Source organism: Nocardia sp. NPDC046473 (assembly GCF_040645995.1).
Classification (GTDB): Bacteria; Actinomycetota; Actinomycetes; order Mycobacteriales; family Mycobacteriaceae; genus Nocardia.
In genome coordinates this window covers 115344-346029 of the sequence record NZ_JBEYZJ010000011.1, presented here as the reverse complement: position 1 = coordinate 346029, position 230686 = coordinate 115344, and the positions used below count along the sequence as shown (strand labels likewise).

The following is a 230686-nucleotide window of genomic DNA, read 5'->3' as shown; positions in this document are numbered from 1 at the left end:
AGCACACGGATGGTTCCGGACGGCATATTTTCCCACCGCGCCACCCGGTCCCAGCGGCAACGCATCTCCACAGGCGTGTCGGCCGATCACGGTCGCCCGGCTGACGAACGTCCGCCATAGCCGCATATCGCGCGTTGGCCATTCATCCAAATTGGTTGGCTGGCAGCGCTTCTCAAAGCGCTAGCCGATTACACGACGTCCCAACCCTGCCTTCGAGATCGCCAAGGCCGAGCGCACGCCATCGACCGCTGGGCGTTTGTCTGGTGGTAATGGTGGTATGCCGAAGCGACTCCGCCGCGACCCGCGCGTTCCGAGCGGATCGTGACCGGCCTCGGACCGGTCAGCCACACGGTTACGTCGAGGACCACGACGATGCCAAGGATCCGGAGGACTCACGCGCGTGGCACACCGAGGCTCCAAGTCTTCACGGTGGTCGGGACTGGGCCGGTGAGCGCGAATCCCGGTGTCAACCGCGCCTCTAGCGAAGTCAGGAATATCAGCGTCTGACCGTCACTCCACCATTCCACGCACAATCCGCTTTCCCGGTCCATCCGGTGCAGGGTGGGATGACGTTCGCGCAACATCGCCAGGTGGCCTGTGAGATCTGTTGTGCTCTCTGCGGACACAAGAACCTGGCGGCCGGCGAACGCCAGCAAGGCGTCGCATTCCAGGAAGTTATCGAGCGACGGGAACGTGGGGACGTCCACATCGAATAGGCCGAAGAGGACCGTGCCGTCGGGTAGGAGACCGCCGCTGGAGCACCCGTCGGGAGTGGCGTCCATGATCGCGTACCAGAACTCGATGCGGTCCATATCCGGGTCGGCCGCGAGCACCGGCTCGAGAACGATCTGCCCACCGCGAAGCGGACTCCGGTAGGTGAGTCCCGAGTATCGCTGCTGGATGCGCCGCAGAGCGGCCAGTGCCTGCTCGTCGCTGTGGCCGAACGCAACGCGCATGTCGGCTCGGCACTGGTCGTCGTCGGGCCCGGTGTCGACAGCGACCCTGTCAGCATGCTCAACGAGGAATGCCCGGGCGCGACTGCTGAGCGGGGCAGGCGACTCGAGAACATGCAACACATATCTATTCTCCCGCACACCACCGCAACGGGCGTCAGAAGCCCTCCAACGCTTCGTTCAACGAGTACATCGTCGGCTGGTTATCCGCTACCTGATTGGTGGCGTCTCGTGCTGCGAGATACCCGAAGAACAGCACGGCCCGATCGTTGCACCAGGACCGACCTGCGTAGGCGTGGCTCATCACGGCGCACCCGCGTTGCCCTGGTAGCCGTTCAGAAACGTCCTAGCCGCATGGCGCGCGTTGGTCGGCCGTCCAGAATGTGTTGGCTCACATAGTTTCCCAACGCGCGCAAAGTAGCCGATGGCAGGATGGTCTGCCGCGGTGAAAGTCCGTGGAATCCCGCCGACGGGGCTATCCGGCCAGGGGCTCGCTGTGTGTACCTGTGCCAAGGTGGTTGTAACTCAGGATCTTCAGGAGGATACGTGCCGCTGATCGCTGCCGCCGTCTGCCCGCACCCGCCGATGTTGATACCCGAGGTCGCCGGTTCGGCGGCCGCCCTGTGGGGTGGGCTGCGCACCTCCTGCGTCGAATCGATCCGCCGACTGCGATTCCCGAAATTCGGCGACGAAACCGACGGTTGGGCGATCGGCAGGACGGAGGAATTTCATACCGATCCGACCTTGCCGGACTTGTTGGTGATCGTCGGCGGCGACGACACGACCATGGCGTATGACAGCGCCAATACGTATGGCAGCCTTGGGCGTTACGGCATCGACTGGTCCTGGGATATCGCCTGGTGCATGGGCAACAAGGAATCACTACCACTGCCGATGTCGCTGTCGGTCGGGCTGTGGCTGGCCACTGCCAGCGGTCCGGATGGGTTGTATTTCAAAGGATTCGAGTATCAGTCGGTTTCGTTCGACGCATCGCCGCGCGAATGTGCGGCACTGGGTGAGGAATTGGCCGAACGAAAACAAAAGGTTGTCATGCTCGTCCTGGCAGAAGGAGCGGCCACCGAGCAGCTTCAGGACAGCGCGGCAGGCCAAGCGAGGACCTACAACGCGATGCTCGCGCAGTCCCTCGCACGGGCGGACGCCACAGCTCTCGGCCAACTCGATCCACGGTGGGCACAGACCTTGAACGCCTCCGGAAGGGCACCTTTGCAGGTACTGGCCGGCGCAACCGGAGGACAACACCTCACGGGGCAGCTGATATCCGATCCGGTGTCCCACGATGCAGGGCTGTTCGTGGCCAGCTGGACCCAGTCGGAAACTAATCCGGGAACCGACCTGGATTCCGTTTCCTGACAAGGCTTTCTGCCTGTGTCGATCATGCAGGCTCGATGATGCGCGCCCCGCAAGGCAGGTCCGCCGAACCTCGCAGTAGCAGTTAGGAATTCGGCCAGGGGTTTTCTGCGAGGAGCACGCCCGACACACGTTGCAGACTCTGACGGCGGCGCAGTTCCACCATTTCGCCGCAGGGTCGTAGCGGCGACACCGAGGCCTGGCACGCGCACCACTGCGAGAGCACCAGCAGCGATCGCGGGTCACCCTCGTCCAGCGACACCAGCAGGGTCGCATTCCGCTGCGGAAACGCGGGCCAGTCGACGTGCAGCAACACGAGCGACTCCTGATCAGGTTGCGCCACCACCGCCTGCACGTGCAGCTCCGGCCAGTCCAGCGCCGAACTCGGCTGCGGCACAGCCATTTTCTGGGCCAAGGCCTGCGCGTCCATGTTGCCCGCACAGACGAGATAGGCCGACCAGACCAACCCTGGTACAAGGAACAGGGTGATACCGACCAGCCCGACCGCTAGGCCCACCAGCCGACCCTAAGCCGAAACAGGCCACGACACACCAGGATTCCACGGTCCTTAACACCCGGGCGCCATTCCTCAGCTGTCGCCGTCACCCGAGGGGATGGGCGGAACGGCCGGAGCTGTTTCATCGGTCTCGTCACATGGTTCCGGAGCAGGCTCAGGCTCAGGCTCAGGCTCAGGTTCCGGCTCGGGCTCGGGCTCGGGCTCGGGCTCGGGCTCGGGCTCAGGTTCCGGCTCCGGCTCAGGCTCCGGTTCCGGCTCCGGCTCAGGTTCCGGCTCAGGTTCGGGCTCCGGCTCGGGCTCCGGTTCCGGCTCGGGCTCCGGCTCAGGTTCCGGCTCCGGCTCCGGCTCAGGTTCCGGCTCAGGTTCGGGCTCCGGCTCGGGCTCAGGTTCCGGCTCCGGCTCCGGCTCGGGTTCTGGCTCCGGCTCCGGCTCCGGCTCCGGTATCGGCCCAGGTTCGGGCTCCCACACAGCGTCGTCCGGAGGTGCTGGCGCCTCGTATTCGGGGATCGGGGGTACGCCGAAGTATCTTGGTGTGTAAGGGATCTTCGATGTCGTGTCGGGGATTTCGTCGGGTGTCCGCTCGCCTTCAGGTGTGGTCGGGGGCTCCGGTGTCGGTTCGGTGGCGGGTGGCTGTTCGCCTGCTGGTTCCTGCCGACCATCCGGGTCGGGAGTCGAGTGGGGTTCTGGCTGCTCGGGGAGCGATTCCGGCTCGGGGGACGGTTGCGGCTCTGGCTCGGGACGCTGCGGCGAATGGGGCTCTGCAGGGGTATTTCCTTCGGCGCCAGCAGGTTTCCCGTATTGCTCGAACTCCGATCGGAATTCTCGGCGCTGCGCGAGGAACTCGTCGATCTGCCGTTGCAGCTCCATGCGCTGTGCGAGTAGCTCGTTCGGCCGCAGCCCGGCCCCTTCGAGCGCGGCGGTCCGGTCCGCGAATTCGGCTACGCGACGGGCGAAAGCCTCCTCGCCGGCCTGCCGCAGCTGCTCTGGCGTCATGCCTTCCGGATCGATGCCGAGCGCCCGCGCTTTCTCGCGAGTCGATTCGGCAACCTCGGCAGGCTGATCGGCCTCCGTCGCTGCGCGCTCCCCGACCGGCTTCGTCGTATTCTCGGCTCCCGATGGGGTTTCCGGCGTCGGGGCGGCAACCGGTTTCCCGGTGGCCGTGTTTTGCTGCTGCCCGAATCCGGCTCGGAGATCTTTTCGCAGGGCGAGAACCTCATCGATCTGCCGTTGCAGGGCCTTGTGCTCGGCGTAGTGTTCGTCCGGCGGCAAACCGGCGGCGTCCAGGTCGGCCATTGAACCGGTGAGCTCCGACAAGCGACGCATCACAGCATCCATACCGGCGCGCTGCACCTGTTCGGGAGTCATGGCCGCCGGATCGACACCCAGCCCGCGCAGCTTCGCGCGGGTCGCGTCCGGCATCTCCGCGGGCCGTTTCGCCTCCGCCGCGGTCTGCGGCTGTTCCTCGCCGTTCGCACGAGACTCGGAATGCGGCTGTTCCGTTCCAGGAGTGTGGGTTTCGGCCGCATTCTCGCCGGTGGAGTTCGCCTCGATCGGCGCTTCGGCTCCGATCGAGGCGCCACCGCGTTCGGGGCTACCCGCACGCGGTTCGGAACCGGCCGGACGCGATTCCGTACTGCCCGCTCGTGGCGTCAACGGTTCGGCTGCCTTCACCGTCGGCTTCGACTGGGTGCCGTCCGTGCTGACTGTCGATTTCGGATGGCCGCCGTCGCCGCTGGCGGACGCCGATGCCGCAGAGTGCGATTGGCTGCCTTCCGATGCCCGAGCCGGGCCGGACGAATGCGGCGTAGCCGACGACTGAACCGTGCCGGTCGGCTGCTCGACACCACGCTGTCCGCCCGCACCGACGGGATGCTCGCCGCCGGTACTCGTCGAGCCGCCGACCTCGGATCCGACCGACTTGTTCTCGCCGCCGATAGGCGAGGCTTGTTCCAGCGGAGTGGCTTTCGTATCGCCGGACGCCGGCTCGCCGGACGGCACCTCTTGGTGTTGCTGCACCGGCTCTGGTCGCGCGCCACCTTCCTGTGCCGTAACAGAATTCGTGCCCTCGCTCGTATGCCCGGTCGGGTCCGCGTTATGTTGCGGCGCTGCGCCCGGCTGCGTCCCGCTGTCCTGCCCCACCTGGGTCGGCGCGGCAGTGTCGACACCGCCCTGCCCGTTCAGGTCGGCCGCATGTTGCGACTCGGTAATCGGCGACGTGCCGCTGTCCTGCCCTGCGTGGGTGGGCGAAGGAGTGGCCGCACTGCCGTGCCCGTTCGAGGGCGCAACCTGAGATTCCTTGGGCCCGGCGATGATTCCGGACTCATTGTTCCCGGCATGCGCGGGTGTTACCGCGTGCGCACCCCTGCCCGGGGTGGTCTCGGGTATACCGGCACGGCTTTCACCGTTGCGCGCTCCGGAATCCGTATTGGACTGGGTTTCAGGGTCATTCCGAGTGTTGCTCGACGACTCCCCCGCATGATTGCCGGTAGCGGTCGAGCCGGTCTCGTTCCTGACGCCATTGTTCGACGGATCCGCAGTGTGGGGCGCGACACCACTGTCAGTACTGTTCCGCGGGCCGCTTTCTGCACTGCTGGCCGGTCGGACACGCGGCGAACTTCCGTCGCCGCCGAAACGTGCGATATCCGGCGCGTTGAATCCCCTTGAGCCAGGCCCATGCCCGGATGGGGAGTGGCGAAAACCCTTGCTGCCACCCGTCAATACCCCGTATGACGCACCACCGGTCAGCAGTCGCGGGTCCCAGGTCCAACCGTTGGCAATACCGCCGACGCCCCACGCGCCCAGCGCGCCGATCATGCCCGAGCCGGCGCCGACGGCCGCACCTTTGAGCGCGCCACCCCAACGCCCACCTGGCAGTGGAACTTTCGCTGCCGCCTTGCCAAGCAATCCCCCGGCCGGACCGCCGATCGCACCCGCTGCCGCAGCGGTGTAGGCGGTCGTGCCGACGCGGTTCCAGTCGATGCTGTCGCGATGCCCGGCCCCGACCTGATATCCCTGGATCGCGAGGTCTTGACCCGCGCCGAGCACGGTGCTGAAAACAACGTGCTTCGCCGTGAATTTGGCGAGTGCGGCGAGACCGGTCTTCGCGGCGAATCGAGCGATGGCGGTGACCGCCCGCTGACCGAGCAGCCGCACCGCCAACCTGGTCGCGCCGACGGCCGCCGCTTCGACCAGTGGCGCGGTTGGTGGAAAGAACCAGGCCGCGGCGATTTCGATGGCCAGCATGGCCAGCGAGCTGATGACGAGGATCTTGGTGTACTCGATCTCGGTGGCCAGGGCGTCCGCGGATTCCGCGACCGAGTCCAGGATGTCGGCCAGTTCCTCGAGCGACTCCGGGCCACGGTCCAGTTTGTCCAGCGCGGCGGTCATCGCCTCGATACCCTCGCCCCAGGGATACGCATCGATGGCCGCCTTCTTGGCGGCAGCCAGATCCGGTAGCAGGTCACGAATATCGGCGGCGGCCTTGCGCCAGTCGGCGGCGATGGCCCACATCTTGTCTTCGTCGCCGTCGGGCCAGTCCGATCCGGCGACCCAGCCGAGCCATTGCAGCTCGCTGGGCATGGTGATAGACACGCGTTATCAGCAGGAGTCGAGCTACCGCCGGTCCATTCCGGCCAGCAGCTCCGCGGCTTTGTACTGCCCGTCGGAATACGAGTCGAGGGTCTTGGCCGTATTGCCGATACCCTCGGAGAGGTTCTTGTGCGCCGCCACGTAGCCCTGCGGGCCGTCGGCGAAGGTGCTGCCGTAGCCGTCGCCGCCCCAGGCCGATCCCTTGGTCGCCAGCGAGCTCTCCAGCGTGCTCAGGATGCCGTTCATCCGATCCCGCAGCGCGCCCATTTTCCCTGCTGCACTACGCAATTCATCCGGGGTCACCCCGACCTTCGACGCCACACCTGTTCCCTTCACCAACACAACGAATTTCGACGATGTCAGCGGCAGACCCCCGACGGAAAGGTTCCCGGCGCCGAATTGACGAATCTCTGACATACGCTGCGGTACAACGCTTCTCATCGAATTTCCAGCTCAGGCGGCACACCTGCCGGTCGCGCCGCTGACGGCACCACGATCGACCGGCCGCCGATCCGCGACGCTTTGACGCGTCTTTTACGGTCTACGAACGCGCATGCTCGGCCCGCAGACGCTCCGCCAGCGTGCGGAAGATCGTGAAGTTCGGAATCAAGCTCACCGGAAGCGATTCCAGCGGCGCCGACTCCCCCACCACACCGACGCTGACCCACCCTTTGCTCAGCACGACATCGGCCACCCTCGACCACAGCTCCGACCGGTCCCCCGCACCGATCTCGGCACTGGTCATCCAGAAGTACTCGAAGTCGAGACATCCACCCGACTCCAGTACACCGATGGCCTTAGGCAATTGCGCCTCGGTGATCGCCTGATCGATCACCGAACCCCACTCCTCTGGATCCTCGATCCCGTGCCGCAACACAATCGGCTCACCGAGTGTGTCGACCAAGGTGTAGGCGTACGAGACCTGATTCGGCGCAGGAGAATTCGCATGCTCGACGATATTCCGCCGCAACGTCGTGGTGTCGTACCGAACGCACCGAGGCTTACCTCCGACGATCACCACGAGACCGCGCTCGTACAGATCCAGCCGGGTACGGCGGTTCCGGCCTTGTACATACGCCAGCCACAACAGATCCCACAGCAGCCGACCACCGACCATCAGCATGCCCGTCACGCCGACAATGGCCACCACCGCAACACCACTCACGAACCCGAGCACCGTCACCAAAGCGGCGACGAGCGTGGCAACCGCTTCGATGACATACCGCCGAACATCGGGTTGCGCTGCCGCGTAGGTTCTTCGGTGCGGCCCCAGATCCTCCCGCGCCGCTACCCGGCCGATCTCAGCACGAAGATCGACATTACTGGCAGGATCCGTCACGACGGCTGACTATGCCCCGAACCGTCAACCCCGACCACCGGCCTTGACGGAACCCATACACGAACTCAACGGCGCAGCGCCGTCTCGCGCTCCATGTGCGACAACTTCTCCGGATTACGCACTGAGTAGAGCCCCGTGATGAGCCCGTCGTCGATGCGCAGCGCGATGACCGTGTCGATCTCCCCGTCCTGTCGGAGCAGCAGCGCCGGAGAACCATTGACCTGCACGGGCTCGACCGACATCGTGGCGCGGATCCGGTCGAAGCCGACGGCCAGCAAGCGAGCCACGATGCCGGAGCCGACGACGGGACGCGGCACCGCCTGCTTGATTCCGCCACCGTCGCCGAGGAAGACCACGTCCGGCGCGAGGATATCGAGCAGGTTCTGCATCTCGCCCGTCTCGATCGCCCGCTGGAAGGCGGCGAGCGCGTCTCGGGTCTGCGACGGGGAAACGACGCCGCGCGGTCGGCGCGCGGTGACGTGCGCCCGAGCTCGATGGACGATCTGGCGGACCGCGGCCGGAGTCTTGTCGACGGCCTCGGCGATCTCGTCATAGGACAGATCGAAGACCTCGCGCAGCACGAACACCGCCCGCTCGGTCGGTGCGAGCGTCTCCAGCACCAGCAGCATCGCCATCGACACGCTGTCCGCCAACTCGACATCCTCGGCCACGTCAGGCGCGGTGAGCAGCGGCTCGGGCAGCCACGAGCCGACATAGGACTCCTTGCGACGGCCGAGCGTGCGCAGCCGGCCGAGCGCCTGGCGGGTGGTGATGCGAACCAGGTAGGCCCGCTGATCCCGGACCATGTCGAGATCGACACCCGCCCACCGCAACCAGGTTTCCTGCAGCACGTCTTCGGCGTCGGCGGCCGAGCCGAGCATCTCGTAGGCGACCGTGAACAGCAGGTTGCGGTGCGCGACGAACGTGGCGGTGGCGGGATCGGCCTGGCTGTCGCCGGGCGCGGTGTTCGACGTACCTGCCATGGGTGGCTCCTGTCTAGCTCGCTGCTGTGTCACCCCACCAGATGCCGCGCCGCGCGGTTTTGTGACACCGCCCGTGTGTGGCGCTCGTCACGTAACCGCACCTGTCACAAGGGCCGGGTCGTCGGCATCTCATGTTCGTTCAATGCAACACCAACGAGTGAGGACGACGTCATGGAACCCCGTTTCGACCTGTTCACCAACGAGCTCGGCACCAAGTTCGGCAAGCGGTTCGCCAACGCCAGCATGCCGATCGTGCAGTCGTCGCTGCCGAAGGCCACGCAGGAATTGGTTTCGTTGCGCGCCAGCCAGATCAACGGCTGCGGCTGGTGCATCGACCTGCACACCAAGGACGCCGCGGCCGCCGGTGAAAGCGCGGTCCGGCTCAACCTGGTCGCCGCCTGGCGCGAAGCCACCGTGTTCACCGAAGCAGAGCAGGCCGCGCTGGCACTGGCCGAGGAGGGCACCCGGCTCGCCGACGCCTACCAGGGCGTGTCCGACGAGACCTGGACCCAGGTACGCAAGCACTACGACGACGACCAGACCGCGGCCCTGGTCGCCCTGGTCGCGATGATCAACGCCGCCAACCGGCTGGCCGTGATCGTGCACCAGAAGGGAGGCTCCTACCAGCCCGGCATGTTCGACAGCCTGGTGAACTGACCCGAGCGAATCGCGGCCCGGCTCAGGATCACTCGTTACAGCGCTTGGGCTTTGACACCTGGTTCGGTTGTTCGAGCCGACTCTCCGTAGGGTCGAGCCGTGGTTGATGTGGGGGTGAACCGGTGGGCTCGGCTGATCGTCGACCCGTCGACGGTGCGGCCGGAGCCCGGTCCGGGTGACACAGCGCGCGGCTGGTGGGTGACGATCGCGCTGACGTTGCTCGCGGCGGTCACGCGGTTCGAGCGGCTCCGCTCGACGACCGATGGCGGGACGCCGGTCTTCGACGAGAAGTACTACGCGTTGCAGGCGTGGGAGATGCTGACCAACGGGATGGGGATCGAGGACAATCCCGGGTACGTGGTCGTGGTGCATCCGCCGGCGGGGAAGCTGCTCATCGCGATCGGCGAGGCGCTGTTCGGTTACAGCCCGCTGGGGTGGCGGTTTTCGGCGGCGGTGGCCGGAACCCTGTTGGTGCTGCTGGTGATTCGGATCGTTCGACGGCTGGCTCGGTCGACGATGATCGGGGCCATCGCGGGGATCCTGATGATCACCGATGGCGTCACCTTGGTTTCGTCGCGGATCGGGATGCTCGATATCTTTCTGGCGGTGCTGGTCACCGGGGCGTTCGGGTGTTTGATCGTCGATCGTGACCAGGTCAGGGCACGGCTGGCCGATGCTGCGGGACGGGTCGCGGTGACTTCGTTCGGGCCCCGTCTCGGCGTGCGGTGGTGGCGGTTCGCCGCCGGGGTTCTGCTCGGATTGTCCTGTGCCACCAAGTGGTCGGGCGCCTATTTCATGGTCTGCTTCGTGGTGCTGTGCCTGGGGTTCGATGCGGCCGCACGCCGGCGCTACGGGGTGCTTCGCCCGTATGTCGGCACGATCGTGCGCGATGCCGCGCCTGCCGTGTTCGCGTTGATCGTCGTCGCGATCGGCGTGTATCTGGGGACGTATGCGGGATGGTTCGCGAGCGAAAGCGCGATCAACCGGCACGCCGTCGGGATACAGGTCGATGATGGCGGGTTCTTGTCGTTCGTGCCGGATGCGTTGCGGTCCTTGTGGTTCCAGCACGGCGAGGTGCTCGAAGTACACACCCATCTGACCAATTCGGCGGGTTTTCACCATCCATGGGAGTCCAAGCCGTGGACATGGCCGATGGGGTTGCGGCCGATGCTCTACCACTTTTCCGATCCCGAACAGGCCACCGGATGCGGACAATCGGCATGCGTGCGAGCGATCATGCTGGTGGGTACGCCCGCGATCTGGTGGCTGGCGCTGCCCGCCGTGGGGTGGGCTTTGTGGCAGTCGGTTACTCGGCGCGACTGGCGGTACCTGGCGGTGCTCGCCGGCTATGGAGCCGGATGGTTGCCGTGGTTCGCGGTGCTGGACCGGCAGATGTATTACTTCTACGCCACCGCGATGGCACCGTTCCTGGTCATGCTGGTTGCGCTGGCGCTCGGGCAGATCCTCGGACGCACCACCGAATCCGACGAGCGTCGTGGCACCGGATTGCTGGTGGTCTGCCTGTACCTGGGATTGGTCGTTGCGAACTTTGTCTGGAACTACCCGATCCTGACCGCGCTGCCGATCACGGAGTCGACCTGGCAACAGCACCTATGGTTGCCCAGCTGGCGCTGATGGCGGCGGTAACCGCGACCCGAACCGTGGAGTTGAAGTCTGGTCAGAGGAGGTCGAGAACGGTGGGTTCGGCGCGGACGACGGTGAATGACTGCCTGGTTCCGGGTCGAAGTCCATAAACTGGCCGTTCGACACGTCTGGTTGAAATGGCAGAATTCCAAGCGTGACAGGCCAAATCGCGATCGATGACGTGCGCGCGGCGGCGCATCGGCTCGCTGGTGTCGCTCACCGGACGCCGGTGCTCACGTCCCGTACGCTGAATGAGCGGGTCGGGGCCGAGGTGTTTCTCAAGTGCGAGAATTTTCAGAGGGTTGGCGCGTTCAAGTTTCGGGGCGCCTACAACGCGATCTCGCAACTGGCGGCTGACCAGCTCGCGCGCGGTGTGGTGGCCTGGTCTTCCGGCAATCACGCCCAGGCGGTTGCGCTGTCCGCGCGGCTGCTGGGCACCTCGGCAGTTATCGTGATGCCAGCGGACACTCCCGCTTCAAAGATGGCCGCCACCAAGGGGTATGGAGCCGAGGTCGTCACCTACGACCGCTACACGCAGGATCGGACCGCGATCGGCGAGGCCCTGGCTGCCGAGCGTGGCCTGAGCGCCATTCCGCCATTCGATGATCTTCGGGTGATGGCCGGACAGGGCACCGTAGCGCTCGAACTCATCGAGAAGACCGGGCCGCTGACCGCCTTCCTCGCCCCGATCGGTGGCGGCGGGCTGATGGCCGGCTGCGCTACCGCGGCTACCACGCTTTCCCCTGGCATCCGCATCATCGGCGTCGAACCGGTCGACGGCGACGACACCAAGCGTTCACTCGAAGCCGGTCACCGGGTTCGGATCCCGGTGCCGCACACCATCGCCGACGCACAGGCCGCCGAAATCCCCGGCGAGCTTACTTTCGCCGTCAACCGCAGGCTCGTGGACGAGATCTCCGTGGTCACCGACGACCAACTGGTCGCGGCCATGTCCTTTCTGTTCGACACGATGAAGATCGTCGCCGAGCCGACCGGTGTCGCCGGTGTCGCCGCAATGCTGGCAGGCCGGGTCCAGCTCCCTGGCGCCCGCGTCGGCATTGTGATCTCCGGCGGCAATATCAGCGCGTCGCGATTCGCTGGGTTGGTGAGCCGCGATGGTTCGCAAGAGTTGTCCAGTTAGCACAGGCGATTTCAACCACAGGTGATCAACCTCATGTAGGTGAGGCTTGCCTTACTGGCGACAACTCGTTCTAATGGCCGCCATGGACACAATCCATATCACTCGCCGCCGCCTGTTCTCGGCCGCCGCTGCGGTCGGGCTCGGGGCCGCCGCTACCGCGTGCTCCCGGTCTTCCGATGACGGAACGTTCACGGGGCCGGGCGGCTGGTCGTTCACCGACGACCGGGGCAGCACCGTCCACACCAAGGAGGTGCCGTCCCGGATCGTTGCCTTCGTCGGGGCCGCCGCGATGCTGGCCGACTTCGGGCTGCAGCATCGCATCGTCGGGGTGTTCGGCGAAACACGCACGGCGGCACACGAACTGGCACCACTCAAGGGCGAGCTCGACGTCGACAAGGTGACCGTGCTCGGTAACAACTGGGGCGAGTTCGATGTCGAGAAGTACGCGGCGCTCGAACCGGACCTGCTCGTCACCGATATGTATGTGCCAGATCGGCTTTGGTACGTCCCAGACGAGAGCAAGGCGAAGATTCTGGCGATCAATCCTAATGTGGCGGCGGTGCAGGTCGCGCACCGGACGCTGCCGGACACCATCGCACGCTATACCGAGCTCGCACGCGCACTGGGCGCGGATCTGAACGCGCCCAAGGCAATCCAGGCCAAGGCGCGCTTCGACGCCGCGGCGCAGTCGATTCGCGATGCGGTGGCGCAGCGGCCAGGACTGCGTGTGCTTGCCGCGTCGGCGGCGCCCGGCATCTTCTACGTGTCCGATCCGAAAGCATCCGCCGATCTCAGCTATTTCGCGCAATTGGGCGTGGACGTGGTCGGACCGGACCACGTCACCGGTGACGGCTTCTTCGAGGAACTGAGCTGGGAGCACACCGACAAGTACCCGGCCGACCTGATCCTGCTAGACGGCAGATCCACGGGATTGTCCCCGGAGGCGCTGGCCGCCAACCCGGTCTGGCGCGGCCTGCCCTCGGTACGCGCCAACCAGATCGGCGGCTGGCAGCCGATCTACCGGTTCTCGCACGCGGGCACGGCACCGCTGCTCGAGGACCTGGCCGCGGCCATCCGCCGCTCCGGCAAAGTCACCTGAGTAGGAATCACCATGCGCGCCCAACCTTTTCGCTTCTTCGAGAATGTGCCGGTCCTGCGGACCGAGTTGCTCAGCCCGTCCCAGCTCCGAATCGTTTTCGGCGGTACGTCATTGGCAGGCTTCGCCAGTGGCGGGCGCGATCAGAGCCTGTCGCTGTTCCTGCCCCAGCCCGGTCAGTCGAAACCGTGGATCCCGATCGACGCCGGTGAGAACTGGTTCGCCGAATGGCGGGCCGCCGATCCCGCCATCCGCTCGGTGATGCGGGCATACACCGCGCGCGAGCATCGTCCCGAAACAGGCGAGCTGGATATCGATTTCGTCCCGCACGCCGACGGCGGGCCGGCCTCGCGGTGGGCGGCCCAGGCGCAACCGGGCGATCGGGTCACCATCCTCGGTCCATCCGACGGTGATAATCGCAGCGTGGCGTTCCGCCCGCACGACGACGCGGGATGCGTGCTCATCGCCGCGGACGAGACGGCATTGCCCGCGGCATCGAGCATCCTCGAATCGCTGCCCGCCGGCACTATCGCCAAGGTCTGGATCGAGGTGCCGCACAAGGCCGATCGCCGGGAACTGCGCACCAAGGCGGACGCCGAGATCACCTGGCTGGTGCACGACGATCGCGAGCGCGGCCAGATCCTGCGCGCGGTCCAGTCCGCCGCGTTACCGCACCATCGGCCCTACGCGTGGATCGCGGGCGAATCGGGTGTCGTGCGCGCATTGCGCCGCCACCTCGTCACCGAACGGCGTATCCCGAAGGCGGACTTGACCTTTCGCGGATACTGGCGGCTAGGCGCTTCGGAGGACGACCTCCGCAACGAATAGGCCGCGCGGTCCTCCCTTCGACCGACGACTACCGGCAGGACCCGCCCTACCGTAAATCCACCGCAATCACCTTGCCCGCCAGAGAGTTCCCGCAGGTCAGCTCCTCGTGCACCGCAATCCGGCAAAAGTGCTTTATATCTAAAGCTTTAGAGGTAAAGTACTTCGTACCGCGACTCGAGGAGAGCGTATGAAGGTCGTGTGCATCGGCGGCGGGCCCGCCGGCTTGTACTTCGGGTTGCTGATGAAGCAGCTCAATGCCGATCACGAGGTCACCGTGGTCGAACGCAACCGTCCCTACGACACTTTCGGGTGGGGCGTGGTGTTTTCCGACGCCACGATGGAGACGATGCGGGTGTGGGATCGCACCACCGCGGACCGGATCGAGTCGGCGTTCAACCACTGGGACGACATCGAGCTGCGCTTCAAAGGGCGCGTCTTACGTTCCGGCGGACACGGTTTCGTCGGCATCGGCCGCAAGAAGCTGCTGAACATCCTGCAGGCGCGATGCGAAGAGGTCGGGGTAAAGCTCGAGTTCGACCGAGAGGTCCACTCCGACACGGAATTCCCCGACGCGGACCTGATCGTCGCCGCCGACGGCATCTCCTCCAGGATCCGCGGCAGGCATCAAGACGTATTCTTACCCGACCTCGTGACCCGCCCGAACCGCTACATCTGGCTCGGCACCGAGAAACTGTACGACGCTTTCACTTTCGACTTCGTCGAGACCGAACACGGTTGGCTGCAAGCACACATCTACAAGTTCGACGAGAACACCAGCACCTTCATCGTCGAGGCGCCCGAACACCTCTGGCGGGCACACGGGCTCGACCAGGCCACACCGGACGAGTCGGTGGCGTTCTGCGAGCGGATTTTCGCCGACAACCTGCAGGGCGAGAAGCTGATGACGAACTCCCGCCACCTGCCGGGATCGGGCTGGCAGAACTTTCAGCGGGTCAAATGCGAGCAGTGGTGGCTGCACAACGGCAACAGCCACGTCGTGCTGATGGGCGACGCCGTGCACACCGCGCACTTCGCCATCGGTTCCGGCACCAAGCTGGCGCTCGAGGACGCCATCGAGCTGGTCCGCCAACTCGGCGAGCACGGCGACACACCCGCCGACCTGCCCGCCGTGCTCACGCACTACCAAGAGGTCCGCTCGATCGACGCGCTCCGACTCCAGAACGCGGCATGGAACGCGATGGAGTGGTTCGAGGTCTGCGGCGAACGCTATTGCGACCAACTGGAACCCGAGCAGTTCATGTACTCGATGCTCACCCGCAGCCAGCGCATCAGCCACGAAAATCTGCGCTTGCGCGACAAGGGCTGGCTCGAGGACTACGAGCGCTGGTTCGACGCGCGGGCCGGGGTCGCCCGGACTGCCGAAGAGCCTTCCGTCCCACCGATGTTCACGCCGTACACCGTCCGCTCGGTGACGCTGAAGAATCGGGTGATCGTCTCACCGATGGCCCAATATTCCGCCGTCAACGGGGTTCCCAGCGACTTCCACCTGGTACACCTCGGCGCCCGTGCGCAAGGCGGCGCCGGACTGGTCTTCGCCGAGATGACCTGTGTCAGTGCGACAGGCCGGATCACACCCGGCTGCCCAGGCCTGTACACCGACGAGCAGCGGCAGGCCTGGCAGCGTATCGCCGAGTGGGTGCACGACAATACCGACGCGAAAATTGGCATGCAGCTGGGACATTCAGGAGCCAAAGGTTCCACTCGCCGCATGTGGGACGGCACCGATCAACCACTCACCGCTGATGACGACGAACCGAACTGGCCGTTGATCTCGGCGTCGCCGCAGCAGTACCTCGATGGGGTGAGCCAGTGGTCGCGGGCGATGACCCGCGCCGACATGGACGAGGTGACCGAACAGTTCGTCATCGCGGCCCGCCGCTCGGCCGAAGCGGGCTTCGACTGGCTCGAATTGCACTGCGCGCACGGCTATTTGCTGTCAAGCTTCATCTCGCCGCTGACCAACCAGCGCACCGATGCCTACGGTGGATCGTTGCCGAACCGACTGCGCTACCCGTTGGAAGTCTTCGCCGCGGTGCGCGAGGTATGGCCCGCCGAACTCCCCATGTCGGTGCGTATTTCGGCACACGACTGGGCCGAGGGCGGCATCACCCCGGTCGACGCCGTCGAGATCGCGAAGCGGTTCAAGCAGGCGGGCGCCGACCTGATCGACTGTTCCTCGGGCCAGGTCACCAAACAGGAGCAACCGACCTTCGGCCGCATGTGGCAGACCCCGTTCGCCGACCGGGTGCGCCAAGAGGCGGGCATCGCCACCATCGCGGTCGGGGCGATCTCCGAGGCCGACCACGTGAACAGCATCGTGGCCGCCGGACGAGCCGACCTCTGTGCCATCGCCCGCCCGCACCTGGCGAACCCCTCCTGGACCCTCACCGAGGCGGCAAAGATCGGCTACACCGAACTCGGCTGGCCCAAGCAATATCGCGCCGCCAAGCGGCAATTCGAAGCGAACATCCAACGCCAGCAGGCCGCCGCGGCGGGGAAAGGCTGACCATGCCCGAGGTCGACACCGGCGGTCTCGCCGACCGGCACGCGCTCGTCACCGGCGGGTCACGCGGCATCGGCGCCGCGATCGCGACCAGGCTCGCGCACGACGGCGCGCGCCTCACGCTGCTGTCTCGCGACTTCGCGCGGGCCACCGAAATCGTTGCCCGGCTGCCGAAGTCGGCCAAGGCCCACGCCATCGCGTGCGACATCACCGACCCGGAGGCCATCGCCGCCGCGTTCACCGACGCCCGCCTGATGCACGGCGCGATCGACATCCTGGTGAACAACGCCGGGCAGGCGGCGAGCGCACCGCTGCGGCGCACCACCGACGAGCAATGGCAGCGCATGCTCGCGGTGAACCTCACCGGCACGTTCCTGTGCACGCGCAGCGCGATCACCGACATGCTCGCCGCCGGACGCGGCCGGGTGATCAACATCGCCAGCACGGCGGGCCTGCGCGGCTATCCCTACGTCACCGCCTACGCCGCCGCCAAGCACGGCGTGATCGGCCTGACCCGTTCGCTGGCACTGGAACTCGCGAACACGGCGATCACCGTGAACGCGATCTGCCCCGGCTTCACCGACACCGACCTGTTGCAGGAGAGCGTGACCCACGTGACCGAGACGACCGGCCGCAGCGCCGACGAAGCCCGCGCGGCCTTCACCCGGCACAACCCGCAGGGACGGCTGATCGAGCCGGCCGAGGTCGCCGCCACCGTGGCCTGGCTCTGCTCGGACGCGGCGGCTTCGCTGACCGGACAGTCGATTTCGGTCAGCGGCGGGGAGGTGATGTGAGGTGACCACCCGGCACGAGCTCGGCGACGAACGCATCGGCATGGAGGCCCGCACGGTCTCCGGCGATCACCTCGATGTCCGGCTGTGGCTGCGATTGTTGGCCACTACCAACGAGATCGAGCAGGAGATCCGCACTCGGCTGCGGGTCCGGTTCGCCACGACACTCCCCCGCTTCGACTATCTGGCCCAGCTCGACCGGCATCACGACGGTCTGCGGATGAGCGCGCTGTCCCGCTATCTGATGGTGACCGGCGGCAATGTCACCGGCCTGACCGATCAGCTGGTGGCCGAGGGCTGGGTCGACCGGATTCCGGATCCGGTCGACAAGCGCGCGACGCTGGTGCGGCTGACCGCGCTCGGGCGTGAGTGCTTCGAGGAGATGGCCGCCGAACACGAACGCTGGCTGACCGAGATGTTCGCCGGCTTCGGCCGCGGCGACGAGCAGGCGCTGTTCGACCTGCTCGGCAGGCTCCGCGTCCACCTCGCCGGAACGGCCGACCATGCCCCCGTATCGAACCAGGAACGCTGATGACCCAGAACCTCGACCCCGCACTGCGCGCGGCCAATCGCACGACGCTCGCCGACTACGCGAGCACGCATTTCCAGTGGCAGGTCCGCGACGGTGTCGGCACGATCATGCTCGACCGGCCGGAACGCAAGAACCCGCTGACCTTCGACTCCTATGCCGAGCTGCGAGACCTGTTCCGCCGCTTGGCCTATGCCGACGATGTCGCGGTGATCGTGCTGCACGGCGCGGGCGAGAACTTCTGCTCCGGCGGCGACGTGCACGACATCATCGGCCCGCTGATCGCGCTGCCCGCGCCCGAACTGTTGATGTTCACCCGGATGACCGGTGATCTGGTGAAGGCGATGCGGGCCTGTCCACAGCCGATCGTGGCGGCCGTCGACGGCGTCTGTGCGGGCGCAGGTGCGATTCTGGCGATGGCGTCGGACCTGCGAATCGGAACCGCCCGCAGCACAACGGCATTCCTGTTCACCCGGGTCGGGCTCGCCGGGTGCGATATGGGCGCCTGCGCGATCCTGCCGCGCATCATCGGGCAGGGCCGCGCGTCCGAATTGCTGTACACCGGACGGGCAATGAGCGGTGACGAGGCGTTCGCGTGGGGCTTCTTCAATCAGCTTGCCGAACCGGAGCAGTTGCTCGCCGCCGCTGGGCAGCTCGCGCACCGGCTGGCCGATGGACCGACCTTCGCGCAGGGCATCACGAAAACCATGCTGCACCAGGAGTGGTCGATGACGGTGGACCAGGCGATCGAAGCCGAAGCGCAGGCTCAGGCGCTGTGCATGCTCACCGAGGACTTCAAGCGGGCCTATCACGCATTCCGCGACAAGCAGCGGCCGAAGTTCGAAGGGAACTAGTCATGTCCGAAGATCACTGGGACTGGCCGTTTTTCGAGGACGAGCACCGGAAGCTGGCCGCCGCACTGCACGACTGGGCAGCCGATCACCTCAACCACGGCACCAGCACCGACGTCGACGCCCGATGTCGTCGGCTGGTCCGCGCGCTGGGCGACGCAGGCTGGCTGCGACACACCGTCGCCGGTACAGAATTCGGCGGCAACCGCGACCAGATCGACACGCGTGCACTCTGTCTCGCCCGCGAGATACTCGCCGAACGCAACGCACTCGCCGACTTCGCCTTCGCCATGCAGGGACTCGGCTCCGGCGCGATCAGCCTGGCAGGCACCGACGAGCAGAAGCGACGCTATCTGCCTCGAGTGGCTGCCGGTACCGCGATCGCGGCGTTCGCGCTCTCGGAAACCGACGCGGGTTCCGACGCCGCCGCGCTGTCGTGCGCCGCACGCGCCGACGGCGATGGATACATCATCGACGGCGAGAAGACCTGGATCTCCAACGGCGGCATCGCGGACTTCTACGTGGTCTTCGCCCGCACCGGGGAAGCCGAAGGCGCGCGGGGCATTTCGGCCTTCATCGTCGACGCGGACACTCCCGGCCTGCACATCGCCGAACGCATCGACGTGATCGCCCCGCACCCGCTCGCACGGCTGCGCTTCGACGGTTGTCGAGTGCCTGCGACACAACGCATCGGTGACGCAGGTGCGGGCTTCTCGGTCGCCATGCGCACTCTCGACGTCTTCCGGACCTCGGTGGCGGCCGCCGCCCTCGGCTTCGCCCGCTCCGCCATGGCCGAGGCGCTCACCAGGGCGACCTCGCGGCGCATGTTCGGCGGCGTGCTGTCCGACTTCCAGCTGACCCGAGCCGAACTCGCCCATATGGCGACCACGATCGACTCGACCGCACTGCTCACCTATCGCGCCGCCTGGCAGCGCGATCAAGGACGGTCGGTCACCCGCGAGGCCGCCATGGCCAAGATGGCCGCGACCGAAGGCGCCCAACGGGTGATCGACGCCGCAGTGCAGATGTGGGGCGCGCTCGGCGTGGTCAGCGACCAGCCGGTCGAACGGCTCTACCGCGACATCCGCGCCCTGCGCATCTACGAGGGCGCCACCGAGGTGCAGCAACTGATCATCGCCCGTGAAGTCCTGCGCGGCGCCACCTCCTGATCCACGACTCTCCTTCTCCCCCAAGGTTCGACAATGACTAGCGCACACATCGACACCTTCGCCCGCGACAACCTGCCCCCGCTCGACCAGTGGCCCGACCTCGTGTTCGATGCTCCCGAGTTGCAGTTTCCGGCCCAACTCAATTGCGCCGGTGAACTACTCGACCGGCAGCTGGCCGACGGCAACGGCGCCCGCCTGTGCGTGCAGGCACCCGACGGAACGCGCTGGACCTACGCCGACCTACACGAGCAGGCCAATCGCATTGCGGCCGTGCTGGTGCGCGACATGGGCCTCGTGCCGGGCAATCGAGTGCTGCTGGACGCCCCGAACAACCCCATGCTCGCGGCGTGCTGGTTCGCCGTGATGAAGGCGGGCGGCATCGCCGTCACGGCCATGCCGCTGCTGCGGGTCAAGGAACTCACCCAGATCGTCGACAAGGCGCGAATCACGCACGCGCTCTGCGATTCCGCATTGGCCGCTCGACTGGAGGCGGTGGTGGCGGCCTGTCCCACGCTGAACCAGGTGCGCTACTTCCACAGCGACGCCGACGACGGTCTCGAGGCATTGATGGCGCGCCACGACGGCCGGTTCGACACGGTGGACACCGCCGCTGACGACGTCTGCCTGATCGCCTTCACCTCCGGCACCACCGGCGTGCCGAAGGCGACCGCGCACTTCCACCGCGATGTCATGGCGATCTGCCACTGCTTCCCGCGGCACATCCTGCGGCCGGAGCCCGACGACGTGTTCATCGGCAGCCCGCCGCTGGCCTTCACCTTCGGTCTCGGTGGGCTGCTGCTGTTTCCGATGACGGTCGGCGCCTCCACCGTACTGCTCGAGCAGGCCGGACCCCCGCAGCTGCTCGAAGCCATCGAGAAGTTCAGTGCGACGGTACTTTTCACCGCACCCACCTCGTATCGCATTCTCGCCCGCCATGATCTGAGCGGCACCTCGCTGCGCAAATGCGTCTCGGCGGGCGAATCGTTGCCGCCGAGCACCCGCACTCGATGGCGCGAGGCCACCGGCATCGAGCTGATCGACGGCATCGGCGCCACCGAGATGCTGCACATCTTCATCTCCGCCGACGAGGCGCACGCCAGGCCCGGCGCGACCGGACTGGCGGTACCCGGCTATGAAGCACGCGTGGTGGACGCGGACGGAAACACGTTGGGCCCCGGCGAGATCGGGCTCCTCGCGGTGCGCGGCCCGACCGGTTGCCGCTACCTCGACGACGACCGGCAGACCGCGTACGTGCGCGACGGCTGGAACTACACCGGCGACGCCTATTCGATCGACGTCGACGGCTACTTCCACTATCAGGCCCGCTCCGACGACATGATCGTGTCGTCCGGCTACAACATCGCCGCACCCGAGGTCGAGGACGCCCTGGCCGGGCACTTCGCGGTCGCCGACTGCGCCGTGGTCGGCGTGCCCGACGAGGATCGCGGCCAGATCGTCAAGGCGTATGTGGTGCTGCGCGCCGAGATCGAGACACGCGAGGGGATGGTCGAGGAATTGCAGGATTTCGTGAAACAGACAGTGGCACCGTACAAGTACCCGAGAGCGATCACCTTCGTCGACGCGCTGCCGCGCACGCCGACCGGCAAACTGCAACGCTTCCGGCTGCGGGACTTCGGTGCGGTACAGGGCGATTCGGCGGCGACGGCATGAGGGTGCTGCAGCCGCCGGGGTGGCCGCGGCCGCGCGGATACGCGAACGGCATTGCCGCACGCGGAGAATTGGTAGTCGTCGCGGGCATGATCGGCTGGGACACCGAGGGTGTGATCCGCTCGCCCGACATCGCTGATCAGGTGCGCCAGACGTTGCGCAATATCGTGGCAGTGCTCGCCGAGGCGGGCGCGGAGCCTACGCACATCGTCCGAATGACCTGGTACGTCACCGATGTCGACGCGTACGTGCGGGCGTATCGGGAGATCGGGGTGGCCTTCCGCGAGATCATCGGCGACTTCCGCGCGGCGATGACCGCGGTCGAGGTGAGCCGCTTGGTCGAGCCGGACGCCAAGGTCGAGATCGAAGTCACCGCCGTGATCCCCGACCCACCGCAGGCCGGCGCAGCAGAGCAGGAGTGAACTCATGGGAGTTGTCGTCACGACCGCGGCCGGTGCCATCGAAGGTCGCAGGGACGGTGACCTTTTCGTCTTCAAAGGCATCCCCTACGCCGCCGCGCCGTCCGGGGCGCTCCGCATGCGGGCGCCTGTCCCGGTCGCCGGCTGGGATGGTGTTCGACCGGCCCTCGAATACAGTGTCGCGCCACCGCAATTGCCGTTGACACCTGGAACTCCGCAGTTGTGGCGACCCGCCGACGGACTCGACTGCCTGAGCGTGAACGTCTGGACACCGGGCGGCACCGGCGACCGGTTGCCCGTGATGGTGTGGATCCATGGTGGTGGCTGGAAGGCGGGCTCGTCCAGCGATCCGGCACACGACGGTGCGATTCTCGCTCGCGGCGGGGTCGTCCTGGTGACGTTCAATTATCGAGTCGGCTTCGAGGGCTTCGGTTTTGTCCCCGGCGCGCCCGCCAATCGCGGCTTCCTCGACCAGACCGCGGCACTGCGCTGGGTGCACGACAATATCGCCGTGTTCGGTGGCGACCCGGACAACGTGACGCTGTTCGGCGAATCGGGCGGCGGGCTGTCCATCGCCGCCCTGCTCACCGCGCCGGGCGCCCGCGGCCTGTTCCGGCGCGCCATCGTGCAGAGCCCCGCCGCACGCTTGCTCCCTGAGGACGAGGCCAGGCGGATCGCCGAAATCATCGCCGCCGCGCTAGGTGTCGAGCTCGCCGAGCTCGCGACACAAACACCCCTCGCGTTGCTGTCCGTGCAGGACGAACCGCTCGCCGCGATGGAGACCGACCCCGGCGCATGGACGACGCCCGAGGCGATCACCGCCTTCACCCCCGTCATCGACGGCATCACCGTCGTCGACAAGCCTTGGCTCGCACTAGGTTCGGGTGTCGCCCGCGACATCGACCTGATCTCAGGCTCGACCCATGACGAGTTCACCCTGTTCGCGTTGAGCCGCGGCCTACTCCAACCCAGCGCGTCGGCGATGATCAAAGGACTGCCGACCTTCGCGCGCATGACCGCCCGCGGTCTACGCCGTCACGGCCTGCCGCCGACGCCCCGTCGGAGTCGCCTGCGCACGGTCGATTTGTCCAGCACCGCAGCCCATCTCGGCCTGCCACCCGCCGCGCCCGCCGCCTACCGCGCGGCCTACCCGACGTCCACCGACGCCCAGCTCTACACCGTCATGTATTCCGACGCGATGTTCCGCATGCCCGCTATCTGGCTCGCCGAGGCGCACACCGCCGCGGGCGGCCGCAGCCACGTCTACGACTTCACTTGGGCCAGCCCAGCTCTCGGCGGCATCCTCGGCGCCTGCCACGTCGCCGACATCCCCGCCACCCTCGGCAACACCGACAGCCCATTGGCCTCCTTCGTCCTCGGCGGCCCCCGGCCCCCGGAAAGCCTGCTCCGCCTCTCCGAACAACTCCGCGCCTCCTGGATCTCCTTCGCCACCACCGGCGACCCCGGCTGGCCCGAATTCACCCCCGCCCAATCCCTCACCCGAATCTGGGACACCGAACCCACGGTCGCCGCAGACCCACTCGCCGCCTCCCGCCAGATCTGGCAGCAGGCTTCCGGCCGCTGACCACGTTCGCGTCAGCCCGCTGGCGGCACACGCCCACGCTGCCGCGCACGTTCCATGCCACCGCGCACGAAATCGTCAACTGATTCCTGCGCGGCGGGCAAACCCGCGCGCGGGTAGGCCGAACGCGTGTCGACGCGGCGTGAGGTGGGGATCAGGGGGCGGCTTCGACCTCTGTTTTGACCTGGTCGGCGGCCTCGCCCAGCAGCGGGATGGCTGCTTCTGGATCGGGGTTCTGCGGATCGGGTTGGGCGGGGACCGGCATCGGTGGGTCGGCGGTGGCGCATTCGACTGTGCCCGCGGGGAGTTTCGCGTCGAGTAGGTAGGAGTTGACGGCGTCGTTGACGCAGGCGTTCGCGGGGGTGGTGGCGTAGAGGCCGTGTGCGCCTTCGTTGTGTACCACGATCAGGACGCTGTCCAGGGTCTTGGCCATGGCTTGGCCGTCGACGAGGGAGGTCTGGGTGTCGCCGTCGGACTGAACCACCAGTCCCCGTGGGTATTTCGGCGCACCGACCTTGACCAACGGTTCGGCTTTGTCGGTGCGGAAGGAGCAGGCGTTCGGACTGAGCTGTCCGACGGTGTTGCCGTAGGGGAAGGTGTCGCGGGCCGAGCGCATGTCGCGGAAGTAGACCTCCATGTCGGTCGGCCAGTCCCAATCACACAGCACGGCAGCGTTTACCGCCTCCGACATGTCCTTGTCGTCGTCGCGTTCGGTGACCGCGTCGTCATCGAGGGCGTCGGCCGTTTGCACGGCGTGCTGGTTGCTCTTGTCCACGTCGGATCGGGGCGGCGCGCCATGCACCTCGTCGAGCACGTAGTGCATGCTCTTCGCGAAGGACGCCCAAGATTTGCGGTAGCGGGTGAATTCACCGACGGCTCCGTCGAAATCGTCTCGATTGTCGAATCCGCCGACGGGGTGTTTGATGATCGCCTCAGCGATGGTGTCGATGGACGCGCGCACCGCGTCCGGCTTCGCGCCTAGATGGAATACCGCGTCACGCTCGGCCGTCCAGGCGGCCCAGTCCTCGAAATTCTTCTTGGTTGCCGCCGCGTTGTTCACATCGCCGTCGCGCCAGCTGACCTTCGGATCCATCGACGAGTCCAGCACATTGCGGTTCAGGTGCTCGGGAAACATCTCTCCATAAACCGCGCCGAGCCAGGTGCCGTAGGAAACACCGAGATAGTTGATGACGGATTCGCCGAGTTGGCCGCGGATGTTGTCCATATCGCGGGCGGTATTCATCGTTGTCACGTAACGACGAAACCGGCCGCCGGTTTGCGCGCACGCCGCTTCTTTGGCTTTGGCCTGCTCGACGAGTTGGACGAGGTCGTTGTCGGTCGGGCGCGACTGCGAGGAAATCGGAAACCGGGTTTCGTCGACCGGTGCGCAGGCCGCCAAATTCGTCGACTTCCCCACGCCGCGCACGTCGATGCCGATGATGTCGTAGACCTGCCCGATCGGCTGTTCAGCGTATCCGATCGGCATCGCCAAACCCGCGCCGCCGGGGCCGCCGGGATTCGTGAACAGCACACCCAAACGTCGTTCCGGATCTTTGGCGGCGGCCCTGCTGATCGCGATATCGATCTGCCCGAGACTCGCATCGCGGTAATCCATCGGCACCCGCACCGTCGCGCACTCCAGGCCCGCGAGTTCGGCACCGTCACAGGCCGCCCATTGCACATTCGACACCGGACGCTCCTGCACGGTCGCCCTGTCATCCGGCCGAGATTGCGGGTCCGCCTTGCTACAGGCGGGCGCGAAGATCGCGACCGTGGTGAGTGCCGCGACCAATACCGCCAATGGCCAGGAATCAGCCGGCTGCGGACAATCCGCCGGTTGTCGCACAACCGGTTCGGCGCGTGCGATCGCACGTCGAGTGATAGCAGCGAAATTCCTGATTGCCATGATCGACTCTCCTGGTCTCAATGAATTAAGGCCACCCGAGCTATCAATTAGCAAACTACACAGGATTGTCGCTTTTCCATTGCCTAACACGAGAAACGAGCCGCAGACATTTGTGCACTCTGTCGGCCCAGCGCGCCGGCTACTCAGGCAGAGGCGGGCAGCGCGTCGGCATCATGCAGTGGTGGATAGCTCTCGCCGCCCGTTCGCTCGGCCGCATCGATGTACTCGGCGAGAACGTCACGGGATTGCGTGAGCTTGTCCAGCTGATCGTCCAGTCGCCGCAGCCGGGCCCGCAACGCGGCCACCAACTCCGGGCACCCCGGCAGCTCCGGGGCCTCGCCCACGGCGCACGGCAACAGGTACGCGATGTCCTCGGAGGACAGACCCGCGCCGAGCAGGTGCCGGATCTGCTTGACCCGCAGCACGGCGGACTCGTCGTACTCGCGGTAACCGTTCGCGCCGCGGTCCGCTGCCAGCAGGCCCTGAGCTTCGTAGTAGCGCAGCTGATGGGCGTTGACGCCCGTCCGACTACTCAGTTCCCCGATCAACATCGCAAACCTCACTTGACCTTCACACCGATATCAACGTTGATGATGCTGCCATGACCAACGAAACCGAAACATCCGTGACCGTCCTCGGACTCGGGCTGATGGGGCAGGCATTGGCCGGTGCGCTCCTGAAGGCCGGGCATCGCACCACCGTGTGGAACCGCACAGCCGCCAAGGCTGACCAGTTAGTGGCCGAGGGTGCCCGACTCGCGCCGACGATCGACGACGCGCTCGCGGCGAGCGCGCTGACGATCATCTGCCTCACCGACTACTCGGCCATGCACGATCTGCTCGACACGAGCGAGCTCGACGGCACGACCTTGCTCAACCTGACCTCAGGCGACTCGGCCCAAGCCAGGGAAGCTGCACGCTGGGCCGAGCAGCGCGGCGCTCGTTACCTGGACGGCGCGATCATGGCCATCCCGCCCGCGCTCGGGACCGCCGAGGCGGTAATTCTGCACAGCGGGCCGCAGTCGGACTTCGAGGCGCACGAGTCGACACTCGCCGCGCTCGGCACCGTCACCTACCTCGGCGCGGATCATGGGCTGGCGTCGCTGTACGACGTGGCCGGCCTGACCATGATGTGGAGCGTGCTGAACGCGTGGCTCCAGGGCGCCGCCATGCTCAAGACTGCCGGTATCGACGCCGCGACGTACGCGCCGTTCGCCAAGCAGATGGCGGCCGGGGTGGCCGAATGGCTACCCCGACAGGCCGAGCAGATCGACAGCGGCTCCTTCACCACCGAGGTGGCAGCGCTGGAAACCCACGTGCGGACGATGGAGCACCTGATCGAGGAGAGCGAGCGACTGGGCGTCAACGCCGAACTGCCGAGGCTGTTCAAGGCGATGGCCGACCGCTCGATCGCCGCCGGGCACGGTGGCGAACAGTATCCCGTACTGATCAAAGAGTTCAGCAAGCCCTAGTTACGCAGTTGGGCGGCAAGGTGATCGGCGAGCCGACCGAAGCAAACGTCGGCGGCTCAGGCCCGCTCGCGGGCACCTTGCCGTCCATCGGTCGTCGGATCAGGCGAAGATGTCGCTCGTTTCCGGCACGACGTCGACTTGAATCAACGAAGGCCCCGGAGCGGTGAACGAGTTCTTCAGTGCGGTGAGGAGCGCGTCGGGGTCCGCGACGGCGACCGCGGGGACGCCGTATCCCTGTGCCAGGGAGACGAAGTCGATTCCCGGCAGCGTGAGACCTGGCAGTTCTGGGGCACGCAGCCACGAGCCGAAATCGGCGAGGACCTGGTAAATGCCGTTGCGGACAATGACATAGGTGATGTCGAGGTGCTGTTGGGCCGCCGACCACAGGCCGGTGATGCTGTAGTTTGCCGACCCGTCGCCGATGAGCGCGACCACTCGCCTGCCCGGCTGCGCGAGCGCGACGCCGACCGCGGCGGGTAGTCCGTATCCCAATCCGCTTGCCGCGGCATAGAAGTAGCTGTTGGGCTGATTGATCGGCACGATGTCCCACCAGCAGCCCAAGGACGGCGCCTCGTATATCCAGGCTGCGTCGTCGGGTCGCAGCTGGGCGAGGACCAGCTTGAGTCGCGTATTGGTGAGTGCACTGCCAGGCTGTCCGACAGACGGCGAAAGTGGTTGGGGCATAGGGCGTTTACCAGAATCGACGAGGGTGACCAACCGAGCGAGCGCGTCGGCCGGGTCACCGACGATCGCATCGCCCACCGGGCTACGTGCCGCTTGATCCGGATCGGCTGTCACCGACACCAATTCGGTGCCTGGTTTCAAATATGGTCCCGGCGTCCAAGCGTGATACGGCAGCACCGCGCCGCCGATCCAGGCGATGAAATCGTAGGGTGCGAGTTGATCGTGGATCTGTTCGACGGAAAGGCCCAAAGTGCCTTGGTAGCAACGATGATCGGTAGGGAATCCGATCCGGGCGTATTCGAAACTGCCCAGCAGCACCGGCAGTGCGGCCTGTTCGGCCAGCGCGACTCCGGCATCCCACCCGCCGTACACATCGACGTCAGGACCGAGGACCAGTACTGGATTTCGAGCGGCGTTCAACCGATCAGCGAGCCGTTCGAGCACGGCAGCGGAGGCGACCGGCCGTCCTTGGACCGAGTGGGCGACCAGATACTGCTGGTTGTCGGAGTCGGCCGTTTCGTTCCAATCCGACAGTGGCACAGACACATAGACCGGCCCTGTCGGCGCTGAGGTAGCGCATGCGATGGCGCGGGCGAGCACCGCGGGCACCGACTGGGGCGACGGCGCTTCGAAACTCCATTTGACGTGTGGCTTAGGCAATGTCGTCGGATCGGGGTTGGCAAGCATGCCTTGCGAGGTGAGCAGCTCGCGGGACTGCTGGCCGCTCATCAGGACCAGGGGCGTGCCTGCCATATAGGAGTTGACCAGGTTGCCCATCGCCTGCCCGACACCAGCCGCCGAGTGCAGACTCACCAGCACCGGGCCGCCGGTGGCCTGTGCGTATCCGTCGGCCATGGCCAGTCCGGCGCCCTCGTGCAGCGCGAGAATGTAGCGGAAGTCCGGCGGGAAATCCTGCAGGAAGGGCAATTCGTTGGAGCCTGGATTACCGAAGAATGTGGTCATTCCGCGGGCACGCAGTACCTCGTAAGACGCTTCCCGCACTGTCGGCATGGCCGCTCCTCTGCGATAGCCCCCGGTCAATTGTCGTTTCGGTCGAGTGATTCGCGAATTGCCACCTGGGCCGGATGCGGGAGGGTGTGCATGATCTCGCGGACCCGTTCCTTGCGGCGCAGCACAGCCTGACGCACCGGCATGCCCGGTGTCGCCTGCATCTGCGGGGCGATGCCTTCGATCTCTTCGGCACCGCCGTGGTGGTGACCTGCGTCGAACATTGCTTGCTCGCGGGCCATTTGGGCTTCGTCCTTCTCCTCGGACATGCCGATCGGGCCCTGCATCCGGCCGTTGAGGAACTGCTTGACCACGGGCTCATCGGAAGTGAGCAGGACTTCGCGCGGGCCGAACATCACCAGCTGGCGACGGAACAGCATGCCGATATTGTCCGGCACGGTGCGCGCGAGGTTGATGTTGTGCGTGACGATCAGGATGGTGGCGTCGATCTGTGCGTTGATGTCGATCAGCAATTGGCTCAGGTAGGAGGTGCGGACCGGGTCGAGGCCGGAGTCGGGCTCGTCGACCAGGATGATCTGCGGGTCGAGTACCAATGCGCGCGCCAGGCCCGCCCGCTTGCGCATACCGCCGGAGATTTCGCCGGGGAGCTTGCCCTCGTCGCCCAGCAGGCCGGTCAGCTCCAGCTTTTCCATGACGATCTGCTTGATCTGCGACTCCGACTTCTTCGTGTGCTCCCGAAGCGGGAAGGCGACGTTGTCGTACAGGGTCATGGAACCGAACAGCGCGCCGTCCTGGAACAGCACGCCGAAGAGTTTACGGATCTCGTAGAGCTGCTTGTTGGAGCAGGTCGTGATATCGGTGTCGCCGACAAAGATCGAGCCGCGCTCGGGCCGCAGCAGCCCGATCAGCGACTTCAGAAAAACGGACTTACCGGTGCCCGACGGGCCCAGCAGCGCGCTCACCTCACCGTACGGCAGCGCAAGCGAGACATCCTGCCAAATCCGCTGCGAGCCAAATGATTTGGTGCATCCTTCGGCCCTGACCGCGACGCCCATGATCGACCTCCATAGATTCCCGACGAGAACCCACCGGCGCGGCCTGACCGCCTCCGCCATCTCGCGCTGGACCGTCGATCAACTGTAAACCGCGACGTACCGCGAAGGTCCCGATTCCGTGGACCGAGCCAAAGTTGGAATCCCGCACAATCGGAGTGTCCGACCAGTTGCGACGCCCGATTGGTCACATATAGCAGTCAAGTTCTCACCGCATTTACCGACTCGACGCATCATAGAAACTGGACGGTCGACCAAGTTTCGTTCACTGCATGCTGATCGATCGTCGATCACCTACAGCCGGGCCGACGGATGGGAACGGCCTGCGGCTCGCGGGTTGCGGAGGAGGGGCGTATGTCCTGGTTCGGATTTCGGCGCAGTGCCGCGGCTGTGCTCGCCGCCGGGTCGCTGCTCGCCGGTATGGCGTGCGCCGCGCCCGCCTCGGCCGACTCTTTCGATCCCGGCCCGGTCCCGCTGAGCCGATACGCGCCCGCCGGCGAGCACGAGGCGGTGAGTACGGCGGCGGTGTACCCATGCCAGGCGCTGTACGCCCTGTACGACGCCGTCGGCCACGCGCTCGGCAACCACTCGGCGATGACCTGCACGCGCGAATTCCCCGGCGGCCTGGACTCGCCCGTCGGCGTTGACTTCTACTACCCGAAGGACATCGCCACGATGACCCGGGTGCCGACGGTCATCTGGATTCCCGGATTCAGCTCCGAGCCAGGCAATTACGACGCCAGCGCCCGGCTGTGGGCCAGTAACGGTTTCGTCGTCGCGATGCCGCACGACCTGATCAATTCACTGGACGAACTCCCCCTCGCCGCCGCGGCGGCCCTGTCCACGGCCAACCGTGATCCGCGAAATGTGTTGCACGGCAAGCTCGATCTCGGCCGCACCGTGATCGGCGGCCACTCCGGCGGTGGCGGCGCCGCCATCAACGGCGCAGGCATCCCGCCGAACATCTACCAGCTGATCGATCCGGAATTCCGCGTCATCGGCGCCGTCCCCACCCAGCCGGGACCGGTCGCCGCCGCCTTCCTCGTCAACGTCCCCACCCTCTACCTCACCGGTTCCGCCGATTTCATCGTTCCGCACTTCCTACCGCGACTCGTCGAATACGAACTCGCCTTCAACGCTCCCGCAATCCTGGTGTGCCTCAAAGGCGTAACCCACTGGACCCCGTTCGACGACGCCGCCCACAACCCCACCGCGACCATCACCCTCGCCTGGCTCCGCTACCTCGTAGACGGCGACAAGACCGCCGCAAGCTACTTCACCGGCCCCGACTGGAAACTCCGCACCGACCCCGCGGTCGACTACGCGCTGCGCAACGTCCGCGCGGACAATCTCCCCGCTTAGCGGCAGCGTCAGGCCGAGACGGTAGCCTCGCGCAGATATGGCGTGATGTTCCGCATCGCGCGGGCCACGTACTCTTCCTTCTCCCCCACCGGCGCAACGTAATACAGCGCTTCTTCAGCCGCTTCGACGCTCTCCAGACGCGCGATCATCCAGGCGGCGAGGTAGGGAGAAGCGAGGCAGCCGCCCGCGGTGGCGATGTTGTCTTTGGCGAAGAGGGGTTGATTGAGGACGTCGACGCCCGCGGCTTGAACCCAGGGCTTGGTGGTGAGATCGGTACACGCGGGGACACCGTCGAGCAGCCCGAGCTTGGCCAAAACCAATGTGCCGGAACACTGTCCGGCGAGCAGCTGACGGGACGGATCGAGTTGCAGCCGCGCCATGAGCGCTCGGTCGGCGACGACTTCGCGAGTCCGGCTGCCGCTGCCGACGAGTACCGCATCGGCGGCATTGGCTTCCTCGAGGGTGGCCATCGACTCGATGACGACACCGTTCATCGAGCGGACGCGCTGGGTCGGACCGGCGATCGACACCCGCCAGTCCGGCTTCTTGATCCGATTGAGGACACCGAGGGCGATGAGGGAGTCGAGTTCGTTGTACCCCTCGAAGGTCAGGATGGCGATGTGCACGGCGCAGCCCTTTCGCAGTGGGTTTCCAGGCACTGTATTGACCGCCGACCAACACGATCAACAGAATTTCACGCCCGAACCGCGCACCTACCGCTCAGCCGCGTCAGCTGAAACCCGTTGCCCCCACGAAGTCGGCCTCGATCCCGCGCTCGGCCGCCTTCACCCGAGCGATCGCCAATGCCGTCTCCGCACTGGTCGGTTGCCGACCACCGAATGGATCGTCCGACACCGTCATCTCTTTCGAGCAGACTTCACAGTGGCACTGTCGACCGGGCTACTTGACGTATCCGATGCGCTGGTTCATCCAGTCGCCCAGCCACTGGACGGCGTTGCGGCCGGAGCCGTCGACGACCAGCGCTCCGTAGTTCGTGTGCGCGCCGGAGGCGACAAAGTTTGCGGCGCTGAGGCCGTCGACGACGAGGTTGACCAGGTTGACGTCGTGGAAGGGGGCCATGCGACCGAGCGGGGCGGTCAGGTCGCCGAGGTCGAGGTCCTGCTGGGCGACGGCGCGCGCCGGGGCCCGCTTGCCGAGTACCTGCGGCGCGGCCTGCTGCGGCTTGCCTGCGAACATGTCGGCCGCCGCCGCGGCCAGGTCGGCGCCGATCGGCAGCAGGCCGGACAGCGCGACGCCCGCGCCGACCAGATCGGGGGCCTGCCCGGCCGGCGGAACCACCTTCTGCAGTACCGACCACGCGACGTCTTGAATCCGACTGACGATATTGACCAAGCGAGGGATGTCGACGTTGGACAGGATCGAGGTCACCCGGGCCGCAACCTCGGTGTAGCCCTGCGAGTCCGGAATGATCGACAGGACCTGCGAAATCCATTTCAGGTCGACGCTGCCGCTGAGGTCGGCCAGCGGTTGCAGCTGGTTGTTCAGTTCACCGGCGATTTCGTTGGCGCCCCCGGCGTCCATCGCGACGACCTTCTGCGGCAGCAGCGTGAGATTGTCGAGTAGGCCTTGGAAGTCGAACGAGGTGACGTCGGCGGCGACGTCGAGCGCCTGGTCGACCATCACACTCGGCTTGAGCAGCGACAGGATTCTCGTTGCCGAGCCAAGGGTTTCGGGCGGGGTGGCGGCCAGTGGTGCGACCCGATTGCGAACGGCGTGGGCTTCGGCGCGCAGTGAGCGCGCTTTGGGCGAGCCCGCCGCCAGTGTGCCGACGCCGCGGTTCAGCAGTTTGGTCGCGGTATCGGCGATCGTGCTCACCGCCGATGCGGCACCCGACAGGTCCGATTCCCCTGCCGCGCTCAGCACCTCACCCGCGTTGTGCTCCGCGGTACCGTCCGGCGCGGCGATCAGGCGGGCCGTGGCAGCCGGGTTGGCCGCGCCGGAGTCGGCCAGATCGACGAGTGGGTTGAGGGTGTCCGACAGCTTGTTCGCGCTGTTGCGGACCCGGACCAGGTCGATGCCTGCGGGCGCCGCCAGGCCTGCGGTCAGACCGGCCACGTCGGCGGCCACACCTGGAAGATCGGTCTTCGAGAAATCCGAGGTCAGGGCCGCGGCCACCGGAAGGTTCGGGTCAGCCGGCGGCGCGCCGATGCTCATCGTCTTGCTCAGGATCGAACCCAATGCCCCCAGCAACGGGTTGACGCCCTTCTGAATCGAGCAGTACAGGTCCTTGGGGTCGCAGATCGAGGTGACCCGACCCGAGAGTTTGCCCATGCCCTGCGGCCGCGGATCGGCGATCCCGGTGCCCCTGGTACCGGGACCGACGACGACCTCGCCCTTGGTGCCCGCGCCCGGATCGGCGAGCAGGCCGACGGCCAGCACCCGGTCGGCGGGGACGGGGCCGCGATCGTTGCCGATGTCGGCGGCGAGATCGCCTGCGGCGTCGGCACCCTGACTGTAGCCGTTGATCGTGAATCTGGCGGTGGGGCAGCGTGTTCCGTAATCCCGCAACGCGGCGGTCGCGTTGGCCAGCGCGGTGTTCTTGCTGTCGGCGTAGGTGTAGCCGTTGTCGAACGCGCGGGCCATATAGGGCGTGAAATAGATTTCGGAGCGCGGCCCCTGCTGGCGTGCGATGGCATCCGCGATCGGCGCGAGCATGCCGACGGGTCGCGCGGGGTCGGCGTCCTCGTCGGTCTCCCAGGTGCCGGGAATGAACAGATTGAAAGTCGCTGCGCAACCGTTCGGCTCCGCCTGTGCGATGGCGGGCGCGGTGACAGCAGACGAACCGACGGCGACACCGACGGTCACCAGCGTGGTGACCACATACCGCTTGGACGAACGTATGACTGACACCTGTACCCTCACTGCCGAACTCGGTTGGCCGATCGCCGCGCGGACCGCGCATCACCGAGCCGTCCTCCGCCTCGAGGCGGCGGACTGCGCTCGCTTCGATTGGTCGATCCGGGACTACGGTAAATCAATTTCCCGAATCATGAACTCTCAGCAGTGCCGTACTTACATTCGTTAAGAAGCACTTTCAAATCGAATGCGGGCGACTCACGTTATCCGAGGACGAGAGGGAGTTTCGTTGTCAGCTCGCCTAATTCGGCTTGTTCGGCATCGGTCGGGATCCGGCGGCCGGTGCCGATCAGTAGGACATCCTTATCGGGCCACGACACCGGGAATGGGGACCCGGCGATCTTTTCGAGCATCTCGCGCGCACGAGACAGGGTTTCGGCGGGCGGTTCGGGGGCGTCGGGGAGGTAGGCGATCAGGTCGAGGTGGTGCAGGGTCCACTCCATGACGTATGCGCCGAGGTAGTCGGCCACGGTGAGTACATAGTCCTGGGTACTGACGCGGAGGTCGGGGTCCGCGAGTTCGGCGGCGCGACCTGCGGCGGAGCCGACGTCGTCGAGGTGGAACTTCAGCAGTTCCGGCTGCTCATAGGCGGCGGCCAGCCGGACGATGAGGGCGTCGAGCGGGTCGTCGCCGGTGGGTGTCTCGACGATTTTCCAATAGGTCACCGCGTCGCGGGTCGGCTCCTTGTCGGTGGGTGTCACCAGCGTGATGAGGACGTCCTGCGCGTCGATGATCAAGTGACACACCAGGTCCCGAACCAGCCAGCCGGTGCAGCCGGACGGCTGCGCGAAGTCCCGGTCCGGAAGTTCGTCGACGGCTGTGCGCAACGCTGTCCACGAGCTCGAGAAGAGTTCCACGGCAGCAAGTTAGCAGCGACCGGCCGCCGAGGCGACCGGATTCGCCGGTCCAGCGGTCGCGGCCGGCCGTCAGGTTGAAACACGACCGGCCGCAACCACTTCAGCGAGAATGCTGCACGCGGGCGATGGTCCGGTCCATGATCCACGCCATCACCCCGGGCGCGACGGCCGCGAGCCATTGCATCAGGCGACCGGACAGGGTGGGCACGACCGAGGCGCGGCCGCGAGCCGCACCGACCAGCAGCGCGTGCGCGACGGCAGCCGCGGTGATCGGCGCCGCGGAGCTCAATGCCCGCAGCTCCGGCGGTTTGGTCGCGGACTCGGCGGCCAGCTGCGGGGTGTCGACATCGGGCGGCATGACCACGGTGACCGTGACACCGTGCGGTTTGAGCTCTTGGCGCAGCACCGCACACAGCGTCCGCACGGCGGACTTACTGGGACTGTATGCGCTGTAACCGAAGCAGGGCAGCACGGCGGCCAGGGACGAGATGACCGTGACGCTGCCGCGCTCACCGGCACACAGATCCTGCACCGTCGATTGGATAACATGCAGCGCCCCAAAGTAATTCACCGACATGTGGCGAACGAAGTCGGTGTCGTTCAAATGCGCGAAGTAGCCGGGCTTGGCTATACCGGCACATGCGATCACCGCGCCGATTTCGCCGTGGCGGGCACGGGCTTCCGCCACGGCCGCATCGACCTGCGCCTTGTCGGTCACGTCGACGGCGAACACCGCGAGCCCTGGCACTGACTCCGCGAAGGACGAAAGGCGTTCCAGTGCACTGTCTTCGAGCGCGAGAACACTGACCCGCGCACCCACCGACAACGCCGACTCGGTCACCGCAAGCCCGATACCGCTGCTCCCGCCGGTGATCACGACATGGCGACCGCTCCAGTAGCGCGCCACATCGGCGGGCAGGGAGATTCCGGCGTCCGGAGCCGAAACACGCTCGCGGCCGGTCAGATAGAGGTTCTGCGACACGGGGCACTTCCTTCCGTCACGATCACCCGGCGGCCACCGGGTGTCTCGTTCAGGTTGCGCGGCCCCGGTCAGAGCAATGCCAAGCCGATCGCAAAACCGCGTAAGAATCCGCACCTGCGGCACTCATCGCAGATTCTTACCTCCCTTTGCCACAACCCCACCACTTCTTTTACCTCGAGCGCTGACGATATCGACTACCACGCCGTGGAAAACTCCGAAACCCATTGGGAGAACCGACATGCCTCCGTTTCTGCAATTCATTCTGTTGCTCAACCTCCTCAACCAGCTGACAAATGGCTTCGTCAGCGGCGCCCCGATACCAGGCGGCCAAGCCATCTGACGCCTCAGATGTCACCCGCTGCGAATCGCGGCGTCGAACTGTGCCGATCGCCCGGAGGGTATCGCCGGGCGGTTCGACTGTGGCGGGGATTCCGGGACGTGTAGAAACGGAGTGGGTGTACTCGGCAGGATGAGAGTGGATATGTGGAAGATCTGTCAGACGTGCGCGGTGGAGCACGAGGCGGGGGCGGAGGTTTGCCGCATCTGCGCCGATGAGCGGCAGTGGGTGCCTGCTGCGGGGCAGCAGTGGACGACGCTCGAGAAGCTCGCCGCGGCGGGGCACCAGGTGGTGGTGCGGGAGTTGGAGCCGGACATGTTCGGTGTGACGGTCGAGCCGGAGGTGGGGATCGGGCAGGAGTCGCATTTGGTGCGGACACCTGCGGGGAATGTGCTGTGGGACTTGACCGGTTACGTCGATGAGGATGCGGCGCGTCGGGTGCTGGAACTCGGTGAGGTCGTCGCTATCGTGCCGAGTCATCCGCATCATTACGGCGTGCAGGTGGAGTGGAGCCGGGCACTCGGCGGTGTGCCGGTGTACGTGGCCGAATCCGATCTGCAGTGGATCGCCCGGCCGGATCCGGTGATTCGGCCGTGGTCGGGGCGGCTCGAGCCGGTCCCGGGTATTACCGTGCGCCAGTTGGGCGGGCACTTCCAGGGCAGCGGGGTACTGCATTGGGCGGCAGGTGCCGAGGGCCGCGGTGTGCTGTTCAGTGCGGACACCATTCACGCCAATCCGGATCGTAAAACGGTCGCCTTCATGCGTAGCTATCCCAACCGGATCCCACTGTCACCCGCGGTAGTGGAACGCGTCACGAAGACCGCCGAGGAGTTCGAATTCGACCGCCTCTACGACAATTTCGGCAAGATCATCGACGGTGACGCGCGCGCCGCCATCCGACGCTCGGCCGAGCGGCACATCGGCTGGGTGCGTGGCGATTTCGATCACCTGACCTGAGATCCGAACTCCGCCACCCGTGTTCGCGTCAGCGGGTGGCGGAGTCGGGGGTGAAACCCCAGCGTGCGGTGTCGGTGATCTGCACGAGGTGCGAAATCTGTTCGCCGCGAGTGGTGATGACGTGCGCGAAGGCGGCGTCGACCTCGGTGTCGCCGCTGCGCGCCGGACCCCAGTAGCGGCCGAGTACGACGACGCGATCGGGGCCGACGGCGAGGTATTCGCTGGGGTCGACGTGGATGTCGTAGACCTTGCCGAGCACACCCCACATTCGATGAATCATGTCGTCCGGACCGTGGTGCAGTCCGGCGACGCCATGCGGCATGCCCATACTGATCTCGCCGACGAAGTCGTCGGTCAGCAAGGCTTTGAGGCCGTCGATATCGACCTTGGCAAGTGTGGTGTAGAGCTGTTCGGCGGTTTCTGTCGCTGTGTTCACGATTCCTCCCGGCTAGTATTAGAGAGACGTCTCCAATACTAGCTGTAAGATTGCTGATATGCCACGGCCTGCGATATACGACACCGATCTGCTGCTGGATACCGCGACTCGGATCGTCGCGACGACAGGCGTGAGCGGCTTGTCCGTCAAAGCAGTTGTCCGTGCGTCGGGCGCACCGAGCGGATCGGTGTATCACCGCTTCCCCACCGGCGCGGCACTCAGCGGGGCGCTCTGGATCCGCACACTCGAACGGTTCCACGCCGGTTTGCTACCGCTGCTGGCCGCCGACGATCCGGTCGAGGCCTGCGTCGACGCGGCGCGATACGTACTCACCTGGTCGCGCGACCACCCCGACGAGGCGCACGTCCTACTCGCAGGCCCCGCCGCCTATACCCCGGACCGCTGGACCTCCGACCAAACCACCCGCAACGCCGAACTCGACGCGGCGTTGCGTGACGCCGTCACCACCGTCGCTCGACGACTCGAACCGGCCGAACACACCACCGACAAGGCGATCATCGCCGTGATCGATCTCCCCTATGCCATAGTCCGGCGCTACCTCGGCACGAACAGCGAGATCCCTTGCCACATGGAAGAACTCGTCGCCAACTCCGCCCGCGCGATAGTCACTCCCCCGTGACGACACCCTCCGCGACTTCCTTCGGCGGAATACTGACCTTCTCGGCGTCCAACAGTCCATTGATGTGATCAGCGAGCCAGATGACCGCAGCTTCGGACGCCTCTGCCACGCGATCGGTGAACGACACCGGGGTGTTGGCAACTCCGTGCGCACGATCAGGGTTGATCCACTGCTCACGACTGAAGAGAGTCTCCCCGCCACGTTCCTCGAAGGTGTATCGCAAGGTGGCGTCGTGCCCGCGGTCATACAGCATCACCCGCCGGGGGCGCTCGTATTCGCGCACCTCCCAATAGAGGTGAAAGTCGACCCCGTCGGTGACGCCGTGCTCGTATACGGCATCGCCCAACCGGAAGGGCCGTTCGGTCACGCCGCCCACCGAACGCGTGTACGGGTGCCACTGCGGCCAGAACCTCGCCTGGGTGATCAGGTCGAAAACAGCCTCGATGGGGCCGTGCAGGAGAACCTCGAACCTTTCACGCACGACGACCTCCTGAATCGGGGCAATGCCCAAAACTCGGCCTCGCTCAGCGGTCCGTTCAGGACACGCTGGATACGGTTCGGATATTCAACCACGCGTAACCGTCGGCGCAGGGTGACGCCGGACACTCGCACCGGTGTCGCGCGGGGCGGCTATTTCCCGTCCTTACGCTGCCCGATTTCTTTCGTCAGCGCGATAACGTCGGTCAGCAATTTGGGCGACTCGTTGCATTCGTCGGTGGTGACGCGCTTGCTGGTGCCGTCGCGATAGGTGACGGTCACTGTGTAGAAGTACGAATCCCGGCAGTCGTTGGGTCCGGTGTAGGCGTCGGTCAGCGTCCGGAACTCCGGGCTGCCGACCATGTCGAACAAGCTGCCGCGACGCTGGTTCTCGACCTTGTCGTCGACGGTATAGAGCTGGTCGACGCCGGCGAAGCCGCCGGTCTGGTTCACCTCGACGCTCGTTGCCTGCGGATCGCTTGGCCTGGCCTGGGTTTCGCCTGAGCCGCCGCACGCGGCCGATGCGAGCAGCAGCGCGACCACGGCGGAAAGCAACAGCGGCTGCGCGAGGCCACGGCGGAACCGAGATTCGCTCATAGCCGCACAGTATCGCGGTGGGGACGTCGAGACAATGCCGGTGCTCCCCAGTTGAATCCGGCGAAATCGAATCGACCATTCCCGACATCCGAAACAGACAAAGGCCAATTCAACACTGCCAGTGGGCGACAGCATGATGGGCACAGTTTCTAGGGGCTTGCATGGTCGTGGCCGACCCAGGAAGTCTTGACGGGGGGCTGGGCGATAGTGCGAGCCAGGAAACGAATTGCCCGTGCTGTGAACGCAATCCAATCGTGGGATATCCACCGCAGTAGTCGACAGCAGAAGGTTGGTGCCGTGTGTCCAGGCTTCGTCATTTCCTCACCGCCGTCACCGGCGCAGTAGTCCTGTTGGGCGGGGCGACCGCCTGTGCCCGCGCAGACGCCCCGCCCGCCCCGGACCGTGGCACGGTGGTGAGTGCCATTCCGGTCGCGCAGCTGTCGGCCGAGGACTTGGCGAACTACTTCGCCTCCGGCAAGCTCGACACCCCGGTACACAACGGAGTAGACGCATATCGCGTCGACTACCGCACCATCACACCGACGGGTGAACCGACCACCGCAAGCGGGCTGGTCGTCTTGCCGCGCACCGAATCACCACGGCTACGCCTGGTCACCTTCGAGCACGGCACCCTCGTACTCAAGACCGATGCACCGTCGCGCAACAGCATGACCCGCCCCGACCAGGCCCGCACACTCATGTTCGCGGCGGTCGGATATGCGGCGATCGCGCCCGACTATCTCGGCCTCGGCGACGGCCCCGGAACCCACCCCTACACGCACGGCCCATCCGAGGTGAGCGCCTCGGCCGACCTGCTGGCCGCAGCCAAAGACGTAGCAGCCCAACAGCATCGAGAGCTCGAGCGGGACGTGCTCGTCACCGGCTTCTCCCAGGGCGGCCACGCGGCGACAGCATTCGGCAAAGCGCTCCAGGCGGGTGCGGTGCCCGGATTCGGCCTCGCCGCACTGGCGCCGATCAGCGGCCCCTACGACGTGCAGCACGTCGAGACGCCCGCCGGACTCGACGGCCGGGTCGCCCCGGCGTCGGCGGTGTTCTACTTCGCGTACTGGGTCACCAGCATGAACCGGATCTACCACCTCTACGACAACCCGGCCGAAGCCTTCCAGGAGCCCTACGCCGACAAGGTCGACGGCCTCTTTGACGGCGAGCACAACGAAACCGCGATCGGCGCCGCCCTGCCCGCCACCCCGGATCAACTGCTGACGCCGCAGTTCATCGCCCTGGCGCAAAATCCGACCGGCGCAGTCCTGAAGGCAATGACGGACAGCGACGGCACCTGCGACTGGACCCCGCGCGTCCCGGTCCACCTCTACGCCGCCACCGGCGACCGCAACGTGGCCTTCGCCAACGCCGAACACTGCCTGCAGGCCCTGCACAGCGACAACGCCACCCTGCAGGACCTCGGCAATATCGACCACAACGGCACCGCCAAAACCGCGCTGCCGCAGATCCTCACCTGGTTCCAGCAACAAGTGCCCGCCAGCTGAGGACCTGCGGACCGCGAGATCATCGCGCGCCGGACCTATGTCCGGTTCCACCATCGAAGGAAGCGGATCCGCAACCGAGGGCAGATACTGTTTGTACCCAATGTGATTCATCGACGCGACCCGCCCGATTCCGGACGCCGACCCGTCGGGCGAACCACATCCCGGACCCGCCGACCCCGGCTTCTTGCACGCTACGGGCCGGTAACACCCGTTCGCTGTGCACATATTTGGATTAGAGGTGCACACTACGCGGGACCGTGAGTTGTAACCTTTCGCCCGTTGCTCGGGCCAGCTCTGGAGAGGAAGGAGTCGGCGAGTGTTCAGCCGCATCGCCATCGTGAACCGGGGAGAGGCCGCAATGCGCCTCATCCACGCCGTCCGAGATTTGGCCGCGGCAACCGCGCGTCCGATCGAAACCGTCGCTCTGTACACCGACGTCGACCGGAACGCGACGTTCGTCCGCGAGGCCGATATCGCCTATGACCTCGGACCCGCATCCGCGCGGCCGTACCTCGACCTGAAGGCGCTGGAGCAGGCGCTGATCGCGACCGGCGCCGACGCGGCGTGGGTCGGCTGGGGTTTCGTCGCGGAAGACCCGGCGTTCGCGGAACTGTGTGAACAGATCGGTGTCACCTTCATCGGCCCGAGCCCGGATGCCATGCGCAAGCTCGGCGACAAGATCGGCGCCAAGCTGATCGCCGAAGAGGTCGGCGTGCCGGTCGCGCCGTGGAGCCGCGGCGCGGTGGAGACGGTGGAAGCCGCCATGACCGCCGCAGCCGAGATCGGCTACCCGCTGATGCTCAAGGCGACCGCCGGTGGTGGCGGGCGCGGTATCCGCGTGGTCACCAACGACGAAGACCTCGTCGACGCCTACGAGCGCACCCGGCAAGAGGCCGCGCGCGCGTTCGGCAGTGGCGTGGTGTTCCTGGAACGACTGGTCACCGGCGCCCGGCACGTCGAGGTACAGGTGATCGCGGACGGCCAGGGCACCGCGTGGGCGCTCGGCGTGCGCGACTGCTCGGTGCAGCGGCGCAACCAGAAGGTCATCGAGGAGTCGGCGTCGCCGGTGCTGAGCACCGAGCAGGCGGCCGAGCTCAAGGCCTCGGCCGAGCGGCTGGCCATCGCGGTCGAATACCGTGGCGCGGCGACCGTCGAGTTCCTCTACCACCCCGGCGACCAGCTGTTCGCGTTCCTCGAGGTGAACACCCGCCTGCAGGTCGAGCACCCGATCACCGAGTACACCACCGGTTTCGACCTCGTCCGGGCACAGCTGCACGTGGCTTCCGGCGGCCGGCTCGAGGGCGATATGCCCATCGAGCGCGGGCACGCCATCGAGGCCCGCCTCAACGCCGAAGATCCGGACCGCGACTTCGCACCCGCCCCCGGCCGCATCGCGCGGCTGAATCTGCCTGCGGGCCCTGGCATCCGGGTCGACACCGGCGTCAGCGAGGGCGATACCATCCCGGCCGACTTCGACTCGATGATCGCCAAGATCATCGCCTACGGCAGCGACCGCGAGCAGGCGCTCGGCCGGCTGCGCCGCGCTGTCGCGCAGACCAGGGTGATCATCGAGGGCGGCGCGACCAACAAGAGCTTCGTGCTCGACCTGCTCAACCAGCCCGAGGTGATCGACGGCAGCGCCGACACCGGCTGGATCGACCGCGTCCGCGGTGAAGGCAGGCTCGTCTCGCACCGGCACTCCGCCATCGCGCTGGCCGCGGCCGCCATCGACGCCTACGAAGAAGACGAGCGGGCCGAGCAGCATCGGCTGCTGTCCACGGCGTCCGGCGGACGACCGCAGGTGCAGCACGAGAGCGGTCGACCGCTCGACCTGAAGCTGCGCGGCGCGAGCTACCGCGTGCGCGTCGCGCGGATCGGTGCGCACCGGTTCCGCATCGGCATCGAGGCGAGTGGCGACATCCGCACCGCCGACGTCGATCTGGAGCGTTTCGACCGGCACACCGGGCAGATCATGGTCAACGGCACCCGCTACCGCCTGACCACCGGCACCCACGGACCGGTGCACCTCGTCGATGTCGACGGCGTGACCCATCGGATCAGCCGGGACGAGGGCGGCGTCGTCCGCTCCCCCGCGCCCGCGCTGGTGGTCGCGACGCCGCTCGAGGTCGGCGCCGAGGTCGAGGCGGGCGCGCCGGTCCTCGTGCTGGAGAGCATGAAGATGGAAACCGTGCTGCGCGCGCCGTTCAAGGCCCGGGTCAAGGAATGCGCCGTATCCGTCGGCACCCAGGTCGAGACCGGTGCACCGCTGATGTGGCTCGAGCCGCTCGGCGATGCGGACGAAGCCGAGGCCGAGGCCGTCGGGACCGTCGAGCTGGACCTGCCCGTCGGTCCCGCGCAGGTGCAACCGCACGAACGCACCACCCGCGGCCAGGAAGACCTGCGCAGCCTGTTGCTCGGTTACGACGTCGACCCGCACGACGACAGTCGCGTGCTCAGCGACTACCTCACCGCGCGCCGGGCCGCCCTCGCGGACGGTCGCCGGCCGCTGGCCGAGGAACTCGAGCTCATGCAGGTGTTCGCCGATCTCGCCGAGCTGAGCCACAATCGCTCGTCGGACGAGGACGGCAGCCAGAGCCACGTGCACAGCGCGCGTGAGTACTTCCACACCTACCTGCAGAGCCTCGACGTCGAGCGGGCCGGGCTGCCGGAGTCGTTCCAGGCCAAGCTCGCCAACGCGCTCGGCCACTACGGCGTCACCGAGCTGGAACGTTCGCCCGAGCTCGAAGCCGCGGTCTTCCGCATCTTCCTCGCGCAGCAGCGTCCGTCCGACACCGTCACTGTCATCACCACGCTGCTGCGTGAGTGGCTGCAGGAGCCGATGCCGGATCGCGCGTTGCGCGAGCCGGTCGGTCTCGCGTTGGAGCGGTTGGTGGCGGCGACGCAGATTCGCGTCCCCGTGATCGCCGACCTCGCGCGCGGTCTGGTGTACGCCTGGTACGGCCAGCCGTTGCTGCGGCGCAACCGTGCCCGGGTGTACACCAACATCCGTAAGCACCTGCGCCACTTGGACGCCCAGCCGGAGTCGGCCGATCGCGCCGAGCGCATCTCCGACATGGTGCGCAGCACCGAGCCGCTGGTGCGGCTGCTCGGTCAGCGGCTGGTGCGGGGCAACCAGGACAACACGGTGATGCTGGAGGTGCTGACCCGCCGGTACTACGGCAACAAGGGTCTGGCCGGTGTGCGGACCCACGAGGTCGGCGGCTGCACCTTCGTGATCGCCGAGCGGCGCGGTCTGAGCCTGGTCTCCACGGCGGTGCGCTTCGACGCGCTCGACACCGCGTTGCGCGGGCTCAAGGAACTCGCCAGCGGTGCCGCGTCCATCGACGCCGACATCTACCTCAGCTGGGAGAAGCAGCCCGCGGACTTCGACGCGATGGCAGCGGAGCTGCACGAGGTCCTCGGTGCCTACACGTTGCCGAGCCAGGTGCACCGGATCACCGTCGCGGTCGCCGGTAGCGGCGGCGCGGTGATGCACCACCACTTCACCTTCCGTCCGTCGGCCACCGGCATGGTCGAGGAGCGACTGATCCGCGGCCTGCACCCGTACATCGCCCAGCGGATGCAGATGCAGCGGCTGCGCAAGTTCGACCTCACCCGGCTGCCGTCCTCCGACGACGAAGAGGTGTACCTGTTCCGCTGCGTCGCGAAGGAGAACCCGGCGGACGAACGCCTCATCGCGTTCGCGCAGGTACGCGACCTGGCCGCGCTGCGTGAGCAGGACGGCAGGCTGCTCGCGCTGCCGACCGCCGAGATCGCCATCGCGACCTGTCTCGACTCGATCCGCCGGGCGCAGTCGCTGCGGCCGTCGGCCAATCGGTTCAACACCAACCGCATCGTGATGTACATCTGGCCGCCGATCGACGTCACCCCGGCCGAGCTGGAAACGGTTGTCCGGCATGTGCGTCCGACCACCGCGGGCGCCGGGCTGGAGGAGATCCTGCTCATCGCCCGCCAGCGCGATCCGAAGACGGGCGAGCTCACCAAGGTGGCGCTGCGCATCGGCTTCGACTCCACCGAGGTGACCGTCGGCGAACGCTCCGAAGAGGTGGTCGAGCCGCTCGACGAGTACCGGCAGAAGGTGCTGCGCGCCAGCAGCCGCGGCACCGTGTACCCGTACGAGCTGACCGGTCAGCTCGGCGACTTCACCGAATACGACCTCGACACGAACCACGTGCTGGTGCCGGTCGATCGGCCCAAGGGACGCAACACCGCGGCGATCGTGGCGGGCGTGGTCAGCACGCCGACCGCGCAGTATCCCGAGGGTGTCACCCGAGTGATCTTGCTCGGCGATCCGACGAAATCGCTTGGCGCACTGTCGGAACCGGAATGCCGCCGGATCATCGCGGCCTTGGATCTGGCCGAGCAGATGCGGGTGCCGCTGGAGTGGTACGCGCTGTCCTCCGGCGCTCGGATCTCGATGGAGTCCGGCACCGAGAACATGGACTGGGTGGCGGCCGCGCTCAAGCGGATCGTCGAATTCACCCAGGACGGCAGCGAAATCAACATCGTGGTCGCGGGCATCAACGTCGGCGCGCAGCCGTACTGGAACGCCGAAGCGACGATGCTCATGCACACCAAGGGCATCCTGGTGATGACGCCGGACTCCGCGATGGTGCTCACCGGCAAGCAGGCGCTGGACTTCTCCGGTGGTGTCTCGGCCGAGGACAACTTCGGTATCGGCGGCTACGACCGGGTGATGGGCCCGAACGGCCAGGCGCAGTACTGGGCGCCGGATCTGGCCGCGGCGCGTGACGTGCTGATGTCGCACTACGACCACACCTACATCGCACCCGGCGAGCAGGGGCCGCGCCGGTCGCAGTCGAGCGATCCCATCGATCGCGACGTCTCCGACTTCCCGCATGCGCTGGCGGACAGCGACTTCCGGACCGTCGGCGAGATCTTCTCGGCCGCCGCCAACCCGGATCGCAAGAAGCCCTTCGACATTCGGTCCGTCATGCGGGCCGTCTCCGACCAGGACCACCCGGTGCTGGAGCGCTGGGCCGGCATGGCCGACGCCGAGACGGCCGTGGTGCAGGACGCGCACCTCGGCGGTATCCCGGTGTGCCTGCTCGGTATCGAGTCGCGGGGCGTGCCGCGGCGCGGGTTCCCGTCCACCGACGGGCCGGACACCTACACCGCGGGCACGCTGTTCCCGCAGTCGTCGAAGAAGGCCGCGCGGGCGATCAACGGGGCCAGCGGCAATCGGCCGCTGGTCGTGCTCGCCAACCTGTCCGGCTTCGACGGTTCACCGGAATCGATGAAGAAGCTGCAGCTGGAGTACGGCGCCGAGATCGGCCGTGCGATCGTGAACTTCCAAGGGCCCATTGTGTTCTGCGTGATCTCGCGGTATCACGGTGGCGCGTTCGTGGTGTTCTCGAAGCAGCTGAACCCGAATATGACCGTGCTCGCGCTGGAAGGTTCGTTCGCCTCCGTACTCGGTGGCGCGCCGGCCGCCGCGGTGGTGTTCGCGGGTGACGTCAACCGGCGTACCGCGGCCGATGCGCGGGTGCGGGACCTGGCGGCGCGGGCCGCGAACGCGTCCGGCACCGACCGGGCGACGCTGACCGCCGAGCTCGACGAGACTCGGTCGTCGGTTCGCACGGAGAAGCTCAGCGAGGTCGCCGCGGAATTCGACAAGGTGCACAACATCCACCGTGCGGTCGAGGTCGGTTCGGTCGACGCGGTGATCAGCGCCGCAGAGCTGCGGCCGCGGATCATCGAGGCGATCGAGGCGCGATTGCCCTGATGATCGTTTGAGTTCGTCGGCAACGGCGGGTCCGGCCTTCGGGTCAGACCCGCCGTTGCCGTTGTATGCGACGAAGCTCTCGGTGCTTTGCAGGGCGATGCGGACTACCGTCGAATTCAGCGAGAATCGGCATCCACCACAACAGTGGTGCAGCCGACTCCGGAGGGAGGATTCGCGACATGATGCCGCAAATTTCGAGCGTTATCGAGAGACGGCTCTTGGTCAATTACCGCGTCGAGCCCGAGGTTGCGGCACGCCTGCTACCGGCGCCGCTGCGACCACAGTTGGTCGGCGACTGGGCGGTTGCGGGGATCTGTCTCGTTCGGCTCGGTCAGGTCCGTCCGGTCGGGCTGCCCGGCTCGATCGGTGTGCGCAGTGAGAACGCGGCGCATCGGATCGCGGTCGAATGGGACGGTCCGGACGGGGTCGAGAAGGGCGTCTATATTCCGCAGCGGGACAGCGGATCATCGCTGAATGTGTTGCTCGGCGGACGCCTGTTCCCCGGCGTGCACAGTTTGGCTCGGTTCGACGTCAAGGAGAGTCAGCACGACCTGCACGTCGCATTCACGAGCCAGGACAACACAACCCAGGTCAGTGTGGATGTCCGCACGGTCGACGAGTTCGACGGCAGCGAGCTGTTCCCCGACCTGGCCACGGCCTCAGAGTTCTTCCGCCAGGGGTCGGTTGGCTTCTCCGCCAGCCGCGACGGCCACCGCCTCGACGGCCTCGAGCTGAACACAGCCAAATGGCAAGTGCGCCCGGCACATACCCACGCCGTCCAATCCACCTACTTCGAGGACCAGACCCGCTTCCCCAGCGGCAGTGCAACTCTCGACTGCACGCTGCTCATGCGCGACGTCCCGGCCACCTGGCGCGTCACCGCGCCGATGCAGATGCCTGCCATGGCCTGACCTCCCCCGCCGAGGCTCTCCCCGACCGGTAGCACCACAGATCCGCACTCTCACTCGGGACCTGCACTGGCTCTCGGGCCCTATTCCGCGCGCGGATCCCGAGTGAGGGTGCAGATTCCCTGCCGCTGCCGAGAGCCGAATCCTGTTGATAGACAACGGTGAAACGCACGTCTTCGCGACAGCTCCGGTCGGCGAATGCGATGGCCTCGCCGTCGATGCCGAAGGAGGCGTCTGGGTCGCGCTCGGCACCGGAAGTGCCGCAGCAAGATTCACGCCGGACGGGCGACTCGACACGCAGATCGACCTCCCCGATGGGTTCGTCTCCTCAGTCGCGTTCGACGGAAGCACCCTGCTGATCACCACCGCGGGCCGCCTGCTGAGCCACCCCGTCGGCATCACCGGCACCCCCGTGCCCGCAACCCCCATCCCACTCCCCTGACTACTCGGGCGCGATGCGGAAGTAGGACAGGTTGAAGTCGTGTTCCCACGTGGTGCCGTCGGCGGATTTCTCCCACGCGCCGGTGATCTGATTGCCGTCAGCACTGAAGGTGCCGGAATACCGTTGGGAGAAGCCGGGTTCCATGCGCCACATGCGTAAGGCGCTCTGGTCCAGGCTCATCCGGTAGGTACGGCTTACGCCACGGGAATCGTAGTAGTGCCGGACGAATTCGCCGTCCCGGCCGGGCTCGATGATGACGATCGAATCCGGCGCCATGGGATTGTCGACGGTCGACCGCTCGACAAGGAGCCGTTTGGTCTTCATCCATTCGAAGGTCGTCCTGCCGCTCCGGTCGGTGAGAGCCGGGGTGCCCGGACCGAAGAAGCCCGCTTCGAAGAAAGCTTCCGCCTCCCATCGACCCACGAGCGGTTCGAGGCGTTCGAGCGCGGTATCCCGATCGTCGGGGATGTCCGAAGGTTGTGCGGTCATCGCGATTCCTCCTGGTAGCCCCCACCCATGTGGACGCCGCGAACGACCCGAAATCATCGCTCGGCCACGCGTTGCCGCCTGCCATCATGGACGTTGACAAAGCGGAACATTGCTCCGTATATTAATTGGAACAGCGCTCCGCTTCACTGTATCCCTGCGGACGCTTGTGCATGCCTCGATAGAGGCCCTTGAAGGGAAACCACATCATGAGTGAATCCACTTATCCCGCTGATACTTTCGACTCCCCCACCCCTGTCCTCTCGGTCAGTCCAGTAGTGCTGGCAGCTCCCGGTCGCGCCGTCGACTTGCAGGTGCGCGTCTCCGCACCGATGACCGGCGGTGACCTGCCGATCATCCTGCTCTCGCACGGCCAGGGCCCATCGAACAACCTGTCCTCGCTGAACGGCTACGCTCCCCTCGTCAACTTCTGGGCGGCGCACGGTTTCGTCGTGATCCAGCCGACCCATCTCAGCTCCACGACGCTGAAGCTGGATCCCAATACCCCTGGGGCGCCGCTGTATTGGCGATCGCGCGCCGAGGACATGCACCGCATCCTCGATCAGCTCGACGTGCTAGAGGCCGCCGTCCCAGCACTTCACGGACGCTTGGACCGCAGCAAGGTGGCCGTGGCCGGGCACTCGATGGGCGGTCACACCGCGAGCCTGCTGCTCGGCGCGCGGCTCATCGATCCGGCGGACGGAACCGAAGTCGACCTGACCGAGCCGCGGATCACGGCGGGTGTGCTGCTTGCCGCGCCCGGCCGAGGCGGCGATGCCCTCACCGAAACCGTGGCCAAGAACTACCCCTTCCTCACGACCACCGACTTCTCCCAGATGACGACACCGACTCTGGTGGTCGCCGGGGAGAAGGACGCCTCGGCCCACCTGACGGTCGCGGGCCCGGACTGGCACACCGATCCGTACTTCCTCGCCCCCGGCCCCAAGTCCCTGCTCACCCTGTTCGACGCGGAGCACGGGCTCGGCGGCATCTCGGGATACGACGTCGCCGAGACCACCGACGAGAATCCCGAGCGTGTCGCCGCGGTCCAGCGGCTCACCGCGGCCTACCTCCGCGCCGAGTTCTCCCCGGGCGATACCGCGTGGCGGGCGGCGTCTGACGCGCTGACCGGCGGCCCGGACCCACTCGGCCGGGTCGAATCGAAGTAAGCCGAACAAGCATCCGCCGAACCGGGCGAAACACGGTGCGATGCATGCTGATCCGATTATGTCGGTAGGTGGCGTTAACCTGCTGACATGGTCGGAACGGACTCGGCACTGCGCCGACTGATGCGCGAAACCGGCAAGCTGCTGCAGCCGTACGGCTTCGACGGCTCGGAAGACACGTGGGTGCGCGTCATGCCCGACGGCGTGGCGTCCGTCGGACGCACCCGGACGCTGCGCACCTGGACCGACGGGCAGCAGGTGCTCAGATTCGGGCTGTGCCTGAGCGCGACACCGACGGCCTGGTGGGAGTTCCACAACTGGCGTAATGCGCAGCTCGGTCGCCCGCCCGTGCCGATCGAGCAGGCGAGCGGCCCCGGCCTGATCAACGACCAGGGCATGCCGGAGAACCTGACCGAATTGTGGTCGCTGGGAGTCGATCCGTCCCAGCCGGGACGACACGCGCTGCAGGCCGATATCGACACCATCCGCGCCGAGCTACCCAAGCGCGTGCACGCCTACGCGCGCCGCGCGCTTCGACTGCTGGAACCCGACCGATACCTCGATGAGCTGGTGGCCGACCCGAACCCGCAGTACGCGACCTGGGAGGCGATCGTCGTCCTGCTCGCCGACCGCGGACCGGGCCCGGAATTGGACGAGGCGGTCAGCCGACTACGCGCATGTCTCCCGGATCAGGACGCGCCGATCGACGCGGAGAACCTCATCGCCTACGCACAGGGCCGCGCGGCTCTGGTGTGAGATAGTCGGCCCCGCCCTTGCCAAAGCGGTTGCCAGAACTTCGCGTTCGGCGGCGGTAGTCCCCTTCCCGCTCTCAACATATATCGCACCAGGGGGCTTGTCGCAAGACCCGGGTGATGCTGCAGAATCGCTGACCTGAGCAAGAACGCGGCAAGTAGGAGTGGTGAGTGACCGACATCGACGTAATCATCGTGGGCGCGGGCCCGAGTGGCCTGATGCTGGCCGGTGAGCTACGCCTGGCCGGAGTCCGATCGCTGGTGCTGGAGCGGCAGCCGGAGCCGCGAGACACCCCGAAGGCCAGCGGTATCGGCGGGCGGATCCTGGACCTGCTGCGCTACCGAGGGATCCTGGATCGATTCGAAGCGGCCAGCAGCGATCCGCACGTGGCTCCCCGATTCCCGTTCGGCAATATCTATTTGGACTTCACCCACGTGGCAGATCCGCCGATGCGGGCGTTGCCACTCCCCCAACGGGACGTCGAACGGCTGCTCGACGAACACGCCCGCGAACTCGGCGCGGAGATCCGTCGCGGCCACGAGGTGGTCGGGATAAGCCAAGACGACGCCACCGTGACCGCGCAGGTGCGTGGGCCGGACGGGACCTACCAGCTGACCGCCCGATACCTGGTCGGCTGCGACGGCGGGCGCAGCCGGGTTCGCGACCTCGCCGGCTTCGAGTTCCCTGGCATCACCTATCCGGAGGTCAACCGGCTGGCCCAGGTGACCGTGCCCGACTCGGTGACTGTGCTCGACAACGGCGACATCGAGGTCCCCGGGCTGGGCCGGATCCATGCCGGTTTCACCCGAACCGACAATGGCGTGTTCGCGTTCGCGGTCATGGACGGGGTCTGGTCCATGCAGACCACCGAAGACGAGTCCATCGAATACGACGACGACGACGAGCCACTGACCCTGACCGAGCTGGCGGCCAGTGCTCGCCGGGTGCTCGGCGCGGAACTCCCACTGGGCGAACCTATTCGGCTATCGCGCTACACCTTCAAGGATCGGCAGCTCGAACGGTACCGGGACGGGCGGATCATGCTGGCCGGCGATGCGGCGCACCTGTTCCCCGCGACCGGCACCGCGCTCAATGTCGGCATGCTCGACACGGTCAACCTGGCCTGGAAGCTCGGGGCCGACATCCAGGGCTGGGCGCCCGCCGGGCTGCTGGACACCTATCACGACGAACGGCACTTCGCCGGCGCCCGCGCGCTGATCCAGACCCGGGCCCAGGTGGCCCTGCGGCGCGGCGACGACCTGGCCTCCGACGCACTGCGGCAGGTCTTCCAAGAACTGGTCACCGACGAACCCGCACTGCGTCGCATGGGCGCTCTTGTCGGCCACGCGGATATCCGCTACCCGATGGCCGGGTCCGACCATCACACCTTGATCGGCGCCTTCGCACCCGACCTCACGCTGCACACCGATGACGGCACAACCAGTGTCGCGGAACTCATGCAGACGGCGCGGCCTGTCTTCCTCGATCTCGCCGATCGCCCGGAGCTGCGCGAGGTTGCCCGAGAATGGGCGCACCGCATCGACATTCGCCAAGGGAAGACCGACGATCGACCGGCCGATGCGGTATTGATCCGTCCGGACGCCCACATCGCTTGGGCCGCAACCATCGACGAATCCGCCGAGAGCGCCGCGCGCACGTTGCGCGAGGCGCTCGCTCGCTGGTTCGGCGCGTAGGACACCAGTCGCGGCCGCCTCGGAGTACCTCTCACGGCGGCCGCGGTTGGCGCGCAGACGATTCGGCGAACCGCTGCAGGTTGACTGCTTCGAGCAGGTTGCGCGGCTATCACCCGTTACCGAGTTGGCGTGTCCGCGATCGATCATGTCCACCCTGGCTCAGGCGCAGCCTCGAGTGCCCGTCCGATCCGAGTCAGCACGTCGATCTGTGCGGCGTTGTAGAGGTCGTTCACGGCGAATTCGACTGCCGCCCAGGCGTACTGCGCACCGCGGGGTGCGTCGGCATAGGGGGTCAGCAGTCCCGGATTCCCGGTGAACATGGCCCGAACCTGGGGCGCCATCCGCTCGGCCAGGTCGTGCCGGGTCTGCTCGTCGGCGTCCGCGGGCAGCCGATCGAACTCGGCCATCGGGGGTTCGGCGTGATATCCCTGCAGCATCTCGATGTAGGCGTCGATCCCCGCAGGCCCGAGCACCCGGGCGAGCACGACGACGAACGCGCGGTCGGCATCGGAAAGGTCCACGTGCGCAGCTGCTTTCGCCAGCTCGGGCGGCAGGTCGGTCGGCGCGGGTCGGCGCAGGGTGAGCGCGAGCTCGGCCCGAATCCGTTGCAGGCGTTCGACGGTCGCGGCCAACTCGGCATCCAAAGCCCGTAACGCCTGTTCGGGATGTTCGGCGGCGGTGCCCATCTCGGCGATCTGCGCCAGCGAGAACCCGAGGTCGGCCAGCCGCTTGATCCGCGACAGCCGCACCAGATGCGCGACGCCGTAACTCTTGTACCCGTTGGACCGCCGCTCGGGCTCGTCGAGCAGGCCCACCTCGTGATAGTGCCGCACCGCCCGCACAGTCGTGCCCGCGAGCTCAGCGAGCTGACGGGTGCTCCACGCCACGACCGCCCTCCTCCGGGATCGACGCTGCCGACAGGAGTGCGTCGACATCCAACCCAGTCAAAACTATGCCGCTGCGGCATAGTCAAGCCAACAGTCATGAGCAACGTCACCGTGAGCGCGGTGTTCGCGGACCACCCCCGCCTCGCCGAGTTCCTCGCACTGGCAGCAACGACCGCGTCCGGGCCGCCACCGGAAATCGCGAAGCGGAGGAATCGATACCTGCATCGCCTCCGCCACGGCGTTGATCACCACGGGCGTACGGGTACCGACCTATTTGGCGTCGAAGTAGCACTCCACCACGGCTGTCGCGAACGGGAACCGCACCGGCATGGGGCCGAAAGTGATGCGGCCGGCCGCGTCCGCCGCGTTGGTGATCATTTCGGCGACGGTCGCGGCCTCGTCGGCGGGGCAGTGCACGATTACCTCGTCGTGTTGGAAGAAGACCAGTTCGGCGCGGAGGCCGGCGTGGCTCATCGCGTGGCGTAGGCCCGCCAGCACCAGCAGGGCCCAGTCGGCGGCGCTGCCCTGGACCACGAAATTGCAGGTGAAGCGCCCTCGGGCACGGGCCGCGGCCGAGCTGCCGTATCCGTTGACCTGCTCTTGCGACAGTTCCGCTTGCTCAGGCGAGGTGACAGAAGCCGGTGGGCAGGTGCGGCCCAGCCAGGTGCGCACCAGGCGACCCTGTTCGCCGGCGCGCGCCGCGTCGTCGACATAGGCCATCGCGACGGGATAGCGGCGGCGGAGTTCGGCCATGTGGGTGAGCGCATCGCCGGAGGTTTGGCCGTAAATAGCGCCCAGCAGAGCGATTTTGGCTTGGGCGCGGTCGCCGCCGAAGGCGCGGGCGGCCAGATCCGCGTAGAGGTCTTCGCCGCGACCGGCGACCTCCATCAGTCCTGGATCACGGGAGACCGCGGCCAGTATCCGCGGCTCCATCTGGGCGGCGTCGGCCACCACCAGGGACCAGCCGGGGTCCGCGCGGATCGCCTGCCGGATCACCTTCGGGATCTGCAGGGCGCCACCGCCGTTGGTGGTCCAGCGGCCGGAAACCGTTCCGCCGGGCAGGTATTCGGGACGAAAGCGGCCCTCGTGCACCCATTGTTCGAGCCAGGCCCAGCCGTTGGCGGTGTGCAGGCGGTAGAGCGATTTGTATTCCAGCAGGGGCGCGACCGCGGGGTGATCGATCTGCTGAAGTTCCCATTTTCTGGTGGAGGACAACAAGATTCCGGCGCGGGCGAAGGCTTTGATGATGTCGTTGGGCAGGTCCGGTCGGACGCGCACGCCGCCGAAGGCACGCGATACCTGGTCGGCCAATTCCGCCATCTTGCGCGGCTCCAGTCCGCTCGGGAAGCGTTCGCCGAGTAGCTTGTCCAGCAACTCGCGGTGCACGTCTGCGCGCCAAGGGATTCCGGTGCGGGACATCTCCGTGGCCACCAGCATGCCCGCCGATTCGGCGGCGACGAGCAGCCGCATTCGGTCCGGATGTTCGGCCTGCGCGGTGCGGGCGATCTGTCCCGCGTAAACCTCCAGTAGGGCGGTGAATTCGTCCGTGCCGGGCGGCAGTGGCACCGGGCCCGACTCGAACAGCGACGGCTGAGTCTCGGCGGCCCGCGCGGGCGCGTCCGGCGGGACGGGCAGGTTGTGCAGTCGCGCCCAGGCCGCCGCCAGCGAGCGAGCCTGACCGGACTGCCCCTCCTCGTGTCCGATCAGCAGCGCCTCCGCGGCCTGCACGTCATAGCAGCGCTCGACCCGCACCCCCGCCGTCAGCAGCGATCGGTAGATCTCCGCCGTGGATCGCCACACCCACCGCTCGACCTCCGGACGCGACCGCACCGCCTCGGCGAGCGACGGCTCGCGGACCACCGGACCCGCCGGTCGACCCTCCTGGTCGAGCGGACACAGACGCGCACCCCCACCGTCCGTCTCGGCCACCGCCCATCTCATGCCCCGGAGTCTTGCACCGGGCACCGACATCCTCGTCGATGGCCGACCACAGCGCGAGAGTCGCGGTGCGGATCACCGGACCGGGCGTGGCCGGTGGCCGGGCTACCGCGACCAGCACCCGGCCCTCGGATCAGCCCGAGAGGTCCGCGGTCTCAGACGCTCATCGCGGGTTCTTGGGCCAGGGGGTCCGGTAGGGCGTCGGCGTGGATGACGTGTAGGTTGCTGACGGCTCGGGTCAGGGCGACGTAAAGCCGTTGCAGGCCTCGTTCTTCCGATTCGGCGATGCGGGACGGTTCGACAACCAGGACCGTGTCGAATTCCAGGCCTTTGGCGAGGGTGACCGGGATCAGGGTCAGGCGTGCGGAGTCGGTGCTCGGTTCGTTGACGCCGAGGACAGTGTGCGGCAATCCGTTGACGGAGAGGGCTTCCCGCAGGTCTGGCAGGTCGGCGTCGGCGGCGATGAGACCAACGGATCCTTCGTTGGCCAGTGCGGTGGTGCATGCCGCGAGGATTGTGCCGGTTAGGTCTTGTGGTGTGACCCTGGTGATTTGGAGGGCATCGGCGGACTGGCGGTATGCGGCTGGGCCGCGTAGATCAGGGGCGATGTGTGGGAGTAGGCGGGCGGCGTAGTCGATGACCTGGGCGGGGACTCGGTAGCCGCGGGTCAGTTCTTCGATATGGCCGTCCGGTTTGGCGAGGTGGGTGAGGACGGCGGCCCAGTCGGTGGCGGCGGAGGGGCTGGTGGCTTGGGCCAGATCGCCGAGGACGGTGCAGGCGCCTGCGACGCGGCGGCCGATGGCTCGGATTTGCATGGGGCTGAGGTCTTGGGCTTCGTCTACGACGATGTGGCCGAGTTTCGCGGGGCGTTCGATCAGCGCCGACGCCTCGTCGATCAGCGCCAGGTCGGGACCGGTCCAGGTCATGGATTTCAGGCTGCGCGGGCGCGGGGTGCGCAGGATGGCGTGCTGCTCGTCGGTGTCGAGGAGGCCGTCGGCTGCGGCGGCGAGGTGCTCGGCATCGGTAAGGAGTTCGAAAACTATTCGGGTGGAATCGGTTTCAGGCCACATCTGCTGCACGGCGCGGACAATCGCCCTGTTGCGACAGAGCTGCGCAAGTGTGCTCGTGGTGCTCGGATGCCCAGCCCGTTCCATCTGGCGCAGGACAAGCAGGGCCAGGCGCTGGCCGAGCAGTGCGATGCCGCTGCTGTAGTCGGTGCCGCGGTTACGGACCTCGGCGAGTTCCTCGGCGAGCTCGTCGGAATACAGGTGCCAGGTGCGTTGTAGGTACTTGACCTGCACCGACTCATCGAGCGGCCGGATGCGCGACCACAGGTGGCGCCGAATGACTTCGGCCATCCGGGCGTCGCCTTTGATGCGCTCGATGTGCGGATCGTCGGCTCGCGTGACGGTAACGCCGGAGTTGGTGAGCTCATCGATGGTGGTTTGCAAGACCTCGACTTCGCCGAGGGCGGGCAGGACGTTGCGGACATACGCGAGGAAGGCCCGGTTCGGTCCGATGACGGCGACCCCGCCCTCCCGCTGCAACCGCTCCCGCTCGGTGAACAGCAGATAGGCCAGCCGGTGCAGGCCGACGGCGGTTTTTCCGGTGCCGGGCGCGCCCTGAATACACAGCGTGCGTCCCAGCGGAGAACGCACCAGGCTCATCTGCTCGGGTTGGATCGTGGCCACGATGTCGCGCATCGGCCCCTTGCGCGGCCGTTCGATTTCCGCGGCCAGCAGATCACTTCCGTCAGCCTGCGCGAACCGCGAGTCCAGCGATTCGTCTTCGAAGGCGGTCAACCCGCCGTGCTGATCGAAGCCGAACCGGCGACGAACTCGAACCTGCATCGAGTCTTGACGACTGGCTTCGTAGAAGGCACGCGAGAGCGGGGCACGCCAGTCGATGACCATGAGCTCGCCCGCCTCGTCGCTGACACCGCGGCGGCCGATATAGACTCGATCACTGTCCGGAGCCGCCGAAGGTGCACCAACACTTCGGATTTCGTCGTAAACGTCACCCAGCGGGAAGTCCAGACGTCCGAAGAACAACGGCACATCGTCGAGATCGGACAGCTCCTCGATCTGCTTCTTATGGAACTGCCGCGCCGCGAAATTCTGCATCTTGTCGAAGACATCGCCCGTACCCCTACCCGTGGCGAGCGCGGTGACGGCCTCTTCGCGCATGCGCGCAAGCGCCGCGCGGCAGGTACTCAGATAGTCGCGTTCGACGCGAATCTCGGGCTCGACCTGGTCGTATCCAGCATTGCGCATGGTCGCGACAACTCCCCACCTCGAATCGCATATAACTTAACTCGGTCAAGTATATGACCAAGACAATTTGTATACCAAATAAGTTTTGACTACCCTGGGTCTATGGAGGAACCCGGGCTACGCGAGCGCAAGAAGCGCCGCACTCGTGAGGCGATTGCGGAGGCCGCCTTCGCCCTGTTCCAGGAATCCGGGTTCGACGGCGTCTCGGTCGCCGACATCGCCGCTGCCGCCGAGGTTTCCAAGCCGACCCTGTTCGCCTACTTCCCGACCAAGGAAGATCTCGTCCTGCGCCGATTCATCAACGGGGGCAGGGGTTCTGCGCTCGTCGTGCGCGAACGCCCCTCCGGCACATCGGCATTGAGCGCGCTACGGCAGCACTTTCTGGACCGGCTCGCCGAGCGTGATCCGCTCACCGGCCTCAACGACACCCCGGCGGCGATCACCTTCCATAACCTGCTGTATTCGACGCCCGCCCTGATGGCCCATCTGGCCGGCTTCATGCTCGACCAGGAGCAAGACCTGGCCGACGAACTGCTCGCGTCCGGTCAGCCGAGCGACGAGTTCACCGCACACCTGGTGGCCGGGCAGATCTTCAGCACGCAGCGAATCCTCACGTACTACAACGCCATGGCGATCCGTTCCGGCCGCAGCGCCGACGATATCTATCCCACAGCGGTCACCCGCGCCGAGACCGCCTTCGGCCTGCTGGAGAGCCAGACGTTCACCGACTGAACGTGCTATCCGGCGTGGGTGGCGAACAGCTCGTCGACGAGTCGGCGTGCGTACTGGGCAGTCAGATCGTTGGGGCGAAAGAGTATGCGGTACATCATCGGAGCGACCACCCGGTCCAGGATGTCTTCGGCGTCCGGTGCGGATTCGCCGCGAAGCTCGGCGCGGGCAACGATAGCGTTGATCTGTTCGGCGGCGTAATCCGAGCACTGTCCAGCGTTCGCTCCGTCGGGATCGCCGAGCAGGGCGTCGCGAATGTAGGCACGGCCCGGCGGTGAGTTCATTTCGTCCAGGAACTGCTCGGCCCAGGCGGTCAGGTCCGCGGCCAGGGTGCCGCGGTCTTCGGGTTCGGTTTCCGGTCGGAGGCGTTCGACCGCGACGTCGGAGAGCAGCTCGCGCAGGTCACCCCATCGGCGGTAGATCGTCGACGGGGTGACGCCGGCGCGGGTGGCAATCAGTGGGACGGTGAGCGCGTCGCGGCCGACTTCGGCCATCAGTTCCTGCGTGGCCGTGTGGACCGCCTGCTGGACGCGGGTGCTCCGCCCGCCAGGACGGACCATCGGTTTGCGACTCATCCTGTCACCTTAAAGCGGGTCATACAGCCGCGAAGACGGGTTCCGCCGCAGATTCCTCGTAGGCGCGACCGACTTGCAACAGCGCGGCGTCGCCGAAGGGGTGTCCGAGCAGTTGCATGCCGATCGGCAGTCCGGTGCGGTCGTGGCCGACCGGCAATGACAGCGCGGGGATGCCGGTGATGTTGGCCGGCGCGGCAAGTCGGACGTAGGCGTCGGCGACCGCCTCGGTGGTGCCGTCGGACCAAGTCACTGTTTCCTGGCCGACCGGTACCGCCGCCATCGGAACCGCCGGTGCCGCAATCACATCCACCTCTTCCAACACGTTTGCCCAGGCGCGGCGCATCATGGTTCGCGCGCGTTGGGCGCGTAAGTAGTCGCCCGCAGACAGCAGCTCACCGGCTTCCAAGAGGACGCGGATATCGTCGCCGTATTGCTCGCCGGTCGTGCGCAGGGTTTGCTCGTGATAGGCGCTGGCTTCCGGAACCATCAGGCCCCATTGGATGGCCTTGATGTAACGGGTCATAGGGATTTCGATGTCGACGAGTTGCGCACCGATGTCTCGCAGGTGCTCGATGCCGCGCCGGACCGCGGCCTCGACCTCTGGATCGATGTGGTCGAAGTAGTAGTTCGTCGGGATGCCGACCCGCAATCGGGTCAGGTCGGCCGGGGCTTCCTCGGCGGGCGTCGGGACCGATGCCGGATCGCGAGAGTCATAGCCGGACAACACATTCAGCACCAGGGCGGCATCGGCGACGGTGCGCGTGATCGGGCCGACGTGGTCCAGCGACCACGAGAGCGGGACCACGCCGTGCCGGGAGATCCGGCCGTAGGTCGGCTTGAGTCCGACGACGCCGTTGAGTGCCGCGGGTACCCGGATCGACCCGCCGGTGTCCGTGCCCACCGCGAACGTCGCCGCGCCCGCAGCGACGGCGACAGCGGATCCGCCGCTCGATCCGCCGGCGACCCGCGTGGGATTCCTGGCGTTGCGGGTCTGCGGGGTGATCAGGCCGTAGGCGAATTCATGCGTATGCGTCTTGCCGAGCAGGACCGCGCCGGCGGCGTCCAAGCGAGCGGCCACAGCGCTGTCGGACTCGGCGCGATGCCCGGCGCGGACTCGTGAGCTGGCCGTGGTCGCGAGACCGGCGACATCGATCAAGTCCTTGAGTCCCATGGGGATTCCGTGCAGCGGGCCTCGGGAACGTCCGCCGGCAATCTCGTGCTCGGCTTCGCGCGCCGCGTGCCGGGCTCGCTCCGCGGTCACGGTGACGTAGGCGCCCAATCGTGGTTGCACCTGTTCGACGCGATCGAGCACCGAGTCGACCAGTTCGACCGGCGATACCTCCCCAGCCCGGATCGCCTGGGCCGCAGCAGTTGTCGTCAGCTCATACGGTTTCATCGTGATCTTCCTTCGCGCGGTAGACGGCAGCGGGCGCGGCGTCGGCGAAGTCGAGCTCGCGCAGGATCGCGACGACGGAGTGGATGTGCTCGGCGGTCGTCGCCAGACCGGCGTGGCGTTCGACCGGCAACTCCAGGCCAGCGCGGGCGGCCCAGTGTGCCGCGTCGGATGCGGTGAGCGGACGTGTGGACATGGAACCCCTCGACGATCGTTAAACGCGAACGGTTTGCGTTAACGTCAGAGTAGGGGCTACCGTTCCCTAACGCAAACCAGTTGCTTTTACCGCAGTCGAAGGAGTCACTCATGACCACATCCCCCTCCTGGACTGTCGGCAACCTCACCATCCATCGCATCGACGAGATCGCACTGCCGCGACCCACCGGCGCCTGGCTGCTCCCGGCGGCCACGCCCGAGCTGGTCGCCGAAAACGCTTGGCTGCAACCGCATTTCGCTGACAACGACGGCACCCTGAATCTGAACAGTCACACCTTCGCCGTGACAATCGATGGGTTGCGCGTACTGGTCGACACCGGCATCGGCAACGGCAAAACGCGCGCGAACCCGGCCTGGGACAACCTCGACACCGATTACCTACAGCGCCTCGACGCGGCCGGATACTCGCCGGAATCCATCGATCTCGTCGTGCTCACGCACCTGCACACCGACCACGTCGGCTGGAACACCCAGCGGCACAACGACAAATGGCTCCCCACCTTCCCCAACGCCCGCTACCTCACCTCGCGCACCGAATGGGAATTCTGGGCCGACTACGAGATGGACGAGCCGCGACAGCAGATGTTCGACGATTCCATCCACCCGATCAACGACGCGGGGCTCCTCGACATCCTGAACGTCCCCGATTCAGGCCTGGACGTAACCCCCGGACTGCGCCTATTCCCCACCCCTGGCCACACACCCGGACACCTCGCCGTCCAACTCGGCGACGCCGCACTGATCACCGGCGACTGCATCCACCATCCGGTCCAATTCGCCGACCCCACCATTGGTAGCTGCGTCGACATCGACCCGCGCCGAGCCGAAACCTCTCGCCGCGCCCTGCTCGAATCCCTCACCGGCACAAGAACTCTTCTGCTCGGCACCCATTTCCCGCCACCCACCACGGGTTTCGTCGTCGGTGACGAAGGTAGCTACCGACTCGTCTCGGCCTGAGCGCTCGAACGCAGTCCGTCCAGACGCGACAGGACTCCCCGAACCCTGTGTCGCAGCGGTGGTTTCAATAACTCTCACTGACCCGATCGGGATCCGGTGGATGGTGGCGGTTCGCGGTGTTCGTCCGCCACCATCGCGCCTCGGGGTCCCGCAGCCTTGGACGAACGATCAGTGCCGGCAGAGCCATTCGGTGCCGTAGTGCGCGGCGTTGTCGCCGGTGAGGTGGACCCAGCGGCCGTCACCTTCGCAGGGCGCGCCCTCGACCCTGTCCTGCGGAGTAGTCGAGGTGGTCTCGACCGGTGGCGGGGTGGTTTCGGGGCCGGCACCATGGTTCGGGTTGGTGCAGATCGTGCCTTCGCACGGCACCCAGGTGCCGTCGCCGTTGGGGTTTTGGATGGCGTTGGGGCCGATGTAGCTGCCCAGCGGGCAACCCGGATCCTGGTTCTTGGCGCAGTATTCCGGGCTCAGGTTGTTGTTGGTGGAGCCGTCGGCGCCGCGCTGCTGCGGGCTGGTGGGCGGCGGCGCCACCGTCGTGGTGATGGGGATGGTGGTCGGTGCCACCGAGGTAGTGGTCGCCTTCGATGTGGTGGTGCTCGGTGCCGGTGTCGAGTTGTCCGAACAGGCCGCCGCACCCCAGATGGCGACCATCCCGACCAGGACTGTCAGTACACGTTTCATCGTTCCCGCCTCTCTCGAAAAACCACGAACCCTTGCCGGTCGCTGGTGTCGCCGGGCGATCAGCGGATGCAATCGCGCAGACAAGTCTCCAGGTGGACGTGCCTGCCAGAACGAACCGCCAGCCCACAACGGTGTGTCCGGCTTCTGATGAAGCGAGTTGAGCGATCAGCTGGCCCAACTCGCCGATCTGCGGGTCGACGACTCCCGCACCGAGTCCGGGAGCGTGCTCATAGTGACGAATTCGACCGAGCCGAACTCGAATTCGGCTCGGTCGATGTCGTCGCGAAGGGCGGAACGGAGCACAACCGGTTGGGTGCGCCGGTTACTTTGTGCGAGAGCGGTATTCGTGCCATCGGTCCACCGCGGTTTGCACGGCTCCCTCGTCTTCGGTCGCATGGGCTCCGGAAGCGCCTGCTGCTCCCAGCACCACCCCGTCCTCGGTAATCAGGATCCCACCTGCGAACGGAACGAAGTCACCGCCGTTGAGGTGTTGGATGCTGTCGACGATCGCGCCGGGCAAAGCGAGCTGGCCCGACGGTTGCAACGTCAGCAATGTGGTGCGCGCCTTGGCCACGGCGATCCGGCTGGTCATCGGCATGCCACCGTCGGCGCGACGTAAGACGATCACTGCGCCGCTCACGTCGAGCACGGCCACCGCCAGCGGTGGATAGCCGCGCTCGGCACCGACCGCCAGCGCGGACGCCACCAACCAGTCGGCGTCCGCCAAGGTCAGTCCCGGCAGTCGAGGAGTCTCGCTCATGCGATCGAATCTAGCGGAGCAGACCCCGCTGCCGACTTTCTGCAGATAGACCCCATGGAATGACGCTCTGGTGGGGCCAGCACGAACGGAAAGTAGGGTGCCTGCCGGATGGGAGAGAACCCCGGCTGCTCATAGCGTGAACCGAGTCCACAACAGAAGGGAATCACCTTGCGCATCAGGGTTTGGGATCGATCGTTGGCCACCGTGGCGGTGACCGGAGCATTGGTCGCCCTCATGGCCACGTCGTGCAGTTCCACCGGAACCGCGCCGGCCGAGCCCACCGCCGATAGCGGACGGGCGAAAATCACTGAGGCCCTGAACAATCTGATCTCGGTGGACCATCTGCCCGGTGCGCAAATCGTGGTCACCGATCACGGCCGGGTGTGGAGTGCGACCGCCGGAGCAGGCAACGTCGAACAGGGCACACCATTTCCGGAGAATTCTCGAGTCCGGATCGCCAGCAACACAAAGACATTCGTGTCGACGGTCATGCTGCAACTGGTAGCCGAGAGCAAGGTCGAATTGGATGCGCCGGTGGAACGGTATCTACCGGGCTTTGTGCACGGGCCGGGCATCGACGGGAACCGAATCACCATCCGGAACCTGTTGCAGCACACCAGCGGACTCCCCGAATACGCGGCGGAGTTCGGAACGACGCCCAAACCCGGGCAGATCGAGACCCACGACGAGCAAGTACGTTGGGGCAGAACGGATATGACCGAAGTCGTCCGCAACATCCTCACCACACCCGCTGATTTCGAACCCGGCGCACGGTGGGCCTATTCCAACACCAACTATGCCATCGCGGCCATGGTGATCGAAAAGATCACCGCAAGCACGATCGGCGCGCAAATCACTCACCGCATCATCGAGCCCCTCGGCCTATCCGACACCTACTACCCTGCCCCGGATGAAACCGACATTCGCGGCCCGCACCCCTTGGGCTACACCGAAATCGACGGCAAACTGATCGACTACACCAGCCAGAACGTCACCTCGGCAGGCGCAGCGGGAGCGATCGTCTCGACCGGCGCAGACCTCAACCGTTTCTTCACCGCGCTCCTCGACGGAACCCTGCTGCCACCAGCTCAACTGGCCGAAATGAAAACTACCGTCCCCCTGAGCATTTCGGGCCCACCCGTCGGCTACGGCCTAGGCCTTATCTCTCAGCAACTCTCCTGCGGCAAAGACAGCTGGGGCCACGGCGGCGACATCGACGGCTTCGAAACCCGCAGCGGCGTAACCGCCGACGGCCGCTCGGTCACCGTGATCACCAACCAGGTCCCCACCACCCCGGAACCCACCGACCACATCAACCAACTCGTCGACACCGCCCTCTGCCCCACCCCCTGACAACCGCGGCGGGCAGTAGTTGTCGGTGCCGCAGTGCATGATCTGGCCCATGAGCTTCGACATGCTGGTCTGGGAAGGCGAACGGCCGGACAACGACGCTGACCTGCACAACGTGCTGGACAGCTTGTCCAGATATCGGGAAGGGCGAGTTGTCCGGAACGAGCGGCCCGATCCGCCGAGCCCGAAGATCGCGGACTTCGTGCAGGCCCTGCTGCGGCGCTGGCGGGACTGCGGCGAGGAGGGTAGTCCTTGGTCCTGCGGCGGGACCGGAGACGCGGACGGCTCGTCCCTGAATATCTACATCCGCTGGGGCAGGGAAGACGAGGTCGCACCCTTCGTGGCCGGCCTGGCGAAGGTGCACGGCCTCGTCTGCTATGACCAGCAACAGGGCTGCTTACGGCCGTAGCCCGGGGATCAACTCGCGAACAGGGTTGATCCCCAGTAGTCGTCTGCCCCGAGCCCCGGCGGGACCGCGAAGACCGCTGAGCCAACGTGTTTGATGTATTCGTTCAGGGCGTCGTTGCGGGCGAGGTTCTCCTGCATCGGGACGAACTGGGTGAGCGGGTTGCGGCAGTAGGCGATGAAGAAGAGGCCGGCGTCGAGGTGGCCGAAACCGTCGGAGCCGTCGGTGAAGTTGTAGCCGCGGCGCAGGATCTGGATGCCGCCGAGTTCTTCGGCGGACGCCAAGCGCACGTGGGCGTTCTTGTCGACCAATGGTCCGGACGGTCCGGCCGACTGCAGATCGAGTTCGTCGAACTCGTCCTTGGCGCCCATGGGCGCTCCGGTGCCCTTGGTGCGGCCGATGACTCGCTCCTGCTCGTGCAGCGTGGTGCGATCCCACGGCTCGATCAGCATGCGGATCCGGCGGGTCACCAGATACGAGCCACCCGCCATCCAGGCCTGGTCGTCGCCGCGATCGACCCAGACGAACTTGTCGACGGTGTCGTGTTCCTCGGCCTTGATGTTTCGCGTTCCGTCCTTGAACCCGAGCAGGTTTCGCGCCGTCACCTGACTGGTGGAGGTCGAGGACGTACGACCGAACCCGAGTTGCGACCAGCGCACCGACACCGCGCCGAACCCGACGCGCGCGAGGTTGCGGATGGCGTGCACCGCGACCTGCGGGTCGTCCGCACACGCCTGGATGGCGATTTCGCCACCGCTGCGGGCCGGGTCGAGCGCGTCGCCGGTGAACTTCGGCAAATCGGTGAGCGCCTTCGGTTTACGCGACGCGATGCCGAACCGGTCGACGCCGTCAGCGGTGGTGAACAGCGACGGACCGAACCCGATCGTCAGCGTGAGCCGCGACGGCGACAGATCCAGCGCCTCACCGGTATCGGTCGGCGGTTTGTACGTGCCGGCACCGATGGCACCGTTGGGCGCGGCCTCGTGACCCGAGGTCATCCGCTCCGCCATCAGCGTCCAGGTCTTGAGCAGATCGACCAGCTCGGCACGCGATCGAGTGTGCACGTCGAACACCGCGAAATGCAGTCGGTCCTGCGCGGGGGTGACGATGCCCGCCTGGTTGACGGCGCGGAACGGCACCACTGCGGAAGCGGCCGCCGCCGAGGCCGGGCTGGACATCCGCCCGGCCAGCACCCCGGCCCCGGCCGCCGCGACACCGATACCCGCTGACCCGATCAGGCCGCGGCGCGAGATGCCGCCGCGACCTGCGGTCTCACGATCCCGCGACAACGCCCTGCACCTGACTCACCACCGCGGACAACGCATCGATCTGGCGCGCGAGCGCGGCGCGCTGATCGTTGCTGACCGTCTCATAACTGACATGACCGTCGCCCTTCCGGTACTTGGCCAGCTCGCTGTCGAGCTCGGCGAAGCGCCGGTCGATCTGCTTGCCCAGATCGGCGTTGCGCTCGTCGAGGATCGGCCGCAGGCTCGCGATCGCCGCCTGGGAACCGTCGACGTTGGCCTGGAAGTCCCACAGGTCGGTGTGCGAGAACGTGTCCTCTTCACCGGTGATCTTGGTGCGTGCGATCTCATCGAGCAGACCCTGCGCACCGCCGGCCACCTGCACCGGATCGACGATGTAGCCCGCCGCGTTCACGCCGGCCACCAATTCCCCGATATCGGTGAGGAGTTGGTCGGCCATTTGATTGGTGTCGGGCTGCAGACCCTGTGTCCACAGGTCCTTTTCCAGCCGGTGGAATCCGGTCCACTTGTCGCCCGGGACGACGTCGGCTTCGCGCAGATCCAAGCGCGGATCCAGATTGTCGGGGAAGCTCTCGGCGACCGGTTCGATGCGCTCGTAGTAGGTGCGGGCCATCGGGTACTGCTTCTTGGCCGACTCGATATCGCCGGATTTGACCGCCGCGACAAACGATTTCGTGGTTTCCTGCAGCGCGGTCAGCTGGCTCACCAGATACCGCTTGTAGCCGTCGGCCGCTTCGGCGAGTTTGCCGGTCTCGTCACGCTTTTGCGCCTCGCCGGTCACGGTGAAATCATGCCGGATACCGTCGCCGACCATGCCCGGCTTGCAGGCGGTCTGGTACTTGCCCGGATCGGGCACCGACACGATCAACTGACGGGTGAGCCCGGGACCGATGTTCTCGATCTCACCGATGACGCGCTCGCCTGCGCCGTACACGTAGAACTCGGTGACCTTCGTGCCGTTGTTGGTGATCCGGAAGGTCACCGTGCCGGTGTCGGCCGAATCCTTCGCCACCGCGCAGGTGGAGTCGTCGGCGGTGACCGTGATATCGCCCGCCGACGCGGTGTCGGTCTTACTGGTGCACGACACCAACAACGCAGGCACTGTCACCGCGACCGCTACGGGGAAAATGGAGAAACGCACCGAGAGTGGACCTTTCGTTGTCACGGCTGAGCCGCGGTATCTGTCGAAGAGCGAGTCGCGTGGCTCGCGCCTGCGGTGGCGGGCACCGGGCGCAGAAACAGGAACAGCACCACGACCACGTAGAGCAGCCAGGCGAGCGACTGCAGCACCGTCGGGTCGGCGCGGAAGTTGAAGATGCCCTGCGCGACCGTGCCGTACCAACTCGACATCGAGAACCACGACGAAATGTCGAACGCGTTGTGCGCCAATCCCGGCAGCCAGTCCGCGGTCTGCAGCGCTCGAATTCCGTAGGCGAGAATCCCGGCGGCGACCACGATCAACAGCACGCCGGTGTATTTGAAGAAGATGGCGAAATTGATCCGAACGGCGCCCAGATACATCAGCACCGTCAACGCCGCCGCGACCACAATTCCCAGCAGCAGACCGATCAAGGGCCAGTGACTGCCCGCGGTGTTCTCGGCGTATCCGACCATCAACAGCGCGGTCTCCACGCCTTCGCGGCCCACCGCGAGAAACGCCAGCATGGCGACCGCCACCGGACCGACATCGAGCGCATGCGCCAGGCCCGCTTTCAAATCCCCGGAGATGGACCGGGATGCCGTCCGCATCCACAAGACCATCCAGGTCACGATCACGACCGCGGCCAGCGACGCGAGCCCGGCGATCAGCTCCGCGGCGAGGCCGGTGACGGTGGAGGTGCCGTAGCGGATGCCGACGAAGATCAAGACGACCATCGCGACGGCAGCGCCCACCCCCGCCGCGACCCACTTCAACGACTCGCGACGCTGCGACTTCACCAGAAAGGCGACCAAAATCATGACCACGATTCCGGTTTCGAGCCCCTCACGCACTCCGATCAAGCCGCTGCCGAACAATTGAGCGGCGACCGAAGGTGCGCCGGAAGCAAACGCCTGCTCTGTCACATCCACTCCCAGTCGAACCAAACCGAGCCTAACCACAGTTCGGCAAGGCAAACCTAGTGTTGCACGCAGATCGGCACTTTTGAAACCCGGTCCGGAAAGGTGGGCGCGCCGTATCGATCCCGCCCAGTGCTCGCTCATCCGCGCGGGTTCCTGGTTGTTCGGTGCGCGATCCAGCGGAAACGCCGGCGCCGGGCCGCGCGGCCAGCGCGAACTGGGGAACGCGCGTGGCTATGAAATTGGTTGCCTTGCCTGACAATTGGGCTACGCATGGCGATGCGTTCGCCATACGGTGACGCCGCACCGGAGGGCTCGATGACTTTTGTGACTGCTCTATTGCTGGCAGGCTTCCTCGGAGCGATGCCCGTGGCACAAACCGACGTGGTCTGGCTGCACGACGACAGCTATGTGTCCGCAGGACAGGCCAATGCCTATGTCGACGTGCGGTGCCCAAAGGGACAAAAGGGATGGAAACTGACCGTTCATCTCACTGAGGTCAAACCCGACCAGCCATCGGCCACCGGCTCGGTGACCAACTCGCCGGTGACCTGCGACGGCGACACGCAGTGGCGTCAGCATCCGATCACCGTCCGCCCAGACACGACACCATTCTTCGCCAGCCACAACGAGCAGAACGCGGGCGTCGCCGAACTCCGCGACCCCAACGGCAACCTGGTCGGCACCAGCACTCGGCGAATGACCTTCTACGCCTGGGATTAGCTACTTAGCAACCACCAAGCCCCGCACCTCGCGCAGGAATGGCGATGGCCCCCGAACCAAACAGTTCGGGGGCCTCGAACAGCAAAGATACACCGAAGATCCCCCTCTTCGGGGGGATTCGCCAAATTATCAACGCCGGGATCGACGAGCACCCGTCAGCACCAGGGCAGACGCACCGCTTCGAGGTCCGGCGCCGACCGCAGCGCCTCGATCAACTCGGTCGGGCCCGCCACCTTCGTTCCACAGAGATCCCAATCGGACCAGGTGATCCAAGATCGGTCCGAGTCCGGCCGCCAGCCGCTGCCGCCACCGCTCGTCGTAGGTGAGTTCCGTTGTGCCCGACTCGCGCTCGTACATCGCATGTAGCAGCCACACCGCGTCGGGCCTCGGGTCGATCTGGTATCCGCACCAGCCGACATCGGTTTCCGGCGTGCCGAGCCACGAAACCAGCTCCCGATCCGCAACATTCCAGGTCACGGCGGGTAAGCGTACCCAGCACCGGGCCCGCCGCGATCAAACAGCGGCGTGTCAGAGCAGACCGTTGCCATGTGGGTTTCGAGGCTCAGGTGTTGGCCAGAGCGCGGGCGAGGAGGGGGAGCAGGCGGTCCCAGTGACGTTGGAGTGCGGCGGGGTTGAAGGCGTCGGTGTCGGACATGGTGAAGCCGTGGACGGTGTCGGGGTAGAGCTCGGCAGTGTTGCCGAGGCCGGCGCTATCGAGGGCTTGGTTGAGCTTGTCGACGGACTCGGGTGGCATGTCGTTTTCGGCGAGGCCGAGGTGGAGTTGGGTGGGGAGTTCGGGGATGAGGAGGTGTGGGCTGTCGGGGGCGTCGGTGACCAAAGCGCCTGGATGGAATCCGGCTACGGCGGCCACTCGGTCGGGGTAGGCGGCTGCGGTGCGCATCGCCAAGACGCCGCCGAGGCAGTAGCCGATCACGGCGACCGGACCGGGGCTGATCTCCGGCTGGGTGGCGAGGAAACCGAGGTAGGCGTCGGCGTCGAGCAGGACGCGTTCGGTGGTGTGTGCCATGACCAACGGGATCAACTGGGCGGCGATCGCGGGCCGGACCTCGTGGCTGATGTGCTCGGGAAGTTCGACCAGCGGTGTCGGGCCGTTGCGGTACAACAGGTTGGGGATGAGCACGTAATACCCGTGCTCGGCCAATTCGCGGGCCCGCTGCTCTAGCACGGGCCGTATGCCGAAGACGTCCATGTACAGCAGCACTGCCGGGTGTCGCGCACCGTCGTCCGGGAAAGCGGCGAACGCGTCGGCCTGGCCGTCAGCGGTGGAAATATGCAGTGTCTTGGTCTCGGTGGAAATAGTGGATCTTCCTTTCTCGGGCTGCTACCCAGCCCGCTCCATCGTTAGTGAGATAAACGTTCTAGACACTAACGAACCTAGAACGTTAGTCACACTAACGCAAGTGGGTATGCTGCCTCCATGACTACGACGTCACCGCGTTTGCGCGCCCTGCCCAGCCGGCTGTTGAGTCAGGCGGCCACCCACGGCGACCGACTGGTGTCCGACGGACTCGCCCGGATCGGCGCACGCAAGTGGCATTACGCGGTGCTGGCCACGCTGGCCGACGCAGGTCCGGCGAGCCAGGCCGAAATGAGCAGACGCACCGGCATTTACCGCAGCGACATGGTCGCGGTGCTCAACGAACTCGAACGCGACGGATACGCCCAACGAGTCCCCGACCCGAACGACCAGCGACGCAACGTCATCACACTGACCAAAGCGGGCACCAAGCGCCTGCACGAACTCGATGCCGTATTGGCCGACCTGCAACAGGAACTGCTCACCCCACTCACCGCGGCACAACGCGAACAACTCGCCGCACTACTGACCCAACTCGTCGACCATCACGACGGTCGTCACGATCGCGACCCGAGTTCGACGTAGCCGACCAAGTGGTCTGTTTCCAAAACGTCAGGTATTCGGTTCTCGTGCGACGAGTCGGTGATCGACGGACGCTGACAGTTGCTCGATACCGATTCGCCTGGAGGTGCCCATCGTGGCCGCACGCCGACCATCGCGATATGAGAACGGCGTAACGGCATATCGCTCATTTCAGGTTTGCGGCGGCGGCTTCGAGGTCGGCGATGCTGCCGGAGATGATCGCTCGGATGTGTTCGGTGAGGTGCTCGACGGGCCAGTCCCACCAGGCCACGGCCAGCAGGCGGGCAATGTCCTTGTCGTCGTAGCGGTTTCGGATGAGGCGGGCCGGATTGCCGCCGACGATGCCGTAATCGGGCACGTCGCTCACGACGACGGAGCCGGTGCTGATGATCGCGCCGTGACCGATCTGGACCCCGGGCATCACCGTTACGGCGTTACCGAACCAGACGTCATTGCCGACGACGGTGTCGCCTCGGCTCGGCAGGCCGGTGAGCAGGTCGAAGTGATCCGCCCACGAGCCGCCCATGATGGGGAACGGGAAGGTCGACGGGCCGTCCATACGGTGGTTGGCCCCGTTCATGATGAACCGTGTTCCGGTGCCGAGCGCGCAGAACTTTCCGATGATCAGCTTGTCCGGCCCGTAGTGGTACAGCACATTTCGGGTTTCGAAGGCGGTCGCATCGTCCGGGTCGTCGTAGTAGGAGTACTCCCCCACCTCGATCAGCGGCGAGGTGACCAGCGGCCGCAACTGCACCACTCGCGGCTGGCCTGACATGGGGTGGAGCACGGTCGGGTCGGCGGGAAGGTTGGGCACAGCGAAACTCCTTCGGTGCGTGGGTGATCGGATGTCAGACGGATGCCGAAGCGCGCAGGTCGAGGCGAGCGCCTCGCCAGCGGCTACGCAGCCGTCGATCGTGACTGACGATGACGAGGGCGCCCCGGTATTCGGCCAGGGCGGTTTCCAGCTCCTCGACGAGACCGGGCGACAGGTGGTTGGTGGGCTCGTCGAGCAGCAGCACGTCGACGGGCTCAGTTACCAACCGCGCCAAGGCAAGTCGCTGCCGTTGCCCGGTGGACAGGTTCTCGACGCGCGTCGAGAACTGGGCGCGATCGAACAGGCCCAGCGACAACAATCGTTCGGCATGCTCGTCGGCCTGTCCCGCACGGCCCCGGGCGTACGCCACCAACAGCGTGTCACCGGGATCGGCGGGACGCGGTTCTTGGGCGAGGTAACCGACTGTGCCACTGCGGGTTACGGTGCCATCGTCCGGCGCGAGCACACCTGCCAGCACACGCAGCAAGGTGGACTTGCCTGCACCGTTCGGACCGGTGATCAGCAAGCGGTCACCCGCGTTGAGCGTGACACTCGTCCGATCGAGCCTGCCCGCGACGGCGATGTCGGTGGCGTCGAGCACGCTGCCATCCACCCGACCGGCCCGCACCGCAGGAGTGAACCGCAGCGGTTCCGGCGGCGGTGGCACCGGGTCGGCGAGCAAGCGACGCAGCCGTTCCTCGGCATTGCGGACCCGGCTGGCCAGCGACTGCTGCACCCGTCCCCCGGCCCGGTCGTAGGCCATCTTGTTGTTGTCCTTCATCGCCCGGCCCGGCGCGACCGCACGCGCCGTGGTGGCGGCGACCTCGCGCAGCCGATCGGCGTCGGCCCGCCATTGCGCGTGCGCCTGCACCCACCGCTGCCGCGCCGCCGCCTTCTCGGTCAGAAATCCCGGATAACCGTTGCCGTAGCGGATGACTCGCCGCCGGTCCGCGTCGACCTCCAGCAGGCTGGTCGCGACCCGCTCGAGGAAGACCCGGTCGTGCGAGACCGTCACCGTGGTACCGCTACGGGTGCGCAGGTGGTCTTCCAGCCAGGTCAGGGCGTCGTCGTCGAGGTGATTGGTGGGCTCGTCCAGCAACAGCACCTCGGTGCCTGCCGCCAGCACAGCGGCCAGGCGCAGCCGGACCTGCTCGCCGCCGGACAGCCCGTCGACCGTGCGGTCGCGGTCCACCAGACCCAAGCCGAGTCCGTGCAGTGCCCGCTCCACCTGAGCGTCCGCATCGTAGCCGCCGCGAAACTCGAAAACGGTTGCCAGTTCACCATATTCGACAATCCCCGACTCATCGCCCGCGGCCATCGCGTCCTCGAGGCGGCGCAGCCGCTGCTCGATCGCGCGTAGCTCGCCGAGTGCCCGGTCGATGACCTGCTGGACGGTCATCCGCGGCGGCAGCTGCTCGTCCTGGCCGAGGTAGCCGACACCGCCGTCGGCCTGGACGACGATCTCGCCATGATCGGGCCGCTCCCGCCCGGCGAGCAGGCGAAGCAGGGTGGTCTTGCCGGAGCCGTTCTCGCCGACGATGCCGGTGCGCTCACCGGCGGCAAGCGAACACGTCACCTCATCGAGAACGCACTTGCCGTTGTAGGACTTGCTGACCGCGAGCGCGGTGATCTGGGTTCGCATATGCACACTCCGAAGCATTCGAGGAAGACACGGTCATGGGGAACCGCAGGACCGGGTGAACACTTCGGCTGAGCATCGGCTGACCTCACTAGTGCGACGGATGTTGCATTAGCATGGTGCCATAGCCCGCCCCCTTCGAGCAACCGGACAGGCGACAATGAGTTCCACACCTGCTACACCAGCGCCCCGACCTCGGCCGGGTGGCCGAACCGCCCGCATCCGCGACCAGGTCCTCGAGGCGGTCCGCGCCGAACTGACCGAGCACGGTTACGACGCGCTCACCGTGGACACCGTCGCCGCTCGCGCGGGCGTGCACCGCACCACGGTGTATCGCCGCTGGCACGATGTCGGTGGTCTGATCACCGATGTGTTCGCCGCGGCGAGCGATATGGAATGGCACCCCCGCGACACCGGCTCGCTGCGCGGCGACCTGGCGGCGCTCAACCAGGAGATCCAGGATTCGTTGCTCGAGGAACCGTCGTTCGCGGCGGCACTGATCGCGATCTCGTTCCGTTCCGAGGCGGCCGCGCATGCACTGCGGCGATTATGGGAGGACCGATATACACAGTGCGAGATAGTTATTCAGCGAGCGATCGAGCGTGGCGAACTCACGCCTCCCGTCGACGCGCGCGCCCTGCTGGTCGCCGCCACCTCGCCGATCTACCACCAACTGGTGCTGCTGCGCACCCCGCCCGACCCACAGCTCCCCGACTACGCGGCCGCCGGTGCCGCGCTCGCCGCACAGTCCGGCGCCTTCACCGACTCAACAGACGCCCCGAACACCTCAGTTGGCAACCCATGAACATCCGGTATCGAGTTACGCACGAGTTCGACTGCTGCGCACCGAAACTCACACCACCTACGCGCGCTCGACCTGCCGTGCCAAGCCATCCACGATGAGCGCCAGCCCCGCCTCGAACGCCGCCTCGGGATCAATCTGCGGCAGCTCGGCCACATCGTCTGCGCTGCGACCGATTTCGGCGTCCGCCTGCTCCTCCAACACCGCACCAACCGTGTAGCGCCCCGCCGCCAACATCGCCATCTGCGCATCCCGCTCCGGCACACCGGACGCGATCAGAAACGCCATCTTCTGCGCAATCCGGTCGAGATCCGTTGCACCAGGCCGACTTCCGGCATGCAGCCGAGCCCCGTCGCGCCGCATCAGCAGCGTCCGCCGGAAACTGCGCATGTTCTCGATGAACCACGCTCGCCAGTCGTCGTCGGGCGTCGGCAGCCGCTCCGCCGTGTGGGGCGCCATCGCGGCTTCGGCCATGGCGCCGAGCAGGTCCTCCTTCTTACGGAAGTGGTAATAGAGCGACGGCTGTTCGACGTTCAGTCGCTTCGCCAGCTGCCGCGTACTGACGGCGTCCAGCCCGACCTCGTCCAGCAGGTCGAGCGCCTCGGCGATGACATTTTCCCGGTTCAGCTTGGCCACATTGACAATCTATCAGTGATAGGCAACCATGTAAAAGATCAACCTATCACCGATAGAAAAGGTGGCTGACATGGAACTCGAATCGACAGTCCCGGCCCGGAAAGTCCTCATCTGCGGCGGCGGGATCGCCGGGCAGGCACTGGCCTTCTGGCTCGCCCGCGGCGGGCACCAGGTCACCGTCGTCGAACGCTTTTCCGCACTTCGCGCCACCGGCGCACAGGTCGACCTCCGCGGCCAGGGCATCGACGCCATCGAGCGCATGGGCCTGCTCGAGGTCGTCCGCAGCAAGCTGGTGGACGAAGCGGGCGTCTCGTTCGTGAACGCGCGAGGCAAGGCGCGCGGGACGATCATGGCCAACACCTCCGGCCAGGGTCGGCAGACGCTGACGTCGGAGTACGAGATCATGCGCGGCGACCTGGTCCGCATCCTGCACGACGCGACGAACGACGACGTGAACTACGTCTTCGGTGTGCGCGTCGACCGCTTCCAGCAGCACGGCGATCGCGTCGTCGCCCACTTCTCCGACGGCACGTCCGGCGAATTCGACCTGCTGGTCGGGGCGGACGGGCAGGGCTCACGCATCCGTCGAGCCATCCTGCCGTACGGTTCCGTCGATCCGTACTGGCCGGTGGGCATCCACATGGCCTACTGGTTCATTCCGCGCATCGCCTCCGACGGCAATATCCGCGACACCTACCACGCCCCGCACGGGCGAATGATCATGCGCCGCAGCCACAATCCGGCCGAGACCCAGGTCTATTTCGTGCTGCGGGAAACCTCCGCGGCGGCCTCGGCCATCCATCGCGAGCCGGTCGATCGCCAGAAGGAGTTCTGGACCGAGAAGTTCCGCGACGCGGGCTGGCAGACCGAGCGGTTCCTCGAGGGCATGGAAACGACCGAAAGCTTCTACTCCCAGGAGGTTCTGCAGGTGCGCACGGACACCTGGTCCAAGGGTCGCGTCGCTTTGGTCGGCGATGCCGCGCATTGTGCATCCCCGTACAGCGGCATGGGCGTCTCCGGCGCACTGGTCGGCGCCTACGTCCTGGCGGGCGAGATCAACCGGCATCCGCATGACCTGCCCAGCGCTTTGGCGAACTACGACACCGTGCTGCGACCGTTCGTCGACGAGATCCAGGCCACCGTGAAGCCGCGGCTGCTGCGACTCGGCATGCCCACCCATCAGCTCGGCATCGACGCCTTCCACACCCTCACGACCCTGGCCTGCTCGCTGCACATCCCCGAGCTCCTCGCGAGGTTCGCGAAAGAGGACCGCGGCGGCGCCTGGCCGCTCCCGGAATACCCGGAACTCGCGGAAGCGACGAGATCACTTGGGCCATAACGGCATCAATCGCGGCACCGGCGGCAGCGGCGCGGACACCGGCGAGACTTGGAAAGCCTGGATCAGCAGAGCGGCGAAGCGTCGGGAGGCCGCGACTCGTGCCGCCGGTGTGTCCGCTTGAATGCCGTTGTTGGCCATGATCATCAGGATCAGGTCGTCCAGCACGATCTCGGGGCGTAGGCGGCCAGAGTCCTTGGCGCGGCGGATCAGCTCGGCGGCGCCGCTCAGCGAGGACGTGCGGATCGCGGCGAAGTCCATCGCATGCGGGAAGGTGGACATGAAGACCGCGGTGAAGCCGTGGTCGCGGGCCTGCAGCTCACAGAGGTTCTCGAGCGTACGACAGAAGCCGTGCCAGGGATCCGGGTCGGCGAGCCCGTCATCGATGAGGGACCGGCAGGCAAGCATCTGGTCGGTGAACGCCTCGGCGACCAGCAGCTCCTTGGTCGGGAAATGTCGGTAGAGGGTGGCGGGCCCGACGCCGGCGCGGCGGGCGATCTCCCGGATCGGCACGTCGAGGCCGTCGGTGACGAACACCGCGCGGGCCTCGTCGAGGATGCGTTCGCGGTTGTCCCGGGCATCCGAACGCAGGGTGTGAGGCAAACGAGTGGTCACCTCTCTCACTTTAGCTAAACGGACGGGGGCGTCCGTTACGGTCCGGTGGTCAGCTTCGCTCGAACAGAACACGGAGAGATCAGTGAAAGCAGTGATGGCCCAAACGTTCGGCGGTCCGGAGACCCTCACGGTCGTCGACCTCCCCGACCCCAGTCCAGCCGCAGGCGAGGTGCTGATCACGACCGAGGCGAGCGGCGTCGGCGGCCTCGACACCCTGATCCGCAGTGGCGCGCTGGCCGCGTACGGCGCCGCGCCCGATCGCATCCCCGGCCAAGAGGTCGCGGGCACCGTGACCGCAGTAGGCGACGGTGTCGATCCGACATGGGTCGGTCAGCGCGTGTGGGGTTTCACCGGCGTGAACGGCGGCTACGCCGAGCACGCTACCGCCGCGGCCGACACCCTCGTCTCCCTCCCGGCGGGCCTGTCGTCCGTTGCCGCAGTGACGCTCGGTACCTCCGCGATGGTGGCCCACTTCGCTTTGCGCCATGCCCATTTCGCTCGCGGTGAGTCGGTATTGGTGCGCGGCGCGGCCGGCGGCATCGGCGTCATGGCGGTGCAGCTCGCGGCGCGTGGTGGCGCCAGGGCGGTCGCGGTAACGACCTCGTCGGCCGCACGTGGCGATCGCCTGCGCAAGCTCGGCGCGACCCACGTGCTCGACCGCGCCGGGCAAGGCGCACAAGACGCTCCCGCGAGCTACGACGTCATCATCGACATCGTCGCCGGTCCCGATCTGCCGTCGTTCTTCGGCAAACTCGAGCCCAACGGTCGCATGGTGGTCGTCGGCGCAATGGCAGGCATGCCACCTGCGGACTTCGGCGCGGCAATGATCACTGCCTTCCAAAAGTCGCTGTCCTTCGCCACCTTCAGCGCCGACACGGTATCCCTATCCGACCGCCGCACCGCAACCGCCGAACTCTTCGCCGCCGCCACCCGCAACGAACTGAAAGCAGTTGTACACGAGGTACTTTCCCTGGATCAGGCCGTACTGGCCCACCAAAAGATGGAAGCAGGCGAGGTTTTCGGCAGAATCGCGCTCACACCAGCGGCATGACATCGTCGTAGGGCACCACAGCACCTGCGGCAGGTCCGCCCCCTCGGGCGCGGGCACACCGGGCACGTCGCGGAGGTAGAGCTGGGCGACCGGCAGCAATAGTCGAACTCGACGATGACACAAGCCGAGCCGTGTCGAACACGCAACGCGAGCAACCGATTTCGACTGCGGCGATCAGGGCCGACGGGTCGCGAGGACGCAGAACTCGTTCCCCTCCGGGTCGAGCAGGACGACCCAGCTCACCGCACTTTGGCCGATGTCGGCATGTCGAGCGCCCAGGTCGAGCAGGCGGCGGACCTCGTCGTCCTGCTCTCGGTCGGTGGGGTTGACGTCGAGGTGCAGCCGGTTCTTGACGGTCTTGCCCTCCGGCACGCGCGCGAAGGTCAACGTCGGCGGGACCGGGCCTGGACGGTCCTTGCCCTCCGGCACCAGCGGGGAGCCGATGGTGACCACTCCGTCCGCTTCGTCCTGCACCTCATAGTCGAGGACCGCGCACCAGAACCGGGCGAGACCGACGGGATCGGCACAGTCGATGGCGAGCTCGGTGAACTTACTGGTCATCAGGACCTCCCGGTTGCCCCTCCGTCGACGCGTTCAACGGCTCATCCGACAGCTTAGCCATGACGGGAGTTGTTGCGTGACAGGTTATTTCAGAAGACAAAGCCCCGCAGCGCCACGAAGCGCATACCGCCGACCGCCGCCATGATGGCGATCACCGCACCCGCCTGCGCGATCGCGCCGAGGCCGGGCGCCCAGAACGCCAGCCCGGCCAACGCCGCCGTGCTGACCAGCAAGCCGATCAGTGCTAGTCCACCGCCTTCCCACTGTGCGGTGAACCAACCGACCCGTCCGGCCGCACGAAAGGTGAGCTGCCGGTGCAGTTCGTTCGCGATCACCGTGCTGACGATCGAACCTGCGACATTGGCGACCAGCGGACCGGTCCCGTTCAGCAGCATGAACAGCAGCACATAGGAAATGTTGCTGACGCCGCCGACCAGCGCGAAGCGGATCAGCTGCGCGACGGCGTGATCACCACGCAGATACCCCATTACCCGAGCGAGTCGGTCGAGCCATTCCGCGCGCAGCACCGGGTAAGCACCGATGGTCAGATCGATGCCGTCGAGGATCGAGGCGTCCCGGTAGGAGTTCCGCATCCCGGAAGTGGCGATTGCTGTGCTGTTCACGTGAATACTGTCGCTACCCCGGCTTACACCGCGCTGTCACCGAACTGACACGCCCTGACATGGTGTGCGACGCCGCCTCGGCAAAGCGCACCTCACCGAGGCGACGGGCAGGAACAGGTGCGACTACCCGCTCCTGGCCGGCCAGGCGATTCCGAACAACGATGAATCGGGCAACATCGCATTAACCGCGGAGTCGATAACCGGTCATGAGTGGAATCGGGTGGTCTCGGCGAGTTCGGCGCGGGGCACGGTGACGGTGTTGGCCGCGGCAGACTGGTCGGCGTAGCCGAAAGAGATGCCCAGCAGGACTTTTCGGTCCTGAATGCCCAGTTCGGCGCGGATGGTGTCGGCGTAGAAGCTCAGCAATCCTTGCGGGCAGCTGGCGATTCCGTACGCGGTCATTGCCAGCATGAGCGTCTGCGCGTAGATGCCCACGTCGGCGGCCATCCGCACCTCCGCGTTCGGAGCGGTGAACAGCAGCGCGACGTGTGGCGCACCGTAGAAGCGCAAGCTCTTGGCGTTATAGGCGTCTCGTGCGGCGTGGTCGTCGCGGGCAATCCCGACCGCGGAGTACAGCCGCTCGCCCGCGCACTGGCGTCGCCGCTGGTAGGCGCCGCGGTAGAGGTCGTCGCTGTAAGGGAAGTCGAGCGAGGTGTCGTTGCGGGCGTGCGCGGCCACCAACGCCTCGCCGAGTCGATCACGGGCCGCACCGCTGACCACCTCGACGTGCCACGGCTGGGTGTTGGAGTTGGAAGGGGCCGCGCCGGCCAAGGAGAAGACGGCCCGCAGCGTGCCCTCGGGCACGGGGTCGGGACGGAACGCGCGGGTGGCACGTCGTCCCCGGATCAGGTGTTCAGCGTATTCGGGCTGGTAGTCGGTGTTCATCGCCTCACGTCCATCGAGCCTTAAGTAAACGATCTCGTTTACCTAGCAAACGACCTTAGCCGAGAAACAAGCAGAGGTAAACGGTGACGTATACTTAAGACGTGGTCGAGGAACAAGAGACTGCCCGTCGTCGCGGGCGCGGAGCACGAGAGCGCATCCTGGCCGCGGCCACCGCGTTGTTCGAGACGCAGGGGATCACCGCCACGGGCATGGAGCAGGTGGCCGCGCGCGCCCCGGTCTCCAAACGCACTCTCTACCTGCACTTTCCGACCAAGGATCAGCTGGTGGTCGCGTACCTGCGCCATCTCGTCGAGGCCGGGCACACGATGGAGAGCGTGCTGGATCGGCAGGATCTACCGCCCAGACAGCGACTGCTGGAGTTGTTCACCGTGCCGGACCCCGGCGATGGGCCCATCCGAGGCTGTCCGTTCATCGATGCCGCCGCCGAGTTCCCGGATCCCGACAGCGCGGTGCACGCCTACACGCGGCAGCAGAAACAGCGCTTCACCGAACGCGTCATCGAGCAGGTGCGCCAACTCGGTGCGGCACATCCCGACGCACTCGGTGAGCAACTCGCGATTCTCGCCGACGGAGTCGCCAGCCGCTCGATGGTGTTCAACGACCCTGCGTGCGGCAAGCACGCGCGAGCCGCAGCCGCGGCATTGCTCGATGCCGCCAGCGCCTGAGAGCTATCCCAGCCACTGATTACACACGTGGATCCACTCCGGCGGCTCGACGCCGATGCCGTCGGCGGTCGATCGGCATATCGCACTCAGCGCAACACAGGCGGCCAGCTCGAGACCGCGTTGTTCGGTGAGGGTGAGAAACGGAAAGTCGTCCTCCGGGTGCGCCAGCGCGGACCAATCGCGAATGAACGCCGCGTTCATCTGCTCGCCGCCGAACTCGACGGACTCGATGCTGATGTAGCGGTCGAGGAATCGCTGTCCGATCAAGCCGACACTGTGCAGCACATGAATCGCCGCACGATCGGTGATCGAGCCGGATACCAATGCGCCACCCTCTAGTAGGTCCCGCAGTTCTTCAGCGGTATATCCGTCAGTCATTTGTCCTCCCCTGCGCGGCCGGTGATCATCCCGCGAGCACCGATCACCGAACCGCGCCTCGACAACCTCATTCGAATTCGGCGGCTTTGTCATTGGAATCCACAAGACAGGCATTGGGACAGCAATCTGACATCGAAGCCGAAATCCCCCATTCCTGTCCTCCCCTCCGCTCATCCACACCGCCGGCGACCGGACCGCGCCGCACACCCATCATCCGGCGCGGGTAGGCGCGGCGCCTTGGACAAACCTGCTACGACTCGACGCTGAACGCCATCTCGCTGGTCAACACGGCCGGCGACATGCCGAATGTCTTGTTGCACACGCGGGTGAAGTGCGCACCGTCGAAGAACCCCGCCGCATGCGCAGCCTCGGTGAGGTTGCGCCCGAGCGCGATTTCGTCGATCGCCCGAGTCATCCGCAGCCACCGCACGTAGGGCCGGAACGCTAGCCCCATCTCCTCCGAGAACAGATGAGAAAGCCTGCTCTCGGACAGTCCGACCGCACCGGCCAACTCCCGCAACCGAACCGGTCCGGCCGCGATGCGCTCCGGCAACAGGCACAATGCCGAGGAGAGCGCGGGATGTCGCATCGGTTTGACGGTCGAGCGCACATACGGCAATCCGTCCGCCCACCACCCGCCCGCGCCGAGACCGGCCAGCAGCGCGTCGCCCGCCTCGACCCACGCCGCGGCGGATTTCGGCTGCAGCACCGTCCGGCTCACCTCGACGCCGTCATCGGATTCAGCAGCGAGGTGGACCATTTCACCTTCTTCCACGCCTTGCAGCAACGCATGGCCGATATCCGGCGGAATCACCATCGCTCGGCACACGACCTCCGCTCCCGCGGTATCCGACACGACGAACTCGCCGCGCCGGGCAACCATCACCTGAACCGAATGATGTGCATGCATCGCCGCCACCGACAATCCGCCGCGATAGGACAGCACACCCGGCCGGATAGTCATCTCACCAAAACATGACAAGACTCAATCCCCCTTCGCTGAATTCCTAACTGCCACAATCACGTTAGCGTTGTCAGAATACCTCTTTCGGCACTCCCCCAGTGGCGCTCTCGCCGAGGCATGACACGTGGATGACAGTCCGGTTACTCCGACACGGGCGAGCCGACCTCGAGGTATCCGCCACTCGCCCGCCGCCGGATTTTGCTGGCACTCAATGACCTTGACGGCTGACGAGTCGAAATTTACGGTAGCAGAGTTCGATTTCTGAGACCGATGTCACACTGAGTGGAGCAGTCGCCGTTCGCGGCGGCACCCACCGGTCGACGAAGGGGAGGGGGTCAGGTGGCACGCATCGGACTACTCGCAATCCCATGACCAGCACTGACGCTCGCCCGCCGCTGCTCGCGATGACCGGCATCGTCAAGGAATTCCCCGGCGTGAAGGCGCTGCGCGGCGTGCGACTGACGCTGCGCGGCGGCGAGGTGGTCGCGCTGCTCGGCGAGAACGGCGCGGGCAAATCGACCTTGATGAACGTCCTCGCAGGCGTCTTCGCCCCGGACGCGGGCAGCATCGAAATCGACGGCACCCCGGTGCATTTACGCTCCCCCAAGGACGCCACCCGGCACGGCATCGCGATGATCCACCAGGAGCTCAACCTGGTGCCGGAGCTCTCGATCGCCGACAATATCTTCCTCGGCCAGGAACGACGCACCCGGCGCGGCACGCTGAACCGCACCGAAATGGACGCGCAGACCCGCCGCCTGCTGGCCAGGGTCGGCCTGGAGTTGACGCCGCGCAGGCTCGTTCGGCAGTGCCGCCTCGCCGAACAACAACTCATCGAGGTCGCCAAGGCGCTCAACCATGATCTGAAGGTGCTGGTGATGGACGAGCCGACGTCCGCGCTCACCGAATCGGAAGTGGCACGGCTGTTCACCGTCATCCGGAACCTGACCGGACACGGCGTCGGCGTCGTCTACATCTCGCACCGGCTCGAGGAGCTGGAGGAGATCGCCGACACTGTCACGGTATTGCGCGACGGCGCCTATGTCGGGCAGCGAACGATGAAGACCACGCACCGCGCCGAACTCATTCAGCTGATGGTCGGCCGCCCGCTCGGTGAGTTGTTCCCGCGCCGCGCCGAACAACACCAGGGCGGGCAGGTCTGCCTGACCGTGCGAAATCTGACGACCACGCCGACCGCCGGTAGCGACGCGGTGCCGTTGCACGACTTGTCGTTCGAGGTGGCCGAGGGCGAAATCGTCGGGCTGGCAGGCCTGATGGGGGCCGGCCGCAGCGAGGTACTCGAAGCCGTCTACGGCGCGGGCAGCGGTGTCAGCGCGACGATCGAACTCGCGGGCCGTCGCTACCGGCCGCGCAGTCCGCGCAGCGCCATCGCGCACGGCATCGCCCTCGTCGCCGAGGACCGCAAGGCGCAGAGCCTGATGCTCGCCAACAGCGTGCGCTTCAACGCCTCGCTGGCCGCGCTGAACCGCTACCTACGCCCGTGGGGCACGGTCGACGGCAAACGGGAGCGCGCCGCGGTCGCGGCGAAAGTGACTGAGCTGAAGGTGAAGACGCCGTCGCTCGCCACCACCGTCGCCACCCTGTCCGGCGGCAACCAGCAGAAGGTCGTGCTGGCCAAGTGCCTGCTCACCAAGCCGTCGGTGCTGCTGATGGACGAGCCGACCCGCGGCATCGACGTCGGTGCGAAGGCCGAGGTGCATGCCCTGATGGACCAGCTCGCACGGCAGGGCACGGCGATTCTCGCGGTGTCCTCCGAACTGCTCGAGCTGATCGGCATGTGCGACCGCATCCTGGTGCTCTGCGAGGGACGCCTCACCGGGGAGTTCCACCGGGATCCTGCCCGGGGCGCGCCGTTCGATCAGGAAGCGATTCTCGCGGCGGCGATGGCCAGGGCGCCCGCCATCCGCACCCGGCGAGAGGACCAGGCTTAACGCTTCTCCTGTCTGAAGACAAGAGATTCACAGCTCAGACCGCAACCGAACCACCCACCCGAAGGAGGTGACCCACTTGTCTCACATCCTCAACACTGCTGTGGCCGCGTTCTGCCACAACCAGAATCACCCTGGCCGCGTTCCAATCCCGATCCGCGATATAGCCGCAGGCAGAGCATCGGAAAGTCCTCTCGCACAGTTCCAGTCGCTTGGCTCTCCCCCGAAACGGCAGGTCGAACTCGGTGTCAGTGGTCGTGGCCGTCGTGCTCACACCCCAGTCGATACCGATACCACCCTCAGCTACCGGCACAGTTTCAACCTCACGCCGGACAACGAACGAGGCGTACCAATACCCCAAACTGTCCCGCGTGATACGGACAGACGTCGGGTCCGAGGGCAATTCCCGCGACCACACGACTGGGATACTCACTCCCTTTGGCAGTATCAGCCTGCCGTCGCGGATGCTGAACCCACGCACCGTGTACTCCAGCGACGGCAACGCCCTCTTACTCGACTTGAACCTCGGCCGACCACGGCCCTTCACCTTGAACGAATCATCGAGGGCCCGCGCATAAGTACGCAGCATCTGCTGCTGGGCGACCTGGGACCCCTCCCGCAACCACCCCGCCCGCCCACGCGCCTCGGTCAACAACTTTCCAAGTCTGCCCAAGCTCAGACGCGCACCCGACTTTTGTTGATGCACAGCCTCATTCCACAGAAACCGGCACCGGCCCCACTCCGCGACAAGCGCCCGCTCCGCCTGCACACCAGGACGCAGCCGGTAGTTATATCGCACCACCTCCTCCACACCCGACAACCTAACCGGCACCACCGACACAACCACGCGACCCACCCATTGAAAGGGGGATGGCGCTTCCTCTCCCTCGTGAACGAGGGATTGTCTGCGCCAAACACCCGATGACGGACCCACTCCCCTCCGATAACCAGCGCTCCCTTGGGTCCCGTGGGTGGTTGCGGCTTACCCGGCTGACGCCGTATCTCGGTGCGGCCCAGGGGTATATCGGTCTGCTGCTGGTGATTCTCATCGGGATCAGCACCAAGGGGCAGTACTTCTGGAACCAGACCAACATCACCAATGCCATCACCGCGTTCTCCTCGCGGGGCATTCTCGCGGTCGGGGTCACCCTGGTGATCATCACGGCGGGCATCGATCTGTCCGTGGGATCGATCCTCGGCATCGGCTCGATGACCGCGGCGATGCTGCTGGTCGACCACAATCTCGACCCGTGGCTGATCATTCCGGCCTGCGCGGTGGTCGGTGCGTTCTTCGGGCTGTGTAATGGGTTGGGCACCACCGTGTTACGGATCCAGTCCTTTGTCATGACCTTGGCGATGCTGTCGATAGTTCGCGGGATCGATCGGCAGATCTCCGGCAATGTCGCGGTCGGCACCGCGGTCTACGACGAGAACGGGCACCTCACTCCCACCTCGTCCGGGTTCGCGTTGCTCGGCACGCCAGGCCACACCCTGTTCAAAGGAACCTGGCTGCCGCTGTTCGGCACGTCCGGGATCCCCTATCCGGTGCTCGCTCTGGTCGGCGTCTGCATCATCGCTCAGCTCGTCCTCTCCAAAACCACGTTCGGCCGTCACATCTACGCGGTCGGCGGAAATCCCACTGCCGCACGACTTTCCGGTGTCAACGTGACGCTCGTCGTGATCGCGGTCTTCACGCTGTCCGGGATGCTGGCCGGTTTCGCCGGACCGATCGACGCCGCCTACCGCGCCTCGGGCGACCCGCTGGCCGGGGCCGGATACGAGCTGGACGCCATCGCCGCCGCGGTCATCGGCGGCGCCAGTCTGGCGGGCGGAAAGGGCACCATCACCGGTACTTTCGTCGGGGCGCTCATCCTCACCCTGCTCGACAACGTACTCGGCCTGAACGCGGTCAGCGACAACCTGCAGCTGATCATCAAGGGCCTGATCGTCGTGGTCGCCGTGGTGCTGCAGCGGCCCGGCTTCTTCCGCGGTCTCAGCGGACCGATCGCGCGGTGGCTACCCCGACGACCGGAGATCGTCGCCCGCGAGTAAGCGAACGGCACCCGATGCCGTTCCCGACCGAGGCCGGCGTGCCGGAGTCTTCCACCCAAATCCGTTCCAGGAGTACAAATGTCATCCACTCGTCGCTCGGTACTGATGGCGATCGCGCTGTGCACGACGGCCGTGGCCGCCACGGCCTGCGCGTCCAGTCCGCCGAGCCCCTCCGACGGCGGCCAGTTCGTCGTCGGATACTCGCAGTCGAACAATGCCGAGCCCTACCGCGCGCAACTCAACCTGCAGCTGCAGTACTTCGCCAAGCAGCATCCCGACCTCAAACTACTGCCCATCACCGATGCGCACCAGGACAGCGCGACGCAGGTGAGCCAGGTGCAGACCTTCATCCAGCAGAAGGTCAACGCGCTCATCGTCTCGCCCAACGAACCCGCCCCGCTCACCGCCGCCGTGCAGCAAGCGTGCGACGCGAAGATCCCGGTGATCATCCTGGATCGCACCGTCAGCACCGACTGCTACAGCGCGTTCATCGGCGGTGACAACTACGCCATCGGCAAGCTGGCCGGCGAGGCGGCCGTGCAGGCGCTGCCCAACGGCGGCAACGTCGTCGAACTTCGCGGCATCCTGTCCGATCAGCCACAGATCGACCGCGACAAGGGTTTCCGCGACGCCATCGCGGGCCACAACCTCACCATCATCGAGGAGCAGGAGGCCAAATGGCTCAAGGCCAACGCCACCACGGTCATGCAGCAGTGGCTGTCCAAGGGTGACAAGATCGATCTCGTCTACGCGCACAACGACGACATGGCGCTCGGCGCCCAGCTCGCCATCCAGGGCGCGGGCAAGGCCGGTGCCATCCAGATCATCGGCGTCGACGGTCTCGCCATCCCCACCGGCGGCATCCGCGCCGTCCAAAACGGCCAGCTGCTGACCACATTCGTGTATCCGACCGGCGCCGAGCAGGCGGTCGACACCCTGGTGAAGCTGCTGCACAACCAGTCGGTCGAGAAGAAGCAGGTGCTGTCGACGACACGCGTGACTCCGGAGAACGCCGCCCAGATCTACCAGGAGTACGACATGTCCGGCAAAGTGGGCTGAACCCTAACCGCGGCCTGCGTTGCGGGCGGTGCCGCGGTGGGCCGGGACAGTGGTGGGGTCTTCCGGCCAGGCATGTTTGGGGTAGCGGCCGCGTAGGTCCGCGCGGACCTGGGGCCAGCCGGTGCGCCAGAAGGAGGTCAGATCGGCGGTGACCGCGACCGGGCGTTGGGCGGGCGAGAGCAGGTGCAGCAAGATGGGGACACGGCCGTCGGCCAGACGTGGGGTGTCGGTCCAGCCGAAGACCTCCTGCACCTTGACCGCGAGCACCGGCGGGTCGGTCGAGTAGTCGAGGCGGGGGCGGCTGCCCGAAGGGACCAGCAAGCGTTCGGGCGCGAGTTCGTCCAGGCGGGTCGCCTCGGGCCAGGGCAGTAGGCGGCGCAGGGCCTGGCCGGCGTCGATGCGTTCCAGGTTCGCACGGTTGCGGGCGGTCGCCAGTTCGGGGCCGAGCCAGTTGTCGGCGACGGTGAGCAGTGACTCGTCATCGACTGCGGGCCATGGGGTTCCGAGGGTGCGGTGCAGGAATTCGAGACGATGACGGAAGGTGATCGCGTCGGCATCCCACCGCAGCACGCCGAGACCGGTCGCGCTCAGTCCGCGACGCAGTGCGGCGGCGAGCAATTGGCGATCGGGGTCGCGAATCCGTTTCTCCGACAACACGATCGCTCCCAGTCGCTCGACGCGACGAGCGACCACATCGCCGTCGATCCAATCGACCTCGTCGACGGTCCTCAGCAGGCTCGACGCGGCGCGGCGGGCCAGCTGTTCGTCGGCCACCGCGGCCAACCGGATCCACCCGTCCGAACGACCCGGATCGCGCGTTGCCACGCCGACCGCCAGCCACTCCGCATCGCCCAGGCCGGAGCCGGGCGGCAGCGTCACCGCGGTGCCGCCGACCATGAGGTAGCTCGACGATCCCGGGCCGCGCCGTCGCGCCAATCGTTCCGGATGAGCAAGTGCGACAACATAAGCCGGATCATCGACGCCATCCGATGCATCGACCAGGCGAGCCAGTCGCTCGACCTCGCGCCACCAGCGTGCCGGTCGCTCGCGTCGCAGCACCCGCAGACCGGCCGTGAGATCGACTCCGGCGATGAGGGTGTCGTCGTCGAGGACGGTCACCACCTCCGCGGCCGCCCGCGCACCGACCTCGGCCGCCCCGTCGAGCAATGCCCGTGCCAACCGAGGATGCAGCCCGATTCGGGCGATGCGCCGTCCACGATCGGTCACCGCGCCGTCCTCGTCGACGGCGCCCAACGCGCGCAACACATCCCGGCCGGCCGCCAGCCCGCCGGGCGGCGGCGGGTCCCACCAGGCCAGACCATGACCGTCGGCCGTGCCCCAGCACGCCAGCTCCAAAGCCAGCCGCGTCAGATCCGCCGTCCGAATCTCCGGCTCCGGATAGGCGGGCAGCGTGCCGTTCTCATGTTCCGGCCAGCAGCGCCACACCCGCCCCGGTGCTTCACGCCCGGCCCGTCCCGCCCGCTGCTCGGCCACCGCCGCCGAAACCCGAACTGTCGCAAGCCCGGCCAGACCGCGCCCGCGATCGATGCGCGGCACCCGAGCCAATCCCGAATCCACCACCGCACGCACGCCGGGCACCGTCAAACTGGATTCCGCCACCGCCGTTGACAACACCACTCGCCGCCGCGGCCCAGGCTGCAACGCCGTGTCCTGCCCGGCGGCGGAAAGCCTGCCGTGCAACGGCACCACATCCACGTCGTCCAGGTCGGCCAGCAGTGTTGTCGTTCGGCGAATTTCGGCCGCACCGGGCAGGAAGACAAGCACGTCACCGTCGGTTCCGGCAAGCGCGGCCCGGGTAGCGCGCGCCACCTGTCCCTCGACCCGCTCCCGCGGCAACGACGGAACATACGTCATCTCCACCGGATACGTCCGCCCCTCGACCTGCAGCACCGGCGCTGCACCCAATAGCACCGAAAGCCGTTCAGCCGCAACAGTTGCCGACATGGCGAGCACCCGCAGATCCGGCCGCAACCCGGCCCGCGCATCGAGCAGCAACGCCAGCAACAGATCCGCATCGAGATGCCGCTCATGACACTCGTCGAGCACCACCACCTCCACCCCCGCCAACTCCGGATCGCCCTGCAACCGTCGCACCAGCAACCCCGACGTCACGACCTCGATCCGCGTCCCCTTCCCAACCCGCCGATCCCCACGCACCGAATACCCGACGGTCTCCCCCACCGACTCCCCCAGCAGCGAAGCCATCCGCCCCGCCGCCGCACGCGCCGCCAACCGCCGCGGCTCGGCCACCACCACCCGCCCCGCAGTCCCCGCCGCCAACGCCAACGGCACCAACGTCGTCTTCCCGGTCCCCGGCGGCGCGACCAGCACCGCGGTCTCGCGCTCCGCCAACGTCTCGACAATCCGATCGAGCGCACCACGAACCGGCAGATCAGGCAGCTCGGGCAGTTTCATGCAAACGCCATCGAATGTCACCACAGCGCGAATCATACGAACAACACGAGTCCCGCCCCGACGACGACTCCGTGCATCAACCCTAATTCAGGCCGGTGATGAACTCGCTGAACAGGCGGTTTGCCGCGCCGGACTCGAACAGGCGCTCGAGGTCGGCTCTGGCGGTCTGGCGGCGGAACTCGCCTTGGTATGAAGTGTCTCCGGCGTTGTGGACCAATTCGGTCCACCAGGCCGCGAAGGCTTGGTAGTTCCACACGTGACGGAGGCAGGTCGACGAGTAGCTGTCGAGTAGGGACGTGTCGTGATCGTTGGTCTGGTAATGGATTACGGCGTTCGCGAAAACCTCGGCGTCGTGCAATGCCAGGTGCATTCCCTTTGCGCTCATCGGCGGCACAATGTGGGCGGCGTCGCCGAGCAGGTATAGGCGGCCGTAACGCATCGGGCTGTACACCACGCTCCGGAGCGGTACCAGTTGAGTGTTGGCGATCCGTCCCCGATTCTCGACGGGTTCGCCGAAGCGGGTCTCGAGTTCGGCCCAGATGCGCTCGTCTGTCCATTCCGAGATGGCCGTGTCAAGTGGGCACTGCAAATAGAATCGACTCGCGTGCGGACCGCGCGCGAACTGTCCCGCGAATCCGCGCGAGTGTAGCGCCATCATGGACTGGTGATTGGCGGGAACCTCGGCCAGGATCGTCAGCCACGCGTATCCGTATTCGTGGGCGTACCGCGTCAGCGACTCGACGGGGATGGCGGCCCTGCTCACACCGCGGTCACCGTCACAACCAGCGATGAACTCGCAGCTCACCTCCTTCGTCGAGCCGTCGCTGTCGCGATAGCGCACGAGTGGATGTTCATCGTCGACAATGTTTTCCAACGAAACCTCGGCATCGAAACGAAGATCTCCGCCGTCGCTGATGAATACGTCGATGAGGTTCCGAACGAGCATCTGCTGCGGGCAGAAACGCCCGTCGGCCTGATCGTCTGATCCGAATGCGAGCGGACGTGTCTCGCCGTCGATCCGGAAGTTCAGCGCCGGTGCGACGGGATCACCGCCGATGACTCTGTCTTCGATTCCCCATGCGCGGAACATGCGCACCGCTCGGCTGTCGACGACGCCGGCTCGCTGTCGTTGCTCGACATATTCGCGGCCCCGTCGTTCCAAAATTACGCAATCAATCCCACTGCGCAGCAGGAAATTACCGAGGGTGAGTCCGGAAACTCCCGCGCCGATGATTGCTACGGTGGTGCTCTCGTCCGCTTCGGACATTACTGGGACACTCCCTGAAAGATGGCGGCAATTCCCGTAGATCGGGAATACCACTACCGTATGCACGCCTACAAAGGCTTACCACCGGTATCCAGCCGCCGGATACTGGAAACCAGCCAAGCACTAGCGCGCAGCGCGCCGGAGGTCGTTCTGGTAGCGGCCGGGAGTCTGCCCGACGATGGCGGTGAAGGCTTCGATGAAGCTGGTCGGATTGGACCAGCCGCAGGCCAGCGCGGTGCTGGTCACCGGCCGGCCGTCGAGCAGATGCACCAGCGCGTGCTGCACGCGCAGCAGGGTCCGCCACTGATGAAAGCTCATCCCGAGCTCGGTCTGGAACAGTCGACTGAGCGTGCGCTCGCTCGCGCCGACCGCACGCCCCAACTCGGCCAGCGTCGCCGACGTCGCCGGGTCGGCATGCAAGAGGGCCGTGGCGGCACGCAGCCGATCATCGCGCGGCTCGGGCAGATAGACGAACTGCTCGGGGATATCGGCCAACTCGTCGAGCACCACCCGGCACAGTCGCTCCCTGGCACCGGGCTGGAACGGCCGATCGGTGGTGAGCGCTACCAGCACTTCCCGCAGCAACGGCGTCACCGCGAAGACGGTCGGCCGGCTCGGCAGTCCACCGCAGAGTTCGCGCGGCACCTCGAGCACGTGCACGTCGGTTTCCCCGTACGCACGGTGACTGTGCTCGAATCCGGGCGGTGTCCAGGTGAGCCGATCCGCAGGCGCCACCCACGTGCCGAGTTCGGTGGTGGTCGCCAGCACGCCGGTGGACGGATACAGGAACTGTCCGTGCCGATGGCGATGCACGGCGATATGCGTCCCGTGGTCCAACCGGCCGTGCTTGGTCGTGTCGAAATCGAACTCAGGTGGGGTCTGGCGAGTTTCCGGCATCTCCATCCAAAGTACCAGAACCTCCGATACGCGAAACTGTCTGCGGCCTGCCGCATTTGCCCGCCACGGGGCGGCGACTCGCGGAGACGAACACCGACTATGGTGCGATCCACCTGTCCGTGGCGCGCATCCAGTTACCCTGAGGTGATGCGATTCCGGTTCCGTAGGTATGCCTTGGCCGTACTCGCCGCCGCTGCGTCGACGATGATGTTGTGCACGAACGCATCTGCGGCCCCGCCGATCCAGCCGGCCGCTGCGCCGCTGGACGGCGGCTTTCTCTGGGGCGTCGCGTCCTCCGGCTTCCAATCCGAAGGCCATGCGCCCGACAGCAATTGGACGCGCTACATCCCCGCGCACCCCGACTACGACGCGGTGCAGGACTCGGTCGATTTCTATGACCGCTACGCCTCGGATATCGACTCGGCGGCCGGGCTCGGCGTGCGGGTGTTCCGGATCGGGATCGAATGGGCCCGAGTCGAGCCCGCGCCAGGCGTGTGGGACGAGAACGCCTTCCGTTTCTACGATGCCGTCATAGCGAAGATCGAACAGGCCGGGATGCGGCCGATGATCACCCTCGACCACTGGGTGTATCCGGGCTGGGCGGCCGACCGCGGTGGCTGGCGCAATCCGGGCATGGTCGGCGACTGGCTGGACAACATGCGCAGGGTGGTCGATCGCTACGCCTCCCGTAACCCGCTGTGGGTCACGGTGAACGAGCCCGCCGCCTACATCTCACAGGAAGTCCGGCTGAACGCCACCAATCCAGGCGACATGCTGGACCGGATCGCACAGGCGCACAACGGCATCTACGACTACATCCACCAGGTCGAGCCCGGCGCACAGGTGACCAGCAACGTCGGCTACGTCGCAGGCTCGGAAGACCAGGTCAACGGGCCATATCTCGATCGCATCGGGGGCAGGCTCGACTATGTCGGCATCGACTACTACTTCGCCTTCGACCCCGCGCAATCGCTGCTCAGCTCCATCACCCGAGCCCTCGGCTCGGCCGCGCCGAACCTGCCCGGCATGAACATCTGGGATCTGCCGTTGCGCACCGAGGGCATCTACTATGCGCTGCAACACTATTCGCGCCGCTTCCCCGGCAAGCCGCTCTACATCGTCGAGAACGGCATGCCCACCGACAACGGCCGCCCCCGCGCCGACGGCTACGCCCGCAGCGATCACCTGCGCGACACCGTCTACTGGATCCAGCGCGCCAAGGCCGACGGCATGAACGTCATCGGCTACAACTACTGGAGCCTCACCGACAACTACGAATGGGGCAGCTACACACCACGATTCGGCCTCTACACGGTCGACGTACGCACCGACCCCGGTCTCGGCCGCCGCCCCACCGACGCCGTCGGCGCCTACACTCAGCTCATCAACGACGGTGGCGTCCCCGGCGACTACCACCCCACCCGCGCCCCGGCTCTCTGCATCCAGGTCGACCCGCCGGCCAGCTGCCTGACCCCGGCCGGGGCCCCGTAGCGACGCCTACTCCGTGCGTCGTCGCCGATCGCGAACGGTCACCGAGATCACCGAGCGGGCGAGCGCACGCAGGTCATCCGGGATGAGCAGTGGTTCGACCGCGCCCTCGAAGCCTTCCAGGATGGCGCCGTCGGGCCAGCTCACCTCGTAGCGGTACCAGCAGCGGACCTCGCTGGGGTGGTAGGGCAACTCGAGCTCCAGGCGGACGGCCATCTCGACCAATGCGGCCGCTACCTGCGCGGCGCCACCGGTGTTGGTCACCTGCCACCACAGTGGGCTGCCCCGGTCGTCTTCGGAGATTTCGACCAGGTACATCAGCTTGCCCCTGTCGCTGAATTCGGTCACATCTGACACCCTGCCAGAACAGGCGGGCGTGGCAAACCAAAACCGGTGCGCGGCGGCGTATCTCGCTGCGTGTATGGGCCGGATCAGCGTGTCGCATTCATCCGTTATCAGTGCTTCGAGAAACCGAGCGCCACGCGCAACGGAACCGGCCCACTGTCCGGGATCACCCGAATGTCCGTCGAAACAGCAGTCGGCACAATGCCTTTGAACAAAGCGATCACATCGAGGACGAACCCGGCCCGGCTGACACCCAGCTGCCGCAGCGCGGGCCCGTGGTCCGCTGCGACCACCATCGTGGCGCCGATCAGCACGATCCACCACAGCAAGACCGGAATCAGCCGGGCCGGCCCGGAGGTGTTCGCGAACGCGACCCGCAGCCGCTGACAGTGGAACGGCGCGTGCCGCAATTCGTCGTTCAGGATCAACCCGGCGACCTGGGCGGTCAACGCATCGTCGGTGCCGTCGCGCAGCGCACGGTAATACCGCAGCGCAACCACCTCGGCGACCATCAGCACCATCAATTCCAGCCGCAGCCCCAGTAGACGCCGGAGCCAGACGAACACCGTGTCACTCCAGTGCGCGCGAATCGTCGAAGACCCGCCCGCCCCGAGCAGCAACCCCAGCATCCGCGCGTGATTGATTTCCTCGGCGACGAACAGCCGCACGGCAGCGGTGTATTTCGGATCTCCTGCGGCTTCGGCCTTCGCGATCAGATTCGCCCCGTCCCCACTCTCGCCGACCTGGAACCGTTGCACGCTCCGGGCCACCGCCGGATCGAGCTGCGCACCCCGGCCCCAATCCGGATCCCCCGCCGCCGCCCGCGCGACCCGCTTCGCCTCGAATTCGGTTGCCCATCGAGAAAACTCGTCCACACCCTGCATACCGGCCTCCATGCTCGTCGGCTCGCCCGACGGCGAGCTCGGAGGCAAACCTAGACAACGCTTGTGCAGGTCCCTGGCGTCAAACGTGGAGATTCTGTGCAGAACCGCCTGGCACAGGCCCAAGCCGGTGGTAAACCGACCAGCTCACCCGCGGCGGCCCTGCGCGGCGGAATGGCTGCCCGAGTCTCGGCCAACCCGCTCGCCCGCGATTAGGGCACCACTCGGAACCTCCACTCCGCCACGGCGATTCGTGTCGCACCGTGCGCGCCGGCGGACTCCCGGCAATACTGGCTTGGATCGAGGAAACGCAGTGAGGGAGTGACGAATGAGCACGGCGAAGACCGGTGCCTGGGTTCGACGATTCCATCCGGCACCCGACGCCGCGACCCGCCTGATCTGCTTTCCACACGCCGGCGGCTCGGCCACCTACTACTTTCCGGTCTCCCGCGCGCTGTCACCGGAGATCGACGTACTCGCGATCCAGTACCCGGGACGGATGGATCGGCGCAACGAGCCGTGCGTCGAGGACATCCACGAACTGGCCGACCTGGTGGTCGAGCAACTCACCCCGTGGCTGGACCGGCCGTTCACCTTGTTCGGCCACAGCCTGGGCGCCACGCTGGGATTCGAGGTGGCCCAACGACTATCGGCCACCGGAGAGCATCCGCTGGCCCTGTTCGCGTCCGGCCGCATGGCACCGTCCCGGCATCGCGACACCGACTTCCACCGCTTCGACGACCACGCGCTCATCGAGCAGATCGGGCAATTGAGCGGCACCGATGCCAAGGTCCTCGACGACGCGGAAATGCTGCGCCTGATCCTGCCGACGATTCGGGGGGACTACAAAGCGGTCGAGACCTACCGTATGCGCCCCGGACCGCCGCTGACCTGCCCGATCACCGTACTGACCGGTGACGACGATCCCGAGGTGACCCTCGACGAAGCACAGGCCTGGGCCGAGCACACCAGCGGCCGGTTCGAGATGACGGTGTTCAACGGCGGGCACTTCTTCCTCACTGATCATGTCGAGGCGGTGCTGACCCAGATCAGCGCACAGGTCGCGGCCGCGTAATCACATGTCGCACAAGGCTTCCACCGCGAGCGCGAGCTGCTCGCCGTTTACCGTCGCGGCGGCAGGCGCGATCAGTTGCGTCATCGCGAACCCTTGAAAAAGATTGAAGTACAACGTGACGACAGCGCGCGCCCGCTCCGCCGACACCTCGGGATGCGTCTCGCGCAAGACATCCGTGAGATCGCTCAACGCGGTCTCGGTGGCCTGGGCCATGAACTCCTGCGACTCCGACGACCGGGCGATGAGCAGGCCGTTCTCCACGCTCAACAGCAGCGCGTCGTGGTTGGTGCGGATCACCTCGAGCAGCCCGGTCCAGGTGGGCCCCACCGACTCCCGCAACGATCGACCCGCACCCCCGGCCCGGATCGCCGCCGCCATACCGTCACCGACCGCACCGCCGAGCCCCTCGGCGATCGCCTCGGTGATCAGCCGATCCTTCGACCCGAAGTGGTAGCCGATGGCGGCCAGGCTGACCCCGGCGGCACCCGCGATATCGCGCGCGGTGGTTTTGGCGAGGCCGCGTTCGAGCACGGCCTTGCGCGCCCCGGCCAACAGGTCTTCGCGATTTCCCATCAGGCGAGAGTATCAACGTCTTAGACATTTGTCCCATGGGGGGCTACTTGGGAAAACCCGCATCTCGGCTCGAATTTTCGGAAACCGCCACGGCCAAGACTTGAATGAGTAATACTTCGGAACGTGTCCAACTCAGCCGAATTCGAGCGGATGCTGCGCGGCGCGGCTCTGCGGGTGACGGCACCGCGACTAGCGGTGCTCACCGCTGTGCACGCCCACCCCCACTCCGATACGGACACCATCCTCGGCCACGTGCGCCAGACCCTCGGCGCGGTTTCGCATCAGGCGGTATACGACGTGCTGCGCGCACTGACCGCCGCGAAACTGCTCCGACGCATCCAGCCGATGGGCACCGTGGCGCGCTATGAAACGCGCGTCGGCGACAACCACCACCACCTGGTCTGCCGGTCGTGCGGCGTCATCGTCGACGTCGAGTGCGCCGTCGGCGAGGCCCCGTGCCTGACCGCGGCGGACGACAACGGTTTCGTCCTCGACGAGGCCGAGGTCATCTACTGGGGCCTATGCCCGGCCTGCGCGGCGCTACCGGCGTCGCTACCCAACCCGTGATCACAGCCCGATTTACGCACTCTCGAAAGGAATTACCGTGCCCGAGGAACACCCGCCCATCGGAGAGGCCAACACGGAGCCCGCTGAAAGTGGTTGCCCCGTAACGTCTGCCCGCCTCAAGTACCCGACCGAGGGCGGCAGCAACCGTGACTGGTGGCCGAACCAGCTCAACCTGAAGATCCTGCAGAAGAACCCCGCCGTCGCCAACCCGATGGACGCGGACTACAACTATGCCGCGGAATTCAAGACCCTCGATCTGGCCGCGGTGAAGCAGGACATCGAGGCCGTGATGACGACCTCGCAGGACTGGTGGCCCGCCGACTACGGCCACTACGGTCCGTTCTTCATCCGGATGGCCTGGCACGCCGCAGGCACCTACCGCATCAACGACGGCCGCGGCGGAGCCGGTGCGGGCATGCAGCGGTTCGCGCCGCTGAACAGCTGGCCCGACAACGCGAGCCTGGACAAGGCCCGCCGCCTGCTCTGGCCGGTGAAGAAGAAGTACGGCAAGAAGCTGTCCTGGGCCGACCTGATCGTCTACACGGGCAACGTCGCGCTCGAGTCGATGGGCTTCGAGACCTTCGGCTTCGGCGGCGGCCGCGTCGACCAGTGGGAGCCCGAGGAGGACGTCTACTGGGGTCCCGAGCACACCTGGCTCGGCGGCGACGAGCGCTACACCGGCAAGCGCGACCTCGAAAACCCGCTCGCCGCAGTGCAAATGGGTCTGATCTACGTGAATCCGGAAGGGCCCAACGGCAATCCGGATCCGCTGCTCGCGGCCACCGACATCCGCGAGACGTTCCGCCGGATGGCGATGAACGACATCGAGACCGCCGCGCTGATCGTGGGTGGCCACACCTTCGGCAAGACGCACGGCGCGGGCCCGGCCGATCACGTCGGCCCCGAGCCCGAGGCCGCCCCGCTGGAGGAGCAGGGCCTCGGCTGGCGCAGCACCTTCAACACCGGCGTCGGCAAGGACGCGATCACCAGCGGCCTGGAGGGCGCCTGGACGCCGACCCCGCGGACCTGGGACAACAGCTTCGTCGAAACCCTCTACGGCTACGAGTGGGAGAAGACCAAGAGCCCCGCCGGTGCGTGGCAATGGATTCCGAAGGACGGCGGCGGCGCGGGCACCGTGCCGGACGCGCACGACTCCTCGAAGTCGCACACCCCGGTCATGCTCACCACAGACCTCTCGCTGCGCGTGGATCCGATCTACGAGCAGATCACCCGTCGCTGGCTCGACCACCCCGAGGAGCTCGCGGAAGAGTTCGCCAAGGCCTGGTACAAGCTGACCCACCGCGACATGGGTCCGATCGTCCGCTACCTCGGCCCGCTGGTCCCGCAGGAGACGCTGCTCTGGCAGGACCCGGTTCCCGCGGTGACGCACGACCTCATCGGGGCGGCCGACATCGCCACCCTCAAGAGCCAGATCCTCGCGTCGGGTCTGACTGTGCCGCAACTCGTCTCGACCGCGTGGGCCGCTGCGTCCTCGTTCCGCGGCAGTGACAAGCGCGGCGGCGCCAACGGTGGTCGCCTCCGGCTGCAGCCGCAGCGCGGCTGGGAAGTCAACGAGCCCGATCAGCTCACGCTGGTGGTGCCCGTACTGGAAGGCATCCAGGAGGCGTTCAACTCGGCACAGACCGGAAACACCCGGGTGTCGTTCGCCGATCTCGTGGTGCTGGGCGGTGTTGCGGCGGTCGAGCAGGCCGCCAAGGCCGCCGGTTTCGACATCGAGGTGCCGTTCGCCCCGGGCCGTACCGATGCCACGCAGGAACAGACCGACGTGGAGTCCTTCGCCGCGATGGAGCCGAGTGCCGACGGCTTCCGCAACTACCTCGGCAAGGGCAACCAGCTGCCGGCCGAATACCTGCTGATCGACAAGGCGAACCTGCTCACGCTGAGCGCGCCCGAGCTGACCGTCCTGGTCGGCGGCCTGCGCGTGCTCGGCGCGAACTACCACGAGTCGTCGCTCGGCGTCTTCACCGCCACCCCGGGGTCGTTGACCAACGACTTCTTCGTGAACCTGCTCGACATGGGCACGAAGTGGGAGCCGACCTCGGCCGACGAGGGCACCTACGAGGGCAAGGATCGCGGCACCGGCGCGACCACCTGGACCGGCAGCCGCGTCGACCTGGTCTTCGGGTCCAACTCGCAGCTGCGCGCGCTCGCGGAGGTCTATGCCACCGATGACGCGAAGGAGAAGTTCGTGCAGGACTTCGTCGCCGCGTGGGACAAGGTGATGAACCTCGACCGGTTCGACCTGGCCTGATCGGTCAACTCGCACGGCACCCCGCGAACCGAGCCAGTTCGCGGGGTGCCGTGCTGTTTACGCACCGTATGCGGTGAAACCGGCCCGCGGGAATCGATAACCGGTGGCGCGGAAGCGATTACGGTGCGGGCGCCGGCCGACAGGAACGCGGTGTCCGCCGAACGACCTACAGGCGACGGCGCGGCGACCGAGGTACGCACCGGTCCCGGCCGGTCCGTACTCGGTATCACGCTGACCGACAACAGATTTGCGCGTTACACCTCGACCCGCTCACCCATGATCACGGTCCGCTCCCCCGGCAACCCGAAGTACTCGGCGGCGTCGGCGGTGATGTAGGACGTGGCGATGAACAACCGCTTGCGCCACGCCGCCATCGTCGGCTCGGGTCCGCGCTTCAACTCGATCTTCGACAGGAAGTAGGACGCGTCGTCGACCGAGATCCGCCCTTCGGTCTGCGCCGGGTCGAGCAGGCGCAGGATGGCGGGGATGTTCGGCGTCTCCATGTAGCCGAAATGGGCTGTCACATGGATGATTCCGTCATTGGCGTAGCCGAGCGCGTCGATCTCGGTGCGCTGCCCGTCGGGTACCCGGGGCACCGGCAGCGTGTCGATCGCCAGGATCACCACGTGCTCGTGCAGCACGTGATTGTGCTCGACGTTGGCCCGCATCGCCAGCGGCGTGGTCGCTTTGCCGCGGTTGAGGAAGACCGCGGTGCCGGGAACCCGCACCAAAGGCGGCTTGCCGTCCTGCAATTCGTCGACGAACTCGCGCAGCGGGCCCTCCTTCGCTTCCCGTGCGTGGGTGACGACGTCGCGACCGCGTGCCCAGGTGCTCATCACCGTGAACGCCGTGAGCCCGATCAGCAGCGGCAACCAGGCGCCGTGCACGAGCTTGGTCATGTTCGCCGCCAGGAACATCGCATCGACCGCGAGCAACGGGATCGCACCGAGCAGGACCAGCCACAGCGGCGTATTCCACTTGATCCGGGCGAGATAGAAGAACACCAGCGTTGTGATGGAGATCGTCGCGGTCACCGCCATACCGAAGGCGTAGGCCAGCGCCGCGGAACTGCGGAAGGAGAACACCAGCGTCAGCACCGAGAACATCAGCACCCAATTGATCCACGGCACGTAGATCTGGCCGATGGTCGATTCCGAGGTGTGCGCGATCCGCAGTCGCGGCAGATAGCCGAGCTGCGCGGCCTGCGAGGCCACCGAGTAGGCGCCGGTAATCACGGCCTGCGAGGCGATCACCGTGGCGGCGGTCGCCAGCAACACCAGCGGCAACCGCGCCCAGCCGGGAGCGAGCAGAAAGAACGGACTGCCGACATTGCTTTCATCGCCCAGAATCAGCGCACCCTGCCCGAGATAGCTCAGCACACACGCGGGCAACACCAACCCGAGCCAGCCGCGGGTGATCGCTTTCCTACCGAAGTGCCCCATGTCGGCGTACAGCGCCTCCGCGCCGGTAATGGCGAGCACGATCGCGGCCAATGCGAAGAAGGCAATGCCGAAGTGCCCGAACATGAAACTCACCGCATAGGTCGGCGACAGCGCCTTCAGAATTTCCGGATGCCGCGCGATGCCGGAAATACCGAGGACGCCGATCGACCCGAACCAGAGGATCATCACCGGGCCGAACAGCCGGCCGACCGCCGCGGTGCCGCGCCGCTGCACCATGAACAGCACGATGATGATCACCGCGGTGATCGGCACGATCAGGTTTTCCAGCCCGGGCTGAACGATCTTCAGACCCTCTACCGCGGACAACACCGAAATCGCCGGAGTGATCATGCTGTCGCCGAAAAACAGGGCGGCACCGAAGATCCCGACCCCGGCCAGCAACGTGGCGGCCCGGCCACCGCGCCCGCCACCCAGCCGCCGCAGCAGCGTGATGAGCGCCATGATGCCGCCCTCACCGTCGTTGTTCACCCGCATCACCAGCGAGATGTAGGTGAAGGTGACGATGATCATCACCGACCAGAAGATCAGCGACACAACCCCGTACACGTTGTCCGTGCCGATCGGCACCGGGTGCGGATCGCCGGGGTTGAACACCGTCTGGATCGTGTAGATCGGGCTGGTACCGATATCACCGAACACCACACCGAGCGCCCCGACCACGACGGCCGTCCGCACCGGTCGATCCGCACCCGTTGCGGTATGTACCGGTGTCACGTCGACCCCTGTATCCATGACGTCTCCTCCTGCGCGGCCCGCATCGAGCACGGGCGTGGTTTGCCGCCACGTCACTGTAACCACGCCGCGCCGCGATAGAGCGGTACGCCCGCACCGAAACGGCACTTCGTCGGGTCGACGCGCGCGTATCTCTCGAATAGCCGCTCAGCAGGTCGTTTTCAGGTAGCGGCGACGGCGAACTTCAACGAATGAAGTCGAAGTACCATCCCCGGCTTCTTCCGCCGTAGCCGATGGATCAGTAATCGCGCTCGCTACTTCAAGAATTGAAGACGCGGTAACTGAAATCGGACATGACTCGCGCACGCCATCGGACACGCTATGACAACGCGCTGGCAAATGGCGATCCCCCTTGACAGACTGGGGACCCAGACCAGACGCCGGCCGGGGTCGAGAAGCACTGGCGCGCAGCCGAACCCAGCAGGGCATCAGCCCTGGTCCGGGTATCCGACACCGCCGATATTCAGAAGCGCGAACGGGTCACCCACACGGACCGAACCGGACGGCCCGCGAATGATCGCCACGCGGCACATGCCACGGGCGCTTGAACCGGTGGCGAATTCACAGCATTGACATATGAATTCACGTACTCTTATACACAAGTCCCATCGCGGATCGGTCGCTAGTTCATCACCATTGGATAACAGGTAGTCAGCGCTGTTCGCATGCGTGCGCGCTGACGCCTGACTTACCTGACGATCGAGGTCAAACCGGATGTGCATAGAGGTACAAACGCGCGCCGATGCGCGCTGCCGGTTGGTTGGGGATCAGGGCAGCGGATGCCGAGCGCTGCCGCAAGGCGGTGCTGCATGAGCGCACCCCCTGATCGAACAGCCAACTGGCACAATGGGTTCCGAAGATTTGGCGGCCGTACCGGCATGCTGAGCGGTCCGCCGCTGATCGAGATCAGGGAACCGGGGCGGGCCGCCCGGCGGCTCATGCTGAGCGGCCCGGTGACCTTCGGCCGCAACGGCGACAACGAGCAGTTGCGCGACGCCACCATTTCGCCGCGACACCTACGGCTGGTGCCGAGCCCGACGGCGCTATCGGTGGTCGATCTAGGTAGCCGCAACGGCACCACGGTCAACGGCGTCCCGCTCACCGGACGTGCCGCGCTGACCACCGGCGATACGGTGCAACTCGGTGACACCGAAATCATCGTGCTGTATGAGCCGGTCACTGAACCGCTCGCGCGGATCGACGAAGACGTGCCGAGCGAGCCGCCCGCCCCCACCCCTCCGGTCGATCCGCCGCCGTCCCGGTTTCTCACGCTGGCCAATCGGATGCTGGGCATCGATCCGACCGGGAAACGAAATCTGTTCCCCGCCTCCACCGAACTACCCACCCGGATGCCACGGAAAATGTGGCACCTCGTGCGAATCGCCAGCATGGCCGTCTATTTCGAAATGATCGTCGCGATGTTCGTCCGACCCGCAGGCGGGTTGTTCGTCTTCTTCGGTGTAGTAGTTCCGCTACTACCTGGACTATTTCTGATCGCGCCAGGGCTGTGGCGGAACAGCTGCCCGCTGGCCGCAACGAACCAGATCCCACGGGTACTCCGCTTCACCCGCGGCAAGAATCCGCCCGATTGGCTATACGCCCGAGGCTATCTCGGGGCAACCACGCTGTTCTTCGGCATCACGGGAGCCAGGCTGGCGGGTCTGGATCGCAACGGCGTGGCCGCCGGCGTCGTGTTGTTACTCGTCGCCGTCGCCGCTTTCACCGGCGGCGTGCTGTTCAAAGGCAAGAGCGGCTGGTGCAGCAGCATCTGCCCGTTGTTCCCGCTGCAACGCGCCTACGGGCAGACACCGTTCGTCACCGTGCCGAACAGTCATTGCGAACCGTGTGTCGGCTGCGCCAAGAATTGCTTCGACCTGAAACCGCGGGCCGCCTACCAATCGGATCTCAACGATCCGGAACTGGCCTGGAGCGCGCCACGCAAACTGTTCGCGGCCGCGTTGCCCGGCTTCGTCCTCGGCTTCTTCACCCTGGCCGGGAAGACCGAAACCAGCCTGGTGCAGCGCTATTCGGTGCTCGGACTGTTCATGATCGTCGCGATCGGCCTGTTCTTCGCCCTGGAGGCGATGACGCCGCTCAGCGTCGCGACGATCAGCGTCGGCTATTCGGCACTGGCGCTCAACATCTTCTACTGGTTCGCCGGCGTGACCCTGGCCCGGTCGTTCGCGACGGTCACCGGGCTCAGCGCGCCGTGGCTGCATTGGCCGATCAGCGTCGCGATTCTGTTCGCCACGATCGTCTGGATCGCCAGGACCCGGGTCGTCGAACTGCAATTCGCGCTCAGCACCGGCATGCGTACCGAACCGGTCTTGCTGTCGCTGCCGAAGGTGCGGCCGAGAGACCCGGAAATATCCAGCGCGCCAGCGGCTTCGGTCACCTTCGACGGCGTTCAGGTGGACGCGGATACCGGGATGAGCCTGCTCGACGTCGCCGAACGAGGTAAACGGCCGATCGAGGCAGGCTGCCGGATGGGCGTCTGCGGCGCCGACCCGGTCGCGGTGCTCGACGGCATGTCCTGCCTGTCACCGCCGGGCCAAGACGAGCGGAACACCTTGCGGCGCCTCGGTTTCGCCGAGAACACCCGGATGGCCTGCTGCGCCCGGATCAGCACCGGCAACGTCGAGGTGTCGTTGACACCGGAACCCGGCAGCGCGAACAGACGGCGACCGACGCGCTTCGACCGGTCCATCGTCAGCGTCGCGGTGATCGGCAACGGCATCGCGGGCGTGACCGCCGCCGACTTCCTCCGGCGCAACCATCCCGACTGCGAAATCCACCTCGTCGGACGGGAATCCCACCCGCTGTACAACCGGATGGGCATCTCACGACTGGTGTACGGGCGCTCGGCAATGCAGGGCCTGCACCTACTACCCGAGCAGTGGTACGACGACAATCAGATCACCACTTGGCTGAACACCCTTGCCACCAGTATCGATCTCGCGGGCCGTCGGGTCTTCCTCGGCACCGGCGAGGCACTGCCCTATGACCGGTTGATCCTGGCCATGGGCGCGAGCAGCGCACTGCCACCCATCGAAGGGCTTTCGCGGCCAGGCTGTTTCGTGCTCCGCGAGGCCGGTGACGCGATCTGGATCCGCTCCTACGCCCAGCAATTCCGCTGTGCCACCGCGGTCGTCGCCGGTGGTGGGCTGCTCGGTCTCGAGGCGGCGCACGCGCTGCACCTGCTCGGCCTGCAGGTCACCGTGCTCGACCGCGGCGACCGACTACTGGCCAAGCAGATCGATGCGCGCTGCTCGCAATTGGTGCTCGACCATTTCACCAGGACCGGCATCCAGGTGCTGCGGCATGCCGAAACCGTCAGCGTCACCGGCGATCCCGCAGTGCGTCGGGTGGTGCTGCGGGACGGCCGCGAGATCGACTGCGACCTCTTCCTGACCGCGACCGGCATCCGGCCGAATATCGATCTGGCCCGCAGCGCGGGTGTGCCCGTCGAACGCGGTGTCCTGGTGGACGATCGGATGCGCACGCGCGTCCCCGACGTCTACGCCGCCGGCGACATCGCCGAACTCGACGGACAGGTGTTCGGGCTGTGGCCGGTCGCGGCCGAGCAGGCGCAGATCGCCGCGGTGAACGCACTCGGCGGCGACCGGCCGCTCGCCGGTGCCGAGCCCGCCATGATCCTGAAAGGTGTTGGATTGGAGCTGTTCTCGACCGGAAAGGTGGAACCGGAGTGGGGCGACGAGGTGATCGTCATCGATCGCCCCGACTCCTATCGGCGGCTGATCCTGTCGCACGGGCGCGTCGCGGGCGCCACCGTGCTCGGCCACCATCCCGGCGACCTGGCGGCGGCACAGCAGGCGATGAGTAGTCGGCTGCCGGTGCCGGTCACCGCGCGAGGCGCGCTGCACGCCGGGGACTGGTCAGTACTGGCCCGCACCGAAAGGACCGCCGAGCAACCGGTCCGGACACCATGAGGTGCCTGCCCGACCTCCCGACTTGCCACGCCCCGCCCGCCAGAAATAGCGGAGCGATCCTGACTGCTGGGGGTGTCAAGGTTGCCGCTGAGAAGCGCCGCCGGTGGTGGGGATCAGCGGCGCTTCTCACACAATCCAGGGACGTTCACTGGTCAGTCGAGTAGTCCTGGCTGATCCAGCGGTCGGGGCGGATGGTGAACAGGACGGATTGGGCGCCGTCCATGCGGGCGGCGAAGGCGGCCCCCTCTTCGGGGCCGAGGTAGCGGGTGGCTATTGCCACTCGTGACTCCTGCGGCGAGGGGGTGGTGGCGTCGATGACGGTGCCCTCGACGATGACGTACTGATAGGGCAATTCTTCGCGCTGGACGGTGAGGGTGACCACGCCGGCCTCGCGGATGAGCCTGGCCTTGCGGCGCTCGGCGCCGGTGTTGACCCTGATGTTGCCGTCGGGGGTGTAGTCGTACCAGATGGGGACGCTGGCTGGCGGGCGACCGTCGTTGGCTGCGACCGACAGCACGGCGATGTGCTTGCCTGCGAGGAATTCCTGACGTTCGGACTCAGTGAAGGATCTCGGCATGTGATGTCGAACACCACAATCAGTGACGTTGTTCCCGCGACCGACGGCTGCCCGCCCCCTGTGACAGTGCCCAATCCGGTAGCCGAGAAACTGTGCGGCGATCCGATCTGAAGTTCGGCGTGAAGGGGATCCCGGCGGACCGGATGCCGGTGAATGCGCGGTGCGATAGGCTCGGCCCGAATAATTACCCGAGGCCTTATTCCGAACAGAATATTGACGCCGAATAATCCACGTTGCCTGTCGTATTCACAACGTGGCCGCTGTATCTCGTCGAACGGATATGAGGAGCTTTTGTGCGTGGTTTCAGATTATGTGCGGCCGGCCTGAGCGTGCTCGCGCTCACCTGCCTGTCGGCCACCGCCCTCGCCGATGCGCCCACGCCGGTCCAGGGGTCGTCCGACGTGGACGTCGTACCACCGCCGCCGGGCGCGAACGACTGGTCCTGCAAGCCGAGTGCCGCGCATCCGCGACCAATCGTGTTGGCGCACGGCACCTTCGAGAACCGCCTGGACAACTGGTTCGCGATGTCGCCGAGACTCGCGGCGGCGGGCTACTGCGTCTACGCGCTCGACTTCGGCCCCGGGCTGGGTGGCACGGTGTCCGGCCTCGGGCCGATGCGTGAGTCCGCGCAAGAGATCTCGGATTTCATCGACCGAATACTCACGACAACCGGTGCGCAGCAAGTCGATATCGTCGGCCATTCCCAGGGCGCCATGCTGCCGCGGTACTACCTGAAAAACCTTGGCGGCGCAGCGAAGGTGCACACCCTCATCGGCCTCGCGCCCGACAATCACGGCACCACTTGGGGTTTGGTCGGACTGCCGGTCACCCTCGTGCCACCGGCGACCAACCTGGTGTGCCCGTCCTGCACCGAACAGTTGCCGACCTCCGAATTCATCACCCAACTCAACAGCGGCGGCGAAACACAACCAGGCGTCAGCTACACCGTCATCGCATCCAAGTACGACGAGTTCGCGACGCCGTACACCACCGGCTTCCTCAACGGCCCCGACGTCGACAACATCACCCTGCAAGACGTCTGCCCGGGCGACTTCTCCGAACACATGGCGATCACCTCCGACCCGGTCACGATCCAATTGGTGCTCAACGCACTGGATCCCGAACACAAGGCACCGGTTCCATGCGGTACCGGCGCCGGATCAGTACAGACGAAATAGCAGCCCCCAATTCCGGTGGCGCATCTTCCCGGGTCTGTCCGTTATGTCGGTACCGCCGCTAACCTCTCGAGCGGCGGCACCCCTCGCCGCCCAGCGGCTCCGGCCGCTAACACGACGGCGATCGGTTATCGCGGCGGTCGCCTGCGATAACCGATCGCTCGTCAGCGATCAACCAGGAATCTGGAAGTCGGCCTTGAAGCGCGGGCCGGGCGGCAGACCACGCAGCACTGCACTGATCCAGGCCACCGCGGGCGCCCACACCGCGCCCGCGTTGACGACGTGTTCGGGCAGCGGCATCGTGTAGAACCGCAGATCCGCACCGCGGTTCCAGTAATCGTTCACCACTGGCAAGACCACGGACGCGGGAATCAGCTCGTCCCAAATCCCGTGGCCCCAGAAGATCGGGCTGTCCGGAATGTGTTGCCCCAGGCTCTGTTCCTGCAGCACCTGCATTACCCCCGGCGCGTTCTCCAACGTCATGCCCGGGTTGAAGTAGTCGCTGATCGGCCGATACATCCCCGACAGCGCCACCGTGTACACACAGCGACTCTGCATGTCCTGCAGAATCGCCTGACCTTCCTTGGTCAGGAGCTTCGCCGCATCGAACTGTTCGGGAAACTCACGGGACAACCCGGCGAAACCGAGCCACATGGTGAAGTTGCTGATTCCGGTGAGCCCGGGCCGCTGCTGAGTCGCGTATTGCGCCTGCAGCCGGAGGTCACCGGGCGTGCCACCGAGGGCCGTGCCGAGCAATCGGACGTCGGGAGCGTAACTTTCGCGCAGCTCGGCCGCGCGGATCGACCCGGAACCACCACCCGAATAGCCGTACATGGCGATGCCGGAATCCGAAAGCCCCAGCGACGCTTCATTCTTCATGGCACGCAGGCTGTCCAGCACCATCTTGCCCTCGTCGAAGGTGTTGAAGGTGTTGAACTTACCGTCGAAGTCGGGCACGTTGATCGCGAAACCCTGCGCCAGCCAGCCCGCCACCAGCGTGGCTTCCTTCATGGTGCCGACCTGCAGTGTGTGGGACGGGTTGCATGCCGAGTTCGTCGAATCGATCGCCTCCTGGAAGGAGACCACCGGCCGTGGGCCGCCCGCCCAGGGAATCCCCGGCGTGATCACCGACGTCGCGGTCGCGATCGGGTTGTCGCGAATGTCGTTGCTGCGGAACAACAGCTGCCTGGTATCGACGGGGAACGGGATGCCGAGTATCCGGGTCTGCACGGTCCGCGATCGAATGACCTGTCCCGGCGCGTACGACGCCAAATCATCGGGGTCGGCGTACCACGGGTCCTCGGCGGGCACCGGGATGGGCAGCATGTCGTAGAGCTGCGGCTCAGCGGGCAACTGCGGCAATTGATTCTGATCAGGAGGGAACGTCGGATACGGATCGGCCGCCGCGATCCCGGCGCTGGACACCGCGAGGCAGAGCGCCGTCAATGGCACCGCCGCCCATGTGAATCTCTCCCCGAACATGCACCCTCGTCTCGTCGCGTGTGATCGGCATCATGCGAAGACCGAACTGGTGTCAGTACACCTCTGCGCGAGAACGTCCCGCTATCGACAAACCGACAGACTGCCCGCGGGGACAGTTGTGCACATCCATAGAATTCGATCCGAGAATCCGAATCCCGCCCGAAATCAAGCGGAGAACGCCTTCGATTCCAACAGCTGAGCGGTCCGCGCCGCCGACAACGTCATCGCCTCCGTGGGCCGCTGTGGGTCGTAGCCGGTGAGTTCGGCGATCCGCGCCAGCCGATAGGTGATGGTGTTGCGGTGCACGAACAACAGTCTGGCCGCGGCATTCTGATTGCACTCGTTCGCGAAGAACACCCCGAGCGTCTCCGCCAGCACCGGCTGATCGGCGAGCGGCTCCAGCACCGAGGCCAGCTCTTTGCGCACCGACCCGTCGACCGCGACCGCATACTCCAACCGCAGGTCCTGCCGACGGCAGACCACCTCGCTGCGGGAAAGGCAGCGACCGAGTTCCGCGACGACCCGCGCCTCGGCGAAGGAGGCCGGGATCGCCGCGCGCGTCATCGCGGGCGAAACGCCGATCCACAGCAAAGGCGATGCGCCCGTGCCGATTCCGGGTGCCAATCGAGTCGACAGATTCTCGATGACCGCCGCACTGTCGCCGCCCGAATCGATCGGAATCAAGGCCGTCCAGCCACTGATGTCGCGACGCAGGAACGCGCCGGGCAGATCATGGATGCGACGTCGTAGGTCGGTCAGCGTGCCGGGCCCGGGATCGCCGGGGCGAATCACCGCGACCACGAACGCCTCCGCGATCGGCACCGCGGGATCACCCACCCAATCGACCGGATCACGCCCGGCCAGCAGCGCGTCGACGATCCCGCGCCGCCGTTCCAGCTCGTCCCACGGCCGCCGCCGGGCATCCTCGACACACGCCACCGCGATGCGGGCCGTCATCAGCGAAAGGTATTCGGAGAGCGGCCGTCCGATCTCGGCGAGCGCCGCCCGCCCGGACGGGGAGGCCGTGTTCGGCAGCTGCGACCAGAGGAAATCGACGCCCGCCCGATAGTTGCCCAGTACGTCGTCCAACGGCATCCCGTCGTGCACCAGCGACACCGCCCGCTCGACCAGCGGACGGGTGTCTTCCTCGCTGGGTTTGTCGCCGTCGAGCCAAAACCGGAAGAACAGCCGCACATTCAGCTCGGCGGCCGGGACGAAGTCCGCGTCGACCAGTGAGCTGGGGACGTCGTCATATACCGAAGATTGTGTCGAGAAGCCATCGACCAACGCGATAGCGTCCGACAGCAATCGCTCGATCGCGCCGGCCCGACGGGTCGGACGATCGAACGCGGCAACGGTGCCCGCTGTGCTCACGGCAACTCCCAACGACGATGTTTGGTACCGCCCGGCAATACTGGATTCCATGAACCCGGTACCGCCGGTAACGCCAATCTAGCAGACCGTCTCAGCCACCGTCAGCAGGATTCGCCGGGCCACCCATCGCGGGGCCGGGGGCACAATCTATCGGTCGCCCTGGTCGTCGTCGATGCGGATTCCGCGCAGCGTGGGGTCCGGGTGGTTCTGCTCGTAGGGGCCTTCGGTCCAGAAGCTGATGGTGCCCCAGACGGCAATCGCACAAATTGCCAGCGCGACGAGCGTGACCAATACATCCATGCAGCAATGCTCACCGTCGCGGGGCGGTCGGGGTATCCGCTGAACATCCGACAGCACTTCCGCTGACAGTCTGGTTCGGGCCGGTCGGCGATCGATCGCCGGTCCCAGCCCTGTAGTAGCTGACCCGCTCGAACTCGATCCGGAACTTCCAGGCGGCGACCGGATCCGGCCTCGATCTCGGTCAGGTCGCGGGCGGTGGCGCGGTCGGCGCGGTGCTGACCGCGGTGATCGCGATGTTCGCGAAGAACCGCGGGACGGCCGATCGACGCGAGATAGTCGATCATCGATAGGCCACCGAACACGGTGTAGCGCAAACACTCCCGGCGGTGCGTCCGCTTTCGAGGCCGCACCGCCGGAAGCGTTCAGGTGACTAGTTCTCGCGCAGGCTCGACTGCAGCCGGTCGAACTCCTGCTTGGTCATTTCCTCCGGCGACCGCTCCGGCAGCTGCCGCGATTCGACGCCGACCGGACCGATGTTCCCGCCGTCGAATACTACTGAGGCCCAATTGTTCTGGGCTTGCAGGATGTTGTAGTTGCGGTCGTTGTTCACGCTGGCCTGCACGGCGCCGGTCTGGATGGAGCCATTGCAGTTCCAGTCGATCGGCTGGTCCGCCGATCCGGCGGTCTTCCTGCGGGTGTTGTCCGGGCAGAAGTAGACCGTCCGCCAGCCCGCGGCCACCGCACCGAGTCCCTGCCGCTCCTGCAACGAATTCTCGTTCAGGGCAGGAGGATTCACATTCGAGTAACCGAAGTTGGCGCTGCCGTCCGTCTTCGGTACACCGGAGAACTGGAAGCTGTAGTTCATCACGCTGAGGTAGTTCGGCTTGTAGTTCACGTGGTCGGTGCCACCGTGCTTCAGGCCGAGGTTGTGCCCCAGTTCGTGGATGAACGTGCCGACATTGCCGTCGTCGCCGGGATTCCAGTTGCACTGCGGGCCCAGTGCGACGACGAAGGTGTCGGCCGGTATGCCCAGCGAAATGCCGCTGCTGCAACCGTTGTCGTAGGAATCCGCCCAGATCATGTAGTGGAAGATATGGGAACGGGCGGAGGCGAAGTTGGTTCGCTTGATCGCCGCGACCTGATCGTCCACCGGCGACAGATTGCTGTCGTAGGGCACCTGGTTGCCGCCGCCGAGATTATATTTGGCGCCTCTGGCGTTGCCCGCGTCCAGATGGATATTGATCCCGTTGCGGCCGTCCGGGTTGGTCACCGGGGCGGCGGCGAACACCCCGGTGACCCGATCGAGTGCCGCGGCGGTCGGCAGGCGCCCGTTCATGTAGTCCATCTCGACGAACAGGTCCTTGTGTTTCGGATCCGCGCCCATCTTCGGCAGATCTACGTCGATCTTGCCGTCACCGTCGGCGTCGTAACCGTTGATCTCCCATGCGTCGGGCAATCCGTCACCGTCGCTGTCGACCGCGGCGGCTTGCGGTTGGGCCACCGCGGTGACCGGGGTCAGGAAAGCCCCCAACCCGGTCAGTAGCGCGAAGCCGGCGATAAGAGTTTTTCGATAAGGCGACACCTCGGACTCCTTCCGGATCGTATCGGGGCACGATCCTGTAATTCGAATGAACCTTGCGATGGAAATTCCGAAGGTGGCCTTCGGATTATCGCGCAGCGTCGGCTATTTCCAGTCCACCTGCGGGGAGCGATAGAAATTGATGCCCTGCGCGGCCCAGATCGGGCCCTGTTTGGCGAGCCGTACCCGATACGTGTCCCAGTTGTGGGTCGCGGACGGCGACCAGCCGATCTCGGCGATCCCCGCGAGCCGCGGGAAGGCCATGTACTCGATGTCGGCGCTGGTCCGCAGGGTCTCCGACCACAGCGGCGCCTCGACCCCGGCGAGCTGGTTCTCCGAAACGCCCTGCAGGAAGGTGGCCGGATCCCAGTTGTAGGAATCCTTCACCTCGACATAACCGGCCCAGTGCAGGCCGAGTGGTGAATCCTTGTTGTACTGCATATCCAGGTACGCCTTGTTGGCCGGCGACATCAGGATCTTGTTGCCACGCTTGGCCGCCGCCACGACATCGGCATTGGTGTTGGCGGTATCCCAGTACTGCGGGATCGCCGACGTGGGCGGGTTGGTCACCACAATGTTGTGCCAGCCCGTCGCCTTCTTGTCGTAGGTGGCCAGCATCGGCGTCACCTTGTCGTAGAAGGTCTTGTAGTCGGCCGCGGAGGTGGAATGTGCCTCGTCACCGCCGATATCGATGTACTTGCCCGGGGTGATCGCCGACAGCTCGCGGATGACATCCTCGACGAACCTGTAGGTGGTCGGGCTGGCGATGCACAGCGAGCTGTAGCCCACCTCGATGTCGGTGCGCGGCGGCACCGGCTTGCCGTCACAGTTCAATTCGCCGTACGACGCCTGCGCGGCGTTGGTGTGGCCGGGCATGTCGACCTCGGGGATCACCGTGATGTGCCGGGAGGCAGCGTAATTCACGATGTCGGTGTACTGCGCCTGGGTGTAGTAGCCGCCCGGATCGCCGCCCACCGCGGTCTGACCGCCGATCTCGGCCAGCTTCGGCCAGCTCTTGATCTCGATGCGCCAGCCCTGATCGTCGGTCAGGTGCAAGTGCAGGGTGTTGACCTTGTACTGGGCGATCTGGTCGATGTAGCGCTTGACCTGATCGGGCTTGAAGAAATGGCGGGCCACGTCGAGCATCGCGCCGCGCTGACGGAAGCGCGGGTAGTCGACCACCTTGCCGCCGGACACCGTCCAATCCTGGTGCTGCACCGACGTTTTGTTGATCGCCGCGGGGAACAGCTGGCGCAGCGACTGCACGCCGCCGAACAGTCCGTCCGTGGTGTTGGCCTTCAGGGTGATGCCGGACTTGGCGACGGTGAGCTGGTAGCCCTGGTCGCCGACGCGATTACCCGCGTCGCCGAGCTCGAGGGTGATGCCCGGCTTGGCCAGGTCATAGCGCTCCACCACCGGCAGCGGGAAACCCGTCGCGGGCCGGAGCAACCCGCCCAGATACTCACCGACGCCCTTGGCCTGGTGTTCGGCGCGGATCACGCTGGCGGAGGTCAGCTTGAAGTTCGCGCCTGCGTCGGGCTTGGCCTCGACGGGGACGGGCACGATATCGGTGACAGCGCGCTCGGTAGTTTGTGGATTGTCGGCTGCGTTACCGGTCAAACCGGGCATGACAAGCGTGGTGAGAGCCACGGCTGCGCCGAATGCAAAGGGGTATAGAAACTTTCGCATAGCGTACCTCCGGTACAACTTTAGGGGGCATCCAGAAGTATGGAGCAGCGTGCAAGATATGAGTGGGGACCGTCCCAACTGGGGATATGCGCCGATTTAGCGATCACCGATCCGCCGCGGCACCGGAACGTGCCGAATTCCCCACTTCTACTGGGGATCTCCCTGCGGCTCGTTCATGTCATGCTTGCGCCGGTTGTTCGGGACACGGCGGCTGCGGGGCTGCCCGTTGACCGAGACATCCGCTTGTACAACAGCTCTCATGAGATATCCACTAGTACAACAGCTCTCATGTCCGCTGAGGTGCGTCGTCCGGCGTCGTTCTGCAGCGAACAACGGGAATTAGCTGTCGCGGTGGGAATTGGCGACGGTACCGCGCAGGTAACCGTCGATGTCGACGAAGGATTGGTAAGCCGATGCGAATATCCGGTCCGATAACCGCATCCGCGCTCGTTTTTGCCGGGCTGCTGATTTCCGGTTCCGTGGCAAGCAAAGTGCCCGACGGTGTACTGACCTCCGCGATGACATCCACCGGTCAGGAGAATTCGGCCGATCAAGCGGTCAGCGTGATCCCGACCTCGCCCAAATCGCTTCATCTGCAGGCAGATCCGCCGCAGGATCCGGGGCCGGACGCCACCGTCCCGATCCACGACGTCGCCCTGCCCAACGTCCCGACCCGCGGCATTCCGGAGATCGCGCTCGCCGCCTACCGAAACGCCGAACTCTCGCTGCAGGCCTCGACGCCCCACTGCGGGATGCCGTGGCACCTGCTGGCCGGCATCGGCAAGGTCGAGTCCAATCACGCGGGCAACGGACGCACCGAACCCGACGGCACCACCCGCGGCATCATCTACGGCCCGGCACTGGACGGGACCCTGCCCGGCAACGAGGTCATCAAGGCCGCCGAGGGCGGCTACGTGCGCGCCGTCGGTCCGATGCAATTCCTCCCCGGTACCTGGTCTCTCTACGCCGCGGACGGCAACGGCGACCGGAAATCCGACCCCAACAACATCTTCGACGCCGTACTCGGCGCGGGCAAATATCTGTGCTCGGGCAATCTGGACATGCGCGATCCCAAGCAGGAGACGCGAGCGGTCCTGCGCTACAACAATTCCCTCGACTACGCGTCGAAGGTGCTCAGCTGGTCCAACGCCTACAAGACCGGCGGCGCCCCGCCCCAGGGCGAGCTCGCTCCCATCCCCGACGCCACGCCCGGCGGCGGCATGCCCGACGGCGCGGGCTCGAGCATGAGCCAAGGCGAGACAGCCACCGTCGCCGACCCCGCCGATCCCGCCGCCCCCACGGACGCTCCCGCCCCGGACGCGACGACCGACCCGAACCCGACTCCTACGACGGATCCGCTTCCGTCCGATCCCCAAAATCCCACGGGCACACTGGAAATCAGAATCCAGGTGATGATCAACATCCCCGGCCGAGCACCGATCCCGTGCGGTGTCTTCTGCCCATCACCCGACCCGGACGCGCCGACCATCCCGCAGACGGCCACACCGACCACCCAAACCCCCACCACCACAACACAACCCGACACAACCACGCCGCCCGTACCGTCGACTACGCCGATCCCGACAACCACTTCCGTCGCACCGACAACCACTTCCGTTGCGCCGACAACCACTTCCGTTGCGCCGACAACGTCGACACCTGCGCAGGTACCACCCGCCATGACCACACCACCGCAGGTCAACAACCAACCGCCAGTCGCACCGGCCCCGGCAGCCACCGAGCAGAAGCCACTCCAAACCACCACCGCGACACCAGCACCCAAGTCGGCGACACCGACCACGACCACCCCGACAACGACACCGAAGCCACCGGCCCCGCAGACCACCCCCAACCAGACCCCGCCCGTCCAACCCACCACTCAGCCAGCCACACCGGCCCCGGCTACCTCCACACCCAAACAATCGCCAGCCTCACCTGCTCCTGCGCAACAACCGACCGCACCCGCACCCGCACCAGCACCCGCACCAGCAACAGCCACCACCGCGCCCAAACAACAGCCGACCGCACCAGCTCCGGCCCCGGCTCCCAAGCAGCAACCAGCCACTCCGGCCCCGACACCTGCTCCGGCCCCAAAGCAACAGCCCGCCACACAAGCCCCAGCTCCGGCTCCCAAGCAGCAACCAGCCGCCCCCGCCGCCCCGGCTCCTAACCAGAAGCCACCCACCCCCGCACCGAAACCCGCTCCAGCACCGACCAGTCGGCCCCCCATTCCACCCGCCGCACAACCCTGAGCGATGCCCACGCCCCAGCTGGTTTGGCGTGCTTTCCACCGCCGCTTCACGACACCCTCGATGGGCCTGACGGCTATCCATAGCCGCAACGACCACGGCCCCACAAGCCGCGCGGTTCCCGAGAAAGCGCGCAGCAGTCGCCAACAACGGGCCGCCGCCCTTCGCCCCCGCGGTGAGTGGCGCCGATCGTCGCTCACCGGACCATACGCGCCAGCCCCACAGACCCCCTATACCTTTCACAGGGCGTGAACTCACTGTGAAAGGTATGTAAGCTGTGCGATCCTGCCCCGCACCAACAGATTTCCCTATACCGAAGCTCGCAGATGCAGGCCGTAGCCCGATTGTCACTGCATAACCCAACAGCGCCACCCACTGTGTAACCGGACACTCGCTGTACCGGGTTTGAGGCTTACACAGTGGGTGCGCGGCCCCCTCCCACCCCGCTGGAAGGTGGCATTCGCTGGGTAGAGGGGTTTCGAAACGGCACTACAGCCGGATGACCACGCTGGAATACCCACTCCGCGTGACCAACTGCTAACTGAAGCCGGGAACCCCACCTGGCGCCCAGCACTACTCGATCATTCCCTGGGATCTGTATACCTACTGGGCGGGTACAACTGGAGGCGTGTACCTACTGGGTGCTGACAGCTCAGCTGGTTTGGTGTGCTTCCACGCCGAGCACGCGCAACCGGAGCCGCCGGATTCCGACGACCCCCACCTCCGACCCGTAATAACCGGGACCGGTCACGGCCTCCCGGCACCCGGCGCGGGGGCCGGAAAGGCCACCACCTGCCCGGTGGGTTTCGTGGACTCGGGCTCGCCCCAATTCTGGCCGACGACATACAGTTTCGGGTCTTCCCCACGGCTGAGCACACAGGCGAACGCACCGCGGTCGAGTTCTACCATGGACAGGACTGCCCCGCCCTCAGCGACTCGAACGCAATGCCGGTTGCCCACATCGGCGTACCAAACCGCGCCCTCGGCGTCGACGCAGATTCCGTCCGGATGATCGCCCGGTGTCGCCGCCCATACGCGGCGGTTGGCAAGCCGCCCGTCGGGCTCGATGTCATAAGCGGTGAGCTGGTTTGCATAGGACTCCGCGACGATCAGAGTCGCGCCGTCCGCCGTGATCGCCATCCCGTTCGGGAAAGCGAGTCCGTCGGCGACCTGCCGGACGCTGCCCTCCGGCGTGACGAGCACGATCGGGCCCGGCGTGAATTCACCGCCTGGAAAATCGAAGCCGATGCTGTTGACGTAGGCGTTGCCGCGATCGTCGACCACGATGTCATTCCACGGCTTGTCCGACACGACGGACAGGTCGGCGTGCGTAACGAGCGACCCGTCGACCTCGAGCCGCACGAGCCTGCGCTGCGCCGAGTCCACGACCAGCAGTCGCCCATCCGGCAGAAAGTCGATGCACATGGGGAACGACGGGATCTGCACAATCACTTCGGGCCGGTTGTCCTCGGCCAGGGCGATCACCTGATTCGCGCCCCAATCGGAGAACCAGAGTCGTCCGTCGTGCCAGCGCGGGGACTCGCCGAACACGACTCCCGCCAGCAGAATTTCGGGCTTGGTCACGTCGCCATGTCCTTCTGTACTACTGCGCGCGATACACCACAATGCCCGGCACCGACCGGACATATTCGGCCAACGGCGAATCGACCACCTTGTTGTTCGCCGCCAGCGACGACGCGTTCCGGAAAACCGGACCGCTCGGCGTCATGACGAAGATCCCGACGTGCGTGACATCCAGCCCCGCCTGATCGGAATAGGCGCCGATGTAATCGCCGGTACGGAGTCCACGGATGACACCGTCGTCCACGGCGGCACTGGGAATGAAGGTGATAGCGCGATCCACCACCGGCAGCCCGGCAAGGTACGTCCCGCCGTCCGCTTTCGCATTGAGATGCTTGCCAACAGTCACCGCGGCCGTAGTCAACGCACCGGTGACATCGGTAGCCGCCACTCGCGGAGTACTCACCCAATCACTGAAGAAGTGCTTGCGCTGCAAGAAATCGACGCGTCCGCCGGTGTACCGCGTATCGATCAGGTTCTGGTCGAACTGGCCACGATCGGCCGACCTACTGAGCGCCTCGACATAGTCGAGATAGGTGAAGCAATCCACCCGCCGAAAATCGATAACAAGCTGTTCCGGCTGCGTCGCGGACCCGATCAGCATGTCGGCTCCATACGGCGTACCGAGAAACTGCCGCGACAACAGCTCGACCAACTCGCCTTTGCTGTGCCCGGCAGGCGCACCGGCCCGCAACGCCAGCAACGCATCGATCTTCTGCTGGCTGACACCATCCACGTTCACCGACGGCGCGGGCTCAGCGACGGCCGCAGGCACCATCGACGCCGTACCACCGGCGAGTACCAGCAGGACCAGCAGTAACCGGGCCAGGGTGCGCAAGAAGCCTCCAAAACGAGTGCATGATCCATCGACGAACAACACCCACGGTAGCTCGGCCGTCAATCCGGCACCCCGCACACGACGGTGACCGCCGCGGAAAACCCGCAGCGGTCACCGTGTGCGATCAAGCCGCTACATAAACCGGCTTCTTCTTGAAGACACCCTTGACAGCGACCGGCGTCGCCGTGCCGACACTCACCCCTTGCCCGCTCTGCGGCTCATAGTTGACCGGGCCGCACGATATCGCGCCCCGTGCACACTGCGCAGGTGACGAGATGTGCTCGTCCGGTGCCGCATGCAACGCGGCCACAATGAACGGTGCGATGGTGGCCGCCATGACGAAGGACCTCAACGATCGCGGTAGAGCGTGTCTCGAAGAGACGGGCGTCATTTCCGGTCCCCGCGCCCGAACGGCCACGCGTCGGTGCCCGGCGCCTCGGGAGCTTCCTGCAGGCCCTGGTTGCTGAGGCTGCCCGGGTACAGGTATTCGCTGGCGGGCCGCCTCTTGCCGTTCAGCCACGCGTCGAAGAAGCCGTCCAGCTTCTTGGTGGTGCGGGACTGCACGAACTGCCGGAACTCGGGAATCGACGCATTGCCGTGCTTGTGGCCCTGCGCGAAATCCTTGACGGCGGTGAAGAATACGTCGTCACCGATGTAGCGGCGCAGTGCGTGCAGGAAAAGCGGGCCGCGGGTGTAGACGGTGGTGAATTCGTTGCCCTTGCCGGGATTGTAAAGCGGTGTCGCCCAGACATTCTGCTGATCGGCACTGGCGAGGGCCCGGCGATAGATCTGATCGGCGTTCTGGTGATTGACCCGCTCCGGGTACAGGATGTCGGCGGTGTAGCTGGCGAAGCATTCGTTCAGGCAGACATCGCGCCAATCCTTGACCGAGACCGAATCACCCCACCACTGGTGGGCGTTCTCGTGGATCAGCGTGTTCAGATCCGTCCACGGCGCGTAGATCGGCCGGGTCTGGGTCTCCAGCGAGAATTGCAGGTCGGTGTCCACATAGATGCCGCCGCCCGCCTCGTGCGGATACGGGCCGTACAGCTGCTCTTCGAAGGCGAGCACGCTGGGCAGCTTCTTTTCCAGATCCCTCTTCTGCTGGGCGCCGCCCGGCGCGAAGAAACTCTCCAGCGGCGTATTGCCGACCTTCTGATTCAGCCGGGTGAATTTGTCGATCGCGATCGTGGACAGATACCCGATGATCGGATCCTTGGCCTCCCAGGTGACGGTGTGCTTGCCGGTCCCGGCGGCCACGTCCGACGTGCGGACTCCATTCGAGGCCACGTCCCAGCCGGTCGGCACCGTGGCCTTCACGGTCAAGGTGACCTTGTCCAGCGGTGTGTCGTTGAGCGGGTACCAGGTTGTCGCCGAATGCGGTTCGCCCGCCGCGAACGCGCCACCGGACGGCGAATAGGTCCAGCCGTTGCCGTTGGTGTTGGGCACCGTGCCCGCGTAGTCGACGATGACGGTGAACGGTTGCCCCGGCGGCAGTGCAGCTTTCGGCGTTACGACGAGTTCGTGCTCGCCGGTCCTCTTGAACTGCGCGGCCTGGCCGTTGACGGCGACGGAACTGACTGCGGGGCCGGCATAGTCGAGATTGAACGCCGACAGGTTCTGGGTGGCGTTCGCGGTGATGGTGGCCTTGCCCTTGAGGTTGTGCGACGACGGGGTGTAGTCGATGGCGACGTCGTAGTGGAGCGCGTCGTAGCCGCCGTTGCCGTCCTGCGGGTAGTACGGGTCGCCGAGACCGTCCGAGCCCGGCGTCGGATCGGCGGCGCTCGCGGCCGCACCGTTCGGCGAATCCGGCGGCGGTGCGGCGACCGCGGCAACGCCGGCCGACAGGCTCAGCGCGAGAGCCAACGCGGACACCGCGACCGGCCGCGCCCTGAGCGCGACGGGGATCGGATTGCCTCTGTCTGACCACTTATGAATTCGCATGGTGCACAACCTCTTTGGTAGGCGATCCGATGAGCGAGCTCGGTCGCGCGAACGTGTCGTTGCCCGATCGGATCTGTAATCGACTGCAGGAAGTGCCGACTCGGCAATCTGCAGGTACTCCCCCGGCGGTCCTGGTGGCTCCCGCGGAGCAACCAGGCCGATCCGGTAAACCGATGAGCCGCTAGGCGTTCAGCGGCTGCTCCAGCCGCCGAGCACCCGTCCGGTGTTGTTGGCGTCGATGAACACGACCCACTGCACGGGCTGCTTACCTTGCGTGGCAGCACCTTTGACCGAGACCTGATACGCGGGGACCGCGACGCTGGGCGCCGTCGAGTTCTTGGCGGCCAGCTTCGGGTCGAACCACCTGGCGCTCGTCGCGGAGACGGCGAACTTGTCGCGCGGCTGCTTGGTCTGCTCGGCGAGCGCGCGCAGGGCAGTGGCCGCCACCGCGGCGGGCGGCGTGCCGGCCGTGGTGGTCCCGACCGGGTACTTGCCCTTCGCCTGCTGCGACAGCGCGCCGGTGGCCGAGATGAGCTTGCCGTCGGCGGCCAGCGACTGCGCCACCGTGGCGCCGTAGACCGGCACCGAGTCGATCTCCTGACGCAGCTGCACCGTCGAACCCTGATCGGCCGGGGACACCTTGTCGACGACGAGGTTGCCGACCGACCCCGCGCCGAAGACCTGCTGGACCGTCTGCGCCTGGGCCTGCGCGATGGCCGGGGCCTCGGCCGGCGTGCCCGGCGGGACCGGCAGCGGGTTCTTGAAGATCACCTGCATGGCGATGCCGTCGGGATCGGTGAAGATGTTGCGCGGCAGGGAGGGCAGTTCGAAGATGCCCGGCTTGGTGGTCGGCGGGGTGGTGGTGGTCGGTATCGACGAGGTCGTCGGCAACGGCGAGGTGGTGGGCGACAACGTCGTTGGATCGGTCGTCGGCGAAGTGGTCGGCGCCGAAGTCGTCGGATCGGTCGTCGGCGCCAACGTCGTCGGATCGGTAGAGGTCGTCGATTCGGTCGTCGGGGACGAGGTGGTCGTCGGGGACGACGTCGAAGGGGTGGTCGGCGTTGGTGTTGACGAGGGCTGGGCAAGCGCACCGGAGCTGGTCGTGAAAACCGTTGCCGCTAAAACGAACACCACGGTAGCGGTGTAGCGAGCCGCCCTTCGATGTGGGTATTTCATATCCAAGTAGAACCACACTGCGGGCGTTATTTTCGACTGGGGACGTACTGGGGAGTTCGTATTACGACTTAATTAACTTTCCCCGCTCCGCAATTCGGCGAAGTGTCCCGCACGTGCGGTCGAGTCGTATCACTTTCGGCGCAAGTGCGACGAAATATCAAGCCGCCGAGCCGGACCGGTAGCACGATCGCGCCGTGCCGAGACGGTGTGCTCCGACGGACCTTCGGTGCCGCAATCGACTGGGCACAGTCGAGCAACATCTGCTCCGTGCCGAATAGCGCCGACGCCGTAGGCGTGTGCGCGGTGGGTCGCGGCACCGAAGGCTCGCCGACGCGCAACCTGCGGACAACGTTCGATTCGCAAGTCACGCACCGTATCGCGAGGTAAAATGCACGGTCATTTACTGTGTAGTCGATCGCCGATACGCGTCGCGAAGTCCTGCCAGTTGGCCGCGTTCTGCCGGGCCATATCGAGCACGAGATTCAGACAGTGTTCCGGGATGCGATCGGCCAGATCGAGCGACTGGGTCGGCGTGCGCGGGCTGGCGTCGAGCCAGCGCAATACCGTGCGCCCGGTTTCGGTAAGGCGCAGCGACGGATCGCGGCGCAGGCTCTGCAATACCGAAGAAGGGCAAACCCGCTCCGGCGGTGCCGGATCCGGTGCGAGCGGCGCGCCATCGGAGCCGTCGCAGGGCTTCTTGCGGCGCTGGTGTTCGACGTCCGGGCGGCGCACTCGGCGCATCCGGCCGTCGCGCCCTAATCGATGCCTCGTCTGGGGAACATCCCCAGACGACTGCCTGCGCACCGCACCCACCGTCTTGTGGTCCAGCCCAGCGACTTCGGCCACCTTGCGGTCCGACCACAGCGGGTACATCCGCATGATGCGCAGCGAGGCGGCTTTGCGATCGAGGATCGACAGCGGCAGGCCGTGCGCGATGTTGGCCTGCACCGCGAGCACGAATGCCTCTTCCTCGGTGCCGTCGAAGAACTGTGCCCGGATGACGTTGTCCCCCTTCAATTTCGCGGCCTTCAGACGGTGCACGCCGTCGATCAGCCGCATGGTTTCTCGATGCACCAGGATCGGCGGCAACTCCGCCTCGGTCGTCGCTAGCACCTGTGTATGCGCCGAGTCCTCAGCACGCACGCGCAGTGCGCCGCTGATGTCTATCGACTCGATAGGAATCTCGATGACTACGTCGGCAACTCCGACTCTCGCATCGTCGTCCACGTTCAATCTGTGTTCACTCACGGCGGTACTCCTGCGTCGAAGCCGAGATCATTCCGTAGCACACTTCGCCCCGCTGCCAGTACCGATCCGAACCACCACAACAAGCGGGACGAATCGATGCGGTAGGCACGGCGCTGTGCCGGGTCAGCAGTGACTAACTAGCGCGGACAGCAATATTTCACATTGGCAGAGTTCCGGCAACGATACGGTGTCGAAACGGTCCTGCATTCGCAATCTGCGGATCGCCAGCGTGATTCGCGGCGTTATTTGTGAAAGGTGTTAACCCGAAGATCCCCCGCTCCGCCTTTCGGAAACATTTCGGAAACTACCAGTTCCAGCCCGAAACCGCAGTCAGCGTGGATACGCTTAAGAGTTGGACTTGCACGCCGGCCGCGGCGGCCGCGACGGACATGCTTGTACGCCAAGGTATATGGCGGAACAAAGCTCCGGAACACGACGACCACCCTGATCGCCGTCACAACAAACAGAATCCGGAACAATTCGACTCCGGACGCAACAAAACAACGGTATTCCGACCGAAAGGGATTACCGCTCGACCTACACCACGTGCCTCAGGCACACCCATACCGCGTTCGTGTTCAAGTCCCCTCTCGCACACGAAGAACAAGACGGGTTGCGCCTTGTTCGTAACGATTTCAGCTGAGGAACTTATCTGCCCGAACATCCCTCAGTTCCGATCCATCCTATCATCGGACCTCCCGCTCAGCAGCGCGACGAACGAAATTCCCCGGGTTAGTTCACCCTTCGAGAGTCCATACAGGAGAACATGTTTCGGTGATATCCGGTAGCCGTCACCGAAGAACTTCTCGAGTGTCCGCTCACCGCCCTCTTGCTGGTTTCGAGCCGGTCGATCCGGTGAGCACGGAATCGGCGTCCTTGTGACAATCGCCTTCGCTGGCCGGATAGGACAGCCGACGAGCCCTGATCGCACCGCCGACCGACCCCCGATTTCGGCCCACCGCGCGGTCCGGAATCCCCCTTAGCACTACGGTATTGACGGCAAATGGCACTGCGGCGTGATGCTCGGCAGGGTCGCCGCTTTCTACGGTCGGGACATGCTCAACAACGAACCCGCTTCAGTTGCTCACGACGCTGCGGTGCGGCCCACCCGGTTGCGCGGCGCACTCGCCGTCACCGTGGCGGCGGTTGCCACTGCGGGCCTCATCGGTGCGGCAACCGGTAGCGCGAGTGCCGGACCGGGTGGCGACTGTCTGTGGGCGGGCACGGGTCACGCGCAAGGCACGACCGTGGCGGCCGGTGGCCGCGCTTTCACCTGTGCGACAGACCAACTCGGCGCACCGCGGTGGCAGCGGGGCGCGGCCGTCCGCACGCCGAGCACCGTCGTCGATCCCGGCGCCACCACCGCGCCCGCAGGCAACTTCAGCGTGGGCGCGCAGCAGCCGGGCACCGAGTACAACGACTACTGCGTGGGTACGCAGCTCATCGATGGCAGCGAGTCGGTGTACGAGGTCGTCTCCGACGTGACGGGCGCCCTGCGCTGGCAGGCGGCCGGACCGATCGCCCAGTGGACCTTCATCCCCGGCACCGGCCCGGTGCCGACCACCCGCTCGGCCAGCCTGTGCCTGCCGGACCAGGTGATCTGGCCGGAGCCGACCCGATAGACGAATCAGTAAGCGATGAACAAGATCTCGTCGCGCGAGTACTCGTGACCCGGATGATTCTCGGCCAGGTGGGCCTTCGTCTTCTCGACAAGATCGTCCTCGTCGATGCCGACGATGGCTTCTCCGCAGGGGCAGTTCAGGTTTCGCTTCATCAGGGTGTCCTTTCCTCTCGTTCGACAGTCTAAGCGGACGGGTGACCGGACCCCGAGCTCAGGACTGGTCCCCTGGGGGTACACCCCTACACATCCCGGGGTACACCGGGTCGTCCGCCGGGTTGACGCGCTCGCGACGCGACTCTTGCCATCATGAGCTCGACCCGAACGTCGAGGAGGACCACCGAAGTGATCACATTGCGCGGCTGCGCACTGGCTCTGGCCACCGCCATGACGGCCACCGTCCTGCTGACCGCATGCGAGCAGTCCGCGCCAGAGACCACCGGCACGGCGGCGAAGATCACCCTACCGCCGCTGAGCGGGCGCTACCCGGTCGGCACGACCGATCTGCATCTGGTGGACGCGCGGCCGGACCCGTGGCATCCGGCCGACAAGCGGGAACTGATGGTCACCGTGACCTACCCCGCGCAACGCGCCGGTGAACGCGCCGCCTGGATGTCGCCGGGAGTGGCGGCCGCCGTCGACAAGCTCGCGGCCAGTTCGCCCGAGAACGGCCTGAAACCGGGCACGATCGACTGGGCAGGCACCAAACGCCAGGCGAGTACCTCGGCCGAGGTCGACCGCACCGGCGGTGCCTGGCCGGTTGTGCTGTTCTCGCACGGCTTCGGGGTGGAACGCGAGCTCAACTCTGTCCGCACCGACGACCTGGCCAGTCACGGCTACGTCGTCGTGTCCATCTCGCATACCTACGACGCGAGCGTGGTCGAGTTCCCCGGCGGACGCCTGGTCACCAACGATGCCAAGCCGGATCTGCAGTACCTCGCGACCTCGGTCGAGGCCCGCGTCGCCGACACCAGGTTCGTGCTCGACCAGCTGACCCGCCTGAACCGCGGCGAGAACCCGGACGCCGAAAATCGCACACTGCCTACGGGATTGGCGGGCGCGCTGGACCTGTCGACGGTCGGCATGTTCGGCCATTCACTGGGCGGCTTCGCGGCGGGCGAGGCGATGTATCAGGACCAGCGCATCGGCGCGGGCATCAATTTCGATGGCAGCATGAGCATCGGCAAGGTCGGCGAGATCGTGCAGCACGGTGTGGACCGCCCGTTCATGCTGGTGGGCGCCGACGGCGTGGATCCGGCGACCGGGCACAAGTTCGAGCACTCGCACCTGGCCGACTTCGACCCGAGCTGGGGCCAGTTCTGGACCAATCAGCAGGCGTGGAAACGCGACCTGCACTTCGACGGCGCCGCCCACATGAGCTTCACCGATCTCCAGGTCGCGGTGCCGCAGTGCGCCAGCGTGCTGACCGAGGAGGCACGGCAACGCACCGTCGGCACGATCCACCCGGCCCGCTCGGTGAGCGCACAGCAGGACTATGTCGCGGCGTTCTTCGACCTGCACCTGAAACACCTCGCCACCGACCTGTTCGACGGGAACAATCCGCGCTACCCGGACACCAGGTTCATCCCCTGACGCAGGCCGCGCGGCAGGACCACCGGCGAGGTTCGCCTAAGCTCCTGGCCTTATGGCACTCCCCGCAACACTGCACAACTTCGCCGTCCAACTGGCCGACGTCGACCGCGACGTCTACCAGGACCTGGAGTTGCGGATAGCGCGCCACCCGTCCGAGACCGCCGAGTTCATGATGACCCGCCTGCTGGCCTACTGCCTCGAATATCAGGAGGGCATCGCCTTCAGCGAGGGCGGCATCTCGTCCACCGACGAGCCCGCAGTCCTGGTGCGCGACCGCACCGGCCGCCTCACCGCCTGGATCGAGATCGGCGCTCCCGACGCGGAACGCCTGCACCGCGGCAGCAAACTGGCCGGGCGCGCCGCCATCTACACCCACCGCGACCCGGCCAAGGTCCTGGCCCAGCTCGCGGGCAAGCGCATCCACCGCGCCGAAGCCATCCCCCTCTACAGCTTCGATCGCGACTTCATCGATGCCGCCGTCGCCGCGCTCGACCGCCGCAACACCGCAACCCTGTCGATCACCGAACGCTCGCTATACCTGGACCTCAACGGCACCAACCTGAGCACACCCGTCGAACAGCACGCGCTCGGTTAGGTCCGGAATTCGGCGCATGACCGCAGCGGGCCTTGCTACCCTCACGGCTCATCTCTTCAACGTGGAGGATCTCATGAACCGTCCCATGCTGAATATTGTTGCCGCCGGAGCCATTTCTCTGGCGATCGCCCTGCAGCCCGCGATCGCCGCAGCCGCCCCCGCACTACCGCAGGAACCTACGCCGACCGCTCCGGTCACCGCGCCGTTCGACCCCATCTGTCCACTCTGCTTCATCCGCGAATTCCTCGAAAGCGGTTCAGCGCACCCGTAATCCACTAGGCCGGGCGAGTAGTACGCGTGCTACTCGCCCGGCATGGGATCAACGACTGATGGCGAACTCGTCGCTGACGAGGCGGAGACGACGGGACAGGTCGGAGACGAACACCCGCTCCGGATCGATGGCATCGCGAACCCGACGCCATTCGTCCAGCCGCGGATACATCGCCCGGACCATTTCGGGCGTCGTGCGTGAATCCTTCGCGAAGTACAGACGTCCACCCGCCGCCAGTACGCGCTGGTCGAGTTCGGCACAGAACTCGCCGAGCCCGGACTTGAGCGGGAAGTCCAGGCTGAGCATGAAACCGGGATGCGGCCATGAGAGCGGTGCCTGGTTGCCAGGGCCCATGCGCTTGAACACATTCAGGAACGACCGGTGCCCCGAGTGTGCGATGGCCCGCACCGCGTCGGCGAGCTGCTCCTCGGCACCGAACGGCATCGAGAACTGGTACTGCATGAAGCCGCGGCGACCGTAGGCTCGGTTCCACTCCCCCAGCAGATCCAGCGGGTGATAGAACTGCGTCAGATTCTGGATCCGGCCGCGTGCCCGCTGCGGATACGCACGATAGGCAGCCTCGGCCGCGATTCGCGAGGTGAGGTTGTTGACCATCCCGTTCGGGAAGATATCGGGCACGGTAAACAGTTGCGGCGCATCGAATTTCAGTGGTTCCCTGCGCAATTTGACCGGCAGTTGGTCGAGTTCGGCCAGCGACCCGCGACTGAATGCCGCACGGCCGACCTTCGCGCCGGTGCTGATCGTGTCGGGCACCGACATCGAGTACTCGTAACCCTCATCCGAACCGCCGGTCAGCAGTTCCATCGTCTCGTCGAGGTTGTTGGTGCGATCGTTGTCGACAATGAAATACGCGGTCTCGGTGTGCTTCATCCGCACCCGGGCCCGAACGATGATGCCGGTCAACCCCATTCCGCCGACCGTGGCCCAGAACAGTTCCGCGTCAGCACCTTCCGGTGCGATCGTGCGCACCGACCCATCGGCGGTCAACAGCTCCATCGACAGCACGTGATTGCCGAAACTGCCGTGGGAATGATGGTTCTTGCCGTGGATGTCGGAGGCGATCGCCCCACCGACCGTCACCTGCCGAGTACCCGGCAGCACCGGAACCCACAGACCTGACGGCAGCACCGCCCGCATCAAAGCGTCGAGGCTGACCCCCGCGTCGACATCGACCACACCGCTATCCGGATCGATGCTGTGCACTCGGTCGAACACGGTCATATCGACGACAAGCCCGCCACCGTTCTGCGCCGGATCGCCGTAGCTGCGGCCGAGGCCGCGCGCGATAACTCCGCGCGGCCCCGCCTCCTGCACGCTCTTCGCCACCAGATCAATGTCAGGCGTGGACAACACCCGCGCGACAGTTGACGCAGTCCGGCTCCAGCCGGTCAGTGGACGCTGATCGATCACCGGGCCCCATCTCCGAAATTCACCAAGCCACCGTAGCGCTTGGCTTCGCGTCGGCAAGCGGGGTGCCGGGACCGGATCTGCCTCAGGTCGCCAGGAACGCCAGCATTTTCTCGCGGAGTTCGGCGTCGGGCTCGCATGCCGCGGCTGCGGTGATCCAGTCGCGAGCGGCGGGCGGGCGGGCTTGCGGTGGCCAGGAATCGATGGTGCCGAGGGCGGCTCGGCGACCTCGGGCGATTCGGCCGCGGAGGGCGATCGAGAGCAGGTTCTGCCCGATGCCCGGGTGATCGCGTAGCTTTCCCACGATGATCTCCAAGGCCCTGTCGGCCTCGTAACCCCGTCCCAGGCCTAGTGATTCGGCCGGGCCCGAGGCCAGCTCATCGAGTGGGAGGAGCTCTTCGGCGAGAGCTACGACTTGTTCGACGGTGTTCGCGTCGGCGTGGTGTATCGCCCACTGCCAGATGTAGGCGTTGCGGCGATCAATGTGTAAGCGCGCCAGGGCATGTGGCAGCGCGTCCACGCCGAGTCGGCCCGCGCAGGACAGCGCGGTCGCGAACGTATAGGACCGGGGCTCGGGGTCTTCGCCGCGCGGCACGAGTTCGCGCAGCACCACATCTCGCCACCGGGGTTGCGCGAGCAAGGCCGTATACCGGGCGCGCAGGCGTGCGGGCTCGCCGTCGGGCCAGTCGAAATCGTCGTCGTAGACCAGCTTTTCGAGGGTGAGCGCCGCGTCGAGCAGCTCGAGGTGGGGTTCGGCCACGGCGACGAGTTCGGCGAACCGGTGCATGGCGGGTACTGCGTCGTCGTAGTCGTGCATGTCTGCTGCGGGGCCGCCGTTCGCGAGAGCTTGCAGGATGCCCGCCGCGCCGGCGAGCAAGGTGTCGTCGACATCGTGTTCGAGCAGAGCTTCGTAGAGACCGCCGGTCGTGGCCGCTAGATGGGCGAGGTATTCGTTCATCACGCCGTTGCGGAAGCCGGTGCGCAGCAGCCAGGCTTTGATATCCGGGTCGACGCAGCCCTGCAGACGCTCGACCGCGTGAATGCGGCCCCACCCGTCGAGACGCTGCGCCAGCTCGAAAACCGCACGCTGCCGGTCGGGTTGGGTGTTCATCAGGGCGACGACGGCGAAGAGCGCGAACTCGTCGAGCGTCCCCAGTAGTTGCAGCAGTTCGCGGTCCCGTTCGTCGCCGCTCACACCGAGCAGCACGATGCCGAGCTTGGCGACTTCGCGGCGGGTGGCGTTCTCCACGACGAATCTGGCTGCCGTACGCAGTTTTTCGCGTGGCACCGAGCGGGATCGCAACTCGCCCACCAGATCATCGGCGACGCGCACGGCCTGCACTTCGGCGAAGACCTGGAGCAGGCAGGCCGGATCGTCGAGGTGCCTGAGGATTCGGTCGGTCAGTTCGGCGACGGGCTGCGATCCGGTCCCGAAGTGGTGGGTGCTGACACCGTCGTAGACGACGCTGGGAAAGACGAATTCGCCTGCCTTGCGGGGCTCTTCGTCCGGCAGCGGAAAGCCGTCGCGCGGCCAGGGGCCGGGACCGTGCAGAGCGGCGAGAGAGAGTGCGTGGGCCACGAAGGTGGCCTCGCGGGGGCTCAACAGCCCGGGCGCAAAACGCCCTTTCCGTAGGTGATCATGGGTACGAGGATGGCAGCTCGGCCGCCTGGACGCAACCTCGCGATTATCTATATTTCAATAGATAATCCTTTCAATTATCCCCACTTCCACTGGGGAGATGCCGTCGATGTCTTTCATGTCACTATTCAAACAGTTGTTCAGAAAATGGCGGCGTACCCCGCAGCCGTAGACTGGGACATCCTCTCGCGCAACAGTTCTCGTTCGGCCATACCTGCGGCGACCGCTCGCGGCGAGTAATGGGAAAGTTCCCAGCGCCGGCGGTGATGGGGTTCGTCTGACTGTTCAGCACCCCGCCCTGCACATCCGGTCCGAAGTGAGCACCTCATGAATCGCAAACATCTCTTACCCATTGTCACCGCCTGCTTAGTCCTGTCCCTCGGGCCGGGCTCCGTCGCGGTGGCAGCCCCCGCCAGCACGCAGGCCGCCGACGCCGCGCCCTTCTGTTACGAGGAGCCGTCCACCCCGCAGGCCGATATCAGCGACCTCAAAGCGCGGTTCGACAAGTCGAACTGGATGCCTACCTTGCAGGCCATGTACCAGCGGCGTTGGCCGAGCGGGCAGAAGCTGGCGATCGCCCAGGCCAAGGATCAGTACTGGGATCAGTTCGTGGAAACGGACAGTTTCGAGGCGTTCGCCGAGTCGATGATGGTGGCCATCCACGAGGAAACCCACATGTGGGACCTCGACGGGTCGCGCACTGAGTGGGACAAGTACACCGCGTCCTGGATCAACGCCACGCAGCAGATGACGAACATCCCGCTGTACGCCGGTTTTCCGCGCAAGGAAATCCTGCCGTTGATCAAGGACAAGCTCAGTGACGACATGGACGGGATCTATCTGCGCGATCAGCAGCAGGGCGACTATCACTTGCAAGGCGTGACAGCGGAATTGAACGCGGGCCTGATGGGCCTGCCCGCGGTCACCGTGGTGCAGGAGTACATCAAGGGCATCGGCGCGAGCAATGCCAGGGATATTGCCGCGACCAACCTCCGATACCTGCTGCTGTACTTGCGGGTGGCCAAGGACAAGCACCCCGACTACTGGGCGAAGATCAAGAACGAGCCCAAGCTGCGCGACCTGGTGCTGACCCAATTCCTGCGCACCGCTTACTGGTTGGAGAAGTCCGCGCCGTACTCCGGCAAGCTCGGCGGCCCGAACGCCGACAAGATCACCGAGAAGAACTACGCCCCGGAGAACATCTCCATTGTCGAGGAGTTCACCGGCCGCAAGGTCCGCACAGACGCCCAAAAGAATTGCACCGCCTGATATTTCGGTAGCCGAGTGGGATTGCCGTCCGCCTGCGGCAATCCCACTCAGCGCTGTTCGACGACCGCGCCGTACTCGCCGAGAATGGCGATAGCGGGCGGGTGCGGTATCTTCGGCTACGACCGCATCCGGACGCTGGATACGATCTTCGGCACGGGCCGAACACGCCGACCGAGATCGAGATTGCCGCTATGCCTGCACACCCCGACCTAGCCGATGTGATCGAGGCCCTGCACTCGGACCTGGCCGAATGGATGGGTTCGAACGCGCCACCCAAGGTGTTCGACCGGTTCGCCAACGCGCTGCACGACGAGTTCTCCTCGGTCACCACGGTCGGTCAGGTCATCGACCGGGACACGCTGCTGGCGGGGGTGTGGTCGGCGCGCAACGCGCAGCCGGGATTCACCATCGAGATCACCGACATCGAGGAGATCGCGCAGAGCGGCAGCATCCTCACCGTGCGCTTCACCGCCGAGAACCTGCAGGGTGATATCCGCAGCCGTCGCCTGGTCACGGCGATCCTGCTCAACACCGACCACGGATATCTATGGCGGTCCCTCCACGAAACCACCACTCCCCCAGCCGAATAATCCACACCGACGCCTTCGATCAATCTGAGCCATTCATTGTTCACTATTTGACCGGGTCACCGAGTGCCAGAATCATTTCCGACAACCGCCGAATACCACCCGGAGGCGAACATGACGGAGGAACTACCCGAGGCCCCGGCGAGCGAGGCCGACGAACCGGCCCCGGTCCACGATGAGCTACGTCATTTGCCAGAACTCGTCGTCCTGGACGACGAGGGCAGCCCCATGCCCTACGAAGAAGCGGCCGCTTGGCTGGAAGAGAACGTCCAAGACCGCAAAGACGAGTTCCGCTCCTACCTCACCGACAAGCCCTGAGTGCGACCATGTCGGCGATAATCGAGGCGACGGAGTCGATACTGGTGATCCGGCCGATTCCTTCGCCGACGATCGTGTTCGCCACCTCGTAGTCCTCGGCGTCGAGTGCGGTATCGAATTGCGCCTGGGCTTGGGGCAGGTGCTCGGCGAGGCGAGTTTCCTGCCCGTGCCAGCGGCGAACGAAGTCGTTGTTCAGGACCCGTCCGGTGTAGCCGGTCGGCCAGTCCTTCTCGCGGACTAGGTCGTAGACCCGTTGCCGGATGGTGTCGTCCCCATTAGCATCGAGCGCGTGTTCCTGCGCCGCGCGGGAGATCGCGGCTTCCCGCGATGCCCAGAATCTGGTGCCGACGAGCACTCCGTCGGCGCCGAGTGCGAGCGCGGCGGCCAGCCCACGGCCGTCGGTGATTCCCCCTGCCGCCAGCAGCATCACTTGCGGGGCAACGGTTTCGAGTAGATCGGCGATCTCTGGGACGAGGGTGAACGTCGATCGCCGTCCGCCGCCGTGCCCACCGGCCTCACCGCCTTGCGCGGCGATAACGTCGGCCCCGACCTCGATCGCCCGGCGCGCCTGGGCGATGTCGTGCACCTGGCAGATGAGCGGGATCCCTGCGTCACGGATCGTTCGCGCGAAGGGAGCCGGGTCGCCGAACGACAGGAAGATGGCCGCAGGCCGGTAGCTGATCACTTGATCCAGCAGGTGCCGCTGCCGGCTCATCGACCAGGTGATGAATCCGCAACCGACCGGGTCCGCGGTCAGTGCGGCGAACTGCCGTGCGAGCCACTGTTCGTCGCCGTATCCGCCGCCGAGTAGGCCGAGCCCGCCTGCCTGCGTGACCGCGCAGGCCAACCGCGCGTCCGAGACGTAATCCATCGGCGCCAGCACGATGGGATAGGTGATGCCGAACCTGTGGGTCAACCGATTCTGCATGCTCATAATGGCCCTCCGCGTGAGGTTTTCGGCGTCTTACATTCCTTGCAGACTGGCGAGTTGTTGTTCGAGTTCGTGATTGCGTCGGCGCAGCTGTTCGATCTCGTCGGTGAGCGGGGCGCGGGCCAGGCGCAACGATTCGGCCATCCGCTCACTGCTGTATTTGACCGGAATGTTCTTGAGACAGTTGCGATCCAACGCTTCGACATGGATCAGGAACGCGCGATCGCAGCGGGTACGCACGACGCCATTTGGTGTGGTGAGCAGCCGGTCGATGAGTTCGGGATCGGCTGCGCGCTCGATGATTTCGGCGCGGCCGAACACTTTGACGCGAGTGCGGGTCGGGTAATCGACGAAGAACAAGGCGACCCGGTTGTCGTGGTCGAGATTGCCAAGGGTGACGAACTGCTGGTTTCCGGAGTAGTCGCCGAGCGCGAGTGTCGAAGGATTCAGGACGTGGACGAATCCCGGTGGCCCGCCGCGATGTTGGATATAGGGCCAGCCCGACGGGGTCACCGTGGCGATGAAGAACGAGTCGGTAGCGCCGATGAGCGCCGTAGTCGGTCCGTCGAGTTCTTCGGGTACGCCCGCGTTTTCGCCGTCGGCCATCTGGTGGCCATACCAATTGATGCTTCCGGTGGCGCGCTGCCGTGCGGCGCTGGCGTCGGAGAACGCGATCGCACCGTAGCGGGTTGTCCTATTCACCGGCGGACAGCGCGGCGAGTTCGCCGGTGACGTACTGGGCCACACCGAAGCCGAAAGACCAATCCTGGGGCGCATTTTCGCTGATGCCGATGAACAGGTCCGGCCCGTGCACACCGACCGGTTCGAGATGCTCGGCCAAAGATCGGAACAGTTGCTGTTTGACCTCGATACCGCGCCCGCCCTGGGTGAAGATCTGCACGATCACCACCCCCGAGGTGCGCTCGAATCCCAGACCCGCATCGAGCGCGATGATCTCCCCGCCCCGGTGCGGGGTCAGGATCTGGAAGCGGTCGCGAGCGGGTATGCCGAGCACGGCCACCAGTGCCTCATGTACGGCGTCGGCGATCTCGCGGGCTTGCGCGGACGTACGGGAGTCGTTGTAGTCGATACGTACCAGCGGCATGGCTTAGCTCCAATCGGGTCGGCGGAGTAGCGGCTAGGACAAGGCGGGCTGCGCTGGAGCGCACCGTAATTCGGCGATCCGCGCAGCGAGTTGAGCCACGACGACGGCAGCGGGTTCAGTGCTTGCGTGGCGGTATCCCGTTCCGGCCCACAGGTTCAGGGAGTGCGGATCGGCCGCGGCGGCTTTGCGCAACGCGGCGGTGAGGGTATTGAGGTAGGGATAGGCCGCGGGCGCGGCGGCGGAGAACTCGTCGATGAACGAGTTCCGTAGCGCACGGGCCGGGCGGCCGGAAAACGCACGGGTGAGCACGGTTTCGGTGAACTGCGGGTCGGCCAGGGCGTCCTTGTGCGCGGGCTTGGTCCCGGCTTCCGGGGTGCGCAGTAGCAGCGTGCCCACCTGCACGGCCACCGCGCCCAGCGCCAGCATCGCGACGGCACGTTCGGCGGTGGCGATGCCGCCCGCGGCGAGTAACGGCAACTCGGTCACCGCGCGCACCTGCGCCAGCAGCTGATCCAGCGGCGCCTTCTCCGGAGTATCCGCGATGTGGAAGGTGCTGCGATGCCCACCGGCTTCGGGCCCCTGCACGCACAGCACGTCGGCACCGGCATCGTCGGCGAGCCGCGCCTCGGCGATCGTGGTCACGGTGATGACGACGCAGATGTCGTGCCGGTGCAGCCGAGCGATCACCACACGGGACGGGATGCCGAAGGTGAAGGACACCACGGGCACCGATTCGCTGATCGCCAGATCGACCTTGGCGTCGAAATCGTCGTCACTGAACGGGATCTCGTCGGGAAGCGGCGCCCCGAACCGGGCAGCACGCTCAGCGAGCAACGCGCGATACGCGTCGAGCAACGGCCGGTCCGGTGAGATCAGCTCGGGGACAAACACATTCATGCCGAACGCGTCGACACGCTGCCGCAGCTCGGTGATGTCTTCGCGCACCTTCGCCGCGGTGGCGTAACCGGTGGCCAGGAACCCGAACCCACCGGCGGACGACACCGCGGCCACCAGTTCCGGGGTCGAGGGCCCACCGGCCATCGGAGCGCCGACCACGGGGACGGTCAGGGATCGGAAATCGAACATCGCTGCACTTCCTGAATGTCGAGGGAACCCCGCTAACGCTACGACCGCAAGAACCGGCCGTAAAATACCTGCTCAGCATGCGGTATACGCTGAAACTATGGACTTGCAGCTGCGTCACCTCACCGCGTTCGTCACGCTGTGCGAGGAAGGCACCTACACGCGCGCCGCAGCCCGCTTGCATATCACTCAACCGTCGCTGACCCGCACGATCCAAGACCTCGAGCGGATCCTCGAATGCGACCTGGTCGCCCGTCCCGCCCGCAAACTCGAACTGACCGCCAACGGTGCGCTGTTCTTGGAGCGAAGCCGCGCCATCCTGACCGAGGTCAACGAGTTGCAAGCAGAGATGCGCACGCGCAGCCAGGTCCGGGTCGGTTTCGCCTGGCTGTTGCCGAGCGACTGGTTCGCCGCCACCCGCGCTCGCTATGAAGAACTCGGCGGCCAGATCACCGTGCACCGCAACGACAATCCCGCCGCGGCGCTACACCAGGGCACCATCGACATCGCCGTCGCCCGCAACTTCAATCAGCCCACCGCCGCCATCACCTGGCGTCGCATCGGCACCGAACAGCGAGTTCTCGCGGTATCCGCACGCTCGGACCTGGCGCACGCAGCGGGGCTGCGCTGGGCCGACCTCGCCCATCACCCGCTGGTCGTCAATACCCAATCGGGCACAACCACTCCCGACTGCTGGCCCGATCCCGATCCGGACCGCGAGATCGTCACCTGCGGCAACTTCGACGAATGGATCGAACTCATCGCCGCCGACCGCGGCATCGGCGCGGTGCCCGCCATCGCCGAACACCGTGCGCCTCATCCCGATGTGGTCTATCGCGCACTGCCCGACATCCCGGATTCCACCCTTTACCTCGGCTGGCGGCGCACGCCGCCACCGCCACGTTCGGTCCGGCGTTTTCTGGATGCCGCACTGGCCACGGCGGACTCGGCCCGATAGCCACCTCGGCAATGGCGCCGACCTCGAGCGGTCAGCGACTCGCCACAGCCCGATCGGCCCTAATTCCTCGCTTATGTCGAGGAGCGCAGGCAACCTCCCAGGCCGCCTCGATCATTTGGAATATCTCGTCGACAGCGGCATCCGGGTCGGCCGCCTCGCGGGCCAGCGAATGGGCGTCGACGACGAACCGCGCGATCGTCCGGCAGGCCGTCTCGCTCTGCGGCAGTTCGGGATCGGCAACGAGGGCCGCGGCCAGCGACTCCGCATGACGCAGCCGCATCGACTCCTCATACGCCCGCAGGTCAGGTGATTCGTCGATCATCCGCCAGATCGGGGCAGCGCCGTCGGACGCGCAATGGCGCACCATGGCGTGGATCTCGCGACGCAGCGCGGGGATGAGCGGTTCTTGTGCCGCGCGGTCGGTGACCGCCTGAGCAAGGCGTTGCTCGAAGTCCTCGTCCTGCTCGAAGATCAACGCCTCTTTGGCGGTGAAGTGCGAGAAGAGCGTGGTGACGGCTACGTCGGCCGCCGCGGCGATCTCGCGGATGCCGACCGCGTCGTATCCCTGTTCCAGGAACAGTCGCAGGGCGGTGTCAGCGATCTTCTGGCGGGTCGCGGCCTTTTTACGTTCACGGCGTCCGAGCGGCTCGGTCATCCGATGATGCTATCAGATAGGAAATACTAACCGTTGTTAAACACTAACCGTTAGTGTTATGTTCGATCGCATGAAGAGAGTGAGCTTCGCCGAGTTCGGCGGTCCGGACGTGCTACGACTCGAAGACGCCGAGGAGCCCCATGCGGGGCCAGGTCAGGTACGCATCGCCGTGCGGGCGGCGGGCGTGAATCCCGTCGACTGGCGGGTCCGTGAAGGCCAGAAACTGCAAGCCCATCCGCTCGAGCTGCCCGCCGGAGTCGGGATCGACGCCGCCGGGGTGGTGGACGAGGTCGGGGCGGGGGTCGACGGAATCGCCGTCGGCGACAACGTGTTCGGCGAAGGCTCGAACACCTATGCCGAGCTCGCCGTGCTGTCGGCGTGGGCCCTGATGCCCGAGGGACTGTCGTTCGAAGAGGCGGCCGGTTACCCGTCCGTGGTGGAGACCGCACTGCGCGTCATCCGTGAGGTCGGTGTGCAGCCCGGGCAGACATTGCTGGTCAGCGGTGCGTCCGGCGGAGTCGGATCGGCGGTGCTGCAGATCGCCCGCAACCGCGGCATCACGGTGATCGGCACGGCCAGCGCCGCGAATCAGGACTATCTCCGGAGCCTGGGGGCCGTCGCCACGACGTACGGTGCGGGCTGGGTCGAGCGGGTGCGACAGCTCGGCCCGGTCGACGGGGCGCTGGATCTGGCAGGCTCGGGCGTGCTCCCCGAACTCGTCGAACTGACCGGCGATCCGCAGCGGGTGATCTCCATCGCCGATCTCGGTGCACCGCAATTCGGTGTCCGATTCTCCGGCGTGGCCGGGAGTGTGCCGGACGCACTGGCCGAGGCGGCCGACCTCATCGCACAAGGAAAGCTGCACATCCCAGTCGAGAAGTCGTACTCGCTCGCCGACGCCGCCGCGGCGCACATCGACAGCCATGCCGGTCATACGCGCGGGCGCCGAGTCATCGTCATCTGAGTAGTTGCCGCCCGCGCAGCCGCGGATTTGGTACTGCACACGGTCCGATGAGACCCGCAGCCCTCCCCCGCTGACCGCCAACCTGCATGATGGGCGGATGCTTCCCACCGACCATCTGGCTCAGGCAGATCGTCGCCCAGCGGTGATCGACACGCCGCTGGGCACCATCGGGTTCTCCGTCGCGCTCGGCACGGACGTGCTACCGGCCGCGCCGAATACCCTGTGGTGCTTGCCGAATGGTTCGTATCTGCACCGGTGGCGGCATCGCATCGCGACGGTCGATCTGCTGATCGGCAGCGTTGACGAACCGGCCTGGGACGGTGGCGCGCCGGTGCCGATCTGGGCCGGAATCTGGCAGGTGCAGGCGCGCGCCAAGGTGCCGGGACTCATCATCGCGGCCGAGCTCACCGACATTCCCGTCGATGTCTACGGCGGCCAGGACTCCGGCGAATGCCTCGCCGCCGTGAGCGTGGAGAACGCGGACTTCATGGTGTCGATCGGTGGCCCCGACACCGAACTGCTCGCCATGCAGGCCGCCGACGGCAGGCTGATGCCCACCAGCTGGGCACGCCCGCTGCGGGCCAGCAACGACGACAGCACTACCGAATACGGTGTGCGCTACACAGATCCGGCTCGAATCGCCTGGCACCTGCCCGGCCTGTCCACCTCGGAAGTGGCCCGGCTCTGCATCGCCTCCGCCTGGTGCCCCCGCGACGACGACCGCCCCGCAGCCTGGTTCGCCGTCGACATCCCCCTCGACACCGCCTACCACCACCTCGTCAACGACCCAGCCTGACCGGATAGGGGCGCCGCAACTGTCGCAGCGTTCATAGCTGCCACGCTAGCGAAACCGCTTGTCCCCCCAGGGCAGCTGACGACAAAGATCAGTGGGCATGGCTGGGCTACTACGTGAGACTGCGGCCGTGCCCGATGCCGGCTGCCTACTCCTCGACGCCGCCAGGCAACTGGCAATCGAGCGCCGCGCTCGCCGGATCACCCTGCGAGTCCTCGGCACGAACACCGCCGCTCAGGCGCTCTACCTCGCCAGCGGTTATCACGTCGAAGGCAGGCTCGTCGGCCAGTTCCTACTCGAAGGCCGCTACGTCGATGACGTCTTCATGGCCATGGAAATTGCGGCAGCGGTCGAGCAGGCTGCGGGCTAGCGTGGACTGGTGGTTGAGGATGAATTGCTGCGACGCTGGGAAGAGCGGTGGGTGGCGGGGCCGCCGGTTGCTCATGCGTTGAGGTATGCGTATCCGGAGCGGTGGGTGCGTTTTCACAGCTTGCCGAAGTCCAAGCGCTATGCCGATACCGAAGACGAGTATGCGGTCGTGCTGGACCGGTACAACACAGTCTTGGACGAGCTCTTCGGCGGCGAAGTCGTCTATGTCATCACAGTGGACTGGTCCGACACCCCGTTGCCGCCAACGCATCCCCACCCGGCTGCGCGCTGGCACCCGGAACGAGCCACGTACTGGACGACCTTCTGCACAGAGCCGGATCCCGAGTATCTGACGTACACGCACTTCTACGTCAGCCAAACCCCTTGGGAGCGTGGCTGTCTCGATGAATTGCTGCGGACCGTCGCGGACGATGTCATCTCCGGGGTACTGATCACCGACCTCGCATTACAGCGGATCTACCATCCTTACGATGGCGGAGCCGACGTCATCCTGAGCACCACCGAGGAGCGCGATCGGATGCGCTCCCGGCATGCCGAATGGCTGTCGTCCCATCCGTTGGGGCTCTGAGTCAGCAACTGCGGCGGCGGAGTGGGGCATCGGCGGCTTGTGGCATCGCCTGCCCGGCTCTAGCCTGACTTGCACTCGGTGTCTCTACCAATCGGAAGGAAAATCGAATGATGAGGTCGTGGTCAGCCAGTGCGCTGGTTGCCGTTGTCGTTCCGCTGACCGCGATGTCCGTAATCGGTGTTCCCGCTACAGCTGAGCCGGACGGTCGCGCCAATGACGTTGGCGCGGCACGGATTCCCACCGCCGAGTGCATTGATCGGTCGATTCAAGTCGGGCCGGAGGAAGCACGTTTGAATAGGCCGGAACCGGCCGATTTGATCGACGGTGGTGGCTTCACCGACCTCGTGCAGTCGTTCGTGTCCGACCTTTGTTCGACGGCGGATTACCCGTCGGCGGTTGCGCTGGCCACCAGTGATGCGAAAAAGCTGTGGCGTCACGGGGTAGACCGGGCCCAGGGCAGGCAACCGAGCGGCGCACTATCCGCCAGTGACGATCGGCCGCTGTATTGGGCTCGGCTGGCCGAAGTCGCTGCGGTGCAACAGTGGAAGCCATCGTTCGGATTGTCGGCACAGCAACGCGGCGACATCGTCGCGGCGATCGATCGGACCGGTCGTGGCCAGGATGCCATCGCCTACTCGACACCCCGTTCGACTACGCGGCATGTTCTGATCACCGGTTTCGACCCCTACAAGTTGGACTCTGACATCCGAGGCGGAAACCCTTCGGGTGCAACGGCGTTGGCGCTGAACGGCAAGGTCGTCAACACCGAGCAGGGCCGTGTCGAATTCGCCACCGCGATGTTCCCGGTCCGCTGGCGTGACTTCGGCAACGGCGTCGTCGAACAGACCTTACGGCCGTTCCTGACCGACGGCGCCGACCAGGTGGACCTGTTCGCCACGCTCAGCGTCGGCAGCCCGGGCGAATTCGACCTGGAGCAGAACAACGGCGCCTGGCGCGGCGGAAAGGCCGACAACGAATCCGTCTGCTACCTCGGCAGCGTGCCCAATACCGCCGCCGCGGGTACCGCACCGCAGTGGACTCGATCGACCTTGCCGCTGCCGGAGATGGCCGCCGTTCCCGGACGGTTCCCGGTCAAGGTGCGCACTTCGGTGGATACCGCGCTGCTGCCGTTCTTTCCCGCACTGCCTGTCATCACCGACTGCCGTGTCCCGGCCATACCCGGCGTCCCGATGCCCGATGGCCCGCCGGCGGACTCGACCGCGTGGGCAGGCGGCGGTGGCAGCTACCTCTCCAACGAAAGCGCCTATCGCGCAACACTATTGCGTGACGTAGTGGGCGCGGACCTGCCCGGTGGGCACATTCACACCCCGGTACTCGAGGGCCTACCCGAGACCGGATTGACCGGTCCGGAGTTCGACAACAACCGCGACGCGATCATCACCCAGCTCACCGGCCTGCTCCTGACCGCCGCGGACTCGACCCGGCCCTGAACCGCGGCGCAGCCACACACATTCCCCGACCGAACCGCGCGCGAATCGCCGCACCACCGGCCGGTAGTCCGAGTTGTCGAGTGCGCCTCGAGAATTCGGGTACCGTCTGCGGCCGTCGTGGCGAAATGGGGCCGTTGCCCCTCGTTTCGGGAGGTTTCGGGAATTTCAGACAGCAGGGTTTCGCGGCGTCGCTTGCTCGGCACGTTGGCCGCCGGTGCCGTCGCCTCCGGCGCGATCGCGGCGACGGGGTGCGCCCCGGCCACCACCGACGATCGCTCCCGCGACCGCAGCGAACTGCTTGCCCGAGAGCTACTGGGGGTCGACGAGAACGGCGCCGACCTCACGCTGTCGTATCTGAAGGTCCTCATCGATACCGGTCTGCCCGCTTCCACTGAGCGCAAGAAGATCGTGGTCGTCGGAGCCGGTCCGGCCGGGTTGAGCGCCGCGAACCTGCTCGCCGATGCCGGACATCAGGTCACCGTGTTGGAGGCCAACGGGAATCGAACGGGCGGGCGGGTCAAGACGCTTCGCGGCGTCTTCACCGATCCCGCCCTCTACGCCGAGGCCGGGGCGATGCGGTTGTCCAGCGTGCACCCGATGGCGCTGGCGCTCGCAGACAAGCTCGGTGTGCGGCGCAGGCCGTTCTACAGCTCCGACGTGCTCACGGAAACCCGCACGCCGCCAACGCCTCCCGTGTTCTACCGCTCCTGCACCGGCGAGGAGTGGTCCAACGGGCCGAAGCAACAGTACGTGCCGCCGCCCGTCGCCGGGCGCGGGCTGATCAGAGCCAACGGGACCACCGTCACCCGAGCCGAATACACCGCGAACCCGGGCGCGGTGCATGCGGGCTTCGGCTGCCGGCTGACGACCTCCAGCAGTGCGGCCCTCGATACCGCGCTGCGCAAAACCCAAGTGCTGCAGAACGAGTCGATCGAGCGCCAGGTCGAGGGCTGGACCCAACTGCTGTCCACCTACGAAAACCATTCCCTGCGCGGCTATCTCCTGGAACAGGGCTGGCCCAAGGAACGCATCGAGTCCGTCGGCACCCTCGAAAGTGTCACCGCCCGAGTGCGACACAGCGTCATCTTCCCGTTCGTCGACCACACCATGATCCCGTCCGATGCCACCTACTGGGAGCTCGCGGGCGGCATGGCGTCGCTCCCCGATGCCATGGCCGAGCGACTCGGACCAGCCATCCTGATGGGCAAGCGCATGACCCGGCTGGAACAGACCGACCACGGCGTGCGGATCTGGACCACCGGCGAGACCGGCGACGAAGCCTCCGACGGTCAACCGACCGGACCGGCCGAATCGTTCGACGCCGACTACGCGCTCGTGGCCATCCCGCTCACCGCGGCCCGGTTCTGCACCTTCGACCCACCACTGTCCTACGACAAGCGCCGCGCCATCATCGAACTGCACCACGACGCCGCCACAAAAGTGTTGCTGGAGTTCAAGAGTCGCTTCTGGGAGCAGGGCCCGACCGGTTTCCGCGGCGGCCGCTGCGTCACCGACGGGCCGAGCCGATCCCTCTACTTCCCGTCACACGTCGAGGGCTCCGACGGCGGCGTGGTGCTCGCCTCCTACACGTTCGCCGACGACGCGATGCGCTGGGACTCCCTCACCGAGGGCGAACGCATCCACTTCGCGCTGGCCGGAATGCGCGAACTGTTCGGCGCACAAGTAGATTCCGAATTCACCGGCGTCGGCCGCACCCAGAGCTGGGTCCGCGCCCGCTACGCCCTCGGCGAAGCCGCCATCCCCACCCCCGGCCAGCTCCACGAACACCACAACGCCACCCGAACAGTCGAAGGCCGAGTACATTTCGCCGGCGACCACACCAGCCTCAACACCGCATGGATCGAAGGCGCCCTGGAAAGCGGCGTCCGCGCCGCACTCGAGATCCATCGACGCTGATCGCCGAGGCTGCGGGCGGATCAGCGGGCGGCGACGCTCGAATAGTCCGGCAACGGATATTCACCTCGTGCGCCGATCAACCGGGTGATCAATACCCGCAGCGGATGCAGCGGTCGCGACACCAGTATTCGCACGAGGGTGAGCGCGACCGCGACGCCGCGGCCAGTGGTGGGATGCCGCAGTCGCACCGCCGCCTCGGTGCCCTTCTGCACCTCGGTCACCAGTGGCCGCAGCAATTCCTCGTACCGATCGAACGCCCGCGCCGAATCGGTTGGCGTCTCGGCGATTTCACCGGCAAGCAGGTACGCGCCGATGAGCGCGAGCGCCGTGCCCATCCCGGTCATCGGCGATCCGCAGTAGGCGGCGTCGCCGAGCAGGACCACCCGGCCGCGCGACCACTTGGCCATCCGAACCCGAGCCACCTCGTCGAAGTAGAAGTCGGGCGCCTCGGCCATGCTGTCCAGAATCGCCGGAACCACCCAGCCGTTGCCGGCCAACCGATCCCGGATCAGCCGCTGCTGCGCCGCGATATCGCCGCGCAGCCCGTCGTCGGCAGGCATGCGGACCGAGATGATCGCCATCGAGGTCGCCGGGTCGGGATCGGGTCGCACCGCGACCATGCCGCTCGGCACGATATGCACACCGACCCAACCGGTTTCCAGCATCGTCCGCGGCGGCGTGGGGATGGTGAAGAATCCGATGTACGCGCCGAGGTATTCGGTGAACTGCTCGTGCGGGCCGAATACCCGCGCGCGCAGGGCCGAATGCAAACCTTCCGCACCGATCACGAGATCGAAGGTGGCCTCGGCGCCGGAGGCGAAGCGCACCCGCACCGCGTCGGCATCCTGGTCCAGGTCCTCGACCCAGTCACCGTAGCGGTACTCGAGTGCACCGGATTCCGCTGGGAGCGCGGCGATTTCGTCGAGCATCACCTGGTTGAGGTCCCCACGAGTGATCTCGATTTCGGCGACGATCCCCTCGCCCCCGAACATCTCGGCGGGCATGCTGGCCCGCTGACGGCCGCGCTCGTCGACGAAAACCATGCCGCGCTCATCGAGTTGACGTCGCCGGATGCCGGGCAGCAGCCCCATCCGTTCGGCCACCTTGCGGCTCGGCCCGCGCAGGTCGACAGCTTGACCGCCGGGCCGTGCCACGGCGGCACGCTCGACAACCGTCGTGTCGAAGCCCGCGCGCAGCAACTGCAGCGCGACCGCGTTACCCGCGATACCGCCGCCGCAGACCAGAATTCGCATCGATCCGGACACCCCGAACCCTCCCCTCGATCAAGCCAGTGTTTCAGCGACCACCGCGACGAGACAACCCGATTTCGATCACATCATCCGATCGATCCGGGACTACTTGCTCCAGCGAGCGCGGATACGCCTGATTGTCTGCTGCCACAACAGTTTCGGCACGGCGATCGTCTCTGCGACGAGCATCCCGGCACCGGCCGAGTCGGCACCGTAGCGGGCGATCTCAACCATTGCTTTGCGGCGGAAGGCGTCGGAGACCTTGCTCGGATGGCCCGCGTCGAAGGGTGGCTTGGGGTCGTATTCCATCAGGAGCTGGGCGGTCTCGGCTCGCTCCTGGCCCGCGATTTCGCCGAGCAACCACAGCGCCATGTCGATCCCCGCGGACACACCGGCCGCCGTGACGTATTTCCCGTCGTGGACGACACGCTGGTCCCGCATAGCCTTTGCGCCGAGCGCCGCCAAACCCGATTGCGCCATCCAATGCGTGGTGGCGGGGCGACCGTCGAGCAGGCCCGCGGCGGCGAGGATGGTCGCTCCGCTGCACACCGAGGTCGTCCACGTGGTGGTCTCGTCGATCTTGCGCAGCCAGGCGTGCAACGTGGCGTCGGCGGCAACGGCCAACGGCACACCTCCGGGCACCAGGACAATGTCCGGTGCCGGTGTCTCCTCGAAGGTGTGCGTCACGCCCAGCGCGAGTACACCGCTGTCGGCAATGATCGGGCCGATCTCCTGCCCGACGAATCGAATCCGCGAGTCCGGAACCCACCGCAGCACTTCATACGGCCCGATCGCATCAAGAGCTGTCATCCCCGGGTAAAGCACAATCGCAATCTGCACCCTTACCAAGGTAATCCGGTTCCGCCCCGGCGAGCAGACTCAGTCAGCCGACGTTGTCAGGGATTCGGACTCGGGCTGTCGCACACTCTGACCGCGCCACTCCTGTTCCAACATCGCGTAGATCAAGGTGTCGCCCCACTCGCCCTTGAACCACAGGTCTTGTAGGTGCAGTGCTTCGCGGCGCATGCCGAGTCGCTCCAGGACGCGGGCGGAGGCGTGGTTGCGTGGGTCGAGCTTCGCGATGATGCGGTGTAGCGAGAGTCCTTCGAAGCCCAATCGCAGCAACGCACTCGCCGCCTCGGTCGCATAGCCTTGGCCCGCGGCATCCGGCGAGAATACGTATCCGATTTCGCCGGTACGGTTTTCGGCGCTACGCCAGAACAGGACGACGTCGCCGAGCAACCGGCCGGACGCCTTCTCCTCGACACACAGATAGAGCCCCTGACCCACCTCGGTCAGTTCGGTCCGGCCCCACACCCCCGCGATTCGCTCGGCCACAGCTTCGCGGGACATCGGCTCGTACGGCAGATAGCGGCACACGTCCGGTTGCGATTTGTAGGCGAACATGGCGTCTATATCCGCCGCGGTTGCGGGGCGAAGCAGGAGTCGCTCGGTCACGATCGGATAGTCCGGGTGCAGCACGATTTCCGACTATAGCGACGCCGGTAGGCGGCCTGTAGACCGCAGAACGGGTGTACCGGCGGGCCGCTAACCAAGTGGGGACACCCGCGGCGACGGATAGTCCCCGTCGCCAGTTGCTGAACAATTCACCGCTGCGGATCGTAGTCATGAATACGGGTGGCGCTTCCGATCATCCGAAACCCTCCGGATTCGAGGTTGTGTCATGCATCTGTTGTCTTCCGAAGCGAACGCCGGGCCCGCGCCGGGCGGTCGTGGTGCGGTGGTGCTCGGCTTGTTTCGTATTCTCGTCGGCCTCTCGTTCACCATCCACGGGCTCTCCGGGCTGTTCGCCTGGCCGGTCGCGCCATACGGCGGCCACGTCGCGGCGATCGGCAGCTGGCCGAGCTGGTGGGCCTCGCTGATCCAACTCGTCGCGGGCGGGCTCGTCACGCTCGGCATCGGTACCAGGATCGCCGCGCTGCTCTGCTCGGGATCGATGGCGTACGCGTTCCTGTTCGTGCACCTCAAGAGCGGTATCTTGCCGATCCAGAACGGCGGCGAGGCGGCCGTGATGTTCTGCTGGTCGTTCTTCCTCATCGCCATTCTCGGCCCGGGCGCGTTCGCGGTGGACGCCCTGTTGCCCGGCCGCGCACACCGGCGCACCGTCCCGGCCAACGTCGCGCCCAGCCGCAGCTGACTGCTCAGCCCCGGCTCATCTCGTCGGCGATCGCCTCGGCGAAACCGTCGATATCGTCCTCGGTGGTGTCGAACGCACACATCCAGCGGACCTCGCCGGTGTGCTCGTCCCAGACGTAGAACCGATACCGCTTCTGCAGCCGCTCGGTCACCGGGCGCGGCAGGATCGCGAAGACCGCGTTGGCCTGGACCGGACGCACCAGCCGCACGCCATCGATGCCGCGCACAACCGCCTCGAGCCGTTTGGCCATGGCGTTGGCGTGCGCGGCGCTGCGCAGCCAGAGATCACCGCTGAGCAACGCCTCGAACTGCACCGAGACGAAACGCATCTTCGAGGCCAACTGCATCGACATCCTGCGCAGATAGACGAGGTCACGGACGGCGTCCGGGTTGAGCACCACAACGCACTCACCAAGCAGCAGGCCATTTTTGGTGCCGCCGAACGACAGCACATCCACCCCCACATCCGTGGTGATCTCGCGCAACGGCACCCCGAGCGAGGCGGCCGCGTTGGCCAGCCGAGAGCCGTCGACGTGCACGAGCATGCCACGCTCGTGGGCGTGCTCGCAGATCGCGCGGATCTCGTCGGCGGTGTACACGGTACCGAGTTCGGTGCTCTGCGTGATCGACACGGCCAACGGCTGGGCCCGGTGCTCGTCGCCCCACCCGTAGGCCTGGCGGTCGATCAGTTCGGGGGTCAATTTGCCGTCGGGAGTCGGCACGGTGTGAATCTTGATTCCGGCGAGTTTCTCCGGCGCACCGCACTCATCCATGTTGATATGCGCGGTTTCGGCCGCGATCACCGCGCCCCACCGCGGCAGCAGTGCCTGTAGCGCAACGACATTTGCGCCGGTGCCGTTGAAGACCGGATAGGCCGTCGCGCACTCACCGAAGTGGCCGGCGAAGACGTTGTGGAGGTGGGCGGTGTAATCATCCCCGCCGTAGGCGATCTGGTGACCGCCGTTGGCCAGCGCCAGCGCGGCGAGCACCTCGGGGTGTATCCCGGCGTTGTTGTCGCTGGCGAATCCGCGCACGGCGGGGTCGTGTCTACGGATGGCGTCGGTCATCGGCGTGTCGGCCACAGAGAGGTTCCCATCAGTTCGATTGTTCGGACTCCGACACCGCGAAGTCCACGCGTTTGTTCCGAAGGTCTACGATTGTCGCTTCTACACATTCGAGCATCTACGAAGGGGAAACTCCATGGCACGCAAGGTCGTTGTGACACTGGTCGACGACTATGACGGCAAGTCCCAGGCCGAAGAAACAGTGCACTTCACCTTGGATGGCGTGGCCTACGAGATGGATCTGTCGGCATTGAACGCCAAGCAACTCCGCGGCATTTTCGCGGAGTGGACGCCGACCGCCCGCAAGGTCGGTCGCGCGCCGCGCGGTACGAGCAGCCGCTCGCAGCCGTCGGCCGGGCGGGAGCAGACCGGTGTCATCCGTGAATGGGCACGCCAGAAGGGTATTGATGTTTCGAGCCGCGGGCGGATTTCGGCCGAGGTGGTGGACGCCTACAAGAAGGCGAGCATGTAACTCCACTCGAAACGCCGAGTCGGGCTCGGCCGTGCAGACCTGGATCTGCCCTGCCGAGCCCGCGGCTTTCTCAGCTCAGTCGACCGTTCACCGTGCGCATCGCGCGCTGGATTCGTTCGCGCGCAAGCAATTCGGTCATTTCGGTGAGCGAGTCGGCCAAGAGCGGGTGTAGTTCGGCGCGGGCCTGCGCGACGGCGGCCTGGATCACATTCGGCGACACCGTCGGGAATTCCCCGCCCAGCCGCTGCGTGGTGACCCGGCTGGCCGTCATGGACTTCACCCACTGCCACACCAGATCCGGTTCCAGCTTGCCCGATCCGCCGTTCAGGCCGGGCGCAGCCGCAATCAGCCCGTATTCCGCACCTTTGCGCGCCGAGCGCAAATCGGTCTTATCGCTACTCATCGGCATGCACAACTCCAGAGACGGCACCAATATGCAGCGAGCCGCGCTTCGGGACCCGAGGAAAGTAGTTGAACTCTACACCGGAATACATACCGCAGGTACGCATGTCGGTCGAACAACCGACAGTCGGCGCCACCCGTGGCGGTCGTGTCCTCATCCCAGGCCCGCTTCTCTGGCGCGCACGATTGCGTTGGCGCGGTCCGCGACGCCGAGTTTGGTGAAGATGCGGGACAGGTTGTTGCTGATTGTTTTGGGCGCCAAGTCGAGGTCGGCGGCGATGGCGGCATTCGGCAGTCCGGCGGCGACCAGGGTGAGTACGTCGAATTCTCGGGTGGTCAGTTCCGGGAACGGGCGAGTGTGCCGGATGGGGGTGGCCAGCATGGTGGCGAGCCTGCCGGCGATGTGCGGGCTGAGCACCACCCAGCCCGCGGAGACCGCGCAAATCGCACGCAACAGGTCGTCGCGGTCCGCGGCATTGCGCAGATAACCCCCCGCGCCGGCCCGGATCGCGGCGAATACCGACTCGTCGTCCTCGGCGACGCTGAACACCAATACCGCGACGCCCGGCGCACAGCGCGCCAATTCGCTGATGACGGCACCGCTTTCGGGTTGTCGCCACTGGCCCAGGATCAGCACGTCCGGCCGGTTCAGCACCGCCTCGCGCAACGCGCCGTCGCAGCCCGTCTCGGCGACCACGGTGATCCAGTCGACGGAGGTGAGCAGTGACCGCAGCCCGGCCCGGACCACCGCGTGGTCATCGGCGAGCACCACCGTCAACGGGTGCGTCCCGGTCAACGTCGCGCCGATACCGTCGATGACCGAAAGCTCCGGTCCGAAGGTTCGCCGCTGGGGCACAGGCTTCGGCAGCGCACTCATCAAACCCCCTGGCACAGTCTTGGTTTCGAGGCCGCCGGTTCGGCGCATCGGACCCGACGGCTATCCCGCTGAGAATCCTCTGACCAGGGCCGAACAGGAAGATTTCGGACCGCTGACCGGACCTCCGCCCCCGTGCGCGTGCAGGATTTCGCGGCGCTGCTCACCGACTTCGGCCGCCGCATGGGAACGACTGCGCCGATTCGCCGTCGATCACGTCGTGCAGCTGCGCTGACACGCCGCGCGGAATCCCTCATGCTGGAATATCCGGCGCTAGGTCGGCGGTTGGTCAGCACATGCAGATCGGTATCAACACCTTCGTTACCGACGAAGGCATCAGCGGTCCGAAGCTCGGTGTGGCACTGGAGGAGCGGGGGTTCGAGTCGCTACTGCTGGCCGAGCATTCGCACATTCCGGCAAGCCGGGAAACCCCCTACCCGGCCGGCGGCGACCTGCCGCGGATCTATTACCGGACAGAAGATCCGTTCGTCACCCTCGCCGCCGTCGCGGCCGTCACCCAGACGCTGATCGTCGGCACCGGCGTCACCCTACTGATCCAGCGCGACACCATCCACACCGCCAAGCAGGCGGCGACGCTGGACCGAATCTCGAACGGCCGCTTGCTGTTCGGGGTCGGGGCTGGCTGGAATCGCGAGGAGATGGCCAATCACGGCACCGATCCGCGCACCCGCGGCGCGCTGCTCGATGAGCAGATCGCCGCCATCCGCGAGATCTGGACCAAGGACCTCGCCGAATACCACGGCCGCTTCATCGATTTCGACCCGATCTACGCCTGGCCCAAGCCCGTGCAGCAGCCACATCCGCCGATCTTCGTCGGTGGTGGCGCGGTCGCGGCACAGCGCGCGATCCGGCACGGTGTCGGCTGGATCCCCCTCGCCGTCACCGACCCGGCCGCGATACCGGCCCAGCTGGCTGAACTCGACGGCAACGATCTGCCGATCTCGGTGGTCGGCGCCGCGCCGGACCCGGCGATCTTCGACGCTTACGCCGAGGCCGGCGTGCAACGACTCACCCTCACCCTGCCCACCCTTCCCGAATCGGAGACCCTGGAAAAACTCGACGAATTCGCGAAGGTCGCCGATAGCTACCTGTCTGCCCGCTGAATAGTTACGCGGGTTCGACGGGTAGCCACAGCTCACACGCCGCGGTACTGAAGTCGTCCACACGTTCGAGAACCGCGACAATCGCCGCCCCTGGCCGCGACCGCCACAGATTGACCGGGAAAACCCGGTCGCGGTCGCGGCCCAAACCTGCCGCAGGGCCGCTGTCGCCCCGGACGTCGTCCCGGGCGGTATGTTCTTCCGGCGTCTGTCGGCGATTAACCGGGATTTTGCCTCTACCGCTTGGCTCCCGCCAGTTCGGTTCCCAGTTACGGCATGTTCATTGCCCAGTTGCCTCCGACCCACAACATCGCAGGTGGCTATAGCAAGCGAACATTTTTCACTCTGCACGTCAGTGATATGTCGTATCGAGAGGAATGCTGTGCCCGACGTAGATTCTGGTTTTCCAAGGCGGCGATTCATCGGTGGGGCGCTCGGCGCGGCAGCATTGGGTGGTGGGCTGCAGTTGTTGCCCGCCGGCATGGCCGAATCCCTCGCGGCGCCGAGCCGCAAGGGCACATTGAGCGATGTCGAACATGTGGTGATCCTGATGCAGGAGAACCGTTCGTTCGACCATTATTTCGGCACGATGCGCGGTGTGCGCGGGCTCGCGGACGCGAGCGTCGTGGTCAAGGCGGACGGCCGCAACGTCTACTACCAGCCGGACCCGGGCCGATCCGACGGCGGCTACCTGCTGCCGTTCCACGTCGACACCAAGGTGGTCGACGGCCAGGACCTCGGCGATCTGCCGCACGGCTGGGACGATCAGCATCGCGCGGTGCGCGGTGGCTGGAGCGATGGTTGGACCGCGGCGAAAGGCGAGATGGCCATGGGCTATTTCACCGAGGCCGACATCCCGTTCCATCGCGCGCTCGCCGACGCGTTCACCGTCTGCGACCACTACTACTGTTCGGTCCTCGGGCCGACCACACCCAACCGGCTCTATCACTGGACCGGAACCGTCGATGCCGCAGGACAATACGGCGGTCCGGCGATCAGCAACCCGGCCGACTACAAGCCCGTCTATCGCTGGACCACCTATCCGGAACGCTTGCTGGACAAGGGGATCAGCTGGAAGGTCTACGCCAACGACGAGGTGGGCGACGACGGCGGCCACCCCTTCGTCGGCGACTACGGCGACAATCCGCTGTGGCTGTTCGACGCCTATCACGATCCGAAGAACACCGAACTCGCCTCGCGGGCCAAGGTATTCGGCGCCGGCAACTGGAAGCCGGACTCCGGGCAGGGCAAGAACGTCGACCACGTCCTCACCGACTTCATCGCCGACTGCGCCGGTAATCGCCTCCCCCAGGTCTCCTGGGTGGTGGCCCCCTACGGATATTCCGAGCACCCGGCCGCCCGCCCCGTCGACGGCGCCGCCTACACCCAGGCCGTGCTGAAAGCGTTGTGGGGCAATCAGAGTCTGTGGAACTCGACCGCCCTGCTGATCAACTTCGACGAGAACGACGGCTTCTTCGACCACGTGCCGCCGCCGATGGCGCCGCCGGGCACGCCGGGCGAGTACGTCAACGGCCAGCCCATCGGTCTCGGCCCGCGGGTGCCCATGCTGGTGATCTCGCCGTGGAGCCGTGGCGGCTGGGTGAACTCGCAAGTGCACGACCACACTTCGGTGATCCGCTTCCTGGAGAAGTGGACCGGCGTGAACGAACCCAACATCTCCGCCTGGCGCCGATCCATCTGCGGCGACCTCACCGGCTGCTTCGATTTCGGCAAGGCCAACACCACGGTGCCGATGCTGCCCGACGCCAATGCCCTTCGGGCCCAAGCCGATGCGACCCAGAGCAAACTGCCCCGGCCCACGCCGCCCGCCATCGGCAGCCAGCACCCGCCGGAGCAGGAAGCGGGCACCAGGCCGGCCCGTCCCCTGCCCTACGCCCCCGTGGCGAACGCAACCCTGGCTGCGGGCGGCGCGCTGACCACCACCTTCCGGAACACCGGCTCCGCCGATATTCAATTGGCCGCATATCGGAACGACGGACGTACGGACGGACCGTGGCGTTACGACGTGAAATCGGGGGCCACGGTCTCCGACACCTGGAACGTGCAGAGCTATCCCGACAAGAAATACGGCATCGCCATTCACGGCCCCAACCGCTTCCTCTGGCGGATGACGGGCACCTCGACGTCCCCGCTCGAAGTGACCGCCTCCTATTCCACCGACAACAAACTGCAGCTGTCGATGACGAACAAGGGAACGGCACCCGCTGTGGTCACGGTAAAAGCCAACAGCTACCGCACCGACGGCCCGTGGACCTACAAGATCGCACCGGGAAAAACCACCACCGACACCTGGAACGCCCTCAGCTACGGCAAAGGCTGGTACGACCTGTCGCTGACCGTCGACACCGACACGACCTACCAGCGCCACTTCCGTGGCCACATCGAGAACGGTCAGCCGAGCGTCACCGGCTGAGCTATGGCGCGACCGGCCAGGGAGCCTGTGCCGGTCGCGCCTGCTCGACGGCCGCGGCCAGCTGTAGCAGCCGGACGTCGTCGAAACGGCGGCCGACGAGTTGGACGCCGATCGCGGTGCCGTCCGCGGCGTGGCCGCAGTTCATCGAGATCGCCGGGTGTCCGCCCGCGTTGAAGGGGACGGTGAATCCGATGTGCCGGAACGGCAGCGTCGGGTCGCCGTCCGGCGCGGTCTGTTCCACCGGCCATGCGGTGACCGGGGAGGTCGGTGAGACGAGGAAGTCGACCGTGTCGAGCCTGCGGTCGGCGGCGATGGACATGGCGTCGAACTGCGAGTAGCCGTCGAAAACCTCGGCGCCGGTCAGTGTTTCGGCCCCGGCGATCCAGTCGTGGATATACGGCAAGATCTTCTCGCTGCGCGCTGCGGGCAATGCTCGGACCTCCGACCAGAACCGGACACGCCAGAAATCGTTCAGCCCGGAGAGCATCTCGTCGGTCATGATCGGCTCGACCTTGTCGACCTGTGCGCCAAGGGATTCCAGCAGTTCGGCGACGTTACCGACCGCAGCGCTGACCACGGGTTCCACCGGCCAGCCGGTGCCCGCCTCGGTCATCAGGCCGATCCGGACACCCGAGAGCTCGAGCGGCCTGGCGGCGGCGGCCCACTCGGTGCGGAGCTCCGGTGCGGCGGTGTGATCGCGCCGATCCGGTACCGCCGCAACCGATGTCGCGAGCGCCGCGTCGGCCACCGTCCTGGTGAGCGGTCCGATGGTGCGGCCCAGATAGGGCGGAACAACCGGGATGCGCCCGAAGCTCGGCTTGAAACCGACTACGCCACACCAGGCCGCGGGCAACCGGATCGATCCGCCGATATCGGTGCCGTAGTGGATCGGTCCATAGCCTGCCGCGGTCGCCGCGCCCGCGCCGGAGCTCGAACCGCCCGGATTACGCGCGAGATTCCACGGATTGCGGGTAATGCCATGGAAACTCGACAGGCCGCTGGACGACATCCCATAGTCGGGCATCGTGGTCTTGCCGACCACGATGCCTGCCGCCTCACGGATCCGGTCGGCGGTCGGACTGTTCGCTACTGCGGGGGTGAGCTCCGTGGCCGCCGTGCCGAGCGGCGTCGGGCAGCCCGCGGTCGCGATGTTCTCCTTCACGGTGAGCGGGACACCGTCGAGTGCGCCAGCCGGTTCGCCGCGCCGCCAACGCTCGGTACTGGCGGCCGCCTCGGCTCGGGCTTGCTCTGCGTAGCGGGTGTAAAGGGCGTTGAGGTGCGGTTCCCACTGCTCGATCCGCGTTAGCACCGCATCGATGACCTCGACCGGCGTGAGCGTCCGATCGCGGTAGCCCGCCAGCAAGGCGGTGGCCGGTAGGTCGGCGGGGTCGGTCATACAGACTCCTCTCGCGCGCTACCGTCCCCGCGCGCGGACGCCGAGACACGGCACTCTGCGCACTGGCGGTCGGCGTGTTGGCGTACTCAGCGAGACAGCCACCGGGACAACAGGATTCTTCCACCGGAGCGGGTCGGCCGCACGACGGCGGTGATCTCAGTGGCGATGCGCCGTGTCGTACCACTGGTGCGGCACGGACCAGTCCCAGCAGTCCGTCGACGGCCGGTCGACCGGATTTTCGCGCTCCCACTCGACGTAGCAGCGGGCCGATCCGCCGACGCACGCGCCGCACAGGATCAGGCCGCCCAGCACGTGGCGCCACAGCGAGTGGAGTGAGATGCGTCGCCGCATTGCGACCTCCTCGGCGGGGAAAGCGGGTCTGAGCAGGGGAATAGCCTCAGGTCAGGGACGATACCGGCGCGTCGGGCGGCGCGGACGAGAATCGTGTGGACTGGCTCACACAGCGGGAAAATCGCACGCTACGACGCTTGCTTGGAGTGCGCTCCAAGTGGCTACCGTTGCTGTATGAGCGAACGAAGAGAGCGAATCATGTGCCAGCGCGCTTTGCGCATGCCGGAGCCGAGCGCCAGCGAGGCGAAGGCATGAGCAAAGTTTGGTTCATCACCGGTGTTTCCCGAGGATTCGGCCGCGAATGGGCGCTGGCCGCGCTGGAGCGCGGCGACAGTGTCGCAGGCACGGCGCGCGACCTGAGCACGCTCGACGACCTGGTCGCCAAGTACCCCAACACCTTTCAGCCGATCCGGTTGGACGTCACCGACCGGGCGGGCGATTTCGCCGCGGTACAGCAGACGGTCGATCGATTCGGGCGGCTCGACGTGGTCGTCAACAACGCGGGCTACGGGCAGTTCGGCATGATCGAGGAACTCACCGAGGACGAATTGCGGGCGCAATTCGAGACCAACGTGTTCGGCGCACTGTGGGTGACCCAGGCGGCGCTGCCGATCCTGCGCGAGCAGGGCAGTGGCCACATCATCCAGGTCTCCAGCATCGGCGGGATCTCCGCGTTCCCGAATATCGGCGCCTATCACGCGTCGAAGTGGGCGCTGGAGGGGTTCTCGCAGTCGCTCTCACAGGAAGTCGCGTCGTTCGGTGTCCATGTGACGCTGGTCGAGCCCGGCGGGTTCAGCACCGACTGGGCGGGCCCGTCGTCGAAGCACGCCACCCCGATCCCGGCGTACGACGCCGCGAGAGAAGCTCGGAACGCGCAGCGTGCGGGGATGCGCAGCGGTGATCCGACCGCTACCGGCGATGCGATTCTGGCCGTGGTGGACGCGGACGAGCCGCCGTTGCGCATCTTCCTCGGCGAGGCTCCGCTCACGATTGCCACCAGGGACTACGAGTCCCGGCTGGAGCTGTGGCGTAGGTGGCAGCCGATCTCCGCTGCCGCGCAAGGGAATTGACAGTCCCGAGCAACGCAAGAGCCCCGCACCCAAAGGGTGCGGGGCTCTTTCACGCTACGTCGATCAGATAGCGCGGACGTCCTGGGCCTGCGGCCCCTTCTGTCCCTGTCCGACCTCGAACTCCACGCGCTGTCCTTCTTCAAGGGACTTGAATCCCGAGCCGGACACGGCGGAGTAGTGAACGAACACGTCAGCGCCGCCACCATCTTGAGCGATAAAGCCGAAGCCCTTTTCGCTGTTGAACCACTTCACACTGCCTTGAGCCATTACTTTTACTTCTTCTTTTCTGTAGATGAGCCAAACGAATCACGTCGATAAGCTTGATCTCACTGGACCACCATGTCACGGATCGGTGGTAATCCCTACGAAATATCCCACTATGTGAGCTAACCGACACTCGGGCGCTCCGCCGAGTCTCACCCGCTCTCGACGCACCACATGCCCAATCACGTTGTATACCAGCGTGTTCAGGGACTCTGGCAACATGGCGAAGGCCTGTCCAGGGGGACGGCATCCGAGCTGCCATCGACTAGCGCGAGTCAGGGGACCATGACGGACTACGGCAACTTACCGACGCAACCGCTGCCGCTGGGGACGAACTGGCAGGCGGCCATCCAGGAAACGCCCCCGCTGAAAGGGATACAGCCGAGTGGGCGGCGTTCGTCGGGCGGTGCGCTCGCGCGGGCCGGAGGTCATGTCGCGTTGGCCGGCGTAGTGAGCCGATTGACCGGGTTCACCCGCACGATCCTGCTGGCGGCGTTGCTCGGCACCGCAGCGGTCGGCGATGCCTACACCGGGGCGAACAATCTGCCGAACATGGTCTACGAGTTGCTGCTCGGCAGTGTGTTCGCCAGCGCCGTGGTGCCGCTGCTGACGCGAGCAAGACGGCACGGGCGCAAGCACTCTCGGGAATTCACCCAGCGGGTGATGGTGGCGGCGGTGCTCGGCCTCGGTGCGGTCACGGTGGTCGCCGTGCTCTGCGCGCCGCTGATCGTGCGTGTCTTCGTGGGCGATTCCGATCAGCGGCGGCTCACCACCTTGTTCGCTTATCTCCTGCTGCCGGAGATCTTCTTCTATGGCGTGACCGTCTTGCTGACGGCCGTGCTCAATGTGCGCGACAGCTTCGCTGCGGCCGCGTGGGCGCCGGTGGTCAACAACGTGATCGTGTTGCTGACGTGCGGGATCTTCGCGCTGCTGCCGGGACCGGTCACGCTGACGCCCACTGCGATGACGTCCGCGCAGGTGCTCACGATCGGGATCGGCACCACCCTGGGGATCGTCGGGCAGGCCGTTTGGGTGGTTTTCGCATTGCGCCGCAATGGGTTCCAGTGGAAGTGGCGAGTCCGGCCGTTCCCGTACACCTGGCGGCCGGTGCGTGCGGGGATGCCCGTGCTCGGATGGATCCTGACCTACGCCGCGATCAGCCAGGTGGGTGTCGCCGTGACGATGCGGGTCGCGTTCTCCCACAACGGAGTATCCATCTACACCTATGCAGATCTGCTGTTCCAAGTTCCGTACGGCATCCTCGCAGCCTCGCTGTTGACGGTGCTGATGCCACGCATTTCCCGGTCGGCAGCGATGGGCGATCAGGCCGCTGTGATCGCCGATCTCGGACGCGGCGCACGGTATCTCACCGTCGCACTGGTTCCGATGACCATGGCCATGGGCCTGCTCGGGCCGGTGCTGGCCGCCGTCGTGTTCACCGGTCGCGTCGATGCGCAGGCGGCCGGACTGATCGGCACAGCTATCGCGTCGTCCGCGTTCGGCTTGGCGCCGTTCGCGCTGGTGATGCTGCAGATGCGAGTCTTCTACGCCAACAACAACACTCGCACGCCGACCATGATCAACGTGGCCATGGTGGCGACGAAGGTTGCCGTGGTCGTCCTCTCCGTCAACATTTTTCCGGACCGTGTCGTCGTGGTGATGCTCAGCGTCTCCGGCTCACTGTCCTATGTGGTGGGCGCGATCATGGGGTATGTGCTGCTGCGCCGACGGTACGGACTGCTCGGATTCTCCAGCGTCGCGGTGACATTCACGCGCGTCATCTGGGCAACCGCCACCGCGGGGTGGGCCTGCCTGGCGATCATGGCCGTCACCCGCCATCTGGTGCCCGATCCTGGCGTCGAACACCTCGTCACACTCGCGGCGGGGACGCTGATCGGTGTCACGGCATTCCTCTTGGCCGCCAAGGCAATCGGGATACCGGAGGTACGCAATGCCCGCGCGTTGCTCGCTGCCTGACCGAAGTCCGTTACAGGCCGACCAGTTCGGCGCTGCGGAGCCACAGGCTGTGCTGGTAGTCGGTGTCGCGACGGGATGCGACGGGCGGGAGCAGGTGCAGGCCGGGAGTCGAGGTGATGAATTGGCCTGTCGTGGTTTCCAGCTTCGGGTCGGTGCTCAGATCGATGCCGGTCCGGGCGCCCACTTCTGGTCGTCTGATGATTCGGGTGCGCGCCAGCGCCTTCAACGGGACCGCGATGCGGCGGTCGTCGCTGATGAGGCCGGTGGCGTTGGCGCCGGGACAGAAGCTGTTCACGGTGACCCCGGTGCCGTCGAGTCGCCGGGCGAGTTCCTGGGTGAACAGGATGTTCATCAGTTTGGACTGCCCGTAAGCGCGAAACGAGCCGATCGGTCCGAAGTGGCGTGGCTCGCCGAGATGGTCGAGGTCGGGGCGGCCGCCGTTGCGGTGGGCTTCCGAGGCGGTGATGACGATCCGGGACGGTGCGGCCGCGATGAGTTGATCCAGCAGCAGATTGGTGAGCAGGAACGGCCCGAGATGGTTTGTCGCCGTCATGGATTCGAAGCCGTCCACGGTCGTGCGCGCGAACAGCGCGTGTATGCCCGCATTGTTGATGAGCACGTCGATGCCGGCGTAGCGATGACGGATCTCCGCGCCCGCGCGCCGGACCGAGGCAAGGTCGGACAGATCGCCGGTGACGATATCGGGGCGGCCCTGCGCACCTGGTTCTGATTCGAGTTCCTCGGCGGTCGCCGCCGCCTTGGTTTCGTTGCGGGCCACCAGTGTCAGGTTCGCGCCGCGACGAGCCAGCGCCCGCGCGATCTCCTTGCCGATGCCGTTGGTGGCGCCGGTGATGACGATCCGCTTGCCAGTGACGTCGATGTCGTTGCTGCCCATGGGAAATCAGCCCTTCGTGATCCAGTGGCGACGGCGCGGATGGTCGGCATGATCGTTGTGGCCAAGCGGGAATGAGTCACCACGAGTTACAGATAACAGCGATGGTCATGACCGTAGCGCACCGCGACCGTCGGCACTGTCGGATTGCGCGGCCGGAACCACCGCCGAAGAAGACTGTGGGCGTAGTACGTTGGCCGCCCCCGCGGCGACGACACAGCACGCCACCGGCAGCAGGAGGACGATGTTCAGCGGGGCAAGGTGGGTCAGCGGTCCGACGATGGCGGGTCCGGCGAGCACGCCGAGGTAGCCGAGCCCGGCGACGCGAGCGACGTTGGCGCCCGCGGCATTTCGATCCGCGTGCCCCGCGGCGCTGAACAGCTGCGGGACGCACCCGGACAGCCCGGCGCCGAACACGGTCCAGCCGATCAGGGCCAGCGGAATCCACGGCGACAGCGCGGCAATCGTCAGCCCGAGCGCCCCCACCCCCGCCCCGTAACGGAGGATCGCCACCGACCCGAAGCGAGTGGCGACGCGGTCGGCGACCAGCCGGCCGACGGTCATCGCGGTGGCAAAAGCGCCGTATGCCAACGCAGCCGTGGCAGCCGGTGCCGCAAGGACATCGCGTAGGTGCAGCGCGCTCCAGTCATTGGCAACGCCTTCGCACAGCATCAGCAGCAGCGCGATACCGGCCAGCACCCAGATACGCCGAGGCGTCGACCGCCGCTCCCCGTTCACGAATCCCTCAGCAGGGCGCGACTTTTCGGGCCGCAGCAACGCGGGCGCGCCCAGCGCCGCGACGACCAGACCGAGCAGCGCCGCCATGCCGAGCGCGGTCGCCGCGCTCCAACCCCAACTGAGCGTGCGCGCACCGACCAGCGCCGCGACGACACCGCCGAGCGAGTAGGTGGCATGGAACGCGGACATGACCGACCGTCGGTAACCGTGCTCGACCTGGACGGCGTGCGCGTTCATCGCAACGTCCAAGCAACCGTTCCCGAAGCCGAGCACGAGCAGCGAAACCCCGAGCGTCCAGACACTCGTGGACAGCCCGGGCAGCACGACCGCGACCGCACACAGCGCCCCGCTGACCGGGACGACGATGCGGGCACCGAACCGATCGGACAGTGGACCCACCAGCCGCATGCCGACGAAGGCCCCCGCGCCGAGCAGCAGCAACAGCCAGCCGAGCGTCGGATGGCCGATCCCGACCCGACGCTCGACGGCCGGAATGTGCACGACCCACATCCCGATCAGAAAGCCGTTCAACGCGAAATAGGCGAACGTGGCCAGTCGAGCGGCCCGTAACGAACTGTGCATACTTCCGAACATATCGGTCAGATTAGATGTTCGAAATATTGACTTTCAAACACCAACTATGTTCAATAGCGAGTGTGGCGAGCGTAGACCGACTGAAGCAGATCACCGATGCCGTGCGCGAAGCAGGCCAGCTCGCAGTGGCGGAACTGGCCGAACGCACCGGCGCCTCGGAGATGACCATCCGCCGCGACCTCGAGACCCTGGCCGGTCAGGGCGTGCTGGAGCGTTACCGCGGCGGCGCGCGCACCCTGTTGCTGCGCGGCGACGAACCACCTTTCGGCATGCGCGCCCACGAGGGACTGGAGATCAAGCGACGCATCGCCGCCGAGGTCGCCGACCTGATCGCCGATGGCGAGTCGGTCGTCCTCGACAGCGGCACCACTTGCCTGGAAGTGGCCCGCGCGCTCGAACACCGCCGACTGACCGTGCTCCCCCTGTCACTACACGCAGTCAACGCACTCACCAGCGCACTGCTACTCACCCTGTTGGTGCCCGGCGGCAAGCCACGCCCAGGCGAGCTGGCGTTGACCGGCCCGCTGACCCTTGCCTCGTTGTCCGCCTTGCGTTTCGACACCGCGATAGTCGGCTGCTGTGGACTGAATGTCACCGACGGACTCACCGCCTACGACCTCGACGACGCCGCCGTCAAACGCGCCGCGATCGCCTCATCGCGCCGGGTCATCGCCGTCACGGAAGCCGCCAAACTTTCCCGCACCGCCCTCGCCTTCGCCGCCCCGGCCACCGCGCTGCACGCCGTCGTCACCGACACGTCCGCTCGGCCCGAAGACACCGACGCACTGGAAGCCGCAGGAGTCACCGTGCGACGGGTGTGAACAGGCAAGACCTCCGTCAGCGGTCGGGGTGTGAGCGGTACCGCAGCGCAGGTTGGCAAGCCCGGCAACGGGTATGCGGCGGTGGAAGGGAGCGTGACCATCGATGACCCCCACCGGAGCACAACGCCCATGACGAGCACTGTCGCACTTCCCGCACCGCGCGGCGAACTGTCCGCCGCGGTCACCGAAACGCTGCGCGCGGCACCCTCCGCACAGACCCGCTTCCCCGAGATCGGTGCGGCGGATCCGTACGGGGATGATCTGCAACTCGCGCTGCACACCTGCTACGAACTGCACTATCACGGCTTCGAGGCGGTCGATCCCGGCTGGGAGTGGGACCCGGAACTGCTTCGGCTGCGCGCAAACATGGAGCGGTTGTTCCGCCGAGCCCTGCGCGCCGACGTCAAGGGTGGCGACGACGTAACCCAGGCGCTGGCGGAACTGCTGGTCGAGCCGATCGAACCGAATGATGTCGCGCACTATCTACACGACGAGGGCGAGTGGTGGCAGCTGCGCGAGTACTTCGTGCAGCGCTCGATCTATCACCACAAAGAGGGCGATCCGCACGCTTGGGTCATCCCGCGCCTGTTCGGGCAGGAGAAGGCGTCGCTGGTCGCGGTCGAATACGACGAGTTCGGCGGCGGCCGCGGCGAACGACTGCACGCACGCCTGTATGCCGATCTGCTCGCCGCCGCCGAGCTGGACGACGGCTACCTGCACTACCTGGACGTGGTGCCCGCGCCGATGCTCGCACTCGTGAACATGATGTCGCTCTTCGGATTACATCGAGACCTGCGCGGCGCACTGGTCGGCCAGCTCGCCACCGCCGAGATCACGTCCTCGCCTGCCGCGCGACGGATGGTCGCCGCGCTCGACAAGTTCGATGCTCCGACGCAGTGCCGACTGTTCTACACCGAACACGTGGAGGCCGACGCCGTGCACGAACAGGTGATGCGGCACGGCGTCATCGCGAGTTTGCTCGCGCGCGAACCCGCGCTCACCGAGTCGGTGGTCTTCGGCATCCAGGCGACGAACCTGCTGGAGGATCGGTTCACCGACCACGTGCTCGGCAGCTGGCGGGCGGGGCGCAGCTCGTTGCGCTGAGCTCAGTCCGTCCGCCGCGACCGCTTGCGATGACTGGTGTCGCAGAACGGAAAGTTCTTGCTGCGCCGGCACATACACACCGCCACGAGGAAACGGTCCGAGCACACCACGGTCCCGTCCGGGCGCACCAACTCGACCGGGCCTGCCACGAGCGCCGGACCGTCCGAGGCGAAGGTGATGCGGCGCCGGTCGATGTCCGACCTGTCTTCGTTCGCCGTCTTCGACGGGTCGTCTCGGTCTGTCCGCATGCCGCACCTCCTACGCCCCGGATACCCCCGAGCGCGGTACGAAACCTGCGACTACCTCACACGACTTCGAGGTCATAGGTGACCTCGGTCCAGAACCCGCCCGGCTCGTACTCGCCGCCGAGGGTGAGGATGTAGTCGCCACGGCTGAGCTCGTCCAGGCTGCACCACAGGCCCCAGGCATTCGCCCGGTAGCGTCCGGGCGGGCCGAACGGTCCATCGGGATGCGCATCGATGAGGAACGGGCTGCGGTTGGCGACTTCGCGCAGCGGCAGCGAGACGCCGTTGAGTTCCGCGTGACCGCTCGCCGTCGGCACCACCGGAACGCGCCTGCCGAACAGCGACGCTCGCTGGAGAAGATTGAAGGCGGGAAAGAAGATCGGGCGACCGTACGGCACGGAGCATTTCCTGCTCACCTTGCCGCCGAACGTGCCCGCGAGGAACCAGACATCCGCGGACTGGCCGACATCGGCGAACTTTCCGGTTTCGTCGCTGACCGGATTCGTGGCGGTGGGAATCGCCGAGGCCCACTGCCACCATCGAGCCGCCAGCTCAATGTCCCTACTCCGCATATCTACCCACCTTGATCATCAAGCCTCGAACCAGGTCAGGATAGCCATGCGCGGACGGCAGGGACCACAGAGAAGGACGATCCCCAGTTGTCCCCACTTGGGCGTCAGCGGTCTCCGGCATGCTTGGCGGTGCCGCCTGGGCGGTGTCTGCGGTCTGCCGGGCCGGGCAGCGGGTGGACGGCATTGGGCAGCCCGAGTGCGTGCGAGGCGTCATGGGCGGCGGCGATGAGCAATGGCGCGCAGGTTCGCACCTTCGCGCGGTCGAGATCGAACGCGAGCGCCGACACGCTGATGCCGCCGATCGGCGCGCCGTGGTGATCGAGCACCGCGGCGCCGAGGCAGCGGGTTTGCGTCTCGTTCTCCTCGTCGTCGACGGCGTAGCCGCGGTCGGCCACCGCGCCGACATGGGCGATCAGCAGGTCGGGGTCGGTGATCGTGCGCGGTGTCATGACGGTGAGCGGTATCCGCGTCAGCAACTCCCGCAACTCCGCGCGGGACAGGCCGGCCAGCACCGCCTTGCCGATCGCGGTGCAGTGCAACGGGATCGACAAACCGACCCGCGAGCGCATCGCGTACACGCGGTCACCCTCCAGCTTGTCGACATAGATGGCCTCGTCCCCGGAACGCAGCGCGAAATGCACGGTATGCCCGGTGGTCGCACAGAGCCGCTGCAGGATGGGCCGCACCAGGTGCGTGATGCCTGCGGTCTGCCCGGCCAGCGACAGCAGGCGCACGCCGGGCAGATAGCGGTGGTCCGGGTCGATACGTACCCAGCCGACGGCCGCCAGCTCCTGCAGGATCCGATGCACCGTCGAGGTGGAAAGCCCAGTGCTCCTGCTGATTTCGGTGACTCCCCGGCAACTCGGCAGCGCCTCGAGCACGAGCACCACCTTGGCGACCGCGCTCGGCGCGGAGTCGGGATTCACCGGGCCAGCCATCCCCCGTCGACCGCCAGAACGTGGCCGTGCACGTAGGCCGCTGCGGGCGAGCACAGAAAAACGATGGCACCGGTGATGTCGGCGGGCTCGGCCCATCGGCCGATCGGAATGCGTTCGGTGATGGCTTGATTGCGGGCCGGGTCGGCGCGCAGTGCCGCGGTGTTGGCGGTGGCGACGTAGCCGGGGGCGACCGCGTTGACTCCCACCCCGAGCCCCGCCCATTCGGTGGCCAAGGCCTTCGTCAGTCCCACGACAGCGTGCTTGCTCGCGGCATACGAGCCGACGTTGACGCCGGCCTGAAAGGACAGCAGCGACGCGATATTGACGATCCGTCCGGCGCCTCGTTCGAGCATCGGCGCACCGATGCAGCGGGCCAGCAGGAACGCGGCATCGAGGTTCACATCAAGCACCCGCCGCCAGTCGGCGAGCGATACCGTGGTCGCCGGGCCGCGGCTGATGATGCCCGCGTTGTTCACCAGCAGATCGATATGATGTTCGGCGGCAACGGAATTCGCAACAGCTTCGACCGCCGCCGGATCGGCGAGGTCGGCACCGACGGTGACGCACTCGCGACCAAGCGCCTCGATCTCTTCGGCAACCGTTGCCAGGCCCGCTCGGTCGCGCCCCCACAGCACGAGGTCTGCGCCGGCCGCGGCCAACGCGAGCGCGGCGGCCCGGCCGATGCCGGTGCGCGCGCCGGTGACCAGCGCGCGCTGCCCGTCCAGCCGGAACGGGTCGGTCACGAAAGCGACTCCGTCGCAACCAGATCCATGTCGTTATAGGCGAGGTTCTCGCCTGCGGTCGACCACACGAACCGATAGGGCGCGGTGCCGGCTCCGGTGTGCACCGACCACGGCGGGCTGATCACCGCCTGCCGGTCGGCGACGATGATGCTGCGGGTGCTGGACGGTTCGCCGCACAGGTGCACGACGCGTTCGGCCGGGTCGAGGCCGAAGTACAGATAGATTTCGGTGCGCCGGTCGTGGGTGTGACAAGGCATGGTGTTCCAGACGCTGCCCGACTCGAGGGTGGTGATGCCGAGGGCCAGTTCGCAGGAACGAGCGCCGTCCTCGTGCACGTATTTGCGGAGCGTCCGTTCGCTTGCCTTGTGCGCCTCGCCGATCCGCACGCTCTCGGCGGCATCACGGGTGATCAACGTGGTCGAGTGCGCGAGATGCGCTGGGGCGGAGACGATATAGAAGACCGCGTCGCCCGACACAGACACGCGCCGGGTGCCCTGACCGACGTAGACGATGTCCTCGGCGGATACGCGATAGACCTGACCATCGGCCTGCACGGAGCCTGTTCCGTCCAGACACACGATGCCGAGTTCGCGTCGGTCACAAAGATTTTCGGCGCGCAGCTCCACCGGCGGGGCAAGCTCGAGCTCCGCGCCATCGGGCATCGCGCCGCCGATCAACAGCCGGTCCTGCTGGGACAGCGTGAACCGAACCTCGCCGGTGGCAAACAGATTCGTGACCAGAAAACGTTCCCGCAGTTCCTCCGGCGAGAGCCTTGCCATCTCCCCTGGACTGGTCGCGTAACGGACGTCGGTCATGGCGCCACCTCATCTTTCCCGTCTGACGGAAAGTGCTTTCCCACACAGAGAAAGCCGGAGGAGTATCCCGTACGAAGCAAGACCGCGGCAAGGGTGCCGCCCCTCGCAAGGAGCAGCGGTCCGATGAACAACGCCATCCCCGAGTTCGCCCCGAGAGACCGCACGGTGCATGCCCTTGACCGGAACGGATACGTGCGAGATTGGCTGAGCACAGCGGCCTTCGCGACACCGTGCACGGATCTGCACGACGTCCTCGACCCGGACGGCAGCCCGTGGGGGCCGAACGGGCGATGGATGCTCACCAACGGTCCCGATGCTGCGCCATTGAAACAGATTCTCTACCAGCAACATCCGCTTGCCGCCGATCCACTGCTGCCCACAGTGCAAGAGGGCTGGCGGTTTTCGTGGCAGGTGACGCCGGGCGATGCGCGGCAGGCCCGGTGGGAGCGCAGGCACACCGGTGCGGACGGGCTGCTCGACTGGAGCGAGTTCTGTTTCACGCCGGAGTACCGGCAGGCGGTCGCCGCGACGGTGTTCGAAGTCGACCAGGCCGAGTATCGGACGTTCGAGGTGGGGTGTACGGGTCCGATCGCCGTCTTTGTCGACGGCGAATTGGCGTTGCTGACAACAGAGTTCACCTATATGGAGCCGTACCGGACGCAGCTGCAGGTGCGGTTACGCTCCGGGCTGACCGCTGTACACCTCGTCACCTGGCAAGTCGCATTCCGGGAATGCAGGCATGTCGCTTGCCTGCGGGTGTCGGGCCTGCCGGTCCGCGTCGTGATTCCGGTGCCCGGCGCGGACGAATCCCGTTCGGCGACGGCGGAAGCCATGCTCGACGCGGTGGGTCTCACACCGTGGGCGAGTACCGATGGCACCGTCACCCTTACAGGTCCGGTGGGTGGACGATACCTGGTCTCGACAGACGGAAACGCTGCGACCCCAGCAGTACTCACAGACGGGACCGCGCGCTTCACGTTGCCGGGCGGGATCACCGACACAGCCGACGCCACGGCCTCCATGCTGCACACGGGTGAGACCGTGCTGACCGTCCGCGTCGACGACCCAGCCGCACCGGTGGTCCGGCGGTTGCGCGCGGCACGGATACCTGCCGTGCACCGCTCGCATCCCGTTGGCGATCAAGCAATCTGGCGGGGCGAGCTGCTGCGTCATGTTGCACGCGGCGTGCCCGGCGTGGCCCGCGCCCTCGCCAGGCATACCGTCGACCCGACCGCGAAGCTCGCCGACGACGATCTCGCGCCCGCACTGCGGATGATCGAATCCCGCTCCGACTGTGCCGATTTCGAGGCGGTCGGTTTGGTCCATCTATGGCGGCGACTCGGCGACGACGCATGGTCGCCGACACAGCGCGACCGGGTTCGAGACACGCTGCTCGCTTTCAAGTACTGGATCGACCAGCCCGGCTTGGATGCCATGTGCTACTTCACCGAGAATCATCAGTTCGTCTGGCACACCGCCGAAACCCTGATCGGCGAACTGTTTCCGGACGATCGATGCACCAACACCGGCTGGACCGGTTGCGTCCACGCCGAGCACGGGCGGCAGCTCGCCGAGGAGTGGATGCGACGCAAGATCGCGGGCGGCTTCAGCGAATTCGATTCCAATGCCTACCTAGCGATCGACTCGCTCGCCCTGATCTCCTGGATCGAATTCGCCCGCGACGATGCCCTGCGGCAGCTCGCCGAGGCCCTGCTGGACAAGACGCTGCTGACCCTCGCAGGCAACTCATGGCACGGCATCCACGGCGCAGCACACGGACGCTCCTACGTACCGACGCTGCGATCGTCGCGATTCGAGGAGACCGCGCCGATCATGTGGACCCTATGGGGTGCAGGCTCTTTGAACGCGGCAGTCCTTCCCGCCACCGCGCTCGCGACCGCGACGCACTACCGCCTGCCCGAGCTGATCAGGGCCGTCGCCACCGACCTACCCGAGGAATGGGACGGTCGACAGGTCTACTCCGGCAAGTACCGCCCACATCACGATCTGCTGGACCGACCGTACCGATCCGATCTACGGGTATGGCGGACACCGGATGCGATGCTGTCCAGCGTTCAGGACTACCGCTCCGGACTACCCGGACTACAGGAGCACATCTGGGGCGCCACACTCGGCCCGGAGGTACAGGTGTTCGCGACGCATCCCGCCGCGGACAGCACCTCGTCGTCGGCCCGCCCCAATGCCTGGGCGGGACAACGGATCTTGCCGCGGGCGCACCAGCACCGCGACACCGTACTGGTGCTGCACCGGATTCCGGAGTCCGACTGGTTCGGGTCGACGCACTTGTGGTTCCCCACACCGCATATGGACGAATGGACGGCCCACGGTTCGTGGCTGGCCGGTCGCGTCGGCGACGGCTATGTCGCGGTCGCCACCGCCGGTGGTTTCCGTCCCCGCACCACGGGCGACGAGTGCGACCAGACCTGGCTACCCGCCGGTGACGGTCTGGCCTATGTCGCGACGGTCGGACGGGCGGCGACCGACGCGACCTTCGCCGCCTTCGTATCCACCCTCACCGAACCAGATTTCACGCCCGACTCGGTGTCATGGCGCACCCGCGACGGACGCGCGCTCGCCTTGTCGTGGCCCGGCGCGTTCACCGTAAACGGCAGTGCGGCAGTCGATTCAGCCGACGGGCGACCGACCGGCCCACCACACCTGGACAACCCGGCCATGCACGTCCCCTTCGGTGCCGACCAGCTGACCGCCACCTGGCGCGGCCACCGACTCGTCCTCGATCTCGCACACGGCCGCCGGATCGAACCTTCGAGCGCTATACCCACCACGCCGGAAGACCACCATGTCGGCTGACGACCTCACCTCCGCCCAGCACGCCGCTCCCCCACTCCCACCCAGCGACCTGTCTCCGGCCGCTTTGATCGTGACCGGCGAGCGATTGATGACCCGCACCTGGCAGACCGGCCTGCCGTCCTGGTTCTGGGGCGAAGGCGTCTGCCTGCTCGGCATGCTCCGCTACACCCAGGCCCGACACCTCCCGATACCGGCGGAGGTCGTGGCCTGGCTGCGCCGACAACACTCGGCGGGCATCAGCGTCACCCACGTCAACAACCTCGCCCCCGGCACCGCCGCCCTGATCGCCGCCACCGACCACCCCGACCTCGCGGCCACCGCCGAACAGCTCGCACAGTGGTTCCGCGAACCGTCCTCGACCACCCGCGCGGCCAACGGCGCACTCGAACACTGGCCCGACGGCGTCTGGGCCGACACCACATTCATGGCCGGTGTCTTCCTCGGCCATCTCGGCGAATACCGCCGCGACCCCGACCTGGTCGCCGCGTTCGGCAACCAACTCATCGCGCACGCCGAAATACTGCAGCACCCGGACACCGGACTGTTCGCACACGGGTCGCACCGCGGACAAACGATCTGGAACTACTGGGGACGCGGCAACGCCTGGTGCGCACTCAGCGCAGTGGAGTTCCTCGAACTGGCCGCACGCGGCACCGTCCCCGTCGACAACGACCAACTCAACCGGATCACCGACCTCCTGACCCGCCAACTGTCCGCCCTGGCAGCACGGCAACCCGAACACGGCGTCTGGAGCGTCCTCGTCGACGAACAACCCGAGAACGCGGGCATCCTCGAACCGTCCGCCGCCGCGGGCATCGGCGCCGCCATGCTGCGCACCGCAGCGATACTCGCGGACTGTCCGCCCGAGATCGCGCCCGCAGGCTGGCGCGCGGTGGCGGGCGCACTCGGCTACGTCGACTCCACCGGCACCCTCACCAGGGTCAGCGCCGGAACCGTGCTGCAACTCGTCCCCTTCGGCTACAGCGTCATCCGCAACGACCGCAGCCAACCTTGGGGCCAGGGGCTCGCCCTGCACGCGGTGGCCGCCGCCCTCCAGGCCATCGAGCGGGGCCTGAATCCGCGCTGAGCCACCCGCGCGTCCGCATTTCAGACACGAAACCAGCACTTCGCGATACGTTTGACCTTCAGGCACCTGGGAAGTCGATCGGGAGAACCGAGACGGACACCGCACAGCCTTCGACCGTCGTCGGCTCATTCCGACCGGCTCGCCGCAGGGCGCTCCTTACCGCTGGTAGAAGAGGAGAGACATGTCTGATCCGAACTACACCACCGATGACGCCGGAATCCCGGTGCCCAGTGACGAACATTCGCTGACGGTCGGCGCCGACGGCCCGATTCTGCTCAATGACGCGTACCTGATCGAGAAGATGGCGGCGTTCAACCGGGAACGGGTGCCCGAGCGTCAGCCGCACGCCAAAGGTGGCGGCGCGTTCGGCACCTTCGAGGTCACCAACGACGTCAGCGCCTACACCAGGGCCGATGTCTTCCAGCCCGGCAAGAAAACCGAAGTGCTCGCCCGCTTCTCCACCGTGGCCGGCGAGCGCGGCAGCCCGGACACCTGGCGCGATCCGCGCGGGTTCGCCCTGAAGTTCTATACCGAACAGGGCAACTTCGACATGGTCGGCAACAACACCCCGGTGTTCTTCGTGCGCGACCCGATGAAGTTCCAGGACTTCATCCGCTCGCAGAAGCGCCGCGCCGACAACAACCTGCGCGATCACGATATGCAGTGGGATTTCTGGACGCTGTCACCGGAATCCGCGCACCAGGTCACCTGGTTGATGGGTGATCGCGGCATTCCGCGCACCTGGCGACACATGAACGGCTACTCCAGCCACACTTACCTCTGGTACAACGCCGCGGGCGAAAGGTTCTGGGTCAAATACCATTTCAAGTGCGATCAGGGCGTCGAGTTCTTCACCCAGGACGAGGGCGACCAGATGGCCTCGATGGACACCGATTACCACACCCGCGACCTGTGGGAGGCGATCGACGGCGGCAACTTCCCGAGCTGGACGCTGCACATGCAGATCATGCCGTTCGAGGACGCGAAGACCTACCGGTACAACCCCTTTGATCTCACCAAGGTCTGGCCGCACGGTGACTATCCGCTCATCGAGGTCGGCACGATGACCTTGAACCGGAATCCGGCCGACTACCACACCGAGATCGAGCAGGCCGCGTTCGAGCCGAGCAATGCGGTGCCGGGCACCGGCCCGAGTCCGGACAAGATGCTGCTCGGCCGGTGGTTCTCCTACCCGGACGCGCATCGCTACCGGATCGGCGTCAATTACAAAGAGCTGCCGGTCAATTCGGCCCACGCGACGACAGTGCGGTCGTATTCGAAGGATGGCGCGATGCGCCACCACAACCCGGGCGATCCGGTGTACGTCCCGAATTCGAAGGGCGGTCCGCACGCCGACGCCACCGTCTCCGGCCCGGTTGTCGGCTGGCATACCGACGGCGAAATGGTCCGCACCGCTTACACATTGCGCAAGGACGACGACGATTGGGGCCAGGCCGGCACCATGGTCCGCGAGGTGCTCGACGACGCGGCACGGGATCGGTTGGTGGACAACATCGTCGGGCACCTGCTCAACGGCGTCACACCGCCGGTACTGGGCCGGGCGTTCGAGTACTGGCGCAATGTCGACAAGAGTCTCGGCGATCGCATCGAGGCGGGCGTGCAGGCCAAGAAGGATGAGCTCGATCCCAAGGCCGCGAAGCAGGCGAATCCTGCCCGCTCCTCAGCCCAAGACAAAGCCTGACCATTCCGGCAACCGCAGGGCGAGCCACGGCGCGCCCTGCGGTTGTCCCCGTTTGAGCGCGAAATCGCCGGGTAGCTCGGGGCCATGACTGCGAGAACGACGCATCGCGCCCAGAGGCCGCGTTCGGAGCGCGGCACAGCATGGCTCGAGTCGCTACTCTGCGCGCTCGTCACCGCCGGGGTAGTGATCATCAACTCGGTCGGCGCGACCGCGACGGCGACCCTCGGCATCGTCTCGGCGCTGGTCCTGGTGCTATGACGCGGTAGGCTCGCCCTTCGCGTGAGCGGCCCGTGTTCACCACGTCGCATGGTCGCGTTCACATCGTGTTTACGATGTCCGAATGCTTATTCACGACGCACCGGGTAGCCAGCCTCCACCCGCAGCGCGAACGGGTGCTGCGCGGCTCCAGGAACGTCGCGTTCGACTGTCGCTGGTCTGGTGCGGCATCGCCGCCGCGGTGCTCGTGCTGGTGGCCGGTGAAATCATGGCCGCGCACATCCATGCGCTCGGCCCGCTCACGAGCCTGTTCCGCGACTACGTCGGCAGGCCGAAGTCGGCGACCACCTCGTGGGCGGGCTTCCTGCTCGCGCTGGTCGGTGTCACCACTCGCGTCCGGGTGACCGCGCTGGCCGCGGCGATCGCCATCGATCTGATCTTCGTGATCATTCGGGCGGTCGAGGGCAGGCTGTTCACCGTCGGCAACGGTCCGACCATCGTGCTCACCGCGCTCGCGATCATCGCCGCCTGGCGTTGGTCCGGCCAGCGACGCCGAACCGCGCTGCGCGCCATCGCATTCGGTGCGCTGCTGATTCTCGCGACGAAGATCGGCGAGATCTGGCTCGACGTCACCGCGTGGGCCTGCCCGACGGTCCTCGATCCGTACGCGGAACTCGCCGACCACGCGCTGGGCAATCCGTCCTGGTTCATCGGGCATCTGCTCGACGTGGCCGGGCCGGTGCCGCTCGGCCTGGTGCGCTGGGTGTATTTCGAGCTCCCGGTGGCGGCGATCGTCGTCGCGGTCTGGCAGTTGCGCAACGTAACCACCGGCGTATGGCCTCGGCACCACCTGGTTCGCACCTTCCTGACCCTCGGCCTGATCGGGCCGCTGTTCTATGTGGTCTTCCCGGTGGTCGGCCCGATCCTCGCCTTCGGACCGCAGGGACACGGCTTGGAACTCGCCGACGTCTGGCCGAGTATCGTTCCGCCGCTGCCGTTCTCCGTCGAACCGATGCCCTTCGACGGCATCACCCCGCGCAACTGCATGCCGTCGCTGCACACGGCCTGGGCGCTGTCGCTGTTCATCCACTCCCGCCGCGGACCGCTGTGGCTGCGCATCGGCGGCGCGTTCTGGCTCGTCTGCACCCTCATCGCAACCCTCGGCCTCGGCGCACACTACGGCGTCGACCTGGTCGCGGGCGCCGCGCTGTGCTTGACCGTGGAATCCGCACTGCGCGACCCGGATCGGGGCTGGGATCACTACCGTATCCGCGTGGTCGCCCTGGGCGTCGTCACCTTCGCGACCACCCTCCTGTCCGTCCGCTACCTCGCCCCGACGATGGCCGACCATCCCTTCGTGTCCGGAATCGGCCTCCTCGGCCTGCTCGCCGCCCTGGCGATCCTGTTCTATCTGACCTGGTTCGCCCCGACCCGCCCGCAGAAATCGGCGGTGCCAGCGGCCGAAAGCATCCCGCTCGACGAACGGATTGCCCGCTGACGAGTTCGTTTCGCCAGACTGGACGAACCGAAGCTGCGATGCTCAGATCCTCAGGAGCAACAGAGGATCAACGATGAAGCAGCTCTCCGGCCTCGACGCCGCGTTCTTGTCGCTCGAAACCCACAACTCCACCGGACATGTCGGCGGCTTGTGCGTGCTCGACCCGAGCGAATCACCCCGAATGCTCGACCTTGCGGCACTGACAACTCTGGTCGGCGAGCGGGTTCCACTGATCCCGCTGCTGCATCAGCGATTGACCTATGTCCCGCTCGGACTCGACCAGCCCTATTGGATCGATGACGAGAACTTCGACATCGAATATCACGTCCGCGAGATCTCGCTGCCCACACCGGGTTCGGACGCGCAGCTGACCGAACAGGTCAGCAGGCTGCACGCGCGGCCACTCGATCGGCGCAGACCGCTGTGGGAGGCGTACCTGATCTCCGGGCTCGCCGGCGGGCGGCTCGCGGTCTACACGAAGATGCATCACGCGGCGATCGACGGTGTCTCCGGCGCGGAACTGATGACAATCCTGCTCGACCTCACGCCGGAGGGCCGACTGTTAACTCTCCCATCGACTTTCCCCGCGGAGCCCAAGCCGAGCAGGCGCACGATGCTCACCCGCGCGGCAGTGTCCATGGCGAGCAGGCCATTACAGGCCGCGCGAATCGCGGGCGACCTCGGCCGTTCGCTGCCACTCGTCGGCAGCTACCTGACGCCCTATGTCGGAGCGATACTCGGCCGCGAACACGACGACGGCGAGGTGATCGCCAGCGCGGTCGGGCTCGCGCCGAAGACACCGTTCAATCGCGAGATCACCCCGCACCGCCGGTTCGCCTTCCGCAGTGTCGATCTCGACGAGGCGAAGGCGGTCAAGAACGTCTTCGGCATGTCGGTCAACGACGTCGTGATGGCCATGTCCGCAGGCGCGTTGCGGCAGTGGCTGATCGATCACGACGCGTTGCCCGCCGTGCCGCTCGTCTCGATGATCCCGGTCTCGGTGCGCGACGAGGGCAGCAGATCCACACTGGGCAACAAGGTCTCGGCGATGCTGGCCTCCCTGCCGACCCACCTCGACGATCCTGTAGCGCGCCTCACCGCGGTGCACCGGGCCACCAAGATCGCCAAGGCACAGCAGGCGGCGATCCCGCCGGGCCTCATCGAGAACGTCACCGACTTCGCGCCGCCCGCGCTGGTGGCCCGCGCGGCCCGCGTCGCCTTCGCGATGGGCCTGCCACACCGGATCCCACCGTTCAACCTGGTGATCTCCAATGTGCCGGGCCCGAACGTCGACGTCTACCTCGGCGGCGCGAAAATGGTTGCCAATTACCCCCTTTCGGTCGTCATGGACGGCCAAGGCTTGAACATCACCGTCAGCAGCTCCGGCGGCCGCCTGCACTTCGGCCTGCTCGGTTGCCGCGAACTGGTCCCCGACATCGACGTCATCGCCGGCTATCTCGTCACCGAGCTCGACGTATTGCTCCGCACGGCAAAGCAATACGCCGAACCGAGCCGACTCTCAGAGCGCGGAGAGTTCGGCGACAAGATCGTCGAGGCCGAGTGAGCCTTGCGACAGGGCGGCCATGTGCCAGGCCTTCAGGTCGAAGGCTTCGCCGTGCGCGGTGGCCGCGGCCGCCCGGCCACGCAGCCACGCACGCTCACCCAGCTTGTAGCCGATCGCCTGGCCCGGCCAGCCGAGGTAGCGGATGAGCTCGCTGTCCAGGTGTTCCGGCGGCAGTCCGCAGTAGCTGGCGAAGAATTCCCTGGCGTTCTCCGGCAGCATCGGCTCGCCGGGCCGGTATGGGGAGTCGGGCGGATAGTCGAGGCCGACGTGCAGGCCGATGTCGAGGATCACCCGGAGTACCCGCAGTATTTGGGCGTTGAGGTAGCCGAGGCGGTGGCCGGGGTCGGTGAGGTAGCCGAGTTCGTCCATCAGCCGCTCGGCGTACAGGGCCCAGCCCTCCAGGTTGGCGCTCACGCCGCCGAGGGTGACCTGATAGACGGATAGTTGGTCGGCGAGGTGGATCCACTGGGCGATCTGGAGGTGATGGCCGGGGACGCCCTCGTGATACCAGGTGGAAACCAAGCTCCACACCGGGATTCGATTCGGGTCGAGGAGGGGCAGCCAAGTGCGGCCCGGGCGGGTGAAGTCCAGCGACGGCTCGGTGTAGTAGGGCGCGGCCGCACTACCCGGCGGTGCGATCATCGACTCGACCTTCAGCAACGGCTCGGCGAGATCGAAATGGGTGCCCTGCAGATCTTTGATGGCTCGATCCATCAGGTCCTGCAGGTAGCGGCGGGCGCTGTCCGGGTCGTCGAGCGCCGGACCGTCTTGTTCCAGCCACCGCATGGCCTCGATCGGTGTCGCGCCCGGCCGCACCTTGTCCGCTTCGGCGCGCATCTGGGCGTCTACCTCGCGCAACTGCTCCCACGCCCAGCTGTACGCCTCGTCGAGGTCGAGGTCGGCGCCGCTCCAATAGCGGGCGAACCGCTGGTAGCGCTCCCGCCCCACCGTATCAGGGGCGTCGATTGCCTTCGGGCCGTAGACATCTCGCAGCCAGTCGCGTAGTTCCGCCACGCTGGCCGTGGCGCTGACGGCGGCCGAATCCAGTTCGGGGCGCAGCGATTCCGGACCGTCGGCGACGAAATCGCCGAACCAGCCGCCCGGGTTGTCGCCCGCGACCCACTCGTCGAGCTGCTGCACTACGGCACTCACTTGCAAAGGTCCGGCCAGCAGACCACGGTCGATGCCCACGGCCAGCGTGGACCGGTACTGCTCCAGCGCGACCGGCACCCGGTTCAGTCGGCGGCCGATGGCCTGCCACTGCGCCTCGGTGTCGGTGGATAGCAGCGTGAACAGGTCACGGACGCCGTGCACCGGGGAGTTGATATTGCGAAGCGCGCGGAAATGTTCGCCCGCGTCGTGCACCGCCAGTTCGGCGGTGAGACGCTCGCGCAGCAGCGTGGCGCAGCGGCGGTCGGCCGCGTCCGGGAAGCCATCAGCGGGCTCGGCGTCGTCGAGCTCGGCCAGTGCGAACCGGGCAGCCGCGGCATGTGCTTCGAGTCCGGCCGGGGACAGGTCAGGGAGTCGGTCGTCGTCGGGGTTGCGCCCGAGCATGACCGCGATCAGCGGATCGAGCTCGGTGAGCGCGTCGACATAGGCGTCGGCGATGTCGCGCGCGGTACGCACAGGAGTCGAATCTGTTGTGGTCTCATCCATCTCACCGACTCTGCTGGAAATCGGGACCCCTGACAAGGTCATTCGCGCCGACCTCAGCCGCAGACGGCACCGTAGGACGCCGACCCGACCAGCTTCGAGTACTTGGCGAGCACACCGCGGGTGTAGCGGGGCGGCAACGGTTCCCAGCCCTCGGCGCGACGCGCGAGCTCTGCGGCATCGATCAGCAGGTCGAGGGTGCCCTTGCCGACATCGAGGCGGATCTGGTCGCCGTCGCGCACGAACGCGATCGGTCCGCCGTCGACCGCTTCCGGTGCGACGTGTCCGACGCACAGTCCGGTGGTGCCGCCGGAGAATCGTCCGTCGGTGAGCAGCAGGACGTCCTTGCCCAGTCCGGCCCCCTTGATTGCGGCGGTGATCGCGAGCATCTCGCGCATGCCGGGTCCGCCCTTAGGCCCTTCGTAGCGGATGACCACCACGTCTCCCGCCGCGATGGTGCCGTCTTCCAGCGCATCCATTGCCGCTCGCTCGCGGTCGAAAACCCTTGCCGTGCCGGTGAATACGTCGGAGTCGAAGCCCGCCGACTTGACCACCGCGCCGCCGGGCGCGAGGGTGCCGTCCAGGATGGTGATGCCGCCGGTCGGGTGGATCGGCGAGGTCATCGCCCGCACCACCTTGCCGTCGGGGTCCGGCGGCGCGATCGTGGCCAGGTTCTCCGCGACCGTGCGGCCCGTCACGGTCAGGCAATCCCCGTGCAGCAGACCGGCATCGAGCAGAGCCTTCATCATCACCGGCACGCCGCCGACCCGGTCGATGTCCGTCATCACGTGCTGACCAAAGGGTTTCACATCGGCGAGGTGCGGCACCTTACGGCCGATCCGCGCGAAATCGGCCAGCTTCAGGTCGACGTTCGCCTCGTGCGCGATGGCGAGCAGGTGCAGCACGGCGTTGGTGGAGCCGCCGAACGCCATCACTACAGCGATGGCGTTCTCGAAGGCTTCCTTGGTCAGGATGTCGGAGGTCGTGATCCCGCGCCGCAACAGTTCCACCACCGCTTCGCCGCTGTGCCTGGCGTAGCCGTCGCGGCGGCGATCGGTCGCGGGCGGTGCCGCGCTGCCCGGCAGCGACATGCCCATCGCCTCGGCCGCGCTGGCCATGGTGTTGGCCGTGTACATGCCACCGCAGGCGCCTTCGCCGGGACAGATGGCCCGCTCGATGGCGTCCACGTCTTCGCGGCTCATCAGCCCGCGCGAGCACGCGCCGACCGCCTCGAACGCGTCGATGATCGTCACCTCGCGCTCGCTGCCATCGGACATCTTCGCGATGCCCGGCAGGATCGAACCGGCGTACAGGAACACGCTCGCCAGGTTCAGCCGCGCGGCCGCCATCAGCATGCCGGGCAGCGACTTGTCACAGCCCGCGAGCAGCACCGAACCGTCGAGCCGCTCGGCCTGCATCACCGTCTCGACGCTATCGGCGATCACCTCGCGCGACACCAGCGAGAAGTGCATCCCCTCGTGGCCCATCGAGATGCCGTCGGACACCGAGATGGTGCCGAACTGCATCGGGAAACCGCCCCCGGCGAAAACCCCGTCCTTCGAGGCCCTGGCGAGCCGGTCGAGCGAAAGGTTGCAGGGCGTGATCTCGTTCCACGAGGACGCCACCCCGATCTGCGGCTTCTCCCAGTCGTCGTCCCCCATACCGACCGCGCGCAGCATGCCGCGAGCCGCGGTTTTCTCGAGGCCGTCGGTGACGTCGCGGCTGCGGGGCTTGATATCGGTGGCATTCGGATCAGTGGGCACGATTGCCCATCATCCTCGGTGCGTGAGTGGCCGAGCGCGGCGGCCTATCGTGCCGCCCGACATTCGAATCCTCGCATATCAGGAACGCCCGTACCGGGGCGCGCGACTGTGACCAGACCCGGTACGAAATCGGCTGCCTCGCAACCGAGCTCACCACAGACAGGCAGGCTGCCGTAAAATTTCCGGCCGGGAGCGTTCGATTCGGTATGACCGTCTGTCGCCGTCGCGACTGTCCGTATGTTCGCTACCCGGATCATGGGACGACCGTTAACCGCGTGTACAGGCACGGCTGCGGTCTGCCGGTAGTGTGCCGACGACAAATGGCGCGATAAGACATCTTTTTGCAGCGCCAACACCTTTATTGAATGTTTCGACCATGTTCCCAGCGTATTGCGTTCAGTTCACGGAAGGGCGACGATTCATGAGGCGGAGTTCGTTTTCCGCCACACACCCCACCGATGTAGGGAGTTTGTCATGGCAGCACAAGAAAATTCCGATCAGACACACGAGCAGGGTCTGAACCTCGAGGATATCGATAGGCTGCGTATGCAGCTCGACGAGGCGCGGCAAGAAGCACAGAGCGCCCGGCAGTATGCGCAGCAGGCGCAGAATCTCGCTCGGCAGTCACAGCAGCAGTCGCGTCAGGTCCAGCATCAGGCGCAGCTGGCGCAGAGCGAGGCCAACCAGGCAAACCAGCAGGCACAACAGGCTCGGCAACAGGCACTGCAGGCGCAGAACCAGGCCCAGCAGGCACAGAACGAAGCCGATCGGGCGCAGAGCCAAGCTCAGCAGGCGCAAAGCGAAGCCAACCAGTCGACGCAGCGGGCGCAATCGGCCCAGGACCAGGCCGACCAGGCAAGCCAGCTGGCCCAGCAGGCCGACGACCAGGCCACCCGCACGCAGGACCGAGCAGGCAACTGGGATCTGCGGCTGCATCAGCTTCGGGCGCAGACACGCCAGTTCCAGTCGCGCTGATCACTGACCGCGGCTGAACCGAAGGGCCACGACGCGGTGGCCTCTTTGGGGCGGTCGGCGAGAGGTATGGGAATGAGCGATGAGACCCCACCGGTGCATGTCGAGGTAGTCGTGCCCGAAGCTTTGAGCGCAGGGGTATACGCGAACGGTTTTACGTGCTGGTACAACCGCACGGATTTCACTATCGATTTCATCGTCCACCTGCCCACCGATCCGGGCGTCGACGACAGCGGTCGGTCTGTATTGCGGCAACCAGTTCAAGTGGTGTCGCGGGTGAAGTTTCCGCCTTCGATGATCTTCCGTCTGATGCAGAGCTTGAATGACAGCATGAGTAATTATGAGCAGCAATTCGGCGCGATCGTTCATCTAGGAGAATAAAGGAGCACCCGATGCTTTCCAGCGGCATCATGATGGTGGGAAGTCCGAATGACCGGACCGTTGTGAGCGATCCTGCCGTACGTTATCGACCCGATCGGGTCAGGGGCCGTCGATATCACGTCACGACATCGGCGCCAGAAGCCGGGAAGGGTTCAGGGCCTGGTGTACCGCCGGCTCCTCGGTCTGCTCACTGACCGCGCGACAGCACGGCGGCTTGTCCGGTTTCGGTGACCGACTCTGTCCGTGCCCCGTCGCAGCAATCACAATCGCGCTCAGCACATTCGGACTGCCCGCTCGCGACAGCATCAGCAACACAGCAGGTGTCGCTACGCCACGCGTCGCGAGCATGGGGAATCGTCTCGTTCACCCGTCGATCTCGGTAATTGCTTTGAAGGCGGCGGCGAGGGCTTGGCGGTCGAGCTTTCCGCGCGGGGTGCGCGGGAGGCTGGCGAGAGTGTGCAGCTGTACCGGGATGCTCGGGCTCGGCAGGGTCGCGCGTAGCCGGCGCCAGATTTCGCCGGGGCTCGGGGCGTTGTCGTCCACCACGATCGCAGCCGCAGGCGCTTCGCCCATCCGCTCGTCGGGGATGCCGATGCAGGCGGCCTCCGCGATGCCGGGGATCGCCGTGAGAGCGGCTTCGATGGCAGCGGGCTCTACGTTCAGTCCGGCTCGGATGAGCATTTCGCTGTCGCGTCCGAAAAGGCGCAGCTGGGTGCCGATTACCGCGCCCCGGTCCCCCACCGACATCCATCCGTCGACGGAGCCGTCGGTTACGCCGTGCTCGGTGAGGTAACCGTCGAAGAGCATGTCGCTGCGGACGAAGACCAGGCCGTCCCGGATATCCACGTCGACGCCGTCGAACAGTTCACCCGCTGCATCCTCGTCGGTGGCGCCGAGCCCTCGGTCGACGGAGACAAAGCTCAATTCGGAAGCGCCATAGAAGTGGACGAGCGAGGCGTTCGGCAGAAGCTCTTGCAGCGCTTGCCTTCCCGTGCGTGGCCAGCGGGCGGCCGAGGAAAGCACCTCGCGGACATCGGGGAACGGGCCTGCTCCGGAACGGACCACGTCCCAGGCGATGGTTGGTACTGAATACAGGTGTGTCGCACCGGCTTCGAGTGATTCGACCACCGGGCGCAGGTCGACTGTCGCGCCTCGCGTGAGCGTGTGCAGTGCGCCGTAGAGGAAGTGGGTGTGGTCGAGGACGCCGGGGGTCGAGACGAGGTCGTGCGGGCCGATGTCGAAGGCGGTGTCGGAGCGGTCGAGGGTGGTGGACCAGGATTGCTGGTTGCGTACGAACAGTTTTGGTTCGCCGGTGGTACCGGAGGTTATGCCGACCAGCAGTTCGGTGCTGGGTAGCGCCTGGGCGGCTGCGCCATCGGATTCCAGGGTGGTGGCGGTCTGGATCGGTCCGTCATATCCCATTTTTCGCAGTCGGCGATGTTGTTGGGGTGACGCGACGACGGCGGCCGGTTTCGCGAGGCCGAGGACGCGGGTCAGTTGTTCGGGCATGAGGTGGCGATGCAGTAGCACGATGCTGACGCCGGTGTGCATGGCCGCGGTGACGGTTACCAAGGAATCGATGTCCGAAGTCGGCAGTACGGCAACGCGATTCATGCCGTTGAGGCCAGCCGCAGTGCGGGTGACGCGGGACCAGAATTCGCGGTAGTCGACGCGGTCGCGAGTGGAGATGACGGCGGTCGCGTCCGGGAGCTCGGCGGCGCGGCGGGCGATCCGCTCGGCCAGCAGCTCAGTCATCGTCGACTCCTCTCGCGGCGAGGGCGTCACCCATCGCGTCGGCTGTGCGCAAGGCGCGCACCAAGACCGGCGTCGCCAGGGCCGTCATCGACCATTGCAGGCCGCGGGCTCGTCGCGCCTCTGCGACATCGTGCACGATTCCGGCCAGCAGCGGAACACATCGAATGGCAAGCGCCAGCAGCAGACCGATGCGATCGGGGTCGACGCCGAGTCTGCGCAGCGGCACGAGCGCGCGCGTCACCGTGTCGAGTAGGTCGGTCACGCGAGTCGTGAGGGTGACCAACGCGGCGAGCGCCACCGAGATCAGCAGCACGCCGCAGACGACAACGGCCCGCGCGGGCGAGGTGATCAGGACCTGGAACACGGCGATGATCAGCAGCATCCATACCATCGGACGCAGTTGCGCCACAGCGACCCTGAACGGGATGCGGGCGAGGGCGAACAATCCCGCTACCACCGCAGCGACAATGCCGACCTCCATCGGGCTGCGTACGAATACCGTTGCCGCCACGATCGATACGATCAGCAGCAACAGCTTGGCCCCGGCGGGCATTCGGTGCAGCAGTGAGTCACCGGGCCGGTACAGCCCGATCATTCGACCAGCTCCCGGTAGGCGGGGACGGCGGCGGCGGGCGTTCCGTCGAAGGCGACGAGACCTTCGTCGATCACGATGACCCGCTCGAAACTGTCCAGCAACGCCAGCTGATGCGTCACGACGATCACCTGCTGATCCATCGCGTCCAGCGCGTCGGCGACTACGCGGGCATTGCGCAGGTCCAGGAGGGTGGTCGGCTCGTCGGCGATGATCACCTCGGGTCTGCGGATGAGGACCGCGCCGATGGCGAGCAGTTGTTTCTGTCCACCGGACAGCAGGTGCGAGGGGTGGTCACCGTGCTCGTGCAGGCGGAACCGAACCAGCATCTCCTCGACCCGCGCCGCGACCTCCTGCTTGCTCAAACCTGTTCGGCGCAAAGAGAAAGCGAGATCCTCGGCGACAGTCGGCATCACGATCTGGGTATCGGGGTCGGTGAAAACGAACCCGACTTTGCGCCGCACCTGCCCGCCCTTGCGCGCCGCGTCGATGCCATCCACCGTGACGGTGCCCGAGGTCGGGGCCAGCAACCCGTTGATCATGCGCGCCAGGGTCGACTTCCCGGAACCGTTGGCGCCGATGATGCCGACCCGTCGCTCGGTAATCCGAAGATCGATGCCGCGCAATACTTTTCGCTCACCAAAGCGGTGACTCACCGAGGAGAAGACGATCTCACTCACGACACACGCTCCACCAGCATGGCTATACCTTGCCCACCACCGATGGCACACGCCGCGAGCCCGAGCGCGGGCCCACCCTCGCGCAGCATCTGACTTGCCAACCGCACCAACAAGATAGCCCCCGACGCACCCCACGGATGCCCCATCGCGATCGCCCCACCCTGCGGACAGATCTTCGATTCGTCCAAACCCAGCTCGTCCGACACCGCAAGCACGACCGAAGCGAAGGCCTCGGTGATCTCGACGATCCCCAGCTCCGCCACGTCGACTCCGGTGCGCCGCAACAGCTTCCGTATCGCAGGAACCGGCCCGAGACCCGGGTGGGCAGGATCGGATCCGGCCACCGCCGACCCAACTATCCGCAGCGCGGGAAGGCCCGCGGCCAGTGACTCGCTCGTCACCGCCACCACCGCCGCCCCGTCGGAGATGCCACACGAGTTACCCGCAGTCGCCGTCCCGTCGACTCCGAAACTCGGCCGCAGCCGTGCGAGCCGCGCCTCGGTCATTCCCGCCCGAATACGTTCGTCCCGGCGCACGTCCCCGATCGGCACGATCTCCGCAGCGAAGTCGGCCGTCGCGGCAAGGGTGTGCGAACGCGCCGCGTACGCGTCCTGCCGCTCCCGGCTGATGCCATGAACCCGCGCCAGATCGTCGGCCGCCACCCCCATGTCTGGATCCGGAAAGCCGTGCGGCGCAAAGGGAGCGCGCGTATACCGCACCGGCTCGGCCCCGGCGACCGGCGGCCAGAACCGCCACGGCGCGGTACTCGCCGACTCCACACCACCCGCCAGAATGAGCTCATCGGCCCCACTGCGCACCCGCAACGCCGCCTGCATCACCGCGTCGAGACCCGACCCGCACTGCCGATCGACCGTGACACCGGGAACCTCCGCCCCGAACCCGGCCGCCAACGCCGCGATCCGCGCCGGATCCCCACCCGGCCCCAGGCAGTTACCGAGCACCACATCGTCCACCTCGGCGGCAACGCCCGCCCCACGCAGTGCCGACAGCACCTCGCGCAACACGGGCGCGGCCAGGTCGGTGGTCGTCAGCGCGGCGAACCCGTGCCCGGCATTGCCGATCGGCGTTCGACGCGGCGCTACCAGCACGGGGACCGAGTTCATGCCAGCAAGTCTTTCAGCTGACCTCGGGCCACCTTCCCGCTGGCGGTCCGTGGCAGCGTCGGCAGCGGCACCCAGCGACGCGGCATGGCCTCCTTCATCAGCAGTCCGCGCGCCTGCGCACGAACCACATCAATCTCGACACCGTCGAGTTGTACTGCGGCCGTGACGATCTCACCGAGCACCGCATGCGGCGAGCCGATCACCGCGACAGCGGTGACACCTGCCAGGGTCCCGAGGACGCGCTCGACGTCCTCGGCGAGGACCGTGGTGCCGCCGACATTGATGGCCGACTCTCCCCTGCCTCGGACCGTGAGCTCGCGGTTCGCCCCGAGTTCGGCGAGGTCGCCGACGCCGAACCATTCAGGAGTTCCGAGCACGCGGTACGGGGTCCGGACGTAGAGCAGCCCGTCGCGGATTTCGGCATCGACCTCGTCCAGCAGGCGAAGCGGCTCGGGCACCCGACGTGCCGCGACGAGCGAAACCTCCGCGGACCCGTAGTACTCGACGATCTCGATATCGTCCGCCGCGTTGCGAGCACCGTCGTCCAGGGCGATGCCCGCGACGATCGCTGTCCGCAGCTTCGGCGCCTTGTCGACAACGTCACGAAGCACGGCAGGTACCGCGTGCACGACCGTGGCTCGCGTCGGATCGTCGGTCACGCACGCGCCCCGCCACAGTGCGTGCAGCGCACCGAACAGATGCATAGTCGCATGCAAGGGACCAGTGATCAGCACCCGGTCCGTGGCCTCGACGCCGGTAATAGCGGTGAACGCCGGGAAGCTGTCGAACCAGGATGCCGCGGTACGAGCAAGCGGTCGTGGACGGCCGGTGGAACCCGATGTCGTCACCAAAAGGAATGCCGAGGAAGGAATGTTCGGACGATCGGGCCGTGCCGCGGGATTCTCGACGATCACCGGCACACCCCGCCGCGCCGCTGCACAGACGCAGATCAACGCGTCCGGCACAGACAGCGCCGACGCGTCGTAAACGGGCGCGTCATCCCGTTCGATCCACTCCTCGATCGCACGATCGAGCTGATCGTAAGTGTAAGCGCGCCCATCGAATTCGACGGCGGGCTGATCCCCCGAGCCGCCGAGCTCCGGACTACGCACGAATCAAACCGGGATACGCGCGATGCACACCCTTGGCGACCACCGTCGCGACCACGACCTTCGCCAAGTCGCCGGGAATGAACGCGAAGTTGGTGCTGATCGCATGCCGGACATCCAGATCGGTGCGCAGCAACAGCCCGAGTGTGCCGAAGAGATAGATGACCACGAGCCCGCCGAGCGCATTGATCAGCAGGCCGAGCACCAGCGGATACTTCGGCAGGATCCGCGCGGTCAACAGACCGATGACCAGCGCCGCGGGCACCCACCCGACCAGGTATCCGGCACTCGGCCCGGCCATCGCCGTCAGTCCGGTGCGGCCGCCCGACAGCAGCGGCAGGCCGATCAACGTCAACGCTAGGAACACCAGCACCGCGGCGGTTCCCTTGCGCGCACCGAGCACCGCGCCGGCCAGGATGACGCCGAGCGTCTGCACCGTGATCGGCACACCGCTGAATCCGACCGTGATGGCGCCCGGCAGTCCCATCGCCGCGATCAGCGCGGCGAACACCGCGACCTGCGCGATGTCCCGCGCGGAAAAGGCGACCCTCGAGCCACGAGAGTTCTCGACACCGTCCACGACGACTTCCTCCAACTACCAGCTTGAACGACGTTCAAGATAGCAGGCACCCGCGAGCCGACCGCACCGCGCACAGCGTCCGATGCCGAGGTAGCGCGGTTAGTCGTGCGTGTGCGCCCTGGCCTGGATCCGCGCCTGAACCTCGGGTCGGCGCAGCGGCGGCACCGACTTCGGCGGCACCTTACGATCCGGCAGCTGGTCCAGCAGCCGGGTCGTGATCGCGGCGATATCGGCGACGGCGGCATCGACCGCGGGCTGGGTCGCGGCCGAGATGCTGGACAGCCCGCCGACCTTACGCACGTACTGCAGCGCGGCGGCCTGGATCTCCTCCGGCGTCGCCGCGGGCTCTAGCCCCCGCAGGGCAGTGATGTTTCGACACATACCCCCGAGGCTAATCCGCCGCCCCGACAGATACCGGCCCAGCGGCATTCGCCGCCCAGAAACACCGCGCTTCGTTTTCGGCGGCGACCTGATCGCCGGCGGCTCCAGTTCGGGTTCCGCGCTGCGGCCGGAAGATAGCTACCCATTCGCGATCTGTCTCGACTTTCGCGATTCACACGAAGGCGTTATCCGCCGGTGTCCCAATCGAACACGTGTCGTAACCATCCGAATAATAACGACTAATATTCGAAGTTTGGGTACGCCCAACAGGTTTCGCGGCTTAAGATCGACATCGTCCGAAACGCACTGCCACATACCAACATTCGCTCCAGCGATCTGTTTCCGCGGGCTTCTCGCCGCCTGTCGACCTGCTGTGCACAACCATCGAATCTGAACGATCGCCTATTCGGACATTCCATGACAAACCGTCCACGGGTGACCATTTCGAGGTGAGGATCAAATATGACAATCGAAATGCCGGTTTCTACCGAGACCAATGGTTACGGTAATGGCAACGGCAACGGTAACGGCCGCAAGAGCCTCAGTACCGCAGCCGCGCACCAGTTGGCAACCACCACCAAATCCGAACCACAGATGCAGGGCATCAGCTCCCGCTGGTTGACCCGCATGCTGCCGTGGACACAGGTCAACGGCGGTATCTACCGGGTGAACCGCCGCCTCACCCACACCCTGGGCAACGGCGAGATCGAGTTCGTCATCGACGGCTCGCAGGCCAAGGTCATCCCCCAGGAACTGCGCGAGCTGCGCGCACTGCACGACGTCGACGACGAGGAAGTACTGCAGGCCCTCGCGCAACGTTTCGAACAGCGCGACCTCGAACCGGGAACGGTCGTCGCGGAATTCGGCAACCCGATGAACCAGATCATGCTCATCGTGCACGGTAAATTGGCCAAGATCGGTTCCGGTGAATACGGCGAGCAAACGAAGCTCGGCATGCTCGCGGGCGGCAACTTCTTCGGCGACGAATGCATCACCGACGATTCCGCCATTTGGCCGGTCACCGTCAAGGCGGTCACCAAGACCACCATGCTCGTCATGCCGCGAGAAGCGTTCGAGGAAGTACTCGACAACGCACCAACACTTCGAGAACAACTCTCACAGGTAGCGGCCGCCGCCGCACAGCCACAGAACAAACAGGGCGAGGCGGCGATCCAGATCCACTCCGGCCACGAGGGCGAACCTCTCTTGGACGGCACCTTCGTCGACTACGACGCCAGCCCACGCGAATACGAACTCAGCCTGGCGCAGAGCGTACTTCGAGTGCACACCCGCGTCGCCGATCTGTTCAACGACCCGATGAACCAGACCCAGCAGCAGTTGCGGCTGACGATCGAGGCGCTCTACGAACGCCGCGAGTACGACCTGGTCAACAGCCCCGACTTCGGACTGCTTAACAACTGCGATCTGAAGCAGCGCATCTACACCGAGTCCGGCCCGCCCACCCCGGACGACATGGACGAACTGCTCAGCATGCGCCGCAGCACCAATCTCTTTATCGCGCACCCGAAAGCGATCGCCGCCTTCGGTCGCGAGTGCAGCAAGCGCGGCCTGTACCCGGACCCCGTCGACGTGGACGGCCACCGGGTGCCCGCCTGGCGCGGGGTACCGATCTTCCCCTGTGGCAAGATCCCGGTCAGCGGCACCCAGACCACTTCCATTCTCGCCATGCGCCTCGGCGAAAAGGATCAGGGCGTGATCGGCCTGCACACCGTCGGGCTGCCCGACGAATACGAGCCGAGTCTCAACGTCCGCTTCAAGGGCATCGATGACCAGTCGATCATCTCCTACCTGGTGAGCTGTTATTACTCGGCGGCGATCCTCGTCCCCGACGCGCTCGGCATCCTCGACAACGTCCTCGTCGCACGCCAGACCGACTGACGGAGACGATCAGCGACCTCGATGTCTTCGACGCCGCGGCGGCCACGAAATACCGAGCAGCCGCGGCGTTCCCAGGTCATGGGCGACCGCACTCCGGCGGCCACGACACCGCAAGGGAAGGTATATGTGCTGATGGTCGAGAGCACCTCGGCGGCGACGAGCCGCCGGGCCACAGAGATCCTGTCCAGCGTTCGCAAGATGTGCGATCCGGTGCTGCGCGAGGCCGTTTCGTCGTTACCCGAACCGCTGTGCCTGATGGGCGGCTACCACCTCGGCTGGTGGGATGCCGAGGGAACCGCGACACCACAACCGGGTGGAAAGGCGTTGCGGCCCGCGTTGACCGTCTGCGCGGCCGCAGCCTGCGGTGCCATCCCGCGGGTCGCGCTCGCCGCGGCGGCCGCCGTGGAGCTGGTGCACAACTTCACGCTGCTGCACGACGACATCATGGACGTCGATCAGGTCCGGCGCGGCAGGCCGGCCGTGTGGACGATCTGGGGCGTGCCCGACGCGATGCTGCTCGGCGACGCGCTGCATGCGCTGGCGGCCCGGGTGCTGGTGACCGGGCTACCGGGTCGGACGGCCACCGCGGCGGTCGCCCGGCTCGAATCGGCGGTCATCGAGATGTGCCAGGGGCAGCAGAAGGACTGTCAGTTCCGGTCGGGCGCGCAGGTCGATGTCGAGGAGTACGCGCGGATGGCGATGGGCAAGACCGGCGCGCTGATGGGTTGCGCCTGCGCGCTCGGGGCCCTGTGCGCGCAGGCGGATCTGTCCACCGTGTCGGCGATGGACACGTTCGGGCGGGAACTGGGCATGGCGTTCCAGTTCGTCGACGACCTGATCGGGATCTGGGGTGACCCGAAGGTCACCGGCAAACCGACGAATGACCTTGCCCGGCACACGATGTCGCTGCCGGTGGTTACGGCTCTTGGTTCGGGCACCGCGGCGGCCGCAGAGCTGGCGACGATGTACGGCCGCGATCCGGACTCGATGGATATTGCTCGGGCCACCGCCCTGGTCGAGTCGGCGGGCGGGCGCGAATGCACCCAGCAGCTCGCCGACCGCCGAGTGCGGGCGGCCATCGCGGCGCTGGCCGATCCCGCCGCGGCCGCGGACCTGATGGTGCTGGCCGGCCTGGTCGCGCGCCGGAACCACTGAGCCGCGAGTGTCGACCGTAAGGAGATGACATGCAGCCCTTCGAACTTCCCGATTTCTACATGCCGTACCCGGCCAGGCTCAATCCCCACGTGGACAGCGCCCGCGCGCACACCAGGATCTGGGCCGACGGGATGGGTTTCTTCGAACCTCAACAGGGACACCATATTTGGGATGAGGCCGACCTCGAAAAGCACGATTACGGCCTGCTGTGTGCCTACACCCATCCCGAATGCGACAGCCAGGAACTGTCTCTCATTACCGACTGGTATGTGTGGGTGTTCTATTTCGACGATCACTTCCTCGAATTGTTCAAGCGAACCAGGGACACCGAGGGTGCGCGAAAGTATCTGGAGCGACTGCGCGATTTCATGCCGCTGGCCGGCGGCCCGATGCCGGAGCCGACGAACCCGGTGGAGCGTGGACTCGCCGACCTGTGGGTCCGGACGGTGCCGTCGATGCCGATGGACTGGCGGCAGCGCTTCGTCGCGACAACCACTGCGCTGCTGGAGGAATCGCGGTGGGAGCTGGCCAATATCACCGAGGGCCGGATCGCGAATCCGATCGAATACATCGAGATGCGGCGCAAGGTCGGCGGCGCACCGTGGTCGGCCAACCTGGTCGAGCACGCTGTCGGCGCGGCGGTACCGGCCGCACTCGCCGCCACTCGGCCGCTGGAAGTGTTGCGCGACACCTTCTCCGACGGCGTGCACCTGCGCAACGACATCTTCTCCTACGAACGCGAGGTGCGCCAGGAAGGCGAGAACGCCAACGGAATCCTGGTGGTCGAAGAGTTTTTCGGCTACGACACCCAGCACGCCGCCGACGTCGTCAACGACCTGCTGACCTCACGCCTACAGCAGTTCGAGCACACCGCGCTGACCGAGCTGCCGATGCTGTTCGCCGAATACGCGGTCGACCCGCAGGACCAGGCCGCGGTGGTCGCCTACGCAAAAGGCTTGCAGGACTGGCAATCCGGCGGGCACGAATGGCACATGCGCTCCAGCAGATATATGAACAAGGGCGGCGCCACCGCGAGTGATCCGTTGCCGCGCTTGTTCAAACCTGTCGGTCTCGGCAGTTCCGCGGTCTATCTGTTCGCCCCCAACGCGGCGCTCGGACCGAGCCGGATGAAGAGTTTCCTGCGGCCCCGCTTCGAGGAGGTCGGGCCAACCGCGCTGCCGGAGCTGTATCTGCCGTACAAACTCCAGGTGAGTCCGTTCGTCGACGCCGCGCGGGCGAATCTGCTCGCCTGGGGCAAGGAGATGGGCTTCCACGGCCCGGTACCGGAACTGGGTGGCCGGGCGCTGTGGCGTCCGGTGGATCTCGCCGAATTCGACTTCGCGCTGTGCTCAGCGGGTTTGGATCCCGATGCCACTCTCGCCGAATTGGATCTGTCGTCCGATTGGCTGGCCTGGGGTACCTACGTCGACGACTACTACCCCCAGGTGTTCAGCCTGCGCAAAGACATGATCGCAGCAAAGGCGCAGGGCAAACGATTCTCGGCGTTCATGCCGCTGGAGTCCGAGGTGGTTCCGCCCGCCACCAACGCGATGGAGCGCGCCCTCGCCGATCTCTGGCACCGGACCACCGCCATCCTCGACGGCGAGCAGAAGGGTGAATTCCGCCGCGCCGTAGTGGCTTTCCTGGAGAGCTGCGAATGGGAGGTGGCCAACGACATCGCCAATCGCATTCCCGATCCGGTCGACTATGTCGAAATGCGTCGCCGCACTTTCGGTTCGGATCTCACCATGGCGCTGTCGCGGTTCTCGCACGGTCAGCTGGTGCCGCCGGATGTCTATCGTACCCAGACGATCATGGACCTGGAACACACCGCGAGCGACTACGCCACGATGGTGAACGACCTTTTCTCGTATCAGAAAGAGACGCAGTACGAAGGCGACTTCCACAACGCGGTCCGGGTCATGCAGAACTTCTTCGACTGCAGTTCCGCGGACGGCGTCGCCATCGTCAACGACCTGCTGACCGCGCGGATGCAGCAGTTCGAACGCATCGTCGGCAGCGAATTGCCCGCCCTCTACGAGGAATACGACCTCGGTCAGGACGTGCGCGATTCACTCGACCGGCGCGCGGTCGAACTGCAGGACTGGATGGCCGGAATCGTCAACTGGCACATATCGTGTGGGCGCTACAAGGAGGCACAGCTAGCGGATCGCTATCGATCCGTGCCCGACGAACTGGTCACCGAACCGCCGATCGAGGCGGGCCCGGCGCCGTCCTTCGAGCGACCGAGCGGACTCGGCACCGGAGCCGTCCGCATCGACGGACTCTGCCGCTCACTGAAGGCGAATGCGCCTGCCCCGCAGCCGGTGTCGCCATGACCACCGCTCGCGGGAGGACGGTATTGCTTGCCGCCCCACGGTCCTTCTGTGCCGGCGTCGAGCGGGCCATCGACACCGTGGAACGGTTGCTGGCCGCGCCGGATCGACACGAGCCGGTCTACGTGCGCAAGCAGATCGTGCACAACACTCACGTGGTCTCCGACCTGGCCGGGCGCGGCGCGATATTCGTCGAGGAGCTCGACGAGGTGCCGACGGGTGCCACGGTCGTCTTCTCCGCGCACGGCGTCTCCCCCGCCGTGCACGAACAGGCCAAGGCACGCGGGCTCACCGTGATCGACGCCACCTGCCCGCTGGTCACCAAAGTGCATGCCGAGGCCCGGCGCTTCGCGGCCCGCGGCAACACCATCGTGCTGGTCGGCCACGCCGGGCACGAGGAGGTGGAGGGCACTGCGGGCGAGGCGCCTGAGGTGACGGTGGTGATCGACCGTCCGGCCGAGGCCGCCGCGCTCCAGGTCCCCGACGAAGGCAAGGTCGCCTTCCTGACCCAGACCACCCTGTCGGTCGACGAGGCCGAGGAGACCATTCAGGCGCTGCGCCAACGCTTTCCGCAGTTACACGGGCCGAGCAGCGCCGACATCTGCTACGCCAGTACCAACCGGCAGCAGGCCGTGGAGGCGGTGGCGCAGCACAGCGATGTCGTGCTCGTCATCGGCTCGGAGAACTCGTCCAACTCCCAGCGGCTGGTGGAAGTCGCTGAGCGCCATGGCATCCCGGCTTATCTCATCGAAGATGCGTCGGCCATCTCGCCCGCCTGGATCGAATCCGCGAACACCATCGGCCTGTCCGCAGGCGCCTCCGCGCCCGCGGCCCTCGTCGACGCGGTCATCGACGCGCTGCGCGCCTGGGGCCCGCTCACCGTCCGCGAACACGTCACGGCCATCGAGAACATCGCCTTCGCCCCACCACCCGACGTGAGGCATCTCCCATGAGCATCAGTGATCTCGGCCTGCCGACCACACTTCCGCGCCACCGCACCAAGCGGCTGAACATCGGTGGTGTCCCGGTCGGCGGCGGTGCGCCGATCTCCGTCCAGACCATGACAACTACCCGGACCGCCGATATCGACGGCACGTTGCAGCAGATAGCCGCGGTGACCGCGGCGGGCTGCGACATCGTCCGAGTCGCGGTGCCGACCACCGAGGACGTGGCCGCGTTGCCGACCATCGTGGCCCGGTCCCCGCTGCCGGTGATCGCCGACATCCACTTCCAGCCGCGCTACGTGTTCGCCGCGATCGACGCGGGCTGCGCGGCGGTGCGGGTGAACCCCGGCAATATCAAGCAATTCGATGATCGGGTCGGTGAAATCGCGAAAGCTGCGGCGGCAGCAGGCATTCCGATTCGGGTCGGGGTCAATGCGGGTTCGCTCGATCCGCGCGTGCTCGCCAAGCATGGTTCGGCCACCGCGGAAGCTCTCGTCGAATCGGCGCTCTGGGAGGCCGCGCTGTTCGAGGAACACGGCTTCACCGACCTCAAGATCGCGGTCAAGCATCACGACCCGCGCACCATGATCGCCGCCAATCGGCTGCTCGCCCAGCGCTGCGACTATCCGCTGCACCTCGGCGTCACCGAGGCGGGACCGATGTTCCAGGGCACCGTCAAATCGGCGGTCGCCTTCGCCATCCTGCTCGGCGAGGGGATCGGCGACACGATTCGGGTGTCCATCTCGGCACCGCCGGTCGATCAGGTCAAGGCGGGCTGTCACATTCTGCAATCGCTCGGCCTGCGACCGCGCAAGCTCGAAATCGTCTCCTGCCCTGGCTGCGGCCGGCTCCAGGTCGATATTCATCGGCTGGCGGGTCAGGTGGAGGCGGCGTTCGAGGGCTTCCCGCATCCGCTGCGGGTCGCGGTGATGGGCTGCGTCGTCAACGGTCCCGGCGAGGCCCGCGAGGCCGACCTCGGTGTCTCCTCGGGCAACGGCAAAGGGCAGATCTTCGTCCGGGGCAAGGTGATTCGCACCGTACCCGAGCACCTGATCGTCGAAACGCTGGTGGCCGAAGCCGTCGCGCTCACCAGCCACCTCGAAGACGCACCGGCGGAGGGGATCTCATGACCACCGCGCATGCCGAGCCCGCGACACCCGCACCGGTGGATCTGGCCGCGATCCGGACGCGGGTGGACGGCGAGCTCGACCAGTTCCTGCGGGACAAGGCCACCGCTACCGAACCCGCGCTGCCCGACGAGCTCACCTCTATCGTGCGGGACTTTCTTTTCGCGGGCGGCAAGCGGATTCGTCCGCTGCTGTGCGTCCTCGGCTGGCATGCCGCGGGCGGCCGGATGCCCGTGCCGCAGCCGATAGTGCGCGCCGCCGCCTCGCTCGAACTGTTCCACGCCGCCGTGCTGATCCACGACGACATCATCGACAACAGCGACACCCGCCGCGATCACCCCACCGTGCACCGCGCGCTGGCGGCCCGGCATCAGGATCGCCGCGACCCCGGCGAGTTCGGCGCGCATGCCGCCCTCGTGCTCGGCGACCTGACGATGGTCTGGTCAGCCGAATTGCTGCACACCGCACAGCTGACCGCCACTCAGTTGACCGAGGCGCTCACGGTGCTCGACGGCATGCGCACCGACGTCATGTACGGCCAGTACTTGGACCTGGTCACCACCGCACGTCCGGCACCGAACCTGGACCAGGCGATGCAGATCATCAGGTACAAGACGGTGTCCTACACCTGCGAACGTCCGCTGCAGCTCGGCGCCGTCCTGGCCGGCGCGCAACCCGGGGTGCGCGAGGCGCTCACCGCCTACGCCAGGCCGATCGGCGAGGCGTTCCAGTTGCAGGACGATCTGCTCGGCGTCTACGGCAACCCGGCGAGCACCGGCAAGTCCGATCTGGAGGACCTGCGCGATGGCAAGCACACCGCCCTGGTCGCGCTGGCCCTCGAACACGCGCCGCCGGCGCAAGCCGCACAGCTGCTCACCTTGCTCGGCAATCCAGAATTGGACGGCAGGCAGGCCGAGACCTGCCGCGAAATCCTCACCGCCACTGCGCGTCCCCGCGTCGAGGCGATGATTCGCACCCGATGGGCGCAGGCCAACCGCGCCCTCGACAACGCCCCCTTCCCTGCCGCGGTCGGTCAGGCCCTGCGCCATGTCGCCGATGTAGTCGTCTCGAGGAACACCTAGGAAAGGCCGCGTCATGGATAGTGAGCTCGTTCAGCAATTGCTCGTGCCCGTCGCGGTCGCGGTCGTGGCCGTCATCGTCTTCGTGATCGGGGACCGGCTGCGGCCCGCCTCCTGGCGCGAGACCGACGACGAGGCGGCGGGCACCCTGGTCATCGACCTGATCAACACGCTCTTCATGGCCGTGGCCGCCTTCGTCGTGGTGATCTGCTGGCAGCAGTACGACAACGCGCACAATCACACGATCGCCGAGGCCAAGGCGCTGACCGATGTCTACTGGGCCGCGCACGAGATGCCCGATCCCGAACATCAGCAGGTGCAAAAACTGGTGCACGACTACACCGAGCAGGTCGTGAAGGTGGAGTGGCCGGAGATGGACAACGAAGGCCGGATGAGCCAGTCCACCCAGGAGACCTTGGATACGTTGCGGGACACCGTGTTCGCCATCCAGTCGCAGGACTCCAACGTCACCGACCTGCGCGCCAGCGCCATCGCCGCCCTGGAGGCGGTAGCGCAGGCGCGCCACGATCGCTCGATGGACGCCGATCTCGGCATGCCCGGATTCCTGTACACCGCTTTGTGGTTCACCACGGTGCTGCTGCTGTGCACCGCCGTGCTCTCCGGCGTCGAGGTCACCAAGCGCAGCATCCTGATGACCGCGCTGCTCGGCATCGTGGTCGGCGCGGCGATCGTCGCGATCTACGGCCTCGATCGGCCGTTCTCCGGCGGGAACATCGTGCCGAAGGATGCCTTCACCTCGGCGCTGTCCCGTTTCCAGCACATCACCTAGCGGAATTCTTTGGCTGAACACCGATTACGGATGGGATGTGCGCTCATGGCACACACCAGAGGACTTGCCCTCGCATCGGCGCTGCCGCTGGCCGCGGCGTTGCTGGCCGGTCACCATGCTGTCGCGGCCGCGGATCCGTTGCCGTCGATCGGCGAAATCGTCAGTGGCAGTGCATCTTCGGGTTCTACTGATGCCGGAAGTGCTTTCGCTGGAACGGAACTCGGTCTCGGACCGAGCACACCGGCGGGGCACGGCTATCTCAGTAGCGGCAGCGCAGGCACCGGCCTAGGTCTCGGAACTGCCGCTGGCACTGGGCAAGCCAGCGACCCTGCCCCGGCCGACGAGCCCATCGCCGCGCCGCCCTTGCCCGGCGGTTCTGCCGAATTGCCCGATCTCGACTCCGACGACACTCGAACGGCATGCACCGGCAGCGTCGCGGTCGGCGGCGCGTTGATTCTGCTCGGCCTGGTGACCGGCAGTTCGCACGGCATCCTCGGCTCCAGTGGATCGGCACTCGGCAGCGTCGTCGTCGGCAGCGCCGCCACGGGCAGCGGGCTGGCATGTCTACTGTGGCCGCGCGACCTGCCGCCCTTTCCCGGTGCGCCACTGCTGCTCGGCCCACCGGCCCCGGTGATACCGGCCATTGCTACTCCCCCGATCGAAGCCCCGCCACCGCCCGAACCCGAGCCCGCGCCACCGGCACCGAACCTGCCGATCGTCGAAAGTCATCCCCTGCCAATGCGTCTGGCGGAAGCCGAACCCAAAGCCGACCCCGTGGCCTGGAACATCATGCAGCTGTTGACGATCATGGTGGTCGCGATCCTCACCACCGTGCGCGGCGTCACCGTCGTCCGGCGCAGCAAGCACGCGAGCTAACTACAGCGCCGCCACCATTCGAGGAAGTGCGCCAGGGCCGGGGCCTCCGAGCCGCGCATCCAGGCGATCTGGATGGCGATTTGCGGCGCGTTGGCGCCGAACGGAATGACGACGATGTTCTCGTGCGCGATTCGGGTCGCCCGCTTGCGGTCGAGCACGCTGATTCCGGTGCCGCTCGATACCAGGTCGAGGACCTGTTCGGCGTCGGATTCCTCGGCGACCAGGTTCGGCGCGCCGTCGCCCCAGATATGGCTGACCAGTTCGTCGTAGAAGTCCGGTCCGGTGTGGCGTGACCAGAGCACGATCGGCTCGTCGACAATGTCGCCGATTTCCACGCTGGCCTTTTCGGCCAGCGGATGCCCTTTGGAGACCACCACCGCGGCTTCCTGCAGCCCGATCAGGTGCGTTTGCACCCGCGGGTGGGCGATATTTCCGCGCACGAATGCGACGTCGACCTCGCCCGATTCGAGCAGGTCCAGATTCCACGACGTCCACCCGGTGATGGTCGACACATCGATGTCCGGAAATTCCTTCCGGAAGGACCTGATGCGCTGGGAAATATCGCTGTCGGAGCCCGATCGAGTGAAAGCCACCTTCAGTTCCCCGGCCGTGCCCGACGCCCGAGCGCGGACGGTGCGTGCCAGGTCAGCGGCGGCCGACAGCAGTTGCTGGGCACCCGCCTGTAGCGCGAGTCCGGCCGGTGTCATGACGAAACCGCGGCCGGTACGGGCCAGCAGCTCGACGCCCAGCTCCTTCTCCAGCGCCTTGACCTGCTGAGATAGCGCGGGTTGAGTGATGTGCAGCGCTTCGGCCGCGCGACCGAAGTGCCGGTGCTCGGCTACTGCTAGGAAGTAACGAACGCGACGTAGGTCGTCCACGCGGTCAGCCTAGCCAGATAAGAGTTCCTTATCAACGGGAAGTAAATACGTATTGGACCTGGCGTTCTGCGCAGGCCGAGACTGTAGCTACCGATCCAGTCCACGTCCGCTACCGCGAGAAGGTGTTCCGATGCCGACAGTCGCCGCCGCCATAGCCGAGAATCTTCGTGCCAGGCAGATATCCGAATTCTTCGGCCAGAGCCTGCCGTCGCTGCTGGTTTTGGCGGCCGAGGATCTCGGCATCCGCCAGATCGTTTATCGCACCGAAAACGCGGGCGGCACCATGGCCGACGGCTTTGCCCGGGTTTCCGGACGCTGTTCGGTGGTGGTGGCACAGAACGGGCCGGCGGCAACGCTGCTCGTGCCGCCGCTGACCGAGGCGGCGAAGGTCTCGATTCCGGTGGTCGCGCTCATTCAGGACGTACCGAGCCCGATTCGCAACAAAAATGCGTTTCAGGAGATCGATCACCAGAGTTTGTTTTCCGGCTGCACCAAATGGTTCGACCGCCTCGACGATCCCGATCGCGTGCACGACTATCTCGACGCGGCATTCCGGGCGGCGACCAGTGGACGGCCGGGGCCCGCGGTGTTGATGCTGCCGAAGGACGTCCTCGAACTGGCCGCGCCGCCCCCACCCGAACACCTCGGTCCGACTGTGTTCCCGCTCGATCGGATCCGCCCGTCCGAAGACACCGTCCGTACCGCGGCGGAACTGCTGGCCGGTGCCGAGCGGCCGCTCGTCGTCGCCGGTGGCGGCGCGGTCTCCTCCGACGCGGGCGCCGCCTTGGCCAGGTTGAGCGATCTGGCATCGTTGCCAGTCGCGACCACGCCGATGGGCAAGGGCGTGGTGCCCGACACCGCCGACCTGAGCGTCGGCGTCGTCGGCAATTACATGGGCCCACACGGGGTTTCGCATGGCATGCGGGAGTGGATCGCCGGGGTGGACACGGTCCTGCTCGCCGGTTCCCGCACCAACGAGAACGGCACCGACGGCTGGAGCCTGTTCCCCCGCGACGCCACCTTCATCCACCTCGACATCGATCCCACCGAAATCGGCCGCAACTACCCGTCATTGCGACTGGTCGGCGACGTCCGGACCGGTATCGATGATCTCTCGGCCGCGCTGCGCGAACTCGACCTGAGCAAGCGCAGCGCCGACCGGCCCGCGGTCACCGACCGAATCGCCCGCTCCCGTGCCGAATTCGAGACGACAACGGCCGCGGTGCGCACCTCGACGCGGCAGCCGCTGCGCCCCGAGCGGGTCGCCGACGAGATCAGCACCCTGCTGCCCGATGACGCGATCGTCGTCGCGGATGCCAGCTACTCCTCGATCTGGGTGGCCAACTATATCCGCGCCACCACCCACCGGCAGCGATTCATCCTGCCGCGCGGCATGGCCGGGCTCGGCTGGGGACTGCCGCTGGCGATCGGTGCGAAGGCGGCGCGACCCGCCGCGCCGGTCATCTGCCTGGTCGGTGACGGCGGCTTCGCGCACTGCTGGGCCGAGATCGAGACCGCAGTCCGGGAGAACCTGGATGTCGTTGTGCTCGTGCTGAACAACTCCATCCTCGGCTACCAGAAGCACGCCGAAATCGTCCAGTTCGGTCGGCCCACCTCCGCCGTCGAACTCGGTCATGTCGACCACGCGCAGATCGCGACCGCGTGCGGGGCACAGGGTCACACCATCCACACCGATGTGGAACTGCGCGAGGCACTTTCGAAGGCGATCGTCGATCCGGTTACCACCGTGCTCGACATCGTCACCGATTCCGACGCCTATCCACCCATCACCGGGTGGGACACCAACCGGGCGCTCACCGACCATCTTGCCGACCAGAAACTCAACTGACCGAACAGATCACACACTTCGAGAAAACGGAGACTCCCATGGCATTCGACTACACGGCCTTCTTCGAGAGACGAATCGACGACATCCGGGCTTCGGGCCAGTACCGAACATTCGTCGAAATCGAGCGCCTGGCGGGGCGATTCCCACACGCCGTACACCATCACCGGGACGGGCTGCGCGAGATCACGGTGTGGTGCAGCAACGATCACCTCGGCATGGGCCAGTTCCCCGCCGTGGTCGAGGCCATGCACCGGTCGGTGAATCGCTCGGGTGTCGCGGCAGGCGGCTCGCGCAACATCTCCGGCAACAACCACACCCACATCCTGCTCGAACGCGAAGTGGCACAGCTACATCGGAAGGAAGCCGGTCTGACGTTCATCACCGGCTACGCGGTCAACGACGCCGTGCTCGGCGTGCTCGGCAAGGAATTGCCCGGCGCCATCTTCTTCTCCGATGAACAGAACCACGCGTCGATGATCCTCGGCATGCGGGCCTCGCGCGCCGAGCGGCAGATCTTCCGGCACAACGATCCGGCCCATCTCGACGAGTTGCTCTCGGCCACCGATCCCGATCGCCCGAAAATCGTTGCCTTCGAATCGATCTACTCGATGGACGGCGATGTCGCACCGATGCCCGAATTGTGCGCCGTGGCAAAGAAACATGGCGCGCTGGTCTACGTAGACGAGGCGCACTCCGTCGGCATGTATGGTCCGGAAGGGTCCGGCATGGCCGCCCACATGGGGTGCGCGGATCAGGTCGATCTACTGATGGGCACCTTCGCCAAGGGCTACGGCACGCTCGGCGGCTACCTGACCGGGCCCGCGCCGATCCTCGATGCGGTGCGCAGCTTCGCGCCCGCCTTCATCTTCACCCTCGCCATGCCGCCCGCCCTCGCGGCCGCCGCGCTGGCCAGCGTGCGGCACCTGCGGGAATCGGACAACGAGCGCATCCTGCTGCACCACCGGGCGCGACTACTCCAGGACCTGCTCACCGATGCCGAAATCCCGTTGGTATCCACCGAAAGTCATATCGTTCCCGTTCTCGTAGGTGATCCGTACAAATGCAAAGAACTGGCCGACATCCTCCTCGAGGAATACCGCCAATACGCCCAGCCGATCAATTTCCCGTCCGTCGCGCGGGGCACCGAACGGCTTCGGATCAACCCTTCGCCGGTCCACAGTCCCGCGGCCGTGCACCGATTCGCCGAGATCATCGATACCGTCTGGTCGCGACTGAACCTGCCGCGTCGTCCGACACTCCCGATCGCCACGCACGCAGCGCTGGAGAAGGTTTCGGTATGAGTATCGAGACGCGGCCCAAGCCACCCCGGAGCCTGCAGCCGGTGGCGGAGGCTGAGTCCCCAACGCCGTGGGCTCAGCACATACTTCTCTACGCCGCGTTCTTCCTCATGGGCGCCGAAATGTATCTGGTGGCACCGATGCTGCCGGGTATCGCCCAGTCGTTGCACGCGTCGGTGGCCGCCTCGGCCACCATCGTCACCGCCTACGTGCTCGTCTACGCCATCGCCGGGCCGCCGTTCGGCATCCTCGCCGACCGGTACCCGCGCAGGTGGTCGATCCTGTTGGGCTCGCTCGTCTTCATGCTCGGAAACCTGGCGTGCGCGGCGTCGAGCTCGCTGGCGATGCTGATCGCGGGCCGCGGCATCACCGGTCTCGGCGCGGCGATCGCGGCGCCCGCGATCTGGGCCTATCTCGCCGAACGCACGCCGCAGCACAAGCGCGGCCGGGTGATCTCGCTCGGCGCGAGTGTCTACTCGCTCGGACAGGTGCTCGGGGTGCCGCTCGGCGCGGGCCTTGCCTCGCTGACCAGTTGGCGGTGGCCGTTCCTCGCCGTCGGTCTACTGATGATCGCGACGTCGGCGGTGCTGTACCTGCGGCTCGATCACATCCCGGCCACCGGGACCTCGCGCGGCTTCAAGGCGCTGCTGGCGCCGTGGGCACAACCGCGAATCAGCCTGGGACTCATCGCGACACTGTTACTGCAGGCGGGTCGTCTCGGCGCTTACACCTTCGTCGGAGTGATCTTCGCGCAGCGGTTCGGGTTCAGCCTCAACGCCCTCGGTCTCGTCGGGTTGCTCGTCGGAGCCGGATCGCTGATCGGCTCGCTGAGCACCGGGACCATCCTGGATCACCTGCACCGGCGCAAGGTGAGCGGCGTGTGGGTGTCGGTCATCGCGGCGGCGGCGTTCGCGCCTTGTGCCGCAGTGGCTTTGAGTACAGACAATATGATCCTGGCGCTGGTGGCGCTGACGCTGTGGTGCGTCTTCGGCGGGGCGTTCTACTCCAGCCAGCAAGCCTACCTGTCATCGGCCGATCCGACCCAGCGTGCGTCCGTCGTCGCCTGGAACAACTCGATGATGAACGCGGGCATCGCGATCGGCACCACGCTGCTCGGCACGCTCGCCGTCGGCGGCGCCGCCTTCGCCGGATTGACCGGCTTCCTCGGCATCGCGGCCGCCCTGGTCGCGGCCGCGCTGCTCGTGCTCATTCGAAAGGACCGTCAGCCAGCATGATTCCCGCTCCGACCACGGCGCCAAGCCGCACCGTCCTCCCCGTCGCCGCCTGGGCCCAGGGCCCCTACATCTACGACGCCGACGGAAACGACTATCTCGACGGGTCTTCCGGCGTGCTCAATGTGAACGTCGGACATGGGCACCCGAAAGTCCTGCAGGCCATCGAAGCTCAGCTCGGGCAGCTGACGTTCGTACACCGCACGCAATTCCGGAACGACCCGGCGCTGCGCCTCACCGAACGGCTGCTGGCGATCGCACCCGCAACGACCGCAACGGTCGAATACAGCAACTCCGGGTCCGAAGCCAACGAATGCGCGCTGCGGCTGGCTTTCGCCTACCAGCACCGGCGTGGCAAGCCGCAGCGCACCGTGGTGCTGTCCGAAGAGCCCAGCTACCACGGGATGACAGCGGGGGCACTGTCCATCACCGGCAGCCCCAACAAGCGCGATCCTTCGGTGGAACCACTGCTGGGGCAGCCGAGCGGGAACCGAGTTCTGGTGCGGCCCAAGCCCGGTCGGCGACGGGCCACCCACGAAGAGTGGGCGCAGGCGCTGCTCGGCGTCGGTCCGTCCAAGGTGGCCGCGATCGTCATCGAACCGCTCGGCGGCGCCTCCTCGGGTGCCGCACCGATCGACATCGCCACGATGCAGTGGCTGCGGCGAGAGACCAGGAACAACGGGATCGTGCTGATCGCCGACGAAGTGATGTCCGGCTTCGGGCGCACCGGAAAGTGGTGGGCCTGTGACCATTCCAGCATCGCGCCCGACATCCTGACGTCGGGAAAGGGCGTCACCGGCGGCTACACCAGCCTCGCGGTCACCTTTGTCGCCGACACGATCACCGCCGCCATCGCGGAGCCGCTCGGGCCGATTGCACTGGGGCACACCATGTCCGCGAATCCGCTCGCCTGCGCCGCCGCGAATGCGGTGCTGAGTGTCATCGAGGACGAGGGGTTGTTGAGCAATGCCGCCCAGACAGGTGGGCTGCTCGCGGAGACACTGACGACCCTGTGCGGTCGCTATCCGACGCTGCTGTCCGATCAATCGGGTATCGGGCTGATGCGAGCGTTGCACATCAACGCCGACCAGCCTGCGGACACCAACAAGCGAATCATCGCCGCCGCCAAAATAAATGGGCTCGTGCTGTGCACGGCCGGTATCGGCAAGGCGACCAATTCGGTGCTGGTTGCGCCGCCGCTGAACAGCACGCTGGAGCTCATCGACGAGCTCGCCGAGCGACTCGACAAGGCATTGGCCGCGGTCGCCGGGATCGGAGCCGACAATGCGTGAGGTCGCCGAACTACTCACCACCCTGCCCACCGATCTGTGGATCGGCGGCAAGCAGGTACCGGCGGCCCGCACTTTCCCGGTGGACAACCCGGCAACGGGCGAGATCCTGATCGAGGTTGCCGACGCGTCGGCTGCCGACGGCGCCAACGCGCTCGACGCCGCGGCCGGGGCGCAGGCCGCCTGGGCCACCACACCATCCCGTGATCGCGCCGAAATCCTGCGCCGCGCTTGGGAACTGGTGATCGCGCGACGCGACGACTTCGCACTGTTGATGACGCTGGAAATGGGCAAGCCGCTGGCCGAGAGCTACGGCGAAGTCAGCTACGGCGCGGAGTTCCTGCGCTGGTTCGCCGAGGAGGCGGTCCGCGTGCACGGCCGCTATACGCACGCACCGTCGGGCAGCGGCCGCATCATCGTCACGAAACAGCCGGTCGGCCCGACGCTGGCCATCACGCCATGGAACTTTCCGCTCGCGATGGGCACCCGCAAGATCGCCCCCGCCCTCGCGGCAGGCTGCACCATGGTGGTCAAGCCCGCCGCCGAGACGCCGCTGACCATGCTGCTGCTCGGCCAGGTCTTCGCCGACGCCGGATTGCCGCCCGGTGTGCTGTCGATCCTGCCGACCGCCGACGCCGCACCGCTCACCAACCCGATGTTCACCGACGACCGGCTCCGCAAAATCACCTTCACCGGTTCCACCGCCGTCGGCAAAATCCTTCTCGCACAATCGGCTACCCGCGTGCTGCGCGCCTCGATGGAGCTCGGCGGCAACGCCCCGTTCGTTGTATTCGCCGACGCCGACATCGATGCCGCAGTCGACGGCGCGATGGCCGCCAAGATGCGCAACACCGGTGAGGCCTGCACCGCGGCGAACCGGTTCCACGTCGACAATGCCGTCCGCGCGGAGTTCACCACCAAACTGACCGACCGCATGCGCGCGCTGACGATCGGCCCAGGCTACCTCGACGGAGTTCAGGTCGGCCCGCTGATCAGCGAGAAGCAACGCCGCACAGTCACCGAATTGGTCAGGGACGCAACAGATAAGGGCGCAAGCGTCATGACAGGCGGCGCGAGCATCGCGGGCGAAGGCTATTTCTACGAGCCGACCGTCTTGGCGGAAGTCCCCGCCGACGCCCGCATCCTGCGCGAGGAGGTATTCGGCCCGGTAGCCGCCATCACCGGCTTCGACGGCGAGACGGAGGGGATCATCGCCGCCAACAACACCGAATTCGGCTTGGCCGCTTACCTTTACACCAAGGATCTAGACCGCGCCTTACGCGTGGCCGAGTCCCTCGAATCCGGCATGGTCGGCATCAACCGAGGCATCATCTCCGACGTCGCCGCCCCCTTCGGCGGTGTCAAGGAATCCGGCCTCGGCCGCGAAGCAGGCACCGAAGGCATCGAGGAATACCTCGAAACCAAGTACATCGCCCTGCCGTAGCCCGCGCGATCCGTGGCTACCGGTCCGGGTCCTCGAGTTCGTCGAGGACCTTCTGGCCGATGGCGAAGGCGGCGTTGGCGGCGGGGACGCCGGCGTAGGCGCCGGTGTGCAGGAGGATCTCGGCGATTTCGGCGCGGGTGACGCCGTTGCCGAGGGCGGCGCGGACGTGCATCGCTATTTCCTCGTGGCGGCCGAGGGCGGTGAGGATCGCGAGGGTGATGCAGCTTCGGGTGCGGCGGTCCAGGCCGGGGCGGGTCCAGATGCCGCCCCAGACCGACTCGGTGATGTACTCCTGGAACGGGCGGGTGAAGTCGGTGGTGTTGGCCTCGGCGCGGTCGACGTGGGCGTCGCCGAGGACCTCGCGGCGCACCTGGGCACCCTGTTGCGCGCGCTCGTTCACGGATTCTCCTTCAGGTGGCCGAGGATCAGGTCGTTGACAGTGTCGGGCAGTTCGGCGTTGGCGAGATGTGCTGCTGGACTGATTGTTTCGAAGCGCGTCCGTGGGATCGCGTCGGCTATCCGCTGCCCGTGGGGTGGCGGGGTCGCCGGGTCGTCCACGCCCGAGATGATCAGTGTCGGTGCGCTGACTGTCGATAGGCGGGCGGCGATGTCCATCGTCTCGATCGCCACGCAGCATGAGGCATATCCCTCGGCGGGGGTGGCGGCGACCATGTCCTCGTAGTCGCGGGTCCGCTCGGGGTGCGCGGCGCGCCACTGCGGAGTGAACCAGCGCTGCACGACTGCGACCGCAACAGCCTGAGTTCCCTCAGCTCGAACGAGCGCGGCTCGATCGGCCCAGCCGCTGGGCGGGCCCAGTTCGGCCGAGGTGCAAGCGAGCGTCAGGGTGTGCAGGCGGTGTGGCGCGTGCTCGGCGACCCACATGCCGACCATGCCACCGAGGGACAGGCCGACGAAATGGGATCGGCGGATATCCAGGCGGTCGAGCAGCGCGAGCGCATCCGAGCCGAGATCGGCCAATGAGTAGGGGCCGGGCGGCACCGGGGAACGTCCGTGGCCACGGTGGTCGTAGCGCACGACCCGGTAGCCCGCTGCGGCCAGCACGGCGACCTGCGGCTCCCACATGCGCAGGTCGCTGCCCAGTGAGCCGCTGAGTACGACGGGAAGGCCCTCTGGTGGACCGTCGATGACATAGTCGACTTCAACTGCGGTCACAGCTGCCCCTCGCTCATAGTCGCGACTGCCAATCGCCCAGTGCACGGCGGATGAACTCGTCCGCCGATCCTAGATAGCCGGACGGCTCCAGCAGTTCGCTGATTCGATTGCGGTCCAAGAACTTTCCGATCACGACATCAGCCGCAAGCACATCAGCGAGGTCGTCCGCTCCGGCCTGGCGGCAGCAGGCTGCGACCAGGTCGCCTGCTTCTTGCCTGCCCACCGCGCCGTGCGACACCGACATCAGCTCGATGGCGACCTGCTCGGCCAATAGTTGTCCGCCGGTGCTGTCGAGGTTGGCGCGCATGCGCTCTGGATCGACATGGAGGCGATCCAGGCACACCCGAAGCCAGTGCACCGCGGACCCCGTGCTGCGCAACAATTCGACCAGTGGCCGCCACTCGGCATGCCACGATCCGGCGGCCCGTTGATGTTCGTGCACTGCGGCGGCCAGCAGGGTGGCGACCAGCCCGGGAGCCTGGGCCGCCGACCCGGCGGCGAGGACCGCGGCGACGGGGTTTCGCTTGTGCGGCATGGTCGATGAGCCACCACTGCCAGGTGGGCCCTGCTCGGACACCTCGGCGATCTCGGTCTGCGCGAGCAGGGTGATGTCGCGGGCGATCTTCGCGACCGCGCCGCAGGTCTGTCCGAGCACCCCGGCGATTTCGCCGATCCGGCTGCGCTCGGTGTGCCACGGCAGCACCGGTTCGGCGAGTTCGAGGCGGCGGGCGAGCTCACGCATGACCGGAATACCGTTGCCGCGCAACGACGCCAAGGTTCCGACCGCACCGCCGAACTGCACGGCGAGCCGCTCCGCACGAATCACGTCGATGCGGTCCAGCGCCGCGACGAGGCCCCCGAGCCACCCGGCGGCGGTAAGCCCGAAGGTCACCGGCGGTGCCTGCTGGAGCAGGCTCCGACCGGCCATCACCGTGCCCGCGTGCTCCTCGGCCAACTGCGCGAGCCGCACCGCGCAGGCGTGCACGTCGACGCGTAGTGCGGCCAGCGCCCATGCGGTCACGAGCATCGCGGCGGTATCGATGACGTCCTGGCTCGTCGCGCCCAGATGCACATATCCGGCGGCCTCCGGTGCGACCCGCCCGGTCAGTTCGCGCACCAGCGGGCCCGCCGGATTGCCGATCCGCACCGCATCGGCGCTCAGCGCGGCAATGTCGTAATCCTCAGCACAGCAGCCTCTTTCGATTTCCTGCGCCGCCGCTTCCGGAATCACTCCGGCCGCGGCGCAGGCCTGTGCGAGCGCCGCCTCGAAGTCGAGCATCGACTGCACCCAGGCCCGATCGCCGACCAGCTCGGCGACGGGTCCCGCCGCGAGCACGCCGTCGAACAGTCCGTCAGACATCGAAGAACACCGTCTCGCCGTCGCCCTGCAGGTGCACGTCGAAGAGGTATCCGTCACCTTCGCGCACCGCGATCAACGTGTCGCGGCGCTCCGGCGGCACCGTCGCCAACACCGGGTCGGCCGAGTGCCGGTCGGCATGCTCCGGAAAGTAGACCCGGGTGACCACCCGATGCAGCAGTCCGCGGGAGAACACCGACATATCGAGGTGCGGGGCCTGCCGCCCGCCGGCGCCGTCACACACCGGGCCGGGGACGACGGTGTACACCGCGAACTGCCCGAGGCGGGTGTCGCTGCGCGCGAAACCCATTCGTTCGCTGAGGATCTCGTCATCGCCCACCAGTCCGGCGAGGTCGGCCTGCCAGGTCTCGACCATGGCGTCATCGATGGCCGTGCCCGCACCGTCGAACACCCGGCCGGTGATCCACACCGCGCCCGGCGTCCCCAACGGCACCGCGAACACACTGTCGTCCTCGATCAGCCCGATGTGCAGGAACGGGCCGACGGTCTGGGACGGGGTGCTGCGCAAGCTAATCATCATCGTCTTCCTCGTGTTCGAACGGTGTGGCGTCGCGCCCGCGCAGCACGATGTCGAACTCGAAAGCCAACGCGTGCGCGGGCTCGGTGCGGTCGTAATCGAAACGGCTGACCAGTAATTCGCGGGCGTGCTCGGGTACCGAGTTGTAGACCGGATCCTGGAAGAACAGCGGATCGTCCGGGAAGTACATCTGCGTCACCAGCCGCTGCGCGAACGCCTGCCCGAACAACGAGAAGTGAATGTGCGCAGGCCGCCACGCGTTGTGGTGGTTGCGCCATGGGTAAGCACCGGGCTTGATGGTGGTGAACTCGTAGCGCCCGGCATCGTCGGTGTAGGTGCGCCCGGCACCGTCGAAGTTGGGATCCAGCGCGGAGTTCCAGCGATCGCGGTCGTGCCGATAGCGACCGCCCGCGTTGGCCTGCCAGATCTCGACCAGCGAGCGCGGGATCGGCTTGCCGTCGCCGTCGAGCAGCCGGCCGTGCACGATGATGCGCTGACCGATCGGCTCGCCCGCATGCTGCGCGGTCAGGTCATTGTCCTTGGGCCCCAACCGATCCGAACCGAACACCGGACCGGTGAGCTCGGTCAGCCGCTGCGGCAGCAGGATCAGCGATTCCCGCGGATGACGCAGCACGGTGGAGGTGTAGTCGGGATAGTCCAGCGGCGGGTGAATGTCGTCGGGGTCGTGACGAAAGCCTGCCGGGTGCGGCCGAGTCTTCATGATGTTGCCTCCAGGACGACGGCGAGGCCTTGACCCACACCGATGCACAATGCGGCAAGTCCCCATCGACTGCCGCGGCGCCGCATTTCGCGGGCCAGCTGGTTGACGATCCGGCCGCCGGACGCACCGAGCGGATGGCCGAGCGCGAGTGCGCCGCCATTGACATTGACGAGCTCCGGGTCCAGGTCGGGCCACCCGGCCAGGCAGGCCAGCGATTGCGCGGCGAACGCCTCGTTCAGCTCGACCACGCCGATATCGCCCCAGCCGATTCCGGCTCGGCGCAACGCATTTCGCGCGGCGTGTACCGGACCGATGCCGAACTCATCGGGGTCGACGCCTGCCGCACCGCGTCCGGCGATCCGGGCAAGCGGCGCTCGGCCGATCCGCTCGGCGAGCGTCTCGTCGCCGAGTAGCAGCGCACACGCCCCGTCGCTCAACGGCGAGGCATTGCCCGCGGTGACGGTCCCCGTCGGGCGGAACGACGGTCGCAGTCGCGTCAGCTTTTCCACGGTGGTGTCCGGGCGCATCGGTTCGTCGCGAGCGAGGTCGGTATCCGGGACGACAACGACATGGTCGTCGTAAAACCCGTTGTCCCAAGCCTTTGCGGCAAGTTGGTGACTGCGCGTGGCGAACTCGTCCTGCGCCGTGCGATCGATGCCGAAGCGGTCGGCGAGCAGCTCGGTGCTCTCGCCCAGCGTCACCGTCCACTGATCGGGCATCGCCGGGTTGACCATCCGCCAGCCGAGCGTGGTCGAATGCAGGGTCGCATCGCCCGCGGGAAATCCCTTGGGCGGCTTGGGCATCACCCAGGGGGCACGGCTCATCGATTCGACTCCGCCCGCCACCACGGTCGCGGCGTCGCCGGTCTCGATGGAGCGCGAGGCGTGCAGCACCGCATCCAGACTCGACCCGCACAACCGGTTCACGGTAGCGCCGGGCACCGACGTCGGCCAGCCCGCGAGCAGCGCGGCCATCCGCGCGACATTGCGGTTGTCCTCGCCCGCCTGGTTGGCGGCGCCGAACAGCACGTCATCGACCGTCGCCGGGTCCAGCCCGGTGCGTTCGGCCAGCGCACGCAGCACGTGCGCGCCGAGGTCGTCGGGCCGGACGCCGGCGAGCGCTCCGCCGTAGCGGCCGAAGGGCGTTCGCACTCCGTCGTAGAGAAACGCGCCGCTCATGACGCCGCCTGCAACGTGTGCAGGGCCGCGAGTTCGGCGCTGGTCGGCGGGTCAGTGACCGCCAGGTCAGCGGCGACTTTCAGCTCCCAGCCGGTCGCCGCGCGCACCTGCTCGACTGTCACGCCCGGATGTACCGCAGTCAGCACCAGCTCGCCGTTGTCGTCGGGCCGCATGATGCCCAGGTCAGTGATGACCTGAGTCGGCCCCGCCCCGCGCAACCCGAGCCGCGCGCGCTCGCCACCACCACGCCCGTGCCCGAACGAGGTGACGAAATCGACTCGCTCGACAAAGGATTGGCGAGATTGCCGGACGACGACGAACACCTCACCACAGGACGCCGCGATCTCCGGCGCACCACCCGCCCCGGGCAACCGCACCTTGGGACTGCGATAGTCACCGATGACAGTGGTGTTGATGTTCCCGAACTTGTCCAGCTGTGCGGCGCCGAGGAACCCGATATCGATCCGCCCCGGCTGCAGCCAATAGTTGAACACCTCCGGCACACTGATCACCGCATCGGCGGTCTCCGCGAGAATGCCGTCACCGATCGAGGCGGGCAGCCGGCCCGGCTTGGACCCCAGCGTGCCGGACTCGTAGATGAGCACCAGCTCCGGCGCGTGCGTAGTCCGCGCCAAATTCGCTGCCGTAGAAGGCAACCCGATGCCCACGAAGCACCGCTTACCGCCGCTCAACGCCCGCGCCGCCGCGACGGTCATCGTCTCGTCAGAAGTCGACCGGCTCATGCCACACTCCCGGCAATATCGGCGTACACGTGCTCCTGGAGCCACTCGGTGAATCGCGCTCGATCACGACTGATCGGGTCCCAGGCCGCGTAATAGGCGTTGTCCCGTTCGGAATACCCATGGGCGTACGAAGGATTCGCGCCACCGGGCACCTCGGCGACCGCGGTCACCGCCCAGGCGGGCAATACGATCGCGCCGGGCACGGGCGTGAGCTCGTCGACGATCTCCTCGACGGTGACCAGGCTGCGCCGCGCGGCGAGCACGGCCTCCTTCTGCACGCCGAGCAGACCCCACAGCTGCACATTCCCGGCCCGGTCCGCGCGCTGCGCGTGAATCACCGTGACGTCCGGATTGATCGCGGGCACCGCGGTCAGCTGCTCCCCGGTGAACGGGCAGGTGATCGGCTTGATGGTCTCGGTGACCGTCGGCAGATCCGTGCCGACATAGCCCCGCAGCACCGCGAACGGCAGCCCGGAGGCACCCGCGACATACCGGTTGGCCATGCCCGCGTGACTGTGTTCTTCGATCTCCAGCGCCCTCGGCCAGGCGTGCTCGACCGCGTCCCGAAACCGGTGCAGCGAACCGACACCCGGGTTGCCGCCCCAGGAGAACACCAGCTTGGCCGCGCACCCGGCGCCGATCAGCTGGTCGTACACGATGTCCGGGGTCATCCGGACCAGGGTCAGCTCGCGCCTGCGCTGCCGGATGATCTCCTGTCCGGCCGCGACCGGGATCAGGTGCGTGAAACCCTCCAGCGCGACGATGTCACCGTCGTGTACGAGCTCTGCCACCGCGTCCGCCAAGGACGAAATCCTGGCCACCATCACTCCTTACCTTCGTAGCGTCTATTTCTGCTGCCAACCGGTGTACGCCTCAGCGAAATACGCTGCGCCATACCGTGATCCGGTTACCATCGACAATTCACCGCGCTGTCTTTGCGCATCGAAGGGCGACGCGTCGCCGACCGCGTGCAGCATGGTGGTCGCCCAGTAGGAGAAGTGCTGGGCCCGCCAGACCCGGTCCAGGGCTCGCTCGGTGTACCGGTCGAGTACGTCCGCGTCACCGATGCGGTAGAAGTCGGCGATCACCTCCGCCAGCACCGCCACGTCGGCGAGCGCGAGGTTCAGGCCCTTCGCACCGGTCGGCGGGACAGTATGCGCGGCGTCGCCCGCGAGCAGCAGTTTGTCGTGCCGCATCGGCGCGGTGACGAAGGAGCGGAACGGCAGCACCGTTTTCGCGCTGATCGGCCCCTCCTGGAGTTCGAAGCCGTTGCCGTTCACCCGTCTTCGCATCTCGGTCCAGATGCGGTCGTCGTCCCATTCTTCCGGGCGCTCGTCGGGGTCGCACTGGAAGTACATCCGCTGCATCGTCGGCGTGCGCTGGCTGATCAGCGCGAAGCCGTAATCCGAACGGGTGTATATCAATTCGTCGTGCGAGGGCGGCGCCTCGGTCAGGAAGCCGAACCAGGCGAACGGATATTCGCGGAACCATTCCTCGCGGGTGCCGTCGGGGAACGCGTGGCGGCAGATCGATCGGGAGCCGTCCGCGCCGACGAGCAGGTCGGCCTCGACGCGCACCTTGTCGCCGTCGGGTTCGGCGAACGTCATCGTCGGGCGAGGACCGGAGACGTCCACGACGGTATCGGTGATGCCGTAGCGCACGTCTCCCCCGTCGACCGTGCGCCGCACGGACAGGTCCATGAACACCTCGGTCTGCGGGTACAGCCACACCGATTCGCCGACCAGTTCCTGGAAGTCGATCCGATGGTTCTCCCCGTCGTAGCGCAACACGACACCGTCGTGCCGCTGCCCATCGGTGAGCACGCGATCGGACACGCCCGAATCCACCAGTAGCCGAACCGATCCCGCCTCGAGGATGCCGGCCCGGATGGTGCCCGCGATCTGCTCGTACCCGCGATGGTCGATGACGATGGATTGAATGCCCGCACGGTGCAACAGATGCGAGAGCAGCAGACCGGCCGGGCCGGCGCCGACGATCGCTACCTGGGTACGGGTGGTCTTCATGCCGCGTTCGCTCCTCGGTCGGCCGACAGGGTGGACTCGACCGGAGCGAGTCCGTCGACGGTGGTGCGCGGCACCGCGGCCATGGCGAGCAACCCGATGCCCGCGACCGCGGCGAAAAGATAAAAGCCCCACGGGTTCGCGGACCCGACGACGATGAGCCAGCCGGTGATCGTCGGACCGAAGATCGCACCGAGCCGTCCGACGCCTGCGGCGAACCCCATTGCGGTGGCGCGGATTTCGGCGGGGTACGCCTGGGTCACGTAGGCGTAGATGAGCACCTGAGCGGAGAAGACGAAGATGCCCGTGACCAGCACCAGCGCGTTGAGCAGCACGGCGCTCGAAATCTTGACGCTGAGCAGCGCGAGGAAGACCGCCGCCGCGCCGAACCACACCAGCACGGTCGGCTTGATGCCGCGCCGATCGGCGAGCGTTCCCGCCGTGAGCAGGCCGATGACGGCCCCGATGTTCAACATCAGCAGCACTGTCAGCGAGGTGGACATGTTGTATCCGGCGTCGCGCATCAGCTTCGGCAGCCAGGTGTTCAGGCCGTAGACGAGCAGCAGGCCCATGAACGAGCCGACCCAAACCCCAAGCGTCGCACGCAGATACACCGGCTGCAGCAACACGGTCGGCCGCACTCGGGTCGGTGCGTCCTTGGCGGCGAGATAGGCCTCGGACTCGGGCAGCTTCGCCCAGATCACCGGCAGCAGCAGTAGCCCGGCCACCCCACCTGCGTAGAAGAGCGGCTGCCAATGCGGGATGACGCGCAGTGCGACCAACGCGGTGAGAACCGCACCGGTGTGATAGCCGGTCATCGTGATCGTGCTCGCGAAGGCCCGGCGCGCCGGCGGCATGAACTCGGCCATCAGGGTCAGCGCGGTCGGCAGGCACGCGCCGAGCCCGAGCCCGGCGATCAGGCGGAACGCGGCGAAGACGGTCACCGATCCGGCCAGTGGCACGGCGGCGGTGAACAGTGAGAAGAGGGCGATCGAGCAGAGCAGCATCCGGCGGCGGCCATAGCGATCGGCAATGGGTCCCGACGCCGTCGCGCCGATGGCGACGCCGACCAGCGAGATAGTCGCGGCGAACGTTGCGCTGGCGGCGGTGAATCCGATGTGGTGCTGGTCGATGAGGGTGGGGATGACGGCGCCGAGAACGACGAGGTCGTAGCCCTCCAGCAGGACGGTCAGCCAGCACAGCGCGGCGGACCAGGACAACAACTTCTGCATGGGGAGTTCGTTTCTGCCAGAGCGATCGTGATTGCCATCACGCTACGATCGGCAACATCAGAAATCCAATAGATGTTTTTTCGAATCTATATAGAGGAGATCTATGGGCGCGGAATTCGATCTCAACCTCATCCGGACCTTCGTCCTGCTCTACGAGACGCGGAGCGTGACGGCCGCGGCCGACGTACTCGGCGTCACCCAGCCCACCGTCAGCTACGGGTTGGGCAAGCTGCGCAGGCGGCTCGGCGACGAGCTGTTCGTGCGCGGTCCGGGCGGCCTGGTGCCCAGCTCGGAGGCCGAGCGGCTCTATCCGCCGCTGCGCACCGCCATCGAGCAGCTCGATGTGACCATCGGCGCCGCAACACAATTCGACCCGTCCGGGCCGATCAGCTTCTCCATCGGCCTCACCGACCTCGGCGAGGTGAACTCACTGCCGCTGGTGCACACCGAACTCGCGGCCCGCGCGCCCGAAGCGACGTTGCAGGTGCACGCGTTCGACATCGACACCGCCGAAGATCAACTCACCCGCGGCAGAGTCGACGCGATCGTGGCCAGCCCGGTGCTGGATTCGGTGCGGCTCAGCCGGGTGCCGCTGTTCACCGAGGGCTATGCCGGGATGGTCTCGACCGACCATCCGCGGCTGCACGGTGCCGCCGCGACCGACGCCGAACTCCGAGGTGAACGGCATATCGTCGTCGAGGGCACCACCGGTCATCCCGCACCACGGGACGCCCTGCGCGTACACGGGCTGGAAGGACACATCGCGGTCCGCGTCACTCGCTTCGCCACGCTGCCGTATGTCGTGCAGGACACCGAACTCGTCGCCATCGTGCCGAACCGGATCGCTCGCGCCATGGCCGGGATGCATCGGGTCCGGACCTTCGCGCTGCCGTGGCCCATCGAGCCTGCCGAGATCGCCGCGTATACGCGCAGGCCGCCGGGGCGTAGCGCCGCGCAGGCGTGGTTCCTGGATGTGATTCGCACCGCATTGCAAGACTTACCGTGAATCAAAGGGGGAGCCACCGCAGCTGGGGATCGTCGATACCAGCCGATTGTTTCGCCGGGCTTGACGACGCACGAGGCGTACGCCATCATCCGTGTCACCCAATAGCTCTCGCGAGGCGCTACCGCTAATCCCGGTTGGGCAAACCCTCCGTTGTTCATTCCTGCCACCATTGATCGCGGCCGTCCGAGTACCGGGCGCGAATTCAGCCTGCCTTCGACAGAAGAGTTCGACATGATGATCCACCGCAGGTTCCTCCCCCGATTCGCGGCAATTCTGTTGCTGGCTGCGGCCAGCTCGCTCGGCGTCACGGTCGCGACGGTGCACGCAGCGCCACCGACCGGATATCTACCGGCCATTCCCTATACCGAAGCGGCGGGAACTCCCCAGTTACTCGATCTCTATCTACCGAGTGCGCACCCCGGTGGTCCCGCGCCGCTGGTGATCTATTTCCATGGCGGCGGATTCATTTCCGGCAATCGGGCCAATTCGGGCTTCCCACTGCCTTGGGGATCGGTCGCAGACATCGCCCACGCGCTCAACCAGCGCGGCTATGCCATGGCCAGCGTCGACTATCGCCTTAGCCCGCAAAGCCAATGGCCCGCTCCGGTTTTCGATGTCAAAGCCGCGGTGCGCTGGCTCCGCGCGCACGCTGACACCTACGGCTTCGATGCCACCCGATTCGCCGCATGGGGAGATTCAGCGGGCGGCTATATGGCCAACATATTGGGCACCACCGGCGATGTCCCCGAACTCGAAGGCGACGGCGGCAACCCCGAGTATTCCAGCCGCGTTCAGGCAGTAGCGGATTGGTTCGGACCGGCCGATTTCACGACAATGAACAGTCAGGCCCTGCCCGGCGGTCTGCCGCACGACGAAGGCTCACCCGAGCACCAATATCTGGGTTGCGCACCGTCGCGGTGCCCGGAGCGGGCCCGCGCGGCCAGCCCCATCAACTACGTCAGCAGCGACGACCCGCCATTTCTGTTGCAGCACGGCGTTCTTGATCACCTGGTACCGTTCGAGCAGAGCGTTCAGTTGAGCACTGCTTTGCGCAATGTCGGAGTACGCACCCAGTTCTTCGGCTATCAGTCCACCGATCACGAATTCGTCGGTGCCGTCGATCCTCGGATGATCAGGCAGCAATTCTTCGAATTCCTCGACCTCACGCTGGGCCACCGCGGTTGAATCCGAACCAGGTCAGCGTGATTCGTGGTCGCGTAGCCAGCGCCCGAGGTCGACGAGCGGTTCCGGCCGAATCGGGCCGATCGGGTCGTGCTGCAGATCGGCTGCCGCACTGAGGGAATGGCCGGATCCGGGATACGTGCGCAGGGTGTGATCACGACTTCCGTTGGCCGCCAATGCCCGATCGAGTCGGCGGGCGGCGTCTACTGACACGTTGCTGTCGTTCTCGCCGTGCAAGGTGAGGATGGGAAGGTCGCGGAGCACGGCGGCCTGCGCGGTGACATCGGGTAGCGCGGAGGGTGCACCGTAGAGACGGAAGAGGCCACCCGCCAATTGCTCGTCAACGAACTTCACTGCGGCAGTAGGTAGTTCGTTGTCAAGATCGATCCTGCCGTTGCCGTCGGGGTCGAAAGTCGGGTTGATGGTGGTGCGCGCCGAACTGACGTCGTCGCCGAGCACGCCGACGAGTTCGTGCGCCACCACGCCGCCGTCGCCGTGCCGTGCTCGACTCAGTTCCGCGGCGCCTACCGACCCGTCGACCGCGAAGTTCCGAAGATAAGGCCGCACAACACGTTCCCACTGTGCGATCAAACCCTCCCGCCAAGGGATACCGACCACTCCCTGCAGGATGATCCCGCGCAGGTTCGGCATTCCGTTCGCGGCCGCGGCGACAACGGTCGTACCTTCGCTCCAGCCATAGAGATACACCCGTCGGGGATCGATCCTCGGGTCGTTCGCCACCGCATTCACGGCACTGTGCACGTCATCGACCAGCTGCGGCATCGTGAGTTCGGCGCCGAACCGTGGATCGATGTCGCCGAGTCCGTTGACGTAATGCTTGTTGTAGCGCAGCGCGGCGAATCCTTGATCCGCGAGCGAGCGGGCGACGTCGGCGAACAGATGGCCGCGCGAAGTCGCCCCGTCGCTCGCGTCGTCGGCGTCGAGATTCTCCGGACCCGACCCACCGACGAGCACGACGAGCGGCGCGGGTCGGTCACCGGGCGGGAAGGTCAGCTCCGCCTTCGAGACGAAGTCGCCGAACGAAATCGTCCTCGCGGCAGACGTCATTGGAACGTCCGATTCGGCGGTACCTGAACAAGCCGTCGTGACGGCAGCAAGGAGACCGAGCGAGACCGCGAGCATTCGATGTGAGCGCATAAGGCGAGACGTTATGCAGCGGTATCGCAACCGTCATCACACCGGAGTGGGAGCCTGATTCAGTACCGCTGAGCCACTTCCAGCAATGACGCCGCAAACTGGCTATTGAGGTATGCGATACACCATAGTACAGTCAGCTCAATATTCGGTAATCAAGCTTTTAAGATTCGATCGACCAGGGAGGCAACGTCGTGGTTGCTCGCCAACGCGTGAATAGGTCCAGGTCGGTGGTGCTCGGCGTCGTCGCCGCGATTGCCCTGTCGATACTCGGCTCCCCCGCCGCGCTGGCCGGCCCGGAGTCGAATCCGGAGCCGCCCGCGTTCTGGCCACTACCACCGGAATTCGATGACTTCTATAACCCGTCACCTGCCGCGGTGGCCGCAGCCGAACCCGGTCAGATTCTGCGGGCCCGGCGCGCCAACCTGGCGAACTTCAGCATTCTGCCGTTGAACGTCGATGCCTGGCAGTTGCTGTACCGCACCAACGACGCGCACGGCAATGCGATCTCGGGCGTCACGACCGTGCTGAAGCCGCGCGGACCCGCGCCGGCCGGTGGCCGCAAGCTGCTGTCGTATCAGGTCGCCGAGAACAGCCTCGCCCACTACTGCGCACCGTCCTACGCCTGGCAGGCTGGTTCGCTGCCGCCGAATTTGACGCTGGTCACCCAGCTCGAGTTGCTGCTGGCGATGACCGGCGTGCAGCAGGGCTGGACCGTCTCGGTCCCCGACCACGAGGGACCCAACTCCGCCTACGCGGCGGGCCCGCTGGCCGGGCACACCACGCTGGACGGCATCCGGGCGGTCGAGAACTTCGAACCCGCCGAGCTGTCCGGCAAGGACACTCCCGTCGGTATGTGGGGCTACTCCGGCGGCGCCATCGCGACCAGCTGGGCCGCCGAACTGCAACCGAGCTACGCACCCGAGTTGCGCATCAAGGGCGTGGCCTCCGGCGGAATTCCCAGTGACACAAGAGAACTGGCCAAGGTCAACAACGGGACCCTGTTCGCGGGCCTGGTCTTCGCCGCGATAATCGGCGTGAGCCGGGAGTATCCGGACCTGGCACAGGCCTTGGCGAGCCACGTCAATCCGCTGGGGCAAGCCATCATCGCGATCAAGAAGCCGCTGTGCACCAATCTGACCTCGGTGGTCGTACCCGGCATGAACTATCTGGGCCTGTTCGATCACGACCCATTCCAGGATCCGGTGCTGAACAAGGTGTTCGACGACACCAGCCTCGGCAAGGCGGTGCCGACCGCGCCGATGTTCCTGTACGAGTCGGTCAACGACCAGATCACCGCTCCCTGGCGGGTCGACAGCCTGGTCGACACCTACTGCCGCGATCCACATGCGTCGGTGAACTACCACCGCGACCTCGTCAGCGAGCACCTCTCCCTCACCGTGACGGGTGCGGCCAGCGCGCTGCTGTGGTTGCGTGATCGCCTCGATGGCATACCGGCGCCGGGTGGCTGCAGTACCGAAACACAAAACACCATGCTGACGGACCTTGGTGCGATGGACGCCTTGATCGGCGCGCTGGGCGGCGATTTCGCCGCGCTGCTCGGCAACGCCATCGGCAGCCAGACCGGGTAGCCGACCATGTGGATGGGAGATATTCGCGGCGGGCACGGTCGCCTTCCGGCACATCGACACGATCGGCGTCCTGTCCATGGTTTCCGGCGTTCGCAGGCACGCCGACACCCTCTATCTCTCCTCGCTGCGCGACCCGTTCATCGCTGCGGCCCGCCTCGTCACCAACGACGTCGCCAGGCGCGAATTCGGCCTGTCCACCGCGTCACACGGCGGCGAAAAGCTCGGAGCCTGAATGCTTCTCAGGTTTCGACGCTGACCCGCGCCTACAGTGGAACCGAATCCTGCTGTTCCGCAGCAACTTCGACCGTCCCGGTGCCCCGCGTATGTGCGGCCCGGGATTCCGCGAGCTCCTTCGAGGTCATCGAGCTGACCACGGTGACGGAATCCGGCTCGATGCCCGATTCACCAGGCAGGTTCCCGGGTCGGCGCAGCAGCAGCCAGGCACTCGCGGCGACCAGCGCACCGACGGCGAGCAGGGTGTACGAGTCGCCGAGCAGGAATTGCCAGAGGGTCCAACGGTATTCGCGGCCGTTGGTCTGTGGCACCGCCCAGACCAGTCCTTGCGGTAGCAGGGGTAGATCGGGGTCCCACCAGCCGACCCGATCGATGCGCATCGGCCACGCGAATACGAACAAATAGCTGACCGCGGGTACCGCGATCCGGACACCGAGCGGACGATCGCGCAGCGCGCGGAACACCCACATCAGCGCCGGAACAATCCATACCCAGTAGTGCGTCCAGGAGATCGGCGAGGCGAGCAGCATCACGGTGGCCGCGAGCAGCGCGCCGAGCAATTCGTCGCCGCGCAGATAGGCGATCCGGGCCGCCGCTATTCCGGCGAGACCGAGCAGGCCGGCGCACACCAGCGAGGAACTGCTGTTCTCCCAGGTCGACCATTGCAGGCGACCGAACAGCCCGTTGATCGATTGGTTCTGCACATAGGCGAAGCCGATTCGGTTCTGCGAGGTCATCGTCGTGGTCCAGAATTCCAGCGCCTGCGTCGGCCGATACCAGAAGCCGATCGCGACCGTCGCGGCGAAAGCTGCGCCCGCAGTGACAGCGGCTTTGAATTGCCGGGTGATGAGCAGATAGACGACGAAAACGGCGGGCGTCAGCTTCAAACCGGTCGCGATGCCGATGAGAATGCCGCGGTACCAACGATTCTTGGGGAGGGCGAGGTCGGCTAGCACCATCGCCATCAGAATCACGCTGAGCTGCCCGAACTGCAAGGTCTGCTGGACCGGCTCGAGCCAGAGTCCGGCGGCACTGACGGCGATGGTCAGCGCGACCAGGATGAGCCCGCGCCGCCGCCGCTGCAGCACCCCGGCACTCCATACGCTAATTCCGAGCGACACCAACGTCATGACGACAATGCCGGTCCCGACATAGTTGATCGGGAACTGGGCCAATTCCGCGCAGATCCACGCGGCGAAGACCGGATAGAGGAAGGGCAGCCCCAGCGGGCCGCGTCCGTCGTACAGCAGCTCGGGATGTAGCGCGGCCATCGAGCCGCCCCACATGTAAACCTGCAGGTCGACCTGATGCCAGTACATGTCCCAGTTCGGCCGGACGAATTCCAGCCAGGCACCGACGGAGACGCAGGCGAACACGATCGCGGCACCGAGTACCGCGAATTCACGCGAGGCGCGCGGCTTGCCGATCGCACCGGTGCCGCGCTGTTCTCCTGTTTGCAGCATGACAGCCATGGAGTTGTTTTTCCTTCATCAGGTGAGGCAACACACGCAGACCAGCAACTGTTTAGCTAAACTAAGATCAATCATCCTATCACTTAACTCGCGGGTGTCGCGCCGCCCGAACCCGCTGCTGTGGAACGCATCTCACGAACGGCACCGACCTGCGAAAACATCGCGAAAACCGGGCCCTAACCCCAGTTCTGCGGGCATGACTGGGAGCCGTCACCCCAATACGATCCGGCACAGACAGACTGCTCGTCAGACGTCCGGATCATCGGGCGGCGGGGCTGACGAATCGCTCTGACTTCGATGACGAACCATGGGAGGAATCGTCAGTGAACGATGATCGGGCGGGGGAATTCGAGTTACTGGACCACGGACGTCGTGGCGTGCTCGGGTTGGGTACCACGCTGCGCTGGTTCCGTGACCCGCTGGCCGTGATGGAACGGCTGGCCGACGAGCAGGGACCGGTCGCCGGGTTTCGGATCGGATTGTTTCCGGCCGTGCTGGTGACCGGGCCTGCGGAGATCAACGAGATACTCGTGTCACGCGCCGCGGAGTTCCGGCGCGCGCGGGCGGTGACGGGCACGCTGTGGCCCGCGCTGCGCGAGGGATTGATCATCTCCGAGGGCGAGGTGCATCGCACCCAGCGTGCGATGGTCGCGCCGCTGTTCACCGCGCGGCGGGTGCCGAAATACGTCGACGTGATGGCGACCCGGATGCACGCACACCTGCGGAAATGGCAGGCGGCGGGCGAGGTCGACCTGCTCGCCGGGGTGCAGGAGATGATGCACGACGTCGTCGCCGGACTGCTGATCGACGAACCTCTCGACGGGCATCGGGAGGTGGTCGAGGCGGCGACCCGGATCTTCGACTGGGAGATGCGGGCGATGTCGCGACCGATCGTCGCGCCGTTGAACATTCCGACGAAACGCAACCGCGACTTCATTCAGGATCTCGCGCTGGTCCGCGACTGGGCCGCCGGCGCGATCGATGAGCGGCGCCGGAATCCCGAGCGGCACGACGACATCGTGTCGGCCATGCTCGCCCAGCGCGACCGCGACGGTGCGCCGATGAGCCAGGACCGGCTGGTCGACGAGGTGATCAACCTGTGGGCGGCGGCGCACGAGACCAGCGCCGACGCGATGTTCTGGACCGCGTACGCGCTGTCACGCCATCCCGGCATCGCCGAACGCGCCGCCGCCGAGGTCGACCGAGTGCTCGGCGACGCGACGCCGACGGCCGAGGATCTGGGGCAACTGCCCTACTGCCTGCAGGTGTTCAAGGAATCGATGCGGTTGTATCCGCCATCGCCCGCGTTCCTGCGTGAGGCCGCGTGCGCGACGCGGATCGGCGATTACGCCATCGCCGAGGGCACGATCGTGTTCGTCGCCCCGTATGTGATGCACCGGTCGGCTCGGCAGTTCCCTGATCCGGAGAAATTCGACCCCGATCGTTTCGCGCAGGAGGCGGACCGGTCGTGGGAGCGGCTGTCCTACTTGCCGTTCGGCGCGGGCGAGCATGTCTGCATCGGTTCCGCCCTCGCCCTGCTGGAGGGGCAGATCTTCACCGCGCTGCTGCTCGCCGGCGGCACGCTGCGGATCGACCGGGACTCCGCGATGAAGTTGACGATCAACCTGCGCCCGAAGCGCGAGGCCAGGGCCGTGTACGCACCGAGGCGAGCGTCGAGCCGGTCCAGGATCGAGGTCGGCGAACCGCGATGACCTCGATGTCGCCGTCACTGTTCGGCCGCACCGTGGCCGCGTTGTCGGGTCGATGTAGCCAGCAGACTTCGATCAGCCGAGCCGCCGCCGAGCAGATCGATCGCATTCTGCTGTTCGCGCTCGGTGTCGGCGTGTGGATCTTCGGCGCGGGCGACGCCGCCGAGATCGCCGAGCAGTCGCGGCACTTTCCCGGCTGGTGGACCGCGCTCGCCATGTTCGGCGTGTTCGGCACCGCACTGCTGCTGGCCGCCACCGCCCTGCAGGTCGCGCTGCCCACCGTGCGGGTCATCGCGGCAACGCACGCAACGGTTTTCGCGGTGGCTGTCGGACTGTCCGGGTTCGCGGTGCGGCCCGGGCAGATCGCCGACGATGTGGAATGGATCTATCGGCTGGTGCCGCTCGGCGGGGTCGCGGCAACGCTGGCCTGGCGGACGCCGGCCACCGCGATCTATGTCGTCGGCGTCAGCGTGCTCGCCGCATCGTCTACCGGCGAGGCCACCGGCGACCTCGGCTGGACCGAGTTCGCGCTCACCTCGATGCGCATCCTCGGCATCACGGTGACCTTCGTCTACATCACCGAAACGGCGCGGCGCGCGGCCCGCCTGCTCGACAAGGAACGGGCTAGGGCACACCAGTCGGCTTCGCGCGCGGCGGCGGATGAGGCGCGGGCCAGCGAGCGGGCACGCTTCGCGGGCGTGATCCACGACAAGGTGCTCGCCACCCTGCTCGACACCTCGCGCGGCGGCTGCCCCACCATGCTTGCGCGGCAAGCGAATCAAGCGCTCGGCCAGTTCGCGGCCATCGGGCGGGTCAACGACATGTGCACCGATCTCGAGGCGATCGAGACGATCGCGCGCGAAGTGGTCGACGCCACCGAAGCCGAACTGCGCGTGCAGGTTCGCCACGACTACAGCTCGGCCGATCTGCGCATTGATGCCGCCGCAGTGACCGCGCTCGCCGAGGCCGCGGCCGAAGCCGTTCGTAACAGCGTGCGGCACGCCGATGTGCCGGGGCGTTCGGTCGCACGGCAGTTGTCGATCATGGCGCGCGCGTGCGGCATCACCGTCGTCATCGCCGACGACGGGGCAGGCTTCGATCCGGCGCTGGTCGCGGCCAATCGACTCGGCGTCACGGTGAGCATCGTGCAGCGGATGCGCGAGGCGGGCGGGCGCGCCACCATCGATTCTCGCCCCGGTGCGGGCACCCGAATCACGTTGGAATGGAACGCACCCGATGACGCCTGACGACGGCGACCTGAGCCGACTGCTCAGCGAACACCGCGCCACCATGGTGACGATCATCGCCGTGGTGCTCGCCACCGACGCCGCCGTGGTGATCCGCTCGGTGCGCCGGGCCGAGCTGCCGCTTTCGGTGTCGCTGGCCGCTGCCGCTGTGCTCATCGTCGTCGCCACCGTGGTGGTCGTGCTCGACACGGGGAAACCGATCCACCAGCGCGCCGCGGTTTTCGTGGCTGCCGCCGGTCCCATCGCCACCTTGATCGCCCACGAACAAGTCACCGCCGAGTTGCACGCGCACACCAGCGTGTGGACCGCCTACACCGCGGGTAGCGCGCTGGCGATGCTCGTGCTGCGCGGCCGAAACATGTTGGCCTGGACGGGAACCGCGGCCACCTGGGTCGCCGTCGTGCTCGCCGCCGGTGGCGAACCGACCGCCTATGTGCAGGCCGTCGTGCCGATGGTCAACGTCGCCATCGCCGCCGTCTTCGCCGCCATCATGCGCCCGACCCTGCGCTCACTGCACCACCTCGAAATCGAGTCCACCGCCCGCGCGGTGAAACAGGCCAGAATCGACGCCCAGAACGCCGAACGCAAACGCCAACTCAACCGCCTCGACCGCCGCGCCCGCCCCATGCTCGAACGCATCGCCGCCGCCGTCCCCTTCCAACCCGAAGAGCGCGAGGAATGCCGGCTACTCGAAGCCGAACTCCGCGACGAACTCCGCGCCCCCCAACTGTCCACCCCCGAACTCCTGGCCGCCGCCCGCGCCGCCCGCCAACGCGGCGTCGAAGTAATGCTCCTCGACGACGGCGGCCTGGAAACCACCGCTGCCCTGCTCTGCACCCGAGTCCGCCACGTAGCCACCCGCGAACTCGACAACGTCCGCGACGGCCACATCACCGTCCGAGTACTCCCCCCGGGCCGCCGCCACCTGGCCACCGTCCTGATAGACGAGCAGAACGGCAACAAACGCATCGAAATCGACCGCGCCGGAACAGTAACCGTCACCCTCGACCGAGTAGCCACCGGCCGCTCCGACGACCAATCCGGCGAAGCCGTAGCCTCCTGCGTCCGCCACGTCGACTAACCAACCACCTGTCCAATTGCCGGCGTAGCGACATTGGTTGCACTCGCCGCGTATGGCGTCGCCCGCCGAGGCGAGACACACTGTGGCGCAGTCGCATCCGATAATGACTCGGCAGGTTCAGGTGGAGTGGTCATCGGGGTCGGCCAGACGGGCGGTCACGTCCCTGACGAACCGGGTGAGCAACGTGCCGAAGACCCGCCGATCCTCATCGGACCAGTCCGCCACCGCGTCGGTGAACCAGCCGAGAACGGCCCCCAGGTACCGACCGGCCGCCTCGCCTCCCTCCGACGTCAGCTCGATCAGCCTGGCGCGCTGGTCATTCGGGTCGGTGACCCGGTGCACCAGTCCACGCCGCTCGAGTTCGTGCAGGTGCCGGGTGACGTGCGGACCGACGACCTGCATCCGGGTGGCGATCTCGCCGACCCGCAGGGGTTGCCCGGCCATGCGCAGCGTGACGAGCACCGTCAGCGCGGGCCGGTCCAACGGAATGCCGACCTGGTCCATGGCCCGTTCCGTCAACTGGCTGCGGTTGAGCACCGCACTCAGTTGCATCAGGTGCGGCAGCACTGCCGCCGGGTCGAGCCGGTCGTCGTTCCTGTCGCTCATCTCACCTCTTACTTACCTAAGTTAGGTATATAGTTGGCCTAGGTGTCCCGATAACGGTAGCGATCGTGCGGCTCCGAAAAGCATACCTAAGTTAGCTATATTGACCGACAGCTACCGAGGAGTGGTTATGAGCACTGTCTTGATCTCCGGCGCCAGCATCGCGGGACCCGCGCTGGCCTACTGGCTGCACCACTATGGCTTCGACGTCACCATCGTCGAAAAGGCGGACACCCTCCGCGGCGGCGGCTACCCCATCGATATTCGCGGCACGGCACTGGACGTGGTCGAGCGGATGGGTCTGCTGCCGGAACTGCGGGCCGCCCACATCGGCACCCGCCGACTCACCTTCGTCAACCCCGACGGCAGCCCGATCGCCTCGGTCAACCCGGAGGCCCTCGCCGGCGGCGTCGAAGGCCTCGACCTGGAGGTGCCCCGCGGCGATCTCACCAAAGCCCTGTACGCCGCCGTCCGCGATGACGTCGAATTCCTCTTCAACGATTCCATCGCCACTCTCGACGACCACGCCGATGGTGTCGACATCACCTTCCGCAGCGGCACCCGCCGCACGTTCGACCTCGTCATCGGCGCCGACGGCCTGCACTCCGGTGTTCGAGCCCTTATCTTCGGTCCCGAGGAACAGTTCCACCACTACCTCGGCTACTGCTTCGCCGGATTCACCATGCACAACGATCTCGGCCTGTCCCACGAGGGCGTCATCTGGAACGTTCCGGGCCGCGGCGCGCCCCTCTACGCCGTGGGCGACAGCGAAAACATCCACGGCTTCCTCACTTTCGCCCGCGCCGATCCCCCGTTCTACGCGTTCCGCGACCCGGCCGCGCAACGCGACCTGATCGCGTCCGTCTTCGCCGATGACGGCTGGGAGATTCCCCGCATGGTCAGCGCGATGCGCACCGCGGACGACCTCTTCTTCGACGTCGTCAGCCAGATCCGCCTCCCCCGTTGGTCGGCCGGTCGCGTCGCGCTGGTCGGCGATGCCGCCTACGCCCCGTCGTTCCTGACCGGTCAAGGCTCCAGCCTCGCCCTGGTCGGCGCATACATGCTGGCCGGCGAACTCGCCACCAACGCCGACCACACGAGTGCATTCACCGCCTACGAGCAGGCCACCCGATCATTTGTCGAGCAGAACCAGGCGCTGGTCAGCGAAGGTGACGCCGCCATGTTCCCCCGCACGGCCGAGGCCCTGGCGCAACGCAACGCCGCCCTGCGCGAACTCTCCACCCTGCGCGCCGATACCGCCCACCCGGCGCACAACGCACTGCGCCTTCCCGCGTTCACCGCCTCCTGACACCAGGCATCACCGGGACGTGGGCGAGCTCGGCATGCCAGCATGGGCTACATGAATCCGGTCCCAGAGCATCGCGCACTTCCCTTGCGGGCGAACGACTATGACAGCTTCGCCGAGGTGTACACGGCCGAGAACGAGAACAACCTCTACAACGCCTACTACGAACGGCCCGCGATGCTCGAGCTCGCCGGAGCCGTGGCCGGCCGACGGATCCTCGACGCCGGCTGCGGCTCGGGCCCGCTGTTCGCGGCGCTGCGCGATCGCGGGGCGATCGTCACCGGCATCGACGCGAGCGCCGCAATGCTGGAGCTGGCCCGGCAGCGCCTCGGTACCGAGGTGGAACTGCGGTGCGCCGATCTCGCCGACCCACTCCCCTTCGCCGATGGTGAGTTCGATGATGTCGTCGCGTCCCTGGTGCTGCACTACCTGCGGGACTGGGGGCCGACGCTCACCGAGCTGCGCCGCGTCCTGACACCCGGCGGTCGACTCCTTGTCTCGGTCGACCACCCTTTCGTGGCCTACGGCATGCAACGCCTGGCTGGGCAAAGCCCCAACTACTCAGCGACCTATCAATGGGACTTCCACTGGACCTTGGGCGACCAGACCGTCCCGATCAGCTTCTGGGCCCGCCCGCTACACGCGATGACCGACGCCTTCACCGCAGCAGGCTTCCGCATCTCCACCATCAGCGAGCCACCGCCCGACCCCGCCGCCCGCGACCTGTTCCCCGAGGAATACCAAGCCCTCACCACCGCCCCATGCTTCCTGTTCTTCGTCCTGCAACCCGCCTGATCATCGCATCGGGCGGACCTCGCACGCTCTCTTGCAGGCGGTCGAATTTGACCGCTCAGCGAGCGCTTCGGTTGTCCAGCACCAGATCTCGATATTCGGCGGCCAAGCGGTGGCAGTCGCCGGGCCATCTTGCCGAGATGTAGTTGCGGTCGTGGACGGTGAAGCCGCGGTTTCGGCGGGTTGCGGTGTCGCGGCGTGGGATCAGGGGGCCGCGGGCGAATTGGCGCGGATCGCGTAGGGCGGCAGTTACTTCCGCTTCAACGGTTTGGGGATAGGTTCGGTAGTAGGCGCCCAGGCGTAGGCGGGTCAGGTTCCAGGCCGAGAGTTCCAAAGTGGCTGTGACGGCGGTGGTTCGGCGGTCGTACAGCACCGAGCGGCCGGTCTCCGGATCCGTTGCCCTGGCAGCAAGCAGAACTCCATGACAGACGGCGGCAACTGGCTTTCCGGCCAGCAGTGCGTGGCCGAAAATGTTTTGGGCGGTGGTTGATTCGAGCATCGACTTCATGCCGGGAGCGTGGCCGCCTGGTACGAAGACGCCCGAGACCTCCTCGTCGACGACGTCCGAATACGCCAGCGGCGACTGGAAGTCGGGGTCTTCGCGCATTCGGTCGTAGTCGCGTAGCGCATCGGCGCGGGTCATCAGGAGTGGGGAAAGGAGGGAGAAGCCCTGTTCGACCAGGCGGTCGTCGGCGAGGGCTACTCGCCCCTCCGGGGTGGCGAAGCGGACGGGGATCCCGGCGTCCCGCAGTGCGGCCCACGGCACCGCCGATTCGGTGGGGTCGTAGTCGTGGTCTGGCAGGAGGAACAGGATCATGTACGAAGAGTAGCCGCAGAGTTGCCGGTCACAGTGGCAATGGTTGGCGGGCGGGGCGGGTTCGGCGCCAGGCGACTGCGAGGAAGGCAATCAGGCCGAGGAGGGGCAGGGAGGCGATTGTCCAGCTCAGGGGCAGTGGTGGGCCGGGTTGGTCGAGGACGTGGATGCCGTCGAGGGTGCCTTCACCATGACCGAGCGGGCCGTCGAGGGCGAAGAGGAAGCTGTAATCGCCGGGATCGTTGATGGCCAGGATGTCGAGTCCCCAGGAGTCGCGTTTACGGGGGTGGCGGACGAGTGGCGCGTTGCGTTTCCAGGTGCGGTAGGCCGGGCCTGCGATGCGAAAGGTTCCGGTTTTGTCGGCGATGCCGCCTTCGGGCAGGAAGGTGAAGTCCAGCGACTTCATCGCGCGGATGGGCCAGGTGGAGAAGCCGACGGTCATCGCGTAGGGGCCCACCTGGACCCGTTCGGTGTGCACGATGTCGACGGGGGCGTAGGCCGAAGCGGGGGCGATCGCGACCAGCGACAGGGTGAGGGTCGCCAGCACGGTGAGGGCGAGTTTGCGCAGGGTGGTCATCGGGCGGTCTCCGTTGCGGGCATGGGCAGCATGCGGGTGAAGCGGCCGCCGAGGAAGCCGGCGAGCAGGCCGAGCGGTATCGCGACCAGGGTCGACATCGCGACGTCGCTGAAGGCGAGGTGCGAGAAGGCGTGGATGAACAGCAGCTGCAGCGGAAAGGTCACGCCGACAACGAGACCGGTGACCAGACCGGCCGCCAGCACGATCTTGTTGGCGTCGTAGCCACGGGTACGGGCCAGCCAGAACAGACCCTCCACGGCGACGGCGGCGAGGAGCAGGAACATCGGCATCATGGCGGGCAGCGACGGCGGGCGCGAGCCGAGTCCGTCCCGCAGCGGCAGCCCGATCGCCGAGGCGTAGGTCTCCGCGGCCCACGGCGAGAACCACCACAGGATCGCCTGGATGATGCCGAGGGCAAGCGCGATGGCGATGGCCGCACCGGGGCGGGCCAGCACGGCGGCACCGAGCACCAGCAGCATCGGCCCGAAGAACGCGGTCCCCAGAATCATCGAATTGATCGGCAGTTCCAGGTTGTTCAACGCCTCGGCGAGGATCGGCGCGAAGGTGATCATGATCGGGATGGCCAAGACGATGCCGACCTGGCCCCAGCGATGGTCGCGGTGCGACGCGAAAACCATGATGCTGCCGATCATGGTGAGCGTGATGGACAGGAACAGCGCCACATGCGACGGGGTGTTCAGCACCGCGTCGAAGCCGTAGATCGAATGCCACTGCATATCGAGCAGGCCGTAGAGCAGGAACAACGCGGCACCTGCCCCGGCGACCATATAGCCGAGCGGGGCGGTGAGGTTGCTGCCGAACACGCGGATCGGTGTGCCACCCATCGCGGGCACGGGCCGTCCGGCGCGCTGGGCGAAGGTGGCGATGAGCACCATGGCGAGACTGGCGAAGCCGGACAGCGCGCTGCCGGAATACAGGAACAGGTGCGGCAGCGTGAAGAAGGTGTCGGGGCCGACGTCGTTGTGCCACTGGATATCCCAGCTGAGACCGATCAACGTGACGGCGGTGCCGAGCAGCACACCCCAGGCCCCGACCCGGGCGGCGGTGCTGTTGTCGGACGCGCCTTCGGCGGTGTTCGGCGCGCTTTCGATCGTGTCGGGCGGTGCTGAGATATTCATGACGAGCGGTCCCTCCTCTGTAGTGCTCCTGCGGTTCGTGCGTGCGACCCGGGCTCAGCCGCCGACCCACAGTGGCAGGGTGATTTGGTCGACGCCGTTGTGTGCGTCGATGGACAGCCGTAGTTCCCAGGGGCCGGTCATCATCAGTGAGACCGCCGGAGCATGAAAGCGACCGGACCCGTTGGCAGCGGCCGAGATCGGCGCTCCGGCATGGCCCATCAGCGGCTGGATAGCTTGAACCTGTACTGCCGCATGGTCTATCGGAGCGCCCGCGCGGTCGGTGACGGTCACATCGACGGCGGTGTCGCCGAGCCGGAGACTGTCGATGGTGACGGTGACAAGGTGTTGCGGCGTACCGGTTTTCAGCACTACCGGAGCAGGCGGACTAGGCCGCACCAGCCATCCGATGACGGCGATTACGACCACGACACCTACCGCGGCGACAACACGAAACGAACGTCGACCGGTGAACGCGCTCATCGCTGGACCCCCGCGACATCGAGCACCACAGGAACTGTGAGCAGCGTGTAATTGCGTTCGACCTGGATCCAGAGCCGGTACCGGCCCGCGACAGGGAATGTGAAGGTGAACGGTACGTCGGGCCCGAACGCAGCCACGGTTTCGTCGGGCGGACTCTCACCGTTCACGGGTGGCATGAGCATGACCCCGCGTCCCGAGCCGGCCGCGCCCATCCCGTGCATCCCGCCCATTCCCGACATGTCGTGCGCGCCACTCATCCCCGGCATGTCCGGCATCGACGACGGTCCCATCGAATGCGCGTGACCCCAAACAGCCGAGTTCTGCACAGCCGCAGCGATATCCACGGTGCCGTCCGGCACCGGCCCCGCCATGATCAGGTGCCCGACCATGCCGAGCCACGGTTGCAGATCGGAGGTGTCACCGACCTCGGCGGTGATGGTCGTCGGCGTCCCCACCACCGCGTCGGTTGTCTTGACGGTGATGGCGTTGCCATCGAGAACCAGCGCAGCGGATTTGTCGCCGCCACCGAGATGCAATGGGGCACTGGATATCCGAGGCGCGGCGTTCGCATCATTCGGCATGGCGGTGAACCCGGTTGCGGCACGCACCATCTGGACACCACCACCACGGCGAGCCAACTCGGCCGACAGCGCATAACGACCAGGCTCGGGAGCGGTCAGATGAACCTGATACCGGCCGGGCCCGGTCCGGATCGGATGCAGGTGCGACAGTCCACCACTCGGGCCGACCACCAGCAGGTGCACCAGCGCACTGTCGTGCACGAGCAGATCATCCACCGCCGCCCCGGTAGCCGCGTCGAGCAGCACGAGATCGAAATCGCCTGGCCGCCCGGAAGTTACCGTCCCTTCGACGGTGAGCAGAACAGGAGGCCGGGAATAGTCCGAAATCAACGGCTGGTTCAACGAATACGGATCGGTGACGTTGTCCACCGTCGGGTCCAATTGACTACCGGGTTGCGGCGGCAGCGGCAACGATGCCGACAGCAGTGCCGCGGTCACCGACACGGCAACCCCCGCCACCATCCCACCGGCCGGAATCAACGCCCACGCACTGTGCCGAGCCCGCATCGCGATCAACACCGAAACCGGCAGCAGCACACCGGCCACCAGGAAACCCAGGTAGACCAGCCGCTCCGGCGGCGAGGTGACCTGCGCGGGCACCACGAACGGAATCCGCGCCACCCGCGCTCCGTCGCCGATCGACAGTTCCCAAGGACCTGGCCGGTCCATATCGAGGGTGGCCGAGTACATCCCTGACGTGCCACCGAGTTCGACAACGGCCTCGGCGGTCGGCACGCCCGGCGCAGGCAGGTCCGAACCGGCTCCCGTCGGCGTCACCGCGAGCGTGAGCTTCCCCGCGGCGGCGCCCGCGTGCGTGACCACGTCGACGCGCAACGGCCCAGGCACACTGGTCACCCGACGCAGCACGATCGTCAATTCCCGATCGCCGAGCGTCTGCGCGACCGAAACATCCGCGCCCGCAGCAGCGGAATCCGCCGACGCGGGCGCCATCCCCACCGAAGCCAGCAGCAGCCACAGCCCGGCAACGAGCAGGACGCGAGCAGCGCGGGTGATAGGCACGACCGCCATGGTAGGGAAGTGATCCCATGAGTTCATCACCTCCTGAGGGGACCTCCCGTACCCCGCTGGAGTGATGCCGCAGTGGGGGAAGTCCCGGAGAATGCCTGCCTACCCGCGGCCCTCAGCGGTTTGCCGGAGCAACTCGACCAGCGGCGGCAGGCGCGTCCAGCAGTCGGTCGAGCCCGTCCATCAGGTCTGAACTCAGGCCTTCAGACCGTGTTTGGTGACGTAGATGTTGTGGAACACAAGGACTGCGCCGAGCACCACCAACCATTGCAGGGTGCTCACCAGCGGTATCGCGTCGATCGGCAGGGTGTAGGCGAGCAGCACCCGCACCAGGGCGTCCAGCGTGAAGGCGGCGCCCCACACCGCGGTCAATACCCGCAGGTTGCTGCGGAATCGGGAGTCGTTGTCCCAGCGGGCATCCCACTGGCGGTAGCCTTCCTCGCCGATCTTCGCCGTGACGATGGCGCGGGACGCGGTGCGCATGAACGGACGTTGGGTCAGCAGGCTGCCGAGCATCCACAGGCCGACCACCCCGAAGATCCAGCTGTCGCGCACCAGCAGCGTGCGGGGATCGCCGGTCACCAGGGTCATCAGCGTGCCGACCACGATCATCGAGAGGGTGAACAGCGCGAACGCTTCGATGCGGCGTTCGCGAATCGCATGGTAGGCAACAATTCCCGCGATGAGCAGCGCGGGCGCGATCAGCGCCAGCCATGGGTTCACCCCGGCCGCGCGTAGGGCGTAGTAGCCGCCGAGTGGGAGCACCAACTCGACGATCAGCTGGCGCAGCAGGTGCCGGCGGACGGCGGCACGTTTCTGTTCCGGTGTGGGTTCGGCGGTGAGTACCTGTGGTGCATTCATCTCGGCTCCGGTGTTGATCACGATTGCTTACGGGTGGCGCGTTCGAAGAGGTCGGCCAGTTCACGGGCGCAACCGGCGGCGTCGAAGTCGGCATCGTCCCCGGCGCGGGCGACGGCCGCGTCGCGAGCGGACCGAATGGCGAGCGCCATGATCGCGGGATCGAAGGACCGAAATTCCCCGGCCCGCTGCCCTTCTCGGAGCCACGCCTCCTGGCTGCGGGCGATTTCATCGACCGTCTCGATCAGACCCAACGTCTGCGGGTCGCCCGGCCGGGCATTGGCGACGATGCTGGCGAGCGCCCGCTGATGGGTGGGGTACTCGTCGAGCAGGGCAAGGTTGGCGGCGAAGTACGCGCGCAGCGCGGCCAGGTAACCGGCCTCGCGCTCGAGCTTGGACACCACGAATTCGGTGTTCACCCGCACGATTTCGTCGGCGACCTCGCGAATCAGGTCGTTCTTGCCGCGAAAGTGGTACGAGATCATGCCGGTGCTGCTCAGCCCCGCCTGCTGCGCGATCTTCGCGAACGAGGTGTTCGGCAAGCCGTGCTCGGCGATGACGTCGATCGCGGCCGCCACGATCTGCGCACGCCGCGCCGCCTCGGTGAACGTACGGCCCGATTGCTTATCCGAGCCACTATTTGCTTGCATGAGCAAAACTGTAGCTCGTCTTGCTTACGCGAGCAAGGATTAATTCAGGTGAGCAACATCGGATTCAGTACGTGCGCGAGTGCCGGTCGATCATGTCCGAATCGCGGACCGAGCCTGCGCCGCCCTGGCAGGCTCAACGACCACGTTGTCGGGCTCGGCGATCACGACAGTGTTGCCGCCCAATTGTTTTGCCTGATACATGGCCGAATCCGCGCGGCGGAACAACTGACTCGGCATGGTGTCCCGCTCACCGGTCCCCACAGATTCACACACCGCGGCCCCGACGCTGACGGTGATCGCGATCGGCAGATCGGACATCGTCTCGACCGCGCGCCGCGCCCGCTCGGCCACGGCACCGACGACCTCGTCACCCAGGAAGCCCACGATCGCGAATTCCTCACCGCCCGTACGCGCGACGACAGCACCGGGCAGCGCGGCGGACCGCAGGCATTCGGCCGTACGCACCAGCACCTCGT

At 66.4% G+C, this 230686-nt stretch carries 215 protein-coding genes (1 of these 215 running past the window's edge); 98 read left to right on the top strand and 117 right to left on the bottom strand.

Annotated features, from left to right (window positions below):
* Positions 1–392 precede the first annotated feature (392 nt).
* Together ABZ942_RS36905 and ABZ942_RS36900 are read right to left on the bottom strand one after the other, a co-directional pair.
* A complete protein-coding gene (locus tag ABZ942_RS36905) occupies positions 393–956 on the bottom strand; it encodes a hypothetical protein (RefSeq protein ID WP_357390456.1) in 564 nt (187 codons plus the stop codon).
* A gap of 154 nt (positions 957–1110) precedes the next feature.
* Positions 1111–1257, bottom strand: a complete 147-nt coding sequence (locus ABZ942_RS36900; RefSeq protein ID WP_357390454.1) for a hypothetical protein — start codon at positions 1255–1257, stop codon at positions 1111–1113.
* A 194-nt stretch (positions 1258–1451) separates the two neighbouring features.
* Between ABZ942_RS36900 and ABZ942_RS36895 the strand changes: the two genes are divergently transcribed.
* Positions 1452–2324 (top strand): hypothetical protein, encoded by an 873-nt coding sequence (locus tag ABZ942_RS36895; RefSeq protein WP_357390452.1) that lies wholly within the window; start codon positions 1452–1454, stop codon positions 2322–2324.
* Positions 2325–2406: 82 nt separating this feature from the next.
* Here ABZ942_RS36895 and ABZ942_RS36890 read toward each other — a convergent pair whose 3' ends face one another.
* The 5 genes from ABZ942_RS36890 to ABZ942_RS36870 form a co-directional block, all read right to left on the bottom strand.
* Positions 2407–2838 (bottom strand): hypothetical protein, encoded by a 432-nt coding sequence (locus ABZ942_RS36890; protein ID WP_357390450.1) that lies wholly within the window; start codon positions 2836–2838, stop codon positions 2407–2409.
* Between the two features lie 72 nt (positions 2839–2910).
* Positions 2911–6429, bottom strand: a complete 3519-nt coding sequence (locus tag ABZ942_RS36885; protein ID WP_357390448.1) for a hypothetical protein — start codon at positions 6427–6429, stop codon at positions 2911–2913.
* Between the two features lie 21 nt (positions 6430–6450).
* Complete coding sequence (locus ABZ942_RS36880) at positions 6451–6747, bottom strand: WXG100 family type VII secretion target (protein ID WP_357390446.1); 297 nt, start codon at positions 6745–6747, stop codon at positions 6451–6453.
* Between the two features lie 220 nt (positions 6748–6967).
* The gene (locus tag ABZ942_RS36875; RefSeq protein WP_357390444.1) at positions 6968–7765 is read right to left on the bottom strand and encodes a DUF6585 family protein; all 798 of its coding nucleotides are present in this window, start codon (positions 7763–7765) and stop codon (positions 6968–6970) included.
* Positions 7766–7830: 65 nt separating this feature from the next.
* Positions 7831–8748, bottom strand: coding sequence for an RNA polymerase sigma-70 factor (locus tag ABZ942_RS36870; protein WP_357390442.1), 918 nt, complete (start codon positions 8746–8748; stop codon positions 7831–7833).
* 171 nt (positions 8749–8919) lie between these two features.
* Between ABZ942_RS36870 and ABZ942_RS36865 the strand changes: the two genes are divergently transcribed.
* The 13 genes from ABZ942_RS36865 to ABZ942_RS36805 all read left to right on the top strand — a co-directional run bounded on the left by ABZ942_RS36865 (position 8920) and on the right by ABZ942_RS36805 (position 23650).
* A complete protein-coding gene (locus tag ABZ942_RS36865) occupies positions 8920–9405 on the top strand; it encodes a carboxymuconolactone decarboxylase family protein (protein WP_357390440.1) in 486 nt (161 codons plus the stop codon).
* 108 nt (positions 9406–9513) lie between these two features.
* Entirely contained in the window at positions 9514–11040 is a 1527-nt protein-coding gene (locus tag ABZ942_RS36860) for a phospholipid carrier-dependent glycosyltransferase (protein ID WP_357390547.1), read from the top strand.
* Positions 11041–11230: 190 nt separating this feature from the next.
* Complete coding sequence (locus tag ABZ942_RS36855; protein WP_357390438.1) at positions 11231–12190, top strand: pyridoxal-phosphate dependent enzyme; 960 nt, start codon at positions 11231–11233, stop codon at positions 12188–12190.
* Between the two features lie 82 nt (positions 12191–12272).
* Positions 12273–13289, top strand: coding sequence for an ABC transporter substrate-binding protein (locus tag ABZ942_RS36850; protein ID WP_357390436.1), 1017 nt, complete (start codon positions 12273–12275; stop codon positions 13287–13289).
* A gap of 12 nt (positions 13290–13301) precedes the next feature.
* A complete protein-coding gene (locus ABZ942_RS36845; RefSeq protein ID WP_357390434.1) occupies positions 13302–14114 on the top strand; it encodes a siderophore-interacting protein in 813 nt (270 codons plus the stop codon).
* 187 nt (positions 14115–14301) lie between these two features.
* Positions 14302–16641 carry a bifunctional salicylyl-CoA 5-hydroxylase/oxidoreductase gene (locus ABZ942_RS36840; protein ID WP_357390432.1) on the top strand — a complete coding sequence of 780 codons (2340 nt, stop codon included), beginning with the start codon at positions 14302–14304 and terminating at the stop codon, positions 16639–16641.
* Between the two features lie 2 nt (positions 16642–16643).
* On the top strand, positions 16644–17432 hold the full coding sequence (locus ABZ942_RS36835) for an SDR family NAD(P)-dependent oxidoreductase (RefSeq protein WP_357390430.1): 789 nt from the start codon (positions 16644–16646) through the stop codon (positions 17430–17432).
* 1 nt (position 17433) lies between these two features.
* On the top strand, positions 17434–17961 hold the full coding sequence (locus ABZ942_RS36830) for a MarR family transcriptional regulator (protein ID WP_357390428.1): 528 nt from the start codon (positions 17434–17436) through the stop codon (positions 17959–17961).
* Complete coding sequence (locus ABZ942_RS36825; protein ID WP_357390427.1) at positions 17961–18812, top strand: enoyl-CoA hydratase family protein; 852 nt, start codon at positions 17961–17963, stop codon at positions 18810–18812. Before ABZ942_RS36830 ends, ABZ942_RS36825 begins: the two co-directional genes overlap by 1 nt.
* A gap of 2 nt (positions 18813–18814) precedes the next feature.
* On the top strand, positions 18815–19978 hold the full coding sequence (locus tag ABZ942_RS36820) for an acyl-CoA dehydrogenase family protein (RefSeq protein WP_357390425.1): 1164 nt from the start codon (positions 18815–18817) through the stop codon (positions 19976–19978).
* A 33-nt stretch (positions 19979–20011) separates the two neighbouring features.
* Entirely contained in the window at positions 20012–21649 is a 1638-nt protein-coding gene (locus ABZ942_RS36815) for an AMP-binding protein (protein WP_357390423.1), read from the top strand.
* A complete protein-coding gene (locus ABZ942_RS36810) occupies positions 21646–22068 on the top strand; it encodes a RidA family protein (protein WP_357390421.1) in 423 nt (140 codons plus the stop codon). The genes ABZ942_RS36815 and ABZ942_RS36810 overlap by 4 nt, the downstream gene beginning before the upstream one ends.
* A 4-nt stretch (positions 22069–22072) precedes the next feature.
* The gene (locus ABZ942_RS36805) at positions 22073–23650 is read left to right on the top strand and encodes a carboxylesterase family protein (RefSeq protein ID WP_357390419.1); all 1578 of its coding nucleotides are present in this window, start codon (positions 22073–22075) and stop codon (positions 23648–23650) included.
* A 151-nt stretch (positions 23651–23801) separates the two neighbouring features.
* Here ABZ942_RS36805 and ABZ942_RS36800 read toward each other — a convergent pair whose 3' ends face one another.
* Together ABZ942_RS36800 and ABZ942_RS36795 are read right to left on the bottom strand one after the other, a co-directional pair.
* Positions 23802–25337, bottom strand: coding sequence for an alpha/beta fold hydrolase (locus tag ABZ942_RS36800; RefSeq protein ID WP_357390417.1), 1536 nt, complete (start codon positions 25335–25337; stop codon positions 23802–23804).
* A 359-nt stretch (positions 25338–25696) separates the two neighbouring features.
* On the bottom strand, positions 25697–26104 hold the full coding sequence (locus tag ABZ942_RS36795; protein WP_357390415.1) for a MerR family transcriptional regulator: 408 nt from the start codon (positions 26102–26104) through the stop codon (positions 25697–25699).
* Between the two features lie 50 nt (positions 26105–26154).
* Here ABZ942_RS36795 and ABZ942_RS36790 point away from each other — a divergent pair, with 50 nt between their 5' ends.
* Positions 26155–27024 carry an NAD(P)-binding domain-containing protein gene (locus tag ABZ942_RS36790; protein ID WP_357390413.1) on the top strand — a complete coding sequence of 290 codons (870 nt, stop codon included), beginning with the start codon at positions 26155–26157 and terminating at the stop codon, positions 27022–27024.
* A gap of 99 nt (positions 27025–27123) precedes the next feature.
* On the opposite strand, the gene mdlC is transcribed toward ABZ942_RS36790, so the two are convergent.
* Together mdlC and ABZ942_RS36780 are read right to left on the bottom strand one after the other, a co-directional pair.
* Positions 27124–28719 carry a benzoylformate decarboxylase gene (gene mdlC / locus ABZ942_RS36785; RefSeq protein ID WP_357390411.1) on the bottom strand — a complete coding sequence of 532 codons (1596 nt, stop codon included), beginning with the start codon at positions 28717–28719 and terminating at the stop codon, positions 27124–27126.
* 26 nt (positions 28720–28745) lie between these two features.
* Positions 28746–29732: an ATP-binding cassette domain-containing protein gene (locus tag ABZ942_RS36780; protein WP_357390409.1), complete on the bottom strand. Its 987-nt coding sequence runs from the start codon at positions 29730–29732 to the stop codon at positions 28746–28748.
* Positions 29733–30083: 351 nt separating this feature from the next.
* On the opposite strand from ABZ942_RS36780, the gene ABZ942_RS36775 reads away from it, so the two are divergent.
* The gene (locus ABZ942_RS36775; protein ID WP_357390407.1) at positions 30084–31091 is read left to right on the top strand and encodes an alpha/beta hydrolase; all 1008 of its coding nucleotides are present in this window, start codon (positions 30084–30086) and stop codon (positions 31089–31091) included.
* 8 nt (positions 31092–31099) lie between these two features.
* Here the strand turns inward: ABZ942_RS36775 and ABZ942_RS36770 are convergent, their stop codons facing one another.
* The 5 genes from ABZ942_RS36770 to ABZ942_RS36750 form a co-directional block, all read right to left on the bottom strand.
* Complete coding sequence (locus ABZ942_RS36770; protein WP_357390406.1) at positions 31100–31717, bottom strand: DJ-1/PfpI family protein; 618 nt, start codon at positions 31715–31717, stop codon at positions 31100–31102.
* Positions 31718–31820: 103 nt separating this feature from the next.
* The gene (locus ABZ942_RS36765; RefSeq protein WP_357390404.1) at positions 31821–31946 is read right to left on the bottom strand and encodes a hypothetical protein; all 126 of its coding nucleotides are present in this window, start codon (positions 31944–31946) and stop codon (positions 31821–31823) included.
* Positions 31947–31991: 45 nt separating this feature from the next.
* The gene (locus ABZ942_RS36760; protein ID WP_357390402.1) at positions 31992–33962 is read right to left on the bottom strand and encodes a cutinase family protein; all 1971 of its coding nucleotides are present in this window, start codon (positions 33960–33962) and stop codon (positions 31992–31994) included.
* A 209-nt stretch (positions 33963–34171) separates the two neighbouring features.
* The gene (locus ABZ942_RS36755) at positions 34172–34825 is read right to left on the bottom strand and encodes a maleylpyruvate isomerase N-terminal domain-containing protein (RefSeq protein WP_357390400.1); all 654 of its coding nucleotides are present in this window, start codon (positions 34823–34825) and stop codon (positions 34172–34174) included.
* Between the two features lie 100 nt (positions 34826–34925).
* Positions 34926–35807: an SDR family NAD(P)-dependent oxidoreductase gene (locus ABZ942_RS36750; protein ID WP_357390399.1), complete on the bottom strand. Its 882-nt coding sequence runs from the start codon at positions 35805–35807 to the stop codon at positions 34926–34928.
* A 469-nt stretch (positions 35808–36276) separates the two neighbouring features.
* Here ABZ942_RS36750 and ABZ942_RS36745 point away from each other — a divergent pair, with 469 nt between their 5' ends.
* Entirely contained in the window at positions 36277–37101 is an 825-nt protein-coding gene (locus tag ABZ942_RS36745; protein ID WP_357390397.1) for a hydrolase, read from the top strand.
* A gap of 28 nt (positions 37102–37129) precedes the next feature.
* On the opposite strand, the gene ABZ942_RS36740 is transcribed toward ABZ942_RS36745, so the two are convergent.
* Positions 37130–37537, bottom strand: coding sequence for a nuclear transport factor 2 family protein (locus tag ABZ942_RS36740; protein ID WP_357390395.1), 408 nt, complete (start codon positions 37535–37537; stop codon positions 37130–37132).
* A gap of 58 nt (positions 37538–37595) precedes the next feature.
* Between ABZ942_RS36740 and ABZ942_RS36735 the strand changes: the two genes are divergently transcribed.
* Entirely contained in the window at positions 37596–38177 is a 582-nt protein-coding gene (locus ABZ942_RS36735; protein WP_357390393.1) for a TetR/AcrR family transcriptional regulator, read from the top strand.
* Here the strand turns inward: ABZ942_RS36735 and ABZ942_RS36730 are convergent.
* A complete protein-coding gene (locus ABZ942_RS36730; protein WP_357390391.1) occupies positions 38164–38658 on the bottom strand; it encodes an SRPBCC domain-containing protein in 495 nt (164 codons plus the stop codon). The genes ABZ942_RS36735 and ABZ942_RS36730 overlap by 14 nt on opposite strands.
* A gap of 149 nt (positions 38659–38807) precedes the next feature.
* The gene (locus ABZ942_RS36725) at positions 38808–39251 is read right to left on the bottom strand and encodes a hypothetical protein (RefSeq protein WP_357390389.1); all 444 of its coding nucleotides are present in this window, start codon (positions 39249–39251) and stop codon (positions 38808–38810) included.
* Between the two features lie 299 nt (positions 39252–39550).
* On the opposite strand from ABZ942_RS36725, the gene ABZ942_RS36720 reads away from it, so the two are divergent.
* The 4 genes from ABZ942_RS36720 (at position 39551) to ABZ942_RS36705 (ending at position 47876) form a co-directional block, all read left to right on the top strand.
* On the top strand, positions 39551–40759 hold the full coding sequence (locus ABZ942_RS36720) for a hypothetical protein (RefSeq protein ID WP_357390388.1): 1209 nt from the start codon (positions 39551–39553) through the stop codon (positions 40757–40759).
* A gap of 316 nt (positions 40760–41075) precedes the next feature.
* Positions 41076–46526: a carboxyl transferase domain-containing protein gene (locus tag ABZ942_RS36715; protein ID WP_357390386.1), complete on the top strand. Its 5451-nt coding sequence runs from the start codon at positions 41076–41078 to the stop codon at positions 46524–46526.
* 179 nt (positions 46527–46705) lie between these two features.
* Positions 46706–47437, top strand: coding sequence for a DUF2071 domain-containing protein (locus ABZ942_RS36710; protein ID WP_357390384.1), 732 nt, complete (start codon positions 46706–46708; stop codon positions 47435–47437).
* Positions 47438–47582: 145 nt separating this feature from the next.
* The gene (locus tag ABZ942_RS36705; RefSeq protein ID WP_357390382.1) at positions 47583–47876 is read left to right on the top strand and encodes an SMP-30/gluconolactonase/LRE family protein; all 294 of its coding nucleotides are present in this window, start codon (positions 47583–47585) and stop codon (positions 47874–47876) included.
* On the opposite strand, the gene ABZ942_RS36700 is transcribed toward ABZ942_RS36705, so the two are convergent.
* Entirely contained in the window at positions 47877–48365 is a 489-nt protein-coding gene (locus ABZ942_RS36700) for a hypothetical protein (protein WP_357390380.1), read from the bottom strand.
* A 206-nt stretch (positions 48366–48571) separates the two neighbouring features.
* Between ABZ942_RS36700 and ABZ942_RS36695 the strand changes: the two genes are divergently transcribed.
* From ABZ942_RS36695 to ABZ942_RS36685, 3 genes are all read left to right on the top strand, one after another.
* Positions 48572–49531, top strand: a complete 960-nt coding sequence (locus ABZ942_RS36695) for a chlorophyllase (RefSeq protein WP_357390378.1) — start codon at positions 48572–48574, stop codon at positions 49529–49531.
* A gap of 87 nt (positions 49532–49618) precedes the next feature.
* A complete protein-coding gene (locus ABZ942_RS36690) occupies positions 49619–50284 on the top strand; it encodes a hypothetical protein (RefSeq protein WP_357390376.1) in 666 nt (221 codons plus the stop codon).
* A 167-nt stretch (positions 50285–50451) separates the two neighbouring features.
* Positions 50452–51975: an FAD-dependent monooxygenase gene (locus ABZ942_RS36685; RefSeq protein WP_357390374.1), complete on the top strand. Its 1524-nt coding sequence runs from the start codon at positions 50452–50454 to the stop codon at positions 51973–51975.
* A gap of 143 nt (positions 51976–52118) precedes the next feature.
* Here ABZ942_RS36685 and ABZ942_RS36680 read toward each other — a convergent pair whose 3' ends face one another.
* From ABZ942_RS36680 to ABZ942_RS36670, 3 genes are all read right to left on the bottom strand, one after another.
* Positions 52119–52910, bottom strand: a complete 792-nt coding sequence (locus tag ABZ942_RS36680) for a MerR family transcriptional regulator (RefSeq protein ID WP_357390372.1) — start codon at positions 52908–52910, stop codon at positions 52119–52121.
* 222 nt (positions 52911–53132) lie between these two features.
* Positions 53133–54803 (bottom strand): bifunctional 3'-5' exonuclease/DNA polymerase, encoded by a 1671-nt coding sequence (locus tag ABZ942_RS36675; protein ID WP_357390370.1) that lies wholly within the window; start codon positions 54801–54803, stop codon positions 53133–53135.
* A 152-nt stretch (positions 54804–54955) separates the two neighbouring features.
* Positions 54956–57073, bottom strand: a complete 2118-nt coding sequence (locus tag ABZ942_RS36670; protein ID WP_357390369.1) for a UvrD-helicase domain-containing protein — start codon at positions 57071–57073, stop codon at positions 54956–54958.
* A 102-nt stretch (positions 57074–57175) separates the two neighbouring features.
* On the opposite strand from ABZ942_RS36670, the gene ABZ942_RS36665 reads away from it, so the two are divergent.
* Positions 57176–57805, top strand: a complete 630-nt coding sequence (locus ABZ942_RS36665; protein WP_357390367.1) for a helix-turn-helix domain-containing protein — start codon at positions 57176–57178, stop codon at positions 57803–57805.
* Positions 57806–57810: 5 nt separating this feature from the next.
* Here the strand turns inward: ABZ942_RS36665 and ABZ942_RS36660 are convergent, their stop codons facing one another.
* The 3 genes from ABZ942_RS36660 to ABZ942_RS36650 are packed head-to-tail and all read right to left on the bottom strand — an operon-like array spanning position 57811 to position 59966.
* Complete coding sequence (locus ABZ942_RS36660) at positions 57811–58377, bottom strand: TetR/AcrR family transcriptional regulator (RefSeq protein WP_357390365.1); 567 nt, start codon at positions 58375–58377, stop codon at positions 57811–57813.
* A gap of 19 nt (positions 58378–58396) precedes the next feature.
* Positions 58397–59773, bottom strand: coding sequence for an amidase (locus ABZ942_RS36655; RefSeq protein WP_357390363.1), 1377 nt, complete (start codon positions 59771–59773; stop codon positions 58397–58399).
* Positions 59760–59966 carry a hypothetical protein gene (locus tag ABZ942_RS36650; RefSeq protein WP_357390361.1) on the bottom strand — a complete coding sequence of 69 codons (207 nt, stop codon included), beginning with the start codon at positions 59964–59966 and terminating at the stop codon, positions 59760–59762. Before ABZ942_RS36650 ends, ABZ942_RS36655 begins: the two co-directional genes overlap by 14 nt.
* A 110-nt stretch (positions 59967–60076) precedes the next feature.
* Between ABZ942_RS36650 and ABZ942_RS36645 the strand changes: the two genes are divergently transcribed.
* Positions 60077–60943, top strand: coding sequence for an MBL fold metallo-hydrolase (locus ABZ942_RS36645; protein ID WP_357390359.1), 867 nt, complete (start codon positions 60077–60079; stop codon positions 60941–60943).
* A 168-nt stretch (positions 60944–61111) separates the two neighbouring features.
* Here the strand turns inward: ABZ942_RS36645 and ABZ942_RS36640 are convergent, their stop codons facing one another.
* Positions 61112–61621, bottom strand: coding sequence for a hypothetical protein (locus ABZ942_RS36640; RefSeq protein ID WP_357390357.1), 510 nt, complete (start codon positions 61619–61621; stop codon positions 61112–61114).
* A 322-nt stretch (positions 61622–61943) separates the two neighbouring features.
* A complete protein-coding gene (locus ABZ942_RS36635; RefSeq protein ID WP_357390355.1) occupies positions 61944–62381 on the bottom strand; it encodes a heme-binding protein in 438 nt (145 codons plus the stop codon).
* A 168-nt stretch (positions 62382–62549) separates the two neighbouring features.
* Between ABZ942_RS36635 and ABZ942_RS36630 the strand changes: the two genes are divergently transcribed.
* Both ABZ942_RS36630 and ABZ942_RS36625 read left to right on the top strand, forming a co-directional pair.
* Positions 62550–63734 (top strand): serine hydrolase domain-containing protein, encoded by a 1185-nt coding sequence (locus ABZ942_RS36630; RefSeq protein WP_357390353.1) that lies wholly within the window; start codon positions 62550–62552, stop codon positions 63732–63734.
* 49 nt (positions 63735–63783) lie between these two features.
* A complete protein-coding gene (locus ABZ942_RS36625) occupies positions 63784–64140 on the top strand; it encodes a hypothetical protein (protein ID WP_357390351.1) in 357 nt (118 codons plus the stop codon).
* Positions 64141–64148: 8 nt separating this feature from the next.
* On the opposite strand, the gene efeB is transcribed toward ABZ942_RS36625, so the two are convergent.
* The 3 genes from efeB to efeU are packed head-to-tail and all read right to left on the bottom strand — an operon-like array spanning position 64149 to position 67466.
* Positions 64149–65426, bottom strand: a complete 1278-nt coding sequence (gene efeB / locus ABZ942_RS36620; RefSeq protein WP_357390349.1) for an iron uptake transporter deferrochelatase/peroxidase subunit — start codon at positions 65424–65426, stop codon at positions 64149–64151.
* Positions 65410–66543 carry an iron uptake system protein EfeO gene (gene efeO / locus ABZ942_RS36615; RefSeq protein WP_357390348.1) on the bottom strand — a complete coding sequence of 378 codons (1134 nt, stop codon included), beginning with the start codon at positions 66541–66543 and terminating at the stop codon, positions 65410–65412. Before efeO ends, efeB begins: the two co-directional genes overlap by 17 nt.
* Before the next feature lie 20 nt (positions 66544–66563).
* Positions 66564–67466 (bottom strand): iron uptake transporter permease EfeU, encoded by a 903-nt coding sequence (gene efeU / locus ABZ942_RS36610; RefSeq protein WP_357390346.1) that lies wholly within the window; start codon positions 67464–67466, stop codon positions 66564–66566.
* Between the two features lie 312 nt (positions 67467–67778).
* Between efeU and ABZ942_RS36605 the strand changes: the two genes are divergently transcribed.
* A complete protein-coding gene (locus ABZ942_RS36605) occupies positions 67779–68183 on the top strand; it encodes a hypothetical protein (protein ID WP_357390344.1) in 405 nt (134 codons plus the stop codon).
* Between the two features lie 129 nt (positions 68184–68312).
* Here the strand turns inward: ABZ942_RS36605 and ABZ942_RS36600 are convergent, their stop codons facing one another.
* Together ABZ942_RS36600 and ABZ942_RS36595 are read right to left on the bottom strand one after the other, a co-directional pair.
* Positions 68313–68660, bottom strand: coding sequence for a hypothetical protein (locus tag ABZ942_RS36600; protein ID WP_357390342.1), 348 nt, complete (start codon positions 68658–68660; stop codon positions 68313–68315).
* Positions 68661–68745: 85 nt separating this feature from the next.
* Positions 68746–69474, bottom strand: a complete 729-nt coding sequence (locus ABZ942_RS36595) for a dienelactone hydrolase family protein (protein ID WP_357390545.1) — start codon at positions 69472–69474, stop codon at positions 68746–68748.
* A gap of 147 nt (positions 69475–69621) precedes the next feature.
* Here ABZ942_RS36595 and ABZ942_RS36590 point away from each other — a divergent pair, with 147 nt between their 5' ends.
* Positions 69622–70086: a MarR family transcriptional regulator gene (locus ABZ942_RS36590; protein ID WP_357390340.1), complete on the top strand. Its 465-nt coding sequence runs from the start codon at positions 69622–69624 to the stop codon at positions 70084–70086.
* A gap of 163 nt (positions 70087–70249) precedes the next feature.
* Here ABZ942_RS36590 and ABZ942_RS36585 read toward each other — a convergent pair whose 3' ends face one another.
* On the bottom strand, positions 70250–70858 hold the full coding sequence (locus ABZ942_RS36585) for a CatB-related O-acetyltransferase (RefSeq protein WP_357390543.1): 609 nt from the start codon (positions 70856–70858) through the stop codon (positions 70250–70252).
* 73 nt (positions 70859–70931) lie between these two features.
* On the bottom strand, positions 70932–72539 hold the full coding sequence (gene abc-f / locus ABZ942_RS36580; protein ID WP_357390338.1) for a ribosomal protection-like ABC-F family protein: 1608 nt from the start codon (positions 72537–72539) through the stop codon (positions 70932–70934).
* A gap of 157 nt (positions 72540–72696) precedes the next feature.
* Here abc-f and ABZ942_RS36575 point away from each other — a divergent pair, with 157 nt between their 5' ends.
* Positions 72697–73341, top strand: coding sequence for a TetR/AcrR family transcriptional regulator (locus ABZ942_RS36575; RefSeq protein WP_357390336.1), 645 nt, complete (start codon positions 72697–72699; stop codon positions 73339–73341).
* A gap of 57 nt (positions 73342–73398) precedes the next feature.
* Here the strand turns inward: ABZ942_RS36575 and ABZ942_RS36570 are convergent, their stop codons facing one another.
* Positions 73399–73974 (bottom strand): TetR/AcrR family transcriptional regulator C-terminal domain-containing protein, encoded by a 576-nt coding sequence (locus ABZ942_RS36570; protein ID WP_357390334.1) that lies wholly within the window; start codon positions 73972–73974, stop codon positions 73399–73401.
* A 70-nt stretch (positions 73975–74044) separates the two neighbouring features.
* On the opposite strand from ABZ942_RS36570, the gene ABZ942_RS36565 reads away from it, so the two are divergent.
* On the top strand, positions 74045–75313 hold the full coding sequence (locus ABZ942_RS36565; protein WP_357390332.1) for an FAD-dependent monooxygenase: 1269 nt from the start codon (positions 74045–74047) through the stop codon (positions 75311–75313).
* On the opposite strand, the gene ABZ942_RS36560 is transcribed toward ABZ942_RS36565, so the two are convergent.
* A complete protein-coding gene (locus ABZ942_RS36560) occupies positions 75299–75925 on the bottom strand; it encodes a helix-turn-helix domain-containing protein (RefSeq protein WP_357390330.1) in 627 nt (208 codons plus the stop codon). The two genes, ABZ942_RS36565 and ABZ942_RS36560, sit on opposite strands and share 15 nt — an antisense overlap.
* 82 nt (positions 75926–76007) lie before the next feature.
* Here ABZ942_RS36560 and ABZ942_RS36555 point away from each other — a divergent pair, with 82 nt between their 5' ends.
* Positions 76008–76976, top strand: a complete 969-nt coding sequence (locus tag ABZ942_RS36555; RefSeq protein ID WP_357390328.1) for a zinc-binding dehydrogenase — start codon at positions 76008–76010, stop codon at positions 76974–76976.
* A 174-nt stretch (positions 76977–77150) separates the two neighbouring features.
* On the opposite strand, the gene ABZ942_RS36550 is transcribed toward ABZ942_RS36555, so the two are convergent.
* The 3 genes from ABZ942_RS36550 to ABZ942_RS36540 all read right to left on the bottom strand — a co-directional run bounded on the left by ABZ942_RS36550 (position 77151) and on the right by ABZ942_RS36540 (position 79045).
* Positions 77151–77537: a VOC family protein gene (locus ABZ942_RS36550; protein ID WP_357390326.1), complete on the bottom strand. Its 387-nt coding sequence runs from the start codon at positions 77535–77537 to the stop codon at positions 77151–77153.
* An 89-nt stretch (positions 77538–77626) separates the two neighbouring features.
* Positions 77627–78160: a GtrA family protein gene (locus ABZ942_RS36545; RefSeq protein ID WP_357390324.1), complete on the bottom strand. Its 534-nt coding sequence runs from the start codon at positions 78158–78160 to the stop codon at positions 77627–77629.
* A gap of 204 nt (positions 78161–78364) precedes the next feature.
* Entirely contained in the window at positions 78365–79045 is a 681-nt protein-coding gene (locus tag ABZ942_RS36540) for a nitroreductase (RefSeq protein WP_357390322.1), read from the bottom strand.
* 101 nt (positions 79046–79146) lie between these two features.
* On the opposite strand from ABZ942_RS36540, the gene ABZ942_RS36535 reads away from it, so the two are divergent.
* A complete protein-coding gene (locus ABZ942_RS36535; RefSeq protein WP_357390320.1) occupies positions 79147–79731 on the top strand; it encodes a helix-turn-helix domain-containing protein in 585 nt (194 codons plus the stop codon).
* 3 nt (positions 79732–79734) lie between these two features.
* Here the strand turns inward: ABZ942_RS36535 and ABZ942_RS36530 are convergent, their stop codons facing one another.
* Both ABZ942_RS36530 and ABZ942_RS36525 read right to left on the bottom strand, forming a co-directional pair.
* Positions 79735–80109 (bottom strand): hypothetical protein, encoded by a 375-nt coding sequence (locus tag ABZ942_RS36530; protein WP_357390318.1) that lies wholly within the window; start codon positions 80107–80109, stop codon positions 79735–79737.
* A 250-nt stretch (positions 80110–80359) separates the two neighbouring features.
* Positions 80360–81073 (bottom strand): helix-turn-helix transcriptional regulator, encoded by a 714-nt coding sequence (locus ABZ942_RS36525; RefSeq protein WP_357390316.1) that lies wholly within the window; start codon positions 81071–81073, stop codon positions 80360–80362.
* Positions 81074–81441: 368 nt separating this feature from the next.
* On the opposite strand from ABZ942_RS36525, the gene ABZ942_RS36520 reads away from it, so the two are divergent.
* Positions 81442–83025, top strand: a complete 1584-nt coding sequence (locus tag ABZ942_RS36520) for a sugar ABC transporter ATP-binding protein (protein WP_357390314.1) — start codon at positions 81442–81444, stop codon at positions 83023–83025.
* Between the two features lie 34 nt (positions 83026–83059).
* Here ABZ942_RS36520 and ABZ942_RS36515 read toward each other — a convergent pair whose 3' ends face one another.
* A complete protein-coding gene (locus ABZ942_RS36515) occupies positions 83060–83833 on the bottom strand; it encodes a zinc ribbon domain-containing protein (RefSeq protein WP_357390312.1) in 774 nt (257 codons plus the stop codon).
* Between the two features lie 164 nt (positions 83834–83997).
* Here ABZ942_RS36515 and ABZ942_RS36510 point away from each other — a divergent pair, with 164 nt between their 5' ends.
* Together ABZ942_RS36510 and ABZ942_RS36505 are read left to right on the top strand one after the other, a co-directional pair.
* Positions 83998–85074: an ABC transporter permease gene (locus ABZ942_RS36510; protein WP_357390310.1), complete on the top strand. Its 1077-nt coding sequence runs from the start codon at positions 83998–84000 to the stop codon at positions 85072–85074.
* 78 nt (positions 85075–85152) lie between these two features.
* Positions 85153–86133 (top strand): substrate-binding domain-containing protein, encoded by a 981-nt coding sequence (locus ABZ942_RS36505; RefSeq protein ID WP_357390308.1) that lies wholly within the window; start codon positions 85153–85155, stop codon positions 86131–86133.
* A 3-nt stretch (positions 86134–86136) separates the two neighbouring features.
* Here ABZ942_RS36505 and hrpB read toward each other — a convergent pair whose 3' ends face one another.
* The 3 genes from hrpB to ABZ942_RS36490 all read right to left on the bottom strand — a co-directional run bounded on the left by hrpB (position 86137) and on the right by ABZ942_RS36490 (position 90733).
* Entirely contained in the window at positions 86137–88569 is a 2433-nt protein-coding gene (gene hrpB, locus ABZ942_RS36500; protein ID WP_357390306.1) for an ATP-dependent helicase HrpB, read from the bottom strand.
* Positions 88570–88651: 82 nt separating this feature from the next.
* A complete protein-coding gene (locus ABZ942_RS36495) occupies positions 88652–89836 on the bottom strand; it encodes a 4-hydroxybenzoate 3-monooxygenase (protein WP_357390304.1) in 1185 nt (394 codons plus the stop codon).
* A gap of 123 nt (positions 89837–89959) precedes the next feature.
* Positions 89960–90733, bottom strand: coding sequence for a helix-turn-helix transcriptional regulator (locus ABZ942_RS36490; protein WP_357390302.1), 774 nt, complete (start codon positions 90731–90733; stop codon positions 89960–89962).
* Positions 90734–90880: 147 nt separating this feature from the next.
* Here ABZ942_RS36490 and ABZ942_RS36485 point away from each other — a divergent pair, with 147 nt between their 5' ends.
* Positions 90881–92224: a family 1 glycosylhydrolase gene (locus tag ABZ942_RS36485; protein ID WP_357390300.1), complete on the top strand. Its 1344-nt coding sequence runs from the start codon at positions 90881–90883 to the stop codon at positions 92222–92224.
* Positions 92225–92230: 6 nt separating this feature from the next.
* Here ABZ942_RS36485 and ABZ942_RS36480 read toward each other — a convergent pair whose 3' ends face one another.
* Both ABZ942_RS36480 and ABZ942_RS36475 read right to left on the bottom strand, forming a co-directional pair.
* Positions 92231–92569, bottom strand: a complete 339-nt coding sequence (locus ABZ942_RS36480) for a hypothetical protein (RefSeq protein ID WP_357390298.1) — start codon at positions 92567–92569, stop codon at positions 92231–92233.
* A gap of 107 nt (positions 92570–92676) precedes the next feature.
* A complete protein-coding gene (locus ABZ942_RS36475; protein ID WP_357390297.1) occupies positions 92677–93450 on the bottom strand; it encodes a ferritin-like domain-containing protein in 774 nt (257 codons plus the stop codon).
* Positions 93451–93775: 325 nt separating this feature from the next.
* Between ABZ942_RS36475 and ABZ942_RS36470 the strand changes: the two genes are divergently transcribed.
* The gene (locus ABZ942_RS36470; protein ID WP_357390295.1) at positions 93776–94522 is read left to right on the top strand and encodes an alpha/beta fold hydrolase; all 747 of its coding nucleotides are present in this window, start codon (positions 93776–93778) and stop codon (positions 94520–94522) included.
* Here ABZ942_RS36470 and ABZ942_RS36465 read toward each other — a convergent pair whose 3' ends face one another.
* Positions 94523–95095 carry a helix-turn-helix domain-containing protein gene (locus ABZ942_RS36465; RefSeq protein ID WP_357390293.1) on the bottom strand — a complete coding sequence of 191 codons (573 nt, stop codon included), beginning with the start codon at positions 95093–95095 and terminating at the stop codon, positions 94523–94525.
* A gap of 123 nt (positions 95096–95218) precedes the next feature.
* Between ABZ942_RS36465 and ABZ942_RS36460 the strand changes: the two genes are divergently transcribed.
* Both ABZ942_RS36460 and katG read left to right on the top strand, forming a co-directional pair.
* A complete protein-coding gene (locus ABZ942_RS36460; RefSeq protein ID WP_357390291.1) occupies positions 95219–95662 on the top strand; it encodes a Fur family transcriptional regulator in 444 nt (147 codons plus the stop codon).
* Between the two features lie 37 nt (positions 95663–95699).
* Complete coding sequence (gene katG, locus ABZ942_RS36455; RefSeq protein WP_357390289.1) at positions 95700–97934, top strand: catalase/peroxidase HPI; 2235 nt, start codon at positions 95700–95702, stop codon at positions 97932–97934.
* 254 nt (positions 97935–98188) lie between these two features.
* Here the strand turns inward: katG and ABZ942_RS36450 are convergent, their stop codons facing one another.
* Positions 98189–100129 (bottom strand): potassium transporter Kup, encoded by a 1941-nt coding sequence (locus tag ABZ942_RS36450; protein WP_357390287.1) that lies wholly within the window; start codon positions 100127–100129, stop codon positions 98189–98191.
* Positions 100130–101007: 878 nt separating this feature from the next.
* Here ABZ942_RS36450 and ABZ942_RS36445 point away from each other — a divergent pair.
* Positions 101008–104079 (top strand): FAD-dependent oxidoreductase, encoded by a 3072-nt coding sequence (locus ABZ942_RS36445; RefSeq protein ID WP_357390285.1) that lies wholly within the window; start codon positions 101008–101010, stop codon positions 104077–104079.
* A gap of 145 nt (positions 104080–104224) precedes the next feature.
* Here the strand turns inward: ABZ942_RS36445 and ABZ942_RS36440 are convergent, their stop codons facing one another.
* Positions 104225–104656: a pyridoxamine 5'-phosphate oxidase family protein gene (locus tag ABZ942_RS36440; protein ID WP_357390283.1), complete on the bottom strand. Its 432-nt coding sequence runs from the start codon at positions 104654–104656 to the stop codon at positions 104225–104227.
* 293 nt (positions 104657–104949) lie between these two features.
* On the opposite strand from ABZ942_RS36440, the gene ABZ942_RS36435 reads away from it, so the two are divergent.
* Positions 104950–105834, top strand: a complete 885-nt coding sequence (locus ABZ942_RS36435) for an alpha/beta fold hydrolase (protein ID WP_357390281.1) — start codon at positions 104950–104952, stop codon at positions 105832–105834.
* 168 nt (positions 105835–106002) lie between these two features.
* On the opposite strand, the gene ABZ942_RS36430 is transcribed toward ABZ942_RS36435, so the two are convergent.
* The 5 genes from ABZ942_RS36430 to ABZ942_RS36410 all read right to left on the bottom strand — a co-directional run bounded on the left by ABZ942_RS36430 (position 106003) and on the right by ABZ942_RS36410 (position 112135).
* A complete protein-coding gene (locus ABZ942_RS36430; RefSeq protein ID WP_357390279.1) occupies positions 106003–107313 on the bottom strand; it encodes a lipase family protein in 1311 nt (436 codons plus the stop codon).
* A gap of 165 nt (positions 107314–107478) precedes the next feature.
* Positions 107479–108687, bottom strand: coding sequence for a helix-turn-helix domain-containing protein (locus tag ABZ942_RS36425; protein ID WP_357390277.1), 1209 nt, complete (start codon positions 108685–108687; stop codon positions 107479–107481).
* 147 nt (positions 108688–108834) lie between these two features.
* On the bottom strand, positions 108835–108987 hold the full coding sequence (locus tag ABZ942_RS36420; RefSeq protein ID WP_357390275.1) for a hypothetical protein: 153 nt from the start codon (positions 108985–108987) through the stop codon (positions 108835–108837).
* Positions 108988–109357: 370 nt separating this feature from the next.
* A complete protein-coding gene (locus ABZ942_RS36415) occupies positions 109358–110509 on the bottom strand; it encodes a hypothetical protein (RefSeq protein WP_357390273.1) in 1152 nt (383 codons plus the stop codon).
* Positions 110510–110611: 102 nt separating this feature from the next.
* A complete protein-coding gene (locus ABZ942_RS36410; RefSeq protein WP_357390541.1) occupies positions 110612–112135 on the bottom strand; it encodes a beta-N-acetylhexosaminidase in 1524 nt (507 codons plus the stop codon).
* A gap of 473 nt (positions 112136–112608) precedes the next feature.
* On the opposite strand from ABZ942_RS36410, the gene ABZ942_RS36405 reads away from it, so the two are divergent.
* Positions 112609–114447 carry a lytic transglycosylase domain-containing protein gene (locus ABZ942_RS36405; protein WP_357390271.1) on the top strand — a complete coding sequence of 613 codons (1839 nt, stop codon included), beginning with the start codon at positions 112609–112611 and terminating at the stop codon, positions 114445–114447.
* A 744-nt stretch (positions 114448–115191) separates the two neighbouring features.
* Here ABZ942_RS36405 and ABZ942_RS36400 read toward each other — a convergent pair.
* The 5 genes from ABZ942_RS36400 to ABZ942_RS36380 all read right to left on the bottom strand — a co-directional run bounded on the left by ABZ942_RS36400 (position 115192) and on the right by ABZ942_RS36380 (position 119719).
* Positions 115192–116028: an SMP-30/gluconolactonase/LRE family protein gene (locus tag ABZ942_RS36400; RefSeq protein ID WP_357390269.1), complete on the bottom strand. Its 837-nt coding sequence runs from the start codon at positions 116026–116028 to the stop codon at positions 115192–115194.
* A gap of 19 nt (positions 116029–116047) precedes the next feature.
* Positions 116048–116863 carry a DUF1460 domain-containing protein gene (locus tag ABZ942_RS36395; protein WP_357390267.1) on the bottom strand — a complete coding sequence of 272 codons (816 nt, stop codon included), beginning with the start codon at positions 116861–116863 and terminating at the stop codon, positions 116048–116050.
* Between the two features lie 124 nt (positions 116864–116987).
* A complete protein-coding gene (locus tag ABZ942_RS36390; RefSeq protein ID WP_357390265.1) occupies positions 116988–117200 on the bottom strand; it encodes a hypothetical protein in 213 nt (70 codons plus the stop codon).
* 50 nt (positions 117201–117250) lie between these two features.
* On the bottom strand, positions 117251–118807 hold the full coding sequence (locus ABZ942_RS36385; protein WP_357390263.1) for a M1 family metallopeptidase: 1557 nt from the start codon (positions 118805–118807) through the stop codon (positions 117251–117253).
* Positions 118808–118996: 189 nt separating this feature from the next.
* On the bottom strand, positions 118997–119719 hold the full coding sequence (locus tag ABZ942_RS36380) for a hypothetical protein (protein WP_357390261.1): 723 nt from the start codon (positions 119717–119719) through the stop codon (positions 118997–118999).
* On the opposite strand from ABZ942_RS36380, the gene ABZ942_RS36375 reads away from it, so the two are divergent.
* The gene (locus ABZ942_RS36375; RefSeq protein WP_357390259.1) at positions 119709–119954 is read left to right on the top strand and encodes a hypothetical protein; all 246 of its coding nucleotides are present in this window, start codon (positions 119709–119711) and stop codon (positions 119952–119954) included. The two genes, ABZ942_RS36380 and ABZ942_RS36375, sit on opposite strands and share 11 nt — an antisense overlap.
* A gap of 425 nt (positions 119955–120379) precedes the next feature.
* On the opposite strand, the gene ABZ942_RS36370 is transcribed toward ABZ942_RS36375, so the two are convergent.
* Entirely contained in the window at positions 120380–121231 is an 852-nt protein-coding gene (locus ABZ942_RS36370) for a ParB/RepB/Spo0J family partition protein (protein ID WP_357390257.1), read from the bottom strand.
* Positions 121232–122286: 1055 nt separating this feature from the next.
* Between ABZ942_RS36370 and ABZ942_RS36365 the strand changes: the two genes are divergently transcribed.
* Positions 122287–122853, top strand: a complete 567-nt coding sequence (locus tag ABZ942_RS36365) for a hypothetical protein (protein WP_357390255.1) — start codon at positions 122287–122289, stop codon at positions 122851–122853.
* A gap of 5 nt (positions 122854–122858) precedes the next feature.
* Here ABZ942_RS36365 and ABZ942_RS36360 read toward each other — a convergent pair whose 3' ends face one another.
* Entirely contained in the window at positions 122859–123005 is a 147-nt protein-coding gene (locus tag ABZ942_RS36360; RefSeq protein ID WP_357390253.1) for a DUF1059 domain-containing protein, read from the bottom strand.
* Positions 123006–123194: 189 nt separating this feature from the next.
* Between ABZ942_RS36360 and ABZ942_RS36355 the strand changes: the two genes are divergently transcribed.
* The 3 genes from ABZ942_RS36355 to ABZ942_RS36345 are packed head-to-tail and all read left to right on the top strand — an operon-like array spanning position 123195 to position 125308.
* The gene (locus tag ABZ942_RS36355; protein ID WP_357390251.1) at positions 123195–124442 is read left to right on the top strand and encodes a hypothetical protein; all 1248 of its coding nucleotides are present in this window, start codon (positions 123195–123197) and stop codon (positions 124440–124442) included.
* A gap of 52 nt (positions 124443–124494) precedes the next feature.
* A complete protein-coding gene (locus ABZ942_RS36350) occupies positions 124495–125037 on the top strand; it encodes a YaeQ family protein (protein WP_357390249.1) in 543 nt (180 codons plus the stop codon).
* Between the two features lie 16 nt (positions 125038–125053).
* Positions 125054–125308, top strand: a complete 255-nt coding sequence (locus tag ABZ942_RS36345) for a hypothetical protein (protein WP_357390247.1) — start codon at positions 125054–125056, stop codon at positions 125306–125308.
* 48 nt (positions 125309–125356) lie between these two features.
* Here the strand turns inward: ABZ942_RS36345 and ABZ942_RS36340 are convergent, their stop codons facing one another.
* On the bottom strand, positions 125357–126739 hold the full coding sequence (locus ABZ942_RS36340; RefSeq protein ID WP_357390245.1) for an FAD-binding oxidoreductase: 1383 nt from the start codon (positions 126737–126739) through the stop codon (positions 125357–125359).
* A gap of 82 nt (positions 126740–126821) precedes the next feature.
* Positions 126822–128315: a hypothetical protein gene (locus ABZ942_RS36335; protein WP_357390243.1), complete on the bottom strand. Its 1494-nt coding sequence runs from the start codon at positions 128313–128315 to the stop codon at positions 126822–126824.
* A gap of 387 nt (positions 128316–128702) precedes the next feature.
* Here ABZ942_RS36335 and ABZ942_RS36330 point away from each other — a divergent pair, with 387 nt between their 5' ends.
* From ABZ942_RS36330 to ABZ942_RS36320, 3 genes are all read left to right on the top strand, one after another.
* Positions 128703–129644, top strand: a complete 942-nt coding sequence (locus tag ABZ942_RS36330; protein ID WP_357390241.1) for a hypothetical protein — start codon at positions 128703–128705, stop codon at positions 129642–129644.
* 191 nt (positions 129645–129835) lie between these two features.
* A complete protein-coding gene (locus tag ABZ942_RS36325) occupies positions 129836–130234 on the top strand; it encodes a hypothetical protein (RefSeq protein WP_357390239.1) in 399 nt (132 codons plus the stop codon).
* Between the two features lie 111 nt (positions 130235–130345).
* A complete protein-coding gene (locus ABZ942_RS36320; RefSeq protein ID WP_357390237.1) occupies positions 130346–130549 on the top strand; it encodes a hypothetical protein in 204 nt (67 codons plus the stop codon).
* Here ABZ942_RS36320 and ABZ942_RS36315 read toward each other — a convergent pair.
* Genes ABZ942_RS36315 through ABZ942_RS36300 form a run of 4 tightly spaced genes read right to left on the bottom strand, consistent with a single transcriptional unit; the run spans position 130533 to position 133671 of the window.
* Positions 130533–131483 (bottom strand): nitronate monooxygenase, encoded by a 951-nt coding sequence (locus tag ABZ942_RS36315; RefSeq protein ID WP_357390235.1) that lies wholly within the window; start codon positions 131481–131483, stop codon positions 130533–130535. The genes ABZ942_RS36320 and ABZ942_RS36315 overlap by 17 nt on opposite strands.
* A gap of 30 nt (positions 131484–131513) precedes the next feature.
* Positions 131514–132182 carry a pyridoxamine 5'-phosphate oxidase family protein gene (locus tag ABZ942_RS36310; RefSeq protein WP_357390233.1) on the bottom strand — a complete coding sequence of 223 codons (669 nt, stop codon included), beginning with the start codon at positions 132180–132182 and terminating at the stop codon, positions 131514–131516.
* A complete protein-coding gene (locus ABZ942_RS36305; protein ID WP_357390231.1) occupies positions 132175–132585 on the bottom strand; it encodes a tautomerase family protein in 411 nt (136 codons plus the stop codon). Before ABZ942_RS36305 ends, ABZ942_RS36310 begins: the two co-directional genes overlap by 8 nt.
* 33 nt (positions 132586–132618) lie before the next feature.
* Positions 132619–133671, bottom strand: a complete 1053-nt coding sequence (locus tag ABZ942_RS36300; RefSeq protein ID WP_357390230.1) for a nitronate monooxygenase — start codon at positions 133669–133671, stop codon at positions 132619–132621.
* 97 nt (positions 133672–133768) lie between these two features.
* Here ABZ942_RS36300 and ABZ942_RS36295 point away from each other — a divergent pair, with 97 nt between their 5' ends.
* Complete coding sequence (locus ABZ942_RS36295) at positions 133769–134626, top strand: LysR family transcriptional regulator (RefSeq protein ID WP_357390228.1); 858 nt, start codon at positions 133769–133771, stop codon at positions 134624–134626.
* Positions 134627–134657: 31 nt separating this feature from the next.
* On the opposite strand, the gene ABZ942_RS36290 is transcribed toward ABZ942_RS36295, so the two are convergent.
* Complete coding sequence (locus tag ABZ942_RS36290; RefSeq protein WP_357390226.1) at positions 134658–135281, bottom strand: helix-turn-helix domain-containing protein; 624 nt, start codon at positions 135279–135281, stop codon at positions 134658–134660.
* Positions 135282–135351: 70 nt separating this feature from the next.
* On the opposite strand from ABZ942_RS36290, the gene ABZ942_RS36285 reads away from it, so the two are divergent.
* The 6 genes from ABZ942_RS36285 to ABZ942_RS36260 all read left to right on the top strand — a co-directional run bounded on the left by ABZ942_RS36285 (position 135352) and on the right by ABZ942_RS36260 (position 141364).
* Entirely contained in the window at positions 135352–136245 is an 894-nt protein-coding gene (locus ABZ942_RS36285; RefSeq protein WP_357390224.1) for an NADP-dependent oxidoreductase, read from the top strand.
* A gap of 97 nt (positions 136246–136342) precedes the next feature.
* Positions 136343–137041, top strand: a complete 699-nt coding sequence (locus ABZ942_RS36280; protein ID WP_357390222.1) for a hypothetical protein — start codon at positions 136343–136345, stop codon at positions 137039–137041.
* Positions 137042–137138: 97 nt separating this feature from the next.
* On the top strand, positions 137139–137408 hold the full coding sequence (locus ABZ942_RS36275) for a GNAT family protein (protein WP_357390220.1): 270 nt from the start codon (positions 137139–137141) through the stop codon (positions 137406–137408).
* A 9-nt stretch (positions 137409–137417) separates the two neighbouring features.
* Positions 137418–137996, top strand: a complete 579-nt coding sequence (locus ABZ942_RS36270) for a hypothetical protein (RefSeq protein WP_357390219.1) — start codon at positions 137418–137420, stop codon at positions 137994–137996.
* A gap of 290 nt (positions 137997–138286) precedes the next feature.
* Entirely contained in the window at positions 138287–139447 is a 1161-nt protein-coding gene (locus ABZ942_RS36265; RefSeq protein WP_357390217.1) for a hypothetical protein, read from the top strand.
* A gap of 192 nt (positions 139448–139639) precedes the next feature.
* The gene (locus ABZ942_RS36260; RefSeq protein WP_357390215.1) at positions 139640–141364 is read left to right on the top strand and encodes an FAD-dependent oxidoreductase; all 1725 of its coding nucleotides are present in this window, start codon (positions 139640–139642) and stop codon (positions 141362–141364) included.
* A 20-nt stretch (positions 141365–141384) separates the two neighbouring features.
* Here ABZ942_RS36260 and ABZ942_RS36255 read toward each other — a convergent pair whose 3' ends face one another.
* The 3 genes from ABZ942_RS36255 to ABZ942_RS36245 form a co-directional block, all read right to left on the bottom strand.
* Positions 141385–142617, bottom strand: coding sequence for an FAD-dependent monooxygenase (locus ABZ942_RS36255; RefSeq protein WP_357390213.1), 1233 nt, complete (start codon positions 142615–142617; stop codon positions 141385–141387).
* A 102-nt stretch (positions 142618–142719) separates the two neighbouring features.
* Positions 142720–143454 (bottom strand): DJ-1/PfpI family protein, encoded by a 735-nt coding sequence (locus ABZ942_RS36250; protein ID WP_357390211.1) that lies wholly within the window; start codon positions 143452–143454, stop codon positions 142720–142722.
* 39 nt (positions 143455–143493) lie between these two features.
* The gene (locus ABZ942_RS36245; protein ID WP_357390209.1) at positions 143494–144072 is read right to left on the bottom strand and encodes a GNAT family N-acetyltransferase; all 579 of its coding nucleotides are present in this window, start codon (positions 144070–144072) and stop codon (positions 143494–143496) included.
* A gap of 226 nt (positions 144073–144298) precedes the next feature.
* Here ABZ942_RS36245 and ABZ942_RS36240 point away from each other — a divergent pair, with 226 nt between their 5' ends.
* Complete coding sequence (locus tag ABZ942_RS36240; protein ID WP_357390207.1) at positions 144299–144772, top strand: DoxX family protein; 474 nt, start codon at positions 144299–144301, stop codon at positions 144770–144772.
* Positions 144773–144776: 4 nt separating this feature from the next.
* Here ABZ942_RS36240 and ABZ942_RS36235 read toward each other — a convergent pair whose 3' ends face one another.
* On the bottom strand, positions 144777–145838 hold the full coding sequence (locus ABZ942_RS36235) for a low specificity L-threonine aldolase (protein WP_357390539.1): 1062 nt from the start codon (positions 145836–145838) through the stop codon (positions 144777–144779).
* A 133-nt stretch (positions 145839–145971) separates the two neighbouring features.
* Here ABZ942_RS36235 and ABZ942_RS36230 point away from each other — a divergent pair, with 133 nt between their 5' ends.
* Positions 145972–146307, top strand: coding sequence for an Lsr2 family protein (locus tag ABZ942_RS36230; RefSeq protein WP_357390205.1), 336 nt, complete (start codon positions 145972–145974; stop codon positions 146305–146307).
* A gap of 70 nt (positions 146308–146377) precedes the next feature.
* Here the strand turns inward: ABZ942_RS36230 and ABZ942_RS36225 are convergent, their stop codons facing one another.
* Positions 146378–146710 carry a hypothetical protein gene (locus ABZ942_RS36225; RefSeq protein ID WP_357390203.1) on the bottom strand — a complete coding sequence of 111 codons (333 nt, stop codon included), beginning with the start codon at positions 146708–146710 and terminating at the stop codon, positions 146378–146380.
* A 153-nt stretch (positions 146711–146863) separates the two neighbouring features.
* Positions 146864–147586, bottom strand: coding sequence for a response regulator transcription factor (locus ABZ942_RS36220; protein WP_357390201.1), 723 nt, complete (start codon positions 147584–147586; stop codon positions 146864–146866).
* Between the two features lie 293 nt (positions 147587–147879).
* Between ABZ942_RS36220 and ABZ942_RS36215 the strand changes: the two genes are divergently transcribed.
* Together ABZ942_RS36215 and ABZ942_RS36210 are read left to right on the top strand one after the other, a co-directional pair.
* A complete protein-coding gene (locus ABZ942_RS36215; RefSeq protein WP_357390199.1) occupies positions 147880–148707 on the top strand; it encodes an LLM class F420-dependent oxidoreductase in 828 nt (275 codons plus the stop codon).
* 379 nt (positions 148708–149086) lie between these two features.
* On the top strand, positions 149087–151138 hold the full coding sequence (locus tag ABZ942_RS36210) for a phosphocholine-specific phospholipase C (RefSeq protein WP_357390197.1): 2052 nt from the start codon (positions 149087–149089) through the stop codon (positions 151136–151138).
* 1 nt (position 151139) lies between these two features.
* Here the strand turns inward: ABZ942_RS36210 and ABZ942_RS36205 are convergent, their stop codons facing one another.
* Together ABZ942_RS36205 and ABZ942_RS36200 are read right to left on the bottom strand one after the other, a co-directional pair.
* Positions 151140–152534, bottom strand: coding sequence for an amidase (locus ABZ942_RS36205; protein ID WP_357390195.1), 1395 nt, complete (start codon positions 152532–152534; stop codon positions 151140–151142).
* 156 nt (positions 152535–152690) lie between these two features.
* Positions 152691–152885 (bottom strand): hypothetical protein, encoded by a 195-nt coding sequence (locus tag ABZ942_RS36200; protein ID WP_357390193.1) that lies wholly within the window; start codon positions 152883–152885, stop codon positions 152691–152693.
* 251 nt (positions 152886–153136) lie between these two features.
* On the opposite strand from ABZ942_RS36200, the gene ABZ942_RS36195 reads away from it, so the two are divergent.
* On the top strand, positions 153137–153955 hold the full coding sequence (locus ABZ942_RS36195; RefSeq protein ID WP_357390191.1) for an SDR family oxidoreductase: 819 nt from the start codon (positions 153137–153139) through the stop codon (positions 153953–153955).
* Positions 153956–154018: 63 nt separating this feature from the next.
* Here the strand turns inward: ABZ942_RS36195 and ABZ942_RS36190 are convergent, their stop codons facing one another.
* Positions 154019–154222, bottom strand: a complete 204-nt coding sequence (locus tag ABZ942_RS36190; RefSeq protein WP_107655522.1) for a cold-shock protein — start codon at positions 154220–154222, stop codon at positions 154019–154021.
* A 282-nt stretch (positions 154223–154504) separates the two neighbouring features.
* Between ABZ942_RS36190 and murJ the strand changes: the two genes are divergently transcribed.
* Complete coding sequence (gene murJ, locus ABZ942_RS36185; RefSeq protein ID WP_357390189.1) at positions 154505–156196, top strand: murein biosynthesis integral membrane protein MurJ; 1692 nt, start codon at positions 154505–154507, stop codon at positions 156194–156196.
* A gap of 10 nt (positions 156197–156206) precedes the next feature.
* Here murJ and ABZ942_RS36180 read toward each other — a convergent pair whose 3' ends face one another.
* Together ABZ942_RS36180 and ABZ942_RS36175 are read right to left on the bottom strand one after the other, a co-directional pair.
* The gene (locus ABZ942_RS36180) at positions 156207–157091 is read right to left on the bottom strand and encodes an SDR family NAD(P)-dependent oxidoreductase (protein ID WP_357390187.1); all 885 of its coding nucleotides are present in this window, start codon (positions 157089–157091) and stop codon (positions 156207–156209) included.
* Between the two features lie 105 nt (positions 157092–157196).
* Positions 157197–158408 carry an MFS transporter gene (locus ABZ942_RS36175; protein WP_357390185.1) on the bottom strand — a complete coding sequence of 404 codons (1212 nt, stop codon included), beginning with the start codon at positions 158406–158408 and terminating at the stop codon, positions 157197–157199.
* A 74-nt stretch (positions 158409–158482) separates the two neighbouring features.
* On the opposite strand from ABZ942_RS36175, the gene ABZ942_RS36170 reads away from it, so the two are divergent.
* On the top strand, positions 158483–159241 hold the full coding sequence (locus tag ABZ942_RS36170; RefSeq protein WP_357390183.1) for a DeoR/GlpR family DNA-binding transcription regulator: 759 nt from the start codon (positions 158483–158485) through the stop codon (positions 159239–159241).
* A gap of 129 nt (positions 159242–159370) precedes the next feature.
* Complete coding sequence (locus ABZ942_RS36165) at positions 159371–160345, top strand: iron-containing redox enzyme family protein (protein WP_357390181.1); 975 nt, start codon at positions 159371–159373, stop codon at positions 160343–160345.
* Between the two features lie 2 nt (positions 160346–160347).
* Here ABZ942_RS36165 and ABZ942_RS36160 read toward each other — a convergent pair whose 3' ends face one another.
* The 5 genes from ABZ942_RS36160 to kduI form a co-directional block, all read right to left on the bottom strand.
* Complete coding sequence (locus tag ABZ942_RS36160) at positions 160348–160593, bottom strand: CDGSH iron-sulfur domain-containing protein (RefSeq protein WP_357390179.1); 246 nt, start codon at positions 160591–160593, stop codon at positions 160348–160350.
* A 56-nt stretch (positions 160594–160649) separates the two neighbouring features.
* Positions 160650–161162: a hypothetical protein gene (locus ABZ942_RS36155; protein ID WP_357390178.1), complete on the bottom strand. Its 513-nt coding sequence runs from the start codon at positions 161160–161162 to the stop codon at positions 160650–160652.
* A 104-nt stretch (positions 161163–161266) separates the two neighbouring features.
* Positions 161267–162088, bottom strand: coding sequence for an IclR family transcriptional regulator (locus tag ABZ942_RS36150; protein ID WP_357390176.1), 822 nt, complete (start codon positions 162086–162088; stop codon positions 161267–161269).
* On the bottom strand, positions 162085–162843 hold the full coding sequence (locus tag ABZ942_RS36145; protein ID WP_357390174.1) for an SDR family oxidoreductase: 759 nt from the start codon (positions 162841–162843) through the stop codon (positions 162085–162087). The genes ABZ942_RS36150 and ABZ942_RS36145 overlap by 4 nt, the downstream gene beginning before the upstream one ends.
* Entirely contained in the window at positions 162840–163658 is an 819-nt protein-coding gene (gene kduI, locus ABZ942_RS36140) for a 5-dehydro-4-deoxy-D-glucuronate isomerase (protein ID WP_357390172.1), read from the bottom strand. The genes ABZ942_RS36145 and kduI overlap by 4 nt, the downstream gene beginning before the upstream one ends.
* Positions 163659–163781: 123 nt before the next feature.
* Between kduI and ABZ942_RS36135 the strand changes: the two genes are divergently transcribed.
* From ABZ942_RS36135 to ABZ942_RS36110, 6 genes are all read left to right on the top strand, one after another.
* A complete protein-coding gene (locus tag ABZ942_RS36135; protein WP_357390170.1) occupies positions 163782–166490 on the top strand; it encodes a hypothetical protein in 2709 nt (902 codons plus the stop codon).
* The gene (locus ABZ942_RS36130; RefSeq protein WP_357390168.1) at positions 166480–167577 is read left to right on the top strand and encodes a glycoside hydrolase family 88 protein; all 1098 of its coding nucleotides are present in this window, start codon (positions 166480–166482) and stop codon (positions 167575–167577) included. The genes ABZ942_RS36135 and ABZ942_RS36130 overlap by 11 nt, the downstream gene beginning before the upstream one ends.
* A 181-nt stretch (positions 167578–167758) precedes the next feature.
* Positions 167759–169279, top strand: coding sequence for a catalase (locus ABZ942_RS36125; protein ID WP_357390166.1), 1521 nt, complete (start codon positions 167759–167761; stop codon positions 169277–169279).
* Positions 169280–169363: 84 nt separating this feature from the next.
* Positions 169364–169537 carry a hypothetical protein gene (locus ABZ942_RS36120; RefSeq protein WP_357390164.1) on the top strand — a complete coding sequence of 58 codons (174 nt, stop codon included), beginning with the start codon at positions 169364–169366 and terminating at the stop codon, positions 169535–169537.
* 82 nt (positions 169538–169619) lie between these two features.
* Entirely contained in the window at positions 169620–170993 is a 1374-nt protein-coding gene (locus ABZ942_RS36115) for a DUF5933 domain-containing protein (protein WP_357390162.1), read from the top strand.
* A 73-nt stretch (positions 170994–171066) separates the two neighbouring features.
* Positions 171067–172557: a wax ester/triacylglycerol synthase family O-acyltransferase gene (locus ABZ942_RS36110; protein ID WP_357390160.1), complete on the top strand. Its 1491-nt coding sequence runs from the start codon at positions 171067–171069 to the stop codon at positions 172555–172557.
* Here the strand turns inward: ABZ942_RS36110 and ABZ942_RS36105 are convergent.
* Both ABZ942_RS36105 and ilvD read right to left on the bottom strand, forming a co-directional pair.
* Positions 172513–174213: a DUF885 domain-containing protein gene (locus tag ABZ942_RS36105; RefSeq protein WP_357390158.1), complete on the bottom strand. Its 1701-nt coding sequence runs from the start codon at positions 174211–174213 to the stop codon at positions 172513–172515. The genes ABZ942_RS36110 and ABZ942_RS36105 overlap by 45 nt on opposite strands.
* A 53-nt stretch (positions 174214–174266) precedes the next feature.
* Positions 174267–175973 (bottom strand): dihydroxy-acid dehydratase, encoded by a 1707-nt coding sequence (gene ilvD, locus ABZ942_RS36100; RefSeq protein WP_357390156.1) that lies wholly within the window; start codon positions 175971–175973, stop codon positions 174267–174269.
* A gap of 474 nt (positions 175974–176447) precedes the next feature.
* Here ilvD and ABZ942_RS36095 point away from each other — a divergent pair, with 474 nt between their 5' ends.
* Positions 176448–176948, top strand: a complete 501-nt coding sequence (locus ABZ942_RS36095) for a hypothetical protein (protein WP_357390154.1) — start codon at positions 176448–176450, stop codon at positions 176946–176948.
* A 72-nt stretch (positions 176949–177020) separates the two neighbouring features.
* Positions 177021–177326, top strand: a complete 306-nt coding sequence (locus ABZ942_RS36090) for a DUF3467 domain-containing protein (RefSeq protein ID WP_357390152.1) — start codon at positions 177021–177023, stop codon at positions 177324–177326.
* A 363-nt stretch (positions 177327–177689) separates the two neighbouring features.
* Here ABZ942_RS36090 and ABZ942_RS36085 read toward each other — a convergent pair whose 3' ends face one another.
* From ABZ942_RS36085 to ABZ942_RS36055, 7 genes are all read right to left on the bottom strand, one after another.
* A complete protein-coding gene (locus tag ABZ942_RS36085) occupies positions 177690–179081 on the bottom strand; it encodes an AMP-binding protein (protein ID WP_357390150.1) in 1392 nt (463 codons plus the stop codon).
* Positions 179074–179676, bottom strand: a complete 603-nt coding sequence (locus tag ABZ942_RS36080; RefSeq protein WP_357390148.1) for an energy-coupling factor transporter transmembrane protein EcfT — start codon at positions 179674–179676, stop codon at positions 179074–179076. The genes ABZ942_RS36085 and ABZ942_RS36080 overlap by 8 nt, the downstream gene beginning before the upstream one ends.
* The gene (locus ABZ942_RS36075; protein WP_357390146.1) at positions 179673–180353 is read right to left on the bottom strand and encodes an ABC transporter ATP-binding protein; all 681 of its coding nucleotides are present in this window, start codon (positions 180351–180353) and stop codon (positions 179673–179675) included. The genes ABZ942_RS36080 and ABZ942_RS36075 overlap by 4 nt, the downstream gene beginning before the upstream one ends.
* Entirely contained in the window at positions 180350–181477 is a 1128-nt protein-coding gene (locus ABZ942_RS36070) for a thiolase family protein (RefSeq protein WP_357390144.1), read from the bottom strand. The genes ABZ942_RS36075 and ABZ942_RS36070 overlap by 4 nt, the downstream gene beginning before the upstream one ends.
* A complete protein-coding gene (locus tag ABZ942_RS36065; protein ID WP_357390142.1) occupies positions 181474–182589 on the bottom strand; it encodes an AMP-binding protein in 1116 nt (371 codons plus the stop codon). The genes ABZ942_RS36070 and ABZ942_RS36065 overlap by 4 nt, the downstream gene beginning before the upstream one ends.
* Positions 182582–183166: a biotin transporter BioY gene (locus ABZ942_RS36060; protein WP_357390140.1), complete on the bottom strand. Its 585-nt coding sequence runs from the start codon at positions 183164–183166 to the stop codon at positions 182582–182584. Before ABZ942_RS36060 ends, ABZ942_RS36065 begins: the two co-directional genes overlap by 8 nt.
* Before the next feature lie 99 nt (positions 183167–183265).
* Positions 183266–183547, bottom strand: a complete 282-nt coding sequence (locus tag ABZ942_RS36055) for a DUF2277 domain-containing protein (protein ID WP_357390138.1) — start codon at positions 183545–183547, stop codon at positions 183266–183268.
* 462 nt (positions 183548–184009) lie between these two features.
* On the opposite strand from ABZ942_RS36055, the gene ABZ942_RS36050 reads away from it, so the two are divergent.
* The 8 genes from ABZ942_RS36050 to ABZ942_RS36015 are packed head-to-tail and all read left to right on the top strand — an operon-like array spanning position 184010 to position 193753.
* Complete coding sequence (locus ABZ942_RS36050) at positions 184010–185446, top strand: family 2B encapsulin nanocompartment shell protein (RefSeq protein WP_357390136.1); 1437 nt, start codon at positions 184010–184012, stop codon at positions 185444–185446.
* Positions 185447–185467: 21 nt separating this feature from the next.
* Positions 185468–186601, top strand: coding sequence for a polyprenyl synthetase family protein (locus tag ABZ942_RS36045; protein ID WP_357390134.1), 1134 nt, complete (start codon positions 185468–185470; stop codon positions 186599–186601).
* 29 nt (positions 186602–186630) lie between these two features.
* Positions 186631–188940 (top strand): germacradienol/geosmin synthase, encoded by a 2310-nt coding sequence (locus ABZ942_RS36040; RefSeq protein ID WP_357390132.1) that lies wholly within the window; start codon positions 186631–186633, stop codon positions 188938–188940.
* On the top strand, positions 188937–189890 hold the full coding sequence (ispH, locus tag ABZ942_RS36035) for a 4-hydroxy-3-methylbut-2-enyl diphosphate reductase (RefSeq protein ID WP_357390130.1): 954 nt from the start codon (positions 188937–188939) through the stop codon (positions 189888–189890). Before ABZ942_RS36040 ends, ispH begins: the two co-directional genes overlap by 4 nt.
* Positions 189887–191011, top strand: a complete 1125-nt coding sequence (gene ispG, locus ABZ942_RS36030) for a flavodoxin-dependent (E)-4-hydroxy-3-methylbut-2-enyl-diphosphate synthase (RefSeq protein WP_357390129.1) — start codon at positions 189887–189889, stop codon at positions 191009–191011. Before ispH ends, ispG begins: the two co-directional genes overlap by 4 nt.
* Positions 191008–192090, top strand: coding sequence for a polyprenyl synthetase family protein (locus ABZ942_RS36025; protein WP_357390127.1), 1083 nt, complete (start codon positions 191008–191010; stop codon positions 192088–192090). The genes ispG and ABZ942_RS36025 overlap by 4 nt, the downstream gene beginning before the upstream one ends.
* 13 nt (positions 192091–192103) lie before the next feature.
* A complete protein-coding gene (locus tag ABZ942_RS36020; RefSeq protein ID WP_357390125.1) occupies positions 192104–192877 on the top strand; it encodes a DUF4239 domain-containing protein in 774 nt (257 codons plus the stop codon).
* Between the two features lie 45 nt (positions 192878–192922).
* A complete protein-coding gene (locus tag ABZ942_RS36015) occupies positions 192923–193753 on the top strand; it encodes a hypothetical protein (RefSeq protein WP_357390123.1) in 831 nt (276 codons plus the stop codon).
* Here the strand turns inward: ABZ942_RS36015 and ABZ942_RS36010 are convergent.
* The gene (locus tag ABZ942_RS36010) at positions 193750–194631 is read right to left on the bottom strand and encodes a LysR family transcriptional regulator (protein WP_357390121.1); all 882 of its coding nucleotides are present in this window, start codon (positions 194629–194631) and stop codon (positions 193750–193752) included. The two genes, ABZ942_RS36015 and ABZ942_RS36010, sit on opposite strands and share 4 nt — an antisense overlap.
* A gap of 130 nt (positions 194632–194761) precedes the next feature.
* Here ABZ942_RS36010 and ABZ942_RS36005 point away from each other — a divergent pair, with 130 nt between their 5' ends.
* Genes ABZ942_RS36005 through ABZ942_RS35985 form a run of 5 tightly spaced genes read left to right on the top strand, consistent with a single transcriptional unit; the run spans position 194762 to position 201743 of the window.
* Entirely contained in the window at positions 194762–196480 is a 1719-nt protein-coding gene (locus ABZ942_RS36005; protein WP_357390120.1) for an acetolactate synthase catalytic subunit, read from the top strand.
* A 38-nt stretch (positions 196481–196518) separates the two neighbouring features.
* Complete coding sequence (gene hemA, locus ABZ942_RS36000; protein WP_357390118.1) at positions 196519–197781, top strand: 5-aminolevulinate synthase; 1263 nt, start codon at positions 196519–196521, stop codon at positions 197779–197781.
* Complete coding sequence (locus tag ABZ942_RS35995) at positions 197778–199013, top strand: MFS transporter (RefSeq protein ID WP_357390116.1); 1236 nt, start codon at positions 197778–197780, stop codon at positions 199011–199013. Before hemA ends, ABZ942_RS35995 begins: the two co-directional genes overlap by 4 nt.
* On the top strand, positions 199010–200302 hold the full coding sequence (locus tag ABZ942_RS35990; protein WP_357390114.1) for an aminotransferase class III-fold pyridoxal phosphate-dependent enzyme: 1293 nt from the start codon (positions 199010–199012) through the stop codon (positions 200300–200302). Before ABZ942_RS35995 ends, ABZ942_RS35990 begins: the two co-directional genes overlap by 4 nt.
* Positions 200295–201743 carry an NAD-dependent succinate-semialdehyde dehydrogenase gene (locus ABZ942_RS35985; protein ID WP_357390112.1) on the top strand — a complete coding sequence of 483 codons (1449 nt, stop codon included), beginning with the start codon at positions 200295–200297 and terminating at the stop codon, positions 201741–201743. Before ABZ942_RS35990 ends, ABZ942_RS35985 begins: the two co-directional genes overlap by 8 nt.
* 16 nt (positions 201744–201759) lie before the next feature.
* Here the strand turns inward: ABZ942_RS35985 and pcaC are convergent, their stop codons facing one another.
* Genes pcaC through ABZ942_RS35935 form a run of 10 tightly spaced genes read right to left on the bottom strand, consistent with a single transcriptional unit; the run spans position 201760 to position 210706 of the window.
* The gene (gene pcaC / locus ABZ942_RS35980; RefSeq protein ID WP_357390110.1) at positions 201760–202143 is read right to left on the bottom strand and encodes a 4-carboxymuconolactone decarboxylase; all 384 of its coding nucleotides are present in this window, start codon (positions 202141–202143) and stop codon (positions 201760–201762) included.
* Positions 202140–202916 carry a 3-oxoadipate enol-lactonase gene (gene pcaD, locus ABZ942_RS35975; protein ID WP_357390108.1) on the bottom strand — a complete coding sequence of 259 codons (777 nt, stop codon included), beginning with the start codon at positions 202914–202916 and terminating at the stop codon, positions 202140–202142. Before pcaD ends, pcaC begins: the two co-directional genes overlap by 4 nt.
* Before the next feature lie 13 nt (positions 202917–202929).
* The gene (gene pcaB, locus ABZ942_RS35970; RefSeq protein WP_357390106.1) at positions 202930–204276 is read right to left on the bottom strand and encodes a 3-carboxy-cis,cis-muconate cycloisomerase; all 1347 of its coding nucleotides are present in this window, start codon (positions 204274–204276) and stop codon (positions 202930–202932) included.
* A complete protein-coding gene (gene pcaG / locus ABZ942_RS35965; protein ID WP_357390104.1) occupies positions 204269–204814 on the bottom strand; it encodes a protocatechuate 3,4-dioxygenase subunit alpha in 546 nt (181 codons plus the stop codon). The genes pcaB and pcaG overlap by 8 nt, the downstream gene beginning before the upstream one ends.
* Positions 204804–205532 carry a protocatechuate 3,4-dioxygenase subunit beta gene (gene pcaH / locus ABZ942_RS35960; RefSeq protein WP_357390102.1) on the bottom strand — a complete coding sequence of 243 codons (729 nt, stop codon included), beginning with the start codon at positions 205530–205532 and terminating at the stop codon, positions 204804–204806. Before pcaH ends, pcaG begins: the two co-directional genes overlap by 11 nt.
* Entirely contained in the window at positions 205529–206710 is a 1182-nt protein-coding gene (locus ABZ942_RS35955) for a thiolase family protein (RefSeq protein ID WP_357390101.1), read from the bottom strand. The genes pcaH and ABZ942_RS35955 overlap by 4 nt, the downstream gene beginning before the upstream one ends.
* Positions 206707–207453 carry a CoA-transferase subunit beta gene (locus tag ABZ942_RS35950; RefSeq protein WP_357390099.1) on the bottom strand — a complete coding sequence of 249 codons (747 nt, stop codon included), beginning with the start codon at positions 207451–207453 and terminating at the stop codon, positions 206707–206709. The genes ABZ942_RS35955 and ABZ942_RS35950 overlap by 4 nt, the downstream gene beginning before the upstream one ends.
* A complete protein-coding gene (locus tag ABZ942_RS35945; protein ID WP_357390097.1) occupies positions 207450–208277 on the bottom strand; it encodes a CoA-transferase in 828 nt (275 codons plus the stop codon). Before ABZ942_RS35945 ends, ABZ942_RS35950 begins: the two co-directional genes overlap by 4 nt.
* Before the next feature lie 21 nt (positions 208278–208298).
* On the bottom strand, positions 208299–209477 hold the full coding sequence (locus tag ABZ942_RS35940; RefSeq protein ID WP_357390095.1) for a 4-hydroxybenzoate 3-monooxygenase: 1179 nt from the start codon (positions 209475–209477) through the stop codon (positions 208299–208301).
* The gene (locus ABZ942_RS35935) at positions 209474–210706 is read right to left on the bottom strand and encodes an aromatic acid/H+ symport family MFS transporter (protein WP_357390093.1); all 1233 of its coding nucleotides are present in this window, start codon (positions 210704–210706) and stop codon (positions 209474–209476) included. The genes ABZ942_RS35940 and ABZ942_RS35935 overlap by 4 nt, the downstream gene beginning before the upstream one ends.
* 103 nt (positions 210707–210809) lie before the next feature.
* On the opposite strand from ABZ942_RS35935, the gene ABZ942_RS35930 reads away from it, so the two are divergent.
* Positions 210810–211712, top strand: a complete 903-nt coding sequence (locus ABZ942_RS35930) for a LysR family transcriptional regulator (protein WP_357390091.1) — start codon at positions 210810–210812, stop codon at positions 211710–211712.
* Between the two features lie 231 nt (positions 211713–211943).
* Entirely contained in the window at positions 211944–212897 is a 954-nt protein-coding gene (locus ABZ942_RS35925; RefSeq protein WP_357390089.1) for an alpha/beta hydrolase, read from the top strand.
* Positions 212898–212909: 12 nt separating this feature from the next.
* Here the strand turns inward: ABZ942_RS35925 and ABZ942_RS35920 are convergent, their stop codons facing one another.
* The gene (locus ABZ942_RS35920; protein ID WP_357390087.1) at positions 212910–213962 is read right to left on the bottom strand and encodes an alpha/beta hydrolase; all 1053 of its coding nucleotides are present in this window, start codon (positions 213960–213962) and stop codon (positions 212910–212912) included.
* A gap of 299 nt (positions 213963–214261) precedes the next feature.
* On the opposite strand from ABZ942_RS35920, the gene ABZ942_RS35915 reads away from it, so the two are divergent.
* Entirely contained in the window at positions 214262–215641 is a 1380-nt protein-coding gene (locus ABZ942_RS35915) for a lipase family protein (RefSeq protein ID WP_357390085.1), read from the top strand.
* A gap of 76 nt (positions 215642–215717) precedes the next feature.
* The gene (locus tag ABZ942_RS35910) at positions 215718–215873 is read left to right on the top strand and encodes a hypothetical protein (protein WP_357390083.1); all 156 of its coding nucleotides are present in this window, start codon (positions 215718–215720) and stop codon (positions 215871–215873) included.
* Positions 215874–215904: 31 nt separating this feature from the next.
* Here the strand turns inward: ABZ942_RS35910 and ABZ942_RS35905 are convergent, their stop codons facing one another.
* Positions 215905–217347, bottom strand: a complete 1443-nt coding sequence (locus ABZ942_RS35905) for a glycosyltransferase 87 family protein (protein ID WP_357390081.1) — start codon at positions 217345–217347, stop codon at positions 215905–215907.
* Between the two features lie 323 nt (positions 217348–217670).
* Between ABZ942_RS35905 and ABZ942_RS35900 the strand changes: the two genes are divergently transcribed.
* From ABZ942_RS35900 to ABZ942_RS35890, 3 genes are read left to right on the top strand one after another with little or no spacing between them, the layout of a single operon-like run.
* Positions 217671–219059: a cytochrome P450 gene (locus tag ABZ942_RS35900; RefSeq protein WP_357390079.1), complete on the top strand. Its 1389-nt coding sequence runs from the start codon at positions 217671–217673 to the stop codon at positions 219057–219059.
* Positions 219056–220303, top strand: a complete 1248-nt coding sequence (locus ABZ942_RS35895) for an ATP-binding protein (protein ID WP_357390077.1) — start codon at positions 219056–219058, stop codon at positions 220301–220303. The genes ABZ942_RS35900 and ABZ942_RS35895 overlap by 4 nt, the downstream gene beginning before the upstream one ends.
* The gene (locus tag ABZ942_RS35890) at positions 220293–221384 is read left to right on the top strand and encodes a hypothetical protein (RefSeq protein WP_357390075.1); all 1092 of its coding nucleotides are present in this window, start codon (positions 220293–220295) and stop codon (positions 221382–221384) included. The genes ABZ942_RS35895 and ABZ942_RS35890 overlap by 11 nt, the downstream gene beginning before the upstream one ends.
* A gap of 117 nt (positions 221385–221501) precedes the next feature.
* Here ABZ942_RS35890 and ABZ942_RS35885 read toward each other — a convergent pair whose 3' ends face one another.
* Positions 221502–221990, bottom strand: coding sequence for a MarR family transcriptional regulator (locus ABZ942_RS35885; RefSeq protein ID WP_357390073.1), 489 nt, complete (start codon positions 221988–221990; stop codon positions 221502–221504).
* Between the two features lie 127 nt (positions 221991–222117).
* Here ABZ942_RS35885 and ABZ942_RS35880 point away from each other — a divergent pair, with 127 nt between their 5' ends.
* Positions 222118–223296 (top strand): FAD-dependent monooxygenase, encoded by a 1179-nt coding sequence (locus tag ABZ942_RS35880; RefSeq protein ID WP_357390071.1) that lies wholly within the window; start codon positions 222118–222120, stop codon positions 223294–223296.
* 51 nt (positions 223297–223347) lie between these two features.
* Positions 223348–224088, top strand: a complete 741-nt coding sequence (locus tag ABZ942_RS35875) for a class I SAM-dependent methyltransferase (RefSeq protein ID WP_357390069.1) — start codon at positions 223348–223350, stop codon at positions 224086–224088.
* Positions 224089–224143: 55 nt separating this feature from the next.
* On the opposite strand, the gene ABZ942_RS35870 is transcribed toward ABZ942_RS35875, so the two are convergent.
* The 8 genes from ABZ942_RS35870 to ABZ942_RS35835 all read right to left on the bottom strand — a co-directional run.
* Complete coding sequence (locus ABZ942_RS35870) at positions 224144–224902, bottom strand: type 1 glutamine amidotransferase domain-containing protein (RefSeq protein ID WP_357390067.1); 759 nt, start codon at positions 224900–224902, stop codon at positions 224144–224146.
* A 28-nt stretch (positions 224903–224930) separates the two neighbouring features.
* The gene (locus ABZ942_RS35865) at positions 224931–225476 is read right to left on the bottom strand and encodes a hypothetical protein (RefSeq protein ID WP_357390065.1); all 546 of its coding nucleotides are present in this window, start codon (positions 225474–225476) and stop codon (positions 224931–224933) included.
* Positions 225473–226615, bottom strand: coding sequence for a hypothetical protein (locus ABZ942_RS35860; protein WP_357390064.1), 1143 nt, complete (start codon positions 226613–226615; stop codon positions 225473–225475). The genes ABZ942_RS35865 and ABZ942_RS35860 overlap by 4 nt, the downstream gene beginning before the upstream one ends.
* 54 nt (positions 226616–226669) lie before the next feature.
* Positions 226670–227095: a FixH family protein gene (locus ABZ942_RS35855; RefSeq protein ID WP_357390062.1), complete on the bottom strand. Its 426-nt coding sequence runs from the start codon at positions 227093–227095 to the stop codon at positions 226670–226672.
* The gene (locus ABZ942_RS35850; RefSeq protein ID WP_357390060.1) at positions 227092–228696 is read right to left on the bottom strand and encodes a hypothetical protein; all 1605 of its coding nucleotides are present in this window, start codon (positions 228694–228696) and stop codon (positions 227092–227094) included. The genes ABZ942_RS35855 and ABZ942_RS35850 overlap by 4 nt, the downstream gene beginning before the upstream one ends.
* A 201-nt stretch (positions 228697–228897) precedes the next feature.
* Entirely contained in the window at positions 228898–229563 is a 666-nt protein-coding gene (locus ABZ942_RS35845) for a VC0807 family protein (RefSeq protein ID WP_357390058.1), read from the bottom strand.
* 17 nt (positions 229564–229580) lie between these two features.
* Positions 229581–230210 carry a TetR family transcriptional regulator gene (locus tag ABZ942_RS35840; protein WP_357390056.1) on the bottom strand — a complete coding sequence of 210 codons (630 nt, stop codon included), beginning with the start codon at positions 230208–230210 and terminating at the stop codon, positions 229581–229583.
* A 90-nt stretch (positions 230211–230300) separates the two neighbouring features.
* Positions 230301–230686, bottom strand: partial view of a GGDEF domain-containing protein gene (locus ABZ942_RS35835; protein WP_357390054.1) — the 3' end only. 769 nt of this gene lie beyond the right edge of the window; 386 of the gene's 1155 nt are visible here — the last part of the coding sequence; its start codon lies off the right edge, out of view — the gene reads right to left on this strand; it ends in the stop codon at positions 230301–230303.

What these genes read in the sequence shown, in the direction of transcription:
- ABZ942_RS36905 (WP_357390456.1), bottom strand. Translation starts at nt 956, where the DNA reads ATGCGCGTTGCGTTCGGCCACAGCGACGAGCAGGCACTGGCCGCTCTG.
- ABZ942_RS36900 (WP_357390454.1), bottom strand. Translation starts at nt 1,257, where the DNA reads ATGAGCCACGCCTACGCAGGTCGGTCCTGGTGCAACGATCGGGCCGTG.
- ABZ942_RS36870 (WP_357390442.1), bottom strand. Translation starts at nt 8,748, where the DNA reads ATGGCAGGTACGTCGAACACCGCGCCCGGCGACAGCCAGGCCGATCCC.
- ABZ942_RS36865 (WP_357390440.1), top strand. Translation starts at nt 8,920, where the DNA reads ATGGAACCCCGTTTCGACCTGTTCACCAACGAGCTCGGCACCAAGTTC.
- ABZ942_RS36850 (WP_357390436.1), top strand. Translation starts at nt 12,273, where the DNA reads ATGGACACAATCCATATCACTCGCCGCCGCCTGTTCTCGGCCGCCGCT.
- ABZ942_RS36845 (WP_357390434.1), top strand. Translation starts at nt 13,302, where the DNA reads ATGCGCGCCCAACCTTTTCGCTTCTTCGAGAATGTGCCGGTCCTGCGG.
- ABZ942_RS36840 (WP_357390432.1), top strand. Translation starts at nt 14,302, where the DNA reads ATGAAGGTCGTGTGCATCGGCGGCGGGCCCGCCGGCTTGTACTTCGGG.
- ABZ942_RS36835 (WP_357390430.1), top strand. Translation starts at nt 16,644, where the DNA reads ATGCCCGAGGTCGACACCGGCGGTCTCGCCGACCGGCACGCGCTCGTC.
- ABZ942_RS36825 (WP_357390427.1), top strand. Translation starts at nt 17,961, where the DNA reads ATGACCCAGAACCTCGACCCCGCACTGCGCGCGGCCAATCGCACGACG.
- ABZ942_RS36820 (WP_357390425.1), top strand. Translation starts at nt 18,815, where the DNA reads ATGTCCGAAGATCACTGGGACTGGCCGTTTTTCGAGGACGAGCACCGG.
- ABZ942_RS36815 (WP_357390423.1), top strand. Translation starts at nt 20,012, where the DNA reads ATGACTAGCGCACACATCGACACCTTCGCCCGCGACAACCTGCCCCCG.
- ABZ942_RS36810 (WP_357390421.1), top strand. Translation starts at nt 21,646, where the DNA reads ATGAGGGTGCTGCAGCCGCCGGGGTGGCCGCGGCCGCGCGGATACGCG.
- ABZ942_RS36805 (WP_357390419.1), top strand. Translation starts at nt 22,073, where the DNA reads ATGGGAGTTGTCGTCACGACCGCGGCCGGTGCCATCGAAGGTCGCAGG.
- ABZ942_RS36795 (WP_357390415.1), bottom strand. Translation starts at nt 26,104, where the DNA reads ATGTTGATCGGGGAACTGAGTAGTCGGACGGGCGTCAACGCCCATCAG.
- ABZ942_RS36790 (WP_357390413.1), top strand. Translation starts at nt 26,155, where the DNA reads ATGACCAACGAAACCGAAACATCCGTGACCGTCCTCGGACTCGGGCTG.
- mdlC (WP_357390411.1), bottom strand. Translation starts at nt 28,719, where the DNA reads ATGCCGACAGTGCGGGAAGCGTCTTACGAGGTACTGCGTGCCCGCGGA.
- ABZ942_RS36780 (WP_357390409.1), bottom strand. Translation starts at nt 29,732, where the DNA reads ATGGGCGTCGCGGTCAGGGCCGAAGGATGCACCAAATCATTTGGCTCG.
- ABZ942_RS36775 (WP_357390407.1), top strand. Translation starts at nt 30,084, where the DNA reads ATGTCCTGGTTCGGATTTCGGCGCAGTGCCGCGGCTGTGCTCGCCGCC.
- ABZ942_RS36745 (WP_357390397.1), top strand. Translation starts at nt 36,277, where the DNA reads ATGAGAGTGGATATGTGGAAGATCTGTCAGACGTGCGCGGTGGAGCAC.
- ABZ942_RS36735 (WP_357390393.1), top strand. Translation starts at nt 37,596, where the DNA reads ATGCCACGGCCTGCGATATACGACACCGATCTGCTGCTGGATACCGCG.
- ABZ942_RS36725 (WP_357390389.1), bottom strand. Translation starts at nt 39,251, where the DNA reads ATGAGCGAATCTCGGTTCCGCCGTGGCCTCGCGCAGCCGCTGTTGCTT.
- ABZ942_RS36710 (WP_357390384.1), top strand. Translation starts at nt 46,706, where the DNA reads ATGATGCCGCAAATTTCGAGCGTTATCGAGAGACGGCTCTTGGTCAAT.
- ABZ942_RS36700 (WP_357390380.1), bottom strand. Translation starts at nt 48,365, where the DNA reads ATGACCGCACAACCTTCGGACATCCCCGACGATCGGGATACCGCGCTC.
- ABZ942_RS36695 (WP_357390378.1), top strand. Translation starts at nt 48,572, where the DNA reads ATGAGTGAATCCACTTATCCCGCTGATACTTTCGACTCCCCCACCCCT.
- ABZ942_RS36690 (WP_357390376.1), top strand. Translation starts at nt 49,619, where the DNA reads ATGGTCGGAACGGACTCGGCACTGCGCCGACTGATGCGCGAAACCGGC.
- ABZ942_RS36680 (WP_357390372.1), bottom strand. Translation starts at nt 52,910, where the DNA reads ATGTCGACGCACTCCTGTCGGCAGCGTCGATCCCGGAGGAGGGCGGTC.
- ABZ942_RS36675 (WP_357390370.1), bottom strand. Translation starts at nt 54,803, where the DNA reads ATGAGATGGGCGGTGGCCGAGACGGACGGTGGGGGTGCGCGTCTGTGT.
- ABZ942_RS36670 (WP_357390369.1), bottom strand. Translation starts at nt 57,073, where the DNA reads ATGCGCAATGCTGGATACGACCAGGTCGAGCCCGAGATTCGCGTCGAA.
- ABZ942_RS36665 (WP_357390367.1), top strand. Translation starts at nt 57,176, where the DNA reads ATGGAGGAACCCGGGCTACGCGAGCGCAAGAAGCGCCGCACTCGTGAG.
- ABZ942_RS36660 (WP_357390365.1), bottom strand. Translation starts at nt 58,377, where the DNA reads ATGAGTCGCAAACCGATGGTCCGTCCTGGCGGGCGGAGCACCCGCGTC.
- ABZ942_RS36655 (WP_357390363.1), bottom strand. Translation starts at nt 59,773, where the DNA reads ATGAAACCGTATGAGCTGACGACAACTGCTGCGGCCCAGGCGATCCGG.
- ABZ942_RS36650 (WP_357390361.1), bottom strand. Translation starts at nt 59,966, where the DNA reads ATGTCCACACGTCCGCTCACCGCATCCGACGCGGCACACTGGGCCGCC.
- ABZ942_RS36645 (WP_357390359.1), top strand. Translation starts at nt 60,077, where the DNA reads ATGACCACATCCCCCTCCTGGACTGTCGGCAACCTCACCATCCATCGC.
- ABZ942_RS36640 (WP_357390357.1), bottom strand. Translation starts at nt 61,621, where the DNA reads ATGAAACGTGTACTGACAGTCCTGGTCGGGATGGTCGCCATCTGGGGT.
- ABZ942_RS36635 (WP_357390355.1), bottom strand. Translation starts at nt 62,381, where the DNA reads ATGAGCGAGACTCCTCGACTGCCGGGACTGACCTTGGCGGACGCCGAC.
- ABZ942_RS36625 (WP_357390351.1), top strand. Translation starts at nt 63,784, where the DNA reads ATGAGCTTCGACATGCTGGTCTGGGAAGGCGAACGGCCGGACAACGAC.
- ABZ942_RS36605 (WP_357390344.1), top strand. Translation starts at nt 67,779, where the DNA reads ATGACTTTTGTGACTGCTCTATTGCTGGCAGGCTTCCTCGGAGCGATG.
- ABZ942_RS36590 (WP_357390340.1), top strand. Translation starts at nt 69,622, where the DNA reads ATGACTACGACGTCACCGCGTTTGCGCGCCCTGCCCAGCCGGCTGTTG.
- ABZ942_RS36585 (WP_357390543.1), bottom strand. Translation starts at nt 70,858, where the DNA reads ATGTCAGGCCAGCCGCGAGTGGTGCAGTTGCGGCCGCTGGTCACCTCG.
- abc-f (WP_357390338.1), bottom strand. Translation starts at nt 72,539, where the DNA reads ATGCGAACCCAGATCACCGCGCTCGCGGTCAGCAAGTCCTACAACGGC.
- ABZ942_RS36575 (WP_357390336.1), top strand. Translation starts at nt 72,697, where the DNA reads ATGAGTTCCACACCTGCTACACCAGCGCCCCGACCTCGGCCGGGTGGC.
- ABZ942_RS36565 (WP_357390332.1), top strand. Translation starts at nt 74,045, where the DNA reads ATGGAACTCGAATCGACAGTCCCGGCCCGGAAAGTCCTCATCTGCGGC.
- ABZ942_RS36550 (WP_357390326.1), bottom strand. Translation starts at nt 77,537, where the DNA reads ATGACCAGTAAGTTCACCGAGCTCGCCATCGACTGTGCCGATCCCGTC.
- ABZ942_RS36540 (WP_357390322.1), bottom strand. Translation starts at nt 79,045, where the DNA reads ATGAACACCGACTACCAGCCCGAATACGCTGAACACCTGATCCGGGGA.
- ABZ942_RS36530 (WP_357390318.1), bottom strand. Translation starts at nt 80,109, where the DNA reads ATGACTGACGGATATACCGCTGAAGAACTGCGGGACCTACTAGAGGGT.
- ABZ942_RS36525 (WP_357390316.1), bottom strand. Translation starts at nt 81,073, where the DNA reads ATGACTATCCGGCCGGGTGTGCTGTCCTATCGCGGCGGATTGTCGGTG.
- ABZ942_RS36520 (WP_357390314.1), top strand. Translation starts at nt 81,442, where the DNA reads ATGACCAGCACTGACGCTCGCCCGCCGCTGCTCGCGATGACCGGCATC.
- ABZ942_RS36505 (WP_357390308.1), top strand. Translation starts at nt 85,153, where the DNA reads ATGTCATCCACTCGTCGCTCGGTACTGATGGCGATCGCGCTGTGCACG.
- hrpB (WP_357390306.1), bottom strand. Translation starts at nt 88,569, where the DNA reads ATGAAACTGCCCGAGCTGCCTGATCTGCCGGTTCGTGGTGCGCTCGAT.
- ABZ942_RS36495 (WP_357390304.1), bottom strand. Translation starts at nt 89,836, where the DNA reads ATGTCCGAAGCGGACGAGAGCACCACCGTAGCAATCATCGGCGCGGGA.
- ABZ942_RS36490 (WP_357390302.1), bottom strand. Translation starts at nt 90,733, where the DNA reads ATGCCGGAAACTCGCCAGACCCCACCTGAGTTCGATTTCGACACGACC.
- ABZ942_RS36485 (WP_357390300.1), top strand. Translation starts at nt 90,881, where the DNA reads ATGCGATTCCGGTTCCGTAGGTATGCCTTGGCCGTACTCGCCGCCGCT.
- ABZ942_RS36475 (WP_357390297.1), bottom strand. Translation starts at nt 93,450, where the DNA reads ATGCAGGGTGTGGACGAGTTTTCTCGATGGGCAACCGAATTCGAGGCG.
- ABZ942_RS36470 (WP_357390295.1), top strand. Translation starts at nt 93,776, where the DNA reads ATGAGCACGGCGAAGACCGGTGCCTGGGTTCGACGATTCCATCCGGCA.
- ABZ942_RS36465 (WP_357390293.1), bottom strand. Translation starts at nt 95,095, where the DNA reads ATGGGAAATCGCGAAGACCTGTTGGCCGGGGCGCGCAAGGCCGTGCTC.
- ABZ942_RS36450 (WP_357390287.1), bottom strand. Translation starts at nt 100,129, where the DNA reads ATGGATACAGGGGTCGACGTGACACCGGTACATACCGCAACGGGTGCG.
- ABZ942_RS36445 (WP_357390285.1), top strand. Translation starts at nt 101,008, where the DNA reads ATGCTGAGCGGTCCGCCGCTGATCGAGATCAGGGAACCGGGGCGGGCC.
- ABZ942_RS36440 (WP_357390283.1), bottom strand. Translation starts at nt 104,656, where the DNA reads ATGCCGAGATCCTTCACTGAGTCCGAACGTCAGGAATTCCTCGCAGGC.
- ABZ942_RS36430 (WP_357390279.1), bottom strand. Translation starts at nt 107,313, where the DNA reads ATGTTCGGGGAGAGATTCACATGGGCGGCGGTGCCATTGACGGCGCTC.
- ABZ942_RS36420 (WP_357390275.1), bottom strand. Translation starts at nt 108,987, where the DNA reads ATGGATGTATTGGTCACGCTCGTCGCGCTGGCAATTTGTGCGATTGCC.
- ABZ942_RS36410 (WP_357390541.1), bottom strand. Translation starts at nt 112,135, where the DNA reads ATGCCCGGTTTGACCGGTAACGCAGCCGACAATCCACAAACTACCGAG.
- ABZ942_RS36405 (WP_357390271.1), top strand. Translation starts at nt 112,609, where the DNA reads ATGCGAATATCCGGTCCGATAACCGCATCCGCGCTCGTTTTTGCCGGG.
- ABZ942_RS36390 (WP_357390265.1), bottom strand. Translation starts at nt 117,200, where the DNA reads ATGGCGGCCACCATCGCACCGTTCATTGTGGCCGCGTTGCATGCGGCA.
- ABZ942_RS36385 (WP_357390263.1), bottom strand. Translation starts at nt 118,807, where the DNA reads ATGCGAATTCATAAGTGGTCAGACAGAGGCAATCCGATCCCCGTCGCG.
- ABZ942_RS36365 (WP_357390255.1), top strand. Translation starts at nt 122,287, where the DNA reads ATGCTCAACAACGAACCCGCTTCAGTTGCTCACGACGCTGCGGTGCGG.
- ABZ942_RS36360 (WP_357390253.1), bottom strand. Translation starts at nt 123,005, where the DNA reads ATGAAGCGAAACCTGAACTGCCCCTGCGGAGAAGCCATCGTCGGCATC.
- ABZ942_RS36350 (WP_357390249.1), top strand. Translation starts at nt 124,495, where the DNA reads ATGGCACTCCCCGCAACACTGCACAACTTCGCCGTCCAACTGGCCGAC.
- ABZ942_RS36345 (WP_357390247.1), top strand. Translation starts at nt 125,054, where the DNA reads ATGACCGCAGCGGGCCTTGCTACCCTCACGGCTCATCTCTTCAACGTG.
- ABZ942_RS36330 (WP_357390241.1), top strand. Translation starts at nt 128,703, where the DNA reads ATGAATCGCAAACATCTCTTACCCATTGTCACCGCCTGCTTAGTCCTG.
- ABZ942_RS36325 (WP_357390239.1), top strand. Translation starts at nt 129,836, where the DNA reads ATGCCTGCACACCCCGACCTAGCCGATGTGATCGAGGCCCTGCACTCG.
- ABZ942_RS36320 (WP_357390237.1), top strand. Translation starts at nt 130,346, where the DNA reads ATGACGGAGGAACTACCCGAGGCCCCGGCGAGCGAGGCCGACGAACCG.
- ABZ942_RS36315 (WP_357390235.1), bottom strand. Translation starts at nt 131,483, where the DNA reads ATGAGCATGCAGAATCGGTTGACCCACAGGTTCGGCATCACCTATCCC.
- ABZ942_RS36305 (WP_357390231.1), bottom strand. Translation starts at nt 132,585, where the DNA reads ATGCCGCTGGTACGTATCGACTACAACGACTCCCGTACGTCCGCGCAA.
- ABZ942_RS36300 (WP_357390230.1), bottom strand. Translation starts at nt 133,671, where the DNA reads ATGTTCGATTTCCGATCCCTGACCGTCCCCGTGGTCGGCGCTCCGATG.
- ABZ942_RS36295 (WP_357390228.1), top strand. Translation starts at nt 133,769, where the DNA reads ATGGACTTGCAGCTGCGTCACCTCACCGCGTTCGTCACGCTGTGCGAG.
- ABZ942_RS36290 (WP_357390226.1), bottom strand. Translation starts at nt 135,281, where the DNA reads ATGACCGAGCCGCTCGGACGCCGTGAACGTAAAAAGGCCGCGACCCGC.
- ABZ942_RS36285 (WP_357390224.1), top strand. Translation starts at nt 135,352, where the DNA reads ATGAAGAGAGTGAGCTTCGCCGAGTTCGGCGGTCCGGACGTGCTACGA.
- ABZ942_RS36280 (WP_357390222.1), top strand. Translation starts at nt 136,343, where the DNA reads ATGCTTCCCACCGACCATCTGGCTCAGGCAGATCGTCGCCCAGCGGTG.
- ABZ942_RS36275 (WP_357390220.1), top strand. Translation starts at nt 137,139, where the DNA reads ATGGCTGGGCTACTACGTGAGACTGCGGCCGTGCCCGATGCCGGCTGC.
- ABZ942_RS36255 (WP_357390213.1), bottom strand. Translation starts at nt 142,617, where the DNA reads ATGCGAATTCTGGTCTGCGGCGGCGGTATCGCGGGTAACGCGGTCGCG.
- ABZ942_RS36240 (WP_357390207.1), top strand. Translation starts at nt 144,299, where the DNA reads ATGCATCTGTTGTCTTCCGAAGCGAACGCCGGGCCCGCGCCGGGCGGT.
- ABZ942_RS36235 (WP_357390539.1), bottom strand. Translation starts at nt 145,838, where the DNA reads ATGACCGACGCCATCCGTAGACACGACCCCGCCGTGCGCGGATTCGCC.
- ABZ942_RS36230 (WP_357390205.1), top strand. Translation starts at nt 145,972, where the DNA reads ATGGCACGCAAGGTCGTTGTGACACTGGTCGACGACTATGACGGCAAG.
- ABZ942_RS36225 (WP_357390203.1), bottom strand. Translation starts at nt 146,710, where the DNA reads ATGAGTAGCGATAAGACCGATTTGCGCTCGGCGCGCAAAGGTGCGGAA.
- ABZ942_RS36220 (WP_357390201.1), bottom strand. Translation starts at nt 147,586, where the DNA reads ATGAGTGCGCTGCCGAAGCCTGTGCCCCAGCGGCGAACCTTCGGACCG.
- ABZ942_RS36215 (WP_357390199.1), top strand. Translation starts at nt 147,880, where the DNA reads ATGCAGATCGGTATCAACACCTTCGTTACCGACGAAGGCATCAGCGGT.
- ABZ942_RS36205 (WP_357390195.1), bottom strand. Translation starts at nt 152,534, where the DNA reads ATGACCGACCCCGCCGACCTACCGGCCACCGCCTTGCTGGCGGGCTAC.
- ABZ942_RS36200 (WP_357390193.1), bottom strand. Translation starts at nt 152,885, where the DNA reads ATGCGGCGACGCATCTCACTCCACTCGCTGTGGCGCCACGTGCTGGGC.
- ABZ942_RS36195 (WP_357390191.1), top strand. Translation starts at nt 153,137, where the DNA reads ATGAGCAAAGTTTGGTTCATCACCGGTGTTTCCCGAGGATTCGGCCGC.
- ABZ942_RS36190 (WP_107655522.1), bottom strand. Translation starts at nt 154,222, where the DNA reads ATGGCTCAAGGCAGTGTGAAGTGGTTCAACAGCGAAAAGGGCTTCGGC.
- murJ (WP_357390189.1), top strand. Translation starts at nt 154,505, where the DNA reads ATGACGGACTACGGCAACTTACCGACGCAACCGCTGCCGCTGGGGACG.
- ABZ942_RS36180 (WP_357390187.1), bottom strand. Translation starts at nt 157,091, where the DNA reads ATGGGCAGCAACGACATCGACGTCACTGGCAAGCGGATCGTCATCACC.
- ABZ942_RS36175 (WP_357390185.1), bottom strand. Translation starts at nt 158,408, where the DNA reads ATGCACAGTTCGTTACGGGCCGCTCGACTGGCCACGTTCGCCTATTTC.
- ABZ942_RS36165 (WP_357390181.1), top strand. Translation starts at nt 159,371, where the DNA reads ATGACGAGCACTGTCGCACTTCCCGCACCGCGCGGCGAACTGTCCGCC.
- ABZ942_RS36160 (WP_357390179.1), bottom strand. Translation starts at nt 160,593, where the DNA reads ATGCGGACAGACCGAGACGACCCGTCGAAGACGGCGAACGAAGACAGG.
- ABZ942_RS36155 (WP_357390178.1), bottom strand. Translation starts at nt 161,162, where the DNA reads ATGCGGAGTAGGGACATTGAGCTGGCGGCTCGATGGTGGCAGTGGGCC.
- kduI (WP_357390172.1), bottom strand. Translation starts at nt 163,658, where the DNA reads ATGACCGACGTCCGTTACGCGACCAGTCCAGGGGAGATGGCAAGGCTC.
- ABZ942_RS36135 (WP_357390170.1), top strand. Translation starts at nt 163,782, where the DNA reads ATGAACAACGCCATCCCCGAGTTCGCCCCGAGAGACCGCACGGTGCAT.
- ABZ942_RS36130 (WP_357390168.1), top strand. Translation starts at nt 166,480, where the DNA reads ATGTCGGCTGACGACCTCACCTCCGCCCAGCACGCCGCTCCCCCACTC.
- ABZ942_RS36125 (WP_357390166.1), top strand. Translation starts at nt 167,759, where the DNA reads ATGTCTGATCCGAACTACACCACCGATGACGCCGGAATCCCGGTGCCC.
- ABZ942_RS36120 (WP_357390164.1), top strand. Translation starts at nt 169,364, where the DNA reads ATGACTGCGAGAACGACGCATCGCGCCCAGAGGCCGCGTTCGGAGCGC.
- ABZ942_RS36115 (WP_357390162.1), top strand. Translation starts at nt 169,620, where the DNA reads ATGCTTATTCACGACGCACCGGGTAGCCAGCCTCCACCCGCAGCGCGA.
- ABZ942_RS36110 (WP_357390160.1), top strand. Translation starts at nt 171,067, where the DNA reads ATGAAGCAGCTCTCCGGCCTCGACGCCGCGTTCTTGTCGCTCGAAACC.
- ABZ942_RS36105 (WP_357390158.1), bottom strand. Translation starts at nt 174,213, where the DNA reads ATGGATGAGACCACAACAGATTCGACTCCTGTGCGTACCGCGCGCGAC.
- ABZ942_RS36095 (WP_357390154.1), top strand. Translation starts at nt 176,448, where the DNA reads ATGGCAGCACAAGAAAATTCCGATCAGACACACGAGCAGGGTCTGAAC.
- ABZ942_RS36090 (WP_357390152.1), top strand. Translation starts at nt 177,021, where the DNA reads ATGAGCGATGAGACCCCACCGGTGCATGTCGAGGTAGTCGTGCCCGAA.
- ABZ942_RS36085 (WP_357390150.1), bottom strand. Translation starts at nt 179,081, where the DNA reads ATGACTGAGCTGCTGGCCGAGCGGATCGCCCGCCGCGCCGCCGAGCTC.
- ABZ942_RS36080 (WP_357390148.1), bottom strand. Translation starts at nt 179,676, where the DNA reads ATGATCGGGCTGTACCGGCCCGGTGACTCACTGCTGCACCGAATGCCC.
- ABZ942_RS36070 (WP_357390144.1), bottom strand. Translation starts at nt 181,477, where the DNA reads ATGAACTCGGTCCCCGTGCTGGTAGCGCCGCGTCGAACGCCGATCGGC.
- ABZ942_RS36055 (WP_357390138.1), bottom strand. Translation starts at nt 183,547, where the DNA reads ATGTGTCGAAACATCACTGCCCTGCGGGGGCTAGAGCCCGCGGCGACG.
- ABZ942_RS36050 (WP_357390136.1), top strand. Translation starts at nt 184,010, where the DNA reads ATGACAATCGAAATGCCGGTTTCTACCGAGACCAATGGTTACGGTAAT.
- ABZ942_RS36045 (WP_357390134.1), top strand. Translation starts at nt 185,468, where the DNA reads ATGTCTTCGACGCCGCGGCGGCCACGAAATACCGAGCAGCCGCGGCGT.
- ABZ942_RS36040 (WP_357390132.1), top strand. Translation starts at nt 186,631, where the DNA reads ATGCAGCCCTTCGAACTTCCCGATTTCTACATGCCGTACCCGGCCAGG.
- ispH (WP_357390130.1), top strand. Translation starts at nt 188,937, where the DNA reads ATGACCACCGCTCGCGGGAGGACGGTATTGCTTGCCGCCCCACGGTCC.
- ispG (WP_357390129.1), top strand. Translation starts at nt 189,887, where the DNA reads ATGAGCATCAGTGATCTCGGCCTGCCGACCACACTTCCGCGCCACCGC.
- ABZ942_RS36025 (WP_357390127.1), top strand. Translation starts at nt 191,008, where the DNA reads ATGACCACCGCGCATGCCGAGCCCGCGACACCCGCACCGGTGGATCTG.
- ABZ942_RS36020 (WP_357390125.1), top strand. Translation starts at nt 192,104, where the DNA reads ATGGATAGTGAGCTCGTTCAGCAATTGCTCGTGCCCGTCGCGGTCGCG.
- ABZ942_RS36015 (WP_357390123.1), top strand. Translation starts at nt 192,923, where the DNA reads ATGGCACACACCAGAGGACTTGCCCTCGCATCGGCGCTGCCGCTGGCC.
- ABZ942_RS36005 (WP_357390120.1), top strand. Translation starts at nt 194,762, where the DNA reads ATGCCGACAGTCGCCGCCGCCATAGCCGAGAATCTTCGTGCCAGGCAG.
- hemA (WP_357390118.1), top strand. Translation starts at nt 196,519, where the DNA reads ATGGCATTCGACTACACGGCCTTCTTCGAGAGACGAATCGACGACATC.
- ABZ942_RS35995 (WP_357390116.1), top strand. Translation starts at nt 197,778, where the DNA reads ATGAGTATCGAGACGCGGCCCAAGCCACCCCGGAGCCTGCAGCCGGTG.
- ABZ942_RS35990 (WP_357390114.1), top strand. Translation starts at nt 199,010, where the DNA reads ATGATTCCCGCTCCGACCACGGCGCCAAGCCGCACCGTCCTCCCCGTC.
- ABZ942_RS35985 (WP_357390112.1), top strand. Translation starts at nt 200,295, where the DNA reads ATGCGTGAGGTCGCCGAACTACTCACCACCCTGCCCACCGATCTGTGG.
- pcaB (WP_357390106.1), bottom strand. Translation starts at nt 204,276, where the DNA reads ATGTCTGACGGACTGTTCGACGGCGTGCTCGCGGCGGGACCCGTCGCC.
- pcaG (WP_357390104.1), bottom strand. Translation starts at nt 204,814, where the DNA reads ATGATGATTAGCTTGCGCAGCACCCCGTCCCAGACCGTCGGCCCGTTC.
- pcaH (WP_357390102.1), bottom strand. Translation starts at nt 205,532, where the DNA reads ATGAAGACTCGGCCGCACCCGGCAGGCTTTCGTCACGACCCCGACGAC.
- ABZ942_RS35955 (WP_357390101.1), bottom strand. Translation starts at nt 206,710, where the DNA reads ATGAGCGGCGCGTTTCTCTACGACGGAGTGCGAACGCCCTTCGGCCGC.
- ABZ942_RS35950 (WP_357390099.1), bottom strand. Translation starts at nt 207,453, where the DNA reads ATGAGCCGGTCGACTTCTGACGAGACGATGACCGTCGCGGCGGCGCGG.
- ABZ942_RS35945 (WP_357390097.1), bottom strand. Translation starts at nt 208,277, where the DNA reads ATGGTGGCCAGGATTTCGTCCTTGGCGGACGCGGTGGCAGAGCTCGTA.
- ABZ942_RS35940 (WP_357390095.1), bottom strand. Translation starts at nt 209,477, where the DNA reads ATGAAGACCACCCGTACCCAGGTAGCGATCGTCGGCGCCGGCCCGGCC.
- ABZ942_RS35935 (WP_357390093.1), bottom strand. Translation starts at nt 210,706, where the DNA reads ATGCAGAAGTTGTTGTCCTGGTCCGCCGCGCTGTGCTGGCTGACCGTC.
- ABZ942_RS35930 (WP_357390091.1), top strand. Translation starts at nt 210,810, where the DNA reads ATGGGCGCGGAATTCGATCTCAACCTCATCCGGACCTTCGTCCTGCTC.
- ABZ942_RS35925 (WP_357390089.1), top strand. Translation starts at nt 211,944, where the DNA reads ATGATGATCCACCGCAGGTTCCTCCCCCGATTCGCGGCAATTCTGTTG.
- ABZ942_RS35920 (WP_357390087.1), bottom strand. Translation starts at nt 213,962, where the DNA reads ATGACGTCTGCCGCGAGGACGATTTCGTTCGGCGACTTCGTCTCGAAG.
- ABZ942_RS35910 (WP_357390083.1), top strand. Translation starts at nt 215,718, where the DNA reads ATGGTTTCCGGCGTTCGCAGGCACGCCGACACCCTCTATCTCTCCTCG.
- ABZ942_RS35905 (WP_357390081.1), bottom strand. Translation starts at nt 217,347, where the DNA reads ATGGCTGTCATGCTGCAAACAGGAGAACAGCGCGGCACCGGTGCGATC.
- ABZ942_RS35895 (WP_357390077.1), top strand. Translation starts at nt 219,056, where the DNA reads ATGACCTCGATGTCGCCGTCACTGTTCGGCCGCACCGTGGCCGCGTTG.
- ABZ942_RS35890 (WP_357390075.1), top strand. Translation starts at nt 220,293, where the DNA reads ATGACGCCTGACGACGGCGACCTGAGCCGACTGCTCAGCGAACACCGC.
- ABZ942_RS35885 (WP_357390073.1), bottom strand. Translation starts at nt 221,990, where the DNA reads ATGAGCGACAGGAACGACGACCGGCTCGACCCGGCGGCAGTGCTGCCG.
- ABZ942_RS35880 (WP_357390071.1), top strand. Translation starts at nt 222,118, where the DNA reads ATGAGCACTGTCTTGATCTCCGGCGCCAGCATCGCGGGACCCGCGCTG.
- ABZ942_RS35875 (WP_357390069.1), top strand. Translation starts at nt 223,348, where the DNA reads ATGAATCCGGTCCCAGAGCATCGCGCACTTCCCTTGCGGGCGAACGAC.
- ABZ942_RS35870 (WP_357390067.1), bottom strand. Translation starts at nt 224,902, where the DNA reads ATGATCCTGTTCCTCCTGCCAGACCACGACTACGACCCCACCGAATCG.
- ABZ942_RS35865 (WP_357390065.1), bottom strand. Translation starts at nt 225,476, where the DNA reads ATGACCACCCTGCGCAAACTCGCCCTCACCGTGCTGGCGACCCTCACC.
- ABZ942_RS35860 (WP_357390064.1), bottom strand. Translation starts at nt 226,615, where the DNA reads ATGAATATCTCAGCACCGCCCGACACGATCGAAAGCGCGCCGAACACC.
- ABZ942_RS35855 (WP_357390062.1), bottom strand. Translation starts at nt 227,095, where the DNA reads ATGAGCGCGTTCACCGGTCGACGTTCGTTTCGTGTTGTCGCCGCGGTA.
- ABZ942_RS35845 (WP_357390058.1), bottom strand. Translation starts at nt 229,563, where the DNA reads ATGAATGCACCACAGGTACTCACCGCCGAACCCACACCGGAACAGAAA.
- ABZ942_RS35840 (WP_357390056.1), bottom strand. Translation starts at nt 230,210, where the DNA reads ATGCAAGCAAATAGTGGCTCGGATAAGCAATCGGGCCGTACGTTCACC.